Annotated in this window: 159 protein-coding genes, 4 tRNA genes, 4 pseudogenes and 1 riboswitch; of the genes and pseudogenes, 125 read left to right on the top strand and 42 right to left on the bottom strand. The window is 41.0% G+C overall.

Features of this window, described 5'->3' with window-relative positions; genetic code table 11:
• The first annotated feature begins 662 nt into the window (after positions 1–662).
• From rpmH to A361_RS27115, 11 genes are all read left to right on the top strand, one after another.
• Positions 663–797, top strand: coding sequence for a 50S ribosomal protein L34 (gene rpmH / locus A361_RS27165; RefSeq protein WP_019382473.1), 135 nt, complete (start codon positions 663–665; stop codon positions 795–797).
• A gap of 82 nt (positions 798–879) precedes the next feature.
• Positions 880–1,248: a ribonuclease P protein component gene (rnpA, locus tag A361_RS27160; RefSeq protein ID WP_019382474.1), complete on the top strand. Its 369-nt coding sequence runs from the start codon at positions 880–882 to the stop codon at positions 1,246–1,248.
• A gap of 138 nt (positions 1,249–1,386) precedes the next feature.
• Entirely contained in the window at positions 1,387–2,172 is a 786-nt protein-coding gene (gene spoIIIJ / locus A361_RS27155) for a YidC family membrane integrase SpoIIIJ (RefSeq protein WP_019382475.1), read from the top strand.
• Positions 2,169–2,795, top strand: coding sequence for an RNA-binding cell elongation regulator Jag/EloR (jag, locus tag A361_RS27150; protein ID WP_009332487.1), 627 nt, complete (start codon positions 2,169–2,171; stop codon positions 2,793–2,795). The genes spoIIIJ and jag overlap by 4 nt, the downstream gene beginning before the upstream one ends.
• Positions 2,796–3,184: 389 nt before the next feature.
• Positions 3,185–4,570, top strand: a complete 1,386-nt coding sequence (mnmE, locus tag A361_RS27145) for a tRNA uridine-5-carboxymethylaminomethyl(34) synthesis GTPase MnmE (protein WP_019382476.1) — start codon at positions 3,185–3,187, stop codon at positions 4,568–4,570.
• 120 nt (positions 4,571–4,690) lie between these two features.
• Positions 4,691–6,580 (top strand): tRNA uridine-5-carboxymethylaminomethyl(34) synthesis enzyme MnmG, encoded by a 1,890-nt coding sequence (gene mnmG, locus A361_RS27140; protein WP_009332485.1) that lies wholly within the window; start codon positions 4,691–4,693, stop codon positions 6,578–6,580.
• 43 nt (positions 6,581–6,623) lie between these two features.
• On the top strand, positions 6,624–7,340 hold the full coding sequence (gene rsmG / locus A361_RS27135) for a 16S rRNA (guanine(527)-N(7))-methyltransferase RsmG (RefSeq protein WP_009332484.1): 717 nt from the start codon (positions 6,624–6,626) through the stop codon (positions 7,338–7,340).
• Positions 7,341–7,480: 140 nt separating this feature from the next.
• Positions 7,481–8,362, top strand: coding sequence for a nucleoid occlusion protein (gene noc, locus A361_RS27130; RefSeq protein WP_009332483.1), 882 nt, complete (start codon positions 7,481–7,483; stop codon positions 8,360–8,362).
• Between the two features lie 213 nt (positions 8,363–8,575).
• Complete coding sequence (locus A361_RS27125; RefSeq protein WP_009332482.1) at positions 8,576–9,337, top strand: ParA family protein; 762 nt, start codon at positions 8,576–8,578, stop codon at positions 9,335–9,337.
• On the top strand, positions 9,330–10,175 hold the full coding sequence (locus tag A361_RS27120; protein ID WP_009332481.1) for a ParB/RepB/Spo0J family partition protein: 846 nt from the start codon (positions 9,330–9,332) through the stop codon (positions 10,173–10,175). The genes A361_RS27125 and A361_RS27120 overlap by 8 nt, the downstream gene beginning before the upstream one ends.
• Before the next feature lie 118 nt (positions 10,176–10,293).
• Entirely contained in the window at positions 10,294–11,007 is a 714-nt protein-coding gene (locus tag A361_RS27115) for a DUF554 domain-containing protein (RefSeq protein WP_019382477.1), read from the top strand.
• A 1,137-nt stretch (positions 11,008–12,144) separates the two neighbouring features.
• Here A361_RS27115 and yyaC read toward each other — a convergent pair.
• Complete coding sequence (gene yyaC / locus A361_RS27110; RefSeq protein WP_009332479.1) at positions 12,145–12,774, bottom strand: spore protease YyaC; 630 nt, start codon at positions 12,772–12,774, stop codon at positions 12,145–12,147.
• Positions 12,775–13,160: 386 nt separating this feature from the next.
• Here yyaC and A361_RS27105 point away from each other — a divergent pair, with 386 nt between their 5' ends.
• From A361_RS27105 to rlmH, 26 genes are all read left to right on the top strand, one after another.
• Positions 13,161–14,057, top strand: coding sequence for a mechanosensitive ion channel family protein (locus tag A361_RS27105; protein ID WP_019382844.1), 897 nt, complete (start codon positions 13,161–13,163; stop codon positions 14,055–14,057).
• Positions 14,058–14,059: 2 nt separating this feature from the next.
• Complete coding sequence (locus tag A361_RS27100; RefSeq protein ID WP_009332477.1) at positions 14,060–14,257, top strand: DUF951 domain-containing protein; 198 nt, start codon at positions 14,060–14,062, stop codon at positions 14,255–14,257.
• Positions 14,258–14,284: 27 nt separating this feature from the next.
• Entirely contained in the window at positions 14,285–16,288 is a 2,004-nt protein-coding gene (locus tag A361_RS27095) for a molybdopterin-dependent oxidoreductase (RefSeq protein ID WP_019382843.1), read from the top strand.
• A gap of 379 nt (positions 16,289–16,667) precedes the next feature.
• The gene (ychF, locus tag A361_RS27085; RefSeq protein WP_009332475.1) at positions 16,668–17,768 is read left to right on the top strand and encodes a redox-regulated ATPase YchF; all 1,101 of its coding nucleotides are present in this window, start codon (positions 16,668–16,670) and stop codon (positions 17,766–17,768) included.
• A gap of 288 nt (positions 17,769–18,056) precedes the next feature.
• Positions 18,057–18,344 (top strand): 30S ribosomal protein S6, encoded by a 288-nt coding sequence (gene rpsF, locus A361_RS27080; RefSeq protein ID WP_009332474.1) that lies wholly within the window; start codon positions 18,057–18,059, stop codon positions 18,342–18,344.
• A gap of 37 nt (positions 18,345–18,381) precedes the next feature.
• Positions 18,382–18,891 carry a single-stranded DNA-binding protein gene (gene ssb, locus A361_RS27075; protein ID WP_009332473.1) on the top strand — a complete coding sequence of 170 codons (510 nt, stop codon included), beginning with the start codon at positions 18,382–18,384 and terminating at the stop codon, positions 18,889–18,891.
• Positions 18,892–18,948: 57 nt separating this feature from the next.
• On the top strand, positions 18,949–19,188 hold the full coding sequence (gene rpsR / locus A361_RS27070; RefSeq protein ID WP_009332461.1) for a 30S ribosomal protein S18: 240 nt from the start codon (positions 18,949–18,951) through the stop codon (positions 19,186–19,188).
• Positions 19,189–19,431: 243 nt separating this feature from the next.
• Entirely contained in the window at positions 19,432–20,367 is a 936-nt protein-coding gene (locus A361_RS27065; protein WP_009332460.1) for a YybS family protein, read from the top strand.
• A gap of 31 nt (positions 20,368–20,398) precedes the next feature.
• Complete coding sequence (locus A361_RS27060; RefSeq protein WP_009332459.1) at positions 20,399–22,372, top strand: DHH family phosphoesterase; 1,974 nt, start codon at positions 20,399–20,401, stop codon at positions 22,370–22,372.
• Complete coding sequence (gene rplI, locus A361_RS27055; RefSeq protein ID WP_009332458.1) at positions 22,369–22,815, top strand: 50S ribosomal protein L9; 447 nt, start codon at positions 22,369–22,371, stop codon at positions 22,813–22,815. Before A361_RS27060 ends, rplI begins: the two co-directional genes overlap by 4 nt.
• A 360-nt stretch (positions 22,816–23,175) precedes the next feature.
• A complete protein-coding gene (dnaB, locus tag A361_RS27050; protein ID WP_009332457.1) occupies positions 23,176–24,540 on the top strand; it encodes a replicative DNA helicase in 1,365 nt (454 codons plus the stop codon).
• Between the two features lie 229 nt (positions 24,541–24,769).
• Positions 24,770–26,062, top strand: a complete 1,293-nt coding sequence (locus A361_RS27045; RefSeq protein WP_009332456.1) for an adenylosuccinate synthase — start codon at positions 24,770–24,772, stop codon at positions 26,060–26,062.
• Between the two features lie 103 nt (positions 26,063–26,165).
• Entirely contained in the window at positions 26,166–26,369 is a 204-nt protein-coding gene (locus tag A361_RS27040; protein ID WP_157380185.1) for a hypothetical protein, read from the top strand.
• Between the two features lie 577 nt (positions 26,370–26,946).
• Positions 26,947–27,022, top strand: a tRNA-Lys gene (locus tag A361_RS27035).
• 14 nt (positions 27,023–27,036) lie between these two features.
• A tRNA-Glu gene (locus tag A361_RS27030) sits at positions 27,037–27,108 on the top strand.
• A gap of 61 nt (positions 27,109–27,169) precedes the next feature.
• A tRNA-Asp gene (locus A361_RS27025) sits at positions 27,170–27,246 on the top strand.
• Between the two features lie 80 nt (positions 27,247–27,326).
• Positions 27,327–27,399 (top strand) — tRNA-Phe (locus A361_RS27020).
• Between the two features lie 367 nt (positions 27,400–27,766).
• The gene (locus A361_RS27015; protein WP_019382838.1) at positions 27,767–29,248 is read left to right on the top strand and encodes a M23 family metallopeptidase; all 1,482 of its coding nucleotides are present in this window, start codon (positions 27,767–27,769) and stop codon (positions 29,246–29,248) included.
• Between the two features lie 208 nt (positions 29,249–29,456).
• Entirely contained in the window at positions 29,457–30,167 is a 711-nt protein-coding gene (yycF, locus tag A361_RS27010; protein ID WP_009332454.1) for a response regulator YycF, read from the top strand.
• A gap of 8 nt (positions 30,168–30,175) precedes the next feature.
• Positions 30,176–31,999 carry a cell wall metabolism sensor histidine kinase WalK gene (walK, locus tag A361_RS27005; protein WP_009332453.1) on the top strand — a complete coding sequence of 608 codons (1,824 nt, stop codon included), beginning with the start codon at positions 30,176–30,178 and terminating at the stop codon, positions 31,997–31,999.
• A complete protein-coding gene (locus A361_RS27000; protein ID WP_009332452.1) occupies positions 31,996–33,324 on the top strand; it encodes a YycH family regulatory protein in 1,329 nt (442 codons plus the stop codon). Before walK ends, A361_RS27000 begins: the two co-directional genes overlap by 4 nt.
• The gene (locus A361_RS26995) at positions 33,311–34,117 is read left to right on the top strand and encodes a two-component system regulatory protein YycI (RefSeq protein WP_009332450.1); all 807 of its coding nucleotides are present in this window, start codon (positions 33,311–33,313) and stop codon (positions 34,115–34,117) included. The genes A361_RS27000 and A361_RS26995 overlap by 14 nt, the downstream gene beginning before the upstream one ends.
• 7 nt (positions 34,118–34,124) lie before the next feature.
• Entirely contained in the window at positions 34,125–34,919 is a 795-nt protein-coding gene (locus A361_RS26990; protein WP_009332448.1) for an MBL fold metallo-hydrolase, read from the top strand.
• A 237-nt stretch (positions 34,920–35,156) separates the two neighbouring features.
• Entirely contained in the window at positions 35,157–36,386 is a 1,230-nt protein-coding gene (locus A361_RS26985; RefSeq protein ID WP_009332447.1) for a S1C family serine protease, read from the top strand.
• A 156-nt stretch (positions 36,387–36,542) separates the two neighbouring features.
• Positions 36,543–36,704, top strand: coding sequence for a CxxH/CxxC protein (locus A361_RS26980; RefSeq protein ID WP_009332445.1), 162 nt, complete (start codon positions 36,543–36,545; stop codon positions 36,702–36,704).
• 80 nt (positions 36,705–36,784) lie between these two features.
• On the top strand, positions 36,785–37,264 hold the full coding sequence (gene rlmH / locus A361_RS29620; RefSeq protein ID WP_009332442.1) for a 23S rRNA (pseudouridine(1915)-N(3))-methyltransferase RlmH: 480 nt from the start codon (positions 36,785–36,787) through the stop codon (positions 37,262–37,264).
• Positions 37,265–37,867: 603 nt separating this feature from the next.
• Here rlmH and A361_RS29615 read toward each other — a convergent pair.
• The 3 genes and pseudogenes from A361_RS29615 to A361_RS30115 form a co-directional block, all read right to left on the bottom strand.
• Positions 37,868–38,917, bottom strand: a pseudogene (locus A361_RS29615) (recombinase family protein); the annotation flags it as partial.
• 69 nt (positions 38,918–38,986) lie between these two features.
• Entirely contained in the window at positions 38,987–40,507 is a 1,521-nt protein-coding gene (locus tag A361_RS26970; protein ID WP_019382835.1) for a recombinase family protein, read from the bottom strand.
• A complete protein-coding gene (locus A361_RS30115) occupies positions 40,500–40,676 on the bottom strand; it encodes a hypothetical protein (RefSeq protein ID WP_019382834.1) in 177 nt (58 codons plus the stop codon). Before A361_RS30115 ends, A361_RS26970 begins: the two co-directional genes overlap by 8 nt.
• Positions 40,677–41,245: 569 nt before the next feature.
• Here A361_RS30115 and A361_RS26965 point away from each other — a divergent pair.
• The 8 genes from A361_RS26965 (at position 41,246) to A361_RS26930 (ending at position 55,811) form a co-directional block, all read left to right on the top strand.
• The gene (locus A361_RS26965; RefSeq protein ID WP_019382832.1) at positions 41,246–41,668 is read left to right on the top strand and encodes an NUDIX hydrolase; all 423 of its coding nucleotides are present in this window, start codon (positions 41,246–41,248) and stop codon (positions 41,666–41,668) included.
• Positions 41,669–42,165: 497 nt separating this feature from the next.
• Complete coding sequence (locus tag A361_RS26960; RefSeq protein ID WP_019382830.1) at positions 42,166–42,756, top strand: recombinase family protein; 591 nt, start codon at positions 42,166–42,168, stop codon at positions 42,754–42,756.
• A 257-nt stretch (positions 42,757–43,013) separates the two neighbouring features.
• Positions 43,014–43,466 carry a BREX-3 system P-loop-containing protein BrxF gene (gene brxF / locus A361_RS26955; RefSeq protein WP_019382829.1) on the top strand — a complete coding sequence of 151 codons (453 nt, stop codon included), beginning with the start codon at positions 43,014–43,016 and terminating at the stop codon, positions 43,464–43,466.
• A gap of 13 nt (positions 43,467–43,479) precedes the next feature.
• Positions 43,480–47,184 carry a DUF6079 family protein gene (locus tag A361_RS26950; protein WP_019382828.1) on the top strand — a complete coding sequence of 1,235 codons (3,705 nt, stop codon included), beginning with the start codon at positions 43,480–43,482 and terminating at the stop codon, positions 47,182–47,184.
• 15 nt (positions 47,185–47,199) lie between these two features.
• A complete protein-coding gene (locus A361_RS26945) occupies positions 47,200–49,938 on the top strand; it encodes a DNA methyltransferase (protein ID WP_019382827.1) in 2,739 nt (912 codons plus the stop codon).
• Positions 49,939–49,956: 18 nt separating this feature from the next.
• Complete coding sequence (gene pglZ, locus A361_RS26940) at positions 49,957–51,855, top strand: BREX-3 system phosphatase PglZ (protein WP_019382826.1); 1,899 nt, start codon at positions 49,957–49,959, stop codon at positions 51,853–51,855.
• Positions 51,856–51,870: 15 nt separating this feature from the next.
• Positions 51,871–52,596, top strand: a complete 726-nt coding sequence (locus tag A361_RS26935) for a hypothetical protein (RefSeq protein ID WP_019382825.1) — start codon at positions 51,871–51,873, stop codon at positions 52,594–52,596.
• A gap of 29 nt (positions 52,597–52,625) precedes the next feature.
• Complete coding sequence (locus tag A361_RS26930) at positions 52,626–55,811, top strand: DEAD/DEAH box helicase (RefSeq protein WP_019382824.1); 3,186 nt, start codon at positions 52,626–52,628, stop codon at positions 55,809–55,811.
• Positions 55,812–56,311: 500 nt separating this feature from the next.
• Here A361_RS26930 and A361_RS26925 read toward each other — a convergent pair whose 3' ends face one another.
• Complete coding sequence (locus A361_RS26925; protein ID WP_019382823.1) at positions 56,312–57,889, bottom strand: hypothetical protein; 1,578 nt, start codon at positions 57,887–57,889, stop codon at positions 56,312–56,314.
• A gap of 420 nt (positions 57,890–58,309) precedes the next feature.
• On the opposite strand from A361_RS26925, the gene A361_RS30110 reads away from it, so the two are divergent.
• Complete coding sequence (locus A361_RS30110; protein ID WP_019382822.1) at positions 58,310–58,459, top strand: hypothetical protein; 150 nt, start codon at positions 58,310–58,312, stop codon at positions 58,457–58,459.
• 223 nt (positions 58,460–58,682) lie between these two features.
• Here the strand turns inward: A361_RS30110 and A361_RS26920 are convergent, their stop codons facing one another.
• Positions 58,683–59,267, bottom strand: coding sequence for a hypothetical protein (locus tag A361_RS26920; RefSeq protein ID WP_019382821.1), 585 nt, complete (start codon positions 59,265–59,267; stop codon positions 58,683–58,685).
• A gap of 572 nt (positions 59,268–59,839) precedes the next feature.
• On the opposite strand from A361_RS26920, the gene A361_RS26915 reads away from it, so the two are divergent.
• Positions 59,840–60,163: a hypothetical protein gene (locus A361_RS26915; RefSeq protein ID WP_019382820.1), complete on the top strand. Its 324-nt coding sequence runs from the start codon at positions 59,840–59,842 to the stop codon at positions 60,161–60,163.
• A 439-nt stretch (positions 60,164–60,602) separates the two neighbouring features.
• On the opposite strand, the gene A361_RS26910 is transcribed toward A361_RS26915, so the two are convergent.
• Positions 60,603–62,219, bottom strand: a complete 1,617-nt coding sequence (locus tag A361_RS26910) for a YfjI family protein (RefSeq protein WP_019382819.1) — start codon at positions 62,217–62,219, stop codon at positions 60,603–60,605.
• Between the two features lie 335 nt (positions 62,220–62,554).
• Complete coding sequence (locus tag A361_RS26905; RefSeq protein ID WP_019382818.1) at positions 62,555–62,920, bottom strand: helix-turn-helix domain-containing protein; 366 nt, start codon at positions 62,918–62,920, stop codon at positions 62,555–62,557.
• 141 nt (positions 62,921–63,061) lie between these two features.
• Between A361_RS26905 and A361_RS26900 the strand changes: the two genes are divergently transcribed.
• From A361_RS26900 to A361_RS26850, 11 genes are all read left to right on the top strand, one after another.
• A complete protein-coding gene (locus A361_RS26900) occupies positions 63,062–63,358 on the top strand; it encodes a hypothetical protein (RefSeq protein ID WP_019382817.1) in 297 nt (98 codons plus the stop codon).
• 14 nt (positions 63,359–63,372) lie between these two features.
• Positions 63,373–63,660 (top strand): hypothetical protein, encoded by a 288-nt coding sequence (locus A361_RS26895; protein WP_019382816.1) that lies wholly within the window; start codon positions 63,373–63,375, stop codon positions 63,658–63,660.
• Between the two features lie 48 nt (positions 63,661–63,708).
• Entirely contained in the window at positions 63,709–64,035 is a 327-nt protein-coding gene (locus A361_RS26890) for a hypothetical protein (RefSeq protein WP_236887957.1), read from the top strand.
• Between the two features lie 21 nt (positions 64,036–64,056).
• Entirely contained in the window at positions 64,057–65,826 is a 1,770-nt protein-coding gene (locus A361_RS26885; RefSeq protein ID WP_019382814.1) for a hypothetical protein, read from the top strand.
• A gap of 9 nt (positions 65,827–65,835) precedes the next feature.
• Positions 65,836–66,096: a hypothetical protein gene (locus A361_RS26880; protein WP_019382813.1), complete on the top strand. Its 261-nt coding sequence runs from the start codon at positions 65,836–65,838 to the stop codon at positions 66,094–66,096.
• Between the two features lie 284 nt (positions 66,097–66,380).
• Entirely contained in the window at positions 66,381–66,575 is a 195-nt protein-coding gene (locus tag A361_RS26875) for a hypothetical protein (protein ID WP_019382812.1), read from the top strand.
• A 175-nt stretch (positions 66,576–66,750) separates the two neighbouring features.
• Positions 66,751–67,605: a recombinase family protein gene (locus tag A361_RS26870; protein ID WP_016201526.1), complete on the top strand. Its 855-nt coding sequence runs from the start codon at positions 66,751–66,753 to the stop codon at positions 67,603–67,605.
• Between the two features lie 420 nt (positions 67,606–68,025).
• The gene (locus A361_RS26865; protein WP_019382810.1) at positions 68,026–68,406 is read left to right on the top strand and encodes a hypothetical protein; all 381 of its coding nucleotides are present in this window, start codon (positions 68,026–68,028) and stop codon (positions 68,404–68,406) included.
• A gap of 164 nt (positions 68,407–68,570) precedes the next feature.
• Positions 68,571–68,810 carry a hypothetical protein gene (locus A361_RS26860; RefSeq protein ID WP_026041794.1) on the top strand — a complete coding sequence of 80 codons (240 nt, stop codon included), beginning with the start codon at positions 68,571–68,573 and terminating at the stop codon, positions 68,808–68,810.
• Between the two features lie 609 nt (positions 68,811–69,419).
• The gene (locus tag A361_RS26855) at positions 69,420–69,995 is read left to right on the top strand and encodes a hypothetical protein (RefSeq protein WP_019382808.1); all 576 of its coding nucleotides are present in this window, start codon (positions 69,420–69,422) and stop codon (positions 69,993–69,995) included.
• A 154-nt stretch (positions 69,996–70,149) separates the two neighbouring features.
• Complete coding sequence (locus A361_RS26850; RefSeq protein WP_019382807.1) at positions 70,150–71,145, top strand: hypothetical protein; 996 nt, start codon at positions 70,150–70,152, stop codon at positions 71,143–71,145.
• A 236-nt stretch (positions 71,146–71,381) separates the two neighbouring features.
• Here the strand turns inward: A361_RS26850 and A361_RS30105 are convergent, their stop codons facing one another.
• Positions 71,382–71,528, bottom strand: coding sequence for a hypothetical protein (locus A361_RS30105; RefSeq protein WP_019382806.1), 147 nt, complete (start codon positions 71,526–71,528; stop codon positions 71,382–71,384).
• 584 nt (positions 71,529–72,112) lie between these two features.
• Between A361_RS30105 and A361_RS26845 the strand changes: the two genes are divergently transcribed.
• From A361_RS26845 to A361_RS26825, 5 genes are read left to right on the top strand one after another with little or no spacing between them, the layout of a single operon-like run.
• Entirely contained in the window at positions 72,113–72,625 is a 513-nt protein-coding gene (locus A361_RS26845) for a hypothetical protein (RefSeq protein WP_019382805.1), read from the top strand.
• Between the two features lie 20 nt (positions 72,626–72,645).
• On the top strand, positions 72,646–73,326 hold the full coding sequence (locus tag A361_RS26840) for a class I SAM-dependent methyltransferase (RefSeq protein ID WP_026041793.1): 681 nt from the start codon (positions 72,646–72,648) through the stop codon (positions 73,324–73,326).
• Between the two features lie 32 nt (positions 73,327–73,358).
• Complete coding sequence (locus A361_RS26835; RefSeq protein WP_019382803.1) at positions 73,359–74,972, top strand: ATP-dependent nuclease; 1,614 nt, start codon at positions 73,359–73,361, stop codon at positions 74,970–74,972.
• Positions 74,956–76,095, top strand: a complete 1,140-nt coding sequence (locus A361_RS26830; RefSeq protein ID WP_019382802.1) for a UvrD-helicase domain-containing protein — start codon at positions 74,956–74,958, stop codon at positions 76,093–76,095. Before A361_RS26835 ends, A361_RS26830 begins: the two co-directional genes overlap by 17 nt.
• A 53-nt stretch (positions 76,096–76,148) precedes the next feature.
• Positions 76,149–77,168, top strand: a complete 1,020-nt coding sequence (locus A361_RS26825; protein ID WP_019382801.1) for a hypothetical protein — start codon at positions 76,149–76,151, stop codon at positions 77,166–77,168.
• 607 nt (positions 77,169–77,775) lie between these two features.
• Here A361_RS26825 and A361_RS26820 read toward each other — a convergent pair.
• Positions 77,776–79,221 (bottom strand): DEAD/DEAH box helicase, encoded by a 1,446-nt coding sequence (locus A361_RS26820; protein ID WP_019382800.1) that lies wholly within the window; start codon positions 79,219–79,221, stop codon positions 77,776–77,778.
• Between the two features lie 386 nt (positions 79,222–79,607).
• A pseudogene (locus tag A361_RS26815) lies at positions 79,608–81,062 on the bottom strand (PLP-dependent aminotransferase family protein).
• Between the two features lie 118 nt (positions 81,063–81,180).
• Between A361_RS26815 and A361_RS26810 the strand changes: the two are divergent.
• The 7 genes from A361_RS26810 to A361_RS26780 all read left to right on the top strand — a co-directional run bounded on the left by A361_RS26810 (position 81,181) and on the right by A361_RS26780 (position 87,370).
• Positions 81,181–81,801, top strand: a complete 621-nt coding sequence (locus A361_RS26810; RefSeq protein WP_009332436.1) for a LysE/ArgO family amino acid transporter — start codon at positions 81,181–81,183, stop codon at positions 81,799–81,801.
• Between the two features lie 159 nt (positions 81,802–81,960).
• Complete coding sequence (locus A361_RS26805; protein WP_019382797.1) at positions 81,961–82,458, top strand: LURP-one-related/scramblase family protein; 498 nt, start codon at positions 81,961–81,963, stop codon at positions 82,456–82,458.
• A gap of 259 nt (positions 82,459–82,717) precedes the next feature.
• Positions 82,718–84,310 (top strand): T7SS effector LXG polymorphic toxin, encoded by a 1,593-nt coding sequence (locus tag A361_RS29610; RefSeq protein ID WP_082919423.1) that lies wholly within the window; start codon positions 82,718–82,720, stop codon positions 84,308–84,310.
• 18 nt (positions 84,311–84,328) lie between these two features.
• Positions 84,329–84,754, top strand: coding sequence for an SMI1/KNR4 family protein (locus A361_RS26795; protein WP_026041605.1), 426 nt, complete (start codon positions 84,329–84,331; stop codon positions 84,752–84,754).
• A 458-nt stretch (positions 84,755–85,212) separates the two neighbouring features.
• The gene (locus A361_RS30100) at positions 85,213–85,458 is read left to right on the top strand and encodes a hypothetical protein (RefSeq protein WP_071158161.1); all 246 of its coding nucleotides are present in this window, start codon (positions 85,213–85,215) and stop codon (positions 85,456–85,458) included.
• Between the two features lie 305 nt (positions 85,459–85,763).
• Positions 85,764–86,906 carry an HNH endonuclease gene (locus A361_RS31055; RefSeq protein WP_236887955.1) on the top strand — a complete coding sequence of 381 codons (1,143 nt, stop codon included), beginning with the start codon at positions 85,764–85,766 and terminating at the stop codon, positions 86,904–86,906.
• Positions 86,907–86,920: 14 nt separating this feature from the next.
• Entirely contained in the window at positions 86,921–87,370 is a 450-nt protein-coding gene (locus A361_RS26780) for an SMI1/KNR4 family protein (RefSeq protein WP_019383520.1), read from the top strand.
• A 519-nt stretch (positions 87,371–87,889) separates the two neighbouring features.
• Here the strand turns inward: A361_RS26780 and A361_RS26775 are convergent.
• Both A361_RS26775 and A361_RS26770 read right to left on the bottom strand, forming a co-directional pair.
• Positions 87,890–88,354 (bottom strand): hypothetical protein, encoded by a 465-nt coding sequence (locus tag A361_RS26775; protein WP_009332427.1) that lies wholly within the window; start codon positions 88,352–88,354, stop codon positions 87,890–87,892.
• Positions 88,355–88,375: 21 nt separating this feature from the next.
• The gene (locus A361_RS26770; RefSeq protein ID WP_009332426.1) at positions 88,376–88,855 is read right to left on the bottom strand and encodes a GyrI-like domain-containing protein; all 480 of its coding nucleotides are present in this window, start codon (positions 88,853–88,855) and stop codon (positions 88,376–88,378) included.
• Positions 88,856–88,965: 110 nt separating this feature from the next.
• Here A361_RS26770 and A361_RS26765 point away from each other — a divergent pair, with 110 nt between their 5' ends.
• Entirely contained in the window at positions 88,966–89,928 is a 963-nt protein-coding gene (locus tag A361_RS26765; protein ID WP_019383521.1) for a helix-turn-helix transcriptional regulator, read from the top strand.
• A 61-nt stretch (positions 89,929–89,989) separates the two neighbouring features.
• On the opposite strand, the gene A361_RS26760 is transcribed toward A361_RS26765, so the two are convergent.
• Entirely contained in the window at positions 89,990–90,460 is a 471-nt protein-coding gene (locus A361_RS26760) for an SRPBCC family protein (protein WP_019383522.1), read from the bottom strand.
• A gap of 471 nt (positions 90,461–90,931) precedes the next feature.
• Here A361_RS26760 and A361_RS26755 point away from each other — a divergent pair, with 471 nt between their 5' ends.
• The 6 genes from A361_RS26755 (at position 90,932) to A361_RS26735 (ending at position 96,277) form a co-directional block, all read left to right on the top strand.
• Entirely contained in the window at positions 90,932–92,317 is a 1,386-nt protein-coding gene (locus A361_RS26755; protein WP_019383523.1) for an amino acid permease, read from the top strand.
• 384 nt (positions 92,318–92,701) lie between these two features.
• Positions 92,702–93,136, top strand: a complete 435-nt coding sequence (locus A361_RS26750) for a GNAT family N-acetyltransferase (protein WP_026041857.1) — start codon at positions 92,702–92,704, stop codon at positions 93,134–93,136.
• A gap of 70 nt (positions 93,137–93,206) precedes the next feature.
• On the top strand, positions 93,207–93,359 hold the full coding sequence (locus tag A361_RS30660) for a hypothetical protein (RefSeq protein ID WP_019383526.1): 153 nt from the start codon (positions 93,207–93,209) through the stop codon (positions 93,357–93,359).
• Between the two features lie 102 nt (positions 93,360–93,461).
• Positions 93,462–94,097 (top strand): helix-turn-helix domain-containing protein, encoded by a 636-nt coding sequence (locus A361_RS26745; RefSeq protein WP_026041858.1) that lies wholly within the window; start codon positions 93,462–93,464, stop codon positions 94,095–94,097.
• Positions 94,098–94,128: 31 nt separating this feature from the next.
• Positions 94,129–95,094, top strand: coding sequence for an LCP family protein (locus tag A361_RS26740; protein ID WP_009332419.1), 966 nt, complete (start codon positions 94,129–94,131; stop codon positions 95,092–95,094).
• Positions 95,095–95,107: 13 nt separating this feature from the next.
• Positions 95,108–96,277, top strand: coding sequence for an FtsW/RodA/SpoVE family cell cycle protein (locus tag A361_RS26735; protein ID WP_019383528.1), 1,170 nt, complete (start codon positions 95,108–95,110; stop codon positions 96,275–96,277).
• Positions 96,278–96,357: 80 nt separating this feature from the next.
• Here the strand turns inward: A361_RS26735 and A361_RS26730 are convergent, their stop codons facing one another.
• Positions 96,358–97,536 carry an MFS transporter gene (locus tag A361_RS26730; protein WP_019383529.1) on the bottom strand — a complete coding sequence of 393 codons (1,179 nt, stop codon included), beginning with the start codon at positions 97,534–97,536 and terminating at the stop codon, positions 96,358–96,360.
• 79 nt (positions 97,537–97,615) lie between these two features.
• Here A361_RS26730 and yeiL point away from each other — a divergent pair, with 79 nt between their 5' ends.
• A complete protein-coding gene (gene yeiL, locus A361_RS26725; RefSeq protein WP_019383530.1) occupies positions 97,616–98,293 on the top strand; it encodes a transcriptional regulator YeiL in 678 nt (225 codons plus the stop codon).
• 906 nt (positions 98,294–99,199) lie between these two features.
• On the opposite strand, the gene guaD is transcribed toward yeiL, so the two are convergent.
• Positions 99,200–100,567, bottom strand: coding sequence for a guanine deaminase (gene guaD, locus A361_RS26720; RefSeq protein ID WP_019380488.1), 1,368 nt, complete (start codon positions 100,565–100,567; stop codon positions 99,200–99,202).
• Positions 100,568–100,702: 135 nt separating this feature from the next.
• A riboswitch (purine riboswitch) is annotated at positions 100,703–100,804 on the top strand.
• A gap of 170 nt (positions 100,805–100,974) precedes the next feature.
• On the opposite strand from guaD, the gene A361_RS26715 reads away from it, so the two are divergent.
• From A361_RS26715 to A361_RS26680, 8 genes are all read left to right on the top strand, one after another.
• A complete protein-coding gene (locus tag A361_RS26715; RefSeq protein ID WP_082919420.1) occupies positions 100,975–102,330 on the top strand; it encodes a nucleobase:cation symporter-2 family protein in 1,356 nt (451 codons plus the stop codon).
• A 22-nt stretch (positions 102,331–102,352) separates the two neighbouring features.
• On the top strand, positions 102,353–103,363 hold the full coding sequence (locus A361_RS26710) for an aromatic ring-hydroxylating oxygenase subunit alpha (RefSeq protein ID WP_019380491.1): 1,011 nt from the start codon (positions 102,353–102,355) through the stop codon (positions 103,361–103,363).
• 287 nt (positions 103,364–103,650) lie between these two features.
• A complete protein-coding gene (locus A361_RS26705; protein WP_019380492.1) occupies positions 103,651–104,580 on the top strand; it encodes an L-lactate dehydrogenase in 930 nt (309 codons plus the stop codon).
• A 35-nt stretch (positions 104,581–104,615) separates the two neighbouring features.
• On the top strand, positions 104,616–106,187 hold the full coding sequence (locus A361_RS26700) for an L-lactate permease (RefSeq protein WP_019380493.1): 1,572 nt from the start codon (positions 104,616–104,618) through the stop codon (positions 106,185–106,187).
• A 234-nt stretch (positions 106,188–106,421) separates the two neighbouring features.
• Positions 106,422–108,083: a T7SS effector LXG polymorphic toxin gene (locus tag A361_RS31050; protein ID WP_082919418.1), complete on the top strand. Its 1,662-nt coding sequence runs from the start codon at positions 106,422–106,424 to the stop codon at positions 108,081–108,083.
• Between the two features lie 5 nt (positions 108,084–108,088).
• On the top strand, positions 108,089–108,526 hold the full coding sequence (locus tag A361_RS26690) for an SMI1/KNR4 family protein (protein ID WP_019380496.1): 438 nt from the start codon (positions 108,089–108,091) through the stop codon (positions 108,524–108,526).
• Between the two features lie 490 nt (positions 108,527–109,016).
• Positions 109,017–109,787, top strand: a complete 771-nt coding sequence (locus A361_RS26685) for an isocitrate lyase/PEP mutase family protein (RefSeq protein ID WP_019380497.1) — start codon at positions 109,017–109,019, stop codon at positions 109,785–109,787.
• A 27-nt stretch (positions 109,788–109,814) separates the two neighbouring features.
• Entirely contained in the window at positions 109,815–110,393 is a 579-nt protein-coding gene (locus A361_RS26680) for a bifunctional transcriptional activator/DNA repair enzyme AdaA (RefSeq protein WP_019380498.1), read from the top strand.
• Positions 110,394–110,774: 381 nt separating this feature from the next.
• On the opposite strand, the gene A361_RS26675 is transcribed toward A361_RS26680, so the two are convergent.
• Positions 110,775–111,743 carry a sugar phosphate isomerase/epimerase family protein gene (locus A361_RS26675; protein ID WP_019380500.1) on the bottom strand — a complete coding sequence of 323 codons (969 nt, stop codon included), beginning with the start codon at positions 111,741–111,743 and terminating at the stop codon, positions 110,775–110,777.
• A gap of 199 nt (positions 111,744–111,942) precedes the next feature.
• Between A361_RS26675 and A361_RS26670 the strand changes: the two genes are divergently transcribed.
• The 5 genes from A361_RS26670 to A361_RS26650 all read left to right on the top strand — a co-directional run bounded on the left by A361_RS26670 (position 111,943) and on the right by A361_RS26650 (position 117,641).
• Complete coding sequence (locus A361_RS26670) at positions 111,943–112,932, top strand: LacI family DNA-binding transcriptional regulator (protein WP_019380501.1); 990 nt, start codon at positions 111,943–111,945, stop codon at positions 112,930–112,932.
• Between the two features lie 134 nt (positions 112,933–113,066).
• Entirely contained in the window at positions 113,067–114,032 is a 966-nt protein-coding gene (locus A361_RS26665; RefSeq protein ID WP_019380502.1) for a substrate-binding domain-containing protein, read from the top strand.
• 78 nt (positions 114,033–114,110) lie between these two features.
• Positions 114,111–115,625, top strand: coding sequence for a sugar ABC transporter ATP-binding protein (locus tag A361_RS26660; protein WP_019380503.1), 1,515 nt, complete (start codon positions 114,111–114,113; stop codon positions 115,623–115,625).
• On the top strand, positions 115,618–116,595 hold the full coding sequence (locus A361_RS26655) for an ABC transporter permease (RefSeq protein ID WP_019380504.1): 978 nt from the start codon (positions 115,618–115,620) through the stop codon (positions 116,593–116,595). The genes A361_RS26660 and A361_RS26655 overlap by 8 nt, the downstream gene beginning before the upstream one ends.
• Before the next feature lie 11 nt (positions 116,596–116,606).
• Positions 116,607–117,641: a Gfo/Idh/MocA family protein gene (locus A361_RS26650; protein ID WP_019380505.1), complete on the top strand. Its 1,035-nt coding sequence runs from the start codon at positions 116,607–116,609 to the stop codon at positions 117,639–117,641.
• Positions 117,642–117,690: 49 nt separating this feature from the next.
• Here A361_RS26650 and A361_RS26645 read toward each other — a convergent pair whose 3' ends face one another.
• Complete coding sequence (locus tag A361_RS26645) at positions 117,691–118,860, bottom strand: DUF418 domain-containing protein (RefSeq protein ID WP_019380506.1); 1,170 nt, start codon at positions 118,858–118,860, stop codon at positions 117,691–117,693.
• Between the two features lie 212 nt (positions 118,861–119,072).
• A complete protein-coding gene (locus A361_RS26640; protein ID WP_019380507.1) occupies positions 119,073–119,261 on the bottom strand; it encodes a hypothetical protein in 189 nt (62 codons plus the stop codon).
• A gap of 126 nt (positions 119,262–119,387) precedes the next feature.
• Here A361_RS26640 and aspA point away from each other — a divergent pair, with 126 nt between their 5' ends.
• A complete protein-coding gene (gene aspA, locus A361_RS26635) occupies positions 119,388–120,818 on the top strand; it encodes an aspartate ammonia-lyase (RefSeq protein WP_019380508.1) in 1,431 nt (476 codons plus the stop codon).
• A gap of 83 nt (positions 120,819–120,901) precedes the next feature.
• On the opposite strand, the gene gnd is transcribed toward aspA, so the two are convergent.
• The 5 genes from gnd to A361_RS26605 all read right to left on the bottom strand — a co-directional run bounded on the left by gnd (position 120,902) and on the right by A361_RS26605 (position 127,630).
• Positions 120,902–122,308, bottom strand: a complete 1,407-nt coding sequence (gnd, locus tag A361_RS26630; protein WP_019380509.1) for a decarboxylating NADP(+)-dependent phosphogluconate dehydrogenase — start codon at positions 122,306–122,308, stop codon at positions 120,902–120,904.
• Positions 122,309–122,383: 75 nt separating this feature from the next.
• Positions 122,384–123,730 (bottom strand): GntP family permease, encoded by a 1,347-nt coding sequence (locus tag A361_RS26625; RefSeq protein WP_019380510.1) that lies wholly within the window; start codon positions 123,728–123,730, stop codon positions 122,384–122,386.
• A 15-nt stretch (positions 123,731–123,745) separates the two neighbouring features.
• Positions 123,746–125,287: a gluconokinase gene (gene gntK / locus A361_RS26620; protein WP_019380511.1), complete on the bottom strand. Its 1,542-nt coding sequence runs from the start codon at positions 125,285–125,287 to the stop codon at positions 123,746–123,748.
• On the bottom strand, positions 125,280–126,011 hold the full coding sequence (locus A361_RS26615) for a GntR family transcriptional regulator (protein WP_009332401.1): 732 nt from the start codon (positions 126,009–126,011) through the stop codon (positions 125,280–125,282). The genes gntK and A361_RS26615 overlap by 8 nt, the downstream gene beginning before the upstream one ends.
• Positions 126,012–126,718: 707 nt before the next feature.
• Positions 126,719–127,630: a nuclease-related domain-containing protein gene (locus A361_RS26605; protein WP_335582801.1), complete on the bottom strand. Its 912-nt coding sequence runs from the start codon at positions 127,628–127,630 to the stop codon at positions 126,719–126,721.
• A 302-nt stretch (positions 127,631–127,932) separates the two neighbouring features.
• On the opposite strand from A361_RS26605, the pseudogene A361_RS26600 reads away from it, so the two are divergent.
• The 8 genes and pseudogenes from A361_RS26600 to A361_RS26565 all read left to right on the top strand — a co-directional run bounded on the left by A361_RS26600 (position 127,933) and on the right by A361_RS26565 (position 137,303).
• A pseudogene (locus tag A361_RS26600) lies at positions 127,933–128,845 on the top strand (hypothetical protein).
• 94 nt (positions 128,846–128,939) lie between these two features.
• Positions 128,940–129,929, top strand: coding sequence for a LacI family DNA-binding transcriptional regulator (locus A361_RS26595; protein ID WP_019380514.1), 990 nt, complete (start codon positions 128,940–128,942; stop codon positions 129,927–129,929).
• A 156-nt stretch (positions 129,930–130,085) separates the two neighbouring features.
• Entirely contained in the window at positions 130,086–131,495 is a 1,410-nt protein-coding gene (locus A361_RS26590; protein WP_019380515.1) for a sucrose-specific PTS transporter subunit IIBC, read from the top strand.
• A 30-nt stretch (positions 131,496–131,525) separates the two neighbouring features.
• Positions 131,526–132,965 carry a glycoside hydrolase family 32 protein gene (locus tag A361_RS26585; RefSeq protein WP_019380516.1) on the top strand — a complete coding sequence of 480 codons (1,440 nt, stop codon included), beginning with the start codon at positions 131,526–131,528 and terminating at the stop codon, positions 132,963–132,965.
• A 21-nt stretch (positions 132,966–132,986) separates the two neighbouring features.
• Positions 132,987–133,928 (top strand): aminoimidazole riboside kinase, encoded by a 942-nt coding sequence (locus tag A361_RS26580; protein ID WP_026041607.1) that lies wholly within the window; start codon positions 132,987–132,989, stop codon positions 133,926–133,928.
• Positions 133,929–134,202: 274 nt separating this feature from the next.
• Positions 134,203–135,714, top strand: coding sequence for a malate:quinone oxidoreductase (locus A361_RS26575; RefSeq protein WP_019380518.1), 1,512 nt, complete (start codon positions 134,203–134,205; stop codon positions 135,712–135,714).
• A gap of 183 nt (positions 135,715–135,897) precedes the next feature.
• Positions 135,898–136,347: a helix-turn-helix domain-containing protein gene (locus A361_RS26570; protein ID WP_019380519.1), complete on the top strand. Its 450-nt coding sequence runs from the start codon at positions 135,898–135,900 to the stop codon at positions 136,345–136,347.
• A gap of 83 nt (positions 136,348–136,430) precedes the next feature.
• Positions 136,431–137,303, top strand: coding sequence for an AraC family transcriptional regulator (locus tag A361_RS26565; protein WP_019380520.1), 873 nt, complete (start codon positions 136,431–136,433; stop codon positions 137,301–137,303).
• Between the two features lie 158 nt (positions 137,304–137,461).
• Here the strand turns inward: A361_RS26565 and A361_RS26560 are convergent, their stop codons facing one another.
• The 7 genes from A361_RS26560 to A361_RS26530 form a co-directional block, all read right to left on the bottom strand.
• Positions 137,462–137,599, bottom strand: coding sequence for a YvrJ family protein (locus A361_RS26560; RefSeq protein WP_019380521.1), 138 nt, complete (start codon positions 137,597–137,599; stop codon positions 137,462–137,464).
• A 69-nt stretch (positions 137,600–137,668) separates the two neighbouring features.
• Positions 137,669–137,887, bottom strand: coding sequence for a DUF2922 domain-containing protein (locus A361_RS26555; RefSeq protein WP_009332391.1), 219 nt, complete (start codon positions 137,885–137,887; stop codon positions 137,669–137,671).
• A gap of 40 nt (positions 137,888–137,927) precedes the next feature.
• On the bottom strand, positions 137,928–138,146 hold the full coding sequence (locus tag A361_RS26550) for a DUF1659 domain-containing protein (protein WP_009332390.1): 219 nt from the start codon (positions 138,144–138,146) through the stop codon (positions 137,928–137,930).
• A gap of 285 nt (positions 138,147–138,431) precedes the next feature.
• Positions 138,432–138,917: a sigma-70 family RNA polymerase sigma factor gene (locus tag A361_RS26545; protein WP_019380522.1), complete on the bottom strand. Its 486-nt coding sequence runs from the start codon at positions 138,915–138,917 to the stop codon at positions 138,432–138,434.
• Between the two features lie 192 nt (positions 138,918–139,109).
• Positions 139,110–139,922, bottom strand: a complete 813-nt coding sequence (locus A361_RS26540; RefSeq protein WP_019380523.1) for a hypothetical protein — start codon at positions 139,920–139,922, stop codon at positions 139,110–139,112.
• 94 nt (positions 139,923–140,016) lie between these two features.
• Positions 140,017–141,009 (bottom strand): DUF3231 family protein, encoded by a 993-nt coding sequence (locus tag A361_RS26535; RefSeq protein WP_033196498.1) that lies wholly within the window; start codon positions 141,007–141,009, stop codon positions 140,017–140,019.
• Positions 141,010–141,026: 17 nt separating this feature from the next.
• Entirely contained in the window at positions 141,027–141,731 is a 705-nt protein-coding gene (locus A361_RS26530) for a DUF421 domain-containing protein (protein WP_019380525.1), read from the bottom strand.
• A gap of 166 nt (positions 141,732–141,897) precedes the next feature.
• On the opposite strand from A361_RS26530, the gene A361_RS30655 reads away from it, so the two are divergent.
• Positions 141,898–142,047, top strand: coding sequence for a hypothetical protein (locus A361_RS30655; protein ID WP_019380526.1), 150 nt, complete (start codon positions 141,898–141,900; stop codon positions 142,045–142,047).
• Between the two features lie 43 nt (positions 142,048–142,090).
• Here the strand turns inward: A361_RS30655 and A361_RS26525 are convergent, their stop codons facing one another.
• A complete protein-coding gene (locus tag A361_RS26525) occupies positions 142,091–142,576 on the bottom strand; it encodes a hypothetical protein (protein WP_019380527.1) in 486 nt (161 codons plus the stop codon).
• 185 nt (positions 142,577–142,761) lie between these two features.
• On the opposite strand from A361_RS26525, the gene A361_RS26520 reads away from it, so the two are divergent.
• On the top strand, positions 142,762–144,456 hold the full coding sequence (locus A361_RS26520; RefSeq protein ID WP_019380528.1) for a methyl-accepting chemotaxis protein: 1,695 nt from the start codon (positions 142,762–142,764) through the stop codon (positions 144,454–144,456).
• A gap of 180 nt (positions 144,457–144,636) precedes the next feature.
• On the opposite strand, the gene A361_RS26515 is transcribed toward A361_RS26520, so the two are convergent.
• Positions 144,637–148,392: a S8 family serine peptidase gene (locus A361_RS26515; protein ID WP_019380529.1), complete on the bottom strand. Its 3,756-nt coding sequence runs from the start codon at positions 148,390–148,392 to the stop codon at positions 144,637–144,639.
• Between the two features lie 424 nt (positions 148,393–148,816).
• A complete protein-coding gene (locus tag A361_RS26510) occupies positions 148,817–148,987 on the bottom strand; it encodes a thioredoxin (protein ID WP_162272023.1) in 171 nt (56 codons plus the stop codon).
• Positions 148,988–149,239: 252 nt separating this feature from the next.
• Between A361_RS26510 and A361_RS26505 the strand changes: the two genes are divergently transcribed.
• Complete coding sequence (locus tag A361_RS26505) at positions 149,240–149,836, top strand: class I SAM-dependent methyltransferase (RefSeq protein WP_019380531.1); 597 nt, start codon at positions 149,240–149,242, stop codon at positions 149,834–149,836.
• A gap of 34 nt (positions 149,837–149,870) precedes the next feature.
• Here A361_RS26505 and A361_RS26500 read toward each other — a convergent pair whose 3' ends face one another.
• Positions 149,871–151,043, bottom strand: a complete 1,173-nt coding sequence (locus A361_RS26500; protein ID WP_019380532.1) for a tetracycline resistance MFS efflux pump — start codon at positions 151,041–151,043, stop codon at positions 149,871–149,873.
• Between the two features lie 199 nt (positions 151,044–151,242).
• Here A361_RS26500 and A361_RS26495 point away from each other — a divergent pair, with 199 nt between their 5' ends.
• From A361_RS26495 to A361_RS26470, 6 genes and pseudogenes are all read left to right on the top strand, one after another.
• The gene (locus tag A361_RS26495; RefSeq protein ID WP_009332378.1) at positions 151,243–152,577 is read left to right on the top strand and encodes an MFS transporter; all 1,335 of its coding nucleotides are present in this window, start codon (positions 151,243–151,245) and stop codon (positions 152,575–152,577) included.
• Positions 152,578–152,590: 13 nt separating this feature from the next.
• The gene (locus A361_RS26490; protein ID WP_026041609.1) at positions 152,591–153,568 is read left to right on the top strand and encodes an ornithine cyclodeaminase family protein; all 978 of its coding nucleotides are present in this window, start codon (positions 152,591–152,593) and stop codon (positions 153,566–153,568) included.
• 68 nt (positions 153,569–153,636) lie between these two features.
• Positions 153,637–153,828: a hypothetical protein gene (locus tag A361_RS26485; protein WP_009332376.1), complete on the top strand. Its 192-nt coding sequence runs from the start codon at positions 153,637–153,639 to the stop codon at positions 153,826–153,828.
• 330 nt (positions 153,829–154,158) lie between these two features.
• Positions 154,159–155,245 (top strand): annotated as a pseudogene (locus tag A361_RS26480) (NAD(P)/FAD-dependent oxidoreductase).
• Positions 155,246–155,371: 126 nt separating this feature from the next.
• Positions 155,372–156,217 carry a neutral zinc metallopeptidase gene (locus A361_RS26475; RefSeq protein WP_019380534.1) on the top strand — a complete coding sequence of 282 codons (846 nt, stop codon included), beginning with the start codon at positions 155,372–155,374 and terminating at the stop codon, positions 156,215–156,217.
• Positions 156,218–156,241: 24 nt separating this feature from the next.
• Positions 156,242–156,742, top strand: coding sequence for a cupin domain-containing protein (locus A361_RS26470; RefSeq protein ID WP_019380535.1), 501 nt, complete (start codon positions 156,242–156,244; stop codon positions 156,740–156,742).
• Positions 156,743–156,881: 139 nt separating this feature from the next.
• On the opposite strand, the gene A361_RS26465 is transcribed toward A361_RS26470, so the two are convergent.
• Positions 156,882–158,375: a peptide MFS transporter gene (locus tag A361_RS26465; RefSeq protein ID WP_019380536.1), complete on the bottom strand. Its 1,494-nt coding sequence runs from the start codon at positions 158,373–158,375 to the stop codon at positions 156,882–156,884.
• Between the two features lie 235 nt (positions 158,376–158,610).
• Positions 158,611–159,879 carry a GGDEF domain-containing protein gene (locus A361_RS26460; protein ID WP_019380537.1) on the bottom strand — a complete coding sequence of 423 codons (1,269 nt, stop codon included), beginning with the start codon at positions 159,877–159,879 and terminating at the stop codon, positions 158,611–158,613.
• Between the two features lie 467 nt (positions 159,880–160,346).
• On the opposite strand from A361_RS26460, the gene A361_RS26455 reads away from it, so the two are divergent.
• The 8 genes from A361_RS26455 (at position 160,347) to A361_RS26420 (ending at position 168,365) form a co-directional block, all read left to right on the top strand.
• A complete protein-coding gene (locus tag A361_RS26455) occupies positions 160,347–161,528 on the top strand; it encodes a ParM/StbA family protein (RefSeq protein ID WP_019380538.1) in 1,182 nt (393 codons plus the stop codon).
• Positions 161,529–161,539: 11 nt separating this feature from the next.
• Positions 161,540–162,142, top strand: coding sequence for a hypothetical protein (locus tag A361_RS26450; protein ID WP_019380539.1), 603 nt, complete (start codon positions 161,540–161,542; stop codon positions 162,140–162,142).
• Positions 162,143–162,251: 109 nt separating this feature from the next.
• Positions 162,252–163,154 carry an NAD(P)/FAD-dependent oxidoreductase gene (locus A361_RS26445; protein ID WP_019380540.1) on the top strand — a complete coding sequence of 301 codons (903 nt, stop codon included), beginning with the start codon at positions 162,252–162,254 and terminating at the stop codon, positions 163,152–163,154.
• Positions 163,155–163,253: 99 nt separating this feature from the next.
• Positions 163,254–163,715 (top strand): hypothetical protein, encoded by a 462-nt coding sequence (locus A361_RS26440; protein ID WP_226280657.1) that lies wholly within the window; start codon positions 163,254–163,256, stop codon positions 163,713–163,715.
• Between the two features lie 221 nt (positions 163,716–163,936).
• Complete coding sequence (locus tag A361_RS26435) at positions 163,937–165,598, top strand: glycoside hydrolase family 13 protein (RefSeq protein WP_019380542.1); 1,662 nt, start codon at positions 163,937–163,939, stop codon at positions 165,596–165,598.
• Between the two features lie 112 nt (positions 165,599–165,710).
• Complete coding sequence (gene ybaK, locus A361_RS26430; RefSeq protein WP_009332365.1) at positions 165,711–166,187, top strand: Cys-tRNA(Pro) deacylase; 477 nt, start codon at positions 165,711–165,713, stop codon at positions 166,185–166,187.
• A gap of 583 nt (positions 166,188–166,770) precedes the next feature.
• Entirely contained in the window at positions 166,771–167,880 is a 1,110-nt protein-coding gene (locus tag A361_RS26425; protein ID WP_009332364.1) for a PRK06851 family protein, read from the top strand.
• Positions 167,881–167,897: 17 nt separating this feature from the next.
• Positions 167,898–168,365 carry a hypothetical protein gene (locus A361_RS26420; protein ID WP_009332363.1) on the top strand — a complete coding sequence of 156 codons (468 nt, stop codon included), beginning with the start codon at positions 167,898–167,900 and terminating at the stop codon, positions 168,363–168,365.
• Between the two features lie 196 nt (positions 168,366–168,561).
• Here A361_RS26420 and A361_RS26415 read toward each other — a convergent pair whose 3' ends face one another.
• Entirely contained in the window at positions 168,562–169,926 is a 1,365-nt protein-coding gene (locus tag A361_RS26415) for a YjiH family protein (RefSeq protein ID WP_009332362.1), read from the bottom strand.
• A 184-nt stretch (positions 169,927–170,110) separates the two neighbouring features.
• Here A361_RS26415 and A361_RS26410 point away from each other — a divergent pair, with 184 nt between their 5' ends.
• From A361_RS26410 to A361_RS26395, 4 genes are all read left to right on the top strand, one after another.
• The gene (locus A361_RS26410; RefSeq protein ID WP_019380545.1) at positions 170,111–170,914 is read left to right on the top strand and encodes an ABC transporter permease; all 804 of its coding nucleotides are present in this window, start codon (positions 170,111–170,113) and stop codon (positions 170,912–170,914) included.
• 3 nt (positions 170,915–170,917) lie between these two features.
• Positions 170,918–171,724 (top strand): ABC transporter permease, encoded by an 807-nt coding sequence (locus A361_RS26405; protein WP_009332360.1) that lies wholly within the window; start codon positions 170,918–170,920, stop codon positions 171,722–171,724.
• A 21-nt stretch (positions 171,725–171,745) separates the two neighbouring features.
• The gene (locus A361_RS26400) at positions 171,746–172,753 is read left to right on the top strand and encodes an ABC transporter ATP-binding protein (RefSeq protein WP_019380546.1); all 1,008 of its coding nucleotides are present in this window, start codon (positions 171,746–171,748) and stop codon (positions 172,751–172,753) included.
• 71 nt (positions 172,754–172,824) lie between these two features.
• Positions 172,825–173,028, top strand: a complete 204-nt coding sequence (locus A361_RS26395; protein ID WP_162271992.1) for a hypothetical protein — start codon at positions 172,825–172,827, stop codon at positions 173,026–173,028.
• Between the two features lie 313 nt (positions 173,029–173,341).
• On the opposite strand, the gene A361_RS26390 is transcribed toward A361_RS26395, so the two are convergent.
• A complete protein-coding gene (locus A361_RS26390) occupies positions 173,342–174,661 on the bottom strand; it encodes a short-chain fatty acid transporter (RefSeq protein ID WP_009332357.1) in 1,320 nt (439 codons plus the stop codon).
• Positions 174,662–174,802: 141 nt separating this feature from the next.
• Here A361_RS26390 and A361_RS26385 point away from each other — a divergent pair, with 141 nt between their 5' ends.
• The 4 genes from A361_RS26385 (at position 174,803) to A361_RS26370 (ending at position 178,386) form a co-directional block, all read left to right on the top strand.
• A complete protein-coding gene (locus A361_RS26385; RefSeq protein ID WP_009332356.1) occupies positions 174,803–175,291 on the top strand; it encodes a GNAT family N-acetyltransferase in 489 nt (162 codons plus the stop codon).
• 143 nt (positions 175,292–175,434) lie between these two features.
• A complete protein-coding gene (locus A361_RS26380) occupies positions 175,435–176,097 on the top strand; it encodes a DNA alkylation repair protein (RefSeq protein WP_019380548.1) in 663 nt (220 codons plus the stop codon).
• 321 nt (positions 176,098–176,418) lie between these two features.
• Positions 176,419–177,276 carry a Cof-type HAD-IIB family hydrolase gene (locus tag A361_RS26375; protein WP_019380549.1) on the top strand — a complete coding sequence of 286 codons (858 nt, stop codon included), beginning with the start codon at positions 176,419–176,421 and terminating at the stop codon, positions 177,274–177,276.
• Between the two features lie 24 nt (positions 177,277–177,300).
• A complete protein-coding gene (locus tag A361_RS26370) occupies positions 177,301–178,386 on the top strand; it encodes a PQQ-dependent sugar dehydrogenase (protein ID WP_019380550.1) in 1,086 nt (361 codons plus the stop codon).
• A 24-nt stretch (positions 178,387–178,410) separates the two neighbouring features.
• On the opposite strand, the gene A361_RS26365 is transcribed toward A361_RS26370, so the two are convergent.
• The 3 genes from A361_RS26365 to A361_RS26355 form a co-directional block, all read right to left on the bottom strand.
• Positions 178,411–179,061 carry a TetR/AcrR family transcriptional regulator gene (locus tag A361_RS26365; protein ID WP_019380551.1) on the bottom strand — a complete coding sequence of 217 codons (651 nt, stop codon included), beginning with the start codon at positions 179,059–179,061 and terminating at the stop codon, positions 178,411–178,413.
• A 68-nt stretch (positions 179,062–179,129) separates the two neighbouring features.
• Positions 179,130–180,158, bottom strand: a complete 1,029-nt coding sequence (locus A361_RS26360; RefSeq protein WP_019380552.1) for an ABC transporter permease — start codon at positions 180,156–180,158, stop codon at positions 179,130–179,132.
• Positions 180,155–180,880, bottom strand: coding sequence for an ABC transporter ATP-binding protein (locus A361_RS26355; RefSeq protein WP_009332349.1), 726 nt, complete (start codon positions 180,878–180,880; stop codon positions 180,155–180,157). The genes A361_RS26360 and A361_RS26355 overlap by 4 nt, the downstream gene beginning before the upstream one ends.
• Positions 180,881–180,890: the final 10 nt, after the last annotated feature.

The following is a 180,890-nucleotide window of genomic DNA, read 5'->3' as shown; positions in this document are numbered from 1 at the left end:
GACAGTATCCACTGTCTGTGGACAAACTTTTACAAACCCCTTGGATAACCTGTCCACATGTTATCCACAATCTGTGGATAATGAAGATATGCACAATGATTTATTAAGTGTTAAAACACAATTATGATAACAGATAATGCTTTTGTCTGCAATGCTTTTTAAACCTTTATCCACAACATGCCATCCCTGTTCATAAAAATTGTCCACAGCCTTTGGTTGTGTGAAAAACTTGTCAATATGTGATGTGGATAATGAAAATGCTGTCGAAATTTTATCCACAGACCTGTTTTTAGAGAAGATCCAATTCAAAGGGACTTCGGAATATCAGATGGAGAGATGCCATTTTTTCATGGCCAGATCGTCTGGCGACCGGAGGAACTTGCAGTCTCAAAAAGTAACTTTTACTATGAACTAATGAGAAAAACGTGGAAAAATGAAATTTAAGGATGACATTCATGCGAAAAGAAGGTAAACTTTCTGAGTGGGTTCTTTCAGATTTGTAAAAAAGAAAAAGAGCAGCTAAGAGAGAAGCCAGGTTCATACTCCAATTTTTTTGCCATTGAAGGCAGATTGACTTATATGCATAGTTGACAATTTTCTAGTTACATCTATATAATTAGAAAGACTGTCTTTAACAGCAATTCCTCAGGGAGGTGTCATATATGAAAAGAACTTATCAACCAAACAAGCGTAAAAGAAGCAAGGTTCATGGTTTCCGCAGCCGCATGAGCTCTCCGAACGGACGTAACGTTCTAGCTCGCCGCCGCCGCAAAGGAAGAAAAGTATTATCTGCTTAGGCCACTGAAACGTCAGTGGTCTTTTTTTCCATGTAAAGATAAATGTTCAAGGCGCTCTGCGCTTTTTTGAAAAGGTGATGACATGAAAAAAGAGTTCCGTGTAAAAAAAAATAAAGAATTTCAAGAGGCCTTTAAAAAGGGAAAGTCATTCGCCAACCGTCAATTTGTCGTTTACATCTTGAGAAAAGAGGAGCAGAATCATTTCCGCATCGGCCTTTCTGTCAGTAAAAAAATCGGCAATGCCGTTATGAGGAACCAGATCAAAAGGTATATCCGCCAGGCATTCTTAGAACTGGAGGAGGAAATAAAGCCGCAATATGATCTGATTGTCATTGCGAGGAAACCGGTGGCAGAAATGGATTTCCATGAAGTGAAAAAGAGTCTGATCCATGTATTGAAGGTTTCGCGGGTTTTGAATAAACCGAGACTTGGAAATACTAAAAATCAATAATCTTTATCTATCTTTATTTTGAAGCACTTCATTTTAAAAGATGTTAAAATAAGATACATATGAGCTTGTGCCCTATGACCGGGGACAAGCAAATGAAATCCATACTATTATCAGGAGCAATTAAGGAGGAAAAAACGGTTGAAGAAACGAATATTCCTATTAATCGGTTTAGTGTTTGTGATGGCCCTTTTATCGGGCTGTACAGAAATCAACCAGCCGATTACGTCTGAAAGCGAAGGCTTTTGGAACGAGTATATTGTCTACCCGCTTTCGCTGTTTATTATTAAGGTAGCAGAATTTGCAGGCGGCAGCTATGGACTATCGATCATTATTGTGACGATCATTATCCGTCTGGTCATCCTGCCATTAATGATTAAACAAACGAGAAGTTCAAAAGCGATGCAGGCGATTCAGCCAGAAATGCAGAAGCTTCGTGAAAAATACAGCTCTAAAGACCAGAAAACCCAGCAGAAGCTGCAGCAGGAAACAATGGCTTTATTCCAAAAACACGGCGTTAATCCGCTTGCCGGATGTTTCCCGTTAGTGATTCAAATGCCGATCCTGATCGGTTTCTACCATGCCATTACACGTACGCGCGAAATTGCAAACCATAATTTCCTTTGGTTTGACCTTGGATCTCCAGATCCAATTTACTTACTGCCTTTAATTGCAGGTGTGACAACGTTCATTCAGCAGAAAATGATGATGGCCGGCACTCAGCAAACTGGGCAAATGGCTGCACAAATGAAAATGATGCTTTACCTTATGCCGATTATGATCGTTATTTTTGCCATTAACTTCCCGGCAGCTCTTTCTTTATACTGGGTAGTGGGTAATATCTTCATGATCGTTCAAACGTATTTCATTAAAGGTCCGGACCTGAAAGCCGCAGCGGCCGGAAATGCAGGAGGAGCCAAAAAGTGAAACAAGTAACTGCTACAGGACATACCGTCAAGGAAGCAGTAGAGTCAGCTTTAGCTCAATTAAACACAACAGAAGACCGCATAGAGATTACTATTGTTGATGAAGGTAAAAAAGGCATTTTCGGGATTTTCGGATCCCGGCCGGCAGTGGTGAAAGCTGTGAAAAAGCCTGATCCGATTGAGGAAGCCGAAAAATTCCTCAAAGACGTCAGCGGGAAAATGGGCGTGTCCATTGAAATTGAAACATTAAGGGACGGAAAAAATGTTCAATTTATCCTATCCGGTGAGAAGATTGCCCTTTTAATCGGAAAAAGAGGACAAACGCTTAATTCCCTCCAGTATTTGACACAGCTGGTCATTAACCGATATGCCGAGCAATACTTAAATGTGGTGCTCGATGCAGAGGATTACCGAAAAAGACGCCAGGATACCCTGATTCAACTGGCTGAAAGGCTTGCTCAAAAAGCTTTGAAGACGGGAAAAGAAATTGCGCTGGAACCTATGCCTTCATATGAACGCAAAGTGATCCATACCGCCCTCGTAAATAATAAGCGAATCAAGACATATTCTGATGGCAATGACCCGCATCGGCATATCGTCATTGCACCAGCCAGAACAAGATAGCAGGAAAAGCGGAAACGCAGTTATCGACGTTCAAAATATAAAAAATTTCTTATTTTGCAAAATCCCAATCCATTTACGGATTGGGATTTTTTTGTCGCACTTTATCATCTCCCTGCAAATTATTAAATCTCAATTGGTTTTATTGTTATTCACATGTGGATAAGTTAAAATAGAGCATATTAATTATGAGACGTGTGGATAATTTTTTTCACTGGCTGTATTCAAGCGGGCTGTTGATAAGTATCATGCTGACTGATGGACAAGCCGGAACTGCGGGCTGATATGCTTTTCTAAAAAAAAGCCATGTGATATTCTATTAATTTGGGGAATCGATATTATTATTCATTTTGTATATAGATCAATGAAGTATGAAAAGAGAGGTGAACAAATTGGAATTCGATACAATAGCCGCGATATCTACTCCGATGGGGGAAGGAGCCATTGCCATTGTCCGCCTGAGCGGTGACCAGGCTTTTGAAATTGCGGACCGGCTGTTCAGAGGAGTGGGAGGCAAGCGTCTAAAGGATGTTGCTTCCCATACCATTCATTATGGGCATATTATGGACCCCAAAACCGGACAGATTGCTGAGGAAGTAATGGTATCGGCCATGAAGGGGCCGAAGACATTTACTAAAGAAGATGTCATTGAAATCAACTGCCATGGCGGACTGGTTTCCGTAAACCGCGTGCTGCAGCTTTTGCTGAATAATGGCGCACGCCTGGCAGAGCCGGGTGAATTTACAAAGCGCGCCTTTTTGAACGGGCGGATTGATTTATCCCAGGCAGAAGCGGTTATGGATTTAATCCGCGCCAAGACGGACCGGGCTATGAACATGGCACTTGGCCAGATGGAAGGAAGGCTGTCAAAGCTTATTCAGAAGCTTCGGCAGGAAGTTCTGGAGATCCTTGCTCACGTAGAAGTCAATATCGACTATCCGGAATACGATGATGTCGAAGAAATGACCCATCAAATGCTGATGGAGAAGGCTTCTTATGTAAAGCAGGAAATCGAAAAGCTTCTTCAGACTTCACAGCAGGGGAAAATACTGCGTGAAGGACTTTCAACGGTCATCGTCGGGCGGCCAAACGTTGGAAAATCTTCCTTATTGAATAGCCTTGTCCATGAGAATAAGGCGATTGTGACAGATATTCCGGGCACCACCCGTGATGTCATCGAAGAATACGTGAATGTAAGAGGAGTGCCTCTCCGCCTGGTTGATACAGCCGGCATTCGTGAAACGGAAGATATTGTGGAACGGATCGGTGTAGAAAAATCAAGGCAGGTATTAAAGGAAGCAGATTTGATTTTGCTTGTGCTCAATTACTCGGATGAATTGACCTCTGAGGATGAAAATATATTTAAAGCCGTTGAAGGCATGGATGTCATTGTAATTGTCAATAAAACCGATCTTGACCAAAAAATCGACATGAATCGCGTCCGTGAGCTTTCCAAACATCATAAACTGGTTACAACTTCTTTATTGGAGGATCAGGGAGTCGACGATCTTGAGGAAGCTATTGCTTCTCTATTTTTTGCAGGCTCCATCGAAGCCGGGGATATGACATATGTATCCAATACCCGCCATATTGCCCTATTGAACCAGGCGCAAAATGCCATTGACGAAGCGATGCAGGGTGTTGAGATGGGAACCCCAATTGACATTGTGCAAATTGATTTGACGAGAACATGGGAGCTGCTTGGTGAAATTATTGGCGATAGCGTCCATGAAAGCTTGATCGACCAGTTATTCTCGCAGTTCTGTTTAGGAAAATAGATGATTTAAGCAGGCTGTGTCAGCTGACGCAGCGGAAATAGATTTTTTAACTTTTGCAATCGGCCGGCTCAGCCTCTGTTTAGCTTGTGCCTGCCTGATTGCTGCAAAGGAGGCCGCATCATGACATATGAAGCTGGAAGTTATGATGTCATAGTAGTCGGAGCCGGACACGCGGGTGTGGAAGCAGGCCTTGCTTCGGCCCGTCTCGGCGCAAAGACATTAATGATTACAATCAACCTGGATATGGTAGCCTTTATGCCCTGCAACCCCTCAGTAGGAGGCCCTGCAAAAGGGATTGTGGTAAGGGAAATCGATGCACTTGGCGGAGAAATGGGCAAGAACATTGATAAAACCCATATTCAGATGCGCATGCTCAATACAGGAAAAGGCCCTGCAGTCCGTGCCTTAAGAGCTCAGGCCGATAAGTTCACGTATCAGCATGAAATGAAAAAAACGCTGGAAAATGAACCAAATCTGACATTAATTCAGGGAATGGTTGAACGGCTGATTGTCGAAGATGGAGAATGCAGGGGCGTCGTCACCCAGACAGGTGCCGTTTATCATTCAAAAGCAGTAGTCATTACGACAGGAACCTTCTTAAGAGGGGAAATCATCCTCGGTGAGCTGAAGTACTCAAGCGGTCCTAATAACCAGCAGCCATCCATTAAGCTCTCAGAGCATTTGCAGGAGCTTGGCTTTGATCTGGTCCGTTTTAAAACAGGAACACCGCCGCGCGTTAATAGCCACTCCATTGATTACAGCAAAACGGAAATTCAGCCAGGCGATGACGTGCCAAGAGCTTTTTCCTATGAAACCACAAAGTATATTACAGATCAGCTTCCTTGCTGGCTTACGTATACCAATGAAGAAACGCATACATTGATCGACAATAATCTTCATCGCTCGCCAATGTATTCCGGTATGATCAAAGGGACAGGACCTCGCTATTGCCCGTCGATTGAGGATAAAGTTGTCCGTTTTAATGATAAGCCGCGCCATCAGATCTTCCTGGAGCCTGAAGGCCGCAATACACAGGAAGTGTATGTGCAGGGGCTTTCAACAAGCTTGCCGGAGGATGTACAGCAGAAGATTCTCAGAACCATTCCTGGACTTGAAAATGTACAGATGATGCGTGCCGGCTATGCGATTGAGTATGATTCCATCGTACCAACGCAATTATGGCCGACACTTGAAACCAAAAAGGTTAAAAACCTCTATACTGCCGGCCAGATTAACGGGACATCCGGCTATGAAGAAGCTGCCGGCCAGGGGCTAATGGCAGGCATGAATGCCGGATTAAAATCACTGGATAAGGAAGAAGTCATTTTAAGCCGTTCAGATGCTTATATTGGCGTCCTGATTGATGACCTTGTGACCAAAGGCACGAACGAGCCTTACCGTCTATTGACTTCTAGAGCGGAATACCGTCTGCTGCTTCGCCATGATAATGCCGACCTGCGCTTAACAGAGCTTGGCCGCAAAGTAGGGCTGATCAGTGAAGAACGCTATGAAAAATTCCTGATGAAAAAGCAGGCGATTGAAGAAGAGAAAGCACGTCTGCAAGGCATCATCATCAAACCGACTTCTGATGTGCAGGAGCTGATCAAAAGCCAGGGCGGAAGCGAGCTGAAGGATGGCATCCGCGCATCTGATTTGCTGAAGCGTCCGGAAATGACATATGAGCATATCCAGCAGGTAGTTCCGGCTGAGAGCACGCTTGATCCGGATGTAACCGAACAGGTAGAAATCCAGATCAAGTATGAAGGCTATATTGAAAAGTCACTTCAGCAGGTAGAGCGCCTGAAGAAGATGGAAAACAAAAAGATCCCTGAAAACATCGATTATGATGATATTAACGGACTGGCTTCCGAAGCAAGGCAAAAGCTTAAGGAAGTAAGGCCGCTATCTCTCGCGCAGGCTTCACGGATTTCCGGTGTAAACCCTGCCGATATTTCTATTTTGCTTGTTTATTTAGAGCAGGGCAGAATTGCACGAGTTTCAGCGGAGTAAAAGGGAAAATCCGATCATGTCTGAGAACCGAAAGGATTTATAAATGAATACCGAACAATTTACAGAAATGCTGGCGGCGAAGGGGATTGCCCTTTCGCCACAGCAATTGCAGCAATATGACACCTACTATTCCACACTGGTGGAATGGAATGAAAAAATGAATTTAACAGCCATCACGGAAAAGGAAGATGTTTATCTTAAGCATTTTTATGACTCGATAAGCGCTGCTTTTTACTTTGATTTCAACCAGCCGTTAAAGGTTTGTGATGTCGGTGCCGGTGCCGGTTTTCCAAGCATACCGATTAAAATTGCTTTTCCGGGTTTACATATTACGATCGTTGACTCTCTTAATAAGCGCATTGGATTTCTGGAACATTTGGCAAAGAAGCTGGAGCTTGATAATGTGCGCTTTATCCATGACCGTGCGGAAACCTTTGGCCAGAACAAAGAATACCGTGAGTCTTTTGATGTTGTGACAGCACGGGCTGTTGCCAGATTGTCCGTTCTAAGCGAGCTGTGTCTGCCTCTGGCAAAAACAGGCGGCACATTTGTGGCCATGAAGGGTGCCAGTGCAAAAGAGGAACTGGATGCCGGCAAAAAGGCTATCTCGGTTCTTGGCGGAACACTCGTTGATTCCCACACGTTCACCTTGCCTGAAGAAGAGAGTGAGCGGAATATTTTAATCATTAAAAAAGAAAAGAGCACTCCTAAAAAGTACCCGCGGAAGCCGGGGACACCCAATAAAACACCAATTGAATAGGGTGCGCAATCTGCCATTGTATGACATAATGGTTTAAACTAATCGATTTTTCCAGATATTTATATTGCTCCTGTCCAGCAGGATTTGTCATGATGATAGAGAATATGTAATAGGGAGTTTCGTAAAGGTGGTGCAGGGTGATGAAGCATTCTTTCTCACGCTTTTTTGGCCTAGGCGAAAAGGGAGAACAAGTTACAGCGGAAAAACCAGCAGAAGAACAATTGGATATTGAAGACTTAAGCGACAGAGAAGAAGTTAAGAAGATACCTATTGATCAAATCGTCCCCAACCGTTTTCAGCCAAGAACGGTGTTTGATGATGAGAAGATAGAAGAGCTTTCTCGGACCATCCATACACATGGTATCATCCAGCCGATTGTCGTACGGGAATTTGAGGATGGCCAGTTTGAAATCATAGCAGGTGAACGCAGATACCGGGCCATGAAAAAGCTGGGCTGGGAAGAAGCTCCGGCTATCGTAAAAAATTTAAGTGATACAGAAACAGCTTCAGTGGCTTTAATTGAAAACCTTCAAAGGGAAGAACTGTCTCCAATTGAAGAAGCTGTTGCCTACGGAAAGCTTTTAGAACTGCATAATCTGACACAGGAAGCGTTGGCACAGCGCCTTGGAAAAGGCCAGTCAACCGTTGCAAACAAGCTTCGGCTGCTGAAATTGCCGCAGCCTGTCCAGGATGCGTTATTAAACAAATCAATCACAGAGCGGCATGCCCGTTCGCTCATTCCGCTGAAGGACCCAGAGAAGCAGGTCGCCCTGCTTCAGGAGATAGTGGAGAAGAATCTGAATGTGAAGCAGACAGAAGACAGGGTTGTCAAAATTCTCGAACAGAAAAATCCAAAGCCGAAGCCGAAGCGAAAGGCGTTCAGCAAGGATATGAGAATTGCGGTCAATACGATCCGCCAATCATTATCCATGGTTTCTGACAGCGGCATTAATCTTGATTCGGAAGAAGAAGAATTTGATGAATTTTATCAAATTACGATTAAGATTCCTAAAAAGAAATAATTTTTTAACGCGAGAGATGAAGCAGGGCCTCCCTGTTTTGTTTTTCGCGTTTTTTTTGAAGGACGATAAAAAGACTATTAGAATCTTCTTATTTTTTACAAAAAAATTATTCTGTCCTGTTTTTCGTGATAAAATAGACTACGTGATTTAACCATTCTAATAAATTCGCAGATAGATAGATCGTAATACTGATAGATGAAAGCAGGTGACACCGTGGGCAAGATTATAGCCGTTGCGAACCAGAAAGGCGGAGTCGGCAAAACGACCACTTCCGTCAATCTTGGCGCATGCCTGGCATACATAGGCAAGAAAGTGCTGCTGGTCGACATTGATCCGCAGGGGAACGCCACAAGCGGAATTGGCATTGAAAAGGCTGATGTCGATCATTGCATCTATGACGTTCTCGTTGATGATGTGGAAGCATCAAAGGTTATAAAATCAACTTCGGTAGAGAATTTATATGCAATCCCGGCAACCATTCAGCTGGCAGGTGCAGAAATTGAATTGGTGCCGACCATCTCGCGGGAAGTAAGATTAAAGAGGGCTCTTGAAGAAGTAAGAGCAAACTTTGACTATGTTATTATCGACTGTCCCCCTTCTCTCGGATTACTGACAATTAACTCGCTGACCGCTTCGGATGCCGTCATCATACCAGTGCAATGCGAGTACTATGCGCTTGAGGGTCTGAGTCAGCTTCTGAATACGGTCCGTCTTGTGCAGAAGCATCTGAATCATGATTTGAAAATCGAAGGCGTACTGCTGACGATGCTTGATGCCCGTACAAATCTTGGCATTCAGGTCATTGAAGAAGTGAAAAAGTATTTTCAGGATAAAGTATATAAAACAATCATTCCCCGCAATGTGCGGCTGGGAGAGGCTCCAAGCCATGGAGAACCTATCATTACTTATGATCCGAAGTCACGTGGAGCTGAAGTATATTTAGAACTGGCAAAGGAAGTGGTTTCAAATGGCTAAAGGTTTAGGAAAAGGTCTGAATGCTTTTTTCAATAATATTGAAACCGAAAAAGAAGAAACCGTACAAGAAGTCAAAATAAAGGACATCCGTCCAAACCCTTATCAGCCGCGCAAAGTGTTTGAAAAGGAAGCCATCGAGGAATTGAAGCAGTCCATCCTTGAACACGGAATTCTGCAGCCGATCATCGTCCGAAAAAGCATCAAAGGCTATGAAATTGTAGTTGGGGAGCGCCGCTACCGGGCAGCAAAAGAAGCAAATCTTGAAAGAGTTCCTGTTGTCATACGGGAATTGAATGAACAGCAGATGATGGAGCTCGCTGTTCTTGAGAATCTGCAGCGTGAAGACTTAACTCCAATTGAAGAAGCGGCTGCATACCAGCTGTTAATGGAGAAGCTCAAGGTGACACAAGAGGAGCTGGCAAAGCGCCTGGGAAAAAGCAGGCCGCATATTGCCAACCATATTCGCCTGCTTTCCCTTCCTCCGAAAATTCAAGGTTTGATTTCTGACGGGAAAATCTCCATGGGTCATGGCAGAGCCCTATTGGGCCTGCGGAAAAAAGAGAAACTGCAGGCGCTCGTTGAAAAAACAGTTAAAGACGGCTTAAATGTCCGTCAGCTTGAACAGCTGATTCAGCAACTGAATGATGTTTCACGTGAAACGAAAAAGCCAAATGCTCCAAAAGACATTTTTATTAAGGAACGCGAATCCTCCCTCCGAGAAAGATTCGGAACCACGGTCCATATTAAACAGTCCAAAAACAAAGGGAAAATAGAGATTGAATTTTTCTCAAAAGAAGATTTGGAACGCATTATGGAACTTTTAGAAACCAATTCGTAAGCCATCTTAATGATGGTTTATTTTTTTACAGGTATTCAAAAAAAGATTGTAGGTCAGTACCTTTCGTGGTAATTTTAATAGAAAATAATTCGCATTGCGAAATAATTAGGTGAAGAATATGTTTTTGCTAGGAACGCTTGTGAATGGATTATTGATAATTATAGGAACACTGCTGGGGAAATTGCTTCATCGCATTCCTGAGAGTATGAAGGGGACGGTGATGCATGCGATCGGCCTTGCTGTCATGGTGCTCGGCCTGCAAATGGGTCTTAAAAGCGAGAACTTCCTGGTTGTGATTTTAAGTCTTGTTTTCGGAGCAGTAATTGGAGAATACTTTGCTCTCGAAGATAAGCTGAACAAACTTGGCGATTGGCTCGAAAGCAAAATCGGCTCAAAAGGCCAAGGCAGCATTTCGCAGGGCTTCGTAACGGCTACGCTTATCTTTGTCATTGGTGCCATGGCCATTATCGGCGCGCTCGACAGCGGTATCCGGGGCGACCACTCGGTTCTTTATACCAAATCGATTATTGACGGCTTCACCTCCCTTATCTTAACGACTACATTAGGAATTGGTGTGCTCTTTTCAGCTTTTCCGGTCATGCTTTATGAAGGACTCATTGCCCTTTTTGCCACCCAAATCGACCGGTTTGTCCCCCAGCTTCTTATGGACAGCTTTATCAAGGAAATGACCGCGACAGGCGGAATCATGATCTTTGCGATTGGTCTGAATCTGACAGGGATAACAAAGATCAGGGTTGCGAACCTGCTTCCTGGAATTGTGGTTACGGGGATTATTGTGTCGGTTGTTTATTTTTATGGAATTTATTTTTAGGTGATTTAGTTGTTGGTGCGGTGATGTGAAGCATGTGCACTGGAATTTATTGTGCTTGCGGTGGCTTAACAATTTGGTTGCAGTACATAAACTAATGAAATTGAGCATGTACCTGATACGAGCGCGAAAATCTGCTATGAGCGCACGAAAAGAAGAGAGAACGGCGCATAAACAGGGTGAGAGCGCAAAAGCATCTTCAGATAGCGCATAAAAAAACTGAATCAGCGCGAAAACCTGTAAAAAGAGCGCGAAAAGATGGTAGAACGGCGCCTAAACCGGGTGAGAGCGCAAAAGTAATTTAAGATGCGCAAAAACTTACCGAATCAGCGCGAAAAACTATAATAAGAGCGCGAAAAGATGGTAGAACGGCGCCTAAACAGGGTGAGAGCGCAAAAGTAATTTCTAGATAGCGCTTTAAACTTACCGAATCGGCGCAAAAAACTATAATAAGAGCGCGAAAAGATAGTAGAACGGCGCTTAAACCGGGTGAGAGCGCAAAAGTATCTTCAGATAGCGCATAAACTAGCCGAATCAGTGCGAAAACCTGTAAAAAGAGTGCGAAAAGATGGTAGAACGACGCATAAACCGGGTGAGAGCGCAAAAGCATCTTCAGATAGCGCATAAAAAACCGAATCAGTGCGAAAACCTGTAAAAAGTGCGCGAAAAGATGGTAGAACGGCGCCTAACCGGGTGAGAGCGCAAAAGTATCTTCAGATAGCGCATAAAAAAACCGAAACAGCGCGAAAATCTGTAATAAGAGCGCGAAAAGGCGGTAGAACGGCACATAAACAGGGTGAGAGCGCAAAAGTATCTTCAGATAGCGCATAAAAAAACCGAAACAGCGCGAAAATCTGTAATAAGAGCGCGAAAAGGCGGTAGAACGGCACATAAACAGGGTGAGAGCGCAAAAGTATCTCCAGCTAGCGCATAAACTTACCGAATCAGCGCGAAAATCTGTAATAAGAGCGCGAAAAGAAGAGAAAGCGGCGCATAAACCAGATTGGGAGCACTAAATATCTACATACAGCGCATAAACTCATCGAACGAAACCCTGTCAGAACAGCGCAATGCCACCCCTCCCATCCCCAGCTAACCAAAAAAGCCGCAGGCCCAATTCCCCTGCGGTTTTCCTATTCATTAAGGTGTTTGTTCACGGTTTAGTTCCCACTTGAATGCAGGCCAAGCTGGTGCAGTCTGGTGGGTCAGGCTTGCTTCATAGATGCCGCCTGCGATGGTTTTGGCCATTTTCAGGACGAGGTTGAGTCTTGTGTTCTGGAGGACGAAGAATTCCATAAATCCGCTGACGTTGACGATGCCGGTTATGTGCATGTCCCCTACTTCCGGCAGGTCTTTATTGACTCCGGCGCCAGGCTTGACGGGCCCTTCTCCGATTTGGATGACACCGACGCTTTTTAAGCGGCCCAGGCAGGCGTCGATCCCGATGATAAAGGGATTAAAATGTTTCTTTTTGATTTCGCTCAGTTTTTCTTCCAGGTTTACGGCATGGATTGGGTCCTCCAGTGTTCCGTATACATGGAATGATGAAATGGATTTTTCCTCGAGGAGTGTGCCGACCAGCGGACCTAATGAATCGCCTGTAGAGCGGTCTGTGCCAATGCAGACAAAAACGATGGGACGGCAGCTGATGCCCGCAGGAAGAATATTCTTTAGTTCAGCAGCCAATTTTTCAGCAGAGTTTGTTTCTTCATGCGAGATTCTGGCAGAAGCCCCGCCTTTTTTGTCAAACAAGTTTGGTTTGAAGTTCATATAGGTCCACTCCCTCTTTATTCCTTGCCATGCCCGAAATACAAGTATTTATACGTTTTTAACAGTATACGGAAATTTTGTGTAATCTATACATACCTGTATTATTTAATCGTTAAACAATCGAGTTTTAAACTGTAAAATCATGAGAAAAATTGATAAAATTGTTTTGTTTTACAGAGGGGTTCGCACTGAGAGGCAAGATGCAGTATAATTTCATACAAAGTAAAGGATTGTAATTTTGAAGGCGATAACTGTCTAGCTCCAGGCGCCATCGGCTCTCGGGTCTAAGCTTGTCTAGTTTTGGCTCCTAGGGACTCGAGGTCATAAGCCGATAAGCGGGCCCTTCCGCTTTTCTATATTTTCACTAAAGTAAAGCAGGTGAAATCATGAGTCCTATTGAAAAAATGATTAACAGTATGATAGATAAGGTTTCTAATGAACAGACATGGATAAATATCGGAGAAGGCATCTTTAAAATTTTTGCGATTCTGATCGTTACGAGCATCCTGATCAGGATTGGCAAGCTGGCGATCCGCAATATTTTTAAAGTGAGGGCACCGTCAAGGCTCCGAATCTCAGAGCGCAGGGAAGCTACCCTTCTGAAGCTGCTTGAGAATATGCTTACGTATGTGGTGTTTTTCGTTGCGGCGATCATGATATTATCGGTGCTGACGATTGATGTAAAAGCCCTTTTGGCCGGTGCCGGAATCGTCGGGCTGGCTGTTGGGTTTGGGGCACAAAGTCTTGTAAAGGATATCATCACCGGGTTTTTCATCATTTTTGAAGACCAGTTCTCGGTGGGGGATTATATCCGGATTGATCAATTTGAAGGAACGGTAGAAGAAATCGGATTGCGGACAACAAAGATTAAAAACTGGACAGGTGAAGTTCATATCCTTCCGAACGGAAGCATTATGCAGGTCACTAATTTTTCCATAAATAACAGCGTTGCCTTTGTGGATGTCAGCATTGCTTATGAAGGCGATATTGTGAAAGCTGAAAGAGTTCTTCAGGAATTATTCGAAAAGCTGCCGGGCAAATATGAGGATATGATCAAGCCGCCGGAAATTCTCGGCATCCAAAATCTGGCTGCTTCTGATGTGGTGCTGCGCGTGGTTTCAGAAACGCTGCCAATGAGGCACTTTTATATTGCACGGCAGCTGCGGAAAGAAATTAAGCTTTGTTTAGATGAGCATGGCATTGAAATTCCGTTCCCGCGACTTGTTATGTATACACGGAATGATCAGGCAAAGGAAAATCCTAAACTGAATGCGGAGGGATAAATATGGAGCAAAAGGAATTTGATCTACACGATGTGGTGGAAATGAAAAAGCCTCATCCATGCGGGGTTAACAAATGGAAAATCATCCGAATGGGAGCAGATATCCGCATTAAGTGCGAAGGCTGCGGCCACAGCGTGATGATTCCAAGAAGGGAATTCGCCCGCAAAATGAAGAAGATTCTTGTTAAGCATGAGGGGTAAATAGATAAATACGGGGAGATGAGGGTTTTGGCGGATACATTCAAGTCAGCCTGTCCCCTTAACTGCTGGGACAGCTGCGGCTTACATGTAACAGTTGAAGACGGTAAGGTGACAAAGGTAGATGGTGATCAGGACCATCCAATAACAAAGGGGAAAATTTGCGGCCGCGGCAGAATGCTTGAAAGCAGGACCAATTCTCCGGAGCGCCTGCTTCATCCGATAAAGAAGGTGGATGGAGAATTTGTGCGAGTTTCATGGGAGCAGGCTTTGCACGATATTTCCCTGAAAATGAAAGAGCTAAAAGAAACAGCTGGGACCACTTCGGTCCTGCACAGCCATGATTATGCCAATGGAGGCTTGCTGACGAACCTAGGTCAGCGCTTTTTTAACTGCTATGGCGGAGTGACTGAGCTGACGGGATCCATCTGCTGGGGAGCCGGCATCGAGGCTCAGAGCTGGGATTTCGGAGATGCGTATAGCCACGGGCCTGAAGATATTTTAAACAGCAAACATATTGTTGTCTGGGGCAGAAATGTCGCGCGCACCAATATGCACCTGTATCAAAAGTTGCAGGAAGCAAAGAAGCAAGGTGCCAAGCTGTATGTAATTGATCCGATTTTTAATGCGACGGCTAAAATAGCGGACCGCTATTTTTCCATCAAGCCGGGAATGGATGGATGGCTTGCGGCCGGCATCATGAAGGAAATGCTCCGTCTGGGCGCAGAAGATAGAAGTTTCATAGATAAGTATTCTATTGGCTTTGAAGACCTGAATGAACTGCTGAGCAGTGTGACACTTGAGGAAGTGGCAGAAAAAACGGAAGTGCCTGCAGAGGTGATGACCGAGCTTGCGATGGTCTATGGGGACCGCCCCGTTTCCACTTTCTTTGGCCTGGGCATGCAGCGCTACGAAAACGGCGGAAACACGATCCGGCTGATGGATGCTTTAATTGCTGTGAGCGGAAATATTGGCATCCCGGGCGGAGGCGCAAACTATGCCAACAGGCAGGTTGGGCAAAGCTTTGATGGGGCAGCCCTCACCCTCCCTGAACGGAAAACGGCTTTCAGGCAATTTACGATGATGCGGCAGGCAGAGGGAATATTAACAGCAAAAGACCCTGAGATTAACATGATTTTCGTTACGTGTGGAAACCCTTTAACTCAGGTCCCTGACTCATCAAGGGTACGCGAGGCTTTTGCATCTGTTGAGACAGTCGTCGTGATGGATCAGTTTATGACAGATACGGCCAAAATGGCTGATTATGTGCTTCCGGTTACCACAGTTTTTGAACAGGAAGATGTTTATTACTCTTCCATGTACCATCACTTTGTCAATCATGGTCCGAAGCTGGTTGAACCGCCAGGGGAAGCGAAGACTGATTTATGGGTTTGGACTGAGCTTTCTAAGCGTCTTGGATTCGGAGCCGATTTCGATTTTACAAGAGAAGAGTTTATCAGCATGGGCCTCGGTTCACTAAGTGAGCATGGGATCACATTGGATAGCTTAAGGAATTCCCACCATAAGGAACTCCCGGTTGATACGGTGCCCTGGGCAGACCGGCAGTTCAAAACGCCAAGCGGCAAGTATGAATTCACCTCTGCTGCGGCGTTCCGAAAGGGTTCCGAAAGCAGGCTGACACTCGCTCTTCCCCGGGAAACCAAGTGGACGGACAAGGAGCGTGCCAATCAGTTTCCTTATACACTGCTGACGATTCATCCTCTTCGCTCCAATCATTCGCAGCATTATCACCTTTTGAAGCCTGAGCCAAAGGCAAAGGTGGAAATTGCCGACAATATTGCTGAGAAGCTTGGCCTGCAGGAGAACGATTATGTCAAAGTGTGGAATGACCGAGGGGAAATGAAGGGCTTTGTCCATATAATGAAAAAAGCCCATCCGGATACCATCAATATTGATGAGGGCATTTGGTCAAAATTTGGCGGTCCCGTCAATAATCTTACTTCCAGCCGCGAATCGGACAATGGCCTTGGAAGCACTTTGTACGACTGCCTTGTTAATATTGAGAAGATATAAAATTGGGTGACAGGCACCTATACCAGTTCAGCAAAGTGGTATAGGTGCCTGTCACCTTTTCTTTACATTTCAACGGCAACTATCTATAATTGTTAGAGGCTTGTTTAAATGAGAAACAATCGTATTTTTTTAAACATAAGAATCATAACTTTGAATTTCGATAACTGTCTAGCTCCAGCGCCTACCCCCTCGAGGTCACAAGCCAAACCTCCCAGAAAGGTAAAGAACACCTTTCCGTTAGGTTCGTCTTGTGCTTGGGGCCCACAGGATGTGGGTCATGCAGACGTTGCCACAGGACGTGGCGTTCTTAGTCTGCGTTCCTTTGGAACCAAGGCGCTTGCGCTTTTCTTATGATGAATAAAGTTGAGGAGTGACTTGGATGGCTTTAACAGCTGGTATTGTAGGTTTGCCGAACGTCGGAAAGTCTACGTTGTTTAATGCAATTACCCAGGCAGGAGCGGAGTCTGCGAACTATCCGTTCTGTACAATTGATCCGAATGTGGGAATTGTTGAAGTGCCTGATCACCGTTTGAATAAATTAACTGAATTGGTTCAGCCGAAAAAGACTGTGCCAACGGCTTTCGAATTTACGGATATTGCCGGCATCGTAAAGGGTGCGAGCAAAGGGGAAGGTCTTGGGAATAAGTTCCTGTCTCATATTCGTGAAGTAGATGCCATCTGCCAGGTTGTCCGCTGTTTTGCGGATGACAATATTACACACGTTGCAGGGAAAGTTGATCCAATCGACGATATTGAAGTCATCAACCTGGAATTGATTCTGGCTGACCTGGAATCGGTTGAAAAGCGAATTGGCCGCGTGAGCAAGCTGGCAAAGCAGAAAGATAAAGATTCTGTGTTTGAGCTTGAAATTCTGGAAAAATTAAAAGAAGCGTTTGAAGCAGACAAACCGGCGCGTACAGTTGAGTTTACAGAGGAACAAATGAAGCTTGTAAAAGGTCTTCATCTGCTGACAATTAAACCTGTGCTTTACGTGGCGAATGTTAGCGAAGATGATGTAGCTGATCCTTCTTCAAACGAATATGTGCAGCAGGTTAAAGAATTTGCTGCAAAGGATAATGCGGAAGTAATTGTCATCTGTGCAAAAATTGAATCTGAAATTGCGGAGCTTGATGGGGAAGAAAAAGAAATGTTCCTTCAGGAGCTTGGCATCGAAGAATCAGGCCTTGATCAGCTGATTAGAGCAGCCTACAATCTTCTTGGACTTGCAACTTACTTCACAGCCGGCGTACAGGAAGTCCGCGCCTGGACATTCCGTAAAGGCATGAAGGCTCCCCAGTGTGCGGGAGTTATTCACTCAGACTTTGAAAAAGGCTTCATCCGTGCAGAAACGGTTTCCTATGAAGACCTTGTGGCTGCAGGCAACATGACAGCTGCCAAAGAAGCAGGAAAAGTCCGCCTTGAAGGAAAAGAATATATTGTTAAAGACGGAGATGTCATGCACTTCCGCTTTAACGTTTAATTTACTGAGAACCTCTATTTAGGGGTTCTTTTTTTTCTATGCAACAGTATGATGTTGGTTTCAAGCGCGGTGACCGATAAAGCAGCCGGTCATCTCTGCTGCAGCGAAATCGACCTTCAGAATTAAAGCTCGAAAAGAAATCCTCTCTCAAATAAACTTCCATCTAGCAATTAACTCCAGTGATATTGCTTTTGCATAATTAATGTGCTATAATTTCAACTTGTGAGTAATGAATATATTGCTCCTTGCCCTTTTGAAGGGCCGTTAGACCAAAAGGAGGTGAAAGTGATGAGAAAGTACGAAGTTATGTACATCATCCGCCCAAACATTGAAGATGAGGCTAAAAAAGCCCTAGTTGAGCGTTTCAACACAATCTTAACTGACAATGGTGCGGAGGTTTCTGAATCAAAGGATTGGGGTAAGCGTCGCCTTGCATACGAAATCAATGATTTCCGCGATGGCTACTACCAGCTAATGAACGTTAATGCTGAAGCAAAAGCAGTTGACGAGTTCACTCGTCTAGCTAAAATCAGCGAAGACATCATCCGTTACATCGTTGTTAAAGACGAAAAATAATAGATAAAGCCATTTTTACCGAGAGGAGTTGATTCTGATGATGAACCGTGTTGTTCTTGTCGGACGTTTGACAAAGGATCCTGATTTGCGGTATACCCCGAACGGAGTTCCTGTCGCTTCATTCACTCTTGCCGTGAATCGTACTTTTACGAATCAGCAAGGTGAACGGGAGGCAGACTTTATCAACTGTGTGGTATGGAGAAAGCCAGCTGAAAACGTAGCGAATTTCCTTAAAAAAGGAAGTCTTGCAGGTGTAGATGGCCGGATTCAGTCCCGCAGCTATGAAGGCCAGGATGGAAAGCGTGTTTACGTGACAGAAGTCCAGGCTGAGAGTGTGCAATTCCTTGAGCCTAAGAATAGTTCTGGCGGCCAGGGAGGCAATCCGAACTACGGCGGTCCAAGAGATCAGGATTTCCCATTTGGAAATAACAGCAATCAGAATCAACGCCAGGATAATCGTAATCAGGGCGGCTATACTCGCGTGGATCAGGACCCATTCGCAAATGACGGCCAAATCGACATTTCCGATGACGACCTGCCATTCTAATAGTGCCTGATTATGAACGGAAATATATAATCAAAAAGCTAAAGGAGGTAACTGACCATGGCTGGAGGACGCAGAGGAGGACGTGCTAAACGTCGTAAGGTTTGCTTTTTCACTGCAAACGGAATCACTCACATCGACTACAAAGATGTGGATCTTCTAAAAAAATTCATCTCTGAGCGCGGTAAGATTTTACCACGTCGTGTAACTGGCACTAACGCTAAATACCAACGTAAATTAACGATTGCTATTAAGCGTGCGCGCCAAATGGCATTACTGCCATACGTTTCAGGTGAATAATAAATATGAAAAGACGCTGGTATCCGGCGTCTTTTTTTATTATGCTTTCTTCTTTAATGCAGGATTGTATTAAAGTGCAAACCTGATGAAAAAGCCGGCATTCCCTCTTCTGAAATCACGAAGGTTGAACCTGCATTTAATACTAGCTACAATAGACTTTATGAGTTGTTTTATTTGGAATGGTTCAAAAAGCAGGGAAAATGATTTCCCCCTTTTTGGATACACAGTTTGAGGGGTGTATCAATGAATAATGTACATAAATTAACAGAGGGTGCAGTGCTTCTGGCTGTTTTTGCAGTGCTTCTTCTGATTTCGCTCTATGTGCCGTTTCTCGGTACCATTTCGGTTTTCTTCCTGGCTCTTCCGTTTATTATGTTTGCAGCAAAAAATAACCGGATGTATGCAATCGTATTTCTAACGGGAGGCATCCTGCTTTCTCTGATTATCGGTTCGTTTATGGCTCTGCCGCTTGTGCTGACATTTGGACTGACCGGGACGGTAATTGGCATTTTTATAAGTGAAAAGAAAGGACGGATGCCTTCCTTTATTGCGGGCACCCTTGTATTCCTTGCAGCCCTGCTGATCCTGTATGCGGCGGCAGTTGCTCTTTTTAATATAAATATTATTCAAGAAGGCATCGATATGATGGAGGAGTCCATCCAAATTTCAGAAGGAGTGCTTGAAGGCTTTGGCCAGAATGCGGATAAAGCAGTCGAGCAATTTACAGAAGGCCTGAAAATGATTGAGACGCTGACGCCAAGCTTATTCGTCATGACATCGGTTATTTCCGTTTTTGTCATCCAGCTTGTCTCCTTTCCGATTGCCAAAAGATTCGGCATTAAGGTTGAAAGCTGGAAGCCGTTCAGGGAAATGAGCCTGCCGAAAAGCATATTATGGTACTATCTCATTACAATTATAGCTTCTTTCCTTTTTAATCCGTCAGAAGGAAGCTACTGGTTTATGGCGCTTGTAAATATTGCATTCATTCTGCAGATTTTCATGGTCATTCAAGGCCTGTCCCTGATTTTCTTTTTCAGCCATTTAAAGGGGTGGCCGAAAGCTGTGCCGGTTCTGGCCGCTGTATTTACATTTCTTATGCCATTTCTCCTTTATATTGTGAGGATATTAGGTATAATTGACTTAGGATTCGATTTAAGGCAAAGATTAGGAAAAAAGTGATGAACAACACTACTGTTTAGGAGCTGAAAACATGCCTTCGTATTTAGAAAAGCGGTCCATACGCTATCCGATTTTTGGATTGATGGGCATAACAGTGGTGCTTCTCGGTATATTGGCGTACTACAATTGGCTTTTTGCACTAATTGGGCTGTTTCTTGTCATCCTTCCTTTCTACTATCTTTTTCAGCTGATTCAGAAGCATCGGAAGGAGACGGAAGAATACATCTCGACACTTTCCTACAGGGTGAAAAAAGTCGGCGAAGAAGCTCTGATGGAAATGCCGATCGGGATCATGCTCATTAATGATGATTATTACATTGAATGGACCAATCCCTTTTTAGCATCCTGCTTCGATGAAGATACGCTAGTCGGAAGATCGCTTTATGATGTCGCGGATTCGCTTGTTCCGCTGATCAAACAAGAAGTGGAAACCGAAATCATTACCCTTCATGACCGCAAATTCCGGGTGATCCATAAACCGGAAGAGCGCTTATTATACTTTTTTGATGTCACGGAACAGACCGAAATTGAAAAAATGTATCAGGAAGAACGGACGGTTATCGCCATTATTTTCCTTGATAATTATGATGAACTGACTCAGGGGATGGATGACCAGACAAAAAGCAGCCTCAATAGCCTGGTGACCCAAATATTGAATAAGTGGGCACAGGACAATGGGGTCTTCTTGAAGAGAGTCTCGTCTGAGCGGTTTATCGCTGTATTTAATGAACATATTCTGCAGCTTCTGGAAAAAGGAAAGTTCACGATTCTCGATGATGTCCGGGAGACCACTTCCAAGCAAAACGTTCCATTAACATTAAGCGTGGGCGTCGGAACAGGGGTTTCTTCCCTTCCTGAACTCGGTTCGCTGGCCCAGTCCAGCTTAGACCTGGCATTAGGCCGCGGCGGAGACCAGGTAGCCATCAAACAGACGAACGGGAAGGTTAAATTCTTCGGGGGAAAAACCAATCCTGTTGAAAAAAGAACCCGGGTCCGTGCACGCGTGATTTCCCATGCGCTGAAGGAATTGATTTCCGAAAGCGATAAAGTGATTATCATGGGCCACAAAAGCCCGGATATGGATGCGATTGGAGCGGCCATCGGTATTCAGAAAGTGGCTCGCCTGAATCAGCGTGAAGGCTATGTGGTTGTAAATTTCAATGAACTCGATACTGGTGTCAGAAGAATGATGAAGGAAATTGAAAAGAATGAAGAGCTCTTTTCTAAATTCATTACCCCGGAACAGGCGATGGAGATTGCAACAGACGATACCCTGCTCGTGGTCGTTGATACCCACAAGCCATCCATGGTGATTGAAGAAAAGCTGCTTCATAAAATTGAACATGTTGTCGTCATCGACCATCACCGCCGCGCGGAGGAGTTTATCCATAATCCTCTGCTGGTTTATATGGAGCCATATGCCTCTTCCACAGCAGAACTGGTAACAGAGCTTCTGGAGTATCAGCCGAAAAACGGCAGAATCGAAATGCTGGAAGCAACGGCCCTGCTTGCCGGGATTATTGTCGATACGAAGAGTTTTTCGCTGCGGACAGGATCCAGGACGTTTGATGCGGCTTCCTATCTGCGCGGACAGGGTGCAGATACCGTGCTAGTTCAAAAGTTCTTAAAAGAGGATGTAGATACCTACATCAAGCGGGCTAAACTGATTGAAACCGTTCAATTTTACAGAGAAGGAATTGCGATTGCAAAGGGACAGCCGGATCAGATATTTGATCAGGTTCTGATTGCCCAGACAGCAGATACCCTGCTGACGATGGATGGTGTGGTTGCTTCATTTGTCATTTCCAACCGCTCTGAAAACATGATAGGGGTCAGCGCGCGTTCCCTCGGGGATATCAATGTCCAGGTGATCATGGAAAACCTTGAAGGCGGCGGGCACTTAACTAACGCTGCCACACAGCTTCACGATGCAACACTTGATGAAGTTGAGGCCCGATTAAAAGAGGCTATAGATGAATACTTTGAAGGGAGAAAAAAAGAATGAAAGTAATCTTTTTAAAAGACGTTAAAGGCAAGGGCAAAAAAGGCGAAGTAAAAAATGTAGCAGATGGCTATGCACATAACTTTTTAATTAAGCAAGGGCTTGCTGTTGAAGCAAACCAGGCCAATGTCAGCAGCCTGAATGCTCAAAAGAAAAAAGAGGCTAAGCTTGCAGAAGAAGAATTGGCTGAAGCAAAAAAACTAAAAGAAACACTTGAAAAGCTGACGGTTGAATTTACAGCAAAATCAGGTGAAGGCGGCCGCCTTTTCGGCTCCATCACAAGCAAGCAAATTGCAGAAGAACTTCAAAAGAAGCACAGCATCAAAATCGATAAGCGCAAAATCGAAATGGAAGACGCGATCCGCACGCTCGGATACACAAAGGTTCCAGTCAAGCTTCATACTGAAGTAACGGCAACATTAAACGTACATGTAAAAGAAGCTTAAAGTGAAACTGCAATTAGTTAGAATGCGATAAACTAATATTGGAAGTGGCTTTTGCCGATAAACATGTTAAAATAAAAGGGTTGATTAAAAATGTGATCAGTTTCGGCTGGTCACATTTTTTAAAGGGAAATTTAGAGATTTTTATATAGATATAGTATTGCTTTATAGATAACTGTCCAGCTCCACAGGGGACGCTTCGACAGCATTATCATCAAACGACTAAGAGCGTTAGCTTTTAGGAGGGGCGCCTGCCCTCGTGTTCACAAGCCAAGGCAATGAACGCCTTTCCGTGAGGCGCATCTTGTGCTTGGCGGGGGTGACTAAGGCGCTTGTGCATTTCTTATTAGGAGGTTTGAACAGATGAGTGATTTATTTGCGGATCGGCTCCCGCCTCAAAATATTGAAGCGGAACAGGCAGTGCTTGGGGCAATCTTTCTTGAACCCTCCTCTCTTACACAAGCATCAGAGATCTTGATACCCGAAGACTTCTACCGTGCGGCACACCAGAAAATTTTCAATGTAATGCTGAAGCTGAGCGATCAAGGAAAAGCCGTCGACTTAGTGACCGTGACAGAAGAGCTCAGTGCAGCGAAACTGCTAGAGGATACCGGAGGCGTCAGCTATTTAAGTGAATTGGCCGGCTCTGTTCCAACAGCAGCGAATATCGAGTACTATGCAAAGATCGTTGAAGAAAAGTCACTGCTTCGAAGGCTGATCCGGACGGCGACAGGCATTGCCCAGGACGGCTATACACGTGAGGATGAAGTAGAAGTTCTGCTGGGTGAAGCAGAGAAAAATATCATGGAGGTAGCACAGCGCAAAAACGCCGGTGCCTTTCATAATATTAAGGATGTTCTCGTCCGGACCTACGATAATATCGAGGAAATGCATAACCGTAAAGGGGATATTACAGGGATTGCGACTGGATTTACCGAACTGGATCGGATGACAGCCGGCTTCCAGCGAAATGACCTCATCATTGTCGGTGCCCGCCCTTCCGTGGGTAAAACTGCCTTCGCCCTGAATATCGCGCAAAATGTGGCAACGAAAACCGGTGAAAACGTCGCGATCTTCAGTCTTGAGATGGGTGCCGAACAGCTTGTTATGCGTATTCTCTGTGCAGAAGGCAATATTGATGCGCAAAGGCTTCGTACCGGCTCCCTGACGGATGAGGACTGGGGAAAGCTGACCATGGCAATGGGAAGCCTATCAAATGCAGGAATTTTTATTGATGATACCCCAGGTGTCAGAATCACAGATATTCGATCTAAGTGCCGCCGTTTAAAGCAGGAGCATGGGCTTGGCATGATTTTGATCGACTACCTGCAATTAATCCTGGGAAGCGGTCGTTCGGGAGAAAACCGTCAGCAGGAAGTATCTGAAATCTCACGTTCCCTTAAGCAATTGGCCCGTGAACTTCAGGTCCCTGTTATCGCACTGTCCCAGCTTTCCCGTGGAGTGGAACAGCGCCAGGATAAGCGCCCGATGATGTCAGATATCCGTGAATCGGGAAGTATTGAGCAGGATGCCGATATCGTGGCATTCCTATACCGAGATGACTATTATGACAAAGAATCCGAAGATAAAAACATCATCGAAATCATTATCGCCAAGCAGCGTAACGGCCCGGTTGGAACCGTTCAGCTGGCTTTCGTAAAAGAGTATAATAAATTCGTAAACTTAGAGAAACGCTTTGATGATTCCTTTGCGCCGCCTGGTGCATAAAGAGGGCCTGCATTTGCATGTCCTCTTTTTTATTGTCTTGCTCCAGGAATTTCTGATTTTCATATTTTCATGGTTTTACGAACATATTTTTATATTTTTATTAAAAATGTTCGTGTTTTATTGACTATCACACATCACCTTGATAAACTAAAGTGGTTGAAAAAAGTTACTTAATTAAAAATGTATTTATAGAATTTTAAAACCATGGGATTCCCGGAGGTGCTTTTTAATGTCATCAGTAGTAGTAGTTGGAACACAGTGGGGAGATGAAGGGAAAGGAAAAATTACAGACTTCCTTTCTGAAAATGCAGAAGTTATCGCACGCTACCAAGGCGGAAACAATGCAGGACACACAATTAAATTTAATGGTGAAACATACAAGCTTCATTTAATTCCATCTGGAATATTCTATAGCGATAAAATTTGCACGATCGGAAACGGAATGGTTGTCGATCCAAAAGCGCTTGTAAAGGAATTGGCGTATCTTCATGACAAGGGAGTTACAACAGACAACCTGCGCATCTCAAACCGCGCACATGTCATCCTTCCATATCACCTGAAGCTTGATGAAGTGGAAGAAGAGCGCAAAGGCGCTAACAAGATTGGTACAACGAAAAAGGGTATCGGCCCTGCTTACATGGATAAAGCAGCCCGCAACGGAATCCGCATTGCGGACCTTCTTGACCGTGAAGTGTTTGAAGAAAAGCTTGCGCGCAACCTTGAAGAAAAGAACCGCCTGCTTGAGCGCTTCTATGAAACAGAAGGATTCACAATCGAAGAAATCCTAGAGGAATACTATGAGTACGGCCAGCAGATTAAGCATTATGTCTGCGACACTTCTGTTGTGCTTAATGACGCATTGGATGAAGGCCGCCGCGTGCTTTTCGAAGGTGCACAAGGAGTTATGCTTGATATCGACCAGGGGACTTACCCATTCGTTACATCCTCTAACCCTGTGGCTGGCGGCGTAACAATCGGTTCTGGTGTCGGCCCTACAAAAATCAAGCATGTTGTTGGTGTATCTAAGGCCTATACGACTCGTGTAGGAGATGGCCCATTCCCAACTGAGCTTGATAATGAAATCGGCAGCCAGATCCGTGAAGTAGGCCGTGAATACGGTACAACAACTGGCCGTGCCCGCCGTGTCGGCTGGTTCGACAGCGTGGTTGTCCGTCATGCCCGCCGTGTCAGCGGTATTACAGACCTTTCTCTTAACTCCATCGATGTATTGACTGGAATTGAGACATTAAAAATCTGTGTAGCATACCGTTATAATGGAGAAGTAATCGAAGAATTCCCTGCAAGCTTGAAAGTACTGGCTGACTGTGAGCCTGTATACGAAGAGCTTCCAGGCTGGACAGAGGACATCACAGGCTGCAAATCACTTGATGAGCTTCCTGCGAATGCCCGCCACTATCTGGAGCGCGTTTCACAGCTGACAGGAATTCCATTATCGATCTTCTCAGTCGGTCCGGACCGCACACAAACAAACGTAGTCCTCAGCCCATGGAGACAGAACTAATACTTGATTGGAAAGCCCTAATGCGAATTAGGGCTTTTTGTTTTTTCTGGATGCTGCTTTTATTTTGGGTTCATTCGGACAGGGGGAGGGGAAATCCGAGCGAGTGAGTCCGAAGTTGGTGCTGATTCGGACAGGAGAAGGAGAAATCCGAGCGAGTGAGTCCGAAGTTGACGCTGATTCGGACAGGAGAAGGAGAAATCCGAGATGGCGAGTCCGAAGTTGGCACGGATTCGGACAGGAAGAGGAGAAATCTGAGGGAATGAGTCCGAAGTTGGCACGGATTCGGACAGGAAGAGGAGAAATCTGAGGGGAAGAGTCCGAAGTTGGCACGGATTCGGACAGGAGAAAGGGAAAACCGAGCGAATGAGTCCGAAGTTGGCGCTGATTCGGACAGGAAGAGGAGAAAATTGAGGGAATGAGTCCCAACTTGGAGCACATTCGGACAGAGGAAGAGGAAATCAGAGCTGGAGTCCAAACCCGCCCCAGCTGGTTTAAATTGGGGAAAAGAATTGAAAATTTGAGGAGTAAACGATAAAAAATGGGGAAAAGAATCCATATCAAGGAAAAGAACTCTTAATTTAGGGAAAGGACCTCTCCAACGGGCTGCTGTAGCGTGGGTTTAATCCTATCCTGCCGCAGTCTTCTCCTAAAAAGAAAGTTTTATAAAAAAAGTTATTGCGCTTTTATAAAACTCTATGATATTATAAAAAGCGTCGTCAAGGTGACAACGTGGAAACACACTAGTACGAGCCATTAGCTCAGTCGGTAGAGCAGATTGCAGCATCAGTGAATTTCTTCACCCGAATAGCAATCTGTGACAAAGCACGCAGGGCTTTGGAACATCTGACTTTTCAGTATCAGGCTTTAGGCAACAATTATAGTACGAGCCATTAGCTCAGTCGGTAGAGCATCTGACTTTTAATCAGAGGGTCGAAGGTTCGAGTCCTTCATGGCTCACCATTTATATTTTATTTGGCCCCTTGGTCAAGCGGTTAAGACACCGCCCTTTCACGGCGGTAACACGGGTTCGAATCCCGTAGGGGTCATGGCGAATAACCGTCAGCAAACGGCTGGCAAGCCCAGCTTACTTGCTGACGGTTATTATTTGGTCCGGTAGTTCAGTTGGTTAGAATGCCTGCCTGTCACGCAGGAGGTCGCGGGTTCGAGTCCCGTCCGGACCGCCATTTACATAATCTGCTTCATCTAAAATCGATTGGAAAATCGGGAAGAAGCCAAATTTTGCTTAGGCAAAATAACTTAATAAGGCTCAGTAGCTCAGTCGGTAGAGCAAAGGACTGAAAATCCTTGTGTCGGCGGTTCGATTCCGTCCTGAGCCATCCCAAAAAGGAGTATGTAACCAAGCATGCTCCTTTTTGTTACATTCATGTAATACAAGCATGTTGGAGCTGCATGGCCGGTGTAATTTAGCACTCCCCAAACTCATCTTCTTTCGCACCCCTAACAAACCCCTATAAATAGGGATTATTTCCTATCTTCTTTTCGACAAAAAACTCTCTAAGCTTTGCCATTAATAGTCATAAAATGTCAGCTATTATACATTTTTGTTACATTCCCGAGTCTAGTAATCTATTTGCTTTGCTGTATGGTAAAGTAAATATTGTGAAAAATAAGGTTGACAAATTCGTAGTTACATAGCACTAAATGAAAGTGTCTTTTGTTACCGTAGTCTAGGGGGATGTAACCATGTTCAAATGGGTGAAGAAAGTAACCTCAGCATCAGAATCTACAGCGAAAAGCTTTAATAAAACCATAAATAGGACGATCGCAGCTGGTTTTGCAGCGGCGGCTTTAACTTTTGCAGGCGGTGTTTCCGCTTCTGCTAATGATGATAAGCTTGTGACGGTTTATTATGTCTATATGGGTGACGAATATATCGGAACGGTGTCGGATAAGAAAGTTATCGAAGATATGGCCGATAAAAAGATCAGTGAGGCAGAAGGTTCCCATAAGGGATTAAAGCTGGGGCTGGCAACTGAACTATCTTTCATTCCTGAACAGGTTTTTGAGTCAAGTTCAGAAGTGAATGAATTAGAAGCGGTTAATGGCTTAAAAGATAAGATGGAAGTACATGCCGAAGCAGCAGCATTAGTCATTGGCGGTAAGGAAGTGGCTTACGTTGAGAATGACGAGCAGGCCAAAGCGGCCCTTCAGAAAATCAAAACTTCCTATGTATCAGAGAAAGATTTAAAGGCTCTTGAGGAAAGAAAGGAATCTGCTAAAACTCCTTTACCTCAGCTGAAGGAAAATGAAACACGTCTTTTAGATGTCCGTTTTACGGAAGATGTATCCATCTCTGAAACAACTGTGAAACCGGATCAGATCATCAGTGCAGATGAAGCTGTGAAGCTTCTTCAAAAGGGAACCCTTGAGGAAAAGAAATATGAGGTTAAAGAAGGTGACGCACTAACCAATATTGCCAGTGCCCATAATCTTGATATGAACCAGCTGGTTGAGCTTAACAGCGGACTAAAGGAAGATTCCCTTATTAAAGCAGGGCAGGAATTAAATGTGACTGTCTACAAACCATATGTAAAAGTTATAGCAGATAAGGAAGTTTTCAAGAAAGAAAAAATCGATTATGAACAAGAAGTCATCGAAGACAGCAGCATGCCAAAAGGCGAAACGAAAGTAAAGCAAGAAGGCAAGGAAGGCGTACGCGCTGCAACCTATCTGATTTCTGAAGAAAACGGCCAAACGGTCAAAAAAGAAGTAAAAGAAGAAAAAGTTCTTGAAGACCCTGTGAAACAAATTGTCATCAAGGGAACCAAGGTCATTCCATCCCGCGGTGAAGGCAGCCTTGCTTATCCTGCAGTCGGGGGCTATATCTCAAGTAAAATGGGATACCGCTGGGGGAAAATGCATAAGGGAATTGACATTGCAAGACCTAGCGACCCGACGATAAAAGCTGCTGATAATGGAACGGTTGTTTCTGCGGGCAACGATGGCGGCGGCTATGGCAACAAAATCGTCATCGACCATAATAATGGCTTCCGCACGGTTTATGCCCATCTCGACTCAATCAGTGTCAGTGTTGGCCAAACTGTCTCAAAAGGCTCAAAGATCGGTATAATGGGGTCCACTGGGGATTCAACCGGTGTCCACCTGCATTTTGAAGTATACAAAAACGGAAAAATGCAAAATCCGCTTAAATATATAAATAAATAATTCCTGCTAAAAAGTCTCTAGCTTTCATGCTAGAGGCTTTTGTAGTTAAGAATAAGATAAAAATACAACACCAAAGATTTACAGGCCTTTACTAATAGATGAATTCCCACTGCTAAAATGGTAAAGTAAAGTAGATAACATATGTATGAAACTGACTTCTACTGCTCCATAAATAAATAAATAAATGAGCAAGAAAAAGGAGATAGGTATGGATAAAAAAATTCTGGTTGTAGACGATGAGAAACCAATTGCAGATATACTGCAGTTCAATTTGAAAAAAGAAGGCTATGAAGTGGTGTGTGCCTATGACGGCAATGACGCACTCGATAAAGTAGAAGAAATAAAGCCGGACCTGATTCTGCTTGATATCATGCTTCCGCAGCGGGACGGCATTGAGGTTTGCCGCGAAGTGCGCAAGAAATACGATATGCCGATCATAATGCTGACAGCAAAGGATTCTGAAATTGATAAAGTTTTAGGCCTTGAGCTCGGTGCAGATGACTACGTTACAAAGCCGTTCAGCACGAGAGAATTGATTGCGCGTGTGAAGGCTAATATGAGGCGCCATCAGCAAATAGCTTCCAAGACGGAAGAAGAGGACGAATCCAATGAAATTGAAGTTGGCTCCCTGATTATTCATCCGGATGCCTACGTGGTTTCCAAGCGCGGTGAGACGATTGAATTAACACACCGTGAATTTGAGCTTCTTCACTATTTGGCCAAGCATATTGGACAAGTCATGACGAGGGAGCATCTACTCCAGACCGTATGGGGCTATGATTATTATGGTGATGTCCGCACAGTGGACGTAACCGTAAGGAGACTGCGGGAGAAAATCGAGGATAATCCAAGCCACCCGACATGGATCGTGACAAGAAGAGGGGTCGGTTATTACTTGCGGAATCCTGAACAGGAGTAAAAGGGTACATGGAAAAGGTTGGTTTTTTTCGGTCCATTCATTTGAAGTTTGTGATCATATATGTTCTTCTCATCCTGGTAGCCATGCAGATTATCGGGGTCTACTTTGTCAGGCAGCTGGAATCGACCTTACAGGAAAATTTCAAAGATGCCATTCAGGAGAGGGTCAATCTTCTTAGCTATTATGTGGAGGAACAAATGACCAAGGTAAGGCTTCCTGATGAGGAAACCCCATCCCAGGAGGAAGATATCAGAAGGCTATTAAGTGATTACAACTCGGCGGATATATCCGAAGTCCGTGTGGTTGATGAATCACTGAAAATACTTGGCACCTCCGATCCTGATAATCAGGGTGTTGTCGGGGGGAGGTCTACTGACAATCTGATCAAGATGGCCATAGCCACCAGGGAGCCGGTAACGGAGGATCTGGTTGAGCAGGGACAACGGATATGGGTTCTCGTCACACCTATTAAAAATAACGGAGAAGTCAATGGAGCCATCTATCTGGTTGCAAAAATCGAGAACATCTATGAACAGATGAGGGAGATTAATAATATTTTCACTACCGGTATAGCCATTGCGTTAGCTATCACAGCGATCCTGGGCATACTTCTTGCCCAGACGGTGACACGCCCGATTTCAGATATGCGGAAACAGGCGCTTGCCATGGCAAAAGGGAACTTCTCCCGAAAGGTTAAGGTTTATGGGTATGACGAAATTGGCCAGCTGGCCATTACCTTTAACAGTTTAACAAAGAAACTTCAGGAAGCTCATGCTACAACAGAAGGCGAACGGCGAAAATTATCCTCCGTTCTTTCCTATATGACGGATGGAGTTATTGCAACCGACCGCAAAGGGCGTGTTATTTTGATTAACGAGCCTGCAGCAAAAATGCTGAATGTTTCACGTGAAACGGTCCTGTCTTCCCCAATTGTTTCCCTGCTTGGTCTTGAAGAGGATTATAACTTTGAAGAGCTATTAAACGAGCGGGATTCGGTCATCCTGGATTACAGCAGCAAGTCGAAAACACTGATTCTCCGCGCTAACTTTTCGGTTATCCAAAAAGAAACTGGCTTTGTTAACGGCTTAATTACCGTTTTGCATGATATCACCGAGCAGGAGAAAATTGACATGGAACGCCGCGAATTTGTGGCGAATGTATCTCATGAACTCAGGACGCCGCTGACCACGATGAGAAGCTATCTGGAGGCTCTTGCGGAAGGCGCCTGGAGAGATGAGGAGATTGCCCCAAACTTCCTGGATGTCACCCAAAATGAAACAGAGCGGATGATCCGCCTGGTCAATGATCTGCTGCAGCTGTCTAAAATGGACAGCAAGGATTACCGCTTGACCAAGGACTGGACTGATTTCATTTTCTTCTATAATAGAATTATAGACCGTTTTGAAATGACGAAGCAGCAGAATGTTACGTTTGAAAGAAAGCTTCCGGACCATTCGGCTTTTGTGGAAATAGATGAAGACAAGCTCACCCAGGTGCTGGACAATATCATTTCAAACGCGCTTAAATACTCTCCGGAAGGCGGAAAGGTTACGTTCAGCATTGAGGAAAAAGATGAATTTATTGTTGTCAGCGTTTCAGACCAGGGTGTGGGGATACCGAAAGAAAATATTGATCAGATCTTTGAGCGTTTTTACCGGGTGGATAAAGCCAGGACAAGAAAGCTTGGCGGAACAGGCCTCGGATTGGCCATTGCGAAAGAAATGGTGGAAGCGCATGGCGGGAAAATTTGGGCAGCGAGTACAGAAGGGAAAGGGACAACGATTTCATTTAGCCTTCCATATGTTCGCTCGGAAGAGGATGATTGGGAATGAGTTATGAAAATATAAAAACCATCATACTGACCATTCTAGTAGTGACAAGCGCTCTCCTGACCTGGAATCTTTGGACCTACCAGCCGAACTTTGAACGGATTGAAAAAGAATCAAATACCGTTCAGGAAGTAACAATAGCGGAAAAAAAAGAAGTGAATCAGATTGTGAGACCGGACACTCTCTTATTCCATCTCGGGGAAAAAAAGACTTTTGGAACTGTCAGCCCCGGCGAAATTGATAAAGTCATGAAAGAAATCAGCGGTTGGAATTTTGCTGACTTTGAAAATATTACAGAGGAAGCGGGCATTCTCCATGATGAAGGAAAAGCTGTTCTTGCGTTTCCGGATTCTGTTCCGATTGAATTATACAAATCAGTAATTAAAATTGCTGACAAGAATCTGCCTGATTTTCAGTTTGACCATATTGTCATTGATACTAGGCAATTGGAGAAAAAGGATGGAATAGTCGATTTTGTTTCTTTGGATAACCGGCAGGTGTATAGGAGCCGTGTGCCTGTTTCCTTTATTCAGAATTTCAAAAGCCAATTCTTCAATTTATCCGAGTACAACCCTGAATATAAAGCCTATTTTGCTTATAAGCCATCTGATGAAAGAACGATCTATCTGCCTTCACAGGATACAAAAATGGCGAGATATCAGTATTTGGAGAAAAAATTGGACTCTGAACAATATAAAAATGCTTTATTCAGCGACCCAAGTGTAGTGCAGAAAAGCTTTCAGCAATCAGAGGATGAGTATAATGATACCTTAAGCTTATTGAGGGTAAACTCAGACAAAAATACCCTTCAATATATAAAACCGGCTGCCGGGGATAACCCGACTTTTGCTTCAGGCGACCTGCTGAAAAGGAGCATTGATTATATTAACGGACATTCGGGATGGACAGACAATTACCAATTTGCGGAGATTGATGAGCTGAATCATAGAGTGGTATTCAGGATGTATGATTCTTCAGGTTATCCAATTTTCAGTGATGATCCGAAAATATCCGAAATCCGCCAGACTTGGGGGCAAAATGAGATTTATGAATATTATCGGAGCAATTTTCAGCTTGGTCTAAGTGCTGAACCCCCCTCAGAAGTATCTCTAAGTTCCGGAACCCGCGTTTTGGAATACTTGTTAGGTCTGGAAGGGTTTGAGCCGGAATTACTGGAGAATGTAAAGCTGGGATATAAAATGATGCTGGTCAAGGAAGCTCAGACCACCTTCATCCGTCTGGAGCCTTCCTGGTATTACCGGTATGAAGGAACTTGGAAAAGCATTTCGCTTGATGAGACAGGGGGCATGAATAATGGATTGGAGTAAGATCAAAACAATCTTTATTTTAACCTTCCTGGTCCTGGATATTTATTTGATGTATGAGTTTTTCAAATTGAAGGAGGCCAGTGAATTTGAACCGATTGCACAGGCCACCCTGGAAAAACAGCTTAAGGATGCTGATATCACCTTTGATGAGCCCCTGCCGAAAAGCAACCCGAAAGACCGGTATTTGAGGGCTAAGCCGGTTGAATTTGATATTGAAGATCTTGAAGGAGATACAAGGCTGGAGGGCCAGGAAATTACGATTACAGAGGGGACTACTCTGAATTCAGTCCTGGACGAATCGATCAAGATCAGTGATAAATTCAGTCCTTCCGAATTATCTGCCTTTATCAAAAACAGGGTGTTATTCGGTGACCAATACCGCTTCTGGGAAAAACCAGAAAACAGTAATAGAATCACGTATTATCAGGAATTTGAAGGCAAGATGTTTTATATGAATTTAAATGGCGAGCTTACATTTTATTTGAATGATGAAAATGAAATTGTCTCTTATAAGCAGACGCTCCTGACAAAGATTGAGTCGAAGGAAGAAAGTGAAAAAGTTATTCAGCCGATAAAGGCCGTTGAAACACTTTACAAGAACGGCTCACTGCAGCCGAAGTCAAAAGTTACAAATGTAGAGCTTGGTTATTTTACCTTTGTGCATTTGAGCTCTTCGCAATTGTTAACGCCTGCCTGGCGATTTGTCATTAATGACGAGGAGAATTTATTTGTTGATGCCTTTGAGGGGAAAATCATTAAGCTGAACAACGAAGAGAAAAAAATAGTGGAGTGAGGAGAACATGTCTTTACAATTCAGCGTTCTCGCGAGCGGCAGTACTGGGAATGCAATCTTTGTCGAGACGGAGGAACATTCCTTTCTGGTTGATGCCGGATTAAGCGGAAAGCAAATGGAAGGTTTATTTCAGCATATTGGCCGGGACATCGGCAAGCTATCAGGGATACTGGTGACCCATGAGCATAGTGACCATATTAAGGGTGTCGGGATTCTTGCCCGGAAGTATAACCTGCCGATCTATGCGAATGAAAAAACATGGCTGGCCATGGACGGACTGATTGGACAAGTCCCGGTTGACCAGAAGTTCCATTTTGATATGGAAACGGTGAAAACATTTGGATCCCTTGATATTGAATCCTTCGGGGTTTCCCATGATGCAGCCGACCCGATGTTTTATGTGTTCCATCATAATGGGAAAAAGCTTGTGCTGATCACCGATACAGGCTATGTCAGCGACCGCATGAAAGGTCTGATTTCCAATGCGGAGGCTTATGTATTTGAAAGCAATCATGATGTCCAGATGCTTCGTATGGGCCGCTACCCGTGGAATATTAAGAGAAGGATCTTAAGCGATGTCGGCCATGTATCCAATGAGGATGCCGCCCTTGCGATGAGTGAAGTGGCGGGCGACCGGACGAAGAGCTTTTATCTGGCTCATTTAAGCCAGGATAACAATATCAAGGATCTGGCGAGAATGTCCGTATCCCAGACACTTGAAAGCCGCGGAATCCTTGTCGGCGAACAATTCGACCTTTATGATACAGATCCAAAGGTTCCGACAATCCTAACGGCAGTTTAATAAAAATATAAAGAGGAATACACAGAGAGACAGCCGTTTCCATGTATTCCTCTTTTTCTTTTTTGAAAAAATCTTAAAAAAGTATGAACAAAGTCGTAAGATTGCTGAAGCAGGTGCGTTTTTATTAGATTTTTGAAAACAGGAGAGTATAATATTGGGTATAAAGGAAGACTAAATTTTAGCATTTATATTTTAAAAGCCAGTGTTTTTGCAGATGAAAGAAAGGATGGGTGCAGTTTGGGCTATTATGATCAAGATCATCAGAACCGTTATAAAGGGCAAAAAGGCAACAAGGGCGGATATTTTCTGGCCAGCCTTGTTGGAGTCATATTAGGAGCCATCCTGGTCGTGGTTGCGGTGCCAAAGCTATCTGATTACAACGTGCTCCCTTATACGGTTGAACCGGATGAAGAGCTGCAGGATGAGGCAGCCGGGAATAACAATAACGCCAATGTTCAGAATGTCTCACTTGATGTGACCACAGATGTAACCAAGGCGGTCGACAAAGCCGGGGATGCGGTCGTAAGCATTACGAACATCCAGACAGCCGGCTTTTGGTCGAATGAGGGAAATGGCAGTGCCGGCCAGCCAGCCGGAACAGGTTCCGGAGTTATTTATAAGAAGGAAGGAAATACAGCCTTCATCGTTACAAACCACCATGTGGTAGAAGGAGCTCAGGAGCTGGAGGTAAGTCTGCAGGATGGCACCAAGCTCCCGGCAAGACTGGTTGGCAGCGACATTTGGACGGATCTTGCTGTGCTTGAGGTAGAAGCAAAGGAAATTAAGACGGTTGCCGAATTCGGCGATTCTGAAAAACTGAAGCCAGGCGAACCAGTCATTGCGATCGGGAATCCTCTTGGACAGTTCTCAGGCTCTGTCACACAGGGAATTATTTCTGGCCTGGAGCGTGCCATCCCGGTTGATATCGATCAGAATGGAACAGTTGACTGGCAGGCTGAGGTACTGCAGACAGACGCCGCCATCAACCCGGGTAACAGCGGCGGGGCTTTAGTTAATATCAGCGGACAGCTGATTGGCATCAACTCCATGAAAATCGCTGAGAGTGCGGTAGAAGGAATTGGATTGGCGATTCCGATTAACTACGCACGCCCAGTCATTGATGACCTCGAAAAGTTCGGAGAGGTAAAACGTCCGTATATGGGCGTACAACTGGCATCGGTCAATGAGATTCCTGGCTACTACCAGCAGGAAGCGCTAAAACTGCCTAAGGATGTTAAATCTGGTGTGGCCATCACTTCAGTTGAACCGAACTCTCCAGCTGCACAGGCAGGACTGAAGGAAATGGATGTCATCGTCGAGATGGATGGACAAGAAATCAATGACATCATCGAATTGCGCCAGCATTTGTATACGAAGAAATCGGTAGGCGACCAGATGAAAATTAAGTTTTACCGCGACGGGAAAACTCAGGAAGTAACCATGAAGCTGAGCGGCGAGACATTATAATGGAACGACTAAATGGGAAAGCGGAAATCGCTTTCCTGTTTTTTATTGTTTTGTTAAGATGAGATGTGGATAACTTATATGTATACGAGAAAATAAAAATTATCCACAGATCGGATAAAAAAACAGGCTTCCAGCCTAAAAAGGAGCATGCTGAAAATGATTTACTGCTGTGACGAACACGTTGATCTGGCAATAGATATAGTGGTTGATGAGTACGAAACATTCCCGCAATTAACAAAACTTGAAGAGGATAAAAAGTTATCAACAACCTGTGAATATTGTCAAAATAACGCAATATATGTTGTAGCGAACGAATGATCCCATACAAGATGTGGATGAAAAATGTGGACATGTGGATAACTTCTGTGGATATCTTGTTTGTAAAGTGAGGACATGCTGTGAATATCTCAATTATTACGGTCGGAAAACTAAAAGAAAAATACCTGAAGCAAGGAATTGACGAATATCTAAAAAGACTGTCAGCCTATGCCAAAATGGATATCATCGAGGTTCCTGACGAAAAAGCCCCTGAAGAACTAAGTGAAACGGAAATGATTCAGGTAAAGCAAAAAGAGGGTGAGAGGATCCTGGCGAAGATCCATCCGGATGCTCATGTTATAGCACTAGCTATCGAAGGGAAAATGAAATCATCGGAAGAGTTGGCTGACAATCTTGATAAATTAGCTACGTATGGGAAAAGCAAAATTGCATTTGTCATTGGCGGGTCTCTTGGATTGAGCCAGGAGGTTTTGCAGCGGGCGGATGATAAGCTTTCTTTTTCGAAGATGACGTTTCCGCATCAGTTGATGAAGCTTATCTTGCTGGAGCAGGTTTATCGGGCGTTTCGGATTAATCGGGGGGAACCGTACCACAAATAGAGGCAAAAAAAGTTGAAGATAAGGTGGATATTTTCCATTTGATTCAGAAATAGAAGGTGTTGATAAGCCTTCTTTTTCTGTTTCTAAATATAGCATGTGGATAAGTGTAAATGTGTTTGAAAGGTTAACTTCCGTAAAATCAAATTCAAGCTCAACCTTATCAATTTGACGTAGCTGATCATTTGTTCGTCCAACAGTGATCTGTTTAACCAACAGCTGTAGCAATTGCTTTTGTTTATCTCTTGTAGAGGACTTATAGACTTCTACAAATTTTCCTAATAGAAGATGTACCAATTCTGGAGGAATAACTTTTGTATCAGATTTACTTATTTCCGTTATTAAGTTATTCCTCTTTTGTTCAATTGCACTCTTTTCAATAGCCACTTGCTGTAATCGTTCTTGCAAAATCGTAACAGGAAAAAGATTTTGTTCAAAAGCTTCTAAATATCTATTCTGAAGTGCTAGTGTTTCTTCTAACTTCGAATCAGTTTCTTCCAGTTCTTTTTTTAGTATTTTAATGGTATCAATTGAGGTTTTAGTTAGTGAGTTAATAGTTTCATCAAACCTTTGTTTATTGGATAAAAAGCTCTCTATACGTTGGAACAGAGCATTTTCAGCATCATAGGCTTTAACTGAATTGGCTTTACAGGCTGCTGATCCCTTGTTGTGAAAATCACTGCAAACATAATATCTGTGCTTTCTTTTGGTACCGTCACTTAAAGTGTAAGTAGTAATTGAAGGTACCATCCCTTGTCCGCAATCAGGACAGCGTAAGATACTGCTCAATAGAAATGGTTCGTTGGATTGTCTTTGCTTGAACGATTTACTTTTCCTACGAGATTGAACAAGACTCCAAAGTTCATCATTGATAATCGCTTCATGCTGACCTTCTACTAAAATAGGATTATCATTTCTGCCTCTTCTTCTCTTCTTATCCCAGTTTTCAACCTTTAACCAACTAATTTTTCCGTTATAGACTGGGTTGTCTAAAATAGTTGCCACTCCATTTATAGAAAAATGACGATCACGTTTGGTTCGATACCCATTTTTATTAAGCTGATTTGCAATGGCTTTTAAGCCCTTTCCTTGGGAATAAAGAGTGAATATCTGTTTAACTACTTCAGCTTCCTCTTTGTTTATTACGAGTTCCTTTTCAATAGAATCATAACCGAATATAACACCGCCATTCCATGAACCTTCTAAGGCTCGTTGTTTCATACCAAGCTTAACGTTCTCAGACAATGTATTTCGTTCCATTTCGGCAATAGAAGCCATCAGCTGAACGACTAGACGGCCTATTGGACTACTGGTATCAAAGTTCTCGGAATAAGAGATAAACTTTACTCCGTAATCTTCAAATTTGTCTAACAAAGTAAGAGTATCTAACATATTCCGCGATAAACGTGAGATTTTCCATACAAGTACCGCCTGAAATTTTTCCTGTTCAACGTCTGCTACAAGTCTTTGCATAGCAGGGCGGCCGGTGATATTCTTTCCAGAAATCCCTTCATCCACATACTCGTCGACGATTTCCCAATTATAAAGATTTGCGTATTGTCGAAGAGTTTGTAATTGAGCGCTAATGCTATAGCCCTCAGATGCTTGTTCCTCGGTGCTAACACGTGCGTAAATAGCTACCTTTTGAATTTCCATTGCATTACCTCCTTGTATTAATGATACAGCGAAAATAAAAAAAGGAGAAAGGACAGTTCTCCTTTTCTCCTATACTAATGACAAGTTATCGGGACTAAAATTATAAATTATGCTCTTTATTTTACGCTGTTTTGTGTTCTCTTCTTTAAAGATATGAATTTCCTTAATTATATAATGACACAGTGATTTTCTTTCCTCATCAGAAAGTACTTCATATAAATCTGAAAAATTTTTTACAGAGTAAGCAATGATTTCGTTGGAGATTTGACTTTTTTTAAATCTTATTTGAACATTAATTTCTTCTAGTATTAATTTTTGTTTATTTAACTGTTCTTGATAACCCAAAAGTCTATTTTTAAATACTTTCTCGTCGAATGGGACAGTTTCATCGTCGAGTAAGTCCATGACAGTTTCCATCTTTTTATTAATATGTTTTATTTCTTTTTCAATTTTCTCTGCCTCTTTATATAAAGGTTCGAGTTCAAAACACAGTAATGAATCTGTTGCAGATTTAATATAGGGTGCTAGATTGAGATTTTGGAAAAAATTGTTTAGCTCATGTAAAATGGTTTCTTCTGCATATTCCTTTTTTACAAGGTTTGATGAACAAGCTGCCTTGCCACTATTTTTATTTTTACTGCATTGATAATACTTATATTTAGAGCTGCTATTACCTTGAACCATAGAAGACCCACATTCAGGGCATTTTAAAAGTCCTGATAGTGGATAGGAACCCGGATGAACCTTTTCTTGTTTATAACTTCTTGTTTTCATTGTCTCTTGGGCTAGATCCCAAAGAGGTAATTCAATAATTTTCTTATGGACACCTTTTCGGTATTCTCCCCTCCACTTGGTATTTCCTATATATATTTGGTTTTCTAGAATCGTTTTGACAGCATTAATGGTCCAATACTGCTTATTTTTTGTTTTAATTCCTTGAAGGTTTAGATATGAAGCAATTTTTTTATAGCCCCACTTTTCAATTGCGTATTTTTTAAAAATAAATTGCACTACTTTAGCTTCTTTAGGTTCAATAACTAACTTTTTATTAGATGTTTTATAACCATAGACTTTACCACCTAAAAATTTGCCTTCTTCTGCTCTCTTTTCCATACCAGAGAAAGTTCTCATGTTAATAAATTCTCGTTCAAGTTCAGCTACTAATGCTAATATATGAACAAGAATTTTTGAAGCCGGATCTTCAGTATTAACATTGTCTTTAATTGATATAAGGTGTTTTCCTACTGAGTTAAGTCGTTTCATAATATACAAAGTATCTAATGTATCACGTGAAATTCGATCTTGTTTGAAGACAATGATATAGTCTACATTATCCTTCGATCTAATTACATTATTGTACATTTCTTTAAACCCATCTCTGCCTTCAAACGATTTTCCTGATTTAAGATCATCAGTAAACGTATCAACTAACTCAATATCATTTTCTTCACAGTATTTCTTAATTTCTTCAAGTTGTTTTTCAATTGATGTGTTATCAGTAAATTTATTGGGGCTTTTTCTCAAATAAGCATAAGCTCTTTTTTTTCTACGAACTTCCTTATTTCTCATGTTTTTTTTATTTTTACTCATTAACTACACTCTCTCCATTCATGAGTTTTTTTTCTAGGGTCATTGAATGTTTAATAATTAGTTCAGAAATATAATATAAAAAGTCAGAAGCATTTATTTCAGCTTGGTCCTTATCTATGAGAAATGAATCATAGTATGAATTATAGTCAGATGATATTTCCTTCTTCATAATTAATCTTCCTCGAATATAAAAATCCAAATAATTGCCGGCTATATCTGGTTGAAAGACATAGTACCTTCGAAATTTTAATATTTTAAGATATTAAGAATAAAAATTTTAAGTTTAAATATTCAGAAAAAGATAATGGTATTTATGGGTGAAAAGATCGGTTAAGAATGTTAAAATAAGGAAAGTGAGGGATTAAATCCTTTGCTTCCATATGGCAAGGCCATTGTGGATTTAGAGCAAAATAATCCACCCTAACGGTTCACAGTGTAGCGGGGTGGATTATTTATTTACATCAATGTTTTAATATAAGCAAAATAACAAGATGTTTAATTCTATGAATTCTTTTTAGTATGAGGGGGGCGAATATGTATTTTTTACTATTTTTCTTAGTTCTTATGGTATTAATCATCCTAATTGTTATAAAGAGAAACAATAAAAAGATAGCCATAGCTTTAGCTGTTATACTGTTTCTGCTTACTATTGGTGGAATTATGTTTATCAGAGATGTTGTGCAAAATTTTGCCCCATAGTTACTAACCGAGATAAGAATATAAACAGGAGTATGAAGAATGAAAAGCTCAAATAAAATAGTTGTTGCTCTTAAAGGTGTTATTGTAAATGAAGGCAGGGTATTAATAGTTCAACGTGCAAAAGAAGATAAAATCGGCGGCGGGACTTGGGAATGTGTTGGTGGAAAAATAGAGTTTGGAGAAGAGTTAGAATCTGCACTCTTACGAGAAATTAAAGAAGAAGTAGGATTATCTGTTACAGTAGAGAAACTTTTATATGCTACTACCTTCAAAACTGATCCAACAAGACAAGTTGTTATTTTGACTTATCTATGTAGTAGCGATAGTAGTAATGCTATTCTTTCTAAGGAACATTCTAGTTTCAAGTGGGCCACTAAAGAACAATTGAGATTACTATTGTCTCCGGAAATAATAACTGATTTTGAGAAAAATAATGTTTTCTCTATAGAAGTATTGAATTAATATCATCTTCCTTGAAAAGTGATTGTATCAATAAGTGGTTCATTTACCGTGGAGAAAAATCATAACAAATCACTTACTAAATAATTTAAGCTAGAACAAATAGTTAAGGGGGAAAACATTTGATAAGATATCTTATTAGTATAATTAGCTGCCTTCTTCTATTTATTAGCGGGATGTACAATATAATTACTCATGGTCTTACATTTCCATTTCTTATTCTCTCATTGGGAGGTTTAATTGGCTTTATTGGTAGTTTATTTTACAAAGTGAAGAAAAAAGAAGCTTAACATCCTTATGGACTGAAACCTTTTCAGTCCTTTTTTTGCTTATAACTTTTAAGAATTATAGTGAAAAGAATTCTACTGGATCAATAGAATTGCTCAAAACTCCAAAGTATTGAACATGAATTCCTAATACTGTAAAATAAGGGTGATAAGCATAATCAATACTTATGTTCAAAAATATGTGCTTTAAACTGGTGTAAAGAGGTGATTTTATTGAAATATGGTTACGCTAGGGTAAGTACAATCCATCAGGATTTAGAAGTACAGTTGCAGCAATTAAAGAAGGAAAACTGTGATCAAATTTTCTCTGAGAAATTTACTGGTACAAATAAAAAGCGAGCGGAATTTCAAAAATTAATCAATCTCTTGCAAGAAGGAGATACATTAGTCGTTACAAAACTAGACCGTTTTGCTCGGAGTACACAAGATGCTCTTGAAATCATTAAAGATTTATTTGATCGAAATATAAAAGTTCATGTTTTGAATATGGGGGTAATTGAAAATACTCCTTCGGGAAGATTAATTTTCACGATTTTCTCAGCGTTTGCAGAATTTGAGAGAGATATGATTGTAGAACGAACTCAGGAAGGAAAAGTTTTGGCTAAGCAAAATCCTGACTTCCGAGAGGGAAGACCAAAAAAATTTTCAAGGCAGCAAATTAATCATGCCTTATTATTACTAGAAAATCATTCGTATAAACAAGTTGAAGATATGACTGGGATTTCAGTATCTACGCTTGTAAGGGCTAAGAAGAAAACTATTGCTGAGAAAATCACAACAAATTTATTAATGATAGAAGAATAATAGATTACATAGATGGAGGATAAATCAATGAATGAAGAGTTAAAACGTATGTATATATAAATTTTTTGATTCGAAGAGGACCAAACATTTAATTATTGTGAGATGTCTAGGAAGCATTGTCCTAAACATTGGTTCGCCGATTAGGTAAAGATTATTGTATAAGAGTACGGTATTTATGTAAATTTCTTAGTTCTATTGAATGAAAGAATAACATAAAAAATATAGTTTACATTTCATTTTTTTAAGAAGGAGTTTTTATGAATACTCATTTTCTTGAACAGATTGAGAACTCAATATCAGTTGTATCAGAACGATATTTCAAACAAATTTTTGTGTACGATTATATTAATGGTAATTCAGTGAAAACATTTGCCGAAACTCACTCGTTACCCTATATAAATGTTAACATTGAAATATCTCGAATACTCCAAGATATTCCAGTCAGTCGAAGGTCTTTTCGTATTACTGAAGTATTCCAGCAATTAATTGATAAGTATCATGATGATGTAATTTGTTTAGATTATTACGAATTACTTTTCGACAATTCGTTGGAAATTGACCCTATGATACTAATAAAAAATAATAGTCGATATAAAACACTTATTATATCTTGGCGAGGAAAAATTATTGGGGATACACTCACACATGGTGAACCGGGTCATCCTGAGTATAAAAAGTTCATTGTGCAAGATGCCATCATTATAAAGTAAAGGGGAAAAGTTTATGTTATATCAAGATTTGCTACAATTTGAGCCAATTGAATCCATTATTAAATTAACGGAAGCTAATGTAGAAGAATATGCAAATAATCTATTAAAAACTTATGTGATTTCCGAACGTATGGCAGAGCAATTGAATGATTTGATATTTGAACATTTACAATTTAGCCATCCTATAGAGAATAAAGGGTTATTTATTGTTGGTAACTATGGGACAGGTAAATCTCATTTAATGAGTGTAATTTCAACTATTGCTGAGCGTGAAAATGTGAGTCAATTTATTACTAATCCTTTTGTCGCTGAAAAGGCAAAGGAGATAGAAGGTAAATTTAAGGTCATCCGAATTGAATTTGGTGCCGTTAAAACACCATTGCGGGATATTTTAGTACATGCTTTAGAAGATAATTTGGCCAAATGGGGTGTTGATTTCAGTTTCCCTCCAGTGGATCAAATCACAAATAATAAAGAAGCACTTGAAGAAATGATGGGTCTATTCAATGAAAAGTATCCCAATCAAGGATTACTATTAGTTATTGATGAGTTACTAGACTATTTACGTGGCCGCCGTGAGCAGGAGCTTGCTTTAGATTTAGGATTCTTACGTGAAGTAGGAGAAATCTGTGGGAAAACTCGTTTTAGATTTATTGCAGGGATTCAAGAGATGCTTTTTGGTAACGCACGTTTTAATTATGTTTCGGATTCCTTAAAACGTATTAGTGAGCGTTTTGTTCAAGTAAGCATTGTTCGCGATGACATTGCATATGTAGTTTCGCAACGATTGTTGAAGAAAACTGATGAACAAAAATCTTTAATTCGTGAGCATTTAAAAGGGTTTACTAGACTTTATACACGTTTAAACGAAGATTTAGAAACCTATATCAATCTATTCCCTATCCACCCAGCGTATTTGACTGCATTTGAAAGAGTGAATATAGCTGAAAAACGTGTAGCACTTCAAACTATAAGCAGCGAAATTAAAAAAATCATTCAGTCGCCATTACCAGAGGGTTCACCCGGATTAATTTCTTACGACAGCTATTGGACGTACATCCAAGAAAACGCGACGAACCGATCAGATTCAAATATCCGGGCAGTAATTGATAAACATAAAATATTAAAAGATCGTATCGAGAATGCATTTCCGGCTAAAAAGAAATTATACCAACCAATGGCGTTACGAATGATTAATGCATTAGCTGTGTATCGCCTTTCAACAGAAGATATTCATGACAAGGTGGGTTTAACAACAATAGAATTACGTGATGACTTATTTTTGCATCCGACTACAAGTATAGAATTTTTACTAGAAGAAGATGATCCGTCAGATTTCTTAAAAGGAAATATTGAAGCAGCAATGAAAACCATCCAAGAAACTGTAAGTTATCAATATATTTCTACAAATGAGTCGAATGGTCAATACTATTTAGATTTAAAGAAAGATATTGATGTGGATAGTTTGATTCAAGCACAGGCTGAAACGATTGAAGACGATAAACTGGATCATTACTACTTCAGTTTATTACAAAAAGCAATGGAACTAGATGATAATACCCATGTTTCTTATGTTAAAGTCTGGAGATATGATCTAGCTTGGGAAGCACATCACGTTATGCGTCCGGGTTATTTATTCTTTGGCGCACCAAATGAACGTGGAACTGCGCAGCCAGAACGTGACTTCTACATTTATATGTTACGACCTTATGATAAAGTAACATTTAAAAATGAGCATAAACCTGATGAAATATTCTTTGAATATAATCGTAGCAATGAAGATTTTGATAAGTATCTAAAACTTTATGCAGCGGCTCAAGACTTAGCAACTGATGCTTCTCCAGCAACGAAGAAACTTTACACATCGAAGGTAGAAGAATATCAGAGGAAATTATTTAAATGGTTAATCGAAAACTTTGATAGTACATTTGAAATCACCTACAAAGGAAAGAAATCTACTGTTGCTGATTTGCGCATGTATATTTTAAATAATCCTACGGTAAAGCAAATTGTTGATACTGCTGCTGAATTTTATTTAACGGATTGGTTCGAGCAAAAATATGAGGATTATCCTTCTTTTGGAAAAATTCAAGGGATTTTAACAAAAGATAATATGGAAACCTATGTCCAAAAAGCACTCCAATATATCAACGGTGCGGAATCAAAAATGGGTGCAGACATTTTAGATGGATTTGTATTGTTAGATAAATCAAATAGATTGACTATAAATAATTCAGGTTATGCTAAATGGATAATCGATTTATTAGAAGCAAAGGGTCATGGACAAGTAATAAATCATAGCGATTTAATTGAAACAAAACGTATTAAAGGTACACCAGATTTACAATTTACGAAGCAATATTCTTTAGAGCCGGAGTTATTCGTTGTGTTATTGGGCGCTATGATAAGTGCTGGGGCAATAGAAGTGACTATCGGAGGTAAGACTTATAATGCATTAAACTTACACGAATACGTTCAACGACCAATAAAGGAATTAACTCAATTTAGTCATATTAAGAAGCCTACTGGTTTGCCAATAACGGAAATCAATGCGCTGGCAGATTTATTTGAAGTGGTAATTCCAAATTATGAAGAAGATATGTTAAGTCGCGCCATTGGCAGTATTACAGAAAAAGCAAACAATAAAATAGCAGAGACATTATCACTTTTACAACTTGTTAAAAAAGGAATTCCTACATGGGATGGTCAATTATTAAATAATGCAGAAATACAAGAGCAAACAAGATTGCTTGAGGATTTCAAAGAGTTTTGTGAAGGATTAAAACGTTATAATACACCTGCTAAAATGCGTAATTTAAAATATGACCTAGCAACCATAGAAGTTCAAAGAGAAGCGCTTAAAACAATAGAAAATTTGCTCAAACTAGATAATCAACTGAAAAATATTTCTCAGCTTGTAAATTACCTGCGTGTTGCGCAACCAAATATGGGGACTCATTCAGATTGGTCTAGAAATGTAGAAGATACACTCGATGAAATCCAATATGGTTTAAAGGAACAAAAGGATATTTCAAAAGAACTTGTAAAATTAAATAACTTAAAACAAGAGTATATCCGACTATATATAGAGGCACACGATCAATCACGTCTGAATGCAAAAGAAAACCTACGAAAAACGGCACTCCTAAATGATGATCGCTTAAAAGGATTAAAAGAACTAGCGAGTCGTATTTCCATTTTACCGAAAGAGCAAATTGTTAAATGGGAAAAGGCCTTGACTGAACTCAAGACATGCTATCACGTTTCTGAAGACAAATTACAACACACACAAATTTGTGGTGAGTGTAAATTCAGACCGACAGATATTACGGCAAATGAAAAAGTTGTTTTACAGAAACTTGAAGAAGAACTACCAGTTATTTATCAAAATTGGACGGAAACATTAATGACTAACTTAAATGATGCTTCTGTAAAAGAAAACATTTTATTGTTAAGTACAGAACAACAACGATTGATTCAAGAATTTATTGATAAGCAAGAATTTAATTTGCCAATTGATGTCCGTTTGATCCAAGCAATTAACGATTTATTAAAGGGTATCGATAAAGTGGAGTTGAATTTATCAGATATAGAACAAATGATGGCAAATGGACATCCATTAACGGTAGAAGAATTACGAAAACGTTTTGAGGAGATGCTGGCAAAAGCAGTTGGTACTGCTCCGTCAAATCGTGTACGTGTAATGCTAAAAAAATAACAAGGAGAGATTGACATGACAAATAATGAACAGCTCTCTTTTGAGGTAACTAAGGCAGACAACACTCCTGTTGTCTGCCTTGGTATGACCTTTGAAAGTGAAGAAGCACGTAGAGAGTATTTTCGTGAAGAGCTACGAAAAAAACTACCTGAACTTAAACAAATTGAAGGCTTCCCTATAGGTGAGGATGAAGACATTATTACTTTATCAGACCCGCCATATTATACCGCATGTCCGAACCCTTGGGTTAATAATTTTATTGAGGAATGGGAAAAAGAAAAGTTTACTAAGTACGGTCGTGATGTAAACGATGAGTATCACCGTGAACCGTTTACTACCGATGTTAGTGAAGGGAAAAATGAATCAATATATACAGCTCATACGTATCATACAAAGGTTCCTTATAAAGCAATAATGCGCTATATTCTACACTATACAAAACCCGGAGACATTATTTTAGATGCATTTTCAGGGACTGGTATGACTGGTGTAGCCGCAAATATGTGTGGAGATAAAGAACAAGTAATGAGTTTAAATATGAAAACGGCTGAGGTAGGTTCTAGAAAAAGTATTTTAAGTGACTTATCTCCTGCTGCAAGTTTCATTACAGCAAATTATAATACTGAAATTAACAGTAATAATTTTGTACGGGAAATGGAGAAATTAATAGTTCAATCGGAAAGTGAATTTGGTAACTATTATACTACTAAACATAGCAATGGAGAAAATGGACAAATTAATTATGTCATTTGGAGCGACGTATTTGAATGTCCAGAATGTAATGAAGAGATTATATTTTATAATGAAGCTTATGACTCTAAGGAGAATGTATTATTAAAAAACTTCCCTTGTCCAAAATGTTCCATTGAATTATCAAAGGAAAAGATGAACAGAGTGTTTGAAACAGTTTACGACAATGTTTTAAATGAAAATATTAATATTGGAAAACAAGAACCTGTTCAAATAAATTATATTTACAATAAAAAACAGTACAAAAAGGTTTTAGATGATTTAGATAAAGAATTAATAAAAAGAATTAATGATTCTGTCATTAACACATGGGTACCAACCGATGAAATGCCTATAGGAGTTAACACACAACAGCCATTGAATAGTCACGGATTTAAGAATGTCCATCATTTCTATACTAAAAGAAATCTTGCGATCTTAGGGGATCTTTTCTCCAGAATTAATCATGATTTTAAAGGTTCTTTATATATGAAATTGGCAATTCAATCTATTTTATATAACTTGGTTTCTAAACTTGTAAGATATAATTTAGGAAATCGAGGTAATGGAATTTTAAACGGGACATTATATGTTTCAAGTTTAACTGCTGAGGCTAATATCTACAAAGTTCTAAATGGAAAGGTGAGAGATTTACAAAAAGCTCTGATTGTTAAAGGAAAAACAAATATTAATAGTATACAATCTGCAAATAGTATCCAACTTAAAGACAACTCCATAGATTATATCTTTACTGATCCACCTTTCGGAGCAAATATTAATTACTCTGAATTGAATTACATTTGGGAATCTTGGTTGAAGGTCAAAACATCTATTCAAAAAGAGGCAATTGTTAATGCAGCACAAGAGAAGAGTATTGAAGAATATAAGACATTAATTGAAGAATGTTTTTCTAATTATTATAGAGTTTTAAAACCGAATCGTTGGATAACAGTAGAATTTAGTAACTCAAAAGCAAGTGTATGGAATGCTATTCAAGAAGCTATGCAAAAAGCTGGTTTTGTAATTGCAAATGTTGCAGCTCTGGATAAAAAGCAAGGAAGTTTTAAGGCAGTTACTTCAACTACTGCTGTTAAACAAGATTTAGTTATTTCAGCTTACAAACCCGGTGAAGAAAATATTATTAAAATGCGTGAACAAACAAATACGCCTGAATCTGCTTGGACTTTCATATCACAACATTTAGAAAAGTTACCTGTATTTTTAGGCGCTAAAGGTGAAGCTTCCATTATTGCAGAGCGTACACCACGTATTCTTTTTGATCGCATGGTAGCTTATCACGTACAAAGTGGTTTCCCTGTTCCAATTTCCTCTGCTGAGTTCCAAGTTGGTGTTACTCAGCGTTTCCCTATGCGTGATGGGATGGCATTTTTAGAATCACAGGTAGCTGAATATGATAAAAAGCGTACATTAGTTAAGGAATTTACTCAAATGAGCTTATTTGTTTCTGATGAGAATAGCTCTATTGAATGGATTCGTCAACAGCTGATGAAGAAACCACAAACACGTCAGGATTTACATCCTCAGTTTATGAAGGAAATTCAGCATATTGCTAAGCATGAGCAGTTGCCTGAGTTAGATGATTTACTTGCTCAAAACTTCTTGCGATATGAGGGAGAAGAAACAGTACCAGATCAAATTGCTAGTTATTTGCGCCGGAATTTCCATGATATGCGTGGGTTAGAAAATACAGATGGTAAGCTAAGAGCAAAAGCAATGAATCGATGGTATGTGCCAGACCCAAATAAACAGGCGGACCTTGAGAAATTGCGTGAAAAAACTTTGTTACGTGAATTTGATCATTATGTAGAAGAGCTTGGAAACAGCAAGAAGAAATTAAAACAATTCCGTACAGAGGCAATCCGGGCAGGATTTAAAAAGGCGTGGAGTGAGAAAAATTACGAGAAGATTGTCACAGTAGGTGACCGATTGCCAGAGCAAGTTATTCAAGAAGATGACAAACTATTAATGTACTATGATAATGCACAGGTACGTTTAGATATGTAATAAAAGAAGGTGATTTGATTGAATTGGGTTGAAAAATTAGCAACTTTTTTCCAAAGTAAAGGCAGTTTGTATATTGTTTCAGATGAGTATGGCTTATTCAAGCGGGAGACAGTGCTACAGGAATTTGCTGAGAAGGGAATAACTGTCCATACTTATCAAGACTCAATCGTTTTTCGTTATCTATACGAGACATCTTTCCGACACGAAGACCGTAAGAGCCGTTCTACTTGGATTTTAACGATTGCAGAAAACCAATTCAATCAGTTGCCTTATGACATATTGAATAACGCAATTCGACTTATACTATCGTGGGAATCCATCTTCCCTTCTCTTGATCCTACTGTTGTTCAATACTGCCCAAATGAAGTACTTTCATTATTATTTGATGCGTCCAGTAATCAATTGAAACAATTAAACTACAACGAATCAATTGATTTTATATTAACAAAGGTGTACCAGCTAGACACCAGCGTTTTTAGTAATGAAAATGATCTTATAAAAGCAGCTATTCATTATTATTCTAAAAATAGCGAAGCCATTCCTTCGCTATTTTTTCAACGACTACAACAAAACATAAAAAAATCACATTCATGGTTTTCAACAGAAATACTTACTGTTTTCCAATCAAGGGATCATTTAACCCATTTATTAAATAAAGAGTGGCAAAAATATATTCATGACTTTTTGAAACGTTCTCATGACCACATTTTTGAGTCGAAAACCAATTATGATTTTTCTTATTTCGATGACCCAATAGTCCGTCAAACACTCACAAATTATATTACGCCTATTCCAATATCTAATAAGGCGAAATTTGAAAATTGGATGATGGCAGGTTTAGTAATGGAGAGTAAACCTTCTATTGATGTGAAAGGTTTATTCGGTCAAGACTATACAAGATTTTCACGTCTAGAATGGGGTAATTTAGCTAGTCAAATCGGAGAAACTCAGTACAACTATCTAAGCAATGGCACATTACCAGATACATGGAACATGCAAATACAAACATTAAATGAACACTTTGAAAAATGGATGATGGAAGAATACGCAAGTCTTCGCACATTACCTGTTGTTCCAAAGCCAAAAATGGTCCATCAAATTCCTCATTTTCTAGCAAGGAAAATAAATAGCAAAATTGCTTTAATTGTAATGGATGGAATGAACTTTACTCAATGGTATATGATTAAACAGCATTTAGCTAGTGATGGATGGTCATTTGAGGAAGATGCTGTGTTTTCATGGGTGCCTAGTGTAACTGCCGTATCGAGGCAAGCTATTTTTTCAGGTTTAGAACCTAGACAATTTGCTGATACCATCCATTCAACTAGGAAAGAAAAAACGTATTGGCTGCAATTCTGGGAGCAAGAAGGTTTTACAAAACAAAATGTTGCTTATGAAAATTCTCTTGGGTTAGAAGTGTATAACCATTCTTCACTTTCTTACATGCAATTTCCTTCAATTCGTGTATATGGTGCTGTTATAGATATTATTGATCAATTTATGCATGGTGCTGTACAAGGTAATCAAACGATGTTTTCTGAACTATCAACATGGCTATCTACAAACTATATAAATCAGTTTCTAGCGGATTTAGTAGACCAAGATTATGATGTATACATTACCTCTGATCATGGCAATGTAGAATGCCTTGGAATAGGAAGAATTCATGAAGGAGTCCTAGTTAACTCAAAAGGCGAACGTACTCGAATTTATCAATCTAAGAATATTCGAAACCAAACACATCTTACGTATGCAGAATCAACAATTTCATGGAATCATTCAGGATTGCCAAAAGACTATAATGTATTATTAGCTAGAGGCAATTATGCTTTTGTACCAAAAAGTGATAAAATTGTTACTCACGGTGGTATTCATTTTGAGGAAGTGATTGTACCATTTGTAAAAGTGAAGCGCTAGAAAGTAGGGGCGAGTATGAAAGCAGTAGGTTTTGATCAAAAAATTCAGCTGGCTCATCTTGATTTAACAGCAAATTTATTACGGCAATATTCTTCAAAAGAAATGTACAATTTACTAAATATAGAATTGATGAATTCTATTAAAGGTGATAAATCACGTAAGAATGCTATTACCATGTTAATGAAGACATGGTATCTAGTAGACCCTATTATTATGGACATTCGTGATACATTACTTAAAGAATATCCATATTTATCGTCAAAAGAAAAATTAATAACCAATTATTGTCTAACATGCATTGCCTATCCATTTTTTAGAGAACAAATGTATTACATTGGAAAACTGCTGAAAATGTCGGATGAAATACAGAGCAGATCTATTGTAAACGAGATGAAAAATCGATATGGAGATCGACGTCGTGTAGAAGTTGCTGTTGGTGCAGTTTTCTCTTCTGTTAAAGATTGGCTACTTCTAACCATGCCAAAGCCCGGATTATATCAATCGAAAAAAATAGAAATTGAAATACAGAATCCTTTACTTAAAGCTTTAATGATTGAAGTATTAATGATGCACTATGAAGCAAATACTGTATCTACAGATATTGTAAATAATAGTGCAATCTTCTATCCATTCGATTACCATATACGTATAGGGGATTTAGACAAGGAACGCTATTCAATTATAAAAAATATTCGAGATACAATTATAGAAAGAAACCTTAAAATCCCTTACTCTCTTTGAGTGAGGGTTTTTTTTTGGAGGAAATTTACATGAACATTGGAGACATTATTAGTGGACCATTCTTCCCAGAGGCAATTGAAGTAAAAAAACTTGAAGCATTTGGAGATGAGTATTATTTACTTGAAGGAATCGGGCGTCAATCTAATAGCTATTACGAACAGTTACTTACAACAACTGATTTAAATCAAGTGACAATATTAAGTACCTCTACAGCGTCAAACTTAACATTCACAGGCCAAGATGTACAACAACGCCTTCTACACCTAGCACTTGAAATAGAAGATAAGTATTCAAAAACACGTGCATTAGGAAATCAACAAGTCATACCTCTACCTCACCAAATTGAAGCTGTATATAGCAGGATGCTACAAACGTCCAACATTCGTTACTTATTAGCAGATGATCCCGGTGCTGGTAAAACCATTATGTCTGGGATGCTAATTAAAGAATTAAAAGCACGTGAAAGTATCCAACGTATATTAATTCTAGTTCCGCCGTTAGTATTACGCCAATGGCAGGAAGAGATGTCGGAAAAATTTCAAGAAACATTTAAAATTATTAATCGTGCTGTATTGAATGAATATGGTAGTTTAAATCCGTTTATCGAAAATGATTGCTTTCTTGCTTCAATCCATTGGTCTACTCGTGAGGATATTAGAGCGTTGATATTAGAAGCACAGTTTGATTTGGTCATTGTTGATGAGGCTCATAAGATGGCGGCTTATTCTTATGGGAAAATCAAAAGGAAAACAATGAAAACAAAGCTCTATAATCTTGGTGAAAAACTATTGGCAAGAACAAATCATTGCTTACTCCTAACTGCAACACCACACAAAGGAGATGCTGAGAATTTCCGTTTATTAATGAAACTAATTGAGCCGGATCTATTTCATCATGTTTCTGCTAGTGAATCTTTACGGGATAAAAGTAATCCATTTATCATTCGTCGCTTAAAAGAATCCATGGTGAATTTTGATGGAACTCCGATTTTTCCTAAAAGAACAACGAAGACGATTCAATATGAATTAACAGAACCTGATCTAGATTTATATGAATCTGTAACAGCTTATGTACAGACTCATTTTAATCGTGCAATTAATGCTGGCAATAACAGTACTGCTTTTGCCATGATGCTACTCCAACGCCGACTTAGTTCTTCCATTGAAGCTATCCATAAGTCACTTGCTCGTCGTTATAAGAAATTATTAGCGATACTGGAGACAAACGAAAATGAACGGAAAAAGTTTGCACAAAAACTCGAAAAACTGTATGAAAACAATCTTGAGGAAGAAGTAACAGAATCGCAGGACACTTTGGAGAGAAAATTAGAACTTGCTTTTGATACGATTGATTTAGACGCGTTACAAGAAGAAATTTCAGAGTTGAAAAAATTACTATCGAAAACAACTTCTCTTAAAAAATATGGAATTGAAAAGAAATATTTGGAACTAGAGGAAATGCTATTTGGGGTAGAAGGGCTTATTTATACAGGAGAGAAGATCTTAATCTTTACTGAATCTGTTGATACACTTAAATACTTGGAGGAAAAGCTTTCGACAAGGGTTGAGCAAATAGCAAAAATTATCGGAAGTTATTCGATGGACGAACGAAGAAAACAAGTCGATTTATTCCGTCAAAAAGCTCAAATCATGCTAGCAACAGATGCGGGTGGAGAATCTATTAACCTACAGTTCTGTAATCAGATGATTAACTATGATATCCCGTGGAATCCTAATCGTTTAGAGCAACGAATGGGACGGATTCATCGTATTGGACAAAAAAATGAAGTATTTGTATTTAATCTTGTAGCAGCCAATACGCGTGAAGGTTACGTTATGACTCGTTTACTTGCTAAGTTAGAAACAATGAAAGAGGATTTAGGGAATGATTTAGTCTATAACTTTATGGGAGAATTACTTGATGGTGATATCAATCTAGCGGAGTTAATGAAAGAAGCTATTTTAACCCGTGAAAAATTAGATGAAGTAATCTCAAAAATGGATAAAGGACTAAGTGAAGAACATAAAGAGTTATTACAAACAATGAACAAAATGCAATTTGATACGGATGCTGTAGATATTAATGCAATGAAAAGCTCACAAATCGATATTAAAATTAACCGAGTGCCAAATCGAATGTATGTAGAGCTTATGGATTATGCATTTGCAGAATCGAATGTAAAAGTGTTCAGTAGTCAAGAAAATCGAGTTAAACGAATTGAGCGATTTCCAAAACTTCTTCGAGATCAATTTACCAAAGAAACTAGTTTAACTGATTCGTATCGTTATACAGGATTTATTGAAGAAAGTAGTGAAGACATTCAATATGTAACAAAATCGTATCCTTTATATTCTCTAGCAAAAAAAATAATTCATAAAACAAATGATCAATTTGCATTCAAACGTTATTTATTTATGTATAACGTCCCAGAGCATTTAGAAGTTGATTTGTATCGTCTAGTGTATAAAGATGGTATTGGAAAGGAATTGAAGAATGAACTGCTGTTTATCGCAAAACGTAAGGATGGGTCAGTTATAAAATTAAACTTATATTGGTTAGCACTTGAGAATTTCTCGGATACTGTAACGGAATTACCATTCTTAGAACAACACATTTTGCAGAAACAAATTTTACAAATGGCAATCGAGGAAAAGAACCTACTAGAGAAAAAACGAACTAGTCAGTTGAATCGAATGTATGATTACTTGGTGGAGACATTTCAACAGCAATATAATGAGGTATATGATCGTCTTTTACAATATCAATCTGATAATCTAGACAATAAAAATTCAGCACTTATCAATCAAATGAACGCGCAGCTAATAGATATTGAAGAACAGAAGAAAAAGCGGATAGATACTTTAAATAGGCAGCGAACAATTATTCTGCAGCCGCCTAAAAAAATAGCTCAGTTTGAATTAATTCCTAATGGCTCATCCTATCGTGTTATAGCATCTGACTACTACAATTTAGTCGCAGCTCATGAGAAAGCAAATGGTCGTAAGCTAATAACTATGTACGATAACTTAGGGTTAGTTGATTTTTATAGTGAACGCTTCAATGGTGAAGAAAGGTTTATTATCTTAACGGATAAGCCGGACTTTTTGATTAGCGAATCCCATATAGAGGACTTAAATAATATTATCGACAAGACATATGTTTATGTAATACACGGAGATAATTTTGAGGAAATAAATTTGACTAATAGTTTTTAAGGCGTAGCACAAAGACACAGTAGAAAAATTCATTTTTCCGTCTTCTTGATCTTTTAGTTAAGTCATTAAATAAGACCATTGTTAATGGAGTAAAAATAAAACAAATATTTCTATGGTAGAGTGCGAAAATAGATATTATCGCACTCTTATTTTATTCCGTTACATAAATTGTCTGTTATGCAATAAAACCTTTTAACGAAATGCACAAGGTAAAGAGAGTACACTAGAATGGAGAACTTATTAAAATGAAATGCGCATAGGACATATGTTAGGGGAAAATCCAGAATAATTGCTAACAGCGGGATGTACATAAGGTAAAGAGAGTACACCAAAATGGAGAACTTTTTACGAAGAAATGCACGAAAAAGAGTACTTTATGGATAAAAACCGATTCAACTTCTAGCAGCCAGCGAGTTTTATAAGGCAAGAGAGTACGAGAGTACACCAAAATGGAGAACTTTTTAGGAGGAAGTATATACAAAAGCCAGTTATTCATAAGACTAGAATAACTGGCTTTTATCGATTTGCTTCTTATTAGCATTGTAAAGAAGGAGTTTACCGTTGGATATTTCATCTATAGCAGCGAATACTATATTGTCTATATCCATTCCGTTATTATCAACTATTTCTCTCGTTATCTTATTGGTGTTTACTTTCTTTGTTTTCCTAATGACATCATTAAATAGTTCATCTTTTCTTTCATACAATGCCAAGATCTTTGCATTATACTTAAACCAGCCATTTGCTGTAGGAATTGTATAATAAGCCAACCTCTCCATGTCTTTTACGTTTCCTTCTCTAATAAATACAGGAATAAAGTATTGTTCGTATTTATCTTCTGTATCCTGATAGTATCTAAACAAAAAATCCGGAATGAAGTTTAGACTGTTTGTCGATATGCCAAGAGTTGGATAAAAGTGTTTAGGGACAACCATAAACTTTAAATTTTTCCAATTTGGTTTCAACCCTGCCTTAATTAAAGTGATAAATGTATTTTTGTAAACTTCATAGTTATATGATTTTATGTTATTGATCAGTTCTAGATATACTGCTTCAAAAACTGTGTAAAATCTTTTCATACCGCTAACATAAACCCCAATTTTCCAGTCATTGTAGTCGTTCATATGAGCAATTTCATGTTTTAAGTTGGCAATACGAATGTCTTTGTTGCTATGGATGTTCTTGGTTATTACCACGTCACTATCATCTATTAAAGCGAAGATGACTTTGTGGTTATGCTCTCTATCGTTCTTAGCCAACTCTTCATATCGATACAATTTTCCTTCGATAGATTTAACATCATGCTTTTCGATTATAGTATTGGTATGATCACGTTTAGTTTTTATTTTTTCATTTCCACTATCCACTTCTATATAGATAAAAGTGTCCTTCACTTTAAAAATCCAGTCCGGCTTTAATCCCGATTTATCAATAAGGTGTCCTTTTCCGAAATGTTCTTTTATATGTTCAAAGTCTTGTGGGACGAACGATTGGACTACGCCGGTGTTTTTGAATTTTTCAATATCATCCGAGCTGTATTTTGATTTAAAAGGGGGGATAAAGTCACTGCCGAAGTTTTGGTTTTTGAATATAATGGCAGTCTGCTCTAATTCATCCTCGTTGTCTCCTTCTCGGAATGGGATGATGTATTTTCCTCCATCAGCAATATAGAAAGGGTCAATATCGCTAACATTCCTTAAAACTTCAATGACGGATTGTTTAATAGCAAGGGTGTGATCTAAATTGCTTTTTGCTTGGTATTTCAACTTTTCGTCCTCGTTCAAGTAACCGAGTTTTTTAAGGATGCTTTGGCCAGCAACAGTTAATTCAATGATTGCTAACTCATAGCCGTTCTCCATTTTAACTTTTCTTTTGTTAATAATATTAGCATCGTTCCAGCGACTCATTTTTCTTCGGAAAGCTGCATCACTAATATTTGTGAAGAACGAATAAAACTCGTAAAGTTGTGGCTGTGATAGGATACTCTGTTCATTTAAGAAAAGCAGCGTGTATACATCTCTCCTTTCTAATTGAATACGGTGTCTTTGTGATTTTGTTAAATAGTAATAGATTTTCATTTCTCTAGACTCCTATTTATTTTTGCAATACAAAGGCACATTCTCCATGAAGAAAATGCGCCATCAGATTATCTATTGATTTTTTTCTATTAAGTTAGCAGAAGCCGCTTATACTGCTCCCCTGATAGTTCTAAAATAAAAACCCCAACCTCATACTTAAACGTAACAGGAGATATAATCGTTTAAGTATTATGATGGGGTTTTCCCTTAAAGGTAGATGGCTTTAAAGCTACTTGGAAACTAAATGAATTATGGCCATTATCGTATATAAAATACGCATATGTTTAGGTTAAAGTAGTGTTAAGCTTATATTCTTCTTTACTTATAACGTCTTTCTTAGAAGTTTTATTCTTTAACATACTTATATCTTGCTTATCTGCTACACCAGCCCAATATATCTTTACATAGGTGAATATCGATATGAACAGTTTTAATTTTAGTGACGATGAAACGATCATCAAAGCAATCAAAGAAATTGAAAAAGGGTTAACAGAAAAGGAAGTTCAGAAAAAATTCAATTTGTCAGAAGATGATTTAGAACTGATAGAATTTGTTATGAACGATTTCTAAATACATCCATAGCCAACCATTTTGCTTATCTTCATTGCTCAGAGAAAGAGTGTCGGTAAAAGACCTTTAATTATCTGAATACGGGTAGTTATTTTCTTATATAGTCGGCATTAAAAGGTATTGTCTGTACAGAGCGAGAACCGTTGAAAAGACTAGCTTTGAAGTAAATCTAAGTATACACGTTGAACGGACACCCTCAACGCGTATACTCTAACGTGCATAGTTACGACTGATTTGCATAATCCTCTTGCTCTTGCCAATCCTTATGGTGCATTTCTAAAAACACTTCGAGTGCTTTGTTAACCACGAATTTCTTTTCTAGTCCACTGGAATTAATAAAGCTGTCTAATTGCGACATAACAGCATCTAAGACTGGAACATTCAATTGCTTGGTAGTGTTGTCCTTATTTTTGAAACGAGCGTTCTCCAAATGTAGTTTGCCAAACATTTTATATTTAGTATCTTCATCATCTGGATCCTCGCTATGAGAATTTCGATTTATATAATCATCTGCAATAATTTTAAGTGCATTAATTTGCTCTTCAGAGAATGAAGTGATGTTCTGGTTAGTTTCATTTATCTGGTCTTTTTCACTGATGTCCCAAAAATTTTGATCTAACATGCTCTCATCAATGTTGGTGAAGTCCCACTTTTTCGATGATTTATCGGCTCCAGCAATCCTTAAACGTCTATAAACAGTAGAGCCTGAAGTGTAATTTTTCATTGCTCCGATCTCAAGATCCGTTTTTCCAGCTTTTATGAGTGAAATGATGTCTCTCAAGGATGCATTATCAATGTCTATTTCCACTTTGTTTTCCCCTCCTTTCACTTAAAGGTAAAAACATTTTAGCTTGGAATTAAGCCTATTCGAAGAGCAGGAATAAAAAATATTGGCTTAAATTCAAATGTAGGTTGAACTATTATTGAGTTTTATTTAAATCAAATAGAAAATAATCGTTTCTAATTCACTTTATTAAGACTCAGTTTAATTTCATTTAAGTTATAGCTAACTTTAATTAGAGTTGATGTTTAACAAGTGTTTCAGGTAGTTAATAAATTCTATCGGAATGATAATTTACTTAAAAGTAAAATTTTCAAAGGACTTACGGATCTATCAATATGGAATTATTTGTTGAATTCCCTTCCTATTCATCAATAAGGGAGAGAGTATTTTAGTTTCGCACTGCCACAGAAAATCAGTTATACATTCAAACTTTCTTTAGACTTTGGAAAGTCTAAAGCAGTTAAGACATCGATTGGATTGATATTCAAAAATCCCCTTTCTAAAAGTTGCAATGTCACCAATTCTATGCGATATACTAGAAATAGTGATTTCATCTGAGGATATTTTCTTCTAAAACAAAATTGGGAGGATTTTTAATGGGTGTAAAAACAAAGGGTTTCGACGATTTCAACAAACGGTTAAAGCAAATGGGTAATAAAGCAAAAGAATTGGAAAAAGGAACAACAGTAAGCTTTACAGACTTATTTAACGACCGGTTCATGCAGATACACACTAAATTTAATAATATTGATGAATTCTTTGATAAGAGTCCTTTTGAGATTCAGACTGAAGAAGACTTTGATAAAATTAATGAAAGTGAGCTTGATGAGTACGTACGAAACCATAGTAGATTTTCTGGATGGGAAGATATGAAAGGGAAAGCTGGTCAAGAGTGGGTTGCAAAGCGATTAGGATTTTAAATACTTTTTGAAGGGGGCAGCTGAAAAGCGCTCCTTTTTAGATATTTAGAAAAGTTATACTTAGGAGCCTCAAATGACAACGCTCTATTACTCTATTGGTGAAACGAGTAGCTGAAGTCCATTTCTTACCCCGTAATCCCATGGTTTGACGAAGGGATAGGTACCGCATTTGGCAGAATAAATAAGCGTTCTTGTAATCACATAATTGCATGATTATTATCAACATAGCAGCCATGTTGATAAGTAGCTGGATGTATCGTTACTTTTCTGCAGTATCGTTAAAGAATTTGAATTTCATTGTTGATCCTCCTAGTTACGGTTAAGGAATAAATTTTCTGTTATGTAAATTAGGGGAATGAGGGAACTTTAGGATTCTCTCATTCCCTTGTTTTTGAGTAGGGATATCAATAGTTTACAGTATTTTAGGGAGGTTAGGACCTTAATTGCTATCATTTTTCAATAGAGCAGGATTTACTAGGATCATTCCCTTGTTTCCGTATTTACCGCCCTTTACTTGTTTAATATAAGAGTGATATTCAAGCAGGTCATAAGCACGTGAAAACCGATCTTTGCCTTGAATCCTCTTTTTCGTTTTCTGATGAATTGTCTGTTTATCGACTACTAGTTTTTTCTCATTTAAGATTTTATCACGTAAATAAATTGCATCATTGAATGTATCATTGCGTTTCATCACCCCAAATACCTTTTGTGCATGAGTAATGAAGTAATCTTTTAGCAAAAAGGCCTTTTTGCAAATGTCCAGACTGACTTCGGATGTTATTTCCTCCAGATTAGAAGAATCAGCTGAATGAGCAACATGCAATAACCCAGCTACCCGTAAAATCTGGCCAACCAATTTACTTCCCCAAAACCTTAGATGACCTTCGAAAATGCCATTGTCTCTGAACTCTTTTTCAATATCCATAATGAGATCTTTTAAAATGTTTATAGAGTCTTCACTTAACCGTAAGCAAATTGTTTCGTTCGGCGTAAACATCAGCAGCTTTCTAATCAATTCTTGATATGCCCTAGAAATTTCGACTGCTGTTGAAGGAGGAAAAGGCTCACGGAAGCCCTGATTATCGTTTGGCATAGAAAATAGAAACCTTGCAGGTATTCCTCTTTCATGGACGTAGGATGGGAAATTTTGAACTACTGTTGGCTGCGCTACGATGCAGATGGTCAATAACGGCTCAGTTAAAATTTCCCCCGGTCGTGAAACTCGGCCTACTTGGAGGTGATCTCCACTATATCCTTTAAGATAAACATCATGCTTTCCTTTTTCAGCTGGATCATTAAATTTAATAAATAAGTCACCTTCGGGGGACATAATAGAAATTTTTTCGTTATTCTTCTTTAATTCTATAACCAAATTTTCGGAAGTTTCATTATCGACCGTTAGTTTAGGCGCTGAAAGCTCTGGATGTTTTTGCAGTTCGTCGCTGATGGCTTCAATTTCTTGTAGTAATTCAGGATTATTCGTTTTTGCATAATCGGTTTGAAGTTTATCAATCCTTTTTTCGAGAGCCTGCCTCTTTAATTTCCTTTTTTCGATTTTTGGTTCCATCTCTTCATAAAGTTCTTGGGCATATTTATATAAAACTTTCGTCATAGCATTATAAACAGCTGATTTCCTTAATCCCGAAGGTAAAAGTGTTGCTGTATACGTATTTAATGGTTCCTTCCAACCTGTTTTTGGTTCAATTGCGAATTTCTTACTTAATGCAGTCGATAACACTCCAATGCAAACCATCGCCGCTAAATCGATTGGAGTTTGAGTATCGATAGCCACTGCTTTCACCATATTTTGAATGGTGGCTGGAAAAATTTCGATTGGAAATGGAATTGTATCATACTCATCAAAAGTTACAGGCATTGACCACTCTTCTTCTTCGGATAAAGATGGTTTACTTACACGGTCTGTCTCCAATGCCTTTACGACATCATTAAAGAGTTCAGTATTTCCTTCTGATTTCTTTCTGTTTTCTTGCATAGCCAACTTCTCATCGACTGTTAAATATTCTTTTTGGCTTTTTACTACGTTTTCTTTTGTCATTAGTTAAACCGTACCTTTCTGATAGTAATATATTGTTTGCCGAAGCTGTAATACGATACCACCAGTCTTTTTTCGTTCGAACCCCTTTTATAAAAAAAATATAGTTTTTTTCACTAAAAGGGTCCTAAGTACCCTAATTGCACTTGAAAGTAAGTCTATCAAGGAGAGAAGTTAGGGGGAGTAACATTTACGAAAGTACCCTAAATACCTTAAATGCTGGGTAACAATGGGAGTGATGCGGATAGAATAGAACAATGCTGCAAAAGAAAAAGACCTGAATCATGGATGGAACAAACCCATGATTTAGGTCTTTTTTAAGATTAGAGCAATAAATATTAATCTCTATTGTAAGAGTGAACTAAGGTGTATAAAGCCTTTTTTTGATCATCAGTTAATGAGGCAATCCAATTTATTAAGTCACTTTCTAAGTCTTGCATAGGCTCACCAGCATTGTAATGAATCCAAAAATCCTTTGCTTTGTCTTGTGAAAGAAATTCTAATTTCCAAAAAAAATTACTTAAAGAAATACCTAGTTGTTCACAGATGGTAGCAATCATTGATAAAGAAAGTTCTTGAGTGCCATTTTCTATTCTAGATAATGATGACTGGGATAGCTTGATTTGTTTAGCGAAATCACTCATAGTTATCTCTTTTTCCAGTCTCAATTTTTTTATTAATTTTCCAACCGCTATATTAATCATAAGTTCTTCCTCGAATAAATTTATTTTCCTTAATCGTATATTTTTTTGGTTTTACATTCAAGAAGTACCATAGTATAATTGCGTTTGATGAAATAAATATTCGTTTAACGCAAATATACATGTTTAAGGAGTTGTTCCACGTTGATTGACGGCTTTCAAAAGGTAGTTAATAGGCTAATTGAAGAAAGACTTGAACAGATTATTACAAGTGAAGAGTATGTTATGTATTCAGAATTGCTGCATAAGGATCTGGATGAGAAACTTGCCCAATTTGGAAAGTTTGACGACGAGGCAAAAAGAATTGAATTCATAGACGACATTAAAGGAAACATCTTTGATCAAGTACACATCCAAACAAAATTAGCATATAGGACAGCTTTTAATGATGCCCTTGTATTTGCGATAAATACCTTGATCAATCCACAGAAAATGTTTTAGTGGGAGGGGAACGTGTGGAATATTCGAAGCAATTAGGATTTATTCAAGTCGAGCTACATAGAATTACCAAAATAAATGAAGATCCCCGTACAGATATATCTGAAAAGCTTCTAACAGATTTAATAACTCTTCTGGCAAAGTATGAAATTGTGACTGACCATTTTATTTTTGATTTTTCCAGCAGTGAGAAATGTGAGCAGCGAGATATTTTGCACTTAGCTTTGATAAAAGCAGGAATGCGAATCGAAAAGGAAATCAACTGTTACAAGAAGATGTGTAATAGAAAATTAAGTGTCTTTTAAATCAACCAGAAAAAGCGAGTATAAAGTAAATATTCTTTAATAATGAAAATGAAATACAACATGAAGGGGACAAGCTATATGCAAATATATTCAGGGAAATTAGTAATTGATCTGGCAACAATTGTTGAAAGCGATGAAGAAAAAGTCATGAAAAATAATGCACATGAAGCATTATCTTCAGAATTGATGCAGGAATTGAGAGTAATACTGGGAGCTGCTGGGTATTTGGCTGGAAGTGTAGGAGCAACTTTAGAGAAGGTAGACAACGTTAGTTTGAGCGACCACTCAATAATTAAGTCATTTGTAGAACAATCTAAGAAAGATGTTTACCAAGTTTATAATAAAGCTAACAGATCTACTTTTAGAATTGAGTAACATGGTGCAATAATATAGGGCTTGCAGCTTTTTATAATTCTGGGCTGTGCAGGCAATTCTAAAAAACAACTAAAAGGTTATCTTATTAATGTTGGGATAGCCTTTTTTTTGTCGATATTAAAACATCGCAATAAAGGAGAAGCGAGTTCTCTTTTAATTGTAACTGAAAAAAGGGTGTGGTTTTGTCTGGGTACTTATGTTCGTCTGTCTATTCTTCCTCATCAGATTTCACAACAAGATTGGATAAGTGTTTATAAAGAAACCGTGAAATTACTGAAAGCTTATGATTTTGCAGATTTAGGAGAAAAAAAGTTATTTGATATTCAGATCCCTGTATATGTTAAATCCGAAGAACATGAAGAGCCTTCTAGATTTTGGAGAACATGTGGGAACTTAGGCAGTAAGAAATTTGCAGAAACTTTCAGGCTTTACTCTGATATTAAAATGTATAGGGAGGCTGTGCCAGTTTCTAATAATGAAACTGATATTTTAAAGGGATACGAAAGCTCAGTTGTTGTTTTTAATGCTAAGACTCAAGGATATCCATACCATCTTTACATATTAGCCATAGCTATGCTAATTGAGAGCCGTTTCCCCAAGTTTGCTAGTGTAAGTGGAGATATAGATCATCTGCAGTGTGTAAAAGCAAAACAATGGGCAGACACTCATCTCTCAACCCCAATAAAGTTACCGTTACGCGTTGATCCACGGCAGTTGCTTAACCGATTTTCTCCTAAAAATGAAAGCGAAAAAATAGAATTGATTGAAAAATGGACTATTGCAGATCAGGAAAAAATCTTAGAGCTAGTTTATACGTACTCTGATAAAGAAACCTTCCACAAGTGGATTAAGGAAAAATTAGTTAAGCACTCTTCTCCAACACAAATTGGAGCTGTTAAGCTCTTGGTCTATTATTTGAATCTAGTTAGGGACATTAATAGTTTGGTTTCTATGGCTTGCAAGGAGGAAGGTGGACCCAAGTATAAACCCGAAGAAATGCTAAGGGCAATTACTCTTACTTGGGTAAGTATCCCTCCACAAAACTATGATTTTTTGGAAGCATTTCGCAAAATTGAAGGTCATCCAGCTATTGTTGAAAGAACATTTGGAATGATGGTAATGGATATCAAATTTCCGGGCCGGGAAATTAAAACCTATATACCTTTAAATGAGGTTGTGGAGAACTTCACCAATTGTTATCCAGAATGGGATAATAAAGCGAATCTTTTATTGCAACAAGGTAATAGTAGGATAGAAGAAGAACTTCAGGAATTTTATAGAAGTATTGCTCCTATGTTGGCCCTAAATAATGAGAAGGAAAGCGAAGGTAGTTTTTTGGATAATGAAGATGCTTTTCTTTATTTTAATAATCATGCAGTTTTGCTTTCCGAAGAGCAGGACTTTCATTTAAAAACAATAGCATATAGCATTGAAAAATTTTTAACCAAAAATCCTGAAATTAAAGAACGGTTGTATGGGTATGAAATTGGATCGATGAAGCTAATACTGGGAAAGATGCTTACTGAAAAGTTTCGGATGTTTCTTACAGAAGATGCTTGGCTATGGATTGAAGGAATTCGGGAAGAAGAGTTTATTATGACGTTACTTGCAAAGCTAATACTCGATGACTCTTATAATTTTAAAATGAAAGCTAATAACTATAGGCTGTTAAGAGGCATGTTTGAAAACAAGCTAATCACTGAAAAAATAACAGAGTATAGAAAAGATCCCAAAGTAATAACCCACATTCAAGAAATGATTGATAAGGAAAAGAACACTAATAGAGATTGAGGTGTCTGAATGAAGCTTCTTATGTGCCTTAATTGTAATGATGTATTTAGTCTGGACATGTATGAAAAGGGCTGCAGCTGCGGGAGAAGTAAGGGTAAATATATAAATCAGCAGCTTGCTGAATATACTGGTGAATTTGCATTGCCCCTTGGCTTTACTAATTCATCTTTGATACAGGCAATTAAGCATCAACCGAATGAAGGAATGGGTAAGGAATTCACCGCTTTTGTCATCCCTAAGAACTGTGAGACTTTTTTTAAGAGGTTCTAAGCGCTATTTTTTTACTTTAGAAGTGTTAAATAGATGAATAAAGATAAATTGAGCATAGATCTAGCTATGATAAAATTTTCATCATAGCAATTGGGTTGGCTAAGAAGGATTTCAATGAAAGTAATCAATAGAAGTTTATTTTATCAGATGATGATATAGATTTGATAGAATTCATTATTAATGAATTCTATTTGCAAATAAGCAAAGAATTATCAACCGCATCGTTAAACAGACCCTAAAAATAAATGATATGTTATTACGGAGTAGGTTGTAGGTGAATTTCAATGTCAGTTTCTTTATATGATAGCCTGATAGAAGAGATAATCAAGAAAGGCGAAGTAAAAGTACCATTAACAGATTGTGATGCTCAATTTTATCTTGAAGATGTTTTAAGGGAGAAAGGAATACGATTTAAGAAAATTGTTCCTCTTAGAAATAGAGGAAGAGCGATTAAAACCCTAATTTTTATAATTCAATAAAACTATAAATTAGCTATTGCAAAATGCTAATTTAGGTGTTACTATTTCTACAACTTAATAAACGAACAAGGGAAAACCCCAACAAATAAATTTACGATATTTATTAATTCGTAAGTTTATTCGTTGGGGTTTTTTGTCGTATTTAAGCAAAAATATAGAAAAGAGAGTGATTTATATGTCAAATAGGGACAGTTTAGAGCAAGGAAACAATGAAAAATTATATCAGTACTTTTTAGAAGAAGAAAGAAAGTATAAAGCTGCGAGGATAGCATTAGGATTAAAAAGAGCAAGAGAACAAGGGCGGGTTATTATTAGCAGAGTACCTTTTGGTTACCGTTCCTCATATGGAAAACTACAAATCGATGTACAAGAAGCTAAAGTTGTAGAAAAAGTATTTCAATATTTAGCTGAGGAGAAATCTTATAAGAGTGTTTCTAACATGCTTAATAGTCATGGATATTCTTATAAGAATAGGCCTTGGACTCCAAGTAATATCAGATTAATAGCAAAATCTCCTATTTATATTGGAGAACTATATTTTAACAAGACAACAACTCGGTATTTAGATGACGGCAAATCTCAAATCATTAAAAATCCTCAAAGTGAATGGAAAAAAATAAGTGTACCATCAATTGTGACACCAGAACTTTTCAGCAGAGTTCAAAGGATTTTATCAATGAAGACAGATAAAAAGATTAAACTGGAGGAAAATAATATGACTAGCAATAAGAAAATTGTATTTTACCATAGAACAAATGTTGGAAGTAAAGAAGATTATCAACCAATTGGTCAAATACTAAAGAGTAAACTTGGTAATATTGATAAATTTTATATTGACGATTCATGCTCAGGTATATCTGATCCTTTTAAAAGAGGTTCGTTTCAGAAAATGAAAAAAGACATTGAAGCTGGAATGATTGGAAAGATGGTAATAAAGGATTATAACCGTATTAGCAGAAATAATGAGGATTTAGCTAAAGTATTAGACTTTCTTCGTACAAACGGTGTTGAAGTAGTCATCTGCAATTAATAAAAATATTTGAGAGGTGTTATAAGCTTGAGAAAACACACGAATGACATTGTATCGAAAAAAGGATTAGGCTATGTAAGAGTAAATGATAAAAGGATGCTACAACAATTTGAAGAAAAATTGTTAAACGAGTTGAACTGCTTCTTAGAAGAATACAGGCGAATTAGAATAGCTACGGAAATTCTTCAGAATGGATACCAATAATGAATTAAAAACCGTCTTCAATTTAGACGGTTTTTTAGGTTCATTAGGAATACCCCTATTTTTACCAATATATTGGTGGATAACTTATTTTACTTGTGTGAATGATTCCACAAGAAAAATTGTAAAATTATTTGGATATTTCTGTTAAAATAAAAGGAATATTTATAATAAGTTAGGTTGAAAATCAATTTCATATATTAAGGGGGAACCATCGTAATGAAAATTACAAAGGGGATTATAATTGGAATTATTTTCGGTTTAATTTTATCGTTCTGTATTTCATTTATATTTATGGTAGTTGCACAAGGATTAGCAGGTGGCTTTACATCTTTATTTGGAGAGAGATGGTTATACTACGCAACGTTTATTCCCTTTGTATTAACCTTTTCAATATTAGGATCTTATTTTGCAAAACGAGAAAATGTATCAAACAAAAAACTTTGGTTATTGAGTCTAATATCGGCATTGTTTATAACCCTCTATAGTGGAACTATTGGGGCTTTATTTGGTGAGTATCTTGTCAGGGGAGGAAGCCTTAGAACTTATACAGCGGGTGGTTTTACTGGCGTTAATGTAGAGGGTGTCTTAGTTTGGTGAACCATTTATGCTTTTATTATGTTGCCTTTGACTGTACCATTGGCACGTTTGAGCATCCAAGTATTCTTTCAATTGCTTAGTAAATATAAAATACCGTGTTGAGCAGCAAAAAGTTATCTCTTCGGGTACTGTTATTAATTTGAAAAGGAGAAATTCCATTGGTGATGGTTGAAAAGTTTAACCTTAATGAAGAAACGTTAAATTTTATACTTGATTTTGAAAAGAAAGTTGAAAAGGGTAGAGTTTTTACAAATAAGGAATTGGTAAAGCTGTTTGAATCGTCCTCTTTCTACAACGAGGTGGTGCAGTCTTATTATAAGACGGCAATACAAAAATCTATCTGGTGGGCTGTTAAAAGGAGTAATAACTGGCTCATGGAGAGAGGGAAATATACGAAAATGTAATAGAGTTTAACTATGGGAAGATAGCTTCCAAAAAAAATCGTAGTGAAGCTACAGTCGAGAGATATGAAATGAATCTGTCGCCTTTCTTTACCTCTTACATAAAGAATTAATTGTATGTTTTCATAAACTAATTAATCCAGAAATATCTAGAGAAATAGACTCACTGCATTAAATAACTATTTAATGTAGTGAAATAGTTTTCAATAAGACCCGTCTTCCATAAACGAGCTAGATTGTGAAGTAACTCATGTATTACGTAGTAGACGAAAACTACGCAGCAAGGAATTTCAAACTAGTATAGATTAACCAACGGAGAATAGATACAAGTATTTTTACTCTTTTTATGAACTAATTTGTTATTTTCTGGTATTGTTTATATAAAGATACATGGTATTGTGAAGGTTTTCACTTAAACAGGCATTTTAGTTCCATAAGAAGGAACAAGATTGTTCTATGTAGAATCAAAAAAAAGGATATTTGATTTTGGGGCAAGTAGGGAGTTTAAAATCTATAATGACTAGTTTCATTGGATATTTTTGCCTCCATTTTCGAGTTGTGGATTAAAAGTCGGTTGTTAAGCCGATGAGATAGATAAAAGGAGTTGTTAGAATGGCGATTTTTCAAGAATCCTTTTTCATACCTGATGAAATAATGAAGAAGGTTACTACGGGAGATTATAAGATATTTGGTGGCGAGGTTCGTAATAACAAAGGGCAAATTGTAAAACTTCTTAGACCTGTCAGCAAGTTGGAGGCTACTTTATACTATGGCTGGAAATATAGGAAACCCCTTTTTATGGTGGGTAAGTTAGGTATGGCGGGTGTAAAAAGTTATATTAAATCAAAGAAAAAACAAGAGCCTGATGTTGTCGTGAAATTTAGAGAAGCTCTAATGGTCTACTTAAACGCTGTGCGCAAGGGTGCTCTTACAATGGAGATAATTTCAGATATGATGGAATGTTTGGGTGAACTGAAAATGTATCCTAAATTTGAAGTTATACTTTCAATTGAGGAGTTGGATGTGCTTTTGAATCGAATGTATGAGTATACAAAAAAACTTGCAGTAGATAATGCGATTGAACTAACCAGTCTAGAGAAAGAAACACCTTTGCAATCTGATAGTCCAATTATAGATCTGCAGCGTTATCTTGAAATACAAAAGCACATTTTTGAACTTGCTTCTTAGCTTAAAGCAAGAGTGAGTAAGCCACCACCTTATGGAACAATTATAACTATAGTTAATTTACTAAATGAATTGTGATATTTGAATATATCGTGTTATTAAAAAAAGCTCAATCGGGTTGAACAAGATTGATAATAGTATCTAAGGAGGAAGGCAATTGGGTAAAAGGAAAAAGCCACCTACTAAAATAGGTCCAGATAAAGGGCTAGCTGAGCAGGAGATATATAATTTAAATAAAGAATTTTATAATGATTATGCAAGAGATTACTTCGGGACTAAACTAGTTCTTTTATCTTCAATTTTGTCCAACCCTGATAAATTTATTGATGTGCTTCATGATGGTGAAGATGTTAAGGTTGGTGTTTTGAGCTATAAACTTGATGAAGATGATTTGACAAAAAATGAGCTTGAGAAGTTTGCACGACTGGAACTAGCTACAACGTATTACCATTGTCTCGAAACGTTTCTAAGATTATTTTTAGCCCATGTATCTATCCCTGCATGTCCATGGTTAGAAATATCAAGGGATACTGATTTTAGAAAGTTCAAAAAAACAGTATCAGAATTACTTGAAGATAATTTTAAATATGATGATACACAGTTCACTGTTGTGGAAAACCTTTTATATGTGTTTTATGGTAATTACCAAGAAGAAACTTTTAGCCAACAGGGTATTAGTATGGAAGAAGCAAAAGACATATTGATGAAATGGATCAAATGGGCAGCCAAAGATTTTATATCTGTATATGATTATAATGCTTTTAAGCATGGATTAACCGTATCTACAGATACTCAAGGATTAACCATTGGTCGTGTAGATGAAACCTTTAAATTAGAAGAACGTGGGGATGCATTAAAATTTATTGCTAAAAAACAGAAAACAGAAAGATGGGTTTGGGAAAAAAAATATGTGTTTACTCCACTAGATTTTAGAGCAGTTGCAATTAATATATATAGTGGTTTAATAAATAATTTGCTTAAAGTTGGAAGGGTCACTTATTTAAAAGAAGAAAAACTTGACAAAATGCTTTTCCTTGGAGGAAAGGATGCAGTACCAGAAAACTTCCATCAAATGGTTAAAACAGAAAACGAACTAGGCATTTCTCTTCAAGGTTATTCAATGGAATTACTGTACTATAGACTTGATAAATAAAGAACTATCTTTTATAACATGACTTTGCTGCACAGTACAAATATACTATTCAATAGACTAATGTGATCTTCAACAATCGACGCGTTTGTGGAAAATCAAAAGCCTAATCCTTCGCAAAAAATATAGAGGGAATAGGCCTTTTTTTTCTTTCGAAATCCTTTGTTATTTTATTTGCAAATTTATGTTTTCTCTACGTTATCTGAACTACTTAATGAACTATCCATCTGTTTTTTTACTTATTGTGTATTTTGTTTTATAACGACGTAACCTTCTTCATAAATTAGTTGCAAAAATAAATCGATAATTTCTTGCGCTTGAATCAGATCTATCCCTTTTTCAATGGATATTTCTTTAGCTAATCTATCGCGAGTATTTCGTATCATTACGTAACCCCCCATTGTTTAAGATAAAAGCTGGAAGCTCAATATTTTACCCAGATTTTTGTAAGTAATTATTATTTTACTCCATTACTAATAATATGGAACACCTTGGCTGATTGACCTCTTACCTCCTAACATTGCTTTGTATGAAAAAAAGAATGGCTAACAAGAAAACTTGTCCTTGTGAATGTGGCAAAAGGTTAGGGTCCTGCAATTTTCACATTAGATTAAACAAATTAAGGATGGTGGCACCAAGATCATTTTATAAAAAACATTTATTAGAACTTATTTAGTAACCCTATTTTAACTGAGAAATATGAGAACCGTCCCCATGTATCGTTCTATCATAGAACCAATAACGGGGATCAAATGAAAATGTATCAATCACGCTCAATACCGTCTCCCTAAAGGCGGTATTTTTTTGATTATATTGATGTAGATAAAAGCAACTATCCTTAAAGCAGTAAGAAAAATATATGAAAATCATATAGACAGTTTACCGGCAGGTATATGATCATTTATATAAATCAATGTAGGAATATTTTGTGTAATATAAAAGGGAGACTAATTGAATTGGGGGTTATTTAGTGAGTTGGGAAGAAATGTACCGAAGAGAATATCCATGTAAGTGTGGAAAAAGCACTTATACTGAAATAGGAGAGATGGACGACTGGAATAGACACCGAGAATATAAGATAATGAATTGCTCCGAATGCGCAAGACAAGAAAGAATTGAGGCAGAAAAAAAGAGGGAAAAGCAAATTGAAAATGAGATGCGTCTTAGGGAGCTTGCGGCTGATATTAGGGCATCTTTTGAAAAAAATTATATGGATGAATGGATTACTATTTTCCAATCACTTAGAAGTAAAAAAGATGCTTGGCAATTAGCTTGTAGGATAGGTGTTGAAAATAAGAGCCTTTCTTCTTTTTACGAGTTCTCTAGGGGCAAGTCAATTAATGAATATGCAAGTATTCTTGTTTCAATTAGAAATATGGAAAAGATTATGGCTACGTTACGTATTCAAGATAATATTCTAAGCTCAAAGGTAAAAGAAGCAAGAGAGTTAATGGAGTCAACCTTTGTAGTGGGAATACATTGAATGAAATTTAAAGTGGAGTGATGGATGTGAACTTAGATCCCTTTTATGATGAGTTGGAAGTAGCTATGAAGGAGTCTTTGTCCCTCATGTCGGAGGGAGGAAATGTTCTTGATATTGGCTGCGGTAAAGGGTGGCTTACAAGATTCCTATATAATAATGTGAATGGAAATGTTATTGGAATAGATAGAGATAGAGCTAACATAGATGATTGTCGAAATAATGCTGATAATCTCCCTATTGAATATAAAGTTATGGATATGGATAATCTTACTTCTAATGACTTCCTAAACTCTTACTCTTTTATTACCTGCCACAATGTTTTAGGGTATATCTCAGACCCTTCAGAGCAACTGCATAAAATATACTCTTGGCTTCAACCAGAGGGGTTGTTTTCTCTTGTGGTGAGAACCCCATATGGCAGGTTTGCTGAGGTTTATGAGCGTTCGAAATCTGTAGATTTAGCACTTATACGATATAAGGAAATGAGAATGTATGGGAGTTTTGGCGATGCTTTTGAATTTTATCATTTACCTGACTTAAAGAGAATGATTGAGGTTGCTGGTTTTTCTATTATAAAAAGTCAGGGCCTATACCCGCTTGAAAAGTATTTGCCTCTAGGGAATGAGATACTAAAGAATATACTGTTAGAATCGAATAGTGACGAATATTTCTTTCAATGGATATTGTGTAAGAAAAGTTAACCATAATAATACGGATTGGGGGAAGAAGAAAGATGTTATTAAAAAAAATTAAAATTTTTAATTACAAGAAGTTCGAGGAATTCTCTTTGGAATTTGATAATAATTACTCAATTATGATTGGAAACAACGGTGCTGGAAAATCGACATTACTAGAAGCAATCCACTTAGCCTTAACAGGGACCATAAATGGGAAGCCAATCTATTATGAGTTATCTCCATACATATTTAATAGAAAAGTAGTAAACCAATTTATTGAGGCAGTAAAAGTGGATAATAAAATCAACCCTCCTGAAACAAAAATAGAATTATACTTTTCGGTGTCAGAAGATTCGGATCTTAATGAATTGATAGGTTTAGAGAATAGCGATAATACCAATTTGCCGGGGTTTGTATTCTCTATTAAATTCAATGAGCATTATCGCGAGGAATATCAAGAGTATATTAAGAACGAAAATTTAATACATATCCCAACTGAGTACTATACAGTCGAATGGAAAAGCTTTACAGGTACAACGATTACTACAAGATCAATTCCAATAAAATCTCACCTGATTGATTCAACCACGACAAATCTCGCTGCTAGTTCTCAAAAGTATATTATGAAGATTATTTCAGATGTCTTAGATGAAAAGCAAAAGGCTAATCTGGCTGTTCTATACAGAAGTTATAAGGAGAGATTTGGTGAAGATCCTAATATTGCTTCCATAAATGAAGTATTAAACCAGAAGAAAAATCTTATGTTAGACGATACTAGAAATTTATCGATATCGTTAGATGTGACTCAAAGGGCGACATGGGAATCCGCCATTGCTGCTTTCATGGACAATATTCCTTTCGATTATATAGGTAAAGGGGAACAGAACGTTATCAAGACTACCCTGTCAATTGGAAATAGGAAGCCTGCAAGAAACTTAATCCTTATAGAAGAACCGGAGAGTCATCTTTCCTTTTCAAACATGAGGATTTTATTAGATAAGATCATATCGGAATGTTCTGATCAGCAATTGATTATTACTACCCACAGTTCATATGTGTTAAATAAAATGGCAATGGAAAATGTTATATTGCTTGGTGAAAACAGAAGTGGAAAGTTAAATCAATTGCCAAAGGATACAAGAAGCTATTTTCAAAAGTTACCGAGCTATGACACTCTGAGATTTATATTGTCTAAGAAGGTTATATTAGTCGAAGGCCCAGCAGATGATTTGATTATTCAAAAAGCCTATCATCAAAAATATAATAAACTACCAATAGATGACGGGATAGATGTTATATCAGTAAATGGCCTTTCATTTAAAAGATTTTTAGATATAGCAAAATTGCTAAGTATAGAAACTATTGTGGTTACCGATAACGATCATGATTATGAAAAGAATATTGACAACAAATATAAGGAATACAAAGGTGGCACAATTAAGTTGTGTTTTAGCCAAAACAATGAGCTAAATACCTTAGAACCACAAGTGTTAAAATGTGATGCCAGTAATTATGAGAAGTTAAAAACAATACTTGGAAAACCTGATAAAACTGAGGAAGAATTGCTTGAGTATATGCTTAGTAACAAAACAGATTGGGCCTTAAAAGTATTTTCAAACAGCGAAATACAATTAAATTTTCCGGAGTATATTAATGATGCCATCCAATAAAAGAATTGTTAAAGCTGCTGCTGGTACTGGAAAGACTACGTTGTTAATTGGTGAAGCAGTAAAGAACTATCAAGAAGGCAAGGTATTATACCTCACATATACGAATGCAAATTTAAACTCTATGAAATCTGACCTTATGGAGTCAGTAGGAATAATTCCGAAGAACATAAAATGTAAGACATGGACGGACTTCTTACTTAATGAATGCGCTAAGCCATATAGAAAGGTGTTGGGTGGACCCGAAATAGGAGTGTTTAATTTTTGTTCGTTAGGTGAAATCCCTCGCTTAAAAGGTGTAAAAGCTGTTCATTGGAGATATTACTACGATTCTCAAGGAAGGCTTTATTATGAAAGGTTGGCGCAATTTTGTCATGCAATTTTAGAAGCTTCTGCTGGTGTAATCATTGATAGGCTTGAAAAAATCTATTCTACAATTCTTATCGATGAGGTACAAGATATGGGGGGATACGATTTAAAAATAATTGAGGCTATCTACCAATCTAACCTAAATCTCGTAGTTGTAGGAGACCATCGGCAGGCAACATATTCAACAAACTCAGACCGTTTCCTCAGCAGGTATAGAGGGGTTAATATCTTTAATTTCTTTACCGAAGTATTAAGACATGACACCCTTGAAAGCTTAGATGTCTGCCATCGTTGTCCTCAGATAGTTTGCGATCTGGCAAACACATTGTATAGTGACCTTAACATGCGAACAGCAAAGAGTGTTGTCCATGAAGATATAGGTACATACTTGGTCAGCATGGATAATGTATCTAAGTTTATAGAACAGTATAAACCAACATTACTTTATTACAATGTAAGTTCGCTAAATAAATTTATATCCAAATTAGACGGAGATATAAATTTTGAATCAATAACTTTTGGCAAATCGAAAGGGTTAAGTTATGAAAATGTTTTAATACTTCCTACTAAAGAGATGGAAAACCATGTTACCAAAGGGAATCACAAAATGTCCGATACAGTAATAGCACAGTTTTACGTAGCGATTACACGAAGTAAGAATAACGTTGCTATCCTTACGGAAAAATCTAGTGTCTTTGACTTTTTGAAGACATGGACAATTATCCACCCTCCGCAAGAGGTTTCAAGCAAGCAATAGGTATTGACTATTAAGGTTACAATATTAGGATTTGTTCAAAAGGAGGTTTTTACTTGGAAATCAAAATTACTGATTTTGTTGGTAAGGGGTCCTCATTACTTTTCAGTTTTCCTTTATATACAAAAATAAAATTTGATTTAGAAGTTGAATCAAGAGATGAAATAGAGGTTTTAGATTATAACGAGGAATTTGGTCCCACTATTCTTAATCATACGGAATATATTGAAGGGATGGATTTTAGATTTTTAAAAACGATTTTCTTAAAGGAGCATAATATCTATTCTTATTGTCCAGAGTGTAAGAGAGATAATTATATTGTAAGCAATGGACTTGAAGCAATTCTTGATAATGATACAGATGATATATTGACAATAGGGACAAATATTAGTTCAGCAGAGGAAAATGAGGCACACGAGCAATATGCACTGGAAAAGTTACAAAGTCGTGCGAAAGAATTTTTTGAAAAGGTGTTCGGCGAAACTAACACAATTCAACTTAAATTCCATTGCACATCTAAACATAAACATAAAATGTATGTTATTTTTCATTTAACGGAAGATGGTTACCTAATCAAAACGGGACAATATCCTTCAATCATGGACTTTGAAAAATTCAAAAATCTTGATGAGATTTTTGGTAAGGATAATGTATCCAAGAAAGATTTTAGGACTGCAACAATACTAAAGACTCACAATTACGGAGTGGCAGCGTTTCTTTATTTAAGGAGAATTTTTGAAAGGCTAATCATCTTGAAAGCTCAAACAGCTATATCAGAAGGATTGCTTAGAGAAGAGGACTTTGAAAAGAAAAAAATGCAAGAAAAAGTAAAACAATTACATGAGCTAGGTAAGATTCCTGATTATCTAAATGAAAATAAAACTTTTATTTATGGGATACTTAGTAAGGGTCTACACCAACTGACTGAAAAAGATTGTCTAGCAAATTATGAACCTCTAAAAGAAGCAATACTCATAATTCTTAAAGAGAATAGTGATTTGGAGAAACGAGAAAAAATAAAAAAGGAAACGAGTAAAAAACTTAATTCTATCCATACAGAAATGAAAAGTAAGTAATTATTTTATCATTAGATCCTTTTTCCTCTTATGAATATGGGCTAAAGAGATTAATTCTATTTGGGAAATGAAGAGTGGGAAGCAATTTTAAGCCAATAATATTTCCATTGTTAAATGGTTACTAGTAGGACAACCCGTTGATGAAATTGCCGCAGGAACTAATCTTTCCTTAAAATAAATGCCACTTATTAAAGAAAAGTAAGAATCCAATGTATAAAAAGATCTTGAGAGTTTATGTCTAGGAAGAAATGTCCTAGACATTTTTTTCTGCAAAAAGTGAAGGTTTTACTAAGGGAATGTTATTTACTGCCAAAGAATTTATAAATTCTAAACTTAAATAGCAGGGAACCTCTAACTGGTTTGTTTACATTATTAGAAACTCCTTTAGTTAGTGATGTAGTAATAACCAAGACTTAATTATTATTCAAATTAACAATTGACTGAATAAACTAAAACAGACAGGAAAAATTTCACCCTGTCTGTTTTTTGCCTCTTAAATAACTACGGTGAACCGTACCATAAGTAAGCAAGGTTTATTAGAAGTTTAAGCCGGCCAATGAAAATCCCCCTCATCTAATAAAGTGAGGGGGATTTAAGTTTTTTCTACTTATTTAATCGCTTTGCTTACTTTTAACTTCTTCCCTTTGATGGTCGCATTTTCCATGGCTTGTAAAACTAATGAGCCTTTTCCATTCAGAATATCAACATAAGACATTTGATCATGGATGGTGATAATGCCGATATCATCTGCTGTGACTCCAGGGATTTTTGCGATCGTTCCGACAAAGTCAACAGCGCGGATTTTCTTCTTTTTCCCGCCGGTAAAATGGAGTTTCATAATATCTTGATTGATTCGGGCTGTTTTATTATTTCTTACAATACGCCTGTTGTTAAGTTTTTCTTCGAAAGCAGCTTTTCCACCAGCCACTTCAAGATGGCTGGGTGCTTCTCTAGCAGGTAGATCAAAGCCGATGTATCTTTCAATGGCTTTAATGAATTTTCCTTCAAAAGGTGTTGAAAACGTAATGGCCTTTCCTTTATTTCCAGCACGGCCTGTTCTTCCGGTTCGGTGTACATAGCTCTCTTTTTCCATAGGAACGTCATAGTTGATGACAAGTGTCACATTATCAATATCAATACCTCTGGCAGCTACATCAGTGGCCACGAGATAGCGGAAGTTCCCCAGTTTGAAACCTTCCATAACAGAGAATCGGTCTTCTTGCTCCAGCCCCCCATGGAGTCTCTCACAAGGATATCCAGCTTTATCTAGTTCGCTATACACAGTATCAACGTGTTCTTTGGTTCGGCAGAAAATCAGGCAGCTGTCTGGATTTTCTACAACCGTGACGTCTTTAAGGAGTGAGATCTTTTCTTCTTCTCTCACTTCAATTAAAGAATGTTCAATGGTATCGGCCGTCACCTTGGTCGATTCAATCTTAATCTGAATAGGATCTTTCATATATTTATGGCAAAGATTTTCAACATCTTTAGGCAGAGTTGCAGAAAAAACCATTGTTACTCGGTTTGAAGGCAGCTCTTTGATGATCGCTTCCACTTCATCGATGAAACCTCTATTAAGCATCTCATCAGCTTCATCTATGATAAGATACTTTATTTGATCCAAAATCAAGGTTTCTCGTTCAATATGGTCCATGACTCGTCCAGGGGTGCCAACAACTACATGAGTTTTTTGTTTCAATTCATCCTTTTGTTTCGAAAAAGGTTCTTTTCCATAAACGGCCACAGCTTTAATGCGTTTAAACCTTCCGATATTCGTAATATCTTCGCGGACTTGAACCGCAAGTTCCCTAGTTGGCGTAAGAATTATGGCCTGTGGTTTTTTTTCTTCCCATTCAACCATATCGGAAACAGGAATACCAAAGGAGGCAGTCTTTCCACTTCCTGTTTGAGCTTTTACGACAAGATCTTGATTTTTCATTGCTAATGGAATGACTTCACTTTGAACTTCTGTTGGGGTTTCGTATTTTAACACAGCTAGTGCTCTTTTTATTTCTTCGCTTACATGAAAATCAGCAAAACTTCTTTTATTCATTTTTAAACCTCGTTCTTTGTTTTTTCATCATATGTATAGAATTCTCTCCAAGAATTATTATATGCATTTTCTGAATATGGTTCATTATACTTGAAAAGTACGGACAAAACGGCTTTTATTTTAAATTTTAAAAAGTATAAGGATGCGTTATTGATCTCAGATAACTTGAGGGAAAAAGATAATGAACAATACAATGCTTCTTTTTACAATAGTAATAAAAAATAACTCTGTTCTTTTAGGTAAGTCCAAAAACCTCTTTAGATATATTACGGAGAACCTTATCACCAATAGTGTTAAAACAAAAAGTTAAACTTGTCCTGGATAAACCCTTATTATATAGAAGTTTATAAAAATAAGGATACCGTTATTACGGTATCCTCATAAATTCAATTCATAGAAGAATTTTTAATAAGTTGTGCTAAATAAACCAGCCCTTCTTCTAGTTGATCCATTGAAGCATATGAATAGGAAATGCGAAGGTGCTGATCATCATTATTATCATACACACTACCTGGATTTAATAAAATTCCTTCTCGAAGGGCTGCGTTAAATAGCTTTCGGGTGGAAACACCTGTTAGTAATTTAAGCCAGATATAAAATCCACCTTTTGGGGTCTTCCATGTTGCTATATCGGAAAAATATTTCTCTAAAATTTGAATGGTGAAATCCCTTCTGAATCTTAATTCCTCTTTCGTTTCCTTTAAGAAGCCCTCATACATACCAATACGAAGCCATTTGTCTACAGCATATTGTGATAAGGAACTTGAGCCATAATCTGTTTGCATCTTTATATCTGCCAAACGTTCAATAACAGGTTCGGGTCCTACAATCCAACCGATTCGTAAACCGGGGCTCAATGTTTTGGACATGCTTCCTATATACAGGACATTTCCTTGTGTATCATTAGCTTTCAAAGGATTTGGCGGAGGGTTTTCAAACCATAAATCGCCATAAACATCATCCTCGATGATAGGTAAAGACTCCCTTTGACAAACCTTTATTAATTCAAGCCGCCTTTTTTCAGACATTAATGTGCCGGTTGGATTGTGAAAAGTGGGTATCGTATAGAGTATAGCCGCATGATGCTGCCGCTTCATACGCCCAATTGAGTCACTTTTAATTCCTTCTTTGTCAAGTGGAATACCCAATAAATTCATTCCAGCCGATTGGAAAACGTGTACGGAGTTTAAATAGGATGGTGATTCATGAAGTATTGTTGAGCCTCTTTTTAAAACTCCAATAGAAATCAATTGAAGCGCTTGTAGTCCTCCAGAAACAATTAAAATCGATTCGGGGGAAGCTTCAATTCCCTTTGTTCTTAAATATGCACTAACGGTTTTACGTAAAGATAGGCTCCCTTTAGACTCCATGTATCCAAGCGATAAAGACTGCTCAGTATCTATTTGCAGTATTTGCCCCATTTTTTTGCTGGGTAACAAGTCTGGTGAAAGTTCTCCTGTCCCAAGCCTAATCATAGCAGGGTCTGCTTCTGCTTTATTAATTTCTTGGATGATATTTATATTTGGTTTATGAATACCGGATTTTACATAACTAATCCAATCTGGAGGAGGAGTGGAAGCAAGCAGGCTCCATGTATTGTTAATCACCCTAGTACCGCTCCCAACCTTAGATTCAATTAGTCCATCGGCAGCCAGTTCTTCAAGTGCAGTTACAATGGTACTGCGATTTACTTGAAATCGTTTTGCTAAATTTCTTTATGGTGGTATTTTAGTGCCTAATGTCCATTCACCGTTCATTATTTTGTTTTTCATAAAATCATATATTTGCTGATGTAAAGGAACAACAGAATTTTTTTCTGGCTTCCAATCTAATTCAGACATAGGCTATCTCCAATCATTTTTTAAAATTATACCAAATGGTTGGTTAGACTCCCATCCAAATGGTTGGAGACATATGACTCGTCCTTAGCTATTCTAGATAAGAATAGGGGGAATCAAAATGGAACCATTATTTCATGGGATGATATTGGCATTTGGATTAATCTTACCTTTAGGAGTTCAAAATGTATTTGTATTTAATCAAGGAGCGACACACAACAAATTCACCAATGCTTTACCTGCAATTATTACAGCAGGGGTTTGTGATACAATACTGATTTATTTGGCTGTTGCCGGGGTATCCATTATTGTTTTTAGTTTTGAATGGTTAAAGGTTTTGTTATTTTTTGTTGGATTCCTTTTCTTAGTTTATATGGGTTGGATTATGTGGAAAAACACACCCGAAATAAACGCTAATCAAGAACAAAACCGTTTTTCTGCACGTCGTCAGGTTACTTTTGCCGCTTCTGTCTCATTACTTAATCCTCATGCTATTATGGATACTATTGGAGTTATAGGAACTAGTTCATTGGCTTATACAGGATATGAGAAATGGGTGTTTACCGTGGCTTGTATAATGATTTCCTGGATCTGGTTCTTTTTCTTAGCGATTTCTGGAAGGAAAATTGGTCAATTTGATAAAAATGGTAAGTTCTTAAAATATATGAATCAAGTTTCCGTTCTTATTATATGGGCTATGGCTATTTATATGGGATATCAACTGTACTCATTATTAAGTTAGCATGAACTTTAGGAAGCTTTACCATAAATGCAAAGTGAACCGTATTATAAGCAGCTTTTAAATCCGATTAGTTACATGGTGGTCTTCCTTGATGTTTCATAACAGTTAGAACAAGATTATACTAATTTGTAATATGCTATATAAAAAGGGGGTCATAAAGTGAGGCAACTTTATATAAAGCAGAAGGTGTTTAGTCTTAGTGGCAAATTTACAGTAAAGGACCAGCAGGAGAACGATGTATATTATGTAGAGGGAAGTTTTATGCAAATTCCAAAAACATTCTCCATTATGAATACAGAAAGAGATGAAATAGCCCTCATTACGAAAAAGGTGTTCAGCTTTTTACCGAAATTTTTTGTTGAGGTAAATGGTCGAGAGGTGCTGACGATTAAGAAGGAGTTATCCTTCTTTAAAGCACGCTATACGATTGATTCGGCAGGCATTGAAGTACAAGGTAATTGGTGGGATATGGATTTTCAGGTATTACAGCATGGCGAAGTTGCAGGGAAAGTGAGCAAGGAGTGGTTTACTTGGGGCGACAGCTACAAGGTTCAAATTTTAGATGAAGAGATGGAAGCCATCATGGTTGCACTCGTTGTTGCAATTGATTGTGTGAAGGCCGACCAGGCAGCTGCTTCTTCTGCGGCGACACCATAACGTGGGAATAAATAATAAAAGGCAGAAGAATTTTAAAAAAATCCGGTGAACCTTACAGAAGTAATAACAATAAAAAAAGTGCCCAACCCAGATGTTATAAAGGGAAAAGGCACTTTTCCTATTTGTTTATTTCTCTATCTAATAAACCTCCCGATCCTCAGCCACTTTCAATACTCTTCCAGGAGAACATCATTATAAGTTCTTGTTCGCTGCAATCGTCATTTAAAGTAAGCATTCAACTAAGGGTCAGTACAAATTTTTGTCATCTGGTCATAAGAGTCCTGTAAGTAGTGCGTATTACCAGGAATGCCACCTGCCTTTCCTGCAATTCCTTGAATCCTGGATAGACGAGTACCAATCCTATTTAAAGAGTTTTATAGATTCATTGAAAGCACTTGAAGCCTCCCCATCAGGCTTTATCCGCCAGGAATTCCTGGACCATGAACTCAAGCAGGGGCTGAAAAATACTCTTCAGATCACTGCTGAGCTGACAGAGGAAGCGAATGAGATCATGAAGTCCGTAAGCGATATTGCTGCGCTTCCTCGGCTGGAAGATGGCCGCTTTATCCAGGCAACAAAGCGAGCCGAGGATTCAAGCCAAGAAACCGTTGAAAAACTGGAGGATTTTGACCATCGGGAAACGGCTGCACTGGACCCACTCCTGCATGAGCTAACTCTTATGAACCAGTACATTCAAAAAATGGCGGGCATGTTCCAAAGCGGCAGCTTATCTCTAACCCATTACCAGACAAAAACTCTAACCTGGAAGGATTTCCATGAGGAAGTATCGAATCCTAACCCAGAAAGCGAGCAAAGTATCCTTCATGATATGGCTGAAGGAGTCATCGAGGGTGCATCCAAAGCTATAGAAGATACATGGGAAGGACTGAAGTCAACCTATGAGCTGGGACGGACCATCATGGGGCCGTTCAGTCCGTTGTTTTTGGGCAATGAATTTCTGTTTAACCGTGACCAGCTTCTTGAAAACCAAAGGAAGCATCGGGAATTTTATTTAGGCATTTTAAATGACCCCATAGGAAAAGCACGCCAGGCTCTGGATATGCCGAAATATATATGGTCCGCTGTCTCAAGTGCCTGGGAGCGAGATGTCATAAATGGTAGTGCCAAAAGCCGGACAGCCTTCTTTACCTATGGCCTGACTTCCCTGGGAATTGGCATTCTTGGGGATAAGGGGATTGGGAAAGCTGGAACCATTGCTAAGACGGTTGGCCAGGCTGGTAAAGGAGAGAAGGCACTTTCTATTTACACGCCGGTTCAGACACCGGCCATGGCTGGAGGGAGACTGGCTCAGGGGCCTGTGCCTTATAATGTTATTAATGATCCGTTGACGAAGATTAAGACGGTGACTGATGATGTGTTTGGGATTAAGGGTACGGGCAAAGCTGCGGGGCTAAAATCAAGAAAATTATCTTCTGAACAAATTGAATTAGATTGGCTAGATGACAAGTATACTGCTGTAGAAGTAAAAGGAACAGTTAATGTTGGAGGAAAGAAAGTAGATGTATCAAGAAGAGTGTACCAAATTGAGATTGATAAAAATTATGTACCTAATAATCCGAAGGCACTAGGAAAGTCGAATGGAGAATTAATGGAAAAGGGGAAATCCCCATATATTGTAAAAGACGGAGTGGAAAGTAAAGTTGAATTACACCATTTAGTTCAAAAAGAACCTGGTGGAATGGTTGAAATTGCGGAGTTAACTCATGATAAATACGATTCGACGCTACATGGTTTAGTTGAAAATGGAAAAAGTTTTAGGAATAATCCAGAACTCGAAAAAATGTATAATAACTTTAGAAGTAACTATTGGAAAATGCGTGCTAGTGAGTAATAGGAGTGAGTTTAATTGATGAATGAAAGAATTATAAAGATGATCGAAAAATATGGTGAAGAAGATGATTTTTTTGGAGAAGTATCAGAAGAATATATTAATAAGGCTGAAGAAAGACTTAAAGTTAAATTTCCTCGAAGTTACCGCAATTTTATAAAAAAATATGGTTCGGGAGGAATATGTGGAGTGGAGCTTGAAGGTGTTCAGGGGAATTTAGGAGCATCTGTAGTTAATGCAACAGAGAGATGGAGAAAATTAGGGTTGGGTTTGAACTTAATTGTTTTAGAGGACTCGGGAGAATTTGTTAGATGTATGTATAGTGCAGATATTAAAGATGACAGAGTATTTAGTTGGGAAAGGGCGGGGACAGATTTACACCCAAGGTATAATACATTTGACGACTATGTAATAGACATATTTCAAGAAGGAATTGATAACTGGTAAAAAAACAATGAGGTGAATCCAAGGGATACTTATTAATCAATTGCACTTGATGTCAACTGGGACTGAACCCGTTTTCGGTACAGTAATGAAAGCACCTTTAACCAGCTACCAAAAATTAATAAAATAATAGGTATAGGATTTAAGGAATTGAATCTATCTAATTTTATAAAGGAATTCACAGGTGGGCTACAGGAGATGTTGGCTCACCTTTTGTTCTGTTAGGGAACTTAAAAGGGTCTATGATGACATGCCGAATTCTCTTTGCTTCGTAGCGGGATGTCGTAAATGGAGACGCCAAAAGCCGGACAGCCTTCTTTACCTATGGCCTGACTTCAATTGGGATTGGTATTCTTGGGGATAAGGGGATAGGAAAGCCAGGCACGATAGCCAAGACGGTTGGCCAGGCTGGTAAAGGAGAGAAGACACTTCCGATTTACAAGCCGGTTCAGACACCAGCAGTGGCTGGAGGACTGGCTCAGGGGTCGTTCCCATATAATGTTCTTTATGATCCTTTAACGAAGATCAAGAGGGTGACAGAGAAAGTATTTGGAGTTAAGGGTAAAAATCACTCTATTTATATTGACCAAATTGATTATGGAGCTTATTTGAAAAAGAACAAAGGTGAACCACCAAGTGATATGTATGATCCTCATGCCCATCATATTGTATTAAGAAAGGAAATGGGAAAGCTCAACAGGAATTAGTATAAAGAAGGACAGGAAATATTAAAAGAATATGACATTGATCCAATTTTGGGGCTTGAAAACCTGGTATGGGCACCAAATAGAGTCAAGGGTCAACATGGAATTGAAGCACTTAGGAATGGGCTACCAATGACGAATATACTGTGATTAATAATCATAAAGACTAGGTAACGCTAGGCATCAAAGCGAGCCAAGGATTCAAGCCGCGAAACGTTGAGAAACTGTATGACTTCGACCATCGGAAAACGGCTGCACTGGACCCTCTCCTGCATGATTTATCCCTCATGAACCAGTACCTCCAAAAAATGGCGGTCATATTCCAAAGCGGCAACTTATCTCTAACCCATTATCAGCCAAAAACTCTTTCCTGGAAGGATTTCCATGAGGAAATATCGAATCCCAATCCAGAAAGCGAGCAAAGTATCCTTCATGATATGGCTGAAGGAGTCATCGAGGGTGCATCCAAAGCTATAGAAGATACATGGGAAGGACTGAAGTCAACCTATGAGCTGGGACGGACCATCATGGGGCCGTTCAGTCCGTTGTTTTTGGGCAATGAATTTCTGTTTAACCGTGACCAGCTTCTTGAAAACCAAAGGAAGCATCGGGAATTTTATTTAGGCATTTTAAATGACCCCATAGGAAAAGCACGCCAGGCTCTGGATATGCCGAAATATATATGGTCCGCTGTCTCAAGTGCCTGGGAGCGAGATGTCATAAATGGTAGTGCCAAGAGCCGGACAGCCTTCTTTACCTATGGCCTGACTTCCCTGGGAATTGGCATTCTTGGGGATAAGGGGATTGGGAAAGCTGGAACCATTGCTAAGACAGTTGGCCAGGCTGGTAAAGGAGAGAAGGCACTTTCTATTTACACGCCGGTTCAGACACCGGCCATGGCTGGAGGGAGACTGGCTCAGGGGCCTGTGCCGTATAATGTTCTTAATGATCCGTTTACGAAGATTAAGGCGGTGACTGATGATGTGTTTGGGGTTAAGGGTACGGGTAAAAGTAATTTAGAAGTCCAATTTACCAAAGAACAACTTGCCACTAAACCGTCATATTCGCCTGCCCCGGATAAATGGACAAAGAAAGGCGGTAAAGTGACAATTGATGAAGATGGCACTTGGGTGTATACAAATAAAAAGGGACAGACTGTAAGGTATCCTGATGGTTATCCAGACTTCACTGAATATGCACATCCAACTGTTAAGCCGGTAGAAATTGAAATTGCAAATCCAACCAATCGTCCATTGGATTATAAAAATGCTAATGTAGAGGCAGGATTAAGTAAAGATTCTGATCCTCCTGTGCCCGCATTAGATAAGCCACCTGTGGGATATATCTGGCATCATCATCAAAATGGGAAAACGATGATTCTAGTAGATAAAGATATTCATAGACAATTTACTCATACGGGAGGAGTATCGACAGTTAATGGAAAAAAATAAGGGAGGATATAAAAATGGTCAAAATTGAAGGTTCTCATAAGAAACTTACTATAGAAGAAATTAAACAGTTTGAAATAGATAATGGTGTGAAATTAACAGAAAAATACACTGAATTTTTACTTAAATGGAATGGTGGATACCCGAAAGAAAGTATATTTACTATTTCAGATAAAATGGGAAAAAGTGTTTTGAATGTATTTAATGGTATAGGTGAAATGTACGATAATCTAGAAAAAGTTATAGATATATACGAATATAGGCTTGCTAAAGGCTTTATACCAATAGCAGATGATCCAGCAGGCAATGTTATATGCTTAGGTACGGAGGAACCTTTTTACGACAAGATTTATTTTTGGGATCATGAACAGGAACCTGAAGACCCAGATGATATGAGTAATATGTATTTTTTAGCAAATGATATTGATGAATTTTTAGATAATTTATATGAGGACACAGAAGAATAAAAAGAAGTATTAACATGAAGAACATTATACAGTTATTTTAAAGCACTTGATTGTTTAATAGGCAACAAGTGCTTTTTGGTGAGAAATTTATGCTTTTGGACAACATAAAAAATGCTTATGAAATTCATAACTCATGATGGTTGTACTATCACAGTAATATATTTAATACTTCCTTTGTGAAAGAAGTACGATAAAAAGACGAGATGACATTTTAGAGCCCGAAAGCCTTGTTTGATGCTAAGGGTGCTAATAAAGATATTAAGAATTAAAGTGCAGCCATATTCTCTCTTTACTCAGTGGCACTCGCTTTCCAAGGGGCATCCGGAATAGAGATATGCCTGAGCCCACCTTACTGCCTATATACATTTCCAGAGTTCAGGCACCTGTGTAGTAATTCTAATTTAACGAAACTTTACGAAAAAGTAACAGCACCCCCTAATATAATGGAGAGGTGCTGTTTTGTAATTGCCTACATGTATTGTCTGTATCATTGTCCTTAGAGTTGAATTATTTCTAACCCTAATACTCCCCTCTAATTACAAAAAACGACCCCCGAATAACCCCCGCCAATTTAGACTTCCGCCTGGCAAACTTAAACTTCCCTTCTAATTCCTTTGGTATTTCCATTCCCTCAGAAAGTTTAAAACCAACAGCACGTTTCTTGGGGTCATCAACCGTATACATGACGTTGACACTAAGGCCATCCTCATAAAAGACGTAGGTCCATTTAATATTTTCGACTTGAAATTGGGAAGTTTCTAAAGGTTTGGCTGCAAACTCTATATCCCGTTCTTTTTTCAAGATATGGTTTACATAATCAAGGGTTTCCTGGCTTTCGCTGGCAGGTACAACGGTAAATTCATGCTTATATTTAGTCATGAAGTAACGGGCCTCATTTGCACGCAAACCAGCAAGGGCTTCCGCTGCCGGTGAAGACTCTAGACCAGCTGCAGACACATTTTTGAAATCAACAATATAGGACATTTTCATCCCGCCTTTTATTTCCTATTTCCTAACAACAGGAATCCACATTTCACCAAATACTAAGCCATTTCGCTGGCCCATTTCAACCGCTGCATTGGGCCCGCCAACATAGGCAACATTTGTTGCTTCCGGCAAGACTTGACCAAAGGCCATGCCGGTAAGCATATTGCTCAACATTTCAGCTGTCTCGGCTTCCCCTTTAACAACGATGTATTCTCCTTTAGGGAATTGGATCAGTCTGGATGCTTCTGGGAGCGACTCCTCTGTCATGACGCCGGCATAATGCATCATCTTGTTATTCACCGCTTCGTTCACGGTAAAAATGTAATCATTTGCGGCAATAGCTTTTAATTTATCAAGCCTGCCATCCTGTTTAACTGCCTGCCAAAAATCCGCCTTTTCCTTATTGATGCCGGCATAGTCTGTGTAATCGCTCTTCAGTTCAGTTCCGATGCCTAAAACCGTAAAGCCTTCTTTTTCTTCCAGAGTATAATCTGCCATAATCAAAACCTTCCTTCTCTAAAAATTGATCAAATGATTTATCTTTTCACTTGATGAGTTTATAATAACTTTAAATCATGTCAAAAAATGATACTGTTTAGGAGGTCCCCATGAAAAAAGTTGAACGGATTAATGTGATGATGCGGTATATCAATAACCGCGCCCACTTTACTATTTCTGAAATCATGCGGGAATTTAACATCTCCCGTTCAACGGCTATTAGAGATATTCGGGAAATTGAAGCCATGGGGATGCCGCTTGTCGCTGAAGTTGGCAGGGATGGGGGTTATTTTGTCATGAACAATTCTGTCCTGCCCACTGTCCGCTTTACTGATAATGAAATCAAAGCACTGTTTATTGCCTTTATGGCTACAAGAAACCTTCAGCTCCCTTATCTAAAGAGCCGTCAGTCTTTAGCTGAAAAATTAATCGGCCTCATCTCAGAAGCCCAGCAGGAAGACATTGTTCTATTAAATAAAATCCTGCTGTTTGAAGGGACCAACCCCAATAATCCCGACCTGCTTGAACTGTCGGACCTCCCTCATCCGATGCTGGAGAAACTCATCCAAACCCATCTTTTGGATAGATATTTATTGATTACCATTAACGAAGAGAAGGAAATCAGGTCTTATCCCATTTATCTCTTGCACCTTTATCGTGAAAAAAGCATCTGGCTGATTGAAGGCTTTGACTTAAAGGAAGGAAAGAAACAAATTTTCCCCGTGGACAATCTCACCAGCGTCGAACCATATCCTGTGAACAAAAGAGTAAGCAGAAAAAATATTATAGAAAAAATAAGCAAGCAGGAGGAAGTAATCAATCTTGTCCTTGAACTCGGTCCACAGGCGATTGCCCAGTTCAAAAAATACCATCCTTTAAAAGTATCCATTTCTTATACAAATCCTTACCAAACGACAGCCGTTCTAAAGACTTTTATCAATGTCAATAATTCAGAAGAGCTGACCGAAATGACCAATTGGCTGCTTTTCCTCGGAGGGGATATCAAGGTCAGGGAGATGCCGGAAGAAATCTTAGAAGGTTTACAAGAGAGATTAGGCTTATTCTGCCCATAAGCAGAGCTAGTTAAAACCGGCATTTTGCCAGGTTTGCAGAGCCCCTAATAGCTCTTTAATTTTACATACAAGCCAGATGCTCCTCAAGGCGCTCCATTGTCTGTTCGGCACCTGGGGCGGCATATGTTTTCACCTTTTCAAATACAGCGGCAGTTTCTTCAAAAATTGTGGTATAAGTGAGCTTCGTTTTGCCATCCAGATCCTCAAAGGCCGCTGTGGCGAGAAAATGGGGAAATACATCATGTTTGAAGACGATTCGCTCGGGTTTAACGACCTCTACAAAGACGTTGGTATTCGGAAAATCAACGCCATCAGGACCGTGCATGATAAACTGCCATGTACCGCCCGGTTTCATATCGAATGTTTGAGAAGTCAACGTAAAACCTTGAGGTCCCCACCACTTTGACAGATGCTCTTCTTTCGTCCAAGAATCAAACACAAGATCAACAGGCACATCAAATACGCGGGTCACTGTAATTTCACGGTCCCCTATTTGTGTTGTCATTTTGTTTGTTGAGTTGTTTTGGTTCATGTCGATCCCTCCAAGTTAAATTTGATTAAAACCATATCACTAATCCCTCTTGCCCATTAGCTGTTCAGCCGCCATATTATTAATTTGCTAATCGTTTATCATTATCCTTCCGATAAACGGTGTGAGATTCTCCTGATTTAATTGTTAAATAGTCTTTGATAAGTTTAAGTGGCTTCTTACACTATTTCATCCTAAATGCAGCGTTATTAAGCAAGGTGTTTTAAGTATAAATAGAAAGGAGCAATTACTTCTCTCCTTTGATTAGGTCAGAAGTATTTTTGTATTTTACTATAGTATTTATTTGTGACTCTTTCCTGTTGTTAACATTGATATACAGCCATTTATTAAAATATTCCATTGTAATTATTAGTGGTATTTATTATTATAAATGAGTATTTTAGTACAAGATTAAGAATCTTTTTAACCAATATTTCTTGATATTTCAATATTTTCAACAAAGGAGGATATGGAGTGGCAAACAAAGAATTGAAGAGAGGCTTAGAATCACGTCACATTCAGATGATTGCTCTGGGTGGTACGATTGGTGTCGGCTTATTTATGGGATCAGCAAGCACCATTCAATGGACAGGACCGTCTGTGCTTCTTGCTTATATAACTGCAGGGATTTTTATCTACTTCATCATGCGTGCCATGGGGGAAATGTTGTATTTAGAGCCTAACACGGGGTCCTTTGCCACATTTGGCTATAAGTATATTCATCCATTGGCTGGGTATTTGACTGCCTGGAGCAACTGGTTTCAATGGGTAATAGTCGGGATGGCTGAAATTATTGCCGTCGGTGCCTACATGCAATACTGGTTTCCTGACTTGCCTGCGTGGATACCGGGTATCATTGCCATGGTGATGCTGGGAGCCGCGAATTTAATATCCGTTAAATCATTTGGTGAATTTGAATTTTGGTTTTCCTTGATTAAAGTTGTAACGATCATCTTAATGATCATTGCCGGTTTTGGGCTTATTTTTTTCGGAATTGGCAATGGAGGTGAGGCAATTGGTTTTTCTAATCTTTGGGAGCATGGCGGATTCTTTACAGGCGGATGGACAGGCTTTTTCTTTGCCCTATCCCTTGTAATTGGAGCGTATCAAGGCGTTGAACTAATTGGAATTACAGCAGGGGAAGCAAAAGACCCCAGGAAAACGCTTACGAGTGCAATTCAAAGTATCATTTGGCGGATTTTGATTTTCTATATAGGGGCTATTTTGGTGATTGTAACTGTATATCCTTGGGATCAGCTTCAATCGGTCGGAAGCCCATTTGTGGCTACTTTTGCAAAAGTAGGAATTACTGCGGCTGCAGGAATTATTAACTTTGTTGTTATTACAGCGGCGATGTCCGGCTGCAACAGCGGTATTTATAGTGCAGGTCGTATGCTTTATACGTTAGGAGTAAATGGGCAGGCACCTAAATTCTTTACGAAAATATCTTCTCAAGGTGTACCGATTGTCGGTACTATGGGTGTACTGATTGGTTTAGCGGTTGGTGTTGTTTTAAGCTATATTGCACCAGAAAATTTATTTGTCTATGTATACAGTGCAAGTGTTCTTCCAGGTATGGTTCCATGGTTTGTCATCTTAATCAGCCAAATTAAGTTTAGAAAAGCAAAAGGAGCTGAAATGGACAAGCATCCATTCAAAATGCCTTTTGCTCCTGTGACCAATTATTTAACCATCGCATTTTTATTGATGGTATTAGTGGGAATGTGGCTGAATGATGATACCCGGATCTCGCTGATCGCAGGTATTGTTTTTCTGGGAATTGTAACTTTAAGTTATTTCGCTTTTGGAATAGGAAAGCGTGTACCACGAGATTCTGGAGAAGATAAAGAAGCAGCTTAATAGAGAAGAATTCCTTCAGCATATTGAGCTGATATGCTCATTGAAAGAACATTAAACCAAAGATGATTCAACCTGCAATTCTGCAGATAAATTGATAAAAGCATTATAATTATTACCACCTTGATAGACTAAATGTCTCTTAAGGTGGTCTTTTTTATCTGCTCCTATTGGCGCTCGCGGATAATCTATGTGTCTAATGGAAGGCAGTGCCTCCCTCTAAAATAAGAACTCTTATCCCGCAATATCCTAAAGGTGTTCACATTGAAGGATTTTCATTTGGATCTGTGGAATTCTGAATTCAGAAAGCCAAATTTCAGGTTTCTCCCCCACAAACATCCGGGGAGGCACACAGGTAACGGAGAAAATTTATTTCAGGGGGATCACATGATCGAATTCAAAGAAATAGACCGGCATAATTTTTTGGATGTAATTGATTTGCGTGTAGCAGAAGAGCAGAAATCGTTTGTAGCGCCGAATGTGTTTTCGCTTGCACAGGCAAAGGCATTTCCGGAGTGTATTTGTTTAGCGATCTATCAGGATGATGTGTTAGTGGGCTTTACGATGTATTGCATGGATTCTGACGATAAGGAATATTGGATATACCGCCTGATGATTGACGCGAAGCACCAGTCAAAAGGGTATGGAAAAGAGGCCATGGAGAAGCTGATCGAGCGGATTAAACAGGATCAAGAGCATAAGGTGATATATTTAAGCTTTGAGCCAGAAAACAATCTGGCGAAGGGGTTGTATGAAAAATTGGGCTTTGAAGCCGATGGCCGGATAATTGATGGGGAAATCGTTTATAAGTTAACGTATTAATCAAAAGAGCTCCTTCTGAGGGGCTTTTATTAATTCGTGGCTTGCCGTTATTTTCATGGAGGTGAATCAATTGACAGAGATGTTTAAAAAAAAGAAAAAATGGATGGTATTGATCATTTCGGTTGGTTTGTTAATTGCTGGACTGCTCGATATTAAGTATCAAGGACTATTCTTTCAGCTATTGCCAGAATCTATTCAATCAAAGATAGCTGATATTTATTAAGCAAATAGAAAAGTCGGCCTTTAATAGGTTAAAGAAAGTAGTGTTGACAAAATGTCAACACTATTTGTATATTGATAGAAGCTGAACATGTTGGAAAGGAAAATGAGTATGGCAGATAAAAGCAATGAAATAGGCCAGCTGCTTAAGAGCTTACTGAAGGAGCGGTCTTTATCCATGAGGAAATTCAGTCAGATGACTGGAGTCGATACGGCGGTCATATCAAAAATTATTAATGGAAAACGAAAAGCGACCCCCGAGCATTTGGAGCGGTTTGCGGATTATTTTGGAGTATCAATCTCCCGGTTTTATGAGAGCGCAGGGTACCCTATAGATCCAAAGCAGACGGAACTGAATGAGTCGATTGGCTATATTCAGGCTGTTCTTGAATCCACAAGCTTAGTAGATAAAGAGTTTCGGCTGGAAGCTGTGAAGCAGGAACTTGAAAAATACCAGCAGTTCTCTCAAACCAAGGAAGGGGCCAAAACCATTCAGTCCAAGTTTGAGGAGAAGGTGGAGAAAGTGGGGAGCATCGGTCCCTTTATTCATTATTTAAAGGACATGTACGGGAAATTCTCTATGCAGAGCGGGAATAAGATGGAGCTTGCTATGATGGGCGGGGCACTCCTCTATTTTATCACGGCCGTTGACTGTATCCCGGATTATGTCTTTCCGGTCGGTTATATAGACGATGCACTGGTCATCAATTGGGTGATGAATGGACTGTCGCTGAAAAAATAAATTGCGGAAAATAAGTAGGATGGGAGAAAAAATGAGCAGACAAAATCGCTATAAAAGAAAAAGCAGAGTGCTTAAACTGACTGCAGCATTGCTGGCAGTGAGTGCGGCTGTGATCGGATACTTTGTCTATCAATACCAGGCGGGAATAAGCATGGCAGAACCGGTTGAACAGCAGGAATATGAGTTCCATGGGGAGAAAAGCCTCGACGATAAAATCAATGTACTTCTATTGGGAGTCGATGCACGGCCGGATGAGGGAAAATCCCGCACTGACTCCATCATGGTCGCCCAATACGATCCGAAGGAAGGGACAGCCAAGGTCATCTCGATCATGCGGGATATTTACACAGAAATTCCCGGATATAAGAACTACAAAATTAACACTGCCTTTTATCTGGGCGGACCGGAATTGCTGCGGGAAACCTTGAAAGATGACTTTGACTTGGATATTGAGTATTACGCCCTGATCGATTTTACAGGCTTCGAGAAAATGGTGGATGCTCTTGCCCCTGATGGCATTGAAATGGATGTTGAAAAAAAGATGTCAGCTAATATCGGCGTGTCCCTTGAGCCCGGATTGCAAAGGCTGAACGGGAAGGAATTATTGGGATATGCCCGTTTTCGCAAGGATGCAGAGGCCGATTTCGGACGGGTAAGGCGCCAGCAGCAGGTCATCAATGCACTAAAGGACGAGTTTTTAAGTGTTAGTGGTGTGGTAAAGCTGCCGAAGCTGATAGGAACTGCTCAGCCCTATATTCAGACGAATCTTCAAGGCGCAGAACTTCTCGCTATCATGAAGGACGTCGCTATGCACAGGCCTGATAAGGTGGAAACACTGACCATTCCCATCCAGAATTCTTATACAGATGTAAGGTATGAGGGGGTAGGGCTGGCACTGGATATTGATTTTGAGACAAATAAAGAGGCAATCCGATCCTTTTTGGAGGGGGACTCCAGGAAATCAGGGATAGACGCATCCAGCGGGCAAAGAGATTGAGGAGAACTTCAACATGGGAAATACATATTTGAAACGGCTGGATAAATCGGTCTTGTTCATTATTTGTACATTTAGCATCATGAGTATCCTTTTTATTTACAGCAGCCAGGGGACCGGTCAGTACGGAGACCAGAACTTTGCGCTTAAGCAGGGAGTCAGCTATATGATTGGGTTCGTCCTGCTGATGGCTGTTGCTTATCTGGATGCAGACCAGCTGGAGAGAATTGCATGGCCCCTCTATCTTGTTTGTTTTGCGTCCATCGTTCTTTTGCCGCTTATGCCTCCTGCAGTGGCGCCGTCTATTTTAGGGGCGAAAAGATGGTATAGCCTCCCCCTGCTTGGCTCTATACAGCCATCTGAGTTTTTTAAAATCGCTTTGCTTCTGTTAACATCCAGATTAGCTTACAAACACAATTTGCTTTACCAGGTGAGGACGGTTTGGACTGACCTCCTGCTGATTGGCAAAATCCTTCTGGCGACAATCATTCCATCCATCTTTGTCTATCAGCAGCCTGATACCGGCATGGTTGTTCTTTACTTGGCCGGCAGCGCCACCGTCCTCTTTCTGTCCGGCATTCAAAAGAAGATTCTAGCAGCCGCGTGCTTTTTTCCGGCGGCAGGCACAGCCATCCTCATGTATGTCTACTTTCAGTATCCATCCGTCTTCTATGATCAGCTGATTCCGTTATTAAAGCCCCACCAGCAGGAGAGAATCCTGGGATGGCTTTCGCCAAGTGAATATGCAGATCATGCATATCAGACGAATAAAGCCATACTGGCGGTGGGAAGCGGCGAATTAAAGGGAAATGGATTTGGCGGCGGAACAGTCTATATTCCTGAAAAGCATACAGATTTCATCTTTGCCACCATTGCGGAAGAAGGCGGGTTTATAGCTGCTGCTGTTGTTCTCAGTTTATTCTTCGTCCTATTGTACCGGATGGCTGTAATCGGCGATCATGCGGAATCGCCCTTTGGTTTGTATATTTGCTCGGGGGCGATAGCGATGTATACCCTGCAAATCTTCCAAAACATCGGGATGACAATCGGGGTCATGCCAGTCAAAGGGATTTCACTGCCCTTATTGTCATATGGGGGAAGCTCATTGCTGTCCAATATGATATTCATGGGTATCCTATTATCGATACGAAAGCCGTACCGGAAATATATGTTCGAAGCAAAATAGACGGCAAGCTTCTTTTGAGCTTGCTGTTTTTTTACTTGGATAACACAGAAAAAGAGCATTCCCGAAAAGGGCATGCTCCGCTAACCTGCCAAACTCCCTTCAGTAATTTCCTTCGCATGAACAAGTTTCCTATAAATAACCGCCAGGATCAATGCTGGTATCGTGCAAACCACCATGCCGATAAACGCGTATCTTGGTTCCATTTCATATAAATACCCGCCAAAAATCGTGAAGATGGCTGTGCTCCAGCTAAGAGCGAGTGCAGAGTATATTCCTTGTGTAATCGGCACCTGTTCATGGGGAACGTATTTGATTAAGTATTTCATAAAGGCATAGTGTGCCATGGCAAATGAAAAGGCATGAAGTGTTTGGGCAACCGTAAACATAATCACATGCGGAAAAGCAAATACGAGTATCCAGCGTGCGGTTGAGCCCAATGCTGCCAATGCCAGTAAAGAGCCGATTGAAAATTTGCGGAAAGTCCGGTCGGCAATGAAAAAGAATAGGATTTCTGCAATCACGGCAATGTTAATGATCAGGCCGATTAAATATTGGGGAGCCTGAATTTCCTGCAAATAAATATAGCCATAGTTGTAATAAGAAGCATGTGCTGCCTGCAGTAAAATGACTATGACGAGCACCAGGCCGAAGTGCTGGATGCTGAATAATTTCTTTATGGCGCCTTTTGTCTGGACGCTTTTGGGTTTTTCCGATAAAACGTCCGGCGTATTCATTAAACCGAGGCACAGAAATACGATCATGCCGAGCAGCAGAGCCCAGAATATGGCATCATCCCCAAATGCCCCTGTGAAGAAAGTCAGGATCATGCCGGATACAACGAATCCAATTGACCCCCATGAGCGGCTCTTTCCGTAATCTCTTAATTGCTTACTCTGTACAAGAATGCCTGCAGCACTATCCAATGCTGGCATCAGAGCAGGGTAAAAGAAGTGTAAAAACAGCGTAACCACCAGCAGGCTTGTAAAAGAATTGGCCGGGATATAGCAGAGAATGGCAATCAGTGTGCCGATTCCCATCCCGTTAAGCAGGGTTCTACTGCTGAATTTTCCTGATAAATAGGGAAAGGCAAAGAGTGTGGAAAGGCCCCGTACAGCCAAACCTAGACTCATGATCAAACTCGCTTGTGAAACGGTCATTCCTTTTATATGGATCAGCCACCCTGTCCAATAGGGCAGAAAAACACCCCAGGTCATAAAGAAACTGAAAAACTGTCTGCCCATCCAGCTCTGTGTATTCATTAAATATCCCTCCGATATTTGCATGATATCAGGAAGATTCGTACAATAATATGAGATATCTCATATTTCGGGGTGGAGAATGGAAATTTATAATCAGGAAAAAAGGCAGCATTACCTGGAGCAGTACTCCATTTCGCATTTATTTTCTTTTCAGGTTGAGGAGTTTATGGAAGTACGCGAATATAAGCGGGATGAATGGATTATTCGCGAAGGCATGAGGCCAGATTATTTGTATTATGTTATCGAGGGTAAAGCCAAAATCTATGTAACATATCAAAATGGCAAGGTTTCTTTGATCAATTTTATTAATGCCCACGATTATATCGGCGAAATGGAGCTATTACATGAAGTGTACTATACAAAGGGGATTCAAGCCTCCACGAAGACAATCTGTTTTGCGATGCCTTTGCATAAATACCGCAACAGGCTCCTTGAAGATACGACCTTTCTTCGTGAACTCACCAAGTTTTTAAGTATGAAAGCAACGAAAATGGCTGAAAAGTACTCCCAGAGCCTTTCCTTTCCGCTAGAAAACCGACTGGCGGATTTCATTCTGCAAATCGCTGATGGGGAGGTCTATAAGGAAAAACATGTAACCGTCTGTGATTTTTTAGGGGTATCTTATCGCCACCTATTGCATGTTCTTGTACAGTTTTGCGATAAAGGATACCTGCAGAAGGAAGGGCGGCAATACCTCATTCGGCGGTCAGATGAACTGCACCGGCTTGCTGATGTGCTGAAAAATGACTTACATTAAAAGGAATAAGTCTGAACCAGACGCAACTTCGGACAGGAGAGTGGGAAAACCGAAACAGAGAGTCTGAACCTGGAGAAACTTCGGACAGGAGAGTGTGAAAACCGGGAGATAGAGTCCGAACTTGGTGTAACTTCGGACAGGAGAGCCGGAAAACCGAGAGATAGAGTCCGAACTTGGTGTAACTTCGGACAGGAGAGTGTGAAAACCGAGAGAGAGAGTCTGAACTTGGTGTAACTTCGGACAGGAGAGCCGGAAAACCGGGAGATAGAGTCCGAACTTGGTGTAACTTCGGACAGGAGAGCCGGAAAACCGAGAGATAGAGTCCGAACTTGGTGTAACTTCGGACAGGAGAGGCGAAAAACCGGGAGATAGAGTCCGAACCGGGCGCAACTTCGGACAGGAGAGCCGGAAAACCGGGAGATAGAGTCCGAACTTGGTGTAACTTCGGACAGGAGAGTGTGAAAACCGAAAGATAGAGTCCGAACTTGGTGTAACTTCGGACAGGAGAGTGTGAAAACCGAGAGATAGAGTCCGAACTTGGTGTAACTTCGGACAGGAGAGCCGGAAAACCGGGAGATAGAGTCCGAACTTGGTGTAACTTCGGACAGGAGAGTGTGAAAACCGAGAGAGAGAGTCTGAACTTGGTGTAACTTCGGACAGGAGAGCCGGAAAACCGGGAGATAGAGTCCGAACTTGGTGTAACTTCGGACAGGAGAGTGGGAAAACCGAGAGAGAGAGTCTGAACCTGGTGTAACTTCGGACAGGAGAGGCGAAAAACCGGGAGATAGAGTCCGAACCGGGCGCAACTTCGGACAGAAGAAATGGGAATCCAAGGGGAGTAGTCCGAACCCAATGCTCGTTCGGACAAAAGAGGCAGAAGTCATTCTGAACCTTTTACGCAATCCCTCAAGAACGCGAGTGAACCTTTTCCCCTTGTACCCAGACTTCCCGAATATGCTCCGGACGGACGAGATACATGACTTTTTGAAAAATATCATCTAACGCTTCATTTTCGGTAAAGATGGGGAGGCTTGCTCCCGGCACTTTCGTATCGACTATTTGAACGTCCCATGCATAGTTCTCCTGAATTCGCCCAATAGGCAGACTTAAGCTTTCTCCGCCGCCGGCTGTAGCCAGGTAAAAGGCTTCATGGATGGAAACCCGGGAGTCCGGCACTCCCCGTTCCTCTGCAGGAAGAGCAGAATTTACTCCGTCCTCCAGCATTCTGGAGGAGACAACAGCCTGTTTGGCATTATCATAAAGACTTGGAGTTGCGCCAGCTGAAATATCAGTCCCTAATCCAATATCAATTCCCTTGGCCATAAAGCGCTTGATTGGAATCACGCTATTGGCAAAGTAGGCATTGGACAGCGGACAATGGCTGATTGCGGTGCCTGTACTGGCAAATAGCTCTGCATCATGGTCATCCAGGAAATTGCAATGTGCCATTACCGATTTTTCGCCTAATAATCCGAAATCATGCAGGGCTGCTGCATCATGCTTGCTGAAACGTTCCTGTACATAGCTGTGAGCCCAGTCACTTTCGCTGCAGTGGGATTGAATATGTGTATCATATTTGGCAGCCAGTTCACCCAGGCCCTTTAGTGCTTCATCTGAACAGCTTGGTATGAATCGCGGTGTAACGACAGGATACACGCCTTGTTTGACCGTTTTGGCCAGCTCCTTTACCGCTAAAATAAACTCCTCCGTATCGGCTAACGCTGTTTTCGCATCTGCATCCCGATAATAGTCTGGATTTTGTTCAGGATCATCCATGACGACTTTACCCACTAAGCCCCTTTGCCCTTTTTCCGCACATATTTTCGCTAATAATAAACTTGCCTGTTTATGAACGGTAGCAAAGTAAAGGACCGTCGTGGTTCCATTTGCAAGCAGTGTATTCACGAGATCTTCATAAACCTTCTTGGCAAAAGCCAAATCTGCATATTTGGACTCTAATGGAAATGTGTATGTGTGGAGCCAGTCATAGAGGGGAATATCCAAAGCTGTCCCTGATTGAGCCCATTGCGGAGCATGGACATGCAAGTCCACAAAACCAGGAAGGAAATATTGCCCGTCTGCTAAGCGGTGAAAGTTCTCCTGTCCTTCATAGGCAGCGAGCAGGGATGGGTAGTCCTCATGCTCAGGATCCGCGATTTTTTCAATTATCCCATTTGAATTCACGAAAAATAAGTAATCTTTTAAAATATTTATTTTCTTAGGAGAATGACTAGAAAAAGCGGTTCCATGAAAAATATACGTATATTTACTCATATATACCTTCCTAACGTTCGTGTTTTGTGCTACTATAGTCATTGTAAAGGAAAGAGTAAACTCAGTCTAGCAGAAAAGTATTGTAAAAAATCTTGTTGTCATTTACAGAAAAGTTATTGTAAGAAAATTTCAATCAAAAAATTAAATAGTGTTTTTCATATAATCGTAGGGATATGGCCTACAAGTTTCTACCCGTTTACCGTAAATAAACCGACTATGAAAAGCAGGAACAGGATGGACAAAGACTCACTTGGAATTCGTCTGTTCTTTTCGTACTTCGATTTTTTTAAGCTCGAGGTATATGCTTTTTTACGTTTGGGAGAGAGCATATACGTTGGGCTTTTTCTATTGGTCTGTTTAAAGAAACAGTGAGTATATGGATATCATAACACCAACAGGGGGTTCTAATGATGGATGCAAGGACTGAAAAACGAAAAACAAACAGCAGTAAAACGGGAAAAGAGGTTTCAGTTGGACAATCCATTTTTCTGGGGCTGCAGCAAGTATTGGCGATGGATCTTTTCATTCCGCCGATGATTCTAGCAGGATTATTGTCCTTTTCCGTTCCGGATAGTGCTCTGTTAATACAAATGACCTTTATTGCCTGCGGAATTGCCACAATCATTCAAGCAGGATTTGCTATGAAGCTTCCAGTCATGCAAGGGCCATCCTTTGTACCGCTTAGTGCACTGGCAGCCATCGGAACAACTTCTGGAATCGGTGCGATGATTGGCAGTTTGATCCCCGGAGCTTTGCTTGTTGCCTTATTGGGCTACCCGCTTAAAGTATTCAGCAAGGTCGTCAGGAAATTCATCCCTCCGATTGTAGCGGGGACAGTCATTGTCGTTGTTGGGCTTTCATTAATGCCGAGTGCGATCAATTCTATCTACTCGGCACCAGGAAACTTTGGAGAAAATATATTCGTTGCAGCTGTGACAGCGGCTGTGCTGATTTTCTGCATGTATATTGGCGAGAAGTCCCAATCGAAACTGAAATACATTAAAATCGTATCCGTTATTTTATCACTGGGTATTGGATCAATTGTTGCTTCATTCTTTGGGTTAGTCGACTTCTCATCGCTGGGTAAGTTGGCGTGGTTCCAGATGCCAAGCCTGTTTGCCTTTGGAGCTCCTGAATTTGATCTGCATGCGATTCTGATTATGGCAGCCATCTATTTTATTGTCACAATCGAAACAACTGGGACGTGGTTTACGGTTAGTAAGGTGACAGGGGAAAAACTGGATGATAAACGTTTAAATGGCGGGGCATTTGGAGAAGGGCTGGGCTGTTTTATTGGTTCCTTCTTTGGGGGAACACCGGTAACAGGCTACTCATCCAATGCCGGCATCATTGCCATCACAGGAGTGAAAAGCCGCAGGCCGATTATCGCAGGCGGTGTGATTATGATTATCCTGGGCATGATGCCAAAGCTGATGAATTTAATAGCATGCATTCCCGGGGTTGTCATCAACAGTGTGTTTGCCATTTTATGCGTAGTCATCATGATGAATGGATTCAAAGTGATTAAGGAAGTGGCCTTTACAGAACGGAATATGCTTGTGATCGGTGTGCCGATTATGCTTGCCCTGTTTGCCGTGCTAATGCCTGCTGATGTGTTAAAAGGGCTGCCTGACATTGCAACCTATTTTGTCTCATCAGGTACAGCCATCGGAGCGATTACAGCGCTGGTTCTAAATCTGGTTCTGCCGCAAAAGCTTGAAGATAGTGTAAAAACAAATGAAGTAACAGTACATGTCAATTAAAGTCGCGAAGGGAAGTGTCGCTATGCAGCAAGATCGATTATGGAATGAATGGCATCCAGTATGCAAAGCAGAGGAATTGCTGGAGGATCCCAAACAGGTATTTGTCCTTGGGGAGCGTGTCGTCATTTTCCGCAATGAAAAAGGGGTTCACGCATTTAAGGATCTTTGTATCCACCGGGGGGCAGCCCTTTCCCTTGGAAAGGTGAAGAACGGAAATCTGGTCTGCGCTTATCATGCCTGGGAATACGATTGTACAGGTGCCTGTGAGAAGATTCCTGCCCTGCCGAGCGGCAGAGCCATTCCAAGTAAAGCAAGAGCAACCGTTTACCATTGTGAGGAGTATCTGGGGCTGATCTGGGTTAACTTAGGGGAAGATCCGGCGCCGCTTGTTTCCTTTCCTGAATATAGCATGGAGGGGTACCGGACTGCAATTTGCGGCCCCTATGAGGTAAAAGCAAATGCCCCAAGAATTATTGAAAATTTCCTGGATGTTTCGCATCTTATGTTTGTACATGAAGGCCTGCTTGGAGATGAGGATCATGCGGAGGTTGTCGATTATAAAGTTGAATTTGTTGATAATCGCTTAATTACTAGTAAAATCCCGGTCTATCAGCCGAACCCTGACGGACGCTCCAAAGGCGGGTATGCTGACTATGTGTATGAAATCCTTAATCCAACTACCGCCCGTTTTACAAAAACAACGGAAGGATCGGATGATGAGCTGACGATTCTGCTAGCTGTCAATCAAGAGGATCATGAGCAGGCCAAGGCATTTATGCTGTTGACCAGAAACTATGATCTGGACATGCCGGATGAGCCTTTTATTGAATTTCAGGATACGATTTTTTATCAGGATTTAGATATCGTCCAAAGTCAAAAACCAGAGCTTCTGCCGCTTGACTTACAGGCAGAGCTGCATCTTAAGTCAGACGCCCTTACTATTGCCTATCGCAAATGGCTAAATGAGCTGGGTGTGGAGAATGGCACAAATCCCATTCAGGATGAAGCACGGAAAAAAGTATTAGTGCAATAATGATCAGTGCCAGCTCCCCGCTATGCTGCAGCTTACAGGGGGGCTGGCACTTCTTATCCACTCCTTAATTGCTTGAAAAAAGTTTGAGGAAAGACTTGCGCAAAAACAAAAGCACTGATATATTTTAAATGTGAAGCATTTCACAAATAACTATATCGATATTTTTTTAGTTTAATATGTGAATTAATTCACATAGATTTAATCACCTAAATAAGATGAAATCAATAGAATATTTTTTTATGATCTCATGTGAAATATTTCACAATTAATTATTGGAGGAACTTATTATGAATTTAACATTAGGAAACAAAATTGTATTAGTAGGAAATGGCGCTGTTGGATCAAGTTATGCTTATGCCTTATTAAATCAGGGCTTATGTGATGAGTTAATCATTATTGATGTAAATGAGGAGAAAGCAAAAGGAGATGTCATGGATTTAAACCACGGCATTGCCTATGCTCCAACGGCTATGACGATTAGATATGGTTCTTATAAGGACTGTAAGGATGCCGCTCTTGTGGTGATCTGTGCAGGGGCAGCGCAAAAACCGGGAGAAACACGGCTGGATCTCGTGAATAAAAACGTTAAGATCTTCAAATCCATTGTAGAGAGCATTATGGATTCTGGATTTAATGGGATTTTCTTAGTTGCAGCAAATCCAGTCGATATCTTATCTTATGCAACCTGGAAATTCTCTGGCTTGCCTAAAGAAAGAGTCATCGGGTCTGGAACCATCCTGGACTCTGCCAGATTCCGCTATTTATTAGGGAAAGAATTTGATACGGCAGCCGTAAGTGTCCATGGGTATATTATCGGTGAACATGGCGACTCCCAATTCCCGGTATGGAGCTTTGCCAATATTGCCGGAACCCCGGTAGCTGAGAGATTAACAGAAGAAAGAAAAGAAGAAATTGCTGTCCAAGTCCGGGATGCTGCATATGAAATTATTAACGCAAAAGGTGCAACCTACTATGGAATTGCGATGGGGCTGGTCAGAATAACAAAAGCCATCTTACGAAATGAGAATGTGGTATTGCCAGTTGGAGCATTGTTAGAAGGAGAATATGGCCACAGTGATGTGTTTGTCGGGATTCCGTCACTTATCACAAGAAACGGTGTGAAAAATATTGTTGAGCTGTCATTGACAGAGGATGAAAAAAGGAAGTTTGCTAGATCTGTTCAAACCTTAAAAGACATCCAAAATTCAGCATTATGACGAGTTGACATCTTAGATCCAAAGGAGCAGATCATATGTTAGTGGAAACGTTCAATCCTTTTCATAACCTGGCTATTTCCTCCCTGGTGGCAGCCATACCGATTCTGTTATTTCTGATTTGCTTGACGGTATTGAAAATGAAGGGTATTCATGCAGCACTAGTAAACTTAGCTGTCACTTTTTTCATCGCTCTTATCATCTTTAAATTGCCATTCGGAGAAGCGGCAGGAAGTGTTATTCAAGGTGCTGCATCAGGAATTTGGCCAATTGGCTGGATTATTGTCATGGCTGTATGGCTATATAAAATTTCGGTGGCATCAGGCAAGTTTGATATTTTGCGCGGAAGCATCGCAGGAATTTCCCAGGACCAGCGCATTCAATTTCTTCTGATCGGATTTTGCTTTAATGCCTTTCTCGAAGGAGCTGCCGGCTTCGGCGTACCGATTGCCATTTGTGCCGTGCTGTTAGTGTCACTGGGCTTCAAGCCTTTACAGGCAGCCATGCTCTGTCTCATTGCAAACGGTGCTTCAGGCGCCTTTGGTGCGATTGGAATACCGGTCGGCATTGTCGATACGTTTGGGATTCCAGGGGTTACTTCCATGGATGTGTCGATCATGACAGCTCTGACACTGCCGATTATTAACTTTACCATTCCCTTTTTATTAATATGGCTCATTGACGGGATTAAAGGAATTAAGGAAGTATTCCCGGCTATCCTGATCACAGCTGGGGTTTACACTGTGGCACAAGCAATCATCACGATATTTATAGGCCCGGAGCTTGCTGATATTATTCCTTCCTTATTAGCAATGGGTGTATTAGCGTTATTTCTGAAAAAGTGGAAACCAAAAAATATCTTTTTGCTCAATGGGAAAGAGTGTCGATTTGAACAGAATTCCTTAGGTAAAATTGTTAAAGCATGGTCACCATTTTATCTATTGACCCTATTTATTTTAATATGGAGTTTCCCGGCATTTAAAGGTCTTTTTGCTGAAGGGGGCCTGCTGGAATTCACAGTCATTAACTTCAATATACCCGGATCTTCTCTTAGTGTCAGCATCAGCCTAATAGGAGCAACAGGCACAGCAATCTTATTGGCAGGCTTAACGACAATCGCAACGACTCAAGGCATCAGTATGGGTGAAGGATTCAAGCTTCTCAAAAAGACCGTTTCAGAGTTTTGGATTCCGATTATCATGATTTGTGCCATTATCGGGATTTCAAAGCTCATGACGTACGGAGGAATGACCGTCACTTTGGGTGAAGCCGTTGCAACCACTGGAACTATATTTCCACTGCTATCACCCGTTTTAGGCTGGATTGGGGTGTTCATGACAGGATCTGTCGTGAACAATAATACTCTATTTGCGCCCATCCAGGCGACTGCCGGTCATGTGATCGGAACCAACTCATCCTTATTGCTCTCTGCCAATACGGCTGGAGGCGTGATGGCAAAGCTCATCTCTCCTCAGTCCATCGCCATTGCCACAGCAGCTGTTGGCGAGACAGGAAAAGAAGCCGATTTGACGAAAATGACATTGAAATATAGCTTTGGATTGCTGGTATTTGTTTGTATTTGGACATTGATATTGTCATTATTTTTCTAGTTTCCTCATAAAAAAGAGACATGCTTAGCAAAAGCCTGTCTCTTTTCATTTCAGGTGCTTGGGGAATCCAAAAAACATGGATCAAACTCTAGGATACTTTTACACTATTTCATGCCAAAATTCCTATTCACCTAATTGCCCGAGTCCTTTAAGATAAAAATAGAAGAAAATGGAATTTATAATACGGAGCTGATTCTGTTGAAAGTTCTTGAAGTAGATTCCTTGCTTGCATGAATCCACGAAACCAGCAATCAATTATCCATCCTTAAAGATCAGGTAAGTCAAGTTCAGGTATCCATCCAGGAACTGGTGTCTCTTGAAGATGCGTTCAAAGGACAGGGCGGCCAGGCAATACGGGCTTTTTATCAGGAATGCCACCAGCCATTTTTGCAATTCCTTGAATCCTGGATTGACGAGTATCGATCCTATTTAAAAAGTTTCATAGGTTCATTGGGTAATCTTGAACCCTCCCCTTCAGGCTTTATCCGCCAGGAATTTCTGGAGCATGAACTCCAACAAGGGCTTAGAAACACTCTTCAGATCACTGCTGAGCTGAGAGAGGAAGCGAATGAGATCATGAAGTCCGTAAGCGATATTGTTGCGCTTCCGCGGCTGGAGGTTGGCCGCTTTATCCAGGCAACAAAGAGCGCTGAGGACTCAAGCCGCGAAACAGTTCAAAAATTGGAGGATTTTGACCATCGGGAAACGGCTGCACTGGACCCTATCCTGCATGATCTAAACCTCATGAACCAGTACATTCAAAAAATAGCGGGCATGTTCCAAAGCAGCAGCTTATCTCTGGCCCAATATCAGCCTAAATCTCTAAACTGGAAGGATTTCCACGAGGAAATATCGAATCCCAATCCAGAAAGCGGGCAAAGTATTCTTCAAGATATAGCTGAAGGAGCCATTGAGGGGGCATCCAAAGCTGTAGGTGATACATGGGATGGGCTGAAGTCGACCTATGAACTAGGCAGAACCATTATGGGACCGTTCAGTCCGCTGTTTTTGGGCAGTGAATTGCTGTTTAACCGTGACCAGCTATTAGAAAACCAAAGGAAGCACCAGGAATTTTACTTAGGCATTTTAAATGACCCTATAGGAAAAGTGAGCCAGGCTCTGGATATGCCGAAATATATATGGTCCGCTGTCACCAGCGCCTGGGAGCGGGATGTCATAAGTGGAGATGTCAAAAGCCGGACAGCCTTCTTTACCTATGGTCTGACTTCCCTTGGAATTGGCATTCTGGGGGATAAGGGGATTGGGAAAGCTGGAACCGTTGCCAAGACGGTTCGCCAGGCTGGTAAAGGAGAGAAGGCACTTCCGATTTACACGCCGATTCAGAGACCTGCCTTGGCGGGAGGACTGGTTCAGCGCCCGGTGCCTTATAATGTTCTTCATGACCCTTTGACGCAGATAAAGACTGTGACGGAGAAAGTGTATGGGGGCAAGGGTACGAAGGATACCGTAAAAATTGATTATGATTTAGCTAAAAATTATATTAGAGATGTTGAGTCGAAAACAGGATTGAAACTTCATAAAAGACAAATTGAAAAATTAAAGGATGCTTTAAGGGATAATAAATATGAAAAGATGACCCCATTGGAAACTATAAAACACAGAAGTAAATTCAATGGTGTAAAAAATAAATTGATTGATGAATGGGAAGTGAACACGGGGCAAACATGGCCAAGGTATACTGAGGAAATTTATGATAAAAAAGGGAGGTTAGCAAGGGATATAGGTCAACCCTATGATGCTCACCATATAATAGAAAATAATTTTGGTGGTCCTCACGAATGGTGGAATATACATCCTGCTAAATTTCCTGATGAACATCAGGCAGGGATTCATGGTAAAGGGTCTCCATCAAATAAATTATTTCCAAGGAGGTAGTTTTAATGGCTAAATTTGATTTTGTGAAAAATGGTAAGCATAAATTTATTAAACTACAAGAAAGTGAACTGTTAAATGCAGAAGAGAGACTTGGGTTTACGTTACCCAATGAACTTAGAAATTTTTACTTAGAAGTTGGCTATGGCTTTATAAAAGGAATCAATGGTAATGCGCTAAATAGAATTATGGATCCAGACACTATAGCTGATATAACGCTTAGAGAAGATATTTACGAGTTTGATCCAGATTTAGAGAATATATATGAAGAGGAAGATAAATTAGTGTTTTTTGAAAAAAACGAGGGGGTATATTTAACTCTTGACATAAACACTTCTAATTATACTCCTGTTTATTTCTTTGGGATAAAAATAGCTGATTCATTAGAGGAATTTATAAGAAAGATTGATGAGGACGATGAATACTTTATGGCTATGGTTGATTAATAGTGTAGAATTTAAGTAATATATACTACTGTAAATAGGAGGTTAAAGTTCACCTGGCGTTATACGTGAAAAAACGATATTAAATTCCTTGAACTGATATATCCCTAAATACTTCATTTTAAGAATCGCCAAACATGGTTGGTTCTTCCCTTTTATATCCTTAAATATGTTTTAAAATCCATTATTTGAATTATTAATTGCAGTAAAGTAATGAAATATTAAAGAGTTTATTGCTTAGATTAATGACTGATTATATAGTTTTTTCTGTATTGTAAATTAAAATTATGACCATCTTGATTGGCCAAAGCCATTTAAGGGGGTCTTTTTTTTGCTACTCGAAAAACCAGAAGGATCCCCGCGCCGAATGTGAAACACAATCAACATTCACTTTTTTGTCCTCTTAAATCCAGACCATAAGAGCAAGAATGAGGACGAAATGGCTATCGTTCTCTTGTTAAAATGAGTCCAACAACTTTAGGAGGAGATAATAATGAACAAAATACAGAAATTTAATGAGCTGCATTTTTCAAATGAACTTTTATTCCTGGGAAACGCCTGGGATTTGCTTTCCGCCTTAACACTTGAAAAAGCAGGATTTAAAGCAATTGGTACGACCAGCTGGGGGATTGCTGATTCACTGGGATATGCAGACGGAGAATTAATTGATTTTGATAGACACTTAGCGATTATCAAAACCATAGCGGAAAATGTGAAAATTCCTGTTTCTGCTGATATTGAAGCGGGCTACGGGGAAGATATCCCAACAATAATTGAGCATGTCATAATGACAGCAGATGCAGGGGTGGCCGGCATCAATATTGAGGATTCCTTCAAAAAGCAGAAAGGATTAAAGGAGATTTCCTGGCATTGCAGCCTTTTAGAAAGGATAAGAGCCGCGTTAGAAAACAATGGCTATAAGGATTTTTATATTAACGCCAGAACCGATACGTATTTACAGAAACAAAATCCGCTTCCAGAAACGATAGAACGGGCAAAAGCATATGTGGAGAGCGGTGCCAGCGGAGTTTTTGTACCGGGTTTAATAGAAGAAGAGGAGATTAAAGCCATCACGAAGAATGTCAGTGCCCCGCTCAATGTCTTATCTTTACCGGGACTGACCAATTGTAATAAGCTAGAAGAATTAGGTGTGAGGCGTTTTAGCTTTGGAAATGCCCTGTCTGATAAAGTGATTGCATATATAGAAAAGAATGCACGTGAACTGGCAGAGTCTAGGGATACTGCCATCTTGTATAATAACTAGCAGAAGCGCAGGAAGGAAGTGGAGTTAATGGCGGCGAATATCAATCTGTCATTTGAAGAGATGTGGGAGAAAATCATTGCTTGTGATTGCAAATATGATGGCTTATTTTATACAGCAGTCAAAACAACGAAGATATATTGCCGCCCTTCCTGCAGATCGAGAAAACCCAAAAAAATAAATGTAGCATTTTACGCAGAAAAGAATGTAGCGGAAGAATCGGGTTACCGCCCCTGCAAAAGATGCCAGCCAGAAGTGGAGCAATCGCCGCATATTGCCCTAGTCAGAGAAATTATTACATTCCTGGTCAATCACTACAAACAAAATCTGGCATTAAAAGACATAGCGGATCAAATCGGTTTAAGTCCCTTTTATCTTGAGCGCTTATTTAAACAGGAAACCTCTGAAACTCCGCGTGCTTATTTAGAAAAGATTCGTATCGATAAAGCAGCCCACCTCCTTAAAAGCACTTCGCTGACAAATCTGGAGATTTGCTATGAGGTGGGGTTTCAAAGTCCTTCCAATTTTTACAAAGTGTTTCGAAGCCAGAAAAACTGTTCCCCGAGTGAATATCGGAAGGAATCCCTGAATGAATCGGACCGTTTATGAAGCTTATATGGATATTTATCCTGTCATAAACGGTTGGTTAACTATTATAAATAAGTCTCCTTATAAAAAGCAGCTGATTAACATATATTTTTATATTAATCAGCCCCTGAGATTTTCAGTAAATAAGCCGCAAGATTCCTATTTTTACTGAACATAACTGCAGATTTTACTCCTTCAATGGACATGGGTTTCGTATGATTACCAGTGAAGAGACACAGACAGGACATATTTTCCAAGTGGAGAAGACCGTAAAGTCCTTAAGAAGGACAGCATGAATCGAATTTCTCTGTCCTTTTTAGCGGGAAAATATATACAAAGCACTTGTGGAAGCCAATTACTATTGGCATCCAGCGTATACTTAATAAAAATGTTTTCTTATAACTACGCCCACCACATTTGACCAGCAGATTCCTTTACTATGATTGGCTTTAGGTTTTCCACTGCTTTTGTAAATCCTTCATCAATCGACATTAATCCGTCTTCATGTTCGATGCTTACTACATAATCATATCCATAAAGCCGGAGTGTACTAATTATATCTGCCCATTCTTTTTGATCGTGTCCAAATCCGACTGATCTAAAATACCATGAGCGGTCACGCATTTGGGAATAGTCTGTCATGTCTGTAAGACCATTTTTGTTCATGTTGGGCTGGTCAAAAGTGATATCTTTCGCATGAAAATGATGGATGGCATTTTCCCTTCCTAGGATCTTAATGGCTTCAATCGGGTCAATACCTTGCCACCATAGATGGCTGGGGTCAAGGTTAGCACCAAGGGCAGGCCCGCAAGCTTCTCTTAACCGGAGCATGGTAGCTGGTGTATGAACGGAGAATCCCCCATGCAGTTCTAAGCCAATTTTCACATTATGCGCCTGTGCAAAATCATTTTTTTCTTTCCAATAAGGAATTAATTTTTCTTCCCACTGCCATTTTAAAACCTCTTGGAAGTCATGGGGCCAAGGAGTTACGGGCCAATTTGGATAAAGGGCATTTTCATGATCGCCGGGGCAGCCGGAAAAAGTATTTACGACAGGAACTCCTAGTTTGGATGCCAGACGAATCGTTTTTGTAAGCAGTTCGTCAGCAGGGTCAGCATTTTTCTTCTGTGGATGAAGTGGATTGGCATGGCAGCTGAAAGCGCTAATAATTAATCCATAATCGACAATCTTTTGTTTGAAGTTTTGCAATCCAATGTCATCTATTAATAATTCATCCACTTTACAGTGAGCATCGCCAGGATATCCGCCTGTACCTATTTCAATGGCTTCAATGCCTTTGGAAGATACATAGCTTAACATGTCTTCAAGACTTTTATCGGAAAATAATACGGTAAAAACCCCTAATTTCATTTTAAAGGACACTCCTCTTTGTTTTCGGAATATTTAAAAATGTAATCCATTACATTTTTAACATATAAAAGTTTTTCAAGTAAATCAACTGTTTTATTTTGACGAAAAATACTTATTGACAGATAATTCGGAACAAATTACTATAAAAATGTAATCGATTTCAAGGAACTATGTACTATGTAGAAGGTAGGACTTTAATATGGCAAACATTCAACAGGTCGCTAAACAAGCGGGTGTTTCAGTTGCAACAGTATCAAGAGTGCTAAACGGACAAAAAACCGTATCCGGAAAAACAAGAATGAAAGTCGAAGAGGCAATTAAAAAGTTAAATTATGAACCTAGTATGTTAGGGAGAAATCTCAGAAATTCTGAAAGCCGGCTCCTGTTAATTTTAATTCCAACCATTTCGAACCCGTTTTATTTAGAAATTATTAAAGGAATTGAACAGGTTGCGATTAGCCAAAATTATAATATTCTCTTGTGCGAGACTGATTCGGATCCGGAGAGAGAGAATATTTACTTTGATTTAGTTCGTAAAAAGATGGCAGATGGAATTATTTCGATGGACCCTGCTGTCAATGGAAAAACACTGAAAAAACTTGCAGAAAATTACGCGATTATTCAATGCAGTGAGTATGAAGAAGGCAGCGGCATTCCCTATGTAACCATCGATAATGAAGAAGCTTCTTACCGGGCAGTCAAGCATCTGGTTCAAATAGGCCATAAAAAAATTGCTCTAATTAATTCGGATGAAAAATATCTATATGCCCGGCAGCGTAAAATGGGCTACAAACGGGCGTTAGAAGAGAATGGAATTGCGTTAAAACCTGAATACATCATCTCTACCCAGCATTTAGGATTTGAAAATGGGCAGCAGGCAATGAAAAAGATCTTAAACTTAGAAGAACGGCCAACTGCGGTATTTGCAGTATCTGACCTTTTAGCCATCGGGGCCCTAAAAGAAATAAATGCCTCTGGATTGCACGTTCCCAGCGATATGGCGGTAGTCGGTTTTGACAAAATAGATTTTTCAAATATGACAAATCCCACTCTCACCACCATCGCACAACCGATGCATAAGATGGGTACCGTAGCAGCGAAAATGCTGATTGATAAGATTAAAGGGATAGAAGTTGAAAGTATCATATTAGACCATGATTTAGTGATACGGGAGTCCACATCAAGATAATACAGCTAAGATCAGCGCTCTGCTATTAACAGAATCCACTAGTTTAATAGTAGACCGCTGACCTTAGATGTAAATGTAATCGATTACAATGCATTCAGGGAGCGCTTTTCTAATATAACAAAGGGGTGGATGGTTTGAAGAGATTTCTAGTCTTGATTTTGTCTTTAGTCACAATGTTTAGTTTGGCTGCGTGCAGCAGTGATGCAGGAAGTTCCAAAGGTGAAGAAGAGGATGATACATTAAAAATTGGTATTTCATTACCATCCTCTACACATGGCTGGATGGGAGCTTTAATTGACAGTGCTGAAAAGGAAGCAAAGGCATTGAAAGAAAGTGATGGCATTGAATACGTTATGACTAATGCTGCTGATCCCAATAAGCAGGCAAATGACGTGAATGATCTAATTGCTCAAGATGTGGATGTTATCGTAATGCTCCCAATTGAGTCTGCTGCACTTTCTCCAGTTGGACAAAAAATTAAAGAGGCAGGCATTCCTTTAGTGATTGTGGACCGTGAACTGGAAAACGATGCAGCTACTGTGGTTGTAAAAGGCGATAACGAAGGTATTGGTGTAAATGCCGGTAAATACTTTGTAGAAAAGCTGAATGGAAAAGGAAAAGTAGTTGAAATAACTGGACCGCCAAGTTCCGTGACAGAACAGCGCGGAGCAGGCTTTAAAGAAGCAATGGAAAGTTCCGACATTGAGGTTATCGCTTCACAAAGCGGGGATTTCTCAACTGAAAAATCATTGGAAGTTATGCAAAATATCTTACAGGCGCATCCTCAAATCGATGCTGTTTTTACACAGGACGATGGAATGGCTCTTGGTGTATTGCAAGCCATTAAAGAAGCCGGGCGTAAAGATATTCAATTTATTACTGGTGCTGGAGGCGGAAAGGCTGTATTTGAAGACATTCAAGCAGATGGGCTGATTTCAGCAACATTTTTGTACTCTCCAACAATGGTTGAAGATGCGATACAAATTGCAGCAGACATTGCAAAAGGGAAAGACCCGGCAGAAGCAATGGTCGTGAAAGAAGCTACTCAGGTTACCAAGGATAACGTTGATGAGTTCTACGATCCAGAATCAAAATTTTAAATAATGGTGTGGAGATACAATGATTGTGAATACAGTTATTGTGTTTCCTCTTTTCCTATAAAGGAGGGACGAAAGACCATGACTACAAGTCCTTTTTTGAAAATGAGCAGCATTGAAAAATCGTTTAACAGGGTACCTGTTCTGAAAGATGTAACGTTAAATGTACAGAAAGGCGAGATCCATGCATTGTTAGGAGAAAATGGTGCCGGAAAATCTACTTTGATGAACATATTAGGCGGCGTTCATCAGCCTGATAGCGGCACCATTCACATCAATGGCCAGGATGTGAAAATGTCTAATCCCAGAGTATCACAGGAGCAGGGAGTCAGCTTTATCCATCAGGAACTAAATGTAGTATCCGATCTTAGAGTCTATGAAAATATGTTTTTAGGTTCAGAACTGCGAAATAAATTTGGATTCTTAAAAGTACAGGAGATGTGCCGGTTTACGAATGAAATATTAGCAAAGCTAGGTGTGGATATCGATCCCAGGGAATATGTCAGAAATCTGGAAACCTCCTACAAACAATTAATAGAAATATCAAAGGCGCTGCTGCATAAATCAAAGTTAATCATTATGGACGAACCTACAACATCGTTAGCGGAACATGAAGTCAGCCGTTTGTTTGATTTAATGAGGAACTTGAAGAACTCAGGCGTGTCCATTATTTATATTTCTCATAAGTTAAAGGAAATCAAGGAAGTCTGTGACCGTTACACGGTGCTGCGTGATGGAGAACTTGTTGGTACCGGCAGTATTGAAAATGAAAATTTAGATACGATTACCAAGTTAATGGTTGGTAAATCTATTTCTCAAGATAGATTGGTTCAAAAGCATTCGTATGGACCAGTGATTTTAGAAGTGACTGACTTAACAAGTCCAGGATTATATAAAGACATTAGCTTCACCCTTCGAAAAGGTGAAATATTAGGCTTTACCGGCTTGGCTGGTGATGGCAGGACAGAGCTCTTTGAAAGCCTATTTGGATATCGGAAAAAGTACACGGGTGAAATTAAAATCAATAAACAGCCAGTAAAAATAGATAATCCGCGCAAAGCAGTAGAAGCAGGATTAGGGCTTGTTCCAAAGGATCGGAAAGAAAATGCAATCATTAAAGATTTAAGTGTCATTCATAATATGAGCTTAACGTCCATTGGACATTTTGAGAAGTCGGGTTTTATTCAGGAAAGGCAAGAAAAGGAGAAATTTCAATATTATAAGGACAAACTGAACATCAAAGTTCACAATCCGCGTATTACAATCGATAAGTTAAGCGGCGGCAACCAGCAAAAGGTCATCATTGCTAAATGGCTGGAGGTGGATACAGATATCATCATTTTTGACAATCCAACACAGGGGATTGATGTGGGAGCTAAGCAAGAAATTTATCAGCAAATCGTTTCATTGGCAGAACAAGGAAAAGCAGTGATTATCTTATCCTCAGAAGCACCGGAAGTACAAAAGATTTGTCATCATATTTATGTAATGTACCAAGGAGAAATCACAGCCCGATTTAAGGGAGAAGAAGCATCAGAAGATGACATTATGAGTTATGCAACTGGCTCAAAAAGGGAGGCCGAAAAAATTGGCTAATATTAATACAATGAAACAACCCAATCAGCAAACGTCAACAGCAAAAAGTCGCCTCTCTTGGCTATGGTCTGAGTATAGCGTCATTATTGCCTTCTTAATTATTTTTCTTGCAGCCTCGATAATGAGTCCCAGATTTCTAGATATCAATAATCAGCTGAATATATTGATGCAAGTTTCGATTATTGGAATTGTGGCTTTAGGTATGACGATTGTTATGCTATCGGGCGGAATTGACTTATCGGTTGGATCAGTGCTCGTTTTAGTTGGTGTCATTACCGTATTGGCCTTAAATGCAACTGGAAGTATTTTGATTGCGGTATTAACAGCATTCATAGCAGGTACATTCGCGGGGTTTTTAAATGGATTAATGGTTGCGAAAGGCAGAATTGCCTCGTTTATTGCAACCCTTGGGATGATGGCTGCCGCAAGATCCATTGCTTTATATATTGCTGAAGGCGGCAGTATTTCCGGAGAGGTCCCTAGTTTTACTGCCATTTCCAATAGCGACTTATGGATATTTGATTATCCTGTTATTATTTTCTTTGTTATGACAGCAATTGTATATATATTAATGCATAAAACCAGATTTGGCCGTTATGTATATGCCCTTGGCAGTAATGAAAAAGCTGCCCTTCTATCAGCAATCCGAGTCGACCGGGTAAAAATTGGTGTCTATAGCCTGGTAGGTTTACTTGTAAGTGTAGCAGCCATCATAGAAACGTCCCGGTTGAATTCGATTTCTTCTTCAAGCTCAGGAGTTCAATATGAATTGGATGCGATTGCTGCAGTTATCATTGGCGGCACTAGAATGACGGGTGGACGCGGCAAGATTATGGGTACATTTTTTGGTGTCCTAATCTTAGGTATTCTGAATAACATGATGAACTTAATGAATGTTTCCCCACACCTCCAAGGATTTGTTAAGGGGTTAATCATCATCATTGCAGTTGTATTCCAAAAGAGAGAGTAGGAGGGAAACCTTTGGGTATTAAAGTAGGAATTATTGGGTGTGGGTCGATCACTAAATTACGCCATGCACCCGAATACAGGGATAATCCATACGTGGATGAAATCGTTTTTTTTGACCGGAATTTACAGAGGGCGACCGAACTCGCGAACCAGTTTGGCGGCAGTGTAGCTCAAACAGCAGAAGAGTTATTGGCTGATCCAGCAGTTGAGGCCATTAGTGATTGTTCTTCAAACGAGTTTCATCATATCTTTTCTGCAAATGCATTACTAAGCGGAAAGCATGTTTTATGTGAAAAACCGATTTCTTTATCAGTTGAGCAAGCAAACAAGATTATCGAAGCTCAAAAGGAATCCGGGAAAAAGTTAATGGTTGATCATAACCAGCGTTTTACTCGGGCACATCAGAAGGCAAAAGAAATCATTAAAAATGAAGAACTTGGAAAAGTACTTACTTTTAGAACAACCTTTGGACACTCTGGACCGGAACAATGGGGTGTCAATAAATCAAACTCTACATGGTTCTTTAAAAAGGAACGGTCAGGTCTGGGTGTGGCAGGAGATTTAGGGATTCATAAGATCGATTTAATCCATTATTTATTAGATGATGAGATCGAACAAGTCAGCGCATTTCAAGGTGCGCTCGACAAAGTCAATGAAAAGGGAGAACCCATTGAAGTATGTGATAACATCGTATGCAGTTTAAAAACAAAAAAAGGCCGTCTTGGGACAGCTGCCTTTTCTTGGACTTATTACGGAGAAGAAGACAACAGTACCGTCATTTATTGCGAACAAGGTATTTTGAAGATTTATCATAGTGATAAATACCAAATAGAAATCATGAATAAAAATGGTGAAAATATTTTTTTTGAACTAGAGAAAATCCAGACAAACGAGAATCAAACAAATAGCGGTGTGATTGATGCCTTCATTGATTGTATTCGTCTCGACCAAGACCCGCTTGTGACAGGAAGCGATGCGCTTTCCTCGCTAAAAGTTATATTAGGCATTATGGAAGCAGCAGAAAAAGGCTGTGTTACAACAATTTAAACATATTTCAAAAACAACCGAGTTCCCTAAAATACTCGGTTGTCTTCGTTTACTTATTTCTATAGGCTAATCTCCTCAATAAAACTTCCAATGGTCCATTCAAATCCTTTTTTTCCAATCCCCAAGCCAATAGAAGAGAAAGACACCATATTCCCGCAGCAATAACCGCTGCAGTACCATTGCTTACACGGCCACCTAAATCAAGAGCCACCGACGATAAAAAGAGGACAAGCATCGTCTCGTTCCACACATAGAAGGTTAATGAGCGCTTCCCTAAAGCCATTAAAGAAAGGGTAAGACTCCCAGGCTTTTTTACCTTGGTCCCAATGATCCCGAAAATCGCGGCATATGCCAAGCCTCCTGCAATTCCTGTTAAAATGTGTAAGCCGTTCATCAAACCAGCTGTAAATGGGCTTGGATGCCATAAGGTCCCCAGCAGCGATAAAGGCAGTGCCCCTAATAAAGAAACGGTTAATCCTAAAACGGTAATCAAATAAATGATTTTTAAATGCTGCTCTGGCTTGATTAATAACTGATACCTGGCGATCCACATGCCGAGCAGGACGGAAGGGAGAACCGGGAACATTAAATGAATGAGAATAGGAATAGAAGGAAAAGTATATAGGCCTATCAAAGCTGTGCCAAGGTAGGTGTCTGCGGCTGAAACCTCTGGAGGGAAACCATAGCCTCCGATTTCCAGCATGTTGAAGCCCCACATGATTGGGCCAAAAATTATATAGAATAAGGTGATAAAAATAAAGGTTCGAATCAGTGTCTTGATTTCACGTGCTAAAAGCCAGCTGACGAGCAGCCCTGCTGTCCCGTAGGCCATAAGAATATCCTGGCCTCCAATGATGACAGCCAAAACAATCCCAAATAGAATCAAATACCAGGAACGCCTTCTTATCGTCTTAATGGCTTCTTTTTCTCTTATTCCTTTAGATATTCGACTGTCAAATGCAAGAACAAGCCCATATCCGAATAAAACGGCAAACATCGCCCTTGCTCTATTATCAATAAAAAATTGGCCCAAAAAATTAACGATTTGGTCAAGGAAGGTAACAGCCTCTACTCTTTGCATAATCCCGGGTTCAGAGGTATACAAATAGAGGGGGGCATGGGCAAGTGCAATTAGCAGAAGCATCGTACCTCGTGCTAAATCCAGTGAAACAGCACGTTTTTTTGGACCAGCTGTTCTCATGCTCGATTGATTGGACATGCTGATTTTCTCCTTTGTCTTATATATATACGCCTTGCTTGATTCTTTATTTTGCAGGTCGATTAAACAATAAGCTTCCCAATCATATTAATAAGCCCTATAGGGATAGGTGAGTTTACTTTAAGCATTCTTTCTTCTATGGCTAAAATCAGTGAAGCAAGCTATTCCGGTTTAAAGGGCTGAGTAAATTCAGCCATTTGCTGGCCTTCCATTTAATCCATAATAAGAGCTTCCTCTGTCCCTTTGTCTGCCATCCGGTAATAAGGAACCTGTTCATTTCGAGCATTAAAGGCAATTTCAATTAAGGCAATTAAATAGTAGGTCGTATTTAAATTTATGTCAATTGCATAAGATAGTTGGCAAAGTGCAGTTAAATAATAAGGGAGAAGCTGGCACTCCATATAGCCAATATATTATTGTCCCATAACCATTGCTTATTCCCCTTTTCCGGATTATAGTGTATACGAAGGATAAGTCATTACAAAACCTATATATATCTGAAAGGTTTATATAAAGGAGAAGAGTATATGTTAGCAGCAACGAACAGCTTCAGAATTGAAAAAGACTTCCTGGGTTCTAAGGAAGTTCCGGTTGATGCCTATTACGGTGTTCAGACGCTTCGCGCGGTTGAGAACTTTCCGATTACAGGCTACCGGATCCACCCGGAGTTAATCAAGGCAATGGCAATGGTGAAAAAGGCTGCGGCCTTGGCGAATATGGAGGTTAAGCGCCTTTATTCAGGCATTGGAGACCCGATCGTACAGGCAGCTGATGAAATGATTGAAGGACTATGGCATGATCAGGTTATTGTTGACCCGATCCAGGGTGGTGCCGGGACGTCCATTAATATGAATATTAATGAAATCCTTGCAAACCGTGCGATTGAAATTATGGGCTATGAAAAGGGAGATTATTCTCATTGCAGCCCAAATACCCATGTCAATATGTCCCAATCGACGAATGATGCCTTCCCGACTGCAATGCATATCTCTGTATTAAATCTGCTGGATCAGTTAATCCCGACCATGGAACATATGCATTCCGTTTTCCTTGAAAAATCAAAGGAATTCAACCATGTAATTAAAATGGGACGGACTCATCTGCAGGATGCGGTTCCAATCAGGCTTGGCCAGGAATTTGAAGCTTACAGCCGTGTCATTGCGCGTGACATTAAGCGCATTCAGCAATCCAAACAGCACTTATATGAGTTGAACATGGGAGCAACAGCTGTTGGAACAGGGCTAAATGCCATCCCTAAATACATTGACTTGGTAGTGAAGCACATTGCCGACATCAGCGGTCTGCCATTTACAGGGGCTGATCATCTTGTAGATGCCACGCAGAATACGGATTCTTACACGGAAGTTTCCGGAGCCTTGAAAATCTGCATGATCAATATGTCCAAAATCGCGAATGATTTGCGTCTAATGGCGTCTGGCCCAAGAGCCGGCCTTGGGGAAATATCGCTTCCAGCAAGACAGCCGGGTTCTTCCATTATGCCGGGGAAAGTAAACCCTGTTCTTCCTGAGCTGATTAACCAGGTGGCATTCCAGGTCATCGGAAACGACCATACTATCTCTCTTGCTTCAGAAGCAGGACAGCTTGAACTGAATGTCATGGAGCCAGTCCTGATCTTTAACCTTCTGCAATCGATCAGCATTATGAACAATGCTTTCAGTACGTTTACTGAGCATTGTGTAAAAGGAATCGAAGCCAATGAAGAGAGATTAAGGGAATACGTTGAGAAAAGTGTGGGCATCATCACAGCGGTAAACCCTCACCTTGGCTATGAAGTCGTATCAAGAATCGCGAGGGAAGCCATTTTAACAGGCTCTCCAATCAGGGAACTATGCCTGAAATATGATGTGCTGACAGAAGAAGAACTGGATTTAATTCTCGATCCATATGAGATGACAGATCCTGGCATCGCAGGCGCTGCGCTGCTGGAAAGAGACTAAACTAAAAACGCTTGCCCCCTATGCTAAGCAGCTGGCGGGGGCAAGCGTTTTTTCTTCTCTATTAATTTAGCTCAGGCGCCGCTTTATTCATTCCAATTTGTGTGGAAGGTTCCTTCTAAATCAGTCCGTTCATACGTATGGGCACCGAAGTAATCACGCTGTGCCTGCAGCATGCTCGCATTGGAGTTTCCTGTCCGATAGCTATCGTAATAGGAAAGAGATGAGCTCAAGCACGGTAAAGCGATGCCGGATTGAATGCCTTCGCAGACAATTTTACGCAGTCCGTTCTGATAGTCCCTGATTCTTTCTGCAAAGTAAGGGGAGACTAACAAATTGGCCAGGCTCGGCTGCTCTTGGTAGGCCTCGCTTATGACATTTAAGAATTCCGCACGAATGATGCAGCCGTCGCGGAAAATCAGGGCAATATCCTTCAGAGGCAGATTCCAGCCATACAGTTCGGATGACATTTTATATTGCGTAAATCCTTGCGCATAGGCGCATACTTTTCCCATATATAAAGCTTGTCTGATGTATTCAATCCACTCTTCTTTTTCGAGGGCTGTCTGATTCTTCTCTGGACCTGTTAAGAGTGTTTCTGCTGTCATACGCTCTTCTTTTAAAGCAGAGATATAACGGGCAAATAAGGATTCTGTGATGATCGAGGTTGGAATTCCATTATCGATGGCTTGCAGGCTGGTCCATTTTCCGGTTCCTTTTTGCCCTGCTTTATCGAGAATGACATCGATTTGCGGCAGCCCTGTACGCTCATCCTTTTTCCTTAGAATATCTGCCGTGATTTCGATTAAATAGCTCTTCAGCTCGCCTTGATTCCATGTTTCAAAAATATCAGCGATTTCCTCAACTGATAATCCTAATTTATCTCTTAAAAAGGTATAGGCTTCGGCAATTAGCTGCATATCCGCATACTCAATTCCATTATGTACCATTTTAACGAAATGGCCTGCCCCTTTTGGTCCAATATAGACACAGCAAGGAACACCATCAACCTGTGCAGCTATCTTCGTAAGAATAGGAGCGGCTTTATCATAGACCTCTTTGTCTCCGCCAGGCATGATGGAAGGTCCTGTTAAGGCACCGACTTCACCGCCTGAGATTCCAATTCCTAAATAACCAATTCCTTTTGATTTCAGTTCATCATATCTTCTTCCTGTATCTTCATAATGTGAGTTTCCGCCATCCATGATGACATCACCTTCTTCAAGGAAGGGGATCAAGCTGGAGATAACAGAATCAATAGCTTTCCCTGCGGTAACCATTAAAAAGATTTTTCTTGGTGTTTCCAGGGAATTTACAAAATCCCCGATTTCGTAATAAGGGTTAATGGTTTGCCCATCCAGTTTTTGTACAAGTTTATCGGTTAAGTCCCTTGTGTAATTATATACTGCCACTTGCTCTCCGTTATTGGCCATGTTTAAAGCGATATTGCTGCCCATTACTCCTAAACCAATAACACCAATTGTATTTAACATAGTTCTTGCTCCCTTTTTCAGATTAATAGGCAATGGAACCCTCTCAGGAAGTAGGGTTCCATTGCCTTATATAGTTTATACAAATAAGCTTAGCAATAAAATAAATCCTAATCCAGCTACAGATATAATGGTTTCAAGCAAGGTCCATGTTGCAAACGTTTCCTTCATGCTTAATCCAAAGTATTCTTTGAACATCCAGAAGCCGGCATCGTTAACATGTGAAGCAACTAAGCTTCCTGCACCTGTTGCAAGTACCACTAATGCAAGATTAACATCTGATTGGCCCAGCATCGGAATGACTAAGCCAGCTGTTGTTAAGGCAGCCACTGTGGCAGACCCTAAGGAAATCCGCAGGATGGCAGCGATAATCCATGCAAGCAAAATCGGTGATAAGTTCGTTCCTTTGAATAGCTCTGCTACATAGTCACCAACACCGCCATCGATTAATACTTGTTTGAAGGCACCGCCTCCGCCAATAATCAAGAGCATCATTCCGATATGGGTGATAGCTGTTGTACAGGATTCCATCACATTTTTGATTGGAATCTTCCTTGCCAGTCCCATTGTATAGATGGCAACCAATAAGGAGATCAGCATCGAAGTGCCGGCGTCACCAATAAAACGGATTGCGGCCAGAATACTATTATCTTCAAATCCCAATGTTTTTTGAAGCAATGTAATAATCGTTGCGATCGACATTAAAATAACAGGAAGTAAAGCCGTAAATACACTGATTCCAAAACCAGGAGTGTCTTCAAGCTTAAATGTTTTCTGCTCGCCTAAAGAGGCGATGCTCCCGCTTTTTGTAAATGATTCAGGGACTAGCCTTTTTGCAATTTTTGTAAATACCGGTCCAGCTAAAATCACGGTAGGAAGAGCGATGATAAATCCATAAAGCAGTACTTCACCAATGTTTGCGCCAAATTCACCCGCAATGACAGTTGGCCCCGGGTGAGGAGGCAGGAATCCGTGTGTGACAGATAGAGCTGCTGTCATTGGAATACCAAGATACAAAATGGATATCTTCAATTCTCTTGAAATGGCAAATACGATTGGAATTAATAATACAAGTCCTACTTCAAAGAATAATGCTACACCAATAATAAATGATGCTGCCACTACGGCCCATTGAATATTCTTTTCACCGAATTTGTTCACAAGGGTCATAGCTATTCGCTGTGCGCCTCCAGAGTCGGCGATTAGTTTGCCTAACATGGCGCCAAGTCCAAATATAAGCGCCAAGTGACCCAGCGTTCCCCCTAATCCTGCTTCAATGGTCTTTACAATTTGATCCAGCGGCATTCCGAGTGCTAAAGCAACACCAAATGAAACAATGATTAATGAAATAAAGGTATTTAATTTTAAGCCCATTATTAGTATTAATAAGGCAATGATTCCAATTCCAACTATTACTAATGGCATTGTAAACTCCTCCTGTTAGTTATGCTGTACTAATCTTCGCTGATAATTTGCAATCGCTGAGTAATCATCCTCTAACGTTCTTGATAAATGAATGAAAATCGGCAGCAATTGTCGATATTCTTTTACTGCCGTTTCTTGCGGTGTATGTTTATAGGTATCGCCCACCATTTCAGAAACGGCTTCAAAGGAGTCGATTTTTCCTGTGGCATATAATCCTAAAATACAGGCACCAAGACATGAACTTTCATAGCTTTCAGGTATGACAACTTCCGATTCAAAAATATCGGACATCATCTGTCGCCAGATCTCAGATCTTGCGAATCCTCCTGTTGCTTGAATACGGGTTACCGGGCCGTCCATGCATTCAACTAATGCCAAGTACACGGTGTATAGATTATAAATGACGCCTTCCAGCGCTGCCCGAATCATATGTTCCTTCTTATGTGACATGGTTAATCCGAAGAAGGATCCGCGTACGTCCGGGTTCCATAAAGGAGCACGTTCACCTGCCAGGTAAGGATGGAATAGCAAGCCGTCTGCACCTGGTCTTACACGTTCTGCAATTTTTGTTAATACTTCGTACGGATCAATGCCTAATCTTTTGGCAGTTTCTATCTCTGAAGAGGCAAATTCATCCCTGATCCAGCGAAGAACCATCCCTCCATTGTTTACCGGTCCGCCAATCACCCAATGATTTTCCGTTAAGGCATAACAGAAGATTCTACCTTTTTCATCTGTCTGCGGCTTGTCAATAATGGTCCGTATGGCACCGCTTGTCCCAATGGTGATGGCAATCTCACCTTTTCTAATCGCATTAACACCCAGATTCGAAAGCACTCCATCACTTGCGCCAATCACAAAAGGTGTTTGAGGATCGATGCCCATTTGTTTGGCTAATTTAGGATTGCAGTTCTTGAACATCTTCGTAGTGGGTACAAGTTTGGATAATTGTGCGGGAGTGACTCCTGCAATCGCTAGTGCCTCCTCATCCCAATCCAATGTTTTAAGATTCATCATTCCCATGCATGAAGCCAGTGAATAATCGACAACATATTCATCAAAGAGCTTCTTAAAGATATATTCTTTAATGCCAATATACTTTTTTGTTTTGCTGGCGATCTCAGGGCGTTCATTCACAATCCAGGCGATTTTGCTTAACGGTGACATAGGATGAATAGGCGTTCCAGTCCGTTTATATACCTCATGCCCATTCAATTCATCCTTAATTTTGCGTGCCCATGCTTCGCTGCGATTATCTGCCCAGGTGATGACTGGCGTAAGCGGCAGGTGATCTTCATCCATTGCGATAACACTATGCATCGCACTGCTAAAAGAGATAAAGGACAGGTTTTTATCCGAATGGTTTTCCATAATATTCGCTATGGACTGCAGTACAGCTGAAAAAATCTCTTCCGGGTTTTGTTCAGCTGTCGAAATATCCGGTGTGTACAGCGGATATCCGATATTCTCATGCTGAATAACTTTACCTTGTTCACTGAATAACACGGCTTTTGTACTGGTGGTTCCAATATCAATCCCTAACATATAGCTAGTCATCTTGTTGTTTAACCCCTTTAGATAGCATTTGTTGTGATCTCCATAAGTCGTCCACTTTCCCTTGAACATCATCAAAATTTTCGTGTAAAGACTTAATCATGAGGTCTCTGTCTTTTGTTTTGATTGCATCAATATATAGTTCATGGTTTTTCAATATCCGAGTAAGGTCTTCGTAATTTTCCTTGAATCGCACGCGCATGGACAAAAGAATGAAGCTTTCCATTACGGGCTTTAAATTATTCCAGATCAATGAGACGTATGAATGGCCAATAGATCGAATGATGATTTCGTGGAACAGGATGTCCTGATAAGAAAATTCATCAGCATCCTGATACTTAACAGCTACCTTCATCATTTCCAATACTTTGCTTAGTTCCATTGCTAATTCATTTGTATCCATACTTATGAGACGTTCAAATACGAACGTTTCGATCATTAGACGAACATCATAAATTTCTTCTATTTCTTTTTCTGTTAAGCCGGCAACAACAGCACCCGTTCTTTCTAATCGGATGATATTTTCAGATGCCAGTGTTCTTAATGCTTCACGAACTGGTGAACGGCTTACCGCAAAATCTCCAGCCAGTTTATTTTCTGAAAGCGTGGTACCGCTTTCAAATAAGCCTGCAATAATGCGCATTCTAAGCTCATAGGCTACGCGGTCACCAGCGGAAGCTTTAGATAGCCATTTTTGAGGATATAAGAATTCATTAGAATCGTTCATAACATCACCTTTATGAAATGACATTTGAGTATACGTGTATACTTGTATACAAGTATTATAAATGAAATTGGTGAAAATGCAAACGCTTTATTTGGCTCGTGTCGAATTTTGTCATTGCAGATACGCATCTCTGCTGGAAAGCGGTCAAATTGAGTCCGTAGTAGGCGCACCTACGGACAGTAGGAGCAGGAATCGGAGAGGTTGAGTCCGGAAGTAGATGCATCTTCAGACAGAAAGAGAGGAAATTGGAGGAAGAGAGTCCGAAGTAGGCGGTTATTCGGACAGTAGGAGTAGAAATAGGAGAGGTTGAGTCCGAAGTTGACGGTTATTCGGACAGTAGAAGCAGGAATCGGAGAGGTTGAGTCCGAAGTAGGTGCACCTTCAGACCGAAAGAGAGGAAATTGAAGGAAGTGAGTCCGAAGTTGGCACTTATTCGGACAGTTGGAGTAGAAATCAGAGAGGTTGAGTCCGAAGTTTATGCAGCTTCAGACAGAAAGAGAGGAAATTGGAGGAAGCGAGTCCGAAGTTGGCACTTATTCGGACAGTGGGGGTAGGAATCGGAGAGGTTGAGTCCGAAGTAGGTGCTGACTTTAGACAGAATAAGGGGAAAACCGGCGGACCCCAGTCCCCCCTGGACAGGAGACCCGTTGAGCACCTGTCCGACCCCGTCTCCCCAGATGGTCTTCAAATGCTTTAATCAATAAAGTTTATACATAATAAGTATTACTTGTACTGCCGAGTGCCGTATAGTTTTTCTTTAGTACCCTGCAGATTGTTCGTTTGCTTAGATCTAAATTGCACCATTCATAAATGTTTTGTGTGGTAAGCTTTCGTTCAGGAAAGAGGAGCTGGAACTCCTTTATATTCCGCAGAATCGCTTGTTCAATCTTTTCATTCCCTCCGCACTTTTTGCATACGAGGTCCTTGCTTTTAATTGTTAGCGGTAAAGATTTACAGGTTTTGCAATGTATCCCTTTTTTTAGCTGTTCAAAGTGATATTTTGGCCATACAGTAAATGGGTTTTTAGGCTGATGTAATGACATTAAATGTTGGGCTAGCTTCGTATGTCCATCATTTAAATTGGACGGAGTTTTATTCAGATCTTTTATAAAGCGGTTGACTTGGGTTGGAAGAACAATAGGTTGGTCCATCGGGGCTTGATATAAGGTGAATTCAGGGTTAATGAAAACGACGGAGGCTTTAACGGGGTAATTTTGCTTGAGAGTTTGGAGCAGCTGGCGGAGCAGGGCCGCACTTCTTTTTAATTGGTAAACGGGATTTTTATATTCCCTGCCGGCAGTCACGGTATAAAGCTTGTCAGATTCCAAGTACCAGTCTCCCTGGTAATTCTTTATTTCTAATAGATGGATCATACTCTCTGAAATAATCAGGGTATCAATTTGAAAATAGGAGTTGTTTACCTCCAATAGCAAATCATTGATAATCAATCTCTCTTCCTGGAGAATTTCTGCGAGATGGTCAAATTTCACCTCTCCTTCATAGCCTTTTTCAAGGTTTGAATACTGCAGCTTTTCCTTTTCAGTTAACTCCATTCGGGTGTTTAAATATCTTATAGACATTAATTCAACCGGCTCGGATCTTCTTTTAACTAACATCATTCACTTCCTTTCTTTGGCCTCTAGATTTATTTTATTAGAAATTTCTAAAATATCAAATAAATACTCGAACCTTCTAAAAAACAATCTGGGTTTAAATCCTCTGCTTATTTATATTTACCAATTTTTAAGAAGTATTTAATACATTAAAGATTATTGAATGGAATACAATTCCTATGTTGCTATTGTTGTGAATATGAATCCATGTGCGTAAAAGGGAATTTTGTGAAGAACTTGAATAATCTTAATAAACAGGAGGAACTAATTTGGAAAATACAGACCAGGCATCCTCACCGTTGATAAAAATGCGCAGAATATTTGGTTATGGGGCTGCCATAGCGGTGACCCCTTATCTGCTGATTAAAATTGCCTGGACGTTGGGCCTCTTTCTTCCCACAGAGCAAATGGGCGATGTCAGCTGGCGGGGGATTAACGCAGTTACTGCGGTTGTCGCTGCGGTTGGTATCCTGCTGGCGATGGCGTTCTGCAGGCCGTGGGGTGAACGGCTGCCTGCGTGGCTGGTGGCTCTGCCCATTTGGCTGGGTACCGGTCTTCTCGTTCCCATGCTGCTGCTGGCACCTGTCCTTGGCCCAGCCGCCATGGTCCTGGATCAGGAAGCAGGTGCCGCTGACTTCTGGGTTTACGAGCAGATCTTCGTTATGGTCTCGCTGGTCGGGGCCGGTATTTGCCTGCCTTTGGCTTTAGCAGGATATGCCAAGGCGCGGTGGCCAGAGGCGCTGGGTGGTCCAATCGACTGCGGGGAGGTGCCGGGGCACACCAGGCAGCTGCAAGTCACGTTTGGCAGACTCGTTGCAGCGGGATGCATTCTCCTCGGCACTATAAAGGTGTTCTGGGCTGCAGGAGGCACCCTTGGCATAGATCCAAGCATGCTGGATTCCCGTGATTTGTGGTGGCGCCTCTTGACGCTGAGTACAGGCGGCTGGGCATTAGTGGGTGCGTGGGGCCTATTAGTGCTGATCACCCGCCGCGGGTCGAGGAGGTTTCTGCCGCCAATGGCAGCGGCATGGATCTCGTCGGGCATGCTGTTTTCTTATAACCTCTTTTCCATCATTCGCCCAGATTTTCAGTCCAGCCCAGAGTACCCTCTGGCACGGGTGCTGAGCACCGAGGCCGGTATTGTATTGGGCGTTATGATGGGGATGATTCTTCTCCTGGTTGGTGCACGACCGGCGGCGAGCACTGATGAGGCAGGAGTAATAGGGGATATACTCGTCCTGCCTCACCAAGCTATTTCCTTTTCCCTTCATTTGTGTAAAATGATAATAGACTATTTTGGCCCGGGAGGATTTAGATGATTACCATAAAGGAAATTGCAGAAAGGGCGAATGTTTCTCGGACGACTGTTTCGAGGGTATTAAATGATTCCGGTTATGTGAGTGAGGATGCAAGGAAAAGGGTCCTGCACGTAATTGAGGAGACCGGTTATGTCCCAAGTGCCCATGCGAAGTCACTCCGCACGAAAAAAACAAAGGTTATTGGGGTTATTCTGCCGAAAATCAGCACCGAAACGTCCAGCCGTCTGGTTAATGGCATTGACGACGTATTGGCCAGGGAAGGCTATCAGATTCTCCTTGCTAATACAAATCTTCATGCTGAAAAAGAGATAGAATATATACGGCTCCTCAAAAGCAGGAATGTGGACGGCATGATTCTGTCGGCTACAAATGTGCAGCCTGAATTGATTCAGGAGATCCGTCAGCTGAAAATCCCTTTTATTATGGTGGGTCAGCATGCGGAAGAATTGACGAATGTGATTTTTGATGAATATCAGGCTGCGAGGGACATGGTTGGCCTCCTAATCAAGAAGGGATATAAAAAAATTGCTTTTATTGGTGTGGATGAAGCTGACCGTGCGGTGGGTTACCTCCGGAAAAAAGGATACCTGGATGCAATGAAGGAGCATGAGGTTCCGGTTGAAGAAAGCTGGCTGCAAAAGGGGATTTTCGATATAGACTCAGGCGCTGAGTGCATGAAGAGTATCATGGAATCTGCCGAAAATAAACCTCAAGCTGTTCTTGCTGTGACAGATCGTCTGGCAATTGGCGCTTTGCAGTATCTCAGGCAAAATGGATTCTCCGTTCCTGGTGATGTAGCGATTGCCGGAATGGGTGGGTCGGAGCTTTCTAAATATATCACACCAGGCTTAACAACCATCGATTTTTCCTTTGAAGATGCAGGCCGGGAGGCAGCCTTATTAATCCTTCAAAAGGTTAAGGGGGAGTACGGGCAGGAAATAACCAGAAAAATTAGATATAGACTTGTAGAAAGAGAAAGTATATAATAGATGTGTAATCGGTTTCATAAGGAAGATAATCGATTACACTTTTATTTTTGCTTTTATGGAATCGATTCCATACAGAACGTCCAACTTAAATGGTTATTTTTTTATCCGATGTGGAATCGATTCCACAAACATATGAAAATAGGGGTGAAGAGGATGTCTGAGTATCGTAAAATTTCGGAAGAACTAATTGACGCTGTCGGGGGCAGTGAGAATGTTCACTCAGTAGCGCACTGTGCGACCAGGCTGCGGATCATAGTGAATGATAAGGAAAAAATTGATCAGGAAAAGGTGGAAAGCATCAATAAAGTAAAAGGGGCTTTCTTCAATTCAGGTCAATATCAGATTATTTTTGGCACGGGAACAGTTAATAAAGTCTATGAAGAAGTATCCGGCCTGGACATTGAATCTATGTCAGCATCAGAGCAGAAAAAAGAAGCGGTTAAAAGCGGTTCTGCTTTCCAGAGGGCGATCCGGAAATTCGGGGACGTATTTGTGCCGATCATTCCAGTCCTTGTCGCGACAGGACTCTTTATGGGATTGCGCGGACTGGTGATGCAGGAGGAAATTCTCGCTTTATTCGGCATGACGGCATCGAATGTGTCGGAAAATTTCATTTTATTTACGCAGGTACTGACGGATACGGCATTTATCTTCCTGCCGGCTCTTGTTGCCTGGTCAACCTTTAGAGTGTTTGGCGGGACTCCAATCATTGGTTTAATCCTAGGGTTGATGCTTGTGAGTCCTTCCCTGCCAAATGCGTGGGATGTGGCAGGCGGTAATGTTGAGCCGATTTACTTTTTTGGATTCATTCCGGTTGTTGGCTACCAGGCTTCTGTCCTTCCAGCCTTTATTGCCGGGATTATCGGGGCAAAATTGGAGAGGCTCATTCGAAAACGGGTGCCGGATGCATTGGATCTGATTATTACCCCGTTCTTAACCCTTCTGATCATGATTGGATTATCGCTTCTGGTCATTGGGCCGTTGTTTCATATGGTGGAGCAAGGCATCCTGGATGTTACTACGACTGTGCTCTCATGGCCGTTCGGGATCAGCGGCATACTTATCGGTGGTCTTAATCAGCTTATCGTTATCACTGGTGTTCATCATATTTTCAATATGCTGGAGATTCAGCTATTGGCTCAGTATAAAAGCAACCCTTACAACGCAATTGTTACATGTGCCGTTGCAGCCCAGGGGGGTGCAACTTTAGCAGTCGCTTTAAAAACACAATCAGCCAAATTAAAGGCTTTGGCTTTCCCGTCTGCTTTATCCGCATTTTTGGGAATAACCGAGCCGGCGTTGTTCGGTGTCAATCTGCGGTACGGCAAGCCGTTTGTCATGGGACTGATTGGCGGAGCTGCCGGCGGGTTCGCTGCCTCTCTGCTTCAGCTGAAAGCGACAGGAATGGCAGTTACCGTTATTCCAGGCACCCTTCTTTACTTAAATGGCCAGGTTCTGCAGTACATCCTAGTCAATGTGATTGCCATTGCAGTGGCCTTTGCCCTGACTTGGATGTTTGGCTACTCGGATAAGGCAAGGAAAGAAGTGGAACAGGGACAGTAACAGAAATTTCAACAGCAAGGATGTTCTAATATGACTGAAATCGATTTTTTCAAGAAGGCCAGCGAAGAAGCAGAGAGAAATAGGCATTTGGTTCAGCAGGATCCTTACCGGTTGAAGTATCATCTTATGCCGCCTGTCGGCTTGCTGAATGATCCCAATGGCTTAATCCAATTCAATGGTGTTTATCATGTCTTTTATCAATGGAATCCGTTTGATACTGCACATGGTGCCAAGTATTGGGGGCATTACACTTCCAGGGATCTCGTCCATTGGAAGGAAGAGCCAGTCGCGCTGGCTCCGGATCAGTGGTATGACCGGAATGGCTGCTATTCCGGAAGTGCGATAGAGTATGAGGGAAAGCTTTATCTCTTTTATACAGGAAATGTGAAGACGGAGGATGGCAGGCGTGAGACTTATCAATGTCTTGCCGTATCAGAAGATGGCATCCATTTTGCCAAAAAAGGTCCTGTCCTGGAGCTGCCGGAAAGGTATACCGCTCATTTCCGCGATCCGAAGGTCTGGGAAAAGGATGGGCATTTCTATATGGTAGTTGGAGCTCAGACGTCCAATCAGGAGGGTGCGGCTGTCCTGTTTGCTTCGAAGGATTTATACCATTGGGAGGAACAAGGCAAGATTGCCGGCGCATCGATGAATGGTCTAGAAGACTTCGGCTATATGTGGGAATGTCCCGATCTATTTGAATTAGATGGACAGGAGATTTTGCTTGTTTCACCGCAGGGGCTTGAGCCGAGCGGGTTTGAATACCATAACCTTTTTCAATCAGGGTATTTTGCCGGAAAGCTTGATTACGAAAAAGCGATATTTAAACATGGTTCCTTTGTTGAGCTGGATCGCGGCTTTGATTTTTATGCACCGCAAACGTTTAAAGACGATTCCGGGAGGCGGATTCTTTATGGATGGATGGGCATGACAGATGAAGACGAATCCAGCCAGCCAACTGTTCCTTATCGCTGGATCCACGCATTGACCATGCCAAGAGTGCTTGAAATGATAAACGGGAGGCTCTTCCAGAAGCCTGTAAAGGAATTAAAAAAGCTTCGCAAAGATAAGATGGAGCTCCAAAATATAGAGATTAATGGAGAAAGCCTGCAACTGGACGGATTAAGTGGGAAAACGGCCGAACTGATGCTGGAATCCTTGAAGAATGTAAGGGGAATGTTCAAAATTGATTTCCGGAATGAGGCTTCTCTTACTTATAATCCGGATCAAAAGGAAATCCAGCTGCAAAGAAGAAATGTAAAAACAGGAATGCAGGAGTCAAGAACCTGCAAAATTTCAAGTCTATCCGAACTGCATGTGTTTATGGACCAGTCTTCACTGGAAATTTTCATTAATGGCGGAGAGGAAGTCTTCACAGCACGATATTTTCCTGATCCGGAGGATGAAACGATTTTCTTTAGCGGGGATGCAGGCTTTTCGGTATCCATGTGGAATCTTGAGAATAAATAACTTTTTTAAATGAGGTGTACTATGAAAGGGGTTCTATGTTTGGGGGAAGCTCTGATTGATTTTATTCCCCTGGATTCTGATAATTCTACCTATCAAAAGGCTCCGGGCGGGGCACCGGCTAATGTTTCGGTAGGAGTGTCGAAGCTTGGAGGGAAGGCCGCCTTCATTGGAAAAGTCGGAGACGATGTGCTCGGTCGCTTTCTCAAGGATACCTTGAAGGGGTACGGGGTCCATACACAATATATGAAACTGACGGATGAAGCGCGGACAGGTATTACGTTTGTGACGTTAGAGCCTTCTGGTGAGCGGGATTTTAGTTTCTATATTAACCCAAGTGCAGACAGTTTCCTGAATAAAGATGAGATTGACTGGTCCATTTTTGAAAAATATAAGATTTTTCACTTTGGCTCAATCTCACTGATTCATGAGCCATCGAGGACTGCAGCCCTTCAAGCAGTGAAGAGGGCCAGGGAAAAGAATATGCTTATTTCCTATGACCCAAATCTCCGCTTAGGATTGTGGGGTTCCGAGGAAAGGGCAAAAGCAGAAATTATGGCGACTCTCCCCTATGCCGATATTCTAAAAATTTCGGAAGAAGAACTCACCTTTTTAACTGGATGCAATGATATGGAAGAAGGAATATCCCGGCTTCCTGAGAATCAGCTGACAATCGTTACGCTGGGCAGTGACGGCTGCATCTTCCGTTATAAAGATGAGATTGGAAAAGTTCCTGCATTGCCATACAAGGTGGTGGATACCACCGGTGCCGGAGATGCATTCGTTTCCGGTCTCCTTTATTGCATAAATGAATCTCCTAAAGCTTTAGAGGAGCATTCGCATGACGAGATGGCCTTCATGATTCGCTTCGCAAATGTGTCAGGAGGCCTGGCCGTCACAAGGAAAGGTGCTATGACCGGTCTTCCCTGCCTGGATGAAGTGCAGGACATCTTAAAAAAGACATAAATTTACCAAACAGCAGACAAACCTTCCAATACTGGAACCGTTTTGTCTGCTGTTTTGCTTCCGAAAACCCCCGCGCCGCTTTCTAATTTGTCTAAAATAGTATATAATTATCAGATAATACTAGCTATCTTACCCGATCAATCATTATAATAGAATAGAATGTGTATTTTGTGTGACGGAAAAGGTGTGTCCTTGGGTGATGCCTTTCGAGTGGTGACACCTGAGCAGAGCGCCTGCAGTTTTTGGCAAATATCTGGGATAAGGAAGGTTTAAAATGAGCAGCGTACAGAACAAAACAGACGTTATCTTAATTGGTGCCGGAATCATGAGCGCGACTTTGGGGTCTTTACTGAAAGAGTTAGCACCTGAGTGGGAGATCAAAGTGTTTGAGAAGCTCGCTAGCGCAGGAGAAGAAAGCTCTAACGAATGGAATAATGCAGGGACGGGACATGCTGCATTGTGCGAGCTTAACTATACATCTGAAAAATCTGATGGATCAATAGATATCACTAAAGCGATTAATGTAAATGAACAATTTCAGCTATCCAGACAGTTTTGGGCTTATCTTGTAGAAAACAACCTGATTCGCAATCCGCAGGACTTTATTATGCCAATCCCTCATATGAGCTTTGTTCAGGGGGAAAAAAATGTATCGTTTTTGAAAAAACGATTGGAAGCGCTGTCAGCTAATCCGCTGTTTCAGGGCATGGAATTTTCCGATGACCCTGAAAAGCTGAAGGAATGGATTCCGGTGATGATGGATGGCCGCACTTCGGACGAACCAATCGCAGCTACCAAAATCGACTCTGGAACGGATGTCAACTTCGGTGCGTTAACACGCATGCTGTTTGACCATTTAAAGAGTAAAAATGTCAATGTCCATTATCAGCATAGCGTAGAGGATTTGAAGCGTGCTGATGATGGATCATGGAATGTAAAAGTGCGAAATATGGAAAGCGGCACAACCGAAAACCATCAGGCGAAGTTCGTATTTATCGGCGGAGGCGGCGGAAGTCTGCATCTGCTTCAGAAGACGGGCATCCCTGAATCCAAGCATATAGGCGGATTCCCGGTAAGCGGACTGTTCCTCGTCTGCAACAAACCGGAAATTGTCGAGAAGCATCATGCAAAAGTGTACGGAAAAGCCAAAGTAGGTGCACCTCCAATGTCCGTGCCGCATCTGGATACAAGGTTTATTGATAACAAGAAATCCCTGCTGTTCGGGCCATTTGCCGGCTTCTCGCCAAAGTTCTTAAAGACAGGCTCCAATATGGACCTGATCAAGTCTGTTAAACCGAATAATGTCATCACCATGCTGGCAGCTGGTGCAAAAGAAATGGGGCTGACAAAATATCTGATTCAGCAGGTCATGCTATCCCATGAACAGCGCGTCGAAGAATTGCGCGAGTTTATCCCTAATGCACAGAGTGAAGACTGGAGTGTCGTGGTCGCAGGCCAGCGTGTGCAGGTTATCAAGGATACGCCTGCCGGAAAAGGAACCCTGCAATTCGGCACCGAGGTAGTCAGTGCCTCAGATGGCTCGGTTGCTGCCTTGCTCGGAGCTTCCCCGGGTGCTTCAACTGCCGTTAACGTCATGCTTGAAGTATTGCAAAAATGCTTCCCGCAGTATATGGAAGAGTGGCATTTTAAAATCAAGAAAATGATTCCGTCCTACGGCATGTCACTATCCGAGAACCCTGAGCTGTTCCGTGAGATTCATGAATCAACGGCACAAGTGCTGGGACTGAGCGAAGCAGAAAATCAAAAAGAGCTGGCCTATAACTGATCTTAACCAGATAGAACCTTTGACCCTAAATGCGGGTTGAAGGTTCTTTTTTATATGGTGAAAAACCAGTTTTAAAGCCTCTGCAACCTATGCGTGCGGCCCCGGCAACCATTCCTGTCTTTACTTTTGGCCAAAAAATTCACCATAATGGGAGTATCGATTTGCAGAAAGGTGATTGTGAATATGATTTTTGCCGAGAAGCTTAAAAAGGAGAGGAAAGAGAAAGGATGGTCACAGGAGGAACTGGCTGAAAAGCTGTTTGTGAGCCGCCAGTCTGTTTCCAAATGGGAAAATGGGCAGAACTATCCCAGTATTGAAATTATTATTAAACTGAGTGATCTGTTTGGGGTTACGATTGATGAATTATTAAGGAGTGATGAGGATTTGACGGAGAAAGTGATAAAGGACAGCAGGCAATTAGCGTATCCAAGATTGAAAGTATTTTTTGATTGTTTATTTCTGATAGGATCCGCTATGCTAATCATTAAACTAAGCATTCTAGGCCTTAATCATTTTACTGAATTAGAGATCCCTATTCGCGGATCATTTTTCTGGAATTTCGGTCCATTATTCTTAATGCTGGGCGGTGCAATTTTCTCTGACACATTAAAAAAGAAATACAAAAATGAGTAACGCAACCCTGCATTCTTGTGCATGGATTGTCGGGCCGCACCCTGCAGCTCCTGCTATTCTGTAGATAAGAGGAGGTCATCGAAATGGATTTGCTGCAAAATATGAATCGGGCGATGAGGTATATTGAAGAACATTTAACGGATGAAATCGACTTCAAAGAACTAGCAAAGATTGCGTTTTGCTCAGAATACCATTTTAAGCGAATGTTCTCCTTTCTTGCAGGTGTAACGCTTTCGGAGTATATCCGCAGGAGACGGCTGACATTGGCGGCCTTCGATTTGAAGGATAAGAATGCCAGGGTCATTGATGTAGCATTCAAATATGGGTATAGCTCGCCTGATTCGTTTACGAGGGCATTCCAGCAGCTTCATGGCATCACTCCTTCAGAAGCCAGGAGCAATGGCCACGCTCTCAAGGCTTATCCGCCGATGACCTTCCATTTATCTATTAAGGGAGGAAATGAAATGAACTATCGTATAGAAGAAAAAGATGCCTTTCGGATTGTAGGCTTAAAAAAGCGGGTGCCGATTATTTTTAACGGTGTGAATCCGGAGATTGCAGCCATGTGGGAGAGCTTAGATGAAAAAATGATTCTTAGGCTCAAGAGTGTATCGGATACAGAGCCATTTGGCCTGATCAGTGCTTCAGCCAATTTTTCTGAAGGCAGAATGGAAGAAAAGGGTGAACTGGACCATTATATCGGAGCTGCCACTGCAAAGGAATGCCCGGAGGGGATGGCATCTCTTGAGGTTCCGGCCTGTTCATGGGCGGTATTTGAAGCAGTGGGTCCGTTTCCGGAAACGCTTCAGAATGTCTGGGGACGGATTTACTCAGAATGGTTCCCTTCATCATCTTATCAGCAAATAGATGGGCCGGAAATCCTCTGGAATGAAAGCAAAGATACCGCTTCGCCTACATTCCGCAGTGAAATCTGGATTCCGGTTATGAAAAAATAGGGCTCCTTACTATGGAGTCCCGCCCTTTTAAAATGAGTATTAAAATCCTGTCTAGCTTCAATGGGAAAGCATCCAGCAGTCTAAACACCGCACGATTCAGCTATTAGGAGGAGCGCCCAGCCCCATGAGGTGTCAGGGGGGCAGGCGCTTCCGCTTTTCTATTCTTTCAGCCTATCCGGCAATCCCTGGATTGAGGACACGACTACATCAAGCTTGGCTTCGATCCGGTTCAGCAGAAAAAGCGTGACCACAATCGGGAAGCCGAGTTCGCTGATCAATGTGACCATCTGTTCCATCATGCATGCTCCTTTCTTTTTTACAAGCTATAAAAAAGGCCGGGTTCCAAAGAATCCGGCCTCATTCCCTTACACTAATTCATAATCTGTTACATTGCGTTCTATTAATCTAGCGCCTTTGGCAGAAACAAGGTCACCGCCATTTCCGTCAAATGCGTTCACTGCAATGATCTGTTCCATCACTGCCTTCACAGCTGCCGGATCAATCGGCTCCTTTGGGCTGTCAACCGATAATTTGGTTTCCTTGCCCAGCTCCGTTTCAAACGTCATTTCAAGTGTCTTCGCCATTCCCTTTCACACCTCCCGAATTGGTTATTTTCAATAAGAATTAGCCTAAAATATCGAAGCTGTCATTTCTGTTCAGCTCAGTCAGCGGATAGCTTGATAATCCAGCGATTGCCTGTCCCACTGTGAAAAGCTGGTCCGCTGTAGCGGATTGCTTCACACTGTTGTAGGTTTTTGATTTGTAGACAGGCTTGCCCTGTCCGTTCAATCCTGTTTCAAAAACCAGGCGAAGCTTTGAATCAATGATGATTGCCTGTGCCATTCCTGCTCACCTCCCTTTCACCTTTATAATCGAAATGAAGGATGTAAAAAGACAGGGTGCGGAAAAAATTTTTTAACAAATCAGAAAGCCTAAAATTTTGATGCCGATAACTGTCTAGCTCCACAAGGAAAGCAACGACAGTCTAATCACCGCATGATTAAAAGCGTCAGCTTTTAGGAGGAGTGCCTACCCCTTGAGGAGGCCTGGCCCCCAGAATGAGGGTCATACAGACGTTGCCACAGGACGTGGCGTTCTTAGTCTGCGTTGGCGCATCTGCTTTTCTTATTAATCTAGCTGAAGTGTGGTCCTAAGTTTTGTGAGGGCGCCTTTTTTCCAGGCTTTTACCGCTGAAGCCGTTACTCCATGCTGTTCGGCGATCTGATTGACTGTCAAATCATAGAGGAAAGTCGATAGAACCCAGATGGTCTGATTTTTGGTGAGGCTGCTGCAGTATGAAAGCAGCTGCTCTTCTTCAAGTGGCTGATGTTTATAGGAAGATTCCGCTGAAGACCAGAATTCTTCACTCCGGGTGACAGTGCTGTTTTTCTGCATCCTGGTTTTTCTCAATTCATCAATCAGTTTCTGTTTAACGATGGTATAGGCGAATGTCAGAAACTTTCCCTGTGTATGATCAAATAGATACCACGCCTCCCAAAGCCGGATAAGGGCGATTTGAAAATACTCTTCCTGGTTTTTATAAATGCTCAAAGATCGAATAATCTGGTGAATCATCGGTTCATATTGTGCTGCCACTTGCTCAAAGCTCTCCATGCTGGATTCCCTTCAGGAAAGCGCGCTCTCTTGTATTCCCGGGCAGCTCAAACATAGCTTTTTCATCATTTTTTTGCGAATTGGGTAAAAGCCGTAAATTGCCAGTTAAGACCCCTTAACTCGGGAGTTAGGGGGTCTAAGTCCGGACTTAGGGGGTCTAACTTGAAAGTTACGGGCAGTAACGAAGTTTTTTTATTTTTTATAAAAAAATTCCGCGAAAAAATCCTCTTCACGCGCTGAAAAGCCCATTTCGAATAATTCTTCGTAGTACTGCTCTTCAAATTTTCTTGTTAAAATTCCATAGAAATACGCGATAGGACGGGCGATTGTACAGGTTTTCATTTTCCGTATCAGCTGTTTAAAAGCATGGATAGCTGTGTCCAGCACCACGTTCAAATTTTGTTCACAATTGTGCTTGTAAGCGGCTATGGCTGTCATTCTCCAGAACTCTTCAATCTGCATTGCTTCCGGAATAAAGTAACGTGCAAGTTCTACAAATGCTTTTGGAACACGATCACTGGTAAAGGTGTAATCAAGTCCGGTTTTGGAACGATTAGTATTCTTTTGATTTTTATTAGTTTTAGAAAGATTGATAGTTTTATTAGGGTGGTCCATTTTTTTCTTTTTTGGTGGTTCACACTTGGGAAAACGATTAAATACATACAAATTGCTGGACTGGGATCCGTTTTTTCTTTCCGTTTCATGAACGGTAAAGAGACCGAGGCTTGCGGCCTTGGCTGTCATTCTTTTAAAAGTGGAGCGGGAAATGCCATTGCCGCAGTATTCCGCATGAATGGCTTTTAAAACGGTCCCGATCTTGGCATTGGAAACACCGGGAACCTTCGCGGCAAAACGAACAAGCCGTTTCAGCCCAAGAAGTTCTCCCTTCGAAAACTCATTCTTATGTACAGCAAGCCACATTTCCAGATGGGCATTAAATTCCTGCAGATCTTTAAATTGAGAAAACTGTCCAAATTGGTCCACACTTCCTGATTTAAGATTCATATCTTTGCACCGCCCTTTCATCTCTGATAATCGAAATGAAAGAGTGGAAAAGGCAGGGTGATTGGTAAAAAATGTGACAGAATGGTGAAAACTCTTATACCTGTCTCCCTGCTGGCTGTGGCGGCTGTTCGAGCCATTTTTGCTTTATGGCAATCAGCAGGCCTTTTCCGTAAAAGAGGGACATGTCTTTGGAAATGCTCAGCAGCTTTATGACAATATCGGATCTTAGGCTGGAGGTCAGTGCCTGGCTGATCATGGTGAAGCAGAAGATGCCGAGACAAGTATTTACAAAAAACAGCATGATCTTCTCGGAAAATGGAGGGGTGTCCACGTCAAAAATTTGATAATCTCCCGATGAGGACAGCGGAATATGTTCATTTTCCATAATGTCTCGGAGGGAAGATAACACTTTCTCAATCAAATCCCTTCCTTTGCTGAAATGGTCTTTCATTTCATTGCTTTCAGCAATAGTACTGAAGGCAACAAAGATCATTTTCGAGAATTGGGCTCTGTGAATAATTCTCGATATATTCGCTATTTCAGGAGCATTCAGCGGTCTGGAACCGCCCTTGAACCCATTGAGGTATTTAAGGCTGCGGGCAAAGTCGATCCGATCCTCCATCTTTAATTGCGGATGCTCTTGGTAAATGCCTTTAGATAACATCAAATCAACAATTTCATTCTGTATTTTTAACGTGAATTTAAGAGTAATCTCAAAATAATTCCGAATATCTTTACGGGTGCTTTCTGATAGGGCGCTTGGATATGTGCTCAATGAAAGCTGGGTGATATCATGGCAAAAAAATAAAATGAAATGATCTGAAAATAACTTCTGCCCATTGATCCTTACATCCTTTTCAGTGAAGCCGCGGGGAACGGAGAGATTCTCTTTACTGAAAAAATCCTGGAGCTGCTTAAGGTTTTTCTCGGATTGATGCAGCAGTCTTCCAGCAATCTTTTTAATTTTCCGATCCTCTGCAGTTTGAAAAAAATAAGTAAAAAATTGCAGCTCCATGCTGTTTTTTAAATACGATGACCAAATATTTGAGATTTCAGAAACCGTCAGCTCTTTAGAAAGCACTGTCATCACTCCTTTTAGCCAAATTAATGATATAAAAATACCTTCAAGGTTCCTTTGCTGTCTAAGGTAGCTAACAGAACATTATTAATTTCTGTCTGATAGAAACGTTCTAAATGGGCGATTAGCCATCTTTCATCCTTTTGCATGTTTTGCAGCTCTTTTTTATCCACTTTACCTTCCTTAATAATGGTTATAGGCATATCGAATGGTTCTGCATTTCTTTGCAGGAAAGCAGGTGTAATGGGTTCGTATTTGGGATCTAAAAAGAAGGAAATTCTCCCGCTTGCTTCCCATAGAGCCAGCGCTACCTTTTTTACATCTTCTACTTTTTTCTCCCGAAGTTCCTCCAGCAGCACATCAATAGAAATCCTTGCTTTGTTTAAGCCTTTGTATATGATTTCGCCACTCTGCACAATGATGATGGGCTTGCTGTTTACCAGTCTTCTGACTGCTGGCCATTTCAGGATACTGAATAAACTGATAAGGTAAAGGACCACGAGTACAATGGTTGTAACAATTGAACCCTTTAGTCCAAGCTCCTCATCTGATAAGGGATGGGCAATAATGTTGCCTATGACAAAAGCCATTACTAAGTCAAGGAGCCTTAATTGGGAAATAGCACGCTGCCCCAGCACTCTGACGACAATGACTAAGAAGAAATAAGCGATGACAGCCCTGAGTCCCCACTCCATAGCAGAAAGTGAGTGCTGACTCTGTAAAAAATCCATCTATGGCACATCCTTTAATGTAAAAAGTAAGCTTGCATAGTTCAGCTTTATACAAGTGTTTTCCTATCCAGCTGCAAATATTCAAAGGTGAGGAAGGTTTGTAAATTATTAACTGTACATATAAGGTTTGCCTTTTTGAAAAACTAAGCGAAAGGAGGTTATAAAAATGAAAAAACTCTTATTGATGCTTTTTCTATCTCTATCATTCGTAACGTTAACGGGCTGCGGAAACGATGAAAAGCCTGAGGAAGACGAACAGGTTGAAGATGTGGAAGAAGAGGATGAAATTGGTGACGGCGAAGTGGATGATGAGTAAGTGTTAGCCTGAAAAAAGGAGTGCCCATCCCGGGCACTCCTGTTCATGTAGAGGATAAACACAAAACAATGATCTTATAAGGTGTAGTCTGGGCAGGGATGCTTTTGGTAGACGGACCATAGATTACAACTAGGTCTCTGTTTGCGGGACTGCCGGTAAAGGCCTGCCCACTTGTCAGCACCATCTGGGTGTACGGAGAAACATTTAATTGCAGCTGGCCATCACTGCTGACTAGCTGGCTATTAAAATAGTCAGTTTTCACATTTTGGTGAGAAGTATGTTTTACGACCACTAGCGCACGGTATTGAGGAGGATATATCAGCGGAATAGGAGCATTGCCGTCATAATACCCGGTAATGATGTCACCTGCTGAAAGCATGGATTGATCTAAAACGTAAGTGGAGGAGGATACAATGAAATTGGCAGTTCCCCCCATTCCATTATCAACGGAAATGATTTTATGGCAGCCGTCTCCGTTAAAATCGGAGATCTGCGTAATGGTCCCGGTGAAATAGTGAAAATTGGTCATGTTCTTCCCCCGTTCTTATAAAATAAAGCCTCGGATTTAACCAATATATTAAAACAGCCTACTTTACGTTCCTTTGTAAATTTACAAAACATTACTTTTCATCCAATCTTTACATCCAATTTACATTCGCTCTGTATAATTTCTTTTATAGGTCATTAGTATGATAATTTGGGGGTTTTGGATAAATGAAGAAACGGCTGAATAACTTTGCGGCAGCCTTCAGCCATAAGCTGAACCTGGGAACAAGATTATTGGCACTGTTCTTTACCCTGCTGCTGCTGTCGATAGCGGCAGTGGGAGTTAGTTCCTATCTTAAAACAAAGGACATGGCAATCAAAACAATTGAGGATAGATTGGCAAGAGAAGCGGAATTAATGGGATACATAGCGGAAAACTTAAAGTTTGTGTATGTCAGTGATGATTCGTACTTTAAGCAGCAGCTCGAGGCCAGTGTCCGTTCTCAGCAGAAAAAGCTGCAGGCAGATGGGATTGACTCTGATTTTTTCTATCTTTCAGATAACAAGATTACGCCTTTTAAGGTCAGCAGCAAGTCAGATGCCGCTTTTTCAAGGGGTACGATCAATGAGATCAGCACAATGAAAAATGGAGTCATACACATTGAGATGAACGGGACAGATTATACAGCGGCCTTTCAGGAGATGAAGGAAATTAGCGGCGTCTATGTAGTCCTCATCCCGGTAAAAGCGTATATGTCTGATGTGCATGCGATCGGGTATTTTATGATTGCAGCGATTGTGATCAGTTTATCGGCTGCTTCAGCCATTATTAGTCTTTTTGTAAGAAAAATAACGAAGCCTTTGAACTTATTAAGAAACACCATGCGGGAGGTTCGGGAAGGAAACCTGCAAAACACGCTTGAGATTCATACAGAAATTCCCGAAATGGTTTCTCTGCAGAAAAGTTATAACAGCATGATTGAACAAATGAGGAGCCTGCTGCGGGAGCTGACCGGCACAACGAAGGAGCTTGAGAGTACGGGCAATGAGCTGAAAGGATCATCCTTCAGCGCTCTTGAAAGCGGACAGCAGCTGGTATCAGCCATTCACCTCGTGAAAATGGGGGCAGAGCAAACCGCAGCCAGTTCTGAAAATAGTGCGTCCAGTTTTAAAGAAATGAAAGATAAGTTCGAAGACATGTTTTTACATATGCAAAGTGTAAACCGCAGCTCGGAGGTGATGAATGACTCTGCCAGGCGCGGCGGGAACAGCATCAGTGATCTGATCGCTGCCATTCATTCCTTTGGTTCAGAATTTGGAAAATTGACCCTGACAATAAAAGAGGTCAAAGACCATTCCTTAGCGATTACAAATCTTGTCGGAATGGTAAAGGGAATTGCTGAACAAACAAGGCTGTTATCCTTAAATGCTTCCATTGAGGCTGCCCGGGCAGGAGAGGCAGGGAAAGGCTTTGCCGTGGTCGCAGGAGAAGTCCGGAAACTGGCTGAGCAATCTGCAGGTGCCGCAGAAGATATCACTCGGGGAATAAGAAATATGGAGAATATAACACTCAGAGCTTCAGAGGAATTTGACCAGCTCCATACGGAGATAAAAGGCAATCTTGAAATGGCAGGCCAATCCAAAATATCATTGGACGAGCTGATGAAAGAGATTTCGAATGTAAGCGGAAAGCTCCAAACCATGCAAACGGAGCTGAAAGGCCTGGAAAAAACGCTTCCGCAGCTTGAACAGGGAGCTGAACAGTTCTCCTCTGTTTCACAGGAAACATTGGCAAGTGCAGAAGAGATGCTTGCTGCCAGCGTCATTCAAACAGGACAAATGGAGAAAACGGATAAAATTGGGATGAAACTCAACTCTCTGGCAAGGTCATTGTCTGAACTGACAAGCCATTATAGGGCATAGCAATTAGAAAAGCGTAAGGCGAGCTATAAAGGTCGCCGAATCCTCCAAAAGCTGCCCTGGAGGGTTGCGGAGTTAGGCGGTTAACTAATCTATTAAAAAAGTGAACCAGGCATTGGCTGCCTGGTTCACATCTGCTCTGTACGCAATCCGCTGCTTAACAAGAGGTTCATCATTTTTTCATTATTTTAATCCATAAGCCTTGATGATTTCCTGATTTACACGATTGCCTGCATCATCCCATGCACTGGCACGCAGGGAGACAGAGGTTCCCTTCTTATTTGGATGCTTGATTTCGGCGGACCAGCCATTGCCCTTAGAAACTAACTTTGCAGCTTCCCATGTCTTTCCTTCATCAAAAGACACCTCCAGGGCTGCTCCTTTTATTTGGCCGTTTTCCGGAGCATCGGTTATTTGAACAGCTGATAAATCAAGCTTAATCTTTTTACCGGCCGTGGAGTTGCCTGACATGTCAGTGTCCACTTTATAATCAATAGAAATCAGCGGAAGAGCAGCCTGGAATTCTCCTTGCTTCTGTGACCAGAATGTCCACTCCGTATGTGTACGGACTGATGTGTTCCAGCGCTCTGCATCACGGGCAGCATCACTTACGAGTTTGTACTGGGTTTTTTCTTCCGGAAATTCATTAAATAAGTAGAGTGCCTGGCCCTTTCCTTCTTTAACCAGGTTATCCCCTTGATATAGCTTTAATGTCTGATCGCCAGGGTAATTCATGTCAGCTCCCGTATGTCCAGGTCCTGAGTCAGCCCAGGCAGGAACATTTAATATCAAATTATTGCCTGAACGGTATGGAGCCCAGAAACCATCACCAAAACGAGGACGGACGACTGGTGAAAACCATTCTTCATTCAACGTTTGACCCGGTTTGTAATCCACTTTTGGCTGTCTTACTTCCCACTGGGCATCGAGAACACCAGCCTGGTGGTACCATGATGTGCCTCTTTGTGCCGATACCCACTCTGTTCTGACAGACGGAAGTGACAGGGTCTGCAGGAAGCCTACTCCGGCAAAGCTGTGCGCCAGAATATCGTACCTGAACTCAGCACCCGGAGCAGGACGGTCTGATTTATATTCAGAGTTGATTTTAACAAGGTCCTTCGATTTCGGAGAATAGTTTACCTCTTTAGGCACTGCCTGATGATGCATGTCCACCAGGTCATATAAGTAATCCGAGTCAGGTGTACCCTCGACTTTTAAAGTCAATTTTCCAGACTTGGCAGCTGCGATCAGCTCTTTGCCTTCAGTGCTGCTGATGCCAGCAACCGGTAGAGGGCTGTTGGAAAGTGAAAAATCTTCATTTTCTATTCCTACCCATTCACTAAGCTCCTGAGGTCCATCATTAACGGTAATCAATAGTTTTGCTCCTGCTGCTAACGCTGCTGCAGCACGTTCTGATCCTGTTAATTCATCACTGCGCTGCACAATTGCGGCTTTTCCTTTTACATCCAGATTTTCATAATCCTCTGGAGATCCATTTCCGGCATAGACAGCCTTCAAATTATACTTCCCATTCAGGAGAGTGCTGCCTGCCTGCGGGATATCATCCAATTCCTTTCCTTTGTAACCGATTGTCAGCATAGGTTCCGCCAGGCGCCAGCGCGTAGCCTGTGTGAATTCACCAACGTTAACTTTCTCTGTAGGTGCAGCGTACATTTTATCCACCAATACTGGCAAAATGTAAATGTCATTCACGTCGTTTCCATTTATGCTGCGGTAATATTCCATTTTCCGATAATTGGCTTCTGTCTCTTTTGGAACATCAACAGTAATCTCGTTGGCCTTGCGCGCATCCAGCATAACTGTCTGAGGTCCATCCAGGTTAATTTCCGGGTCGCCGACAAGTGCAACACCTGCATGATCTGTATCAGCATCAACGTCCATCATGGACATAACGGAATACGTTCCTTTCGGCAGCCGCAGCTCCTTCGTGCCTTCCACAGACATGAACTGAGGATCGCCAGTTGGTCCCAACAGGTAGAAGTATGCGGAGGCAGCTTCCCCATCCCGATCAACTGCCTTTATGGTAAGGGGATACCTTTCATCTTCTTTAATCATGCCTAAAGACGTATGGACAATCTTTTGGCCTTCTGCTGAAGCACTGATATGACCCTGATAACGGGAGCCAAAATCACCATTATTCGGGTCCAGTGTAACGGTGACCTCGGCAATTCCATTAGCTGGAACAGTCACTTTTTCTGATGAAAGCTTTACCATTCCGGCAGGAGCATCGGTGTCATGGCTATCTTTCATCGATATTGACAGATCCAATGTCACATCCTGGCCGCTATCGTTTGTATACGTAATGGTCTTCTCAGCAGGAACATCATTCTCATGAGGCCAGTCATAGAAGCCAAAGTCGAGGGAACCAGTGGCCCTTATATTACCAAGCACTGCAGCTTCAGCATCAAGACGGCCAGTTCCGCCTTCAAAAGGGCTAATGTCCTCCAGCTTCCTTGTGGTGCTCATCAGAGCTTCTTTAAGCTGTTCTCCGGTCCATTCAGGGTGGCGCTGGGAGAGAAGGGCTGCAGCTCCAGCAACATGAGGTGTTGCCATAGAGGTGCCATCCATGCTCATGTAAGAGCCGCTTCCCTGGTTCGTATATTGAGAACGTGCAGCCATGATTCCTACTCCAGGAGCAGTGAGATCAGGCTTTAATCCTAAGCTTCCAAAGCTAGGCCCTTTAGACGAGAACCAGGCAAGATTGTCGGACTTGTCTACGGCGCCAACAGTAAGAGCATCGTCAGCAGCTCCTGGTGATCCGATTCCTTCACTGCCAGTGTTCCCGGCAGCAATAACAAACAGGGAACCTGTTTCTTTACTAAGATTGTTTACAGATTGAGCCATTGGATCCGTTCCATCGCTTGGTTCAGAACTGCCCAGGCTCATATTAACGATTTTGGCATTTTCAGCAGCCCATTCCATTCCATCAATAATCCATGAATCCTGGCCAAAGCCTTCATTACTCAGGACTTTTCCTACAAGAAGACGTGAGCCTGGAGCCACACCCTGATTCCGTCCTTCGGAGGCTTCCCCGGTCCCAAGCACTGTGGAAGCCACGTGTGTCCCATGTGCATGCATATCGGTTACTTCTTCTCCTGGAACGAAGCTCACTGCCTCATCCAATTGGCCTGCAATGTCCGGATGCTCTGGATCAATTCCGGTATCAAGAACAGCCACCTTTACGCCTGTTCCATCATAGCCGGATTCCCAAGCTGAAGGGGCTCCAATCTGAGGGACACTTTGTTCAAGAGAAGCTTCGACACGGCCATCCAGCCAGATTTTTTCAATCCCTGGAGCCAGTGCGGCTTTAGATTTCTTGGGGGTTTTGTTTGCTTTAGTAATTTCTTTCCAGAATCCCTTTGTTTCTTTCTTATCAGCTGTGACTGCTACACTATCTATGCTTTCAAGTACATGGGTTTTCTTTGAGCCTTTTGGGATTGGATGAGCAACAGCTGAACGGCCTTTGGATTCGGAATATTGAATGATGACCGGCAATTCCTTTTGATTCTCATCATCATAGCCGTCTTTAATTAAAGCCGTAATATTGAACAAATCCTGGTCCAAAAATCCGGAAGCCAGATATGGCATAGCCTGATCAGGAATGACATACGTTTCTTTGTTGGCTGTCAAAATACGTGCTCCACTTGCGGAGGGATCCGCTGGTTCAACATGAATGATATTCTTTCCATCTTCAAATTCGGTTACGGTTACGACATCACCCGTGATAAGGGTGATGTCATGCTTGCCTTTACTGGCTTTTGCATTCATCCCTTGCAGATCAGTTATTGCCGCTTTGCCATCTGCGCCTTTTAGAATGCCTTTCCCTGAATCATCAGCCGCAGCCTGCAGAGGCGGAACAGCCAGCATAGCAGCAGCCATGGCAGCTGTTAAATGCTTTTTAAACCTGAAATCTCCCATTCGTGCCCATTCTCCTCTTCAAAAGTATAGTGGTTCACCCTTAAAGCAGCTGGGAAAGCACCCCTATTAAACTGCTTTAAATAATCAAACAACAACCTCTTACAACTTGATTCATAGTTCATAAGGTTCTATTGAAAAGTATAAGGAAGAAAGAACATTCTGTTAATTGGGGAAATTAAAAGGCAATTTAAGTGTTAATTCTGGGCTAAAAGAATTAGATTTTGATAAATTGATGGTTGATTGGGAGTGTCTGTAGGTATTTATGACAATAAAATTTGGGGTTATTTAATAGGGGAAGATAATAATACTGCAAATCTATTAATTTTAATAATCGCATCCTTGTGCTTATGTAATGCTGATTTTTAATAACCATCAGCTGGAATAGTCAACAAGGACCGGCGGAAAAGCACCGTCAGTCCTTGTTTTATACATCAAAAACACCCTCATAGATCCTCTTCAAATCATCTCGAAGCTTCTCGACCGGTATGAATCGCGCCTCTCTCAGAACTTCTCTTCCATCCAGATATAAGGCAATCACAGGCACTGTAAAAGCCATGAGGAACCCGGCTATCTCAGGGACCTTTCCTGCATTCACAGACCGGGATTCTATACGGGGATAATCCTTCAACACTTCCTCAACCTGAGGAAGCAGGCCATGACAGACGCTTCAGCTGTCAGTCAGCACATAAATAAGACCAAGCTCGGCGCTCTGAATAAACTGATGCACCTCTTCCATCGCTGTCAGCTCTTTCATCGTCATCATCCTCCTAAGCCGGCATTTTTTCCATTATACAATAGGATTTCCATAACCACTTCTAGAATACCTTATCAGGAAGGAGTGGTTCTATTGGCAAATCTATGGGAAGAAAAGTTCTCCGCAGAAGGATATTTATATGGTGAAGAGCCCAATGAATTTATCAGAGAGCATGCGTGGCGGCTTGAGGGACACAAACGAGTTGCTGCTTTGGCCGAGGGTGAGGGCCGAAATGCTGTGTTCCTTGCAAGAAAGGGGCATGAGGTAACCGCATGGGACTATACACAAAGCGGGCTAATAAAAACACAGCAGCTGGCTGAACGCCATCATGTCAGAGTAGAAACAGGGCAGAAGGATCTCATTCATGATTCTGTACCATCAGGGGAGTATGATGCTTCGATTATGGTTTTCGGCCACTTTCTGAAAAAAGATCAAAAGACTGTTTTCAATAAGCTTGTTTCTGTTGTAAAGCCGGGTGGAATCGTCATGCTTGAAGTCTATTCGGAGGATCAGCTCCTCTATGGAACAGGCGGGCCGAAAAGTGTTGATATGGTGTATGATCCCGCAGATCTTCTCCAATGGATTAAGAGCTATAAAGTCCTTCATTTCTTTTATGGCGAACAGGAGAGAGTCGAAGGAAAAGGCCATACAGGTACGGGGCATGTGATTCAGGCTATATTGCAGAAATAGAAAAAGGAGGCATAAGCGGCCTCCTTTCCCTATTTTAAGATGTAATGGATTGGGTTCTGTTTACCTTGGCAGAATAAACACGGTACAACACGAATGCCAATCCGGAAAGCAGGATTCCCGAGATGTACGGGGCACCGATGCTCATGGTAAAAAGCCAGCCGCCAAGCGGGGGCCCGATAATACGTCCCAGGGAGTCAAATGATGAAAGCAGGCCGGTCGTACTGCCGTGTCCAGTTTGAGATGTCTTTGTCAGCAGGGAAGATACGCTCGGGCGGATAAACCCGTTTCCGATTCCGAAAACTGTTAAGAATATCGCTGCTGTGGTAAAACTGTCAACCAGGAGAATAAGTCCAAAGCCAATGGCGGAGATGATGATCCCCAGTTGAATCACAGCTCCTTCTCCGTACTTTTTCGTCATTCTTCCTACTAAACCGCCCTGTACAAGGGCGCCTCCAAACCCCATGATCATAAAGATATAGCCAAGCTCTACGGTCCCAAGGCCAGCTTTGTCAGCCGCAAAATACGCGAAAGTTGCTTCCAGGCCTGCCAGTGACAACGAAACAAACAGCTGAAGGATAAACAGAATTCCAGTGTTTCCGCTTAAAGCTGTTAAAAGTCCTGGACGCTTAGCAGCTCCCTGGCTGCGCTGCTCTGGTGAAAGGGATTCCTTCAGCACAAGCATGACAAGGAAAAATGTAATAAATGAAGATGTTCCTGCCGCGTAGAAAGGAATGTTCAAACTTTCCCGGGAAAAGATGCCCCCGATTGCCGGACCAAAAATAAACCCTAAGCCAACCGCAGCTCCAATGATTCCCATCCCTTTTCCGCGGTCTTCTTCAGATGTAATATCCGCTACATAGGCCATGACAGTCGGCATATTGGCAGATGACAGGAAGCCGCCGATAACTCTGGCAGCAAACAGCATCCAAAGTTCAGTGGATAAGGCCATCATGAAAAAAGACAGGCCAAGGCCAAAAATACCGATCAATATGACCGGTTTGCGTCCGATTTTATCGGAAACGCGCCCCCACATAGGCGCAAACAGCAGCTGCATCAACGAATAAACGGCCATTAATAGGCCCAGTTCAGTGGGGGAGGCCCCTAATTCTTCCGCATAAAAGGGGATGACAGGTATGATGATTCCAAACCCCACCATAACAAGAAACATAACTGCGAATAAAAGAGGCAGTGCTTTTTTTGTATTCAACGTGTTCACTCCAGTTAAGGTCAAATTCCATCTAAGTACTATTTATTATAACAAAAACATTCCCATACTTTCACCTTAGGCATTGGGCAGGTAAATAAGTTCTATTTATCAGCCAATTTTAAAAATATATTGAAATATCAAAATAATATAAACTATGATGAACTTGTACATTTTTACAGTCAAGAGAGGGGGAAATGGAATGGAAAAGAAATTAGAAAAGAAAGTGCTGATCGCAAGCCTGATCGGAAGTTCCATCGAATGGTTTGATTACTTTTTGTACGGGACGGTTGCTGCACTTGTATTTAATCAAATGTTTTTTCATAGCGATGACCCGGCTGTCGGTTTGATGCTGGCATATGCCTCTTTCGCACTTGCTTTCTTTATCCGCCCGCTTGGCGGGGTAATTTTCAGCCACATCGGCGATAAAATCGGCAGAAAGAAGACTCTTGTCCTCACACTATCCCTTATGGGCGGTGCAACTGTCCTCATGGGCTTTTTGCCTACCTACGACAATATTGGCACGGCAGCACCGATCCTGCTGATCATTTTACGCTTAATACAAGGTATTGGCCTTGGAGGAGAATGGGGCGGCGCATTGCTGCTTGCTGTTGAGTATGCCCCAAAAAATCGGCGCGGCTTTTTTGGAAGCATTCCGCAAATGGGTGTCACCATCGGAATGCTCCTTGGAACGCTTGCCTTATCCATCATGACTTTATTGCCTGAGGAAGCCTTTTTATCATGGGGATGGCGTGTCCCGTTCATCCTAAGTGCCCTGCTTGTCTTTTTTGGCTTATGGATCCGCAAAGGGATTGATGAAACACCATCCTTTAAAAAGGCCCAGGAGAAAGGCGAAATCGCCAAGATTCCGTTTGTGGAAACCATGCGCAGCCATTGGAAGGAAGTATTGATTGCAGTCGGCGCAAAAGTGGTGGAGACAGCGCCATTTTATATTTTCGGAACCTTTATTGTTTCCTATGCGACAACACAGCTTGGATTCTCACGCACTGTTACTCTGAATGCCGTTACGATTGCAACGATAATTACTACAATACTAATCCCGATCATGGGAAAACTGTCTGACAAAGTTGGCCGGAAAAAGCTATATGTGGGCGGAACGGTCCTGATGATGCTTTACGCCTTTCCATACTTCTGGCTGCTTCATCAGGGTTCGGCGTTTCTGCTGGTTGTGGCTACCATATTGGGTCTCGGGATCATCTGGGCTCCAATTACCGCTGTACTTGGGACTATGTTTTCAGAAATATTTAAGTCGAATGTCCGCTATACCGGCATCACACTGGGCTATCAAATAGGAGCCGCTCTGGCAGGAGGAACCGCTCCTCTCGTTGCAACTGCCCTGCTGAATGCGTATGACAATTCCTATGTTCCTGTAGCGTTATACATCATGCTTGCAGCTGCCATCTCTTTGATTGCGATTTCATCCGTCCGTGACCGAAGCAATCAGGACCTTGATTCTGATCTTCCAGGAGATGATGCATTCCATACAGGCTTCGGACAAACCGACCAAAAAGCTTAGAAAGGTAGATTTCATGCTTTTATTATCTGAAAAAGAAATCAAATCCATCTATACGATGGAATCAGCCATTAAAGATCTGGAAAATGCCCTGGTACATCATCTGGAAGGGAAAATCCAGAATCCCCATAGAACCGTCCTGGACTTTCCGGAGAAACAGGCATCTGCCCTTTATATGCCGAGTGCCATGCCGCCAATTGGCAAAACGGCTGTGAAGGTGGTCACCATTTTTCCTGAGAACCCTGCGATCGGCAAAAAAACGACACAAGGAGTCATTTTGCTAAGCGATACAGATAATGGAGAGCATCTCGCATGCATGAATGCCTCTTACCTGACAAGGCTCCGGACCGGGGCCGTGAGCGGGATTGCCACTAAGCATCTGGCAAAAAAATCGGCAAGATCTGTGGCTGTGATCGGGTGCGGGGCAATGGCTGAAGAGCAGCTGCAGGCCGTTTTGGAGGTCCGTGAAATAGAGGAAATCTTACTCTACAACCGGACGGCTGCAAAGGCACAAGAATTTTCTGCGAAATTTCATGAATTCAATGGTCCGGTGATCATCTTGGAAAATGCCGATGAAGCTGTTTCCCGGGCGGATATTGTTATCTGCAGCACCCGCTCGGAAAAGCCCGTGTTCACAGGCAAGGCCCTCCGGCCGGGTACGCATATTAACGGGGTAGGCTCCTATCTTCCGCATATGCAGGAAGTCGACGCAGAAACACTGCTGCGAAGCTCTAAAATCGTCGCAGATACCTTGGAAGGGGTCAAAGAGGAAGCAGGTGATTTCATTATTCCTGCCAGAGAAGGCATCTGGAGCTTCTCGAACCTTCACGGCGAACTCGGACAATTATCAGCCGGAGTGATCGCAGGCAGAGAAAACGATGAAGAGATTACCTTTTTTAAATCAGTCGGCATTGCCTACTTTGACCTCGCTGTGGCTGCAGCCGTTTATGAAAAAGCAATTCTTGAAGGCATCGGAACTAAGGTAGACCTGTAAAAAGGTGAATAGTGCCTGCAGCTTTGGAAAATCTATAGCTATACTTCTAAAATAAAGGAGAGATAGGAATGCCAAAGCAGCCGAATAAAGTAACAGAAGAGCAGCAGGTCGTAGCCGCCCAAAACCAGGCGGACCAATTCAAAAAAGGAATGGACACAGAATTTGCCCTTGAAGAAAATGTCCAGGACGCGGCAGCCAAAAGCCAGCAGTATCAGGCACAAAACCAGCAGCCGACCTATGAACCGAATAAGCCATTTTAATGAAGCTGCATGATGGGTTTTATGCCTGTCATGCGGTTTTTTTATATGGAAATAGTTGCTGGATAGCTGTCAGAAAGGAATTTTTCAATTGCTGGATCAGATACAGGGGGAAATTAACTTATCAGGCCGCTGTGCCAGGTATATCAGTCAGATTTTATATATATCGGCCGATATCGGTCAAAATACCACTTTATCGGTCACCCCGCGCCCCAGCAGCTTTCCAGCAATATCACCGTGCAAATATGAATACGCGTCTGCCATGATTATTTTGTGCACTGCCCCAAACTCTTGTAAAATAAGTGGCAAACTAGATCGCAAAAAGGAGTCATTATGAAAAGTCATATCATCATTGGTGCAGGAATCCTGGGGGCCTCTGCAGCCTACCATTTGGCTAAGGCAGGTGCAAATGTCACCGTTATCGACCGCAAAGACCCGGGGCAGGCAACAGACGCAGCGGCGGAATAAGGCGTGGTACGCGCTGGCCAAAGGGGGAGCGGCCTATTATCAAACATTAATCCGGGAGCTTGAAAAGGACGGAGAGACGAAGACGGGCTATCAGAAGGTAGGAGCCGTCAGCCTTCATACCGACCCTGTAAAGCTTGAAAAAATGGAAGAACGTGCAGCAACAAGACGCGGTGATGCACCTGAAGTGGGAGAGATTACACCATTATCTCCAGACCAGACATTGGAGCTGTTTCCGCCTTTATCAAAGGAATATGCCTCTGTACATGTAAGCGGAGCGGCGCGCGTCAACGGCCGGGAATTAAGGGACGCCCTGCTGCGGGCAGCAGAAAAACATGGTGCTGTATTGGTTCATGACTCTGCTGAACTTTTGTGCCAAGGAGACAGGGTCACAGCTGTAAAAGCCGGCGGAAAGCAATATGAAGCAGATAGTGTCATCGCAGCAGCTGGCGCGTGGGCTGGTGAGCTTTTGAAGCCGCTTGGTATTCAATTGGATGTAAAGCCGCAAAAAGCGCAGATTGTCCATCTTCAGCTTGAAGAGGAGGAAACGGGCAAATGGCCTGTTGTGATGCCGCCAAACAACCAATACATTCTGGCTTTTGAAGGCGGCCGCATCGTCGTTGGTGCCACCCATGAAGATAATATAGGCTATGATCTAAGGGTGACAGCTGGCGGCCTAAATGAAATTTTTGAAAAAGCGCTAGCAATAGCCCCTGGATTGTCTGATGGAACGTTCACAGAAGCACGTGTGGGCTTCCGTCCCTATACACCCGGTTTCTTGCCCATTATCGGCCAAATTCCGGGCATAAAGGGTCTTTACATATCAAATGGACTTGGAGCCTCAGGGCTGACCGCAGGGCCGTTTCTGGGTGCCCAGCTTGCCAAGCTTGCTCTCGGGCAAGAGGTGGATATTGACCTGGACCTCTATGATCCGGCTGGCGCGATAGAAAAATAATAAGGGTAAAGGTGCCTGTTTGCAGCAGGCACCTATTTTTAATTCTGCTAAGTTAATAAATCCCTTCAATTCGGGTATACACTAATGAAATGAATGATAAATGGCGTTTCAGTAGGAGGCTGAATCATGAAGTGGAAAGGCAGAAGAGCGAGTTCTAATGTAGAAGACCGAAGAGGCATGGGCGGAGGGGGAAAAACCCTGATTGGCGGCGGCCTCGGCGGAATTATTATTTTATTGATATTTACCTTCCTCGGCGGTGATCCGGGAGAGCTTTTAGGCAATATGGCCGGAACAGACTCTGGCACAGCTGTACCGTATGAAGAATCAGAACAGGAAAAAGAGCTTGCTGATTTTGTCTCTGTTGTGCTTGCGGATACAGAGGAAGTCTGGACGGAAATATTCGAAGAACAGGGATTGCAATATGAGGAGCCGACCCTTGTTTTATATTCAGGCAGCGTACAGTCTGCATGCGGGGCAGCGTCCTCTTCCGTTGGGCCTTTTTATTGTCCGGGCGACCAAAAATTGTATATTGATTTAAGCTTTTACGAAGAACTGCAAAGAAAGTTCCAGGCTCCTGGCGATTTTGCCATGGCCTATGTCATAGCCCATGAGGTAGGGCACCATGTGCAGACCCTGCTTGGAACGACTGAGGAAATCATGCCGCTTCGTCAGAGAATGAGTGAAGAAAAGTTTAATCAGTATCTTGTCCGTTTTGAATTGCAGGCCGATTATTATTCAGGCGTTTGGGCCAACCATGCACAGGGAATGGGATATTTAGAGGAAGGCGATCTGGAAGAAGCCCTGAATGCTGCAACGGCAGTAGGGGACGACACCCTTCAAAAACGGGCGCAGGGCTATGTAGTGCCGGAAAGCTTTACCCATGGAACGTCAGAACAAAGAAAGTCATGGTTCTACAAAGGATTCCAAAACGGAACCATCAAAGGCGGAGACACGTTTAAACAAAGAAATTGAAGCAATACGAAAGGAGAGGTTCACTTGAATAGCCAAACCCAAACATTTCAGCTGGCGGATGATGGACAAATACCCAACAATCCGGACCTTCCTGTTATCATCTACAAGGCCGTTTTTAAGGAGCAGCCTGATGAAATAGAGGCGGCTTTTAACAGACATCAATGGACCGGCAGCTGGACGGGCGGGGTATATGATTACCATCATTATCACAGCAATACTCATGAAGTACTGGGTGTCAAAGCAGGACAAGCAACCGTCCTCATCGGCGGTGACCAGGGCGAGCGCCTTGACCTCCATCAGGGCGATGTTATTCTCCTCCCGGCAGGGACAGGGCATAAGAATGCGGAAAGCAGTCCGGACTTCGAAGTCGTAGGTGCCTATCCTGGCGGAACAAGCCCGAATATGAAGAAAAAAGACCCATCAGATCGTGTACAAGCACTGGCAGAAATCAAAAATGTCCCTGTTCCTCAGACTGATCCTGTCTATGGTGATGAGGGGCCGATGCTTGAAGAGTGGAAAGAATGAAGACTGCTGTTTACCGGCCCAAATAGAACATTTACCGGCCGATTTGAAAGAAATACCGGCCAAACTGACGAATTTACCGGCCGAGAAGATACTAAAAAAAGCCAGAAGAGCATACACTCTTCTGGCTTCCGCTTTTCTATTAACGTACACCCTTCATATATCCTTGAATCTTAGGACTCAACATGAATAGGATAATGGATAGCACGATCGCAGCTGCACCAATTACACCGAAATAAGTCATTTCTGTTTCTGGTGAATAGAACTTAACAATCTGTGCATTGATTGCCTGTGCGGCCGCATTTGATAGGAACCAAAGGCTCATCGTTTGCGCCGAGAAAGCAGCAGGCGCTAATTTTGTTGTGGCTGAAAGTCCGACTGGAGATAAGCAAAGCTCACCAAGAACAACAATAAAGTAGCTAAGAACCAGCCATAATGGACTTACAAGAGAATCTGTTCCCCCAAGGTATGCTGGCAGCAGAATCACAAGGAAAGATAAACCGGCGAATAATAGACCCAGGGAGAACTTCTGCGGCACTGAAGGCTGGCGGTCGCCAAGCTTCACCCATAGCCAGGCAAATACTGGCGCAAAGAAAATGATGAACAATGGGTTAAGAGACTGGAACCATGCCGGTGAAATATCAAGACCCATAAAGTCAAGCTGGGTACGCTTGTCCGCATAATTCGCAAGAATCGTTGAACCCTGCTCCTGGATAGCCCAGAACATAACAGATGCAATGAATAATGGAATATAAGCAATGATGCGTGAGCGTTCCACTTCTGTTGTTTTCGGGCTGCGGTACATTACAGTAAAGTAAATAATCGGAAGCCCAATACCAAGAACACCAACAAGGGCAATAAACGAATCAAATGTTAAAAGACCAGTTGGGATGCCGACTGCCACTAAAATGGCAACAACAGCAGCACCAAGGCCAATTCTTGTATAAACCTTACCTTTTTCATCTGCTGATAATGGATTAGATACATAAGTTCCTGCTAATCCAAGATTTTTCTTTTTCGTAAAAACAAACACTAATAAGCCAAAGAACATACCAACGGCAGCAATGGCGAAACCTAGGTGGAAATTATAATCCATTCCAACTGTTCCGACAATTAAAGGCGCAAGGAATCCGCCAAGGTTGATACCCATATAGAAAATACTGAAACCTGCATCGCGGCGGTTATCTTCCGGGCTGTAAATATCCCCAACCACGCTTGATACATTTGGCTTCAATAATCCAGTACCTAATACGATCAGCACCATGGAAACAAAGAACATAGCCAGGCTGCCAGGAATAGAAAGGGCAATATGGCCGAGCATGATTAAAATTCCGCCATAGAATACAGCTCTGGAGGTTCCGAGCAATCTGTCGGCTATCCATCCGCCGATGATTCCTGACATATACACCAATGACCCATAAATGGACATGATAGCTAAAGCTGTCGGCTCATCCAGGCCTAAACCGCCTTTTGAAACCTCATAATACATATAGAATACAAGGATCGCTCTCATTCCATAATAAGAAAAGCGCTCCCAAAATTCAGTGAAGAAAAGTGTGAACAAGCCTTTAGGATGTCCAAAGAAACCTTTTTGAGGCACACTTTCAACAATTTTCTGCCTATTAAAATCTGACATGTTTCATCCTCCTTTTAGCTATTCTATAATATCTTTCATAGTTCCTAATTGTCAAAAAAAATTTTATGTAACGATGGTTATTATTGACTTTTTAGGCGGAATAAATAGATTTTTCCAGAGATTTAAACAAAAGAACGTTTTTTCAGAATAATAACAGTATTAAAACTTATCTAAAAACAGAGGTATTATTCCCATAAAAAAAAGCCGCTCAAACCGGCGGCTGCTGCAAATATCCTTATGCGTTTGTAAGTACTGCTTCTTTAGGGCTATGCTGATGAATTGATTCTTCCCTGGAGGATAGCCTGTTTTTTCCCATGTCCTTAGACTGCAGAAGGAGCTGGTCTGCGTAAACATAGGCTTTTTCAATAGAAAGGAGCTTGTTCACTTTATAGTAAAAGAGGCCAAAGGATGCTGTGTAGGATAGAGAAATGGACTGGTCTTTAAAATCGGCATGAAATGTGCTGTTTTCAATGCCTTTGCGTATCTTCTGAGCTAAATTCAAGCATTCTTCATATGACCTGAATCTCATTATTATGGTAAATTCCTCTCCGCCGCTTCTGAACAAGTAATCATCTTTGGAAAGATAGCTCTTCAATGAGTCGGCAAAGTGCCTGATTGCCTGATCGCCCACGGCGTGGTTATAGCTATCATTAATCCTTTTGAACTTGTCGATATCTGCCACTACAATCGCGATGTGTTCCGCCGATTGATTAAGTTCCGTCATTTTTTTATCCATATAAGCACGGTTAAAAACACCAGTAAGGAAGTCGGTATAGGCCATCTGCTCAAATTTATCGCGTTCGATTTTATTCTGCAGCATCTGTGATTTCGACAGAAAGGAACGGCTGACAAGATAATTAAGTATAAACAGACTTATGAGCATCTCCCATTTGCCCTCATTAAGAAATAACAGCAAAAGACCATTAGTAAAGGCAATCTTCCCCATATCCAGTACACTTCTTGTTTTGATAAAATCAATCGCTTCCTGCTTCGTTTTTATGTCTCCTGTCAATTTAAACACGGTAACCAGGAAGATGTCTGAAAGCATGGATGTTACGGTAATCAGAATAAGCATGATTATCCAAAAGCCGAATGCCGCATCCTGAAAGAGGGGATACAGCAGATTGAATAAATAGAATGCAATAGAGTTGCTCATCACAAAGGAGCCAATGTTATAAAACGTATGGAAAAATTCATCCGGATCGTCTGTTTTTGTTTGTTTCTTATATAAATAAACACTAAATCGATAGATGACTTCAAATATAAATAAACCTAATGGCCCTGTAAAAAGCCCAATGGAGAGACTGTAATTAATTCCATAATCGATGGACGTATTTCCGTTTCTGCTGATAATCCGCAAATGGTGATACAAGCAGGAAAACAGCAAGTATATGAAGAGTGCTTTTATATATGAAGAGCTCTCGACAATGATCCCGTCCGAGATCAGAGCTGTAAAAAGTGAAACAATAAAAAGCGAAACCATAAATATTCTGGAGCCTTGCATCTTTCTGTACTCCTTTGCCTGTTGTTATACCTCTATTTTATAGGAATTTTTTTCTAGAAAGTAGACAAATTTAATATATTTTCTAAATTTTTTAATATTATCTATTTTATTTCATTTTTGTTAGAGACAAGCAGGATATTATTTTATCTCTTAAACTATCAAATTTCAGGAAAAACACCAAATAAACTTGGTTGTAAACAAAAATGAATACAAGTATGCGATATTGTTTACAGTTGTATTCAAAAATGTAAACAAGTATACAAACGCGTGTACATGTTGGTGTGTAAGGATGTGTTCAATATTGTTTACTTGTATACGGAAAGTGTATACAATGTAGGTATAAGTTTACAATTTGTTTACGTCTTTACGCTTTGATTACTTTTTATTTCCTTACATTGATTAATCTCTCAATCTGAATTACTCTTAAAACAATAGCTCTATATTTGAGAATGAAAGGATTGAATGATTTGACGAATTCAAGAATTGCAGCAGTTGACGTAGGAAACGATTCTATTAAAGCAATCTTTGGAAAACTGGATTCAGAATTAAATATACCGAATGTGATTGCGAGAGATGTTGAGGACCGCCCGGTTATCGGGATAGAAGAACTTGACAGCAAAAATCCGCTTGAAGGCATACATATCAGAGTCCACTCCCCTGCCCTGAAAGAAAACAATGCGATTTATCGTGTGGGGCACCTGGCAACGAAAAGCGATAACGCTACTGAATTAGATCCGGGCAGCAGCAAATCCGAAGAAGATCAGACATTAGTCATGCTATTCTCTGCTTTGGCATTGGATGCTGTGCAGAAAGATGGTTCCACAGGCTTTAAAAAGTCCGGGAATGTGATTGATGCAAACTACACACTGGGAACAGGACTTCCTCTTCGTGAAGTAAAGGAAGGCAAGGATGCGGGCTACCGTTCCAAATTGCTGGGCTCTGTCCATCAGGTTGAGTTCCTTGTGACACCGAAGTACCAGGGGCAAAAAGTAAATATCAAGTTTGATGAAATTAAGGTATATCCTGAAGGCTTTGCTGCTTATATCAACCTTGTAATGGACAACAACTTAAATATCATCAATAAGGATTTAATTGATAAGCGTATTTTAATTCAGGATATCGGCGGACTATCAACGGATATTGCTGTCATTAAAAACCGCAATGTTGATGATGACAAAGCGCAGGGCTTCAACCTTGGGGTATCTGAAGCTCTTGAATCCATCCGTGAGGAGATTCGTTCGAAACATGGCGTTGAACTCGACAGCCGCCGGGATGTCGTGGAAATCATCACGAAAAAGAATGACCGCAATCATATTATGGTAAAAGGAAGCCGGACAAGCGTACATGATATTACAGACCGAATTTTGCTTGATCTGGCTAAGAAGCAGTATCGCCTACTCCGCAACGTTTGGCAGAAAAACTCCCAGACGGAAATCTGCTACTTTGTCGGCGGCGGCTCTATTGTTTTAAAAGATTATCTGAAAACATTAAATAACAATCTGGATGGCTATAACATTGACTTCTTTGAGGATGAAAAAGAAAGCATCTGGATGATGGCCAATGCTTATTACAAGCTGATCTCTGATTTTTCAAGAAGAACGAATAAAGACAAGGCGGACCAGGATAAAAAACCTGTTAAAGCCAACTAGGGTGATTTTTCATGAGTAAAGCTTCCTCTTCTGAAATTAAGAGAGGACAATCCGTATCCTTTCGGGTGCCATCTGACACACCTGATCATATTTTGAAGCATCTGCAAAAGCTCAAGGAAACCGAAAAACGGAATTTTTCCAGTAAGATTGCAGAGTTTGTGATGCAGGGAGTCAGCAGCTCTCAATCAAAAGACCGGGAAACTATTACCATTCCCCTTCCCAAGGGGTTAAGCAAAATCCAGCGCGACTGGCTAAAGCATGAGCACTCAGAAGCATTGCTCGGCAGCATCCTTTATCAGCTGATTACGGATCCCGTACGTGCAACTTCCCTGCTGGCTTCTTTGAACAGCCGATCTTCTGATATTGATGAAGCTCTTTATCTGCAGGAGGAGTCGAGGCATTCAGTGAGTCAGTATGATTCGGCAGCTGCAGCTTTAGAAGAAGACGAACTTTCTGAAGTTGAACTGACCGATATTGAAGATGATTTGCTTGACTTTGATTGGGATAAAGCTAAACAGGAACAGGAAGAAAATGCAGAAGGTCAAACTGAAGAGGAAAGCGAAGAAGACCTGGATACTCTTCTTGGCGGCTTTCTTGCACATATGAATAAATAAGCTTGGGGAGAGTTTCAGTGATGAAACTCTCCTTTTTTGTATTTAGAAAAGGATTTTCTGGGTAGTTTACAACTATAGCTTATCTTGGAACGAAAAGGAGGAATTTCAATTGAATTATGATTGCCTGATTGTTGGAGGAGGTATTGCGGGACTGCAGGCTGCCATTCAGCTGGGCAGATATAAACATAAGGTGCTGGTGCTTGATTCCAATGATGGGCGCTCCACGATATGCAAAAGCTATCATAATATCTTAGGCTATCCGGATGGCGTGAGCGGCCCTGAACTCCGGGAGATTGGGAAGAAGCACGCAGAAAGCCTTGGAGTGAAGTTTGTTAATGAAAAAGTGGAGCACGCAGAAAAGACAGATGGAGGATTTGAGGTTTCATCCCAAAAGGGCAATAAATATGTGGGAAAACGGATTTTACTTGCAACGGGTATTATGGACCGGATGCCGCCCTTCCCCGAATTAATGCCTTGTCTCGGCATTTCTGTCTATGTCTGTCCTGACTGCGACGGATATGAGGTAAAGGATAAACGCACCATTGTGCTCGGCTCTGGAAATGCCGGAGCAAATATGGCATTAACATTGTCTTATTGGACAAATGATCTTGTTTTCATCAACCATGAAAAAAAGCCGGCAGATCAGAAATTATTGGAGAAATTGAAAGAAAAAAAGATTGAATACCTTGAGGAATCTATATGTAAGGTACTTGCAGACGACGAAAAATTCAACGGTGTACAGCTTGAAAATGGTAAAAAAATCACAGGTGATAGAGGGTTTATTGCCTTTGGAGGAAACGAAGTAAAGTCTGACCTGGCAAAGCAGCTCAGAGCAGAGCGCCTTGAAAATAAGCATATCCTGACAGATCCCCGCTCGAAAATGACAAGTGTCAAAAATGTTTGGGCAGCTGGAGATGTGGCAGCCCATTCAGAACAAGTAACCATTGCAATGGGGGAGGGTTCACAGGCTGCCATTTGGATTCATAAATCGCTGCTGCAGGACAAAAATTAACCTGAACTGGTTTGAATATAGAATTTAAAGGGTAAATATTTGGTTTATTTCTGAGCTCTTTTCTCATATAATAGCCTATAAGCTATTAAATAGAGAAAGGTGTATGCATTGAAGAAAGAAAGCTTGGATCTAGTCGTTCGGGAGTTATTGGAGAGATCGGGGAGTCTGGCAAAGATTAAATTAGAGAATCATTTTCCGGGAAATCGTATAGCTGGCGGAAAGTACAGCATGGGAACACATACCATAACGCTTTATATGGAAGAGATTATGAAACAATGCCAGCAGCTCTTTTCTTCTGCTGATCGCTTTTTGGATTATTTCACTGTTGTGTTTGCTCATGAGCTTGGTCATGCTGAAGATACAGAGCTGGAGGAATTGGCCAATTACCTTGATTCCTGCATAACAGAGCAGGAACGATGCCTCACAGCATTGAAAATTGAGGAAAATGCATGGGCATTTGCTGAAAAGCTTCTGCCGGATATGGATAAAGCCTTCATGCAGAAAATTATCTATCATTCGTTAAAACCATACCGGGAACAGCTTCAAGTGGAGCCAGCCTGATAATATAGGAGAAGCCGCAGTCCAAAAAGCTGCGGCTTCTAAATTGTTAGCAGGATTTTATCATGAAAAAGGGTATTGAAAAATCCAATTGTAAGCGTTACACTTACTGTAGTAGTATGCAAATGCTTAAAAGCAGGCAGCTTTTTTTTATACCGCTTAATGCAAACGTTTGCGCACCGCGATGATTGAAAAAGAAATTTATATAAATTGAGGGTGTTAATATGAAGAAGGTTTGGTGGAAAGAAGCAGTAGGATATCAAATTTATCCGCGCAGTTTCCAGGATTCAAACGGAGATGGAATTGGTGATCTTCAGGGAATCATTCAGCGGCTTGATTATATTAAAGGATTGGGGATCGATGTCATCTGGATTTGCCCAATGTACAAATCCCCTAATGACGATAATGGCTATGATATTTCAGATTACCAGGATATCATGGAAGACTTCGGTTCCATGGAGGATTTCAATCAGCTGATGGATGAAGTCCATAAGCGCGATATGAAGCTGATTCTTGATCTTGTCTTGAACCATACAAGTGACGAACATCAATGGTTCATCGAATCCCGTTCATCCAAGGAGAACCCGAAGAGGGACTGGTATATTTGGAGAGACGGAAAGAATGGCAAGGAACCGAATAACTGGGAAAGCATTTTTGGCGGGTCAGCATGGGAATATGATGAGAAGACTGAACAGTATTTCCTGCACGTTTTTTCTACGAAGCAGCCTGATTTAAACTGGGAGAACAAAGAAGTCCGTGAGGCTTTATATGATACGGTGAACTGGTGGCTGGATAAGGGAATCGACGGTTTCCGGATTGATGCCATCAGCCATATCAAAAAGCGTGCCGGCCTGCCTGATATGCCGAACCCAAAAAAGCAAAAGTATGTTTCTTCCTTCGATATGCATATGAACCAGGAAGGCATTCACGAATTTTTAAAGGAATTTAAAGATCGCACATATGCGAACTATGATGTGATGACAGTGGGCGAAGCAAACGGTGTTACCGTGGATGAAGCCGATCTTTGGGTCGGTGAGGAACAGGGTAAAATGGATATGATTTTTCAATTTGAACACCTTGGCCTTTGGGATGCAGAAACCAATCCAGAGGTTGATATTGTCGAGCTGAAAAAAGTTCTTACCCGCTGGCAGAAAGGTCTGGAAGCTGATGGCTGGAACGCTTTATTTATCGAAAATCATGATAAGCCCCGTGTCGTTTCAACATGGGGAAATGATGAGGAATACTGGCACCAGAGCGCGACATCCATGGGTGCCATGTACTTCCTGATGCAGGGAACGCCATTCATTTATCAGGGACAGGAAATCGGCATGACCAATGTCCAATTCCCATCCATTGACGATTATGATGACGTAGCCGTGAAAAACCTGTACCGCCTTAAAAAAGAGGAAGGCATGTCCCATCAGGAAATCATGGATATCATCTGGGCCTCTTCCCGCGATAACAGCCGTACGCCTATGCAGTGGTCTTCCAGGGACAACGCAGGATTCACAACAGGACAGCCATGGATGAAGGTCAACCCGAACTATAAGGAAATCAATGTGGAAGTCCAATCGCAGGACCAGGAATCCATCCTTTCGTTCTATAAAAAAATGATTCGATTGAAAAAAGAAAATGAAGTCTTCACCTATGGCCAATACGATCTGCTTCTTGAAGAAGATAAGCAAATCTATGCCTATACCCGTACATCAGATGATGACAAGGTAGTCGTCATCACGAATCTTTCAACAGAGGAAGCATCTTTTGAAGCTGAATTTAAGCTTTCTAATGATCAGCTTTTATTGAATAACTATCCGGTTGATACGCATGAAGATTCGGATTCAATTATGCTTAAGCCTTATGAAGTCCGTGTTTATCGATTGAGATAAACTTTGTTAGCAGGATTCCTTTTAGGGGTCCTGCTTTTTTATAAGTCTGATCCTTTTTGAAATTTATCCTAAAATGCTAAAATGAGAAAAATAACCAATGGAGGCGCAGGCAATGGCAAAGGGTAAAACAAACGCGATGCGTATGCTGGATGCTCAGAAAGTGGATTACGAACTGATTACATATGACAACCAGGACGGCAAAATCGATGGGGTTTCGGTTGCAGCGAAGATTGGCAAAGATCCTGAAGCTGTCTATAAAACTCTAGTTGCTCAAGGCCACAGCAAGCAGATCTATGTTTTTATCATTCCGGTGGCAGAAGAGCTTGATTTGAAAAAAGCCGCTAAAGCAGCCGGCGAAAAGAAAGTGGAAATGATTCCGGTCAAAGATATCCAGAAGCTGACCGGCTACATCCGCGGCGGCTGCTCCCCCGTCGGTATGAAGAAGCAGTATCCCTCTTTCGTTGATGCAAAGGCAGCGGGACTTGATCTGATTATTGTCAGCGGAGGCAAAATTGGCATGCAGATGGAGCTCAAAGCGGAAGAATTGCAGAAGGCCATCGGAGCTGAACTTGCGGATTTAATTAAATAATTAAAGTGAAGAGTGCTGGATCATCATGATTCGGCACTCTTTTTTTAACGAAAAAAGTATAAAATTTTGAACGTCGATAATTGTCTAGCGCAAGCAGCCTACCCCCTCGAGGTCACAAGCTTGTCTTGTTGAGGCTCCTAGGGACTCGAGACATAAGCCATTCCCTTTCAGAAGGAAAAAACACCTTCTTGCAGGGCTCGTCTTATGCTTGTCGTCCCTGAGCAGTCGCCTACACATTTCGGTTTGTCTTGTTTCGGCTCCTAGGGACTCGGGGTCATAAGCCGTTTCCTTTCAGAAGGAAGAACGCCTTCTTGCAGGAACTGTCTTATGCCTGTCGTCCCTGGGCAGTCGCCTCCTCATTTCGGGCAATCCTCCCAAAAAGGCAAAGAACGCCTTTTCGGGAGGCTCGTCTTGTGCTTGGGGCCCCGGATGGGGGTCATGCAGACGTTGCCACAGGACGTGGCGTTCTTAGTCTGCGTTCCTTCGTGGGCAAGGCGCTTCCGCTTTTCTAAATAGGCTTTCACCCATCCTGCTCCCTTTGCATACTGTAAGGTGAAAATGCATTTCGAAAGGAAGTGTAAGAATGGCTGGGAAAATACTGAAATACTTCGCCGGCGGGAATACAGCCCGGGGGTTCCACAATCTATTCGAATCGAACCTGCAGGGGCTTGATCGCTTATTCATTTTAAAAGGCGGCCCAGGAACAGGCAAATCATCACTGATGAAAGCAATCGGAGCGGAACTGTCCGAAAAGGGCTATGACCTTGAATACATTTATTGCTCATCTGACAGTCAATCAATCGATGGCGTGATCATTCCTTCTTTAAAAGCAGGCATTGTCGACGGAACAGCGCCGCATGTGATTGAACCGAAAGCACCCGGAGCCGTCGAAGAATATATTAATCTCGGAGAAGCTTGGGATTCAAGGGCGCTGGCTGCGAAAAGAGAAGAAATAACTTTACTGTCTGGTCAGATCAGCAATTCCTTTGCAGCGGCCTATGACACATTTGCCGAAGCACTGAGAATCCATGATGAATGGGAGAAAATCTATATAGAAAATATGAATTTCCAGAAGGCGGATGAATTGACCAAGAAGCTGATCTCCGTCTTCTATGGAAATGCAAAATTGAACAAAACTCCATCTGTGAAACATCGTTATTTAGGGGCAGCCACTCCGATTGGAGCGGTGGATTTCGTGCCGAATCTTACGGAGGATATTCAAAAAAGGTACTTCATTAAAGGGCGTCCGGGTTCCGGCAAGTCAACGATGCTTAAGAAGCTGGCAGCAGAAGCTGAAAGCCGCGGATTTGATATTGAAATCTATCATTGCGGGTTCGATCCGCACAGCCTGGATATGATCATCGTTCGCGAGCTGGGCCTCGCTATTTTTGACAGCACGGCGCCGCATGAGTATTTTCCGGATCGTGATGGAGATGAAATCGTCGACATGTATGAAATTACGATCAATTCAGGCACAGATGAAATTTACGCTGAACAGCTAAAGGATATCAGCACCCGTTATAAAAATAAAATGACCGAAGCCATATCCTATCTGGCACGGGCCAAAACCCAGCGGGACACGCTGGAAAACATCTATGTAAGCGCCATGGACTTTGCAGTAGTTGACCGGATCAAAGAGAAGGTCCGCTCTGAGCTGCTGCTGATTTCAGAGAAAGTTTCAATAAGGGAATAGAAGGGAGACCACACACAATGGATTTTACAAATTATCCGTTTTATCCATATATGTATGACCAGAATGAACATGGACGCATTTTTCCTGGCGGAGGATCAGGCGGTGGATTCACCATTCCGGGATTTCCGGGCGGCGGGTTTAATATTCCAGGATTCCCGCCAGGACCGCCTCCAGGTGGTCCTGGTGGTGGATTTGGGCCTCCAGGTGGCGGAGGAGGCCCCGGAGGTCAGGATGGACCGCCATCAGGGCCGCCGCCAAGCTTCACACCACAGATGCAGCAGGTAAGCACGTTTGCTGTTGATCCCGGTGCCATAAGAGGCTGCTTATTCCGCAATACGTTTATATGGCTGCAAAATGGAAACAGCTTCTGGTTCTTCCCGACCTTTGTCGGCAGAACATCTGTAGCCGGCTGGCGCTGGAGAAACTGGCGCTGGACGTATTATGGAACAGACTTGAGAAGAATTCGTTCTTTCCAATGTTTTTAAATTAAAGAAGCTAATAAAAAAGAGGTATCCGCTTCAGGATACCTCTTTTATCTGTAGAAATCAGCGCTTGCTACACTGATAGCAGCCGCTGCACCTTGTTAATCGGCCGGGTTTCTAATGTTATCGGTTAAAATGTTGATATATCGGTCACTTCCCGTCATATCAGGCTTTCAGTATTAACCCAATGGAAAACCATTTAGAAAAGAATATGAGCAGCCAGCACAATCACCGGCAAAGTAATAAGCGTTCTTTGGATAAAGATAATAATCAGGTCCCATAATGTTACAGGGATTTTAGAGCCAAGCAGAAGTCCGCCCACCTCTGACATATAAATCAGCTGGGTAACGGATACTGAAGCTACGATAAATCGTGTCATTTCGCTTTCGATGCCTGCACCGATAACGGAAGGCAAGAACATATCAGCAAATCCGACCACAAGTGTTTCCGAAGCGGCTTTTGCTTCCGGTACCTGCATCAATTCAAGCAATGGAATGAATGGCATTCCTAAATAAGCAAAAACAGGAGTATACTCCGCGATAATCAGAGCCAAGGTTCCCAAAGCCATGACAATCGGGGCTACACCCATCCACATATCCAGAATGTTTTTGGCGCCATCCTGGAAGAAGGCTTTCAAGCTCTGATTTGTGCTTGCTTTGGCAACAGCCTGCTGGAGTCCCCAGCTTGCTGATGTGTGTCCTTCAGGGATGCTCTCATCAAGCTCGGATTCCTGGCCGTTATAATACGTATCAGGCTTTCTGGACAGGGGCCAGATTCTAGGGCTGATAATGGCGCAAAGGAATCCCGCTGCTGTAATGGTCAGGTAAAAAGGCACAAACATATGGCCAAGATTCACCTGTGAAATAACAACAAGGCTGAAGGTAATGGATACGACGGAAAAGGTTGTGCCAATAATGGCCGCTTCCCTTTTCGTATAATAGCCTTCTTCATACTGTTTGCTGGTTAGAAGAACACCAATGGTCCCATCGCCAAGCCAGGATGCCACACAGTCAATCGATGACCTTCCAGGCAGCTTAAATACAGGACGCATGATTTTTGTTAAAAGTGCGCCAAAGAATTCAAGCAATCCGAAGTTCAGCAGCAAAGGCAGGAACAGCCCGGCAAATAAAAAGACCGAGAACAGGATCGGCAGAAGGTCATTTAGGAGAAGTCCGCCTGTGTTTTCAGACCAGATCTGTTCAGGACCGATTTGAAAAAGGGTAATAACTGCAAAAACAGCGCCTATAAATCTCGCTGCAGCCCAGATGTAGGGAACGTCAAATAGGTTCTTGAAAAAAGGGCTTTTTTCGATAAAAGCGGGCTTAGCGAATTTGGCCAGCAATGTACCCAAAAGTGTAATGACAATAATAAAGGTCATAATTTCAGGAAGATAGTCTGCGAGCAGGTTTTGGATCCAGCCTGAAAATATGGCTATAGGAATTGTAATATCCCCTTGATATTTGATCGGAACCATGAATAAGCTGATTCCAATTAAAGAAGGTATGAGAAATTTTATTAGATCTGAAGAAGAATGCTTCTTTCTGGATGCATCAAACAATATCATTCACCTTTTTCTTATATTTATAAACCAAATGTTATTTTAATTCATAACCCCTGAAAAAGCCAACCCTTTCTCTTAAATTCCACTGTTTCCCTTCTTTTTAAACTTCTAAAACAAACATATTTTTAAGATCCCATATTATGTTAAAATATGAAATAATCAAAAAAATCAAAAAGCAGGTGTGCGGATGTTCAGGTTTCGGTTATATTGGACCTTCACAAAGAAGGCCTTTCTTCGATCAGCCGTTTATCGATTTGATGTATGGTCGCGGCTTGGCTCAAATCTTATTTTTCTGCTGATGTGGGGTTCAATTTGGACTGCTTTATATGCCGGAAGGGAAGAAGCTGGCGGCGTCAGCTTTGAGTCCATGCTGACATATATTGTGGTCAGCCAATTTTTATCTGGAGTAAATGGGGCGGGCACCCCGCTGTGGGAAATCCAGGAGAAGGTCCGGACCGGAGATATTTCCCTGGAATTAATGAGGCCGTTTGATGTGCCGCTCCGCTATCTTTTTGCCGATTTTGGCAGTGTGGCCTTTTACATACTGACAGCGCTGCTCCCTTTATATACAGTCATGTTCATTTTTATGGATTTGACATTGCCCTCTAGCTGGGAGACTTGGGCTTTGTTCATCGTATCCGCTTTTATTGGATTCCTGATCCGCTATTGCATTGAAATGTCTTTTGGGCTGCTTTCCTTTTTTCTCGTTGAAACAGGCGGGATTGTCGATGTCTTTTACTTTGCCATGTCCCTTCTTTCGGGGTCAGTCATTCCTCTGTGGTTTTTTCCGGGCTGGCTGGAAAAGATGGCGCTTTACTTGCCGTTTCAGGGGATCTATTACATACCAAATGCGATTTTTATAGGCAGAATCTCTGGAATTGAAATCCTGCTTTCCCTGGGTGTCCAATTATTTTGGGCTGCAGCCAGTTATCTGTTATTAAGGTTTGTCTGGAATCGCGCATCCCAAAAAGTAGTGGTACAGGGGGGATAGAGTGTGAGTGTTTTAAAATATTTGGATTTGTATTTCAAGCTCATCTCCGCAGGTGTAAGGGCCCAGCTGCAGTACCGGTTTGCCTTTGTCATGAGGATTGTCGGGCTGATCACATCTTATACAGGCACTGCTGTCACGATGTGGATCATGCTTTATCAGTTTCAGGAACTGGGCTCATGGACCTTTTACGAGATGCTGTTTCTATTTGCTGTCGCTGTTTTATCCTGGGGATTCTGCATCATTCTCTTTTTTCATTTCAGGGGGTTGGATACCTACATCTTAAACGGCACATTTGACCGCTTCCTTGTCAGGCCGATCAATCCATTTTTTCATTTCATGGCGATGAAGTTTGACGTTGCATCTTTTGGACAGTTCATCTTCAGCATCGGCATTTTTATTTGGGTCAGCTTTGAGCTGCAGCTGGATTGGACCATCGGGAAAAGTTTGTTTCTGCTGTTATCCGTGGTTGGGGGAATCCTCATCCAGGGTGGTCTGCTTGTCATGATATCTGCCCTCGCTTTCTGGACGACAAAATCGGAGCAATTTTACTGGGTGGCCATGTATCCGGCCCGAAATCTGACCAATTATCCTCTGGTCATCTATCCGAAAGCCGTCCAATGGTTTACCGCTTTTGTCGTTCCATTCGGCTTTGTGAATTACTTTCCCGCGGCTGTGCTTCTGGAAAAGGAAACGCCATTTTTCCCTGAGAATATTGGGTATTATTCGCCGCTTGTCGGCATCGTTTTTTTTGCCATAGCCTATTATATTTGGATGCTCGGTTTAAAGAGGTATAAGAGTACAGGTTCATGACATAGTTTAGGAGGGCTGGAATTGCCGATTATAGAGGTTGAACATTTGATGAAGGACTTTATGATTGCCAAGAGGGAGACAGGCTTTCTCGGCGCTGTGAAGAGCCTGGTGAAAAGAGAACATATTAAGAAGGAAGCAGTGAAGGATATCAGCTTTTCGATCGGAGAAGGGGAAATGGTCGGCTATATCGGACCGAATGGTGCCGGAAAATCCACCACCATCAAAATGCTTACGGGCATTCTTGTCCCAAGCTCAGGGAGTGTAACGGTAAACGGCATCATTCCCTATGAAAACAGGCAGGAAAATGCCAAGAATATCGGAGTGGTATTCGGCCAGAGAACACAGCTTTGGTGGGATCTTCCTACAATCGAATCGTTTGAGCTGCTGAAGGAAATCTATCAGGTTTCGGCTAAACGGTATAAGGAAAACATGGACACCTTTACAGAGATATTGGGGCTGGATGAATTCTTGAATACTCCGGTCCGCCAGCTGTCTCTTGGGCAAAGGATGAGAGCTGATATTGCCGCATCCCTGCTGCATGACCCGCCAATCCTATTTCTTGATGAACCGACGATTGGCCTGGATGTCATCGCTAAGGAGAAAATGAGGACATTTATTAAAGAGATTAATAATGAGCGCAAAATCACCGTCATTTTAACCACACATGATATGGAGGATATCGAAAAACTTTGTGAGCGGATGATTCTCATTGACCATGGGCAAAAGGTTTACGACGGGGAAATCGCAGTGGTAAAAGAGCGTTTTGGCAAAACGAGGACACTCATCGTTGACCTGGAGGAATCATCTCACAGCCTCCAGCTTAAGGGCCGTGAGGTGTTTAAAGAAGAAGCAAGCCGCTTCTGGATCCGATTTAACCGGGATGAAGTGTCCGCCTCGGAATTAATTGCCCAAATTACTGAAACACATAATATCAAAGATTTAACTGTGGAAGAGCCTGCAATCGAATCCATCATCAGCCGCATTTATCAGGAGGGCTATCAGGAGCTGCCTGAAACGGTCAAAGTATAAATTGCACCTACCTAAAAATAGGCTCGGCTAATATATCAATATTTTCTGAAAAATTGATATACTATAGAGAGGTGATCAAATTGATTCTATATTTGCTGGGCTTTTGTGCAGTATTGCTGGGAGCGGGAATGTTTGTGGACTGGTGGCATAAAAAGCATGGAATTGACGATTTTGACCCTGAAGAAAATGAAAAGCATGTATCTGAGTCAGAGAGAGCTTATATCGAGTCTTATATGCATAACATGAAAAATGATCATCATAATGGAATGTCATGAGAAAAGCGGAAGCGCCATTCCCACGAAGGAACGCAGACTAAGATCTCGCCACGTCCTGTGGCAACGTCTGCATGACCCGCATCCTCCCAAAAGCTGCCGCTTTTGGTCGTGCGATGATTATGCTGAAGAAGCCTTCCTTGTCCTGCGGGCCTCAAGCCTAAGACAGGCCTCACGGAAAGGAGTTCTTTGCCTTTCTGAGAGGATTGGCTTGTGACCCCAAGGGGGCAGGCGCTGGAGCTAGACAGTTATCTAAATTAAGATAATACACATTATCTCATAATAGAAGAGCATGGCGGATGCCATGCTCTTGACTTTAGAAAAATAAAAACCCTATTGAAATAATCACCCCGCTGACCAGCAGAGTCAGAACACAGAATCCCATGATGTCCTTTGCTTTGAGTCCTGCAATGGCGAGCGCCGGAAGGGCCCAGAAAGGCTGAATTAAGTTGGTCCAGGCATCACCCCATGCGACAGCCATGGCTGTTTTAGGGATGGAGGCACCCATTGACTGAGCCGCTTCAAGCATAATCGGAGCCTGAACCGCCCACTGGCCTCCTCCTGAAGGAACAAAGAAGTTCACAAGCCCCGCGCTTAAAAACGCGAAGAAATGGAATGTGTAATCATTCGAAATGCTGACAAACGCTTCAGACATAACTGCAGCAAGTCCTGAGGCAGTCATCATGCCCATGATTCCGGCATAAAACGGGAACTGAATAATGATTCCGCTAGCCCCTTTCACTGCATTGAGGACAGCTTCGAGGAACCTTTTAGGTGTTCCATGGAAAAGGATGCCGAGGAACAGGAATAGGAAATTTACGATATCAAGGTTCAGGTTAAACCCCTTTGCAGCGAAATAATAAAATAAGAAAACAAGACCAAAAATTCCGGCAAGCAGGGAAATCAGACGGCTGTTTTCCAGGCGTTCAGCAGGTGTCATCGCCTCTTTTTCAATTGAAGCTGCCTGGATGTCTTCTTGAAGAAGAGCAGGATCGACCACAATGGTCTCTTCTTTCGACGGCATCATAAAACGGTTTACAAAAGGCAAAACCAACAATAGTGCGACAACAATGAAAATATTGAATCCGGCAAAGATGGTCTGGTCAGTAGAGATGACGCCAATCATCTCTTCAGAGAAGTGTCCAGGTGTAGCAATGGTCAATGGAATCGAACCTGAAATTCCTCCGTGCCAGACAACGAAGCCGGCGTAAGCGCTTGCAATCAACAGGCGATAATCCACATTTTTTACTTTTTTGGCAAGCTCTTTAGCAAATAAGGCGCCAATCACGAGGCCAAATCCCCAGTTAATTAAGCTTGCAATCATCGATACGAATGACACAATAAGGATAGCCTGGCCTGGTGACTTGGCTAATGATGCCAGTGCACCTAATCCTTTTTTAAAGATCGTGCTGCTGGCCAGCACGTGTCCAGTGACTAAAACCAGCACCATCTGCATGGAAAAAGTCAGCAGGCCCCAAAAACCATTTCCCCAATGCTGAACCATTTGGTAAGGTCCATTATCTGTGAAAATCAAACCTAATCCAAAAACAACGAAGGTTAGGATAATGACAAATAAAAATGGATCAGGCAAATACCGCTGCATAATGCGGTTAAAGAAAGATACCAGTACTTTCATGATGCAACCCCCAATTTTAATTATTAACCTATTATATTTTCTGTAAAATTCGATCTATTCCTTCTTTTCTGACATAATTGTTGTCTAAAAGGCTTCTGCCACTTAAATTAGGAGAGTAAACATCGAAAGGAGACAGGAGATATGGACGTTAAAATAGTGAAAGCTGAATGGAAAGACCGGGATATCGTAAGAAACATGTATGCTTTCTATCTGCACGATTTAACAAAATACACTGATGCATTGGAGATAAATGAAGAAGGCACATTCGAATTTGACGCCTTTTCATTAATCTGGGACAAAGAAGGCATAGAACCTTACCTCATTAAAGCTGATGGCAAACTGGCAGGATTCCTGCTGCTTTTGCGTGCACCCTTTTTAAGAAAAGCAGATTACTGCATCAATGACTTTTTCCTGTATAACTCGTTCAGAGGGAAAAACGTGGGGCAAACAGCGATTGATCTATTGTTCAGCGAATATAAGGGAACCTACTATATAGAGCAGTTAAAACGAAATGAGCCTGCTATCCGCTTTTGGAAGAAGGTGTACCGCTATTATCAGCTTAATGTTGACGAGACCTCGAGAATGGAAGATGGAGAAGAATGTGTAGGGCAGTTGGTGAATGTGGAATGATAAATTAACTGAACCCGGTGCTTCCCTGTGAGTCCGAACCGGGCTTCTTCGGACAGGAAAAGGAGAAATCGGGAAGAGCGAGTCCGAACCCGGACTCGGATAGGGAAGCATAACCCCAAGTTGATGCAAAAAGGAGTGTTCAGATGGATATTCGATTATTAATAAAGCTTTTTGAGGAAAATAGAGACATAGAAAAAGCAATCCCCATGCAAAGCTATCTTAAAGACCACTTTCCTTTTCTTGGAATTAAGGCGCCTGAACGAAGAGCTCTTTTAAAGGAATATTTTAATGAGACAGGCCTTCTGAAGCAGGAATTTAATCCGGATTTTGTGGAAGCCTTATGGGATCTGGAAGAGCGTGAATACCAGGCTGCCGCCCTTGACTACATCGGGAAATTCACAAGGAAACTGGACAAAAGTCATCTCTCATTAGTTGAAAAGCTGATCACAACGAAATCCTGGTGGGATACCGTCGATATGCTTGCCGCCCACCCAGCAGGCGCCATCGCGGCCAAAAATCCAGAAGTAATCCCCGAAAAAATAGAGGGATGGGCGACCAGCGAAAATATGTGGCTCCGCAGGGCCGCCATCCTATTTCAGCTGAAATACAAAACCAGCACAAACGAAGACCTGCTATACCGCTATATTATGCTAAACAATGACAGCAAAGAATTCTTCATCCAAAAAGCCATCGGCTGGGCGCTCAGGGAATACTCCAAAACAAACCCTGAATCAGTTAAAAGGTTTATTGAATCAAACACACTTGCCAGGCTGAGCATTAGGGAGGGGAGTAAGTATATTGGTTAGACTCTTAGGTTTTTATCATTTAAATTAGGAGCACTGAGTTGATTGCAGTGGAGGACTCTTGATCCTCGCAAATGCTGACGCATTTCCTTCGTGCTATGCTTAGCCGAGGAAGCATAATCAATGTCCTGCGGAGGAGGCTCTCGTTCCTCCCCGAGGGTTTGCTGGGGGCCCGCAGCGGAAATTAACGGGCAGCATACATAAACTAAAATAAGTAAGAGAGTTTTTCAGGGAAGTGCAATTATTTAAAATAACCCTAAGAACATGATAGAATGGCAAATAAGTTTTTCAGTAAAAATACTACAGCCAGAAGGTGAAATTATAATGATCAAATGCATTGCAAGTGATATGGACGGCACGCTTTTAACCGCCACACAGAAAATCACGCCTGAAAATATCGAAGCCATTAAAACAGCACAGGAAAAAGGAGTCGAAGTAGTCATCGCAACCGGGCGCTCCTACTTCGAAGCAAGCTTCGTCCTCGATGAAGCCGGCATCTCCTGCCCGATTATTTGCGCAAACGGGGCAGAAGTGAGAGCTGCAGATGGAAAAGTTGTATCCTCCAATCCGCTCGATAAGGACCTGGCTAAAAAAGCTGCCTATATCCTTGTACAGAACAACGTTTATTTCGAGGTATACACAAACCAGGGTACATACACCATTGATGAAGACCGCGGCGTCTCCATCATTGTCGACATCTTTTTAAGCGGAAATCCAGAAGCGGATATTGACGAAGTGACAAAAGCTGCGGAAGAACGCTTTATAAAAGGGCTGGTGCGAAAAGTGAACAGCTATGACGAGCTTTTCAACAGTGACGAGCACCAAATATACAAGCTGCTGGCCTTCTCATTCGAACCGGATTTTCTCGTATCCGCCAAAGAAGACTTGCTTAAGCTTGAAGGCATGGCTGTAAGTTCATCAGGGGATGAGAATCTGGAGCTGACAAGTGTGAACGCCCAAAAGGGGATTGCTCTTGAAGCTTTTGTAAAAGAAAGAGGCATTTCACTTCTGGAAACAATGGCAATTGGCGATAATTATAATGATTTGTCTATGTTCAAACGTGCAGGAAGATCCGTTGCCATGGGAAATGCCGATGACATCATTAAAGCACAATGTGATGCGGTGACATCTGCAAATGAAGACAGCGGTGTAGCCAAGGCAATCCGGGAAGTCCTGAAGTAAAATTTCAAGGGGGATGAAAGCTGGATGAAAAAGGTGTTAGGTGCAGGGTTACTGGTTTTTGGCCTGCTGGCTGGATGCTCAAGTACCGGCGGGAATAATAGCGGGAAACAAGTCGAGGATCAGGAGGCAAGCCTTCCTGCCGGTGAAGAGCCGGAAATACTGGCGGATGAGCTTGATATTCCCTGGTCCATTGCCAAAACAGGCGAAACCTTTTACATGACGGAAAGGCAGGGCAGCATCGTAAAAGTAGAGGATGGCAAGAAAGAACGTCAAAAAGTTGAACTTGCGAAAAAACTTTCTACTGCTTCCGAAGCTGGATTGCTTGGATTTGTGCTGGCACCTGATTTTTCACAATCAAATGAAGCATATGCCTATTACACCTATGAAAACACCTCAGGTCAGTTTAATCGTATAGTGACCCTTGGGCTTCAAGAGGGAACGTGGAAAGAGGAGAGGCTTTTGCTCGATAAAATCCCGAGCGGGCAGTTCCACCACGGCGGCAGGCTTGAAATTGGCCCTGACGGAAAGCTTTATGCTACTGCAGGCGATGCTGCCACTGATCCTGAAATTGCTCAGGATGTGAATTCTCTGGGAGGAAAAATCCTAAGAATGAATCTGGATGGGAGCGTACCGGGGGATAATCCTTTCAGCGGATCCTATGTTTATAGTTACGGCCACCGCAATCCGCAGGGGCTGGCATGGGCTGAGGATGGAACTTTATATGAAAGTGAGCACGGCCCATCGGCCAATGATGAAATCAATAAGATCCTTCCCGGTAAAAATTACGGATGGCCCGTCATAAAAGGGACCGAAAAGAAGGAAGGAATGGAATCACCGCTATTTACCTCAGGTGATGACGAAACCTGGGCTCCGTCCGGGGTGGCCTATTATAAAGGCAAGCTTTACACTGCCGCTTTAAGAGGCAGTGCCGTTCTTGAGTTTGATCTGGAAACAAAGAACGTCAGGAAAATTGTTTCTAACTTAGGAAGAATCCGGGACGTCTTTATTGAAGGGGATGTGCTATATTTTATCAGCAACAATACGGACGGACGCGGCAATCCGCTTGATAAAGATGACAAACTCTATCAAATTCCGCTTTCGGATATATAAAAAGCCTGGCAGCTGTGCCAGGCTTTAGTCTTTAGCAGAAAGTCCATGCATGATGAATTGAATGGTCAGCTCGATTTCCTTTTCATCATCCCAATCGGCTTCAGGCAATATTAAATACCTCGCGATTAAAAAGCCAAATATCGATGTAAAGGTCATTCTGACTACACTATAGGCTGGAATACCAATAATCTGGCCTTTTTTCTGATAATATTCAGCCAAAGTAACAAAGCGTTCAAATACTTTAATCGCGATATGCTCTTTAAACTGTTCCTTGAGTTCAGGGTGAAACGGAATTTCCTGAATCAGGATCCTAATAAGAGGCATATTGTTTTTCAGAAACGCTATCCGGTTTTCCATCATGGCTCTTAAAAAATCTTCAAAGTGTTCGTATTTATGATTAATTACTTTGTATAGATCCTTGATGACAAAGGGAGCAATCAGCTTCGCCATCATCGGGGAAACAATCCCCATCAGTAAATCCTTTTTTGTTTTATAGTGTCTGAAGATGGTTCCTTCGGCTACTCCTGCCTTCTTGGCGATTTCACTTGTCGAAGTGGCTGCATAGCCTTTTTCGGAAAACGATTCAATCGCAGCCATGATAATTTTCTTCTGCTTCTCCGTAAGTCTTTCTTCTTCCTGAAATAATCCTTCTAAAATGGAATCCTGCTCTGGCATGGTTAACTCCTTTATACGTTCAAAATCTATGCCTTTATTATAAAGGAATGAAAATGCAAAAAGAAATTTTAAATTTTCCGGTACCGTCTTAAAGCAGCGATATTCAGAAACATAAAGAGCAATGAGAAAGCGAGCAGCATAAGCAGATCTTTATAAATCATTTCCCATCCAAATCCTCTCACCATTACATTTCTTAATGCTTCAGCCGCGTAATATAAAGGCGTAAAAGGACCGATCCAGCTGAGCCACTCTGATATGGTCTCCAGATTGAATAACCCCGAGAAAAAGATCTGGGGAACCACAATAAGCGGTATAAATTGAATCATCTGCAGCTCATTATTGGCAAAGGAAGACAGCAGGATTCCCAGAGTCAATGCTGTCAGCGAAAGAAGCAGTGTAATGAGCAGGACATAGCCAAAAGACCCTTCCATCAGCATGCCAAGCACATAGATTGCATACCAGGCGATGATGGCAGCCTGGATCATGGTGAATAACCCAAATCCCATGATATATCCCGTAACGATTTCCCATTTCCGGAGAGGACTGGTCAAGAGCCGCTCAAGTGTACCGGTTGTTCTTTCTCTCAAAAAGGAAACACCGGCAATCAGGAATACAAAGAAAAAGACAAAGAATCCCAGCAGCACCGGCCCGAAATAATCAAACTGCCCCATGTCGTCCGAGCCGAATAAATAATCGATCTTTATCTCCTGATTCTCTCCATTTTGCTGTATAGGCTTCAGTGCATCCTGAACCCATTTCATCACAGCTCCGTTTACACTTGGATCGCTTCCTTCCAGAACCACTGATGGCGGCATCTGATCAAACACCAGATACGCATCCAGCTTCTTGTCTGATAGGTCATTTTCTGCCAGCTTCTCCGTATCATAGTGTTTGAGTTTAGCATCTTCCAGGTTAAGCTGAGATTCCAGTTTTTCAGAGATATCAATGAGGCCAATTTCAGGCGTATATTCATCTCCGTTAAACACAAGGTGAAGCATAGTCAGGACCAGGATAGGAGCGAAGATCAATAGAGCCATCGTCCGTTTATCTCTTACAATCTGGCGGAGTATCCGTATAACCAGGGCCATAATCCTCATACTTGCGCACCTCCATATGCCAGGAAGGCATCTTCAATATTGGCAGAGCTGGTCTGCTGCATCAATTCTTCCGGTGTTCCAGCTGCAATGAGCTGTCCGTCTCTAATCATGCCAAGTCTGTCACACTTTCCAGCTTCATCCATAACATGAGTCGTCACCAGGATAGTCGTTCCGTTTTCCTTCAGACTTTTAAAAGATTCCCAGATGCTTTTTCTGAGGACAGGATCGATTCCTACAGTAGGTTCATCCAGTATGAGGAGACCAGGGCTATGCAGAAGGGAAATGGCAAGGGAAAGTCTTCTTTTCATACCCCCTGAATAATCGGAAACCAGCTTGCCGAGATGGTCAGTTAACGAAACAATTTCCATTACCTCATTCATCCGCTGCTTTTTTTCTTTTCCTTTTAATCCATACAGCGCTGCAAAAAAATCAAGATTTTCCTTTGCTGTTAAGTCAGTATATAGAGCGTCAGATTGTGCCATATAGCCAATTCGTTTGATCAAATCCAGCTGGGGCATTTTTTCGCTGAAAATATGGTTTTCCCCCTGTGTTGGCACCTCCAGTCCTGCCAGTTGTTTAACAAGCGTCGTCTTGCCGGCTCCAGATGGGCCGAGCAGGCCAAAAATTTCACCCTCGTAAATTTCAAGGTTAATGCCTTTTAAAACCTGGTGCTTTCCATAAGTCTTGGATACATTTTGGATGGAAACAATTGAATTTTTCATTGGTTCACTC

The organism is Cytobacillus oceanisediminis 2691 (assembly GCF_000294775.2).
Classification (GTDB): domain Bacteria; phylum Bacillota; class Bacilli; order Bacillales; family Cytobacillaceae; genus Cytobacillus; species Cytobacillus pseudoceanisediminis.
This window is presented reverse-complemented; position numbering and strand designations above follow the sequence as displayed.

Bases quoted from the DNA above. Each gene is read 5' to 3' on its own strand.
- rpmH (WP_019382473.1), top strand. From the start codon at position 663: ATGAAAAGAACTTATCAACCAAACAAGCGTAAAAGAAGCAAGGTTCAT.
- rnpA (WP_019382474.1), top strand. From the start codon at position 880: ATGAAAAAAGAGTTCCGTGTAAAAAAAAATAAAGAATTTCAAGAGGCC.
- mnmG (WP_009332485.1), top strand. From the start codon at position 4,691: ATGACATATGAAGCTGGAAGTTATGATGTCATAGTAGTCGGAGCCGGA.
- rsmG (WP_009332484.1), top strand. From the start codon at position 6,624: ATGAATACCGAACAATTTACAGAAATGCTGGCGGCGAAGGGGATTGCC.
- noc (WP_009332483.1), top strand. From the start codon at position 7,481: ATGAAGCATTCTTTCTCACGCTTTTTTGGCCTAGGCGAAAAGGGAGAA.
- A361_RS27120 (WP_009332481.1), top strand. From the start codon at position 9,330: ATGGCTAAAGGTTTAGGAAAAGGTCTGAATGCTTTTTTCAATAATATT.
- A361_RS27115 (WP_019382477.1), top strand. From the start codon at position 10,294: ATGTTTTTGCTAGGAACGCTTGTGAATGGATTATTGATAATTATAGGA.
- yyaC (WP_009332479.1), bottom strand. From the start codon at position 12,774: ATGAACTTCAAACCAAACTTGTTTGACAAAAAAGGCGGGGCTTCTGCC.
- A361_RS27105 (WP_019382844.1), top strand. From the start codon at position 13,161: ATGAGTCCTATTGAAAAAATGATTAACAGTATGATAGATAAGGTTTCT.
- A361_RS27100 (WP_009332477.1), top strand. From the start codon at position 14,060: ATGGAGCAAAAGGAATTTGATCTACACGATGTGGTGGAAATGAAAAAG.
- ychF (WP_009332475.1), top strand. From the start codon at position 16,668: ATGGCTTTAACAGCTGGTATTGTAGGTTTGCCGAACGTCGGAAAGTCT.
- rpsF (WP_009332474.1), top strand. From the start codon at position 18,057: ATGAGAAAGTACGAAGTTATGTACATCATCCGCCCAAACATTGAAGAT.
- ssb (WP_009332473.1), top strand. From the start codon at position 18,382: ATGATGAACCGTGTTGTTCTTGTCGGACGTTTGACAAAGGATCCTGAT.
- rpsR (WP_009332461.1), top strand. From the start codon at position 18,949: ATGGCTGGAGGACGCAGAGGAGGACGTGCTAAACGTCGTAAGGTTTGC.
- A361_RS27065 (WP_009332460.1), top strand. From the start codon at position 19,432: ATGAATAATGTACATAAATTAACAGAGGGTGCAGTGCTTCTGGCTGTT.
- A361_RS27060 (WP_009332459.1), top strand. From the start codon at position 20,399: ATGCCTTCGTATTTAGAAAAGCGGTCCATACGCTATCCGATTTTTGGA.
- rplI (WP_009332458.1), top strand. From the start codon at position 22,369: ATGAAAGTAATCTTTTTAAAAGACGTTAAAGGCAAGGGCAAAAAAGGC.
- dnaB (WP_009332457.1), top strand. From the start codon at position 23,176: ATGAGTGATTTATTTGCGGATCGGCTCCCGCCTCAAAATATTGAAGCG.
- A361_RS27045 (WP_009332456.1), top strand. From the start codon at position 24,770: ATGTCATCAGTAGTAGTAGTTGGAACACAGTGGGGAGATGAAGGGAAA.
- A361_RS27015 (WP_019382838.1), top strand. From the start codon at position 27,767: ATGTTCAAATGGGTGAAGAAAGTAACCTCAGCATCAGAATCTACAGCG.
- yycF (WP_009332454.1), top strand. From the start codon at position 29,457: ATGGATAAAAAAATTCTGGTTGTAGACGATGAGAAACCAATTGCAGAT.
- walK (WP_009332453.1), top strand. From the start codon at position 30,176: ATGGAAAAGGTTGGTTTTTTTCGGTCCATTCATTTGAAGTTTGTGATC.
- A361_RS27000 (WP_009332452.1), top strand. From the start codon at position 31,996: ATGAGTTATGAAAATATAAAAACCATCATACTGACCATTCTAGTAGTG.
- A361_RS26995 (WP_009332450.1), top strand. From the start codon at position 33,311: ATGGATTGGAGTAAGATCAAAACAATCTTTATTTTAACCTTCCTGGTC.
- A361_RS26990 (WP_009332448.1), top strand. From the start codon at position 34,125: ATGTCTTTACAATTCAGCGTTCTCGCGAGCGGCAGTACTGGGAATGCA.
- A361_RS26980 (WP_009332445.1), top strand. From the start codon at position 36,543: ATGATTTACTGCTGTGACGAACACGTTGATCTGGCAATAGATATAGTG.
- A361_RS26970 (WP_019382835.1), bottom strand. From the start codon at position 40,507: ATGAGTAAAAATAAAAAAAACATGAGAAATAAGGAAGTTCGTAGAAAA.
- A361_RS30115 (WP_019382834.1), bottom strand. From the start codon at position 40,676: ATGAAGAAGGAAATATCATCTGACTATAATTCATACTATGATTCATTT.
- A361_RS26965 (WP_019382832.1), top strand. From the start codon at position 41,246: ATGAAAAGCTCAAATAAAATAGTTGTTGCTCTTAAAGGTGTTATTGTA.
- brxF (WP_019382829.1), top strand. From the start codon at position 43,014: ATGAATACTCATTTTCTTGAACAGATTGAGAACTCAATATCAGTTGTA.
- A361_RS26950 (WP_019382828.1), top strand. From the start codon at position 43,480: ATGTTATATCAAGATTTGCTACAATTTGAGCCAATTGAATCCATTATT.
- A361_RS26945 (WP_019382827.1), top strand. From the start codon at position 47,200: ATGACAAATAATGAACAGCTCTCTTTTGAGGTAACTAAGGCAGACAAC.
- A361_RS26935 (WP_019382825.1), top strand. From the start codon at position 51,871: ATGAAAGCAGTAGGTTTTGATCAAAAAATTCAGCTGGCTCATCTTGAT.
- A361_RS26930 (WP_019382824.1), top strand. From the start codon at position 52,626: ATGAACATTGGAGACATTATTAGTGGACCATTCTTCCCAGAGGCAATT.
- A361_RS26925 (WP_019382823.1), bottom strand. From the start codon at position 57,889: ATGAAAATCTATTACTATTTAACAAAATCACAAAGACACCGTATTCAA.
- A361_RS30110 (WP_019382822.1), top strand. From the start codon at position 58,310: ATGAACAGTTTTAATTTTAGTGACGATGAAACGATCATCAAAGCAATC.
- A361_RS26915 (WP_019382820.1), top strand. From the start codon at position 59,840: ATGGGTGTAAAAACAAAGGGTTTCGACGATTTCAACAAACGGTTAAAG.
- A361_RS26910 (WP_019382819.1), bottom strand. From the start codon at position 62,219: ATGACAAAAGAAAACGTAGTAAAAAGCCAAAAAGAATATTTAACAGTC.
- A361_RS26905 (WP_019382818.1), bottom strand. From the start codon at position 62,920: ATGATTAATATAGCGGTTGGAAAATTAATAAAAAAATTGAGACTGGAA.
- A361_RS26890 (WP_236887957.1), top strand. From the start codon at position 63,709: ATGAAATACAACATGAAGGGGACAAGCTATATGCAAATATATTCAGGG.
- A361_RS26880 (WP_019382813.1), top strand. From the start codon at position 65,836: ATGAAGCTTCTTATGTGCCTTAATTGTAATGATGTATTTAGTCTGGAC.
- A361_RS26875 (WP_019382812.1), top strand. From the start codon at position 66,381: ATGTCAGTTTCTTTATATGATAGCCTGATAGAAGAGATAATCAAGAAA.
- A361_RS26870 (WP_016201526.1), top strand. From the start codon at position 66,751: ATGTCAAATAGGGACAGTTTAGAGCAAGGAAACAATGAAAAATTATAT.
- A361_RS26865 (WP_019382810.1), top strand. From the start codon at position 68,026: ATGAAAATTACAAAGGGGATTATAATTGGAATTATTTTCGGTTTAATT.
- A361_RS26860 (WP_026041794.1), top strand. From the start codon at position 68,571: ATGGTTGAAAAGTTTAACCTTAATGAAGAAACGTTAAATTTTATACTT.
- A361_RS26855 (WP_019382808.1), top strand. From the start codon at position 69,420: ATGGCGATTTTTCAAGAATCCTTTTTCATACCTGATGAAATAATGAAG.
- A361_RS30105 (WP_019382806.1), bottom strand. From the start codon at position 71,528: ATGATACGAAATACTCGCGATAGATTAGCTAAAGAAATATCCATTGAA.
- A361_RS26840 (WP_026041793.1), top strand. From the start codon at position 72,646: ATGGATGTGAACTTAGATCCCTTTTATGATGAGTTGGAAGTAGCTATG.
- A361_RS26835 (WP_019382803.1), top strand. From the start codon at position 73,359: ATGTTATTAAAAAAAATTAAAATTTTTAATTACAAGAAGTTCGAGGAA.
- A361_RS26830 (WP_019382802.1), top strand. From the start codon at position 74,956: ATGATGCCATCCAATAAAAGAATTGTTAAAGCTGCTGCTGGTACTGGA.
- A361_RS26820 (WP_019382800.1), bottom strand. From the start codon at position 79,221: ATGAATAAAAGAAGTTTTGCTGATTTTCATGTAAGCGAAGAAATAAAA.
- A361_RS26810 (WP_009332436.1), top strand. From the start codon at position 81,181: ATGGAACCATTATTTCATGGGATGATATTGGCATTTGGATTAATCTTA.
- A361_RS26795 (WP_026041605.1), top strand. From the start codon at position 84,329: ATGAATGAAAGAATTATAAAGATGATCGAAAAATATGGTGAAGAAGAT.
- A361_RS31055 (WP_236887955.1), top strand. From the start codon at position 85,764: ATGGCGGTCATATTCCAAAGCGGCAACTTATCTCTAACCCATTATCAG.
- A361_RS26780 (WP_019383520.1), top strand. From the start codon at position 86,921: ATGGTCAAAATTGAAGGTTCTCATAAGAAACTTACTATAGAAGAAATT.
- A361_RS26775 (WP_009332427.1), bottom strand. From the start codon at position 88,354: ATGTCCTATATTGTTGATTTCAAAAATGTGTCTGCAGCTGGTCTAGAG.
- A361_RS26770 (WP_009332426.1), bottom strand. From the start codon at position 88,855: ATGGCAGATTATACTCTGGAAGAAAAAGAAGGCTTTACGGTTTTAGGC.
- A361_RS26765 (WP_019383521.1), top strand. From the start codon at position 88,966: ATGAAAAAAGTTGAACGGATTAATGTGATGATGCGGTATATCAATAAC.
- A361_RS26760 (WP_019383522.1), bottom strand. From the start codon at position 90,460: ATGAACCAAAACAACTCAACAAACAAAATGACAACACAAATAGGGGAC.
- A361_RS26750 (WP_026041857.1), top strand. From the start codon at position 92,702: ATGATCGAATTCAAAGAAATAGACCGGCATAATTTTTTGGATGTAATT.
- A361_RS26745 (WP_026041858.1), top strand. From the start codon at position 93,462: ATGAGTATGGCAGATAAAAGCAATGAAATAGGCCAGCTGCTTAAGAGC.
- A361_RS26740 (WP_009332419.1), top strand. From the start codon at position 94,129: ATGAGCAGACAAAATCGCTATAAAAGAAAAAGCAGAGTGCTTAAACTG.
- A361_RS26735 (WP_019383528.1), top strand. From the start codon at position 95,108: ATGGGAAATACATATTTGAAACGGCTGGATAAATCGGTCTTGTTCATT.
- A361_RS26730 (WP_019383529.1), bottom strand. From the start codon at position 97,536: ATGAATACACAGAGCTGGATGGGCAGACAGTTTTTCAGTTTCTTTATG.
- yeiL (WP_019383530.1), top strand. From the start codon at position 97,616: ATGGAAATTTATAATCAGGAAAAAAGGCAGCATTACCTGGAGCAGTAC.
- guaD (WP_019380488.1), bottom strand. From the start codon at position 100,567: ATGAGTAAATATACGTATATTTTTCATGGAACCGCTTTTTCTAGTCAT.
- A361_RS26715 (WP_082919420.1), top strand. From the start codon at position 100,975: ATGATGGATGCAAGGACTGAAAAACGAAAAACAAACAGCAGTAAAACG.
- A361_RS26710 (WP_019380491.1), top strand. From the start codon at position 102,353: ATGCAGCAAGATCGATTATGGAATGAATGGCATCCAGTATGCAAAGCA.
- A361_RS26705 (WP_019380492.1), top strand. From the start codon at position 103,651: ATGAATTTAACATTAGGAAACAAAATTGTATTAGTAGGAAATGGCGCT.
- A361_RS26700 (WP_019380493.1), top strand. From the start codon at position 104,616: ATGTTAGTGGAAACGTTCAATCCTTTTCATAACCTGGCTATTTCCTCC.
- A361_RS26690 (WP_019380496.1), top strand. From the start codon at position 108,089: ATGGCTAAATTTGATTTTGTGAAAAATGGTAAGCATAAATTTATTAAA.
- A361_RS26685 (WP_019380497.1), top strand. From the start codon at position 109,017: ATGAACAAAATACAGAAATTTAATGAGCTGCATTTTTCAAATGAACTT.
- A361_RS26680 (WP_019380498.1), top strand. From the start codon at position 109,815: ATGGCGGCGAATATCAATCTGTCATTTGAAGAGATGTGGGAGAAAATC.
- A361_RS26675 (WP_019380500.1), bottom strand. From the start codon at position 111,743: ATGAAATTAGGGGTTTTTACCGTATTATTTTCCGATAAAAGTCTTGAA.
- A361_RS26670 (WP_019380501.1), top strand. From the start codon at position 111,943: ATGGCAAACATTCAACAGGTCGCTAAACAAGCGGGTGTTTCAGTTGCA.
- A361_RS26660 (WP_019380503.1), top strand. From the start codon at position 114,111: ATGACTACAAGTCCTTTTTTGAAAATGAGCAGCATTGAAAAATCGTTT.
- A361_RS26645 (WP_019380506.1), bottom strand. From the start codon at position 118,860: ATGTCCAATCAATCGAGCATGAGAACAGCTGGTCCAAAAAAACGTGCT.
- A361_RS26640 (WP_019380507.1), bottom strand. From the start codon at position 119,261: ATGGAGTGCCAGCTTCTCCCTTATTATTTAACTGCACTTTGCCAACTA.
- aspA (WP_019380508.1), top strand. From the start codon at position 119,388: ATGTTAGCAGCAACGAACAGCTTCAGAATTGAAAAAGACTTCCTGGGT.
- gnd (WP_019380509.1), bottom strand. From the start codon at position 122,308: ATGTTAAATACAATTGGTGTTATTGGTTTAGGAGTAATGGGCAGCAAT.
- A361_RS26625 (WP_019380510.1), bottom strand. From the start codon at position 123,730: ATGCCATTAGTAATAGTTGGAATTGGAATCATTGCCTTATTAATACTA.
- gntK (WP_019380511.1), bottom strand. From the start codon at position 125,287: ATGACTAGCTATATGTTAGGGATTGATATTGGAACCACCAGTACAAAA.
- A361_RS26615 (WP_009332401.1), bottom strand. From the start codon at position 126,011: ATGAACGATTCTAATGAATTCTTATATCCTCAAAAATGGCTATCTAAA.
- A361_RS26605 (WP_335582801.1), bottom strand. From the start codon at position 127,630: ATGATGTTAGTTAAAAGAAGATCCGAGCCGGTTGAATTAATGTCTATA.
- A361_RS26595 (WP_019380514.1), top strand. From the start codon at position 128,940: ATGATTACCATAAAGGAAATTGCAGAAAGGGCGAATGTTTCTCGGACG.
- A361_RS26590 (WP_019380515.1), top strand. From the start codon at position 130,086: ATGTCTGAGTATCGTAAAATTTCGGAAGAACTAATTGACGCTGTCGGG.
- A361_RS26585 (WP_019380516.1), top strand. From the start codon at position 131,526: ATGACTGAAATCGATTTTTTCAAGAAGGCCAGCGAAGAAGCAGAGAGA.
- A361_RS26580 (WP_026041607.1), top strand. From the start codon at position 132,987: ATGAAAGGGGTTCTATGTTTGGGGGAAGCTCTGATTGATTTTATTCCC.
- A361_RS26575 (WP_019380518.1), top strand. From the start codon at position 134,203: ATGAGCAGCGTACAGAACAAAACAGACGTTATCTTAATTGGTGCCGGA.
- A361_RS26570 (WP_019380519.1), top strand. From the start codon at position 135,898: ATGATTTTTGCCGAGAAGCTTAAAAAGGAGAGGAAAGAGAAAGGATGG.
- A361_RS26565 (WP_019380520.1), top strand. From the start codon at position 136,431: ATGGATTTGCTGCAAAATATGAATCGGGCGATGAGGTATATTGAAGAA.
- A361_RS26560 (WP_019380521.1), bottom strand. From the start codon at position 137,599: ATGGAACAGATGGTCACATTGATCAGCGAACTCGGCTTCCCGATTGTG.
- A361_RS26555 (WP_009332391.1), bottom strand. From the start codon at position 137,887: ATGGCGAAGACACTTGAAATGACGTTTGAAACGGAGCTGGGCAAGGAA.
- A361_RS26550 (WP_009332390.1), bottom strand. From the start codon at position 138,146: ATGGCACAGGCAATCATCATTGATTCAAAGCTTCGCCTGGTTTTTGAA.
- A361_RS26545 (WP_019380522.1), bottom strand. From the start codon at position 138,917: ATGGAGAGCTTTGAGCAAGTGGCAGCACAATATGAACCGATGATTCAC.
- A361_RS26540 (WP_019380523.1), bottom strand. From the start codon at position 139,922: ATGAATCTTAAATCAGGAAGTGTGGACCAATTTGGACAGTTTTCTCAA.
- A361_RS26535 (WP_033196498.1), bottom strand. From the start codon at position 141,009: ATGACAGTGCTTTCTAAAGAGCTGACGGTTTCTGAAATCTCAAATATT.
- A361_RS26530 (WP_019380525.1), bottom strand. From the start codon at position 141,731: ATGGATTTTTTACAGAGTCAGCACTCACTTTCTGCTATGGAGTGGGGA.
- A361_RS30655 (WP_019380526.1), top strand. From the start codon at position 141,898: ATGAAAAAACTCTTATTGATGCTTTTTCTATCTCTATCATTCGTAACG.
- A361_RS26525 (WP_019380527.1), bottom strand. From the start codon at position 142,576: ATGACCAATTTTCACTATTTCACCGGGACCATTACGCAGATCTCCGAT.
- A361_RS26520 (WP_019380528.1), top strand. From the start codon at position 142,762: ATGAAGAAACGGCTGAATAACTTTGCGGCAGCCTTCAGCCATAAGCTG.
- A361_RS26515 (WP_019380529.1), bottom strand. From the start codon at position 148,392: ATGGGAGATTTCAGGTTTAAAAAGCATTTAACAGCTGCCATGGCTGCT.
- A361_RS26495 (WP_009332378.1), top strand. From the start codon at position 151,243: ATGGAAAAGAAATTAGAAAAGAAAGTGCTGATCGCAAGCCTGATCGGA.
- A361_RS26490 (WP_026041609.1), top strand. From the start codon at position 152,591: ATGCTTTTATTATCTGAAAAAGAAATCAAATCCATCTATACGATGGAA.
- A361_RS26485 (WP_009332376.1), top strand. From the start codon at position 153,637: ATGCCAAAGCAGCCGAATAAAGTAACAGAAGAGCAGCAGGTCGTAGCC.
- A361_RS26475 (WP_019380534.1), top strand. From the start codon at position 155,372: ATGAAGTGGAAAGGCAGAAGAGCGAGTTCTAATGTAGAAGACCGAAGA.
- A361_RS26465 (WP_019380536.1), bottom strand. From the start codon at position 158,375: ATGTCAGATTTTAATAGGCAGAAAATTGTTGAAAGTGTGCCTCAAAAA.
- A361_RS26460 (WP_019380537.1), bottom strand. From the start codon at position 159,879: ATGCAAGGCTCCAGAATATTTATGGTTTCGCTTTTTATTGTTTCACTT.
- A361_RS26450 (WP_019380539.1), top strand. From the start codon at position 161,540: ATGAGTAAAGCTTCCTCTTCTGAAATTAAGAGAGGACAATCCGTATCC.
- A361_RS26435 (WP_019380542.1), top strand. From the start codon at position 163,937: ATGAAGAAGGTTTGGTGGAAAGAAGCAGTAGGATATCAAATTTATCCG.
- ybaK (WP_009332365.1), top strand. From the start codon at position 165,711: ATGGCAAAGGGTAAAACAAACGCGATGCGTATGCTGGATGCTCAGAAA.
- A361_RS26425 (WP_009332364.1), top strand. From the start codon at position 166,771: ATGGCTGGGAAAATACTGAAATACTTCGCCGGCGGGAATACAGCCCGG.
- A361_RS26420 (WP_009332363.1), top strand. From the start codon at position 167,898: ATGGATTTTACAAATTATCCGTTTTATCCATATATGTATGACCAGAAT.
- A361_RS26415 (WP_009332362.1), bottom strand. From the start codon at position 169,926: ATGATATTGTTTGATGCATCCAGAAAGAAGCATTCTTCTTCAGATCTA.
- A361_RS26410 (WP_019380545.1), top strand. From the start codon at position 170,111: ATGTTCAGGTTTCGGTTATATTGGACCTTCACAAAGAAGGCCTTTCTT.
- A361_RS26390 (WP_009332357.1), bottom strand. From the start codon at position 174,661: ATGAAAGTACTGGTATCTTTCTTTAACCGCATTATGCAGCGGTATTTG.
- A361_RS26385 (WP_009332356.1), top strand. From the start codon at position 174,803: ATGGACGTTAAAATAGTGAAAGCTGAATGGAAAGACCGGGATATCGTA.
- A361_RS26380 (WP_019380548.1), top strand. From the start codon at position 175,435: ATGGATATTCGATTATTAATAAAGCTTTTTGAGGAAAATAGAGACATA.
- A361_RS26375 (WP_019380549.1), top strand. From the start codon at position 176,419: ATGATCAAATGCATTGCAAGTGATATGGACGGCACGCTTTTAACCGCC.
- A361_RS26370 (WP_019380550.1), top strand. From the start codon at position 177,301: ATGAAAAAGGTGTTAGGTGCAGGGTTACTGGTTTTTGGCCTGCTGGCT.
- A361_RS26365 (WP_019380551.1), bottom strand. From the start codon at position 179,061: ATGCCAGAGCAGGATTCCATTTTAGAAGGATTATTTCAGGAAGAAGAA.
- A361_RS26360 (WP_019380552.1), bottom strand. From the start codon at position 180,158: ATGAGGATTATGGCCCTGGTTATACGGATACTCCGCCAGATTGTAAGA.
- A361_RS26355 (WP_009332349.1), bottom strand. From the start codon at position 180,880: ATGAAAAATTCAATTGTTTCCATCCAAAATGTATCCAAGACTTATGGA.